General features: G+C 70.1%; 213 protein-coding genes (1 of these 213 only partly in view). 93 read left to right on the top strand and 120 right to left on the bottom strand.

Annotation, left to right across the window (positions count from 1 at the left end):
- Positions 1-84: 84 nt before the first annotated feature.
- The 7 genes from AB0310_RS12285 to AB0310_RS12255 all read right to left on the bottom strand — a co-directional run bounded on the left by AB0310_RS12285 (position 85) and on the right by AB0310_RS12255 (position 9,872).
- Positions 85-1,542, bottom strand: coding sequence for a sodium/solute symporter (locus tag AB0310_RS12285; RefSeq protein WP_187663138.1), 1,458 nt, complete (start codon positions 1,540-1,542; stop codon positions 85-87).
- Positions 1,539-1,913: a heavy metal transporter gene (locus AB0310_RS12280; RefSeq protein ID WP_105949188.1), complete on the bottom strand. Its 375-nt coding sequence runs from the start codon at positions 1,911-1,913 to the stop codon at positions 1,539-1,541. The genes AB0310_RS12285 and AB0310_RS12280 overlap by 4 nt, the downstream gene beginning before the upstream one ends.
- A complete protein-coding gene (locus tag AB0310_RS12275) occupies positions 1,910-2,629 on the bottom strand; it encodes a LytR/AlgR family response regulator transcription factor (RefSeq protein WP_187663137.1) in 720 nt (239 codons plus the stop codon). Before AB0310_RS12275 ends, AB0310_RS12280 begins: the two co-directional genes overlap by 4 nt.
- Positions 2,630-2,637: 8 nt before the next feature.
- Positions 2,638-3,819, bottom strand: coding sequence for a sensor histidine kinase (locus AB0310_RS12270; protein WP_268777680.1), 1,182 nt, complete (start codon positions 3,817-3,819; stop codon positions 2,638-2,640).
- A 110-nt stretch (positions 3,820-3,929) separates the two neighbouring features.
- Positions 3,930-4,163, bottom strand: a complete 234-nt coding sequence (locus tag AB0310_RS12265) for a YbdD/YjiX family protein (protein WP_232089162.1) — start codon at positions 4,161-4,163, stop codon at positions 3,930-3,932.
- Positions 4,164-4,176: 13 nt separating this feature from the next.
- Positions 4,177-6,462, bottom strand: a complete 2,286-nt coding sequence (locus AB0310_RS12260; RefSeq protein WP_187663134.1) for a carbon starvation CstA family protein — start codon at positions 6,460-6,462, stop codon at positions 4,177-4,179.
- Positions 6,463-6,686: 224 nt separating this feature from the next.
- Entirely contained in the window at positions 6,687-9,872 is a 3,186-nt protein-coding gene (locus AB0310_RS12255) for a S8 family peptidase (RefSeq protein WP_366237346.1), read from the bottom strand.
- 176 nt (positions 9,873-10,048) lie between these two features.
- Here AB0310_RS12255 and AB0310_RS12250 point away from each other — a divergent pair, with 176 nt between their 5' ends.
- From AB0310_RS12250 to AB0310_RS12235, 4 genes are all read left to right on the top strand, one after another.
- Positions 10,049-10,594, top strand: coding sequence for an ECF transporter S component (locus tag AB0310_RS12250; protein ID WP_187663132.1), 546 nt, complete (start codon positions 10,049-10,051; stop codon positions 10,592-10,594).
- Positions 10,595-10,674: 80 nt separating this feature from the next.
- The gene (locus AB0310_RS12245; protein WP_268777682.1) at positions 10,675-12,342 is read left to right on the top strand and encodes an ABC transporter ATP-binding protein; all 1,668 of its coding nucleotides are present in this window, start codon (positions 10,675-10,677) and stop codon (positions 12,340-12,342) included.
- 2 nt (positions 12,343-12,344) lie between these two features.
- Complete coding sequence (locus AB0310_RS12240) at positions 12,345-13,157, top strand: energy-coupling factor transporter transmembrane component T (protein WP_366237447.1); 813 nt, start codon at positions 12,345-12,347, stop codon at positions 13,155-13,157.
- 11 nt (positions 13,158-13,168) lie between these two features.
- Positions 13,169-14,044: a siderophore-interacting protein gene (locus tag AB0310_RS12235; protein ID WP_268777684.1), complete on the top strand. Its 876-nt coding sequence runs from the start codon at positions 13,169-13,171 to the stop codon at positions 14,042-14,044.
- A 98-nt stretch (positions 14,045-14,142) separates the two neighbouring features.
- On the opposite strand, the gene AB0310_RS12230 is transcribed toward AB0310_RS12235, so the two are convergent.
- On the bottom strand, positions 14,143-15,306 hold the full coding sequence (locus AB0310_RS12230; protein WP_187663129.1) for an acyl-CoA dehydrogenase family protein: 1,164 nt from the start codon (positions 15,304-15,306) through the stop codon (positions 14,143-14,145).
- A gap of 163 nt (positions 15,307-15,469) precedes the next feature.
- Entirely contained in the window at positions 15,470-16,399 is a 930-nt protein-coding gene (locus AB0310_RS12225) for a M15 family metallopeptidase (RefSeq protein ID WP_259952830.1), read from the bottom strand.
- Positions 16,400-16,473: 74 nt separating this feature from the next.
- On the opposite strand from AB0310_RS12225, the gene AB0310_RS12220 reads away from it, so the two are divergent.
- Both AB0310_RS12220 and AB0310_RS12215 read left to right on the top strand, forming a co-directional pair.
- The gene (locus AB0310_RS12220; protein WP_366237345.1) at positions 16,474-17,565 is read left to right on the top strand and encodes an Rv2578c family radical SAM protein; all 1,092 of its coding nucleotides are present in this window, start codon (positions 16,474-16,476) and stop codon (positions 17,563-17,565) included.
- Between the two features lie 43 nt (positions 17,566-17,608).
- A complete protein-coding gene (locus AB0310_RS12215; protein ID WP_280569113.1) occupies positions 17,609-18,148 on the top strand; it encodes a YaeQ family protein in 540 nt (179 codons plus the stop codon).
- An 89-nt stretch (positions 18,149-18,237) separates the two neighbouring features.
- Here AB0310_RS12215 and AB0310_RS12210 read toward each other — a convergent pair whose 3' ends face one another.
- A complete protein-coding gene (locus AB0310_RS12210) occupies positions 18,238-20,304 on the bottom strand; it encodes a DEAD/DEAH box helicase (RefSeq protein WP_313366661.1) in 2,067 nt (688 codons plus the stop codon).
- Between the two features lie 273 nt (positions 20,305-20,577).
- Between AB0310_RS12210 and AB0310_RS12205 the strand changes: the two genes are divergently transcribed.
- Positions 20,578-21,474: an aldose 1-epimerase family protein gene (locus AB0310_RS12205; RefSeq protein ID WP_259952847.1), complete on the top strand. Its 897-nt coding sequence runs from the start codon at positions 20,578-20,580 to the stop codon at positions 21,472-21,474.
- Between the two features lie 96 nt (positions 21,475-21,570).
- Here the strand turns inward: AB0310_RS12205 and AB0310_RS12200 are convergent, their stop codons facing one another.
- The 9 genes from AB0310_RS12200 to AB0310_RS12160 form a co-directional block, all read right to left on the bottom strand.
- Positions 21,571-24,711 (bottom strand): efflux RND transporter permease subunit, encoded by a 3,141-nt coding sequence (locus AB0310_RS12200; RefSeq protein WP_366237344.1) that lies wholly within the window; start codon positions 24,709-24,711, stop codon positions 21,571-21,573.
- Between the two features lie 16 nt (positions 24,712-24,727).
- Positions 24,728-25,315, bottom strand: coding sequence for a TetR/AcrR family transcriptional regulator (locus AB0310_RS12195; RefSeq protein ID WP_366237343.1), 588 nt, complete (start codon positions 25,313-25,315; stop codon positions 24,728-24,730).
- A gap of 205 nt (positions 25,316-25,520) precedes the next feature.
- Positions 25,521-26,717: a Gfo/Idh/MocA family protein gene (locus AB0310_RS12190; protein WP_366237342.1), complete on the bottom strand. Its 1,197-nt coding sequence runs from the start codon at positions 26,715-26,717 to the stop codon at positions 25,521-25,523.
- Between the two features lie 43 nt (positions 26,718-26,760).
- Positions 26,761-27,816, bottom strand: a complete 1,056-nt coding sequence (locus AB0310_RS12185; RefSeq protein WP_187663121.1) for a LacI family DNA-binding transcriptional regulator — start codon at positions 27,814-27,816, stop codon at positions 26,761-26,763.
- Between the two features lie 3 nt (positions 27,817-27,819).
- Entirely contained in the window at positions 27,820-28,710 is an 891-nt protein-coding gene (locus AB0310_RS12180; RefSeq protein ID WP_259952855.1) for a carbohydrate ABC transporter permease, read from the bottom strand.
- Entirely contained in the window at positions 28,703-29,608 is a 906-nt protein-coding gene (locus AB0310_RS12175; RefSeq protein ID WP_366237341.1) for a carbohydrate ABC transporter permease, read from the bottom strand. Before AB0310_RS12175 ends, AB0310_RS12180 begins: the two co-directional genes overlap by 8 nt.
- A gap of 4 nt (positions 29,609-29,612) precedes the next feature.
- Positions 29,613-30,875: an ABC transporter substrate-binding protein gene (locus tag AB0310_RS12170; protein ID WP_280565090.1), complete on the bottom strand. Its 1,263-nt coding sequence runs from the start codon at positions 30,873-30,875 to the stop codon at positions 29,613-29,615.
- Positions 30,876-30,987: 112 nt separating this feature from the next.
- Complete coding sequence (locus AB0310_RS12165) at positions 30,988-31,347, bottom strand: fluoride efflux transporter FluC (RefSeq protein WP_366237340.1); 360 nt, start codon at positions 31,345-31,347, stop codon at positions 30,988-30,990.
- The gene (locus AB0310_RS12160; protein ID WP_232089161.1) at positions 31,344-31,718 is read right to left on the bottom strand and encodes a FluC/FEX family fluoride channel; all 375 of its coding nucleotides are present in this window, start codon (positions 31,716-31,718) and stop codon (positions 31,344-31,346) included. The genes AB0310_RS12165 and AB0310_RS12160 overlap by 4 nt, the downstream gene beginning before the upstream one ends.
- 86 nt (positions 31,719-31,804) lie before the next feature.
- On the opposite strand from AB0310_RS12160, the gene AB0310_RS12155 reads away from it, so the two are divergent.
- Positions 31,805-33,334, top strand: coding sequence for an FAD-dependent oxidoreductase (locus tag AB0310_RS12155; protein WP_366237339.1), 1,530 nt, complete (start codon positions 31,805-31,807; stop codon positions 33,332-33,334).
- A gap of 1 nt (position 33,335) precedes the next feature.
- Here AB0310_RS12155 and AB0310_RS12150 read toward each other — a convergent pair whose 3' ends face one another.
- The 3 genes from AB0310_RS12150 to AB0310_RS12140 form a co-directional block, all read right to left on the bottom strand.
- A complete protein-coding gene (locus AB0310_RS12150; RefSeq protein ID WP_259952866.1) occupies positions 33,336-34,142 on the bottom strand; it encodes a nitroreductase family protein in 807 nt (268 codons plus the stop codon).
- Between the two features lie 4 nt (positions 34,143-34,146).
- The gene (locus AB0310_RS12145; protein WP_187663113.1) at positions 34,147-34,530 is read right to left on the bottom strand and encodes a hypothetical protein; all 384 of its coding nucleotides are present in this window, start codon (positions 34,528-34,530) and stop codon (positions 34,147-34,149) included.
- A 113-nt stretch (positions 34,531-34,643) separates the two neighbouring features.
- Positions 34,644-35,519: a MerR family transcriptional regulator gene (locus tag AB0310_RS12140; protein WP_366237338.1), complete on the bottom strand. Its 876-nt coding sequence runs from the start codon at positions 35,517-35,519 to the stop codon at positions 34,644-34,646.
- A 219-nt stretch (positions 35,520-35,738) separates the two neighbouring features.
- Between AB0310_RS12140 and AB0310_RS12135 the strand changes: the two genes are divergently transcribed.
- Both AB0310_RS12135 and AB0310_RS12130 read left to right on the top strand, forming a co-directional pair.
- Positions 35,739-36,578, top strand: coding sequence for a DUF4097 family beta strand repeat-containing protein (locus tag AB0310_RS12135; RefSeq protein ID WP_187663111.1), 840 nt, complete (start codon positions 35,739-35,741; stop codon positions 36,576-36,578).
- On the top strand, positions 36,575-37,201 hold the full coding sequence (locus tag AB0310_RS12130; RefSeq protein ID WP_366237337.1) for a PadR family transcriptional regulator: 627 nt from the start codon (positions 36,575-36,577) through the stop codon (positions 37,199-37,201). The genes AB0310_RS12135 and AB0310_RS12130 overlap by 4 nt, the downstream gene beginning before the upstream one ends.
- Before the next feature lie 62 nt (positions 37,202-37,263).
- Here AB0310_RS12130 and AB0310_RS12125 read toward each other — a convergent pair whose 3' ends face one another.
- Positions 37,264-37,806 carry a universal stress protein gene (locus AB0310_RS12125; protein WP_366237336.1) on the bottom strand — a complete coding sequence of 181 codons (543 nt, stop codon included), beginning with the start codon at positions 37,804-37,806 and terminating at the stop codon, positions 37,264-37,266.
- A gap of 149 nt (positions 37,807-37,955) precedes the next feature.
- Here AB0310_RS12125 and AB0310_RS12120 point away from each other — a divergent pair, with 149 nt between their 5' ends.
- The 4 genes from AB0310_RS12120 to AB0310_RS12105 all read left to right on the top strand — a co-directional run bounded on the left by AB0310_RS12120 (position 37,956) and on the right by AB0310_RS12105 (position 41,732).
- On the top strand, positions 37,956-38,147 hold the full coding sequence (locus AB0310_RS12120; protein ID WP_025104705.1) for a DUF3073 domain-containing protein: 192 nt from the start codon (positions 37,956-37,958) through the stop codon (positions 38,145-38,147).
- A gap of 290 nt (positions 38,148-38,437) precedes the next feature.
- Positions 38,438-39,751: an ABC transporter substrate-binding protein gene (locus AB0310_RS12115; protein ID WP_259952877.1), complete on the top strand. Its 1,314-nt coding sequence runs from the start codon at positions 38,438-38,440 to the stop codon at positions 39,749-39,751.
- Positions 39,752-39,840: 89 nt separating this feature from the next.
- Positions 39,841-40,815 carry a carbohydrate ABC transporter permease gene (locus AB0310_RS12110; RefSeq protein ID WP_259952879.1) on the top strand — a complete coding sequence of 325 codons (975 nt, stop codon included), beginning with the start codon at positions 39,841-39,843 and terminating at the stop codon, positions 40,813-40,815.
- Positions 40,812-41,732: a carbohydrate ABC transporter permease gene (locus tag AB0310_RS12105; RefSeq protein ID WP_259983445.1), complete on the top strand. Its 921-nt coding sequence runs from the start codon at positions 40,812-40,814 to the stop codon at positions 41,730-41,732. The genes AB0310_RS12110 and AB0310_RS12105 overlap by 4 nt, the downstream gene beginning before the upstream one ends.
- A 443-nt stretch (positions 41,733-42,175) precedes the next feature.
- Here the strand turns inward: AB0310_RS12105 and AB0310_RS12100 are convergent, their stop codons facing one another.
- The 3 genes from AB0310_RS12100 to AB0310_RS12090 form a co-directional block, all read right to left on the bottom strand.
- Complete coding sequence (locus AB0310_RS12100) at positions 42,176-46,777, bottom strand: endo-alpha-N-acetylgalactosaminidase family protein (protein WP_366237335.1); 4,602 nt, start codon at positions 46,775-46,777, stop codon at positions 42,176-42,178.
- Positions 46,744-47,358, bottom strand: coding sequence for a discoidin domain-containing protein (locus AB0310_RS12095; protein WP_366237334.1), 615 nt, complete (start codon positions 47,356-47,358; stop codon positions 46,744-46,746). Before AB0310_RS12095 ends, AB0310_RS12100 begins: the two co-directional genes overlap by 34 nt.
- Positions 47,359-47,543: 185 nt before the next feature.
- Positions 47,544-49,361 carry a glycoside hydrolase family 35 protein gene (locus AB0310_RS12090; protein ID WP_187663104.1) on the bottom strand — a complete coding sequence of 606 codons (1,818 nt, stop codon included), beginning with the start codon at positions 49,359-49,361 and terminating at the stop codon, positions 47,544-47,546.
- Between the two features lie 93 nt (positions 49,362-49,454).
- Here AB0310_RS12090 and AB0310_RS12085 point away from each other — a divergent pair, with 93 nt between their 5' ends.
- Positions 49,455-50,501: a LacI family DNA-binding transcriptional regulator gene (locus tag AB0310_RS12085; RefSeq protein ID WP_280565139.1), complete on the top strand. Its 1,047-nt coding sequence runs from the start codon at positions 49,455-49,457 to the stop codon at positions 50,499-50,501.
- On the opposite strand, the gene AB0310_RS12080 is transcribed toward AB0310_RS12085, so the two are convergent.
- The 4 genes from AB0310_RS12080 to purM all read right to left on the bottom strand — a co-directional run bounded on the left by AB0310_RS12080 (position 50,479) and on the right by purM (position 54,844).
- On the bottom strand, positions 50,479-50,715 hold the full coding sequence (locus tag AB0310_RS12080; protein WP_366237333.1) for a hypothetical protein: 237 nt from the start codon (positions 50,713-50,715) through the stop codon (positions 50,479-50,481). The two genes, AB0310_RS12085 and AB0310_RS12080, sit on opposite strands and share 23 nt — an antisense overlap.
- Before the next feature lie 215 nt (positions 50,716-50,930).
- Positions 50,931-52,253: an MFS transporter gene (locus AB0310_RS12075; RefSeq protein ID WP_366237332.1), complete on the bottom strand. Its 1,323-nt coding sequence runs from the start codon at positions 52,251-52,253 to the stop codon at positions 50,931-50,933.
- The gene (gene purF / locus AB0310_RS12070) at positions 52,253-53,725 is read right to left on the bottom strand and encodes an amidophosphoribosyltransferase (RefSeq protein WP_259952892.1); all 1,473 of its coding nucleotides are present in this window, start codon (positions 53,723-53,725) and stop codon (positions 52,253-52,255) included. The genes AB0310_RS12075 and purF overlap by 1 nt, the downstream gene beginning before the upstream one ends.
- A 6-nt stretch (positions 53,726-53,731) precedes the next feature.
- Complete coding sequence (gene purM, locus AB0310_RS12065) at positions 53,732-54,844, bottom strand: phosphoribosylformylglycinamidine cyclo-ligase (RefSeq protein ID WP_366237331.1); 1,113 nt, start codon at positions 54,842-54,844, stop codon at positions 53,732-53,734.
- Positions 54,845-55,079: 235 nt separating this feature from the next.
- Between purM and AB0310_RS12060 the strand changes: the two genes are divergently transcribed.
- The gene (locus tag AB0310_RS12060; protein WP_268777705.1) at positions 55,080-56,582 is read left to right on the top strand and encodes a DUF5979 domain-containing protein; all 1,503 of its coding nucleotides are present in this window, start codon (positions 55,080-55,082) and stop codon (positions 56,580-56,582) included.
- 72 nt (positions 56,583-56,654) lie between these two features.
- Here the strand turns inward: AB0310_RS12060 and AB0310_RS12055 are convergent, their stop codons facing one another.
- Genes AB0310_RS12055 through AB0310_RS12045 form a run of 3 tightly spaced genes read right to left on the bottom strand, consistent with a single transcriptional unit; the run spans position 56,655 to position 58,515 of the window.
- Positions 56,655-57,221, bottom strand: a complete 567-nt coding sequence (locus tag AB0310_RS12055) for a DUF3618 domain-containing protein (protein ID WP_187663098.1) — start codon at positions 57,219-57,221, stop codon at positions 56,655-56,657.
- A complete protein-coding gene (locus AB0310_RS12050) occupies positions 57,218-57,640 on the bottom strand; it encodes a phage holin family protein (protein ID WP_187663097.1) in 423 nt (140 codons plus the stop codon). Before AB0310_RS12050 ends, AB0310_RS12055 begins: the two co-directional genes overlap by 4 nt.
- A complete protein-coding gene (locus AB0310_RS12045; protein WP_268777706.1) occupies positions 57,637-58,515 on the bottom strand; it encodes a hypothetical protein in 879 nt (292 codons plus the stop codon). Before AB0310_RS12045 ends, AB0310_RS12050 begins: the two co-directional genes overlap by 4 nt.
- 150 nt (positions 58,516-58,665) lie before the next feature.
- Between AB0310_RS12045 and AB0310_RS12040 the strand changes: the two genes are divergently transcribed.
- Entirely contained in the window at positions 58,666-59,271 is a 606-nt protein-coding gene (locus AB0310_RS12040) for a zinc-binding alcohol dehydrogenase (protein ID WP_187663095.1), read from the top strand.
- On the opposite strand, the gene AB0310_RS12035 is transcribed toward AB0310_RS12040, so the two are convergent.
- A complete protein-coding gene (locus AB0310_RS12035) occupies positions 59,268-59,597 on the bottom strand; it encodes a potassium transporter Trk (protein WP_187663094.1) in 330 nt (109 codons plus the stop codon). The genes AB0310_RS12040 and AB0310_RS12035 overlap by 4 nt on opposite strands.
- Before the next feature lie 95 nt (positions 59,598-59,692).
- The gene (locus AB0310_RS12030; RefSeq protein WP_366237330.1) at positions 59,693-63,037 is read right to left on the bottom strand and encodes an HtaA domain-containing protein; all 3,345 of its coding nucleotides are present in this window, start codon (positions 63,035-63,037) and stop codon (positions 59,693-59,695) included.
- 189 nt (positions 63,038-63,226) lie between these two features.
- Between AB0310_RS12030 and AB0310_RS12025 the strand changes: the two genes are divergently transcribed.
- The 3 genes from AB0310_RS12025 to AB0310_RS12015 are packed head-to-tail and all read left to right on the top strand — an operon-like array spanning position 63,227 to position 66,173.
- Complete coding sequence (locus tag AB0310_RS12025; protein ID WP_292793309.1) at positions 63,227-64,333, top strand: heme/hemin ABC transporter substrate-binding protein; 1,107 nt, start codon at positions 63,227-63,229, stop codon at positions 64,331-64,333.
- On the top strand, positions 64,330-65,403 hold the full coding sequence (locus tag AB0310_RS12020; protein ID WP_268777708.1) for a FecCD family ABC transporter permease: 1,074 nt from the start codon (positions 64,330-64,332) through the stop codon (positions 65,401-65,403). Before AB0310_RS12025 ends, AB0310_RS12020 begins: the two co-directional genes overlap by 4 nt.
- On the top strand, positions 65,400-66,173 hold the full coding sequence (locus AB0310_RS12015) for a heme ABC transporter ATP-binding protein (RefSeq protein WP_363444926.1): 774 nt from the start codon (positions 65,400-65,402) through the stop codon (positions 66,171-66,173). The genes AB0310_RS12020 and AB0310_RS12015 overlap by 4 nt, the downstream gene beginning before the upstream one ends.
- On the opposite strand, the gene AB0310_RS12010 is transcribed toward AB0310_RS12015, so the two are convergent.
- Entirely contained in the window at positions 66,170-66,538 is a 369-nt protein-coding gene (locus AB0310_RS12010) for a sterol carrier family protein (RefSeq protein ID WP_187663089.1), read from the bottom strand. The genes AB0310_RS12015 and AB0310_RS12010 overlap by 4 nt on opposite strands.
- Before the next feature lie 49 nt (positions 66,539-66,587).
- Between AB0310_RS12010 and AB0310_RS12005 the strand changes: the two genes are divergently transcribed.
- Together AB0310_RS12005 and purD are read left to right on the top strand one after the other, a co-directional pair.
- Entirely contained in the window at positions 66,588-67,262 is a 675-nt protein-coding gene (locus tag AB0310_RS12005) for an NUDIX hydrolase (RefSeq protein ID WP_259952902.1), read from the top strand.
- A 147-nt stretch (positions 67,263-67,409) separates the two neighbouring features.
- Positions 67,410-68,687, top strand: a complete 1,278-nt coding sequence (gene purD, locus AB0310_RS12000) for a phosphoribosylamine--glycine ligase (RefSeq protein WP_259952904.1) — start codon at positions 67,410-67,412, stop codon at positions 68,685-68,687.
- A 70-nt stretch (positions 68,688-68,757) separates the two neighbouring features.
- Here purD and AB0310_RS11995 read toward each other — a convergent pair whose 3' ends face one another.
- The 4 genes from AB0310_RS11995 to AB0310_RS11980 all read right to left on the bottom strand — a co-directional run bounded on the left by AB0310_RS11995 (position 68,758) and on the right by AB0310_RS11980 (position 73,277).
- Complete coding sequence (locus AB0310_RS11995; RefSeq protein WP_366237329.1) at positions 68,758-69,486, bottom strand: amino acid ABC transporter ATP-binding protein; 729 nt, start codon at positions 69,484-69,486, stop codon at positions 68,758-68,760.
- Positions 69,483-70,967: an amino acid ABC transporter substrate-binding protein/permease gene (locus tag AB0310_RS11990; RefSeq protein ID WP_144881453.1), complete on the bottom strand. Its 1,485-nt coding sequence runs from the start codon at positions 70,965-70,967 to the stop codon at positions 69,483-69,485. Before AB0310_RS11990 ends, AB0310_RS11995 begins: the two co-directional genes overlap by 4 nt.
- A gap of 148 nt (positions 70,968-71,115) precedes the next feature.
- Positions 71,116-72,648, bottom strand: coding sequence for a DHA2 family efflux MFS transporter permease subunit (locus AB0310_RS11985; RefSeq protein ID WP_187663085.1), 1,533 nt, complete (start codon positions 72,646-72,648; stop codon positions 71,116-71,118).
- Complete coding sequence (locus AB0310_RS11980) at positions 72,645-73,277, bottom strand: PadR family transcriptional regulator (RefSeq protein WP_313366664.1); 633 nt, start codon at positions 73,275-73,277, stop codon at positions 72,645-72,647. Before AB0310_RS11980 ends, AB0310_RS11985 begins: the two co-directional genes overlap by 4 nt.
- 189 nt (positions 73,278-73,466) lie before the next feature.
- On the opposite strand from AB0310_RS11980, the gene AB0310_RS11975 reads away from it, so the two are divergent.
- Both AB0310_RS11975 and AB0310_RS11970 read left to right on the top strand, forming a co-directional pair.
- A complete protein-coding gene (locus tag AB0310_RS11975; protein ID WP_366237328.1) occupies positions 73,467-74,342 on the top strand; it encodes a phosphoribosylaminoimidazolesuccinocarboxamide synthase in 876 nt (291 codons plus the stop codon).
- A gap of 100 nt (positions 74,343-74,442) precedes the next feature.
- Positions 74,443-75,798 carry a uracil-xanthine permease family protein gene (locus AB0310_RS11970; RefSeq protein ID WP_062766125.1) on the top strand — a complete coding sequence of 452 codons (1,356 nt, stop codon included), beginning with the start codon at positions 74,443-74,445 and terminating at the stop codon, positions 75,796-75,798.
- 266 nt (positions 75,799-76,064) lie between these two features.
- Here the strand turns inward: AB0310_RS11970 and AB0310_RS11965 are convergent, their stop codons facing one another.
- Genes AB0310_RS11965 through AB0310_RS11945 form a run of 5 tightly spaced genes read right to left on the bottom strand, consistent with a single transcriptional unit; the run spans position 76,065 to position 82,175 of the window.
- Positions 76,065-77,780 (bottom strand): acetyl/propionyl/methylcrotonyl-CoA carboxylase subunit alpha, encoded by a 1,716-nt coding sequence (locus AB0310_RS11965; protein WP_366237327.1) that lies wholly within the window; start codon positions 77,778-77,780, stop codon positions 76,065-76,067.
- The gene (locus AB0310_RS11960) at positions 77,777-79,330 is read right to left on the bottom strand and encodes a 5-oxoprolinase subunit B/C family protein (protein ID WP_366237326.1); all 1,554 of its coding nucleotides are present in this window, start codon (positions 79,328-79,330) and stop codon (positions 77,777-77,779) included. The genes AB0310_RS11965 and AB0310_RS11960 overlap by 4 nt, the downstream gene beginning before the upstream one ends.
- Positions 79,330-80,130 carry a putative hydro-lyase gene (locus AB0310_RS11955; RefSeq protein WP_363588236.1) on the bottom strand — a complete coding sequence of 267 codons (801 nt, stop codon included), beginning with the start codon at positions 80,128-80,130 and terminating at the stop codon, positions 79,330-79,332. Before AB0310_RS11955 ends, AB0310_RS11960 begins: the two co-directional genes overlap by 1 nt.
- A gap of 1 nt (position 80,131) precedes the next feature.
- The gene (locus tag AB0310_RS11950) at positions 80,132-80,896 is read right to left on the bottom strand and encodes a LamB/YcsF family protein (protein WP_187663079.1); all 765 of its coding nucleotides are present in this window, start codon (positions 80,894-80,896) and stop codon (positions 80,132-80,134) included.
- A 1-nt stretch (position 80,897) separates the two neighbouring features.
- A complete protein-coding gene (locus tag AB0310_RS11945; RefSeq protein WP_259952916.1) occupies positions 80,898-82,175 on the bottom strand; it encodes an NRAMP family divalent metal transporter in 1,278 nt (425 codons plus the stop codon).
- Between the two features lie 149 nt (positions 82,176-82,324).
- On the opposite strand from AB0310_RS11945, the gene AB0310_RS11940 reads away from it, so the two are divergent.
- Positions 82,325-82,981 carry a GntR family transcriptional regulator gene (locus AB0310_RS11940; protein ID WP_187663077.1) on the top strand — a complete coding sequence of 219 codons (657 nt, stop codon included), beginning with the start codon at positions 82,325-82,327 and terminating at the stop codon, positions 82,979-82,981.
- Positions 82,982-82,995: 14 nt separating this feature from the next.
- Here AB0310_RS11940 and AB0310_RS11935 read toward each other — a convergent pair whose 3' ends face one another.
- Positions 82,996-83,667, bottom strand: a complete 672-nt coding sequence (locus AB0310_RS11935; RefSeq protein WP_366237325.1) for a TetR/AcrR family transcriptional regulator — start codon at positions 83,665-83,667, stop codon at positions 82,996-82,998.
- Between the two features lie 471 nt (positions 83,668-84,138).
- On the opposite strand from AB0310_RS11935, the gene AB0310_RS11930 reads away from it, so the two are divergent.
- Positions 84,139-84,948, top strand: coding sequence for a M57 family metalloprotease (locus tag AB0310_RS11930; protein ID WP_187663075.1), 810 nt, complete (start codon positions 84,139-84,141; stop codon positions 84,946-84,948).
- Between the two features lie 82 nt (positions 84,949-85,030).
- Here the strand turns inward: AB0310_RS11930 and AB0310_RS11925 are convergent, their stop codons facing one another.
- The 5 genes from AB0310_RS11925 to AB0310_RS11905 form a co-directional block, all read right to left on the bottom strand.
- Entirely contained in the window at positions 85,031-86,026 is a 996-nt protein-coding gene (locus AB0310_RS11925; protein WP_187664081.1) for a LacI family DNA-binding transcriptional regulator, read from the bottom strand.
- A gap of 128 nt (positions 86,027-86,154) precedes the next feature.
- Positions 86,155-87,585, bottom strand: a complete 1,431-nt coding sequence (locus AB0310_RS11920) for a GH1 family beta-glucosidase (protein WP_366237324.1) — start codon at positions 87,583-87,585, stop codon at positions 86,155-86,157.
- A gap of 5 nt (positions 87,586-87,590) precedes the next feature.
- Entirely contained in the window at positions 87,591-88,481 is an 891-nt protein-coding gene (locus AB0310_RS11915; RefSeq protein ID WP_366237323.1) for a carbohydrate ABC transporter permease, read from the bottom strand.
- Positions 88,478-89,518, bottom strand: a complete 1,041-nt coding sequence (locus tag AB0310_RS11910) for a carbohydrate ABC transporter permease (protein ID WP_187663072.1) — start codon at positions 89,516-89,518, stop codon at positions 88,478-88,480. The genes AB0310_RS11915 and AB0310_RS11910 overlap by 4 nt, the downstream gene beginning before the upstream one ends.
- A 134-nt stretch (positions 89,519-89,652) precedes the next feature.
- Complete coding sequence (locus tag AB0310_RS11905; RefSeq protein ID WP_259952930.1) at positions 89,653-90,969, bottom strand: ABC transporter substrate-binding protein; 1,317 nt, start codon at positions 90,967-90,969, stop codon at positions 89,653-89,655.
- A gap of 232 nt (positions 90,970-91,201) precedes the next feature.
- Here AB0310_RS11905 and AB0310_RS11900 point away from each other — a divergent pair, with 232 nt between their 5' ends.
- From AB0310_RS11900 to purQ, 3 genes are all read left to right on the top strand, one after another.
- The gene (locus tag AB0310_RS11900) at positions 91,202-91,732 is read left to right on the top strand and encodes an adenine phosphoribosyltransferase (RefSeq protein WP_280565205.1); all 531 of its coding nucleotides are present in this window, start codon (positions 91,202-91,204) and stop codon (positions 91,730-91,732) included.
- A 153-nt stretch (positions 91,733-91,885) separates the two neighbouring features.
- Positions 91,886-92,134 (top strand): phosphoribosylformylglycinamidine synthase subunit PurS, encoded by a 249-nt coding sequence (gene purS / locus AB0310_RS11895; protein WP_050304938.1) that lies wholly within the window; start codon positions 91,886-91,888, stop codon positions 92,132-92,134.
- On the top strand, positions 92,131-92,838 hold the full coding sequence (gene purQ, locus AB0310_RS11890; protein WP_187663069.1) for a phosphoribosylformylglycinamidine synthase subunit PurQ: 708 nt from the start codon (positions 92,131-92,133) through the stop codon (positions 92,836-92,838). The genes purS and purQ overlap by 4 nt, the downstream gene beginning before the upstream one ends.
- 97 nt (positions 92,839-92,935) lie before the next feature.
- Here purQ and AB0310_RS11885 read toward each other — a convergent pair whose 3' ends face one another.
- Complete coding sequence (locus tag AB0310_RS11885; protein WP_366237322.1) at positions 92,936-94,192, bottom strand: YyaL domain-containing protein; 1,257 nt, start codon at positions 94,190-94,192, stop codon at positions 92,936-92,938.
- Positions 94,193-94,407: 215 nt separating this feature from the next.
- Between AB0310_RS11885 and AB0310_RS11880 the strand changes: the two genes are divergently transcribed.
- The 3 genes from AB0310_RS11880 to AB0310_RS11870 all read left to right on the top strand — a co-directional run bounded on the left by AB0310_RS11880 (position 94,408) and on the right by AB0310_RS11870 (position 98,215).
- Positions 94,408-95,304, top strand: a complete 897-nt coding sequence (locus AB0310_RS11880; RefSeq protein WP_101847638.1) for an SDR family oxidoreductase — start codon at positions 94,408-94,410, stop codon at positions 95,302-95,304.
- Positions 95,305-95,477: 173 nt separating this feature from the next.
- Positions 95,478-97,139 carry a glycoside hydrolase family 13 protein gene (locus AB0310_RS11875; RefSeq protein ID WP_366237321.1) on the top strand — a complete coding sequence of 554 codons (1,662 nt, stop codon included), beginning with the start codon at positions 95,478-95,480 and terminating at the stop codon, positions 97,137-97,139.
- Between the two features lie 68 nt (positions 97,140-97,207).
- On the top strand, positions 97,208-98,215 hold the full coding sequence (locus AB0310_RS11870; RefSeq protein WP_187663066.1) for a LacI family DNA-binding transcriptional regulator: 1,008 nt from the start codon (positions 97,208-97,210) through the stop codon (positions 98,213-98,215).
- 104 nt (positions 98,216-98,319) lie between these two features.
- On the opposite strand, the gene AB0310_RS11865 is transcribed toward AB0310_RS11870, so the two are convergent.
- Together AB0310_RS11865 and AB0310_RS11860 are read right to left on the bottom strand one after the other, a co-directional pair.
- Positions 98,320-99,954, bottom strand: coding sequence for an FAD-dependent oxidoreductase (locus AB0310_RS11865; protein WP_366237320.1), 1,635 nt, complete (start codon positions 99,952-99,954; stop codon positions 98,320-98,322).
- The gene (locus tag AB0310_RS11860; protein WP_366237319.1) at positions 99,951-100,115 is read right to left on the bottom strand and encodes a DUF8730 family Cys-rich protein; all 165 of its coding nucleotides are present in this window, start codon (positions 100,113-100,115) and stop codon (positions 99,951-99,953) included. Before AB0310_RS11860 ends, AB0310_RS11865 begins: the two co-directional genes overlap by 4 nt.
- A gap of 93 nt (positions 100,116-100,208) precedes the next feature.
- On the opposite strand from AB0310_RS11860, the gene AB0310_RS11855 reads away from it, so the two are divergent.
- Positions 100,209-100,475, top strand: coding sequence for a metal-sensitive transcriptional regulator (locus AB0310_RS11855; protein WP_187663064.1), 267 nt, complete (start codon positions 100,209-100,211; stop codon positions 100,473-100,475).
- A gap of 93 nt (positions 100,476-100,568) precedes the next feature.
- Here AB0310_RS11855 and AB0310_RS11850 read toward each other — a convergent pair whose 3' ends face one another.
- From AB0310_RS11850 to AB0310_RS11805, 10 genes are all read right to left on the bottom strand, one after another.
- Positions 100,569-101,195 carry a superoxide dismutase gene (locus AB0310_RS11850; RefSeq protein WP_025103993.1) on the bottom strand — a complete coding sequence of 209 codons (627 nt, stop codon included), beginning with the start codon at positions 101,193-101,195 and terminating at the stop codon, positions 100,569-100,571.
- A gap of 22 nt (positions 101,196-101,217) precedes the next feature.
- A complete protein-coding gene (locus AB0310_RS11845; protein ID WP_187663063.1) occupies positions 101,218-101,754 on the bottom strand; it encodes a flavin reductase family protein in 537 nt (178 codons plus the stop codon).
- Entirely contained in the window at positions 101,751-103,100 is a 1,350-nt protein-coding gene (locus tag AB0310_RS11840; protein ID WP_366237318.1) for an FAD-dependent oxidoreductase, read from the bottom strand. The genes AB0310_RS11845 and AB0310_RS11840 overlap by 4 nt, the downstream gene beginning before the upstream one ends.
- A complete protein-coding gene (gene fdxA, locus AB0310_RS11835; RefSeq protein WP_025103996.1) occupies positions 103,097-103,423 on the bottom strand; it encodes a ferredoxin in 327 nt (108 codons plus the stop codon). Before fdxA ends, AB0310_RS11840 begins: the two co-directional genes overlap by 4 nt.
- Positions 103,424-103,578: 155 nt before the next feature.
- The gene (locus tag AB0310_RS11830; protein ID WP_366237317.1) at positions 103,579-105,831 is read right to left on the bottom strand and encodes an exo-beta-d-1,3/1,6-glucosidase; all 2,253 of its coding nucleotides are present in this window, start codon (positions 105,829-105,831) and stop codon (positions 103,579-103,581) included.
- Positions 105,831-106,970: an ABC transporter permease gene (locus AB0310_RS11825; RefSeq protein WP_187663061.1), complete on the bottom strand. Its 1,140-nt coding sequence runs from the start codon at positions 106,968-106,970 to the stop codon at positions 105,831-105,833. The genes AB0310_RS11830 and AB0310_RS11825 overlap by 1 nt, the downstream gene beginning before the upstream one ends.
- Before the next feature lies 1 nt (position 106,971).
- On the bottom strand, positions 106,972-108,060 hold the full coding sequence (locus AB0310_RS11820) for an ABC transporter permease (protein WP_187663060.1): 1,089 nt from the start codon (positions 108,058-108,060) through the stop codon (positions 106,972-106,974).
- Positions 108,057-108,863, bottom strand: a complete 807-nt coding sequence (locus tag AB0310_RS11815) for an ABC transporter ATP-binding protein (protein ID WP_187663059.1) — start codon at positions 108,861-108,863, stop codon at positions 108,057-108,059. Before AB0310_RS11815 ends, AB0310_RS11820 begins: the two co-directional genes overlap by 4 nt.
- Positions 108,860-109,684: an ABC transporter ATP-binding protein gene (locus AB0310_RS11810; RefSeq protein WP_366237316.1), complete on the bottom strand. Its 825-nt coding sequence runs from the start codon at positions 109,682-109,684 to the stop codon at positions 108,860-108,862. The genes AB0310_RS11815 and AB0310_RS11810 overlap by 4 nt, the downstream gene beginning before the upstream one ends.
- A gap of 162 nt (positions 109,685-109,846) precedes the next feature.
- Entirely contained in the window at positions 109,847-111,511 is a 1,665-nt protein-coding gene (locus tag AB0310_RS11805) for an ABC transporter substrate-binding protein (protein ID WP_366237315.1), read from the bottom strand.
- A gap of 153 nt (positions 111,512-111,664) precedes the next feature.
- Here AB0310_RS11805 and AB0310_RS11800 point away from each other — a divergent pair, with 153 nt between their 5' ends.
- Together AB0310_RS11800 and AB0310_RS11795 are read left to right on the top strand one after the other, a co-directional pair.
- A complete protein-coding gene (locus AB0310_RS11800; protein WP_187663056.1) occupies positions 111,665-112,309 on the top strand; it encodes a TetR/AcrR family transcriptional regulator in 645 nt (214 codons plus the stop codon).
- 22 nt (positions 112,310-112,331) lie between these two features.
- Entirely contained in the window at positions 112,332-113,621 is a 1,290-nt protein-coding gene (locus AB0310_RS11795; protein ID WP_366237314.1) for an amidohydrolase, read from the top strand.
- Positions 113,622-113,631: 10 nt separating this feature from the next.
- Here AB0310_RS11795 and AB0310_RS11790 read toward each other — a convergent pair whose 3' ends face one another.
- The 4 genes from AB0310_RS11790 to AB0310_RS11775 are packed head-to-tail and all read right to left on the bottom strand — an operon-like array spanning position 113,632 to position 116,005.
- Positions 113,632-114,336 (bottom strand): GTP pyrophosphokinase, encoded by a 705-nt coding sequence (locus tag AB0310_RS11790; protein WP_259954947.1) that lies wholly within the window; start codon positions 114,334-114,336, stop codon positions 113,632-113,634.
- A 53-nt stretch (positions 114,337-114,389) separates the two neighbouring features.
- The gene (locus AB0310_RS11785; protein WP_187663053.1) at positions 114,390-114,653 is read right to left on the bottom strand and encodes a type II toxin-antitoxin system RelE family toxin; all 264 of its coding nucleotides are present in this window, start codon (positions 114,651-114,653) and stop codon (positions 114,390-114,392) included.
- Positions 114,650-114,910 carry a type II toxin-antitoxin system prevent-host-death family antitoxin gene (locus AB0310_RS11780; protein ID WP_085604709.1) on the bottom strand — a complete coding sequence of 87 codons (261 nt, stop codon included), beginning with the start codon at positions 114,908-114,910 and terminating at the stop codon, positions 114,650-114,652. Before AB0310_RS11780 ends, AB0310_RS11785 begins: the two co-directional genes overlap by 4 nt.
- 33 nt (positions 114,911-114,943) lie before the next feature.
- Positions 114,944-116,005: a VanZ family protein gene (locus AB0310_RS11775; RefSeq protein ID WP_366237313.1), complete on the bottom strand. Its 1,062-nt coding sequence runs from the start codon at positions 116,003-116,005 to the stop codon at positions 114,944-114,946.
- Between the two features lie 224 nt (positions 116,006-116,229).
- On the opposite strand from AB0310_RS11775, the gene AB0310_RS11770 reads away from it, so the two are divergent.
- The gene (locus tag AB0310_RS11770) at positions 116,230-118,179 is read left to right on the top strand and encodes an APC family permease (protein ID WP_396654778.1); all 1,950 of its coding nucleotides are present in this window, start codon (positions 116,230-116,232) and stop codon (positions 118,177-118,179) included.
- Positions 118,180-118,192: 13 nt separating this feature from the next.
- On the opposite strand, the gene AB0310_RS11765 is transcribed toward AB0310_RS11770, so the two are convergent.
- Positions 118,193-119,599, bottom strand: a complete 1,407-nt coding sequence (locus tag AB0310_RS11765) for an aminotransferase-like domain-containing protein (RefSeq protein ID WP_366237312.1) — start codon at positions 119,597-119,599, stop codon at positions 118,193-118,195.
- On the opposite strand from AB0310_RS11765, the gene AB0310_RS11760 reads away from it, so the two are divergent.
- Together AB0310_RS11760 and AB0310_RS11755 are read left to right on the top strand one after the other, a co-directional pair.
- Positions 119,598-120,572, top strand: coding sequence for a DMT family transporter (locus AB0310_RS11760; RefSeq protein WP_366237311.1), 975 nt, complete (start codon positions 119,598-119,600; stop codon positions 120,570-120,572). The two genes, AB0310_RS11765 and AB0310_RS11760, sit on opposite strands and share 2 nt — an antisense overlap.
- Positions 120,545-121,138, top strand: coding sequence for an FMN-binding negative transcriptional regulator (locus AB0310_RS11755; RefSeq protein ID WP_366237310.1), 594 nt, complete (start codon positions 120,545-120,547; stop codon positions 121,136-121,138). The genes AB0310_RS11760 and AB0310_RS11755 overlap by 28 nt, the downstream gene beginning before the upstream one ends.
- Before the next feature lie 71 nt (positions 121,139-121,209).
- Here AB0310_RS11755 and AB0310_RS11750 read toward each other — a convergent pair whose 3' ends face one another.
- Positions 121,210-122,358, bottom strand: coding sequence for an SLC13 family permease (locus tag AB0310_RS11750; RefSeq protein ID WP_522727341.1), 1,149 nt, complete (start codon positions 122,356-122,358; stop codon positions 121,210-121,212).
- 281 nt (positions 122,359-122,639) lie between these two features.
- On the opposite strand from AB0310_RS11750, the gene AB0310_RS11745 reads away from it, so the two are divergent.
- Genes AB0310_RS11745 through AB0310_RS11720 form a run of 6 tightly spaced genes read left to right on the top strand, consistent with a single transcriptional unit; the run spans position 122,640 to position 130,572 of the window.
- Positions 122,640-122,729, top strand: coding sequence for a potassium-transporting ATPase subunit F (locus tag AB0310_RS11745; protein ID WP_036292752.1), 90 nt, complete (start codon positions 122,640-122,642; stop codon positions 122,727-122,729).
- Positions 122,729-124,405 (top strand): potassium-transporting ATPase subunit KdpA, encoded by a 1,677-nt coding sequence (gene kdpA / locus AB0310_RS11740; protein ID WP_366237308.1) that lies wholly within the window; start codon positions 122,729-122,731, stop codon positions 124,403-124,405. The genes AB0310_RS11745 and kdpA overlap by 1 nt, the downstream gene beginning before the upstream one ends.
- A 2-nt stretch (positions 124,406-124,407) precedes the next feature.
- The gene (gene kdpB, locus AB0310_RS11735; protein WP_366237307.1) at positions 124,408-126,720 is read left to right on the top strand and encodes an HAD-IC family P-type ATPase; all 2,313 of its coding nucleotides are present in this window, start codon (positions 124,408-124,410) and stop codon (positions 126,718-126,720) included.
- A gap of 20 nt (positions 126,721-126,740) precedes the next feature.
- Positions 126,741-127,346 carry a potassium-transporting ATPase subunit KdpC gene (gene kdpC, locus AB0310_RS11730; protein ID WP_366237306.1) on the top strand — a complete coding sequence of 202 codons (606 nt, stop codon included), beginning with the start codon at positions 126,741-126,743 and terminating at the stop codon, positions 127,344-127,346.
- A complete protein-coding gene (locus tag AB0310_RS11725) occupies positions 127,343-129,904 on the top strand; it encodes an ATP-binding protein (protein WP_366237305.1) in 2,562 nt (853 codons plus the stop codon). Before kdpC ends, AB0310_RS11725 begins: the two co-directional genes overlap by 4 nt.
- Positions 129,901-130,572 (top strand): response regulator, encoded by a 672-nt coding sequence (locus tag AB0310_RS11720; protein WP_187663044.1) that lies wholly within the window; start codon positions 129,901-129,903, stop codon positions 130,570-130,572. The genes AB0310_RS11725 and AB0310_RS11720 overlap by 4 nt, the downstream gene beginning before the upstream one ends.
- On the opposite strand, the gene AB0310_RS11715 is transcribed toward AB0310_RS11720, so the two are convergent.
- Together AB0310_RS11715 and AB0310_RS11710 are read right to left on the bottom strand one after the other, a co-directional pair.
- Positions 130,569-131,384: a TspO/MBR family protein gene (locus AB0310_RS11715; protein ID WP_363444987.1), complete on the bottom strand. Its 816-nt coding sequence runs from the start codon at positions 131,382-131,384 to the stop codon at positions 130,569-130,571. The genes AB0310_RS11720 and AB0310_RS11715 overlap by 4 nt on opposite strands.
- An 85-nt stretch (positions 131,385-131,469) precedes the next feature.
- On the bottom strand, positions 131,470-132,036 hold the full coding sequence (locus tag AB0310_RS11710; protein ID WP_187663042.1) for a TetR/AcrR family transcriptional regulator: 567 nt from the start codon (positions 132,034-132,036) through the stop codon (positions 131,470-131,472).
- A gap of 95 nt (positions 132,037-132,131) precedes the next feature.
- On the opposite strand from AB0310_RS11710, the gene AB0310_RS11705 reads away from it, so the two are divergent.
- The gene (locus tag AB0310_RS11705; RefSeq protein WP_268777412.1) at positions 132,132-132,974 is read left to right on the top strand and encodes an alpha/beta fold hydrolase; all 843 of its coding nucleotides are present in this window, start codon (positions 132,132-132,134) and stop codon (positions 132,972-132,974) included.
- Between the two features lie 70 nt (positions 132,975-133,044).
- Here the strand turns inward: AB0310_RS11705 and AB0310_RS11700 are convergent, their stop codons facing one another.
- From AB0310_RS11700 to AB0310_RS11640, 13 genes are all read right to left on the bottom strand, one after another.
- Entirely contained in the window at positions 133,045-135,123 is a 2,079-nt protein-coding gene (locus AB0310_RS11700) for an iron ABC transporter permease (protein ID WP_366237304.1), read from the bottom strand.
- Positions 135,120-136,151 (bottom strand): ABC transporter substrate-binding protein, encoded by a 1,032-nt coding sequence (locus tag AB0310_RS11695; RefSeq protein ID WP_187663039.1) that lies wholly within the window; start codon positions 136,149-136,151, stop codon positions 135,120-135,122. The genes AB0310_RS11700 and AB0310_RS11695 overlap by 4 nt, the downstream gene beginning before the upstream one ends.
- Before the next feature lie 24 nt (positions 136,152-136,175).
- Entirely contained in the window at positions 136,176-137,015 is an 840-nt protein-coding gene (locus AB0310_RS11690; RefSeq protein ID WP_259954923.1) for an ABC transporter ATP-binding protein, read from the bottom strand.
- 1 nt (position 137,016) lies between these two features.
- A complete protein-coding gene (locus AB0310_RS11685; protein ID WP_315638170.1) occupies positions 137,017-137,973 on the bottom strand; it encodes a siderophore-interacting protein in 957 nt (318 codons plus the stop codon).
- Positions 137,963-138,763, bottom strand: coding sequence for an ABC transporter ATP-binding protein (locus tag AB0310_RS11680; RefSeq protein WP_136051913.1), 801 nt, complete (start codon positions 138,761-138,763; stop codon positions 137,963-137,965). The genes AB0310_RS11685 and AB0310_RS11680 overlap by 11 nt, the downstream gene beginning before the upstream one ends.
- Complete coding sequence (locus AB0310_RS11675; protein WP_187663036.1) at positions 138,760-139,833, bottom strand: FecCD family ABC transporter permease; 1,074 nt, start codon at positions 139,831-139,833, stop codon at positions 138,760-138,762. Before AB0310_RS11675 ends, AB0310_RS11680 begins: the two co-directional genes overlap by 4 nt.
- The gene (locus AB0310_RS11670; RefSeq protein WP_366237303.1) at positions 139,830-140,873 is read right to left on the bottom strand and encodes a FecCD family ABC transporter permease; all 1,044 of its coding nucleotides are present in this window, start codon (positions 140,871-140,873) and stop codon (positions 139,830-139,832) included. The genes AB0310_RS11675 and AB0310_RS11670 overlap by 4 nt, the downstream gene beginning before the upstream one ends.
- 32 nt (positions 140,874-140,905) lie before the next feature.
- Positions 140,906-141,931, bottom strand: coding sequence for an iron-siderophore ABC transporter substrate-binding protein (locus AB0310_RS11665; protein WP_366237302.1), 1,026 nt, complete (start codon positions 141,929-141,931; stop codon positions 140,906-140,908).
- Between the two features lie 234 nt (positions 141,932-142,165).
- Positions 142,166-142,369: a cold-shock protein gene (locus tag AB0310_RS11660; RefSeq protein WP_025104028.1), complete on the bottom strand. Its 204-nt coding sequence runs from the start codon at positions 142,367-142,369 to the stop codon at positions 142,166-142,168.
- A 73-nt stretch (positions 142,370-142,442) separates the two neighbouring features.
- Entirely contained in the window at positions 142,443-145,307 is a 2,865-nt protein-coding gene (locus AB0310_RS11655) for a helix-turn-helix transcriptional regulator (protein WP_366237301.1), read from the bottom strand.
- 65 nt (positions 145,308-145,372) lie between these two features.
- Positions 145,373-145,591 carry a hypothetical protein gene (locus AB0310_RS11650; protein ID WP_187663032.1) on the bottom strand — a complete coding sequence of 73 codons (219 nt, stop codon included), beginning with the start codon at positions 145,589-145,591 and terminating at the stop codon, positions 145,373-145,375.
- Positions 145,592-145,723: 132 nt separating this feature from the next.
- The gene (locus AB0310_RS11645; RefSeq protein WP_366237300.1) at positions 145,724-146,812 is read right to left on the bottom strand and encodes a DUF998 domain-containing protein; all 1,089 of its coding nucleotides are present in this window, start codon (positions 146,810-146,812) and stop codon (positions 145,724-145,726) included.
- Between the two features lie 94 nt (positions 146,813-146,906).
- Positions 146,907-147,362, bottom strand: coding sequence for an SRPBCC family protein (locus AB0310_RS11640; protein WP_187663031.1), 456 nt, complete (start codon positions 147,360-147,362; stop codon positions 146,907-146,909).
- A 101-nt stretch (positions 147,363-147,463) separates the two neighbouring features.
- Here AB0310_RS11640 and AB0310_RS11635 point away from each other — a divergent pair, with 101 nt between their 5' ends.
- From AB0310_RS11635 to AB0310_RS11605, 7 genes are all read left to right on the top strand, one after another.
- Complete coding sequence (locus AB0310_RS11635) at positions 147,464-148,501, top strand: FUSC family protein (protein WP_366237299.1); 1,038 nt, start codon at positions 147,464-147,466, stop codon at positions 148,499-148,501.
- A 101-nt stretch (positions 148,502-148,602) separates the two neighbouring features.
- On the top strand, positions 148,603-149,262 hold the full coding sequence (locus AB0310_RS11630; protein WP_187663029.1) for a DNA alkylation repair protein: 660 nt from the start codon (positions 148,603-148,605) through the stop codon (positions 149,260-149,262).
- 13 nt (positions 149,263-149,275) lie between these two features.
- Entirely contained in the window at positions 149,276-149,989 is a 714-nt protein-coding gene (deoD, locus tag AB0310_RS11625) for a purine-nucleoside phosphorylase (RefSeq protein WP_187663028.1), read from the top strand.
- Between the two features lie 110 nt (positions 149,990-150,099).
- Positions 150,100-150,471 carry a roadblock/LC7 domain-containing protein gene (locus AB0310_RS11620; RefSeq protein ID WP_366237298.1) on the top strand — a complete coding sequence of 124 codons (372 nt, stop codon included), beginning with the start codon at positions 150,100-150,102 and terminating at the stop codon, positions 150,469-150,471.
- Positions 150,472-150,539: 68 nt separating this feature from the next.
- Entirely contained in the window at positions 150,540-151,103 is a 564-nt protein-coding gene (locus AB0310_RS11615) for a GTP-binding protein (protein ID WP_187663026.1), read from the top strand.
- Entirely contained in the window at positions 151,100-151,600 is a 501-nt protein-coding gene (locus AB0310_RS11610; protein ID WP_366237297.1) for a roadblock/LC7 domain-containing protein, read from the top strand. Before AB0310_RS11615 ends, AB0310_RS11610 begins: the two co-directional genes overlap by 4 nt.
- 24 nt (positions 151,601-151,624) lie before the next feature.
- Complete coding sequence (locus tag AB0310_RS11605) at positions 151,625-154,255, top strand: DEAD/DEAH box helicase (RefSeq protein WP_366237296.1); 2,631 nt, start codon at positions 151,625-151,627, stop codon at positions 154,253-154,255.
- A gap of 15 nt (positions 154,256-154,270) precedes the next feature.
- On the opposite strand, the gene AB0310_RS11600 is transcribed toward AB0310_RS11605, so the two are convergent.
- The 4 genes from AB0310_RS11600 to AB0310_RS11585 are packed head-to-tail and all read right to left on the bottom strand — an operon-like array spanning position 154,271 to position 157,451.
- The gene (locus tag AB0310_RS11600) at positions 154,271-154,660 is read right to left on the bottom strand and encodes a VOC family protein (protein ID WP_366237295.1); all 390 of its coding nucleotides are present in this window, start codon (positions 154,658-154,660) and stop codon (positions 154,271-154,273) included.
- A 42-nt stretch (positions 154,661-154,702) separates the two neighbouring features.
- Entirely contained in the window at positions 154,703-155,653 is a 951-nt protein-coding gene (locus AB0310_RS11595; protein WP_280568739.1) for a D-alanine--D-alanine ligase family protein, read from the bottom strand.
- A complete protein-coding gene (gene alr / locus AB0310_RS11590) occupies positions 155,650-156,771 on the bottom strand; it encodes an alanine racemase (RefSeq protein ID WP_366237294.1) in 1,122 nt (373 codons plus the stop codon). Before alr ends, AB0310_RS11595 begins: the two co-directional genes overlap by 4 nt.
- The gene (locus AB0310_RS11585) at positions 156,768-157,451 is read right to left on the bottom strand and encodes a M15 family metallopeptidase (protein ID WP_366237293.1); all 684 of its coding nucleotides are present in this window, start codon (positions 157,449-157,451) and stop codon (positions 156,768-156,770) included. Before AB0310_RS11585 ends, alr begins: the two co-directional genes overlap by 4 nt.
- A gap of 87 nt (positions 157,452-157,538) precedes the next feature.
- Between AB0310_RS11585 and AB0310_RS11580 the strand changes: the two genes are divergently transcribed.
- Both AB0310_RS11580 and AB0310_RS11575 read left to right on the top strand, forming a co-directional pair.
- Positions 157,539-158,210, top strand: a complete 672-nt coding sequence (locus AB0310_RS11580) for a response regulator transcription factor (protein ID WP_259951898.1) — start codon at positions 157,539-157,541, stop codon at positions 158,208-158,210.
- A 10-nt stretch (positions 158,211-158,220) separates the two neighbouring features.
- Positions 158,221-159,294, top strand: coding sequence for a sensor histidine kinase (locus AB0310_RS11575; protein WP_187663019.1), 1,074 nt, complete (start codon positions 158,221-158,223; stop codon positions 159,292-159,294).
- A gap of 82 nt (positions 159,295-159,376) precedes the next feature.
- Here the strand turns inward: AB0310_RS11575 and AB0310_RS11570 are convergent, their stop codons facing one another.
- Positions 159,377-160,894, bottom strand: a complete 1,518-nt coding sequence (locus tag AB0310_RS11570) for an SDR family NAD(P)-dependent oxidoreductase (protein WP_366237292.1) — start codon at positions 160,892-160,894, stop codon at positions 159,377-159,379.
- A gap of 93 nt (positions 160,895-160,987) precedes the next feature.
- Between AB0310_RS11570 and AB0310_RS11565 the strand changes: the two genes are divergently transcribed.
- The 7 genes from AB0310_RS11565 to AB0310_RS11535 all read left to right on the top strand — a co-directional run bounded on the left by AB0310_RS11565 (position 160,988) and on the right by AB0310_RS11535 (position 165,088).
- Positions 160,988-161,203, top strand: coding sequence for a hypothetical protein (locus AB0310_RS11565; RefSeq protein WP_187663017.1), 216 nt, complete (start codon positions 160,988-160,990; stop codon positions 161,201-161,203).
- A gap of 94 nt (positions 161,204-161,297) precedes the next feature.
- On the top strand, positions 161,298-162,368 hold the full coding sequence (locus AB0310_RS11560; RefSeq protein WP_187663016.1) for a M4 family metallopeptidase: 1,071 nt from the start codon (positions 161,298-161,300) through the stop codon (positions 162,366-162,368).
- The gene (locus tag AB0310_RS11555) at positions 162,343-162,654 is read left to right on the top strand and encodes a protealysin inhibitor emfourin (RefSeq protein ID WP_187663015.1); all 312 of its coding nucleotides are present in this window, start codon (positions 162,343-162,345) and stop codon (positions 162,652-162,654) included. Before AB0310_RS11560 ends, AB0310_RS11555 begins: the two co-directional genes overlap by 26 nt.
- 104 nt (positions 162,655-162,758) lie before the next feature.
- Positions 162,759-162,980 carry a hypothetical protein gene (locus AB0310_RS11550; protein WP_259951888.1) on the top strand — a complete coding sequence of 74 codons (222 nt, stop codon included), beginning with the start codon at positions 162,759-162,761 and terminating at the stop codon, positions 162,978-162,980.
- A gap of 102 nt (positions 162,981-163,082) precedes the next feature.
- Positions 163,083-163,835, top strand: a complete 753-nt coding sequence (locus AB0310_RS11545; protein WP_366237291.1) for a ribonuclease H family protein — start codon at positions 163,083-163,085, stop codon at positions 163,833-163,835.
- A gap of 28 nt (positions 163,836-163,863) precedes the next feature.
- Entirely contained in the window at positions 163,864-164,250 is a 387-nt protein-coding gene (locus AB0310_RS11540) for a DoxX family protein (protein ID WP_366237290.1), read from the top strand.
- Between the two features lie 139 nt (positions 164,251-164,389).
- Entirely contained in the window at positions 164,390-165,088 is a 699-nt protein-coding gene (locus AB0310_RS11535; protein WP_366237289.1) for a Pr6Pr family membrane protein, read from the top strand.
- On the opposite strand, the gene AB0310_RS11530 is transcribed toward AB0310_RS11535, so the two are convergent.
- From AB0310_RS11530 to AB0310_RS11515, 4 genes are all read right to left on the bottom strand, one after another.
- The gene (locus tag AB0310_RS11530) at positions 165,079-166,431 is read right to left on the bottom strand and encodes a flavin monoamine oxidase family protein (RefSeq protein ID WP_366237288.1); all 1,353 of its coding nucleotides are present in this window, start codon (positions 166,429-166,431) and stop codon (positions 165,079-165,081) included. The genes AB0310_RS11535 and AB0310_RS11530 overlap by 10 nt on opposite strands.
- A 95-nt stretch (positions 166,432-166,526) precedes the next feature.
- Entirely contained in the window at positions 166,527-167,504 is a 978-nt protein-coding gene (locus AB0310_RS11525) for an SRPBCC family protein (RefSeq protein WP_187663010.1), read from the bottom strand.
- Position 167,505: 1 nt separating this feature from the next.
- Positions 167,506-167,910, bottom strand: coding sequence for an ArsR/SmtB family transcription factor (locus AB0310_RS11520; RefSeq protein WP_366237287.1), 405 nt, complete (start codon positions 167,908-167,910; stop codon positions 167,506-167,508).
- Positions 167,911-167,963: 53 nt separating this feature from the next.
- Positions 167,964-168,839, bottom strand: a complete 876-nt coding sequence (locus AB0310_RS11515) for a GrpB family protein (RefSeq protein ID WP_366237286.1) — start codon at positions 168,837-168,839, stop codon at positions 167,964-167,966.
- Between the two features lie 102 nt (positions 168,840-168,941).
- Here AB0310_RS11515 and AB0310_RS11510 point away from each other — a divergent pair, with 102 nt between their 5' ends.
- Positions 168,942-169,694, top strand: coding sequence for an SDR family NAD(P)-dependent oxidoreductase (locus AB0310_RS11510; protein ID WP_366237285.1), 753 nt, complete (start codon positions 168,942-168,944; stop codon positions 169,692-169,694).
- 169 nt (positions 169,695-169,863) lie between these two features.
- Here AB0310_RS11510 and AB0310_RS11505 read toward each other — a convergent pair whose 3' ends face one another.
- On the bottom strand, positions 169,864-170,190 hold the full coding sequence (locus AB0310_RS11505; protein WP_366237284.1) for a DUF7882 family protein: 327 nt from the start codon (positions 170,188-170,190) through the stop codon (positions 169,864-169,866).
- Between the two features lie 69 nt (positions 170,191-170,259).
- Positions 170,260-170,706 carry a MarR family winged helix-turn-helix transcriptional regulator gene (locus AB0310_RS11500; RefSeq protein ID WP_187663006.1) on the bottom strand — a complete coding sequence of 149 codons (447 nt, stop codon included), beginning with the start codon at positions 170,704-170,706 and terminating at the stop codon, positions 170,260-170,262.
- 128 nt (positions 170,707-170,834) lie between these two features.
- Here AB0310_RS11500 and AB0310_RS11495 point away from each other — a divergent pair, with 128 nt between their 5' ends.
- A complete protein-coding gene (locus tag AB0310_RS11495) occupies positions 170,835-171,071 on the top strand; it encodes a hypothetical protein (protein ID WP_187663005.1) in 237 nt (78 codons plus the stop codon).
- Positions 171,068-171,613, top strand: coding sequence for a MarR family winged helix-turn-helix transcriptional regulator (locus tag AB0310_RS11490; RefSeq protein ID WP_366237283.1), 546 nt, complete (start codon positions 171,068-171,070; stop codon positions 171,611-171,613). The genes AB0310_RS11495 and AB0310_RS11490 overlap by 4 nt, the downstream gene beginning before the upstream one ends.
- Here the strand turns inward: AB0310_RS11490 and AB0310_RS11485 are convergent.
- The gene (locus tag AB0310_RS11485; RefSeq protein ID WP_268777598.1) at positions 171,610-172,833 is read right to left on the bottom strand and encodes an MFS transporter; all 1,224 of its coding nucleotides are present in this window, start codon (positions 172,831-172,833) and stop codon (positions 171,610-171,612) included. The genes AB0310_RS11490 and AB0310_RS11485 overlap by 4 nt on opposite strands.
- 118 nt (positions 172,834-172,951) lie before the next feature.
- On the opposite strand from AB0310_RS11485, the gene AB0310_RS11480 reads away from it, so the two are divergent.
- Complete coding sequence (locus AB0310_RS11480; RefSeq protein WP_366237282.1) at positions 172,952-174,535, top strand: SDR family oxidoreductase; 1,584 nt, start codon at positions 172,952-172,954, stop codon at positions 174,533-174,535.
- An 18-nt stretch (positions 174,536-174,553) separates the two neighbouring features.
- Here AB0310_RS11480 and AB0310_RS11475 read toward each other — a convergent pair whose 3' ends face one another.
- The 8 genes from AB0310_RS11475 to AB0310_RS11440 form a co-directional block, all read right to left on the bottom strand.
- A complete protein-coding gene (locus tag AB0310_RS11475; protein WP_366237281.1) occupies positions 174,554-176,512 on the bottom strand; it encodes a BCCT family transporter in 1,959 nt (652 codons plus the stop codon).
- 136 nt (positions 176,513-176,648) lie between these two features.
- Entirely contained in the window at positions 176,649-178,364 is a 1,716-nt protein-coding gene (locus AB0310_RS11470; protein ID WP_366237280.1) for an ABC1 kinase family protein, read from the bottom strand.
- A gap of 45 nt (positions 178,365-178,409) precedes the next feature.
- Positions 178,410-179,033, bottom strand: coding sequence for a PadR family transcriptional regulator (locus AB0310_RS11465; protein WP_187663001.1), 624 nt, complete (start codon positions 179,031-179,033; stop codon positions 178,410-178,412).
- A 71-nt stretch (positions 179,034-179,104) separates the two neighbouring features.
- Positions 179,105-180,016 (bottom strand): ROK family protein, encoded by a 912-nt coding sequence (locus AB0310_RS11460; protein WP_366237279.1) that lies wholly within the window; start codon positions 180,014-180,016, stop codon positions 179,105-179,107.
- On the bottom strand, positions 180,013-180,696 hold the full coding sequence (locus AB0310_RS11455; RefSeq protein WP_268777439.1) for an N-acetylmannosamine-6-phosphate 2-epimerase: 684 nt from the start codon (positions 180,694-180,696) through the stop codon (positions 180,013-180,015). Before AB0310_RS11455 ends, AB0310_RS11460 begins: the two co-directional genes overlap by 4 nt.
- Positions 180,693-181,559 carry a carbohydrate ABC transporter permease gene (locus AB0310_RS11450; RefSeq protein ID WP_268777440.1) on the bottom strand — a complete coding sequence of 289 codons (867 nt, stop codon included), beginning with the start codon at positions 181,557-181,559 and terminating at the stop codon, positions 180,693-180,695. The genes AB0310_RS11455 and AB0310_RS11450 overlap by 4 nt, the downstream gene beginning before the upstream one ends.
- Positions 181,546-182,514 carry a carbohydrate ABC transporter permease gene (locus AB0310_RS11445; protein WP_366237278.1) on the bottom strand — a complete coding sequence of 323 codons (969 nt, stop codon included), beginning with the start codon at positions 182,512-182,514 and terminating at the stop codon, positions 181,546-181,548. Before AB0310_RS11445 ends, AB0310_RS11450 begins: the two co-directional genes overlap by 14 nt.
- 10 nt (positions 182,515-182,524) lie before the next feature.
- Positions 182,525-183,814 (bottom strand): ABC transporter substrate-binding protein, encoded by a 1,290-nt coding sequence (locus AB0310_RS11440; protein ID WP_259951858.1) that lies wholly within the window; start codon positions 183,812-183,814, stop codon positions 182,525-182,527.
- 127 nt (positions 183,815-183,941) lie between these two features.
- On the opposite strand from AB0310_RS11440, the gene AB0310_RS11435 reads away from it, so the two are divergent.
- From AB0310_RS11435 to AB0310_RS11425, 3 genes are all read left to right on the top strand, one after another.
- The gene (locus tag AB0310_RS11435; protein WP_259951856.1) at positions 183,942-184,658 is read left to right on the top strand and encodes a GntR family transcriptional regulator; all 717 of its coding nucleotides are present in this window, start codon (positions 183,942-183,944) and stop codon (positions 184,656-184,658) included.
- Positions 184,659-184,708: 50 nt separating this feature from the next.
- Positions 184,709-186,211 carry a DUF4127 family protein gene (locus AB0310_RS11430; RefSeq protein ID WP_366237277.1) on the top strand — a complete coding sequence of 501 codons (1,503 nt, stop codon included), beginning with the start codon at positions 184,709-184,711 and terminating at the stop codon, positions 186,209-186,211.
- Between the two features lie 129 nt (positions 186,212-186,340).
- Entirely contained in the window at positions 186,341-187,942 is a 1,602-nt protein-coding gene (locus AB0310_RS11425) for a glycosyltransferase family 2 protein (RefSeq protein WP_366237276.1), read from the top strand.
- 86 nt (positions 187,943-188,028) lie between these two features.
- On the opposite strand, the gene AB0310_RS11420 is transcribed toward AB0310_RS11425, so the two are convergent.
- Positions 188,029-189,372 (bottom strand): HNH endonuclease signature motif containing protein, encoded by a 1,344-nt coding sequence (locus AB0310_RS11420; RefSeq protein WP_366237275.1) that lies wholly within the window; start codon positions 189,370-189,372, stop codon positions 188,029-188,031.
- Positions 189,373-189,638: 266 nt separating this feature from the next.
- Here AB0310_RS11420 and AB0310_RS11415 point away from each other — a divergent pair, with 266 nt between their 5' ends.
- The 5 genes from AB0310_RS11415 to AB0310_RS11395 are packed head-to-tail and all read left to right on the top strand — an operon-like array spanning position 189,639 to position 195,580.
- Complete coding sequence (locus AB0310_RS11415; RefSeq protein ID WP_366237274.1) at positions 189,639-190,721, top strand: extracellular solute-binding protein; 1,083 nt, start codon at positions 189,639-189,641, stop codon at positions 190,719-190,721.
- Between the two features lie 38 nt (positions 190,722-190,759).
- Positions 190,760-191,779, top strand: a complete 1,020-nt coding sequence (locus AB0310_RS11410; protein WP_366237273.1) for an ABC transporter ATP-binding protein — start codon at positions 190,760-190,762, stop codon at positions 191,777-191,779.
- A gap of 1 nt (position 191,780) precedes the next feature.
- Positions 191,781-193,640 (top strand): ABC transporter permease, encoded by a 1,860-nt coding sequence (locus AB0310_RS11405; protein ID WP_366237272.1) that lies wholly within the window; start codon positions 191,781-191,783, stop codon positions 193,638-193,640.
- Positions 193,637-194,659, top strand: coding sequence for a LacI family DNA-binding transcriptional regulator (locus tag AB0310_RS11400; protein ID WP_366237271.1), 1,023 nt, complete (start codon positions 193,637-193,639; stop codon positions 194,657-194,659). The genes AB0310_RS11405 and AB0310_RS11400 overlap by 4 nt, the downstream gene beginning before the upstream one ends.
- Positions 194,660-194,701: 42 nt before the next feature.
- A complete protein-coding gene (locus AB0310_RS11395; RefSeq protein WP_366237270.1) occupies positions 194,702-195,580 on the top strand; it encodes a metallophosphoesterase in 879 nt (292 codons plus the stop codon).
- Positions 195,581-195,584: 4 nt separating this feature from the next.
- On the opposite strand, the gene AB0310_RS11390 is transcribed toward AB0310_RS11395, so the two are convergent.
- Positions 195,585-196,097, bottom strand: coding sequence for a potassium-transporting ATPase subunit C (locus tag AB0310_RS11390; RefSeq protein WP_366237269.1), 513 nt, complete (start codon positions 196,095-196,097; stop codon positions 195,585-195,587).
- Between the two features lie 78 nt (positions 196,098-196,175).
- Positions 196,176-196,721 (bottom strand): hypothetical protein, encoded by a 546-nt coding sequence (locus tag AB0310_RS11385; protein WP_366237268.1) that lies wholly within the window; start codon positions 196,719-196,721, stop codon positions 196,176-196,178.
- A gap of 243 nt (positions 196,722-196,964) precedes the next feature.
- Between AB0310_RS11385 and AB0310_RS11380 the strand changes: the two genes are divergently transcribed.
- The gene (locus AB0310_RS11380; RefSeq protein WP_366237267.1) at positions 196,965-198,467 is read left to right on the top strand and encodes a SulP family inorganic anion transporter; all 1,503 of its coding nucleotides are present in this window, start codon (positions 196,965-196,967) and stop codon (positions 198,465-198,467) included.
- A gap of 82 nt (positions 198,468-198,549) precedes the next feature.
- Entirely contained in the window at positions 198,550-199,056 is a 507-nt protein-coding gene (locus AB0310_RS11375; RefSeq protein WP_158698496.1) for a hypothetical protein, read from the top strand.
- 101 nt (positions 199,057-199,157) lie between these two features.
- On the opposite strand, the gene AB0310_RS11370 is transcribed toward AB0310_RS11375, so the two are convergent.
- Positions 199,158-200,177, bottom strand: a complete 1,020-nt coding sequence (locus AB0310_RS11370) for an SNIPE associated domain-containing protein (RefSeq protein WP_366237266.1) — start codon at positions 200,175-200,177, stop codon at positions 199,158-199,160.
- 365 nt (positions 200,178-200,542) lie between these two features.
- Entirely contained in the window at positions 200,543-201,793 is a 1,251-nt protein-coding gene (locus tag AB0310_RS11365; protein ID WP_366237265.1) for a hypothetical protein, read from the bottom strand.
- A gap of 295 nt (positions 201,794-202,088) precedes the next feature.
- Between AB0310_RS11365 and AB0310_RS11360 the strand changes: the two genes are divergently transcribed.
- The gene (locus AB0310_RS11360) at positions 202,089-202,424 is read left to right on the top strand and encodes a nucleotide pyrophosphohydrolase (RefSeq protein WP_105949076.1); all 336 of its coding nucleotides are present in this window, start codon (positions 202,089-202,091) and stop codon (positions 202,422-202,424) included.
- The gene (locus tag AB0310_RS11355) at positions 202,421-204,160 is read left to right on the top strand and encodes a DNA/RNA helicase domain-containing protein (RefSeq protein WP_366237264.1); all 1,740 of its coding nucleotides are present in this window, start codon (positions 202,421-202,423) and stop codon (positions 204,158-204,160) included. The genes AB0310_RS11360 and AB0310_RS11355 overlap by 4 nt, the downstream gene beginning before the upstream one ends.
- Before the next feature lie 570 nt (positions 204,161-204,730).
- Here the strand turns inward: AB0310_RS11355 and AB0310_RS11350 are convergent.
- A complete protein-coding gene (locus tag AB0310_RS11350; protein ID WP_366237263.1) occupies positions 204,731-205,342 on the bottom strand; it encodes a MerR family transcriptional regulator in 612 nt (203 codons plus the stop codon).
- A gap of 70 nt (positions 205,343-205,412) precedes the next feature.
- On the opposite strand from AB0310_RS11350, the gene AB0310_RS11345 reads away from it, so the two are divergent.
- Positions 205,413-205,931 carry a monooxygenase family protein gene (locus AB0310_RS11345; RefSeq protein ID WP_366237262.1) on the top strand — a complete coding sequence of 173 codons (519 nt, stop codon included), beginning with the start codon at positions 205,413-205,415 and terminating at the stop codon, positions 205,929-205,931.
- 12 nt (positions 205,932-205,943) lie between these two features.
- On the opposite strand, the gene AB0310_RS11340 is transcribed toward AB0310_RS11345, so the two are convergent.
- Positions 205,944-206,117 carry a hypothetical protein gene (locus tag AB0310_RS11340; RefSeq protein WP_187662976.1) on the bottom strand — a complete coding sequence of 58 codons (174 nt, stop codon included), beginning with the start codon at positions 206,115-206,117 and terminating at the stop codon, positions 205,944-205,946.
- 131 nt (positions 206,118-206,248) lie between these two features.
- Between AB0310_RS11340 and AB0310_RS11335 the strand changes: the two genes are divergently transcribed.
- The 8 genes from AB0310_RS11335 (at position 206,249) to AB0310_RS11300 (ending at position 210,772) form a co-directional block, all read left to right on the top strand.
- Positions 206,249-207,232: a hypothetical protein gene (locus tag AB0310_RS11335; RefSeq protein ID WP_366237261.1), complete on the top strand. Its 984-nt coding sequence runs from the start codon at positions 206,249-206,251 to the stop codon at positions 207,230-207,232.
- 10 nt (positions 207,233-207,242) lie between these two features.
- Positions 207,243-207,473 (top strand): hypothetical protein, encoded by a 231-nt coding sequence (locus tag AB0310_RS11330; protein WP_060921304.1) that lies wholly within the window; start codon positions 207,243-207,245, stop codon positions 207,471-207,473.
- A 154-nt stretch (positions 207,474-207,627) separates the two neighbouring features.
- Positions 207,628-207,795, top strand: a complete 168-nt coding sequence (locus AB0310_RS11325) for a hypothetical protein (protein WP_366237260.1) — start codon at positions 207,628-207,630, stop codon at positions 207,793-207,795.
- Complete coding sequence (locus AB0310_RS11320) at positions 207,773-208,606, top strand: hypothetical protein (RefSeq protein WP_366237259.1); 834 nt, start codon at positions 207,773-207,775, stop codon at positions 208,604-208,606. Before AB0310_RS11325 ends, AB0310_RS11320 begins: the two co-directional genes overlap by 23 nt.
- Before the next feature lie 156 nt (positions 208,607-208,762).
- On the top strand, positions 208,763-209,104 hold the full coding sequence (locus AB0310_RS11315; protein ID WP_017202934.1) for a YciI family protein: 342 nt from the start codon (positions 208,763-208,765) through the stop codon (positions 209,102-209,104).
- Positions 209,101-210,402: an RNA polymerase sigma factor gene (locus tag AB0310_RS11310; RefSeq protein WP_292795953.1), complete on the top strand. Its 1,302-nt coding sequence runs from the start codon at positions 209,101-209,103 to the stop codon at positions 210,400-210,402. The genes AB0310_RS11315 and AB0310_RS11310 overlap by 4 nt, the downstream gene beginning before the upstream one ends.
- On the top strand, positions 210,399-210,554 hold the full coding sequence (locus AB0310_RS11305; protein ID WP_366237258.1) for a DUF2599 domain-containing protein: 156 nt from the start codon (positions 210,399-210,401) through the stop codon (positions 210,552-210,554). Before AB0310_RS11310 ends, AB0310_RS11305 begins: the two co-directional genes overlap by 4 nt.
- Positions 210,555-210,586: 32 nt before the next feature.
- Entirely contained in the window at positions 210,587-210,772 is a 186-nt protein-coding gene (locus tag AB0310_RS11300) for a hypothetical protein (protein WP_259951805.1), read from the top strand.
- Between the two features lie 20 nt (positions 210,773-210,792).
- Here AB0310_RS11300 and AB0310_RS11295 read toward each other — a convergent pair whose 3' ends face one another.
- The 3 genes from AB0310_RS11295 to AB0310_RS11285 all read right to left on the bottom strand — a co-directional run bounded on the left by AB0310_RS11295 (position 210,793) and on the right by AB0310_RS11285 (position 212,617).
- A complete protein-coding gene (locus AB0310_RS11295) occupies positions 210,793-211,080 on the bottom strand; it encodes a hypothetical protein (RefSeq protein WP_259951804.1) in 288 nt (95 codons plus the stop codon).
- On the bottom strand, positions 211,062-211,928 hold the full coding sequence (locus tag AB0310_RS11290) for a hypothetical protein (RefSeq protein ID WP_259951803.1): 867 nt from the start codon (positions 211,926-211,928) through the stop codon (positions 211,062-211,064). Before AB0310_RS11290 ends, AB0310_RS11295 begins: the two co-directional genes overlap by 19 nt.
- 116 nt (positions 211,929-212,044) lie before the next feature.
- Complete coding sequence (locus AB0310_RS11285) at positions 212,045-212,617, bottom strand: TetR/AcrR family transcriptional regulator (protein WP_268777466.1); 573 nt, start codon at positions 212,615-212,617, stop codon at positions 212,045-212,047.
- A gap of 75 nt (positions 212,618-212,692) precedes the next feature.
- On the opposite strand from AB0310_RS11285, the gene AB0310_RS11280 reads away from it, so the two are divergent.
- The gene (locus tag AB0310_RS11280; protein WP_366237257.1) at positions 212,693-213,694 is read left to right on the top strand and encodes an SDR family NAD(P)-dependent oxidoreductase; all 1,002 of its coding nucleotides are present in this window, start codon (positions 212,693-212,695) and stop codon (positions 213,692-213,694) included.
- Positions 213,695-213,756: 62 nt separating this feature from the next.
- Here AB0310_RS11280 and AB0310_RS11275 read toward each other — a convergent pair whose 3' ends face one another.
- On the bottom strand, positions 213,757-214,089 hold the full coding sequence (locus AB0310_RS11275; RefSeq protein ID WP_366237256.1) for a hypothetical protein: 333 nt from the start codon (positions 214,087-214,089) through the stop codon (positions 213,757-213,759).
- Positions 214,090-214,438: 349 nt separating this feature from the next.
- Here AB0310_RS11275 and AB0310_RS11270 point away from each other — a divergent pair, with 349 nt between their 5' ends.
- Genes AB0310_RS11270 through AB0310_RS11260 form a run of 3 tightly spaced genes read left to right on the top strand, consistent with a single transcriptional unit; the run spans position 214,439 to position 218,204 of the window.
- Positions 214,439-215,176, top strand: a complete 738-nt coding sequence (locus tag AB0310_RS11270) for a TnsA-like heteromeric transposase endonuclease subunit (RefSeq protein WP_268777603.1) — start codon at positions 214,439-214,441, stop codon at positions 215,174-215,176.
- The gene (locus AB0310_RS11265) at positions 215,176-217,179 is read left to right on the top strand and encodes a TnsB C-terminal domain-containing protein (RefSeq protein ID WP_268777602.1); all 2,004 of its coding nucleotides are present in this window, start codon (positions 215,176-215,178) and stop codon (positions 217,177-217,179) included. Before AB0310_RS11270 ends, AB0310_RS11265 begins: the two co-directional genes overlap by 1 nt.
- A complete protein-coding gene (locus tag AB0310_RS11260; RefSeq protein WP_268777601.1) occupies positions 217,176-218,204 on the top strand; it encodes an AAA family ATPase in 1,029 nt (342 codons plus the stop codon). The genes AB0310_RS11265 and AB0310_RS11260 overlap by 4 nt, the downstream gene beginning before the upstream one ends.
- Positions 218,205-219,069: 865 nt before the next feature.
- On the opposite strand, the gene AB0310_RS11255 is transcribed toward AB0310_RS11260, so the two are convergent.
- The 4 genes from AB0310_RS11255 to AB0310_RS11240 all read right to left on the bottom strand — a co-directional run bounded on the left by AB0310_RS11255 (position 219,070) and on the right by AB0310_RS11240 (position 221,352).
- The gene (locus AB0310_RS11255) at positions 219,070-219,864 is read right to left on the bottom strand and encodes a hypothetical protein (protein WP_336643191.1); all 795 of its coding nucleotides are present in this window, start codon (positions 219,862-219,864) and stop codon (positions 219,070-219,072) included.
- A gap of 261 nt (positions 219,865-220,125) precedes the next feature.
- A complete protein-coding gene (locus tag AB0310_RS11250; RefSeq protein WP_336643192.1) occupies positions 220,126-220,410 on the bottom strand; it encodes a helix-turn-helix domain-containing protein in 285 nt (94 codons plus the stop codon).
- Positions 220,411-220,538: 128 nt separating this feature from the next.
- Complete coding sequence (locus tag AB0310_RS11245) at positions 220,539-220,937, bottom strand: hypothetical protein (RefSeq protein ID WP_336643193.1); 399 nt, start codon at positions 220,935-220,937, stop codon at positions 220,539-220,541.
- 31 nt (positions 220,938-220,968) lie between these two features.
- The gene (locus AB0310_RS11240) at positions 220,969-221,352 is read right to left on the bottom strand and encodes a hypothetical protein (protein WP_336643194.1); all 384 of its coding nucleotides are present in this window, start codon (positions 221,350-221,352) and stop codon (positions 220,969-220,971) included.
- 249 nt (positions 221,353-221,601) lie between these two features.
- Between AB0310_RS11240 and AB0310_RS11235 the strand changes: the two genes are divergently transcribed.
- The 3 genes in view from AB0310_RS11235 to AB0310_RS11225 are tightly spaced (each overlapping or abutting the next) and all read left to right on the top strand, a layout consistent with a single transcriptional unit that may run on beyond the window.
- Positions 221,602-221,793 (top strand): helix-turn-helix domain-containing protein, encoded by a 192-nt coding sequence (locus AB0310_RS11235; protein WP_336643195.1) that lies wholly within the window; start codon positions 221,602-221,604, stop codon positions 221,791-221,793.
- Complete coding sequence (locus tag AB0310_RS11230) at positions 221,793-223,928, top strand: site-specific DNA-methyltransferase (protein ID WP_336643196.1); 2,136 nt, start codon at positions 221,793-221,795, stop codon at positions 223,926-223,928. Before AB0310_RS11235 ends, AB0310_RS11230 begins: the two co-directional genes overlap by 1 nt.
- Positions 223,928-225,158, top strand: the start of a protein-coding gene (locus AB0310_RS11225) for a DEAD/DEAH box helicase (protein WP_336643197.1). The gene runs 1,349 nt beyond the window's last position; 1,231 of the gene's 2,580 nt are visible here — the first part of the coding sequence; it begins with the start codon at positions 223,928-223,930; its stop codon lies off the right edge, out of view. The genes AB0310_RS11230 and AB0310_RS11225 overlap by 1 nt, the downstream gene beginning before the upstream one ends.

Genomic DNA, 225,158 nt, shown 5'->3' with positions numbered 1-225,158 from the left:
CAGGCACTCGCGCGGGCTCAGGCTCGATTGGCTTTCACCTGCCTGAACCCGCGTGATCGCCTGTTCCGGGACGCAGAAGCAGACTCAAGCGCGGTCGGGGGTGTGCACGCGTGCGAGGAAGCGGTCCGTGCGGGGTGAGGGTCCGCGAGGGTCGAGCAGCGACACGGCGACCGTGACCCCGGTCGCCAGCGGGATCGTCCAGGCGGCGGGCTGCGCGAGGTAGGGCGCCGCGACGCCGACCCCGTCCACGGCGGCGTGCACGAGCAGGGCGAGCCCGGTCGCGAGACCGCCGCACACCATGCCCGCGACCGCCCCACGCGCGGTGAGGCCCCGCCACCACACGCCCAGCAGCACCACGGGCGAGAGCGTCGACGCCGCCACGACGAACACCACCCCCACGCTCGACACGAGCCCCGCGGGAACCGTGAGCAGCGCGACCCCCAGCGGCACGAGCGCGCACACCACCGCGGACAGCCGGAAGGAGCGCACGGAGCCGGAGAAGACGTCCTGGCTGATGACCCCCGCGAGCGAGACCACGAGTCCGGCCGAGGTCGCCAGGAACGCGGCGAAGGCCCCGGCGACGATGAGGGCCGTCAGCAGCTCGCCGGCCGGCCCGGGGAACACCCGCGACGGGAGCTGCAGCACCACGGTGTCGGCGATCCCGGGCCGCGCGAGGTCCGGGGCGGCGATCCGCGCCAGGAGCCCCATCGCGCTCGACACGGCGTAGAACGCGCTCACCATGGCGATGACGATCACGGTCGTCCGCCGCGCGGAGGCCCCCGTCGGGCTCGTGTAGAACCGCACCAGGACATGCGGCAGACCCATCGTGCCGAGGAGCAGGGCGAGCAGCAGCGACGCTGTCTCGTAGGCGTCGAAGCCCGACGGCCCGGCCTCCGCGGGGAAGACGAGCGCGGGATCGAAATCGTGCGGGCCGCCGCTCAGCGCGAACGCGATGCACACCACCGGCACGAGGAGCGCCGTGAGCTTGAGCCAGTACTGGAATGCCTGCACGAAGGTGATCGCGCGCATCCCGCCCGCGGCGACCGCCGCCGCCACGAGCACCGCGATCGTCACGGCTCCGACCCACTCCGGCAACCCGGCGACCACGACGAGCGTGATGCCCGCGCCGTGCAGCTGCGGCACGATGTAGAGCCAGCCGATGATGAGCACCGCGAGGCTGGTGACCCGGCGCGCGGTCGTCGAGTCGAGCCGGGCCTCGACGAAGTCCGGGATCGTGTACGCCCCGCTGCGGCGCAGGGGCGCGGCGACGAAGACGAGCACGAGCAGATACCCCGCGGCGTATCCGATGGGGAACCAGAACCCGCGGGCGCCGTCCAGCAGCACCAGCCCGGAGAGGCCGAGGAAGGTGCCAGCGGAGAGGTACTCGCCGCTGATGGCCGAGGCGTTCCAGACCGGGCGCACCGTGCGCGACGCCACGAAGAAGTCGCTCGTCGTGCGAGACACCCGCAGCCCGTAGACGCCGATGAGGAGGGTGGCGATGACGACCAGGGCGACGCCGACGAGGTCGAGCACGGCGTTCATTCGCGGTCCCGCAGAGCGCGGTACCGCCGCTCGTTGCGGACCGCCGTGCGCACGTACAGCACCGCGAAGACGAGGATCACGGGGTAGAACGCGAAGGCCTGGAGAAGCCATGACAGCGGCAGCCCGCCGAGGACGACGGCGTCGATCTCGGGGATGAGCGCGATCCCGAGCGCCAGAGCGACGACGACAACCACGAAGCCGGCGACGGTGCCCAGGGCGAGCCGGAGCTGGCTGCGCATCAGGGCGCGCGCGTAGACGGCATCGGCCTCCGCGACCGGTGCTCCGGGCAGCGCGATCCCCCGCGTGGCGGCGGAGGAGCGGCGCGGCGGGGTGTCCGCGGTGACCCGCACCCGCTTCGGCGCCTCGGTCATGCCGTCCCCTCGCCCCGCACGAGCGCCTCCCGCACCGCGGGGACGAGCCTCCTGCTCACCGGCAACACGGCCGCGCCGACGACGACCGTGGGCTCCCCGCCCGACAGCCGCGCCTCGGTCACCGCGGCGATCCGGACGAGCGTGGAACGGTGGATGCGGAGGAACCCCACGGGCGCCCATCGGGTCTCGAGCTCGGAGAGGGGGACGCGCACGAGGTGGCCGGGGCCGTCGTCCTCGGTGTGCAGGCGCGCGTAGTCGCCCTGCGCCTGCACCCAGCGCACGTCGCTGCGCCGCACGAACCGCACCGCCGCGCCCACCGTCACCGGCAGCACCTCGTCCTCGCCGCGCGGCGTGGCTTCCTGCGCGACCACCCTGTCCACGGCACTCCGCAGCCGTTCCCGCCGGACGGGCTTGAGGAGGTAGTCCGCGGCGCGCAGCTCGAATGCCTCGACCGCGCGGGCCTCGTCGGCGGTGACGAACACGACCGCCGGCGGCTCCGCGAGACCGAGGAGCGCGCGGGCGAGCTCCGTGCCGAGAAGGCCCGGCATGTGGATGTCGAGGAAGGCGATCCGCACCGCACGCGCGGAGAGCTGACGCAGCGCGTCGGCGCCGTTGCCCGCGGTGAGGATCTCGCCGATGCGCGGGTCGGCGCGCAGCAGATGCACGAGCTCGTCGAGGGCCGGCTGCTCGTCGTCGGCGACGAGGACGTCGATCATGCCGCTCCTCAGTCGTCATCCGGGTCGTGGAGGGGCTGCGATTTCGGGACTCGCATGCGCACCAGGGTACCCGCGCCGGCGTTGGTCTCCACGACCAGCCCTCCCCCGCTTCCATAGACCTGACGGAGCCGGGTGTCGACGTTCCGCAGACCCACGTGACTGCCCTCCTCCCGCGCGGTCAGCAGCGCGCGCAGGCCGTCAGGGTCCATGCCCACGCCGTCGTCCTCGACGAGGATCTCGGTGTGCGTGCCGTCATCTCGGGAGGTGATGCGGATCTCGCCGCCGCCCTCCCCCGGCTCCAGGCCATGCCGCACGGCGTTCTCGACGAGCGGCTGCACCGAGAGGAACGGGATGACCGTCGCGAGCGTCTCCGGTGCGATCTGCAGCGTCACCCGCAGGCGGTCGCCGAATCGCGCGCGCTCCAGTTCGAGGTACGAGTGGATGCTGCCCAGCTCCTCCGCGAGCGTGGTGAACTCCCCCTGGCGACGGAAGGAGTATCGGGTGAAATCGGCGAACTCGAGCACGAGGTCGCGGGCCCGGTCCGGGTCGGTCGTGATGAACGACGCGATCGCGGTGAGGGCGTTGTAGATGAAGTGCGGGGAGATCTGCGCGCGCAGAGCCCGGAGCTCCGCCTCGGCGAGCTGGGTGCGCGAGGCCTCGAGTCCGCCGAGCGCGACCTGCGCCGCGCACCAGTCGGCGACCTCCTCCGCCGCCCGCACGAGCGCAGCGCGCACCGGGGACGCGAAGGCGACGACCACCCCGACCGGCACCCCGTCGACGAGGATGGGCGCGCCGACCGCCTCCAGGTCGTCCGTCCGCGACGGGGCGGGGAACACCTGCCGCCGCCCGGACCCGCGCACCTGGGCGGCGATGCGCACGGCGGCGGATTCGAGCCCGTCCGCGGCGCCGTCGAGCGTGACCGTGTCGTCGTCGCCGACGATGGCGACCGCAGCGCTGCCCAGCAGGGCCCGCAGGTGCCGGGCGGCCTTGACCGCATCCGGCCCGGTCAGTCCGCCGCGGAGGTGCGGGGCGGCGAGGCTCGCCTGATGCAGCGCACGCAGCGCCCCCTGCTCCGCCTCGCTGCCGAGGTCGGCGGACCCGCGGGCGAACCGGCGGGCGAGCAGCAGCAGCGCCGTGAGGGCGATGCCGCCGAGCGCGCCGAGGACCGCGGCGAGGACGACGTCGTTCATGCGCTCAGCCTAGGGACGCGCGCGCGGAATCAGCGACCCGCGCTTCGACAGGCTCAGCGACCCACCCTGGGTCCCTGAGCCTGTCGAAGGGCCCTGAGCCTGTCGAGGGGTCAGCAGCAGCGGGCACCGGGATTGCGGTCCTGGTCGTCCATGCGCTGACGCCAGAACTGCCGCTCCGTCAGCGGCTCCTCGCCCGGATGATGCCGACGGTGATGGGCGACGTACGTGGCGTACGCGGTGTCGCCCATCAGCGTCGTCATGTACCAGCGGATGCCGCGGCCGACCCGGCCGAGGGCGCTCCACAGCGCCCGCAGCGGGGAGGTCGCGGCATCCGTCCGATCCATCGCGTGAGTCATCTCAGTGCCGTGCCGCCGCGCGCTCTTCGGCGAGGATCGGCTCCCACTGCTTCTCCAGCTCGCGCTCCTCCGCGTCGGGGAGGAACCCGGCCGGGGCGAAGCGGCGCGACGGCACGGGCGGGTCCTCGGTGTTCTCGCCGCCGCCGTTGCGGATCGCCTTCGCAGTCGCGATGACGGCCATGACGATGACGATGATCGCGAGCACCACGAAGATGATCGACAGCGTGCCCTGCACCGCGGTGTTGCGGATGACGGCCTGCAGCACCTCCGGTGCGCCGAGCGTGGTGTCACCGGAGTTCAGCGCCTCCAGGTAGCGGAAGTGGTTCGCCCAGTATCCGATCGCCGGCACCGGCGAGAAGATCTTGTAGAGCGAGGCCGTGATGGTGACGACCGCGGTGAAAGCGAGCGGCAGCGCGATGATCCACAGCCACCGGAAGTAGCTGCGACCACGCTTGGCGACGATGGCCAGCACCACGGCGAGCGCGATCGCCGCGAGCAGCTGGTTCGCGATGCCGAACAGCGGGAAGAAGGTGTTGATGCCGCCGAGCGGGTCGGTGACGCCGAGGATGAGGATCGCTCCCCAGCCGGCGACCATGATCGCGGTGCAGATCCACACCCCGGGACGCCAGGAGACGTCGCGGAACTTCGGGAACCAGGCGCCGATCGAGTCCTGCAGCATGAAGCGCGCGACTCGGGTTCCGGCGTCCACCGCTGTGAGGATGAACAGCGCCTCGAACATGATCGCGAAGTGGTACCAGAACGCCATGAGCGCCTGCCCGCCGAGGGCCTGCTGCATGATGTGGGCGAGGCCGAGCGCGAGCGTCGGAGCGCCACCGGTGCGCGAGACGATCGATTCCTCGCCGACCGCCGCAGCCGTGCCCGTGAGCATGTCGGGAGTGAGGTTCACCCCGGTCAACCCGAGCGAGTTCACGAAGGCGACCGCTCCCTCCACGGTGCCCCCGGTCGCGGCGGCGGGGGCATTCATCGCGAAGTAGATGCCCTGGTCGATCGAGATCGCGGCGACGAGGGCCATGATCGCGACGAACGACTCCATGAGCATGCCGCCGTAGCCGATGAACCGGGTCTGCCGCTCCTTCTCCACGAGCTTCGGTGTGGTGCCCGACGCGATCAGCGCGTGGAATCCGGACAACGCGCCGCACGCGATCGTCACGAACAGGAAGGGGAAGAGCGGACCCGCGAACACCGGTCCCATGCCGTTCTCGCCGAAGATGCTGACCGCGGGGACCGAGATCTCCGGCCGCACGAGGATGATCGCGCCGGCGAGCATGACGATGACGCCGATCTTCATGAACGTGGAGAGGTAGTCGCGGGGCGCGAGCAGCAGCCAGACCGGCAGCACCGCGGCGATGAACCCGTAGATGATGATGCCCCACGCGATCGTGGTGCGGTCGAGGTGGAAGATCGCCTGGCCCCACTCGGTGCCGGCGACCCAGCCGCCGCCGATGATCGCGGCCATCAGCAGCACGAAGCCGATGATCGAGACCTCGGTCACCTTGCCGGGACGCAGGTAGCGCAGGTACACGCCCATGAAGAGGGCGATCGGGATGGTCATCGCGACGGAGAAGACGCCCCACGGGCTCTCGCCGAGCGCGTTGACGACGACGAGCGCGAGGATCGCCACGATGATGAGCATGATGAGCAGCGAGGCGATGATCGCCGCAGTGCCGCCGATCTTGCCGAGCTCCTGCCGCGCCATCTGGCCGATGGTCCGGCCGCCGCGACGCATCGAGAAGAAGAGCACCGTGTAGTCCTGCACGGCTCCCGCGAGCACGACGCCCACGATGATCCAGATGGTGCCGGGGAGGTAGCCCATCTGCGCCGCGAGCACGGGGCCGACGAGCGGGCCGGCGCCGGCGATGGCGGCGAAGTGGTGGCCGTAGAGCACCCGGCGGTCGGTGGGGACGTAGTCCTTGCCGTCCTGCTTCACCTCGGCGGGCGTGGCCCGGCGGTCGTCGGGGCGGGTGATGTACCGCTCGATGACCTTCGAGTAGAAGCGGTAGCCGATCAGGTAGGTGCAGACGGCGGCGAACACGAACCAGATCGCGTTCACGGTCTCGCCGCGCACGATGGCGAGCATCACCCAGGCGACGCCGCCGAGGAGGGCGATGGCCGTCCACAGCAGGATCTTCGGCAGGGTCCAGCGGCGGCTCTTGGCCTCGTGCTCCGCGGAGAGGGCGACGGGTGGGAGGTTCGGGTCGGTCTCGATGACGGGGTCGTCGTCGACGAGCCCGGCGCCGTCGCGGCGGCGCGACGAAGGTGCGGTCATGGGGTTCTCCTCTGGGGGCGCATCATTGCGTCTCCCCACGGTAGGGAGTGCGTCCCGCCGTCGCACCCGGATCCGGGCACGCTGCGACGAGCGGCGGCGGCCATGCGACGAACGGATGCCCGGCAGTCCCCGCCCCGACCGGATGCACGACCCGGAGACGACGGCACGGCCGCCCGACGGATTCCGTCGTGCGGCCGTGCCTGAGTCGTGCAGACGATCCCGGATCACCCGGGGGCGTCGGTCTCCGGGGGCGGGGTCGGCTCCGGGGTCGGCTCCGGCGCGGGAGTCGGATCCGGGGTCGGCGACGGCTCCGGAGTCGGCGACGGCTTCGGCGCGGGGGTCGGCGTCGGCGCGACCTCCGCGGGCGTCGTGACCGTCACCACGGTGCGCACGGCCGAGTCCCCGTACTGGACGAGTCCGAGGTAGCGGGTCCCGGCGGTCAGACCGGTCCAGCTCAGCTCGTAGCTCGTCTCCTGCCCGCGGACCGCGGCGATCGGGTTCGGCGTCGCGGTGAACGAGCCCTCCCCGTCCGGGAGCACGTTGGCGTAGGTCATGTCCCACGTCATCGGCCCGGTGGTGGAGTACACGTTCGCCACGACCAGGTAGGTGCCCGCAGTCGGCGTGGGGATCGTGACCTGCTCGTCGGCCGAGCCCGTGGCCGACTGCCAGCGCTCGTAGTAGCGCAGGTCGTCGGGGCTCACCACCCGGTAGACGGTGAGGTCCAGGTCACTGCCCTCGTCGTCGGACGAGTCGAGATCGAACCGGGAGAGCGTGGCGCCCTCCGGCACGTCGACGATCCAGGACACGTCCTTGTTCGCGTCCCCCGAGTTCTCGTTCCCCGAGTGCCCCTCGACGGGGTTGTCCGGGTCGCTGAGCAGCTGGAACGGGGTGAGACCCGAGACGCCCAGCGCCAGGTCGCCGTCGAGACCGGGGATGATGTCCACCGTCGTGCTGCCGTCGACACCGCTGCCGGTGACCTCGGCCGGGGCATCCGCCGTGACCGGGAACACCGCGATCGGCGAGCGCACCGTGTTCTTCTTGCTCGTCCAGGTGAGGGAGCCGGTGGCCCACTGCTCGACCGGAGCGGTGGTGCTGTCGAACGTGACCGTGAACGTCTTCGTCTGTCCCGGCTTGTCGAAGGCGAGCTGAGAGGGAGTGACGGTGACCTTCACGCCCGGGACCGAGGCCTTCGCGGTGAACACGCCCTTCTCGGTCGAGGTGACCGAGCGGGTGACGGTCTGCGCGCTGGCCAGGGAGCCGATGGAGATCGATGCCTGGTTCAGGTCGCTGCCGTCGATGGGGTCGATGCCGGGGAAGTCCGACAGCCCCTTCCCGTCGAGGAAGGCCGCCCAGTCCTTGAAGCCGTTGAGGTACAGCAGGCCCGGGTTCAGGTAGCGCTTCGCGTCGATCTGCCCCGCACCCTGTTCGAAGGGGTCCGTGTTCTTCGAGCCGTCGGGCAGCACCGTGTCGTACGCGGTGGTCATCATGGCCGAACGGATCTCCGCCGGAGTCGCTCTCGGGTGCTCCCCGAGGTACAGTGCCCCGAGGCCCGCGATGTGCGGGGAGGCCATCGAGGTCCCGGAGAGGATGCCGAAGGTCGGCTCCTCGCCCGGCGCGTTGTGCGTGGCGGCGAGGATCGCGACGCCGGGAGCGGCGATGTCCGGCTTGAGGACGTCGGTGCCGTCGGCCAGGACCGGCCCACGGCTCGAGAAGCCGGCGATCTGCGGGGTCGGGGTGGTCACCCCGGTGGTGTTCTCACCGACGAGGGTGATCGGCCGATCGACACCGCCCTGCACGTAGGCGAGCACGGCTGCGCGGTGCACGGCGTTCAGGTGCACCGTCGGCACCGCGTGGAAGTCGTTGTCTAGCGAGTCCGCGCCGCCGGGCACGTTCACCAGCACCATGCCGATGCCTCCGGCGTCCTTCACGACCTGGGACTTCTCCGCGCGCGCGTTGCCGCCGCGGTCGCAGACCACGATGTGCCCCGCGACCTTCGTCGGGTCGAGGGTGCCCGGCAGGCACAGCTGCGCATCCACCGCACCGGGCGCCGCGGCATCCACGGCGGCGATGGAGGGCCCGGAGACGCTCTCCCCGAACGGCACGCTCACCGATGCCCCGGCCTCCTCGAAGCCGTCGAACTGCACCGTGCCTTCCCACGTGGGGATGGTGGAGGCGGCGACCGTCGTGTACCACGGCGAGGCGTGGTCGGCGGTGACCGGATCGGGACCGTCGTTGCCGGCGCTGGTCGCGACGAAGACGCCGGCGGCCGCGGCGTTGAGGAACGCGAGGTCCTCCGGCGCCATCACGGTGCTCGCGGCGCCGCCGCCGATCGAGTAGTTGATCACGTCGACACCGTCGGCGACGGCCTGATCGATCGCGGCGACGAGGTCGCTCAGCGCGCAGATGTCATCGGTGGTCACGGTCGTGTCCGGACCGACGTAGCAGGCCTTGTACGCGGCGACCTTCGCTGCGGGCGCGACGCCCGAGATGGTCCCGAAGTCGACGCCCTCGACCGCGGCCTCCACTCCGAAGTCGCCCGCGGCGGTGCTCGCGGTGTGCGAGCCGTGGCCGTCGCCGTCGCGTGGGGAGAGGTAGTCGTACTGGAAGTCGAACCCGGCGGCCTGCGCTCCCGCGAAGAAGTACTGCCCGCCGATGAGCTTCGTGGAGTAGTCGCGCTCATCCCAGTCCTGGCCGTCGACCATCGCGCCGCGGAACTGTCCGCCGTCGGACTTGTCGAAGTACACGTAGGTGCCGTCGGTATAGGGATCCGTGCCCTTGTGGCGGCTGTTCTGCTTCTTCTGCTGCTTGAGCTTCTTGCCCTCGAACGAGGGGTGCTCGGGAGCGATGCCGGTGTCGATCACGCCGACCACGACACCCTCGCCCGCCTTCTTCACGCCTCCGGTCTGCTGCCACACCCCGCCACGGCCCTTGCGGTCGTCGCCGAGGCCGAGGTAGTCCGTGGAGGTCTGCGCATCGGGGTGACGGATCTCGTCGGGATACACCCCCAGGACGTCCTTCGAGGCACGGAGCTGGTCCACCTGCTCACCCGAGAGGTCGGCGCTGAACCCGTTGAGCACGACCTGGTAGGTCGTGTCCGGCGTGACGCCGACGTCGTTGATGAGGCTCTTCTGCTCGGACTCGAGGTGCTTGACGTACCGCCGCGCGTCCTGCGACTGCGTCTCGAGCTGCTCGCCTTCGTCGGGCTTCGTCGCCTTGAGTCCCTTGACGTCGCCTTCGTAGCTGGCGAGGGGATCGGCCTTCATGATCACGATGTAGTGCCCGGGGGTCCCCGCGACCGGAACGGGGTGCGTCACCTCCCCGGTCGCTGCGTAGCCTGCGGTTGCCGTCGATGCGATGAACAGCGTCGCCAGGGTGGTGGCTGCTGCGATCCGAAGGGGTGTTCGACCCATATCTCGCTCCTGATGATCCGATGATCCCGATGCCGCCTCGTTGCCGCACCGCGGCTCACGATAGACCCGCTCCTCGGCGCCGGATCGAGAACTGAACGATGGTCGAATCCCGATCGCGCCGATCGGTCAGGGTGGACGACGGCCGGGTCTCCGAATGTCGCCAGTAGGCTGGAGACGTGGCCCGTACCTCCGTCCTGTCGACCAGAGTGCTGCTGATCTGCGCAGCGATCGGTGTGGCAACGGGCATCCTCGGCGGCATCGCCGGATGGGTCACTCCCCTCCTCCTGGCCAGCCCGCTGCTGTTCCTCTACGGCCTCGTGCTGGGCTCGCACGTGCTGCCGGGCATCATCGCGCAGGAGGTGCTGCGGCTGCCGCTCGTGGCACTCATCACGCACGTGTTCGCCGCGCTCATCGCGAGCGCCTTCAACCCGGCGTGGTCGTTGCGGTTCATCGGCACGGCGCTGCTGTTCGGCCTCATCCAGGAAGGTGTCGCCGCCCTCACCCGCTATCGCTCCTGGGGTGCCTGGCGGTTCTTCGTCTCGGCGGTCGTGATCGGCGTCGTCGTGGCGGTGGCGGTGTTCTTCGCGGCGAACCTCGCGGTCCTGCCGCTCTGGGCCCAGCTGCTGTACCTGACGATCTCCGTGCTCGGCCCGGTGGCCTGGACGGCGATCGGCCTCGCCATCGGTTCGGCGCTGCGCACCGCCGGCGTCGCACGCCGCTGATCGCGGAGGTGCCCTGCTGGCAACACAGGTAAGGCTCAGCTAAGTTAGAGGCACACCCTCCGTCGAACCCGGGACCTGCCGTGCGCCCATCCGCGCCTCTCCTCCGCGTGCGCGAGCTCACCCTCACCCACGCGGATGCCGCGCATCCGTCGCCCCGTGACGTGACCTTCGACATCGAGCCCGGTGAGGTCGTGCTGCTGCTCGGCCCGTCCGGCTCCGGGAAGTCGACGCTCACGCTCGCCCTCAACGGCCTCATCCCGCACGCGCTCCCCGCGACCATGTCCGGCTCCGTCGAGGCCGGCAGTGTCGACACGACCACCGCGCACACCGCGACCCTCAGCACGTACGTCGCCATGGTCTTCCAGGACCCTGACGCCCAGATCGTCACGGGGACGGTGTACGACGAGGTGGCTTTCGGCCCTGAGAACCTCCTGCTCCCGCTCGGCACCGTGCGGGCCCGCGTCGAGGATGCGCTGCGGCGGGTGGGCCTGTGGGAGCGCCGGGACGACAACCCGGACCACCTGTCCGGCGGCGGCCGACAGCGTCTCGCCATCGCCTGCGCCCTCGCGATGGGCTCCCCTCTCATCGTGCTGGACGAGCCGACCGCGAACCTCGACCCGCAGGGGATCGACGACGTGTATGCGGCGCTGACCGAGGTCGTGGCCGCCGGGGACCGGGCGATCCTCCTCGTCGAGCACAACCTCGATGCGGCGATGCGCTTCGTCACGCGCACCGTCGTGCTCGACCGCGAGGGCCGGGTGGTCTTCGACGGTCCGGCCGCCGAGACCATCCGGGCGCATGCCGACGAGCTCGTGGCGATGGGGGTCTGGCTGCCCGCCGCAACGCTCGCTGCGCTCCGCCTCCGCGACCGGGGGATCGTCCTCGACCCGCTGCCGCTGACGCCCGAGGCACTGGCCGCGGCCCTGCCTGCCGGTCCATCCCGCGCGTCCTCGATCCTCGCCGACGCTCCTCCCGCCGTCGACCGGGAGCCGATCATCCGGGCGCGCGGCCTCACCGTCTCGCGGCGCCGCACCGAGATCCTGCACGGGGTCGACCTCGACATCGCCGCGGGGAGTCTCACCGCGATCGTCGGGGCGAACGGCGCGGGCAAGACCACGCTGATCCAGGCCCTCGCGGGGGTCGTGCCCCCGCCGAAGGGCCGGGTCTCCGTCGACGGCGTCGACCCGGGCACCGCCTCCCCCCGGGATCTCGCGGCCCGGATCGGCTTCGTGTTCCAGAACCCGGAGCACCAGTTCATCGCCGCCACCGTGTTCGACGAGCTCGCCCACGGGCTCCGGCTGCGCCATGTGCCGGACGCCGAGGTCAGCGCTCGCGTGACGGAGATGCTCGAGCGGTTCGGGCTCACGCACAAGGCCGACGTGCACCCGTTCCTCCTCTCCGGCGGCGAGAAGCGACGACTCTCGGTGGGCACGGCCCTCATCACCCGTCCTCCCGTCCTCGCCCTCGACGAGCCCACCTTCGGGCAGGACCGCGCCAGGGCCGCCGAGCTCCTGGACCTGCTGGAGAGTCTCCGGGCGGACGGCACGACCGTCGTCATCGTCACCCACGATCTGCAGCTCGTCGCGGAGCACGCCACCGACACGGTCGTCCTCGCCGACGGGCGGGTCCGGGCCGCGGGCCCCACGGCGGCACTGTTCTCCGATCCCGCGATCCTCCCCTCCGCCGGGTTGCGCGTCCCCGCCCTGCAGCGGGTGCTCGCCGAGGCCGGGTGGGAGGTGACACCGTGACGATGTCCACGCTCGATCCGTATGCGCCGCTCGTGGCCACCTCGCGGCGGCAGTTCCTCTACGGCCTCAATCCGTTGGCGAAGGTCGCCGGCTTCGCCCCCGCGATGCTGCTCCTCGTCTTCGTGCGCGACCTGGCCACCCCGGCCGCCTTCCTCGTGCTCGCGTACGTCCTCATCCTCGTCGGGGCGCGGGTGACGGGCCGCCTCCTCGCGCTGCTCCTGCTCGGTCTGCCCGCGGGCATGCTCGCGATCGGCGTCGGCTTCTCGCTGTGGGTCGACGCGGCCCTGGTCGCCGACACAGCCCCCGTCGTGACGATCGGCGACTGGACCCTCTACGGAGGCGCCCTCCTCATCGGCTTCGCCACGGCGCTCCGGCTCGGATCGATCGTCGCGCTCGCGCTGGTCGGCGGCCTCACCACCAGCGGCTCCGATCTCGTGCGTGCGAGCGTGCAGCAGCTGCGCGTGCCGTACCGCATCGGGTACACGGCCCTGGCCGCCTTCCGCTTCGTGCCCCGGTTCGGGCACGAGCTCGCCGTCATCCGCGCCGCGCACCGGGTGCGCGGTTACCACGGCGGCCGCGGCCCCTTCGCGCGGATCGCCCGCGGCTGGGGATACATCGTCCCTCTGCTCGCGGGCGCCATCCGGCACGCGGAGCGCGTCGCCCTCGCGATGGACTCCCGGGCGTTCGGCGCGCATCCGACGCGGACCGAGCGGCACCTCGTGCCGTTCCGCACGAGGGACACCGTCTTCACCGTGTTCATGCTCGCCGTGTCAGCCGCGATCTTCGCCGTCTTCTTCCCCTGGCAGCTCCCCTGAAAGGTGCCCGCATGGCATTCAGCAAGATGGTCAAGCCGGAGACGGCCGAGCTCCTGCACCTCACGGTTCTCCGCACCGAACGGCTCGCGCCGCACTGGGTGCGGGTGACCCTGGGCGGCGGCGAGATCGACCGCTTCCGCCCGATGGGCTACGACCAGTGGTTCCGGCTGTTCCTGCCGATCGGCGGCGAGGCGGGGCTGGAGCGGGTGCCCGCGAAGGCGAACCGGATGTTCGGGTACCTGAAGTTCCTCCGCATCCCCGACGGCGAGCGCCCCGTGATGCGCAACTACACCGTGCGCGCCTACCGCCCGGCCACGGCCGAGACCGGCGCCGAGCTCGACGTCGACTTCGTCCTGCACGGCTCGGCGGCCGACGGCACCGCCGGTCCGGCGTCCCGATGGGCGGAGACGTGCGCCCCCGGCGAGCACGTCCTCATCATCGACGAGGGCCTGACCTTCAACCCCGAGCGGGGCACCGATCGGGTGGTGCTCGTCGGCGACGAGACCGCCCTCCCCGCGATCGCGTCGATCAGCGCCTCCCTGCCGACCGACGCCTCGGGCACGGCGATCATCGAAGTCCCGTCCGCGGAGGACGCCCTGGAGTTCGCGCACCCGTCGGGGCTCGAGGTGGTGTGGGTCGTGCGGCCTCAGGAGATTCCGCCCGGGGCCCTCGCTCTGGACACCCTCGCTCGTACCACTCTGCCCGCCGCGCCGTTCCATGCCTACGCGGCGGGAGAGCAGGCGCTGGCCTCCGGCGTCCGCAAGCAGCTCGTCGGCGAGCGCGGCGTCGACAGGAACGCCGTCAGCTTCTGCGGCTACTGGAAGATCGGTGCCGCCTCCCCCGCCTCGAAGGCCGCCCGCGAGGCCGCCGCGGAGCCCCGCACGTAATCCCGGGGCACAGCTTCGGAGCTAAGACACGACACGCCGGGGCGGACGATGCCGCCCCGGCGTGTCGATGGGGATCTCCGAAGCTGTGCCCGGGGACGTCAGCGCTTGCCGGCGATCTGACGCCCGACGATCTCGCGCATGATCTCGTTCGTGCCGCCGTAGATGCGGTGCACACGGGCGTCGAGGAAGGCCCGGGCGATGGGGTACTCGGTGATGTAGCCGTAGCCGCCGTGGAGCTGGACGCCGGCGTCGAGCACCTCCCACTCACGCTCGGTCGCCCAGAACTTGACCTTCGCGGCTTCTTCCGCCGAGAGCCTGCCGTCCTTGTAGGCCAGCAGCGCGCGGTCGATGAAGGCCCACAGCGCGTCGACCGTGGCGGACATGTCGGCGATGGTGAAGCGGCTGTTCTGGAAGTCGATGATGCGCTCCCCGAAGGCCTCGCGGTCCTTGGTGTACGCGACGGTCCAGTCGAACGCGGCCTGCGCGGCGGCGGCTCCGGCCACGCCGATCGAGAGGCGCTCGAGCGGCAGGTTCATCATGAGCTGGATGAAGCCCTTGCCCTCGACGCCGCCGATGAGGTTCTCCTCCGGCACGAACACGTCGCTGAACGACAGCTCGGCGGTGTCATGGCCGTGGAAGCCCATCTTGGACAGCTTCTTGCCGTTGTCGAATCCCTCCATGCCCTTCTCGATGAGCACGAGGCTGAACGCGTCGGGACGGTTGCCCTCGCCGGTCTTCACGAACGTGACGACGAGGTCGGCGGTCGCGCCCGATGAGATGAACGTCTTCGCGCCGTTGACGATGTAGCCGCCGTCCGTCTTCTTCGCCGTGGTCTTGATGCCGCGGAGGTCGGAGCCGGCGCCGGGCTCGGTCATGGCGAGCGCGCCGACGACCTCACCGGTGGCCATGCGGGGCAGCCACTTCTCCTTCTGCTCCTGCGTGCCCATGTGCACGAGGTACGGCACGGCCAGGTCGTCCTGGATGCCGAAGGCCCCGGCGAGCGATCCCGCTCCGGCCGCGATGACCTCTTCGTTCACGATCGCGCGGAAGCGGTAGTCCTGCAGCATTCCGGCGCCGCCGAACTCCTCCGGCACGGAGAGCCCGATGATGCCGGCCTCACCCGCGGCGCGCATCGTGGCGCGGTCCACCTCGCCGGCGGCGTCCCACTTCTCGATCGCCTCGTGCGTGACGTGGCGCTTGACGAAATCCTTGACGAGGTCGCGGAATGCCTCGTGATCCTCTTCGTAGATGTCGCGTTCCATGCCGTCCTCCCGAACGTGTCGTGCGTCGTTGCTCCGGCGAGTCTACGGCGGGAACACGGGGCAGGACAGGCGATTGTGAGAATGCATCCCATCGTGGGTGGGACTGGGTATCGCCTTTGTGGAATGCCTCAGTGCGAGCGGATCACACCCCTGCCGCGCCGGCTCAGTGGTCGTAATCGGGCGCCGCCGGGAGCCCGAAGAACTCCTCCAGCGTGTGATAGCCGCCTTCGTGATACGCCGCCGCGAGCTCCCTGCCGACGTAGCGCAGGTGCCAGGGCTCCGGGGCGTACCCGGTGACGGGCGTGCCGACCTGTTCGTAGCGCACGATGAACCCGTACTCCCAGGCGTGCGCCGCCACCCACTCGCTCTGACGCGTCGCGCCGAAGCCGTCCAGACCGCCGCAGCCGTCATCACAGGCCACGACGTCGAGGGCGAGACCGGTCTGATGCTCGCTGTGACCCGGTCGCGCCGAGCCGGCATCCGCGTCCGCCTGCCCCTGGTCCCGCACGTGCGCACCGTATGTCGCGACCTGGAGGCCGTAGGAACGGTAGCCGTTGTTCGCGCCAATGCGTCCGACCCCGGCCGCCCCGGCGGCGTCCGCCATGCGCCCGGCGGCGTCGGCGACCTCCGCGCGCACCCGGCCCGACGGGGTCGTCATCTGCAGCGGCACCTGGCTCAGTCCTTCGGGTTCGTAGGCGGCGGGTTCGAGCGGACGCCCCTTGTTGACCACGACCCAGATCCGGGCGGGATCGCTGAGCGAGACACAGGGTGCATTACCGGCGATCACCGCCTCACGGAAGCGCGCTCCACCGCCGAACCCCGCGACGGTGGCGGCGTCGTCCCCGGCCGCGATCGCAGCCTGCACCACGGGGTCGGCGCAGGGGTCCGCCGCAGGGGTCGCCGTGTTCTGCACGGTCGGTACCTGCATCACCGCGACGGGGCGCGGGAGCGGTGGGGATGCCACGGGGGTCGCGGCCGCCCCGGTGAGCGAGAGCACCACGCCGATCGCGGTCACCGCCAGCCCGACCGGCAGGGCGGGTCCGAAGATCGGGGAGCGCGGCGCCGCATGCTGAGCGTACGGCGAGGAGGGCATGCCCCCATTCTTCCATTCGAACATCAGTGCCACACTCACTTGACTTCGATTCGATTCTTTGTTCGACTGGGAGGATGCGGTGGCAGGGACAGAAACTCGCGGACAGCGACGAGGCGGCATTGCCGGGCCTCGAGAACCGTTCGAGCGTCCTCCGCACGGTGACCACACCGGAGTTCGCCGGCATAACGTTCCACGAGGTGCTGTCGAAGTCAGCGCTCAACCACGTCCCCGGGGCGTCGCGCATGCCCTTCGTCTGGACCATCAACCCCTATCGCGGCTGCTCCCATGCGTGCACCTACTGCTTCGCCCGGGGCACGCACGAGTACCTCGACCTCGACGGCGGCGCGGACTTCGACACCCAGATCGTCGTCAAGGTCAATGTCGTCGAGGTGCTCGAGCGGGAGCTGCGCCGCGGGAGCTGGCAGCACGAGACAGTCGCCCTCGGTACGAACACCGACCCGTACCAGCGGGCCGAGGGGCGCTATGCCCTCATGCCCGGCATCATCGAGGCGCTGGCGGCGTCGGGCACCCCGATGTCGATCCTGACGAAGGGCACGCTGATCCGTCGGGACATCCCGCTGCTGAAGAAGGCGGCGCAGCGTGTGCCGGTCGACGTGCAGATGTCGATCGCGATGTACGACGACGCGCTGCAGAAGGCGATCGAGCCGGGCGCCCCGACCACGCAGGCCCGCCTCGACACGGTGCGCGCGCTCGCCGACGCCGGCTTCCCCGTCACGGTGTTCCTCATGCCGATCATGCCGCATCTGACCGACTCCCTTCCCGCGATCGACGACGCCCTCCGCCGTATCAAGGCCGCCGGAGCGCGGAGCGTGATCTACGGGGCCCTGCATCTGCGTCCGGGAGTCAAGCCGTGGTTCTTCCAGTGGCTCGGTGAGAACCGTCCCGATCTCGTGTCGTCGTATCGCGGGCTCTATCCCGGGGCCTCCGTCGAGGCACCGAAGCCGTACCGGCAGTGGCTCGCCAAGCGCGCTCGCCCCCTCATCCGGATGCACGGGCTCGACGGCCGGCACGAAGACGACTATCCGCGGCGCGGGTCCCGCCCGGGCCAAGGGCATGTCCAGACGGAGACGCCGCCGGCCGGGCCGGTCATGTTCACGCCGAGCGGCCGCGCGGCCGCCGCCCCGCCGCAGCCGATGCTGTTCTGACCCGGTCGGCCGGAGGGCGCGGCTCCGCGTAGGCTCGAGGATCATGGCGATCGGTTCGACAGTCCACACGTTCGAGATGCAGCTCGCCGACACCGATCGCGGGGTCTACGAAGACGTCTCGCTCCGGGCCGCCCGGCATCCGTCCGAGACCGACGCGTACATGCTCACCCGGGTCCTCGCCTACGGGCTCGAGTTCGCGGAGGGCGTCGCGTTCGGCGGCAGCGTCTCCGACACGGAGGAGCCCGCGGTGCTCGTGCGCGACCTCACGGGCCGAGTCACCGTCTGGATCGAGGTGGGCGCTCCGGATGCCGCGCGGCTGCATCACGCCTCCCGCCTCGCGGACCGGACAGTGGTCTACACGCACCGCGACCCGGCCAAGGTCATGGCGCCGTGGGCCGACAAGCGCATCCATCGTTCCGAGGACATCCGTGTGTACAGCTTCGACCCCGGCTTCATCGACAGCGCTACGCCCCACCTCGCCCGCCGGAACACCCTGACCCTCACGGTCACCGAGCGCGTTCTCTACCTCGACCTCAACGGCACGTCCCTGACGACCACCCTCCACGAGCACACCCTCCCCTGACACCCCGGCTGCCCGCGCACCTTCCCGGTGCGGAGTGCGAAAAGGCCCCGGAGACCGAAGTCTCCGGGGCCTTTCTGATCCCGAACGCGTCAGGAGGTGAGTTCCGCGGCGGACGGCACGCGCCCCGCGATCTCCTCGATCACGTCGTCGTCCACGCGCGCCTGCTCGAACGGCGCCTCGATCTCGGCGCGACCGAGCAGCTCGGTCATCCGACGCTGGCGCTGCCGCGTGATGAGCGTGACGACCCGGCCCGAGCGCCCCGCGCGACCGGTGCGACCCGAGCGGTGCAGGTACGTCTTGTACTCGTCCGGTGCGTCGGCCTGGACCACGAGGTCGATGTCGTCGACGTGGATGCCGCGCGCGGCCACATCGGTGGCCACGAGGACGTTCACCCGGCCCGAGGTCAGCTTCTCCAGGTTCCGCGTGCGCTTGGCCTGGTTGAGGTCGCCGTGCAGCGAGACCGCGGGGATGCCCGCGTCGTCGAACTGGTCGGCCAGCATGTCGGCGTAGGCACGGGTGCGGGCGAAGACCAGGGTCTTGCCCTCGCGGTCGACGAGGGAGGTGAGGATGTCGGCCTTGTCGCGGTGCTCGATGACGAGCACCCGGTGCTCGATCGTGCTGGAGCCCTGGTCTTCGCCCGCGACCTCGAACACGGCGGGGTCGACGAGGAACTCGTCCACGAGCGCCGCGACCTCGCGGTCGAGCGTCGCGGAGAACAGGAGCTTCTGGCTGCCCTCGGCCGTGCGGCGGAGGATGCGCTGGACGGGCTCGACGAACCCGAGCTCGCACATGTGGTCGGCTTCGTCGAGCACCGCGATCCGGCAGTCCGACAGGTCGAGCTTGCCCTGGTTCATCAGGTCCTCGACGCGGCCGGGGGTGCCGATGACGATGTCGACGCCCTTCTTCAGCGCGCCCACCTGACGACCCTGCGGCACACCGCCGTAGATCTGCGTCGTGAACAGGCCCACGCTCCGGGCGATCGGCTGGATGGTCCGGTCGATCTGCAGCGCGAGCTCGCGCGTCGGGGCGAGGATGATCGCGCGCGGCGAGCGGCCGAACTCGCGACGCTTGCCCGCCTGCGACTTCAGCACCCGCTCGACGAGCGGCGCGCCGAAGGCGATGGTCTTGCCGGAGCCCGTGCGGCCGCGGGCGAGCACGTCGCGCCCCTCGAGGACGGCGGGGATGCTCGCCGCCTGGATCGGGAACGGCGTCGCGGCCCCCATGCCGTTCAGGGTCTCGGTGATGTTCGAGCCGAGGCCGAGATCGGCGAACGTGATGCCCTCGACCTCGACGGCCTGCACGGCCTGCGCCTCGAGGCGCTCGTGGACGACGTCGTCGGCCTGCTCGAACGCCGCCTTCGGCTTCGCGTTCCAGTCGTTGCGGGTCGGACGCTCGTCGCGGCGGGGGCGCTCGTCCCGACGCGGACGCTCGGTACGGTAGGCCCCGCCGGTCGACGGCCGCTCGCGCCCGCCCTCGAAGGAGCGCTGCGTGCGGTCGCGGTCGAAGGCGCGGCGGGCACGGGCGGCGTCGTAGGAGCGGTCGGCCCCCTGGTCGTTGCCGCGGGCGCGGTCGCCCCCGCGGTCATCGCGCCGCGGACGGTCGTCGCGGTCGAAGCGCGGACGCTCGTTCCGGCGATCGTCGAAGCGCGGGCGGCCCCCGTCGCGGTGGTCGCCGTCGCGGAAGCCCTGTCGCTGCGAGCCGCCGCGGTCGTCGCGCCGCGGACGGTCGTCGAAGCGGCCGGCCCCTGCGCGGTCGTTGTACCGCGGACGCTCGGAGCGGTCGTCGAACCGGCCGGCGCCTGCGCGGTCGTCGCGGCGGTGCGGGGCCTCGCGGCGTCCGGACTCCGCACGGTTGCGGATGCCGCGGGCCTCGTCGCGGCCGGCGCGCTCCTGAGAGCTCCACCGACGCTTCGGCGCACCGGACTCGGTCTCCTCCGGGCGATAGCCGCGGTGGCCGGGGCTGCGGCTGCCGGGGCGGCGGTCGTACCCGCCGGTCACCCGGGAGTCGCGGTCCTCGCGAGCGGGACGCTCGTCGCGGGCCGTGTCCCGACCACCGGTCGGTCGGTGGCGGTCGTGGAACGAGGTCTTCTTAGCGCCGTAGCGCGGCTCGAAGTTCGCGGCGGCGCGACCGCCACGGGGCTTCTTGTTCTTGGGCATTCGGGTGTCCTTCTTGCGTTCTCGCACGAGAACAGCGCTGCGCGCACGCGCGAGCACTCCGATCCAGCGGAGTCCGGACGATCTGCGGCCGGGGCCATTCCTGTGATGGTTGATTCGCGTCGATCGACGCGCACCATCGGCCCCTGGACTCACACTTCACACACTGAAAAACGTCCGCGCCCTGCGCGGGTGTCCGAAGCCGACCGCCCCAGTCTACCCGGCGACCCTGGGAGACCCCCGCACTCCGGCGGCCTGCGGCACTACGATGTCGAGGTGAACTCCGTCTCTCCCACCGGCACCCAGGTCCACCTCCGCCTCGGCGACGTGACCGCGCAGATCGCCCAGGTCGGCGCCTCGCTCCGTGGCCTGCGCATCGGCGAGGTCGACCTCGTCTCGCCCTACCCGCTCGACGTCCCGACGCCGTCGTGCTCAGGAGTCGTGCTGACACCGTGGCCCAATCGGGTGCGAGATGGCCGCTGGGACGACGAGGGCACCGTCCGTCAGCTCGCGATCAGCGAGCCGAAGACCACCACCGCCAGCCACGGGCTCCTGCGCTACACCGCCTACGCGGTCGAGCAGACGGAGGGAGCCGCGACCCTGCGCGCGACCGTCTTCCCGCAGACCGGCTACCCGTACCTGATCGAGACGTCCGTCGCCTACGTCCTCACCGCGGACGGCATCGAGGTCACGCACACGCTCACCAACTGGTCCGACTCGGCGGCTCCGGTCGCGCTCGGCACGCACCCGTTCCCGACGATCGGCGACGTCGACCCGCACGACCTCGTCCTCCGCGTCCCGGCCCACACCGTGTTCGAGACGGACGACCGCATGCTCCCGACCGGCACCCGTCCCGCCGACCCCGACCTGCGCGAGGGCGTCCGGGTCGGCGACGTCTCGCTCGACACCGGGTTCACGGACCTCGTGCGCGACCCCGACGGCCGCGTGCGGCACACCCTCACCGCGCCCGACGGCCGGACCGTCACGCTCTGGCAGGGCGAGGGCTTCGACTTCGTGCAGGTGTACACCGCGACGAACTACCCCGGAACCCCGCTCGCCGTCGCGATCGAGCCGATGACCGCTCCGGCGGACGCGTTCAACAGCGGCCTCGGGGTGCGCCGTCTGGCTTCTGGCGAGACCTGGACGCTGGAGTGGGGCCTCTCCTTCGCTTGACCGCGGTTCACAACTCAGGAGAACCCACGCGGAAAGGCCCCGATCCTCGTCTCACCGACGGAATCGGGGCCTTTCTCCTGAGTTGTGAACGCTCGGCTACTCGCCGTGGTTCTCGCGCAGCTCTCGGCGGCTGACCGGTGTGCCGTCCGCATGGACCGGAACCGGGGCGGCATCCTCGTGGTGCTCGCCCTTGCGGGCCCGGCGGCGCTCCCGCGCCCCCTCGACGAGGTTGTACAGCGTCGGCAGCACGATGAGCGTCAGCACCGTGGAGGAGACGAGTCCGCCGATCACCACGATGGCCAGCGGCTGGGAGATGAACCCGCCGTGCCCCGTGATCCCCAGCGCCATCGGGGTGAGGGCGAGGATCGTGGCGAGCGCTGTCATGAGGATCGGGCGCAGACGCTTCTCCCCACCTGCCATCACGGCATCCGCGGTCGACAGCCCCTTCTCCCGATACTGGTTCACGAGGTCGACGAGCACGATCGCGTTCGTCACCACGATGCCGATGAGCATCAGCACACCGATCAGCGAGGCCACGCCCAGCGGCACGCCCGTGACGATCTGCAGCAGGATGGCTCCGGTCGCCGCGAACGGCACCGAGATCAGCAGCAGGAGCGGCTGCCGCAGCGACTTGAACGTCGCCACCATCACGACGTACACGATGAGGATCGCGGCGAGCATCGCGAGGCCGAGCTGCGCGAACGAATCGGCCTGCTGCGAGGCGACGCCGCCGACCTCGGCCGAGGCGCCGTCCGGGAGGTCCGCCGCGGCGAGCGCCTCGGTGACCGACTGTGTGGCGACCGCGAGGTTGTCCGATGCGGGCGGCACGGTGACGGTCGAGGTGCGGCGTCCCTGCTCGGTGGTGATCGAGGTGGGGCCGTTGCGCTGCTCGACGGTCGCGATGTCCTGCAGCGGCACGATGCCCGCCGCGGTGGGGATCGCGAGCTGCTGGAGCGCGGCGACGGTCGTCGGCGGCTCCGGGTTGACGAGGTATACCGTCAGCGCGGTGTCGTCGATCTCGACCGATCCGATCTGCTGCGGACGCATCGTGTTGGACACGATCGACCCGACGGCGACCTCGGACAGCCCGACCCGCGCGGCGGCCTCGCGGTCCACGACCACGGCGATGTACGGCAGGGCCTCGGCGAGGTTGTCCGTGACCTGCCCGATTCCCTCGCGGCCGTCGAGCTCCTCCACCACGGCGGAGGTCGCGGTGGCGAGGTCGTCGCCGTTCGCCGCCGTCACGGTGATCTCGATGTCGCTGGAGCCGAAGCCGGCGGACGCCGCGACGTTGACCTCGCCGACCTCGTCGCCGAGGCCGTCGATGGCATCCTGCACCTCGGCACGCAGCTTCTCCTGGTCGGCGTCGCCGTCGGTGAGAACCGAGTAGGTGATCCCCGCGCCGCCGGAGAACGCGTCGCGCAGCGCGGACCCGCTCGACCCGATGGAGGCCTGCACATGCTCGATGCCGTCGACGTCGAGAAGGGCCTCCTCGACGGGGGCAGCGGCATCGGACTTCGCCTGCAGGCTCGCGGTCGGCCCGAGGTCCTGCGTCACGGTCATGGTGTTCTGACCGGAGTCGCTGAGGAAGTTCACCTTCATCAGCGGGGCGGCGGCGAGCGTCCCGGCGAGGACCACCACCGCGAGTGCCACCGTGATGCCCGAGTGCTTCAGCGTCCAGCCGAGGATGGGGCGGTAGCCGCGCTGCAGCCGCGTCAGCGGGGCCGCCGGGTCCTCCGGGTCGATCGCGTTCCCGCTCTCGTCGAGGAGCGGCTTGCCGGGCTTGAGGAACCAGTACGCCAGCACCGGCACGATCGTCAGAGCCACGAAGAGCGAGGCGACCATGGCGATGGTGACCGTCATCGCGAACGGACGGAACAGCTCGCCCACCATGTCGCCGACGAACACGATCGGCAGGAACACCGCCACGGTCGTGATGGTCGACGCGGTGATGGCCGCGGCGACCTCGCGCACCGCGAGACGGATCGCATCGCCCTTGTCCGCGTCGCCGACGTAGTGGCGCTTGATGTTCTCGATCACCACGATGGAGTCGTCGACCACGCGGCCGATCGCGATCGTGAGCGCTCCGAGGGTCAGCACGTTCAGCGAGTAGCCGAATGCCTGCAGCCCGATGAAGGTGATGAGGACGGACGTCGGGATGGAGATCGCGGTGACGAGCGTCGAGCGCACCGACATCAGGAACACGAGGATCACGAGCACGGCCATCACGAGGCCGAGCAGACCCTCCGTGGCGAGGGTGTCGATCGACTGCACGATGAACGGCGCCTGGTCGAACACGACGGTGAACTCGGCGTCCGGGAGCGCTTCCCCGATCTCGTCGAGCGCGGCCAGAACCCCCTGCGACACCTCGACCGTGTTGGCGGCGGGGAGCTTGGTGATGGAGATCGACAGGGCATCCTCGCCGTCGACCCGGGAGATCGAGGTCACCGGGTCCGACACCTGGGCCACCGTCGCGACGTCGCCGATGGTCACCGCGGTACCGACGAGAGGCAAGGCGGCGATCTCGTCGACCGAGGTGATCTTGGCGCCGGTCTGCACCGTGAGGGTCTCGCCGTCCTCGGTGATCTCACCGCCGGGGAAGAGGGTGCCGTTCTGCTGCAGCGCGGTGCTGATCGCCTCGCTGCTCTGCCCGGCCGCGCCGAGCTTCGCGAGGTCGGGGGTGATGGTGATGCGCTGCCCGACGCCGCCGACGATCTCCGCCGCGTTCACCCCGTCGACGTCCTCCAGATCGGGGATCGCGACGCTCTCCAGCTGCGCCTGGGCGTTGTCCGCGTCCTCGAAGCCCGTGACCGCGACCTGGATCACCGGGAAGTCGTCGATCGAGACCGAGAGCACCTGCGGCGTGACGTCCTCCGGAAGCTGCGAAGAGATGCGGTTGATCGCCTGCTGGATCTTCTGCTCCGCGGTCGCGAGGTTGGTGCCGTACGAGAACATCGCCTGCACGATCGAGACGTTGGTCGTGCTCGTCGCGGTCGTCGACTCCAGGTCGGGCACGCCCTGGATGGCGGACTCGATCGGCGTCGAGACGTCGTTCTCGACCACCTCGGGCGAGGCGCCGGGGTAGGTGGTCATGACCACGAGCGCCGGCAGCTCGAGCGACGGGATGAGCTCCTGCTTGAGGTTGGTCAGCGCGAGCCCGCCGAACACCGCGGCGACGATCGTCACGAGCGCGATGAGGGCGCGGTTCTTCAGGCTGAGGATGGCGAGTTTCGACAAGGCGGGGTCCTCGGTGTCAGGGGGTGGCGGTCGCTGCGGATGGGAGGGAGAGAGGTTCTCCGAGGATCCGCGCCAGTGCGGATTCGAGGAAGGACTGTTCGAGATCGACGTCGCGGATCTGCGTGCTCCACATGACGCCGTCGATGAAGATCATCGCCGCTCGGGCCCGGTCGGCGCCATAGGTCGGCTCCAGGAGGTCGACGAGGCGGTCGGACAGGTGGCGCGCGAGCTGGCGCAGACGCGGATCGTGCACGGCTGCCGTGACCACGGCTCGATCCGCCTGCACCGCGTGGCCGTCGTGGATGCTGTCGTACACGAGCGCCGCGATGACGTCGGCCCCGGCTCCCCGCTCGGCGAGGGTCTGCCGCACTCCGTCGAGTCGGCATTCGATCTCGTCCGCGAGCGCTCGGAAGGCGGCGGTGCGCAGGCCGTCGAGGGTGTCGAAGTACTGGGTGGTCGCCCCGAGCGGCACTCCGGCTCTGGCGGCGACCATCCGATGCGTGATGGCGTCGGCCCCGACCTCGACGATCAGCTCGGCCGTCGCGGTGACGATCTCCCGACGACGCGCTTCGGGGTCACGCCGCCGACGCGCGCTCTCCACCATCGCTCACCCCCTGGACACCCGTACATGTACGTTTGTACATTCGCTCCGGTGTGAACTCCCTGAGAACGGCCGCCCGCTTCTTTCCTGTCTCCCCGCCGTGCCGGATCACTTCCGCACCCCGCACCCCCGTTCCCGGTCCCTTTTCGCGCTCTCACGGGTGGGAATCTCCTCCCGTGATCGAAAACGTACCGGGGCGGGGGTGGGGTCAGGCGGCGGAGGAAGACGGGGCGGAGGAGGGGGTCTGGCCGCGCTCGAAGTAGGCGACGAGATCGGGGGCGAGCGGGGGGACGGCGATCGCGGAGCCGTCACCCCGGAGGGACGCGGTGGCGAGGATGCCGGCGGCCACGGCCTCGCGCGCCGCGACGGGAGAGGTCGCCGTGAGACCCCCGTGCCGCACGAACCGGAGGAACTCGGCCACGAGCAGCGCGTCGGCTCCATCGTGTCCGGCGTCGGGCACCTCGGGCACGACGAACACCTCGTCCGCGTCGGCCGCCCCGGCATGCCGACGGTTCCACAGCTTCACCTCGCTGCCGGCCACGTCGCCGAAGTTCTCGATGCGCCCCTCGGTGCCGATCACGGTGTAGTTCCGCCAGTAGTCCGGGGTGAAGTGGCACTGCTGGTACGAGGCGAAGATCCCGCCCTCGAGCCGCAGGTTCACCATCGAGATGTCCTCGACGTCGACCACGGGGTGGAGTCCGGTGAGCGCGGTCGGCGGCCAGTTGTCCATGCTGAACCAGTCGGGCATCCGCTCCCCCGTGCGGTCCCGCCGGTCGGTGATGTCGCCGTAGACGCTGAGACCGCCCATCGCCGCCACCTGCTGGGTGTACGCGCCCGCCAGCCAGTGGATGATGTCGAGGTCGTGCGCTCCCTTCTGCAGGAGGAGTCCGGTGGTGCGGCTCCGGTCGGCGTGCCAGTCCTTGAAGTAGAAGTCGCCGCCGTGCCCCACGAAGTGCCGCACCCACACGGCCTTCACCTGCCCGATGCGCCCGGTCTGGATGAGCCCGCGCATGAGCGTGATCACGGGCATGTGCCGCATGTTGTGGCCGATGTAGAGGCGGGTCCCGGTCCGTCGCGCCGTCTCCAGCATGCGGTCGGCGTCGGCGAGGTCGATCGCGAGGGGCTTCTCGCAGAAGACGGGCACCCCGGCCTCCAGCGCCCGGATGGTCAGCGCGGCGTGCGTGTCGTCCGGGGTCAGCACCATGACCGCGTCCACCCCGGACGCGAGCAGCTCGTCGAGGGAGTCGGTGATGAGGGCGTCGGGGACGAGCGCCCTGGCGTCCTCGCGGGCACGCGGGGCGAGGTCGCAGACGGCGGTGATACGGGAGCCGTGGCCCGGCCGATGCACCTCCTCCTGAAGGGTGGAGCGCGCGCCGAAGCCGATGATGCCGATGTGGAGGTCCAACAGAAGTCCTTCGTGAAAGGGGGGGGGAAGAAGAGGGGGCGGCTCAGCGACCGCGGGCAGCCGGGGCGTCGAGATCGGTCGAGCCGCCGGGGACGAGGGCCCAGGGGAACTCGTGCAGCGCACCGGGCGAGGGGTCGCTCTCGAGCGCCTTCTCGACGATGATCCGCGCCTGCCGCTCGTAGAAGTCCGTCGGGCCGACGGTGGTGAGGGTGGGGGCGATGAGCCGGGCGTCCGGGGTGTTCCCGACGCCGACCACCGCGACGTCGTGCGGCACGCGGAGCCCGAGCATGTGGGCGGCGTTGATCGCGGCGATCGCGGCGAAGTCGGTCGTCGCGTACACGGCGTCCGGGCGGTTCTCCTGCGACAGCAGCTCGATCGCGGCGGTGAAGGCGCTGGCCTGCGTCTCGGCATAGGTCACGGTCCATGCCGGGTCCGGGGAGATGCCGGCCGCCGCGAGCTTCTCGACATATGGCGTGTACCGCGTGACCTGCGTGGCCGCGAGGCGGACGGCGCCCTCCGCGGCGATGCAGCCGATGGCCGCGTGCCGCTCCAGCAGGTGGTCCATCGCGAGCTCGCACCCCGGGATCGCGTCCGAGCGGATGACGTCGAACCCGTCCGGCTCCAGATGCTCCGAGAACACCACGAGCCGCTGGCCGCGCTTGACGAGGTCGCCCAGCCGTCGGGCGTCCTCCTCGTCCAGCCCGACGCCGTCGAGGTATGCCACGTCGCTCTCGACGCGGTCGAGCGCCGCGTGCCAGTCGCCGTCGGCGAGGATCAGCGTCGTGAGCCCGTGTTTGTTCGCCTCGGCGTTCACGGCGTCGGCCACCGCCAGCGACCACGGATCGCTCAGCATGTGGAGGGAGAGCTGCACCATGCCGCTGCGACCGGTGCGGATCGCCCTGGCCGCCGTGTTCGGACGGTAGTTGAGCTCGTCCGCGGCCGCGAGCACCCTGGCCGCGGTCGCTTCGGCCACGCCGGCCCCGCTGGCACCGGCGCGGCCGGAGAAGACGTACGACACGGTCGCGGTCGACACCCCGGCACGTTCGGCCACCATCCGCAGCGTCGGTCGGCGGCTGGGGGCGTGCTCACGCTGTGCCATGTCTCATCCCTTCGTCCCGCTGAACGCGATGCCCTGGATGAACTGCCGCTGCAGGATCATGAACGTCACCAGCATGGGCAGGGTCGCCAGCAGGGCGCCGGCCATGAGCACCGGGTAATCGGTGCCGTGGATGCCGACGAGCTGCGAGAGTCCGACAGACAGCGGCATCTTCGCCGGGTCGGTCGTCACGATCAGCGGCCACAGCAGATCGTTCCAGGACCACAGCACGGTGAACACCACAAGTGCGATGATGCCAGGCTTCGCCAGTGGAACCATGATCCGCCAGAAGGTCTGCCACGGATTCGCCCCGTCGATCCGCGCCGCCTCCTCCAGCTCGGCCGGCATCGAGAGGAAGAACTGGCGCATCAGGAAGGTCCCGAAGGCGCTGAAGATGCCGGGCACGATGAGCGCCTGCAACGTGTTCAGCCAGCCGAGCGCCTGGATGATCTCGTACTGCGGCAGCAGGTAGAGCTGCGAGGGCACCATGAGTACCGAGAGGAACACGACGAACAGGGCGTTCCGGCCGGGGAAGGCGATGCGCGCGAACGCGTAGCCCGCCATGGTGCACAGGGCGACCTGCCCGACCGTGCGGCCGACGGTGAGGAGCACGGAGTTCAGGAACATCTGGCCGAACGGCATCGAGTCGAAGACCTCGGCGAAGTTCGTGAACACCCATTCGCGCGGGAGGAACGACGGCGGCACCTGCACCGAGTCGGACAGCGTCTTGAACGAGGTCAGCAGCTGCCAGACGAACGGGAACACCATGAGTGCGGCGCCGGCGATGAGCACGACGTGCACGATCCACAGTCCGCGGTTCCGGGGCGTGCCGGCCGTCCGCGATCGTGCGGGGGCGGCGCCGACGACCGCGCGGGTGTCGAGGGAGACGTCACTCATAGTGCACCCACTTCTTCTGCAGCCGGAACTGCACGATCGTCAGCACGAGGATGATCAGCAGCAGGAGGAAGGCGACGGCGGCGGCGTACCCGCGGTCGTTGTCGAGGAAACCCGCTTCGTAGAACAGGTAGACGACCGTGCGGGTGTTCGGCATCGCGGGGTTGCTGCGGCCGAGCATCATGTAGATGAGGTCGAACACCTGCAGAGCCCCGATGACGCTGATGACGCTGACGAAGAAGATCGACGGCGACAGCAGCGGGATCGTGATGGAGAAGAACTTACGCACGGGGCCCGCCCCGTCGAGGTCGGCCGCCTCCATGATCGTGTCCGGGATGCCCTGGAGTCCGGCGAGGAAGATGACGATGTTGGTCCCGAGTCCCGCCCAGATGCCGACGACGGCGATCGCGATCAACGCGGTGTTCGGGTCGGTCAGCCAGCTCCGCCCGTCGATGCCGACCGCGCCGAGGGCGGCGTTCAGGACGCCGTAATCGCCGTTGTAGATCATGCGCCAGACGAGGGCGATCGCCGCGGGCATGGTGACGACGGGGATGAAGTAGAGGGTGCGGTAGGCGCTGCGGCCCGTGAGGCCGGTGGTGTTCAGCAGCGCGGCGATCCCGACCGCGAGGGGGATGCCGATCAGCGCGATCACCGTGTAGACCGCGGTGTTGCGCAGAGCGCCGAGGAGCTCCGGGTCCTGGAACAGCCGCACGTAGTTCTCGAACCCGATCCACTCGGAGCCGCCGAACGGGCCGGACTTCGTGAAGGAGATGATGAGCGTGCGCACGGTGGGCCACAGGTAGAACACGGCCAGCCCCAGGGCGGTGGGCCCGAGGAAGACGAGGGCCCACCACGGCGAGGCACCGGGCGTCCGGCGCCGCCGGCGCGCGAGGACGGTCATCCGGTCACTCCTGCTCGGCGTCCAGCGCGGTCTGCATCTGCGCGGCGAGATCCTGCAGGCCTTCCTTCGGGGAGACCGCTCCGGACCAGACCTGGGACAGCACCTCGCTCTCGATGCTCGTCCACGCGGAGGTGTTCTTCGACACCGGGTACGGGACGGCCGTCTCCAGCGCGTCGATGTAGACCTGCAGGTCGTACTGCGGGAGCGCATCCACCCAGGCCTGCTGCGTGCCGTTGAACGCCGGGATCACGGTGCCGGTCTCGGCCTGGATCTTCGCCGCCTGCTCGCCGCTCGCGAAGGCGGCGAAGTCCTTCGCCTCCTCCACGTGCGCGCTCTTGGCGTTCGCGACGTTCCCGACGCCGTGGATCACGCTCTGGTTGCCCTCCGGGCCTGCGGGCAGCGGAGCCACGTCGACGCTGTCGCCGATGTCGGCGTTGTCCGCGTAGGCGATGGCGGCCCAGGAGCCGTTCTGGAACATGGCGACCTTGCCCGACAGGAAGAAGTCCTCCGGGTTCGTGTCCGTCATCTGCTGCGCCGTGGGCGAGGAGCCGTCAGCGATGAGGTCGGTCCACAGCTCGACGCCCTCGAGAGCCTCGGGCGAGCCGTAGCCGCTCTCAGTGCCGTCCGCGGAGATGACCTCGCCGCCGGCCTGTGCGATCGAGTTGTAGAAGTTCTCCTGGCCGTACTGGCTCGCGGCGACGCCGAACCGGCCGTTCGCGGGGTCGGTCAGCTTCGCGGCCGCGGTGGTGAAGTCGTCCCAGGTCCAGCCGGCGCTGGGGTACTCCACCCCGGCGGCGTCGAACAGCGTCTTGTTGTACCAGAGCGCGACGGTGTCGAAGTCCTTGGGGGCGCCGTAGAGCGCGTCGTCGTAGGTGTAGAGGTCGACGAGGCCCTGGGGGTAGTCGGAGGCGTCCACGTCGTCGAGCGGCGCGAGCTGGCCGTTCGAGGCGTAGAGCTGGAAGTTCGGCCCGTTCATCCAGAACACGTCGGCGGCCGACCCTCCCGTCACCGCGGTCTGGAGCTTGGTGAAGTACTCCTTGTAGGGCGTGACCTGGATCTCGATCGTGACGTTCGGGTGCTCCTCGGTATAGGCGGCGGCGATGTCCTCCATCGCGGGCTTCTGGTTCTCGTCCCAGATCGCGTAGCTGAGGGTGATGTCGCCGCCCGAGGACTCCCCGGTCGCGGAGGAGGAGCAGGCGGAGAGCGCCAGGACGGCGGCCGCGGAGGCGGCGAGAGCGCCCAGGGCGCGGCGGGAGGTGCGGGGCATCGAGGTCTCCTTTGACGGGTGCACGAGAAGGCGGTGCGCGATGTTAACCGTTTAGCGTTAAACGATTAGCAGTGAGAGTAGCGCGCCGCGTCCGTTCTTCGCAAGCACCGATCTAGAGCGCGGATCCCAGCGCCAGCCCCAGCCCCGCGGCGAGGAGACCGAGCAGGAGCATGCCGAGCGCGTCGAACGCCGCAGCGCCGCGTTCGCCGTCCCGCCACAGCGCGACCGCATCGAGCATCGCGGTGCTGAAGGTCGTGTAGCCCCCGAGCAGACCAGCGCCGAGCACGAACGCCGCCCCCGGCAGCGCCGTCGTCACGAGCCCCAGCGCGAAGGAGCCGGTGAGGTTGACGATGAGGATCCCCCACGGAAACCGTCGGCCGACGAACCGGGCGACACCGAGGTCGAGGAGATAGCGCAGGACGGCGCCGACGCCCCCGGCGAGCGCGGCGGCGAGGAACAGCAGCGGACTCACGTCGCCCCTCCCCGGCGCGGGCGCCCCAGCCGGAGCCCCGCGGACGCCGCGAGGAGGCCGAGGGCGAGGCTGACCGCGGCATACGCGGCGGCGAGGAGCGGCGCCGACGCCCACAGGGCCAGCGTCCCGGTCATGAAGGCGCTGTAGGTCGTGAAGCCGCCGAGGACGCCGGTGCCCAGCAGCAGCCGCAGCTCCGCCGAGGCCGGGAGCCGGGCTGCCACGACGCCGATGAGCAGGGCGCCCAGCACGTTGGCCAGCAGCACCGCGAGGGGGAACCCGCCGAGGTCGGGGAGGAGGAGCCCGAGGCCCAGACGCGCCGCCGTCCCCAGCGTGCCGCCGAGCGCGACGAGCAGGACACGACGGAGACTCACGCTGGCCACTGTAGTCGCGCATGACAGCGCGACCGTCGGATGTCAAGGCGTTGGGGCGGGGACGGGGACAGGCGTTGACTGTCGGCATGAAGCCACTCTGGAAGGTCGCCCAGGACGCACCCCACGGCACTCCCTTCGATCCCGGCGCGCAGCACGACGTGCTCATCGTGGGGGCAGGCCTCACGGGACTCTCGACCGCGGTGCTCCTGACCCGCGCCGGACTCGACGTCGTCGTCGTCGATGCAGGCGATGTGGCGGAGCTGTCGACGGGCGGCAACACGGGCAAGCTCTCCCTCCTCCAGGGGCAGCAGCTCGCCACGATCCGCGCGCACCATCCGGCCGCGCTCGTCCAGGCGTACGTCGACGCCAACCGCGCCGGCATGGAGTGGCTCACGGGTTTCGCGGACAGCGCCGGCCTGAGCTACACGGAGCGCACCGACCACACCTACGCCCAGGGTCCTGAGGGGCTCGAATCGGTGCGGTCCCAGCATGCCGCCGCGCGGGAGGCGGGACTGCCGACGCGTCTGCTCACCGCGGGCGAGCTGTCGACGCCGTTCCCCGTCGCGGGCGCGGTCGCGCTGGATTCCCAGGTGACGATCGACCCGGTCGCCGTCGCCGACGCGCTCGCGAAGGAGTTCCTCGCGGGCGGCGGCACGCTGCACACCGGCGTCCGTGTGACCGGTGCCCACGCCCTCCCGGAGCCTCGGGTGGAGACCACGGCCGGCCCGATGTTCGCCGAGCACATCGTCCTCGCGACGGGGACGCCGATCCTCGACCGCGGTCTGTACTTCTCCAAGGTCGCCGGGATGCGGTCGTACTGCGTCTCGTTCCGGGTCTCCAGCGGGGTGCCGGAGGGGACGTTCATCTCCGCCGACAGCCCCACGCGGTCGATCCGCCCGGTCTCGGCTGCCGACGGTCCGGCGGACACGGCACAGCTCGTCGTCGGCGGCAACGGGCATCCGGTCGGCCGCTCCGACGGCGAGACCGCGGCGATCGACGATCTCGTCGCCTGGACGCGGCTGCACTTCCCGGACGCGGAGGAGACGCACCGCTGGTCCGCGCAGGACTACCAGTCGCACAACCTCATCCCCTTCGTCGGTGCTCTGCCGCGCGGCCTCGGTCGCATCCGCATCGCCACCGGGTACGCGAAGTGGGGGCTGTCGAACGCGCCCGCCGCAGCCCTGCGGCTCACCGAGGAGATCATCGGGACGAAGCGCAGCGAGCGTCCGTCCTGGATGCTGCGCCTCGGCACCCGTCTGACCGTCCCCGCCGACCTCGCGCGCGGCGCCGTCGAGGGAGCGAAGGTGGCCGCCGCGGCCACGAAGGGCTGGGTCGAGGCCGAGACCACGCCGGTCCCGGTGCCGCAGCCCGCGGAGGGCGAGGGCGTGGTGGCGAACCGCGGCGGCCGCCCGGTCGCCATCTCCACCGTCGACGGCGTGACCCGTGCGGTCAGCGCGGTGTGCCCGCACCTCGGCGGCGTCCTCGGCTGGAACGACGCCGAGTGCACATGGGACTGCCCGCTGCACGCGTCGCGGTTCGCCGCGGACGGCACCCGCATCGAGGGGCCTGCTCTGAAGGACCTCGAGCAGATGCCGCGGACGGTCGGCGGCTCGTGACTCAGGACCGGGTCGGCGGGGCGTCCCAACCCTGCTGCGGGGTGTCGCAGTCCTCACGGAACACGTACTGCGACACGAGCTTGCGCTGGCTGCTGGACCAGTCGATCGCCGGGCGACGCTGCTCCGGCGGCAGGTAGCCCAGCCGGTAGACGGCCATGAGCTCCAGGTCGTCGGGCACCCGCAGCAGCCGCACGATCTCGTCCCAGCGCCCCGGCACCTCCATCGGGAACGAGATGAATTGGATGCCCATGCCCAGCTCGACCGTGGTCAGCCAGACGTTCTCCATGGCCGCGCCCATGCTGAACACGGAGTAGAACGACGATAGCTGCCCCGGCCGGTACTCGCTGCGGTCGAGCATGACGCCGAGCAGGAGGGGCGACCCGGCCACGAGCTTGCGGTTCTCCGCGCCCAGCGTCTTCGGCACCCCGAACGTGTTCATCAGCGTCTGGCCGCGCTTCGTGAAAACCTGCGACGTGAAGGGGCGCAGCGGCGCGGGGAGCTTGTCGAACAGCATGCCGCTGCGCTTCTCCTCCATCTCCTCCTGGCTGAAGCGGAAGTAGGGCTTGTACCGCTCGAAGAACGTGCCGTTCGACATCGCCTCGGTCATGCTCTCGCCGGAGATGCGCGCGATCTCGTCGATCGTGTCCCGGTTCTCGATCACGACGAAGCGCCACGGCTGACTGTTGAGCTGCGACGGTGCGCGACCTGCGGCTTCCAGGAGGATGCGCTGGTGCTCCTCGGAGACCGGGTCGGGGAGGAACGCTCCGTTCGTGGTCTTGCGGCGGCGGATGGCGTCGAGGAGTTCCATACGGTCACTTCCGGTCGGAGGGGAGGCGCGAGACCACGAGGCCCGCGAGGACGAAGGGCGCTGCCGTGAGGGCGACGAGGGGATGCCGGCGCGTGTGGGTCCCGGCGTAGGGGATCGCGGCCAGCGGGACGGCAGCGGGGAGGAGGGCCAGGGCGGCGCGGCGGCTGCGCGGCGTGCGGGTGGCCAGACCGACGACGACGGCGAGTCCGGTCGTCGCGCAGGTCAGGATGTAGAGCGCGTGGTGCACCCAGCGGAAACGACGCGTGTCGATGAGCCGTCCCGCCACCGCAGCCCCGAGGGCGCAGTTCGCCGCATAGGCCGTCGCCGCCGCCGCGAAGACTCCGGACGCGGGGCGGTCGTCGCGCTCGCGCTTCCGTCGCCCCGTCATGGCACGACCCTACGCCCTCCCCTCCTCCCCCGATCCACCCCCTTGCGTACGAGCGGCCCCCTTGAGTACGACCGCACCGGGGTGGGTCGCACGCAAAGGGGCCGCTCGACGGATCAGAGGGCGGCGTCCGCGTAGATGCGGAGCGCGTCGCGGACGAACTCCGCACCCTGCGTGCCGCCCGCGGACGTCGCGTAGTTCGCACCGAAGCGCGGGTCCGCGACGTACATCTCGCCGAGTCCGATGACGTACGCCGTGGCTGCGGCATCCGGCCCCTTCCGGAGGGCGGCGGCCGGAGTGCCGGGGATGCCCGTGAGCCAGGCGACGTGACGACGCGCGAGCTCCTGTGCCTCGGCGGACGCGGGATCGATGCCGCTCTCCGCCGCGGCGATCCAGTCGCGTCCGAGATCGGACACGCGCTGCTGCCAGTCGGCGCGCTCGGCGTCGCTCATCCCGCGCCACCAGCGGTCGCTGTCGGCGTAGGCCTTCGTCCCCCAGCGGTCCTCGACCTCCTGCTTGTACTGCGTGTGGTCGAAGCCGTCGAACATGTTCTCTGCCATGAGGTTCTCACCTCCTCTCAATGCCGTGATGGTGGATTCGACCGACGCGATCTGCCGCGCCAGCCGGGTCTGCTCCTCGCGCAGCAGCGCGAGGTGGGTCTCCAGGGCCGACGCCTCGGCCGCCGCCTGGTTCCCTGAGCCCGCACCCTGGTTCCCTGAGCCCGCACCCTGGGTCCCTGAGCCCGCACCCTGGGTCCCTGAGCCTGTCGAAGGGCCCAGCACCTCCGCGATCTGCGGCAACCCGAGCCCGAGCTCGCGCAGCAGGAGGATCCGCTGCAGTCGCACGAGCGCCGCCGCGTCATAGTGCCGGTAGCCGTTGGCCGCGATGCGCGACGGCGGCAGCAGGCCGATGTCGTCGTAGTGCCGCAGCGTCCGGCTCGTCGTGCCCGCCAGCCGCGCGATCTCCTGGATCGACCAGTCCCGCGATTCCATCCGCCCACCCCTTCCGTGTCAGGTCTCCTCCCACCGTAGAAGTTGCCGCTACGTCAAGGTCAACCCCGCCTCCGAATGGCGTGATTGGCTCTATTTCCGGCGGAGATGGGGCCAATCAGGCGATTCGAAGGAGAGAGGGGGTGTCGGAATCGAGATATATCGTGTTATCGTGACGGCAACACGATATATCGTGAATCCCTCGACACAGGAGAAGCAGACATGACCGAGAAGTGGCTCATCGCCCCCGGCGAGGAACGCGTCATCGACATCGCCTCCGCGACCCGGCTCAAGGTGGGCCTCGTCGGCGGACAGGTCGACGTCATCGCCCACGACGAACCCGGCATCCGGATCGAGGTGCACGGCGTCACCACCAAGGACCTCCGGATCGAATCCCGCGACGGGGAGGTCGAGATCGACCACCCGCAGCTGGGCTGGGACAACTTCCTCGAGGTGTTCCGGAACTTCGGCTCCGGCGGCCCGCGCGCCGAGGTGAGCGTGGCCGTCCCGCGTTCCATCGCCCTGACCCTGGGCGTCGTGAGCGCCGGCGCCCTCGTGTCGGGGATCCGCAACGACACCCGGCTCAACACCGTGTCCGGCGACATCATCGTCGACACCCTCATCGGCGACCTCAGCGTGAACTCCGTCTCCGGCGACGTACAGGTGCGCAACCTCACCGGCTCGATCAACGCCAACAGCGTCTCCGGCGACGTGGCCGTCACCGGAGCGATCCGCAAGGCGACGGTCGACATCGTCTCCGGGTCGACGCTGGTGGACGCCGCAGGCGATGTCAACACGATCACCGTGAACTCGGTCTCCGGCGGCACGACCGTCCGGCTCGACGAATCCCTCGCGGCGAACTACGTGATCCGCTCGCTCAGCGGTCGTCTCCTCATCGACGGCGTGGAGCGCAGCACCTCCGGCCCGAGCACCTACAACGGCACGTCCGGCGAGCTCGCCGGGCGCTTCGTGGACCTCCGCGCCAACTCCGTCTCCGGAGGGGTGACGGTCCTCCGCCGCGCTCCGCAGACGATCGAGAACGACCCGGAGTGGGAAGCATGAGTCCCGCGGTCTTCTCCCACGGCGATCTGCGCCTGTACCTGCTGTCGCTGCTCGCGGAGTCCCCGCAGCACGGCTACGGCATCATCCAGTCCCTCACGGACCGCACCGGCGGGACGTACACCCCGAGCGCCGGCACGATCTACCCGCGCCTCGCGAAGCTCGAGGAGGAGGGACTCGTCACCAAGACGGTCGACGGACGCACCACGATCTACGCGATCACCGAGGCCGGGCGCGCCGAGCTCGCCTCCCGCGAGAACGACCTCGCCGACATCGAGGCGGGCATCACCGACACCGTCCGCCTCATCGCCAACGAGGTGCGCCAGAGCGTACAGGAGGCGATGAAGAGCCTCCGCGCCGATCTGGCGACGGCCACCAAGGATGACCGGGCGGCGGCGAAGAACAAGCCGCGCACCGCGAGCGAGGATGCGCGACTGACCAGCCGTGAGGAGCTGCACCGCGCCGACGCCGTCGTGAACGCCTTCCGCGCACGGGTCCGCACCGACCTGCGCACCCATGTCGCGAAGGGCGGCGTCCTCCCGGCGTCGGTGGTCACCGACCTCGAGAACGCGCTGGATCAGGCCGCCCGCACCGTGACGGTCGCGCTGAGCCAGCCGGACTCCTGAGCCTCCATCACGCAGCACGAGGCCCCGCCGACATCCGTCGGCGGGGCCTCGTCGCGTCCGGGTCACTCCGGCCAGATCTCCTTCTGCTCGTCCGGTACCGACTCCCCCAGGGGCACGACGAGCACCGGACGGTGCTGGCGATGAGCCAGCCGGGCGGCCACGGAGCCGGTGAAGAACTCCCGGATCGACTCGCCGATGCCGCGCTTGCGGGTGCCGACCACGATGAGCTGGGCGTCGAGCTTGTTGGCGAGCTGCTTGATGGCCAGGGCCGGGTCGCCGACGAGCTGTCGCGCCGTCCAGGTGACCCCCTTCCCGGCGAGGATCGTGGCAGCCGCGGCCTCGACGGCCTCGAACTCGGCGGCGCCCGCGTCGAAGTTGATGTCGATGGGGGCGGAGTGCACGTAGCCGTCCGGATCCTCGTAGGTGACGAAGCGCGTGATGTCGACGTGGGCGACCACGAGCGGAGCGTTCAGCAGCCGGGCGAACCGCACGGCCTCATCGAGAACGTGCGGGTCCTGGTCGAGCTGCATCCCGACGATGACAGCCTTCTGCAGAGCGGCGTTCTGCGTGGCCTCTTCGGACGGAGTGGAGGTGCTGTCGGTCATGGAGATCGCTCCCTTCGCCGGCCTGGCCGCGGCCAGGGTCTGTTCCCCGCGTGCTATCCTGAATGCTACTCTTACCGGCCTCGAGCCGGTGTCGTGAATGACTCGGGCGCCTGTCTGCCCGCAGCTTAACTCGTGAGGGGGTCTCAGGCATGGGCCGTGGCCGTCAGAAGGCGAAGCACACAAAGATCGCCCGCGAACTCAAGGCGTACAGTCCGTCGGTGAACTACTCGGCGCTGGAGCGCGAGCTCGCGCACTCGAGCGACTCCGACGAAGACGCCTACGTCGACAAGTGGGCCGACGAGTACGCGGACGAAGACGAAGACGAACTAGAGAAGGCCTAGCCCCTCGGTTCGAAACACCCGCACGCCTCGTGCGGGTGTTTCGTCGTTCCCGGGCGGCGATGCGACGCCCCGGTCGCTCGTCCCGACCGCGCGGCCTGCCGCCGGAACGAGGAGGCCCTCGCGATGTCAGCGCTCCCTCAAGGGCAGGATAATCCGACGCGATTCCGCCGATCCGCGTCTTGTGAGCGCAAACATTTTCTGATTTGATGTGCATGTGATCGACGGCGCACCCTCGCCGCGTCCCGGCTTCGGGCGATCCGCAGGAACATGACCTCAAAGAGGAGAACAGCATGGCACCCACCTCACGCACCCCCCGCGTCGCCGCGGTCGTCGCCCTCGGCGCGGTGTCGGCGTTCGGACTCGCGGCCTGCGCCCCGGCCGCCTCCGGGGGCGGGGACGCCGGCGGAGAGCCCGTCACCATCGAGTACATGCACCGCCTCCCCGACGGCGAGGGCATGACCACGGTCGCCGAGATCGTCGACCGTTGGAACGAGGAGCACCCCGACATCCAGGTCAAGGCCACGAAGTTCGACGGCAAGGCCAGCGACATGATCCTCAAGCTCGAGACCGACATCAAGGCCGGGAACGGTCCGTGCCTCGCGCAGACCGGATACTCCGAGGTGCCGCAGCTCTACGTGAAGGGTCTGCTGGAGGACGTCGCCGCGGAGGCCGAGAAGTACGAGGACCACTACTCGGCCGGAGCGTTCAGCGGCATGCGGGTCGGCGACGCCATCGTGGGCCTCCCGCAGGACACCGGACCCCTCGTCTACTTCTACAACACCGCCGAGTTCGAGGCGCTCGGCCTCGACGCCCCGGCGACGCTCGACGACCTGACCGCCGCCTCCGCCACGGCCGCCGCCGCCGGCAAGTTCGTCACGGCGTTCACACCGGACGAGGCGCAGAACTGGCTCTCCGGACAGGCTGCCGCCGCCGGTGACACCTGGTTCTCCACGGAGGGCGAGGAGTGGAAGGTGGATGCCGAGGGTGCGGGCTCCGAGCGGGTCGCCGCCTTCTGGCAGGGCCTGCTCGACGGCAAGCAGACACTCGCGACCGAGCGCTGGGGTGAAGGGTTCACGGCGGCGCTGAACAACGGCAGCCTCATCGGCCACGTCGGCGCGGCCTGGGAGGCCGGCTTCCTCCTCGACTCCCTGGACGGCACTCCGGCCGAGGGGCAGTGGCGCGTCGCCCAGCTCCCCGACTTCGGCGCCGGGGCGATGAGCGGCCCCGACGGCGGGTCCGGCGTCTCGGTCATGAAGGGCTGCGAGAACCCCGCGGCCGCCATGGAGTTCAATGACTGGTTCAACACGCAGGTCGACGACCTCGCTTCCCAGGGCCTCGTCGTCGCCGCGAAGGGCGAGGTGGAGACCCCGGAGAAGATGCTGCGTCAGTTCGGCGGCCAGGACGTGCTGGCCGAACTCGGCACGGCCACCGAGAACCTCAACCCCGACTTCCCGTACGCCCCCGGATTCTCCACCCTGGCGAACATGAACGAGACGGCCGCCGCGGCTGCCGCCGGCACCGCCACGGTCGCGGACATCTTCACGACGGCGCAGGACACGGCCGTGGCGTCGCTGAAGGACCTCGGCCTCCCGGTCGCGGAATGACCGGACCGGACGGCATCATCGGATGAACGACGGCGGAGTGCACGGGCGATCGTGCACTCCGCCGTCGTCGTGAGAGCGAGAGGCACATCATGGCCACAGTGACCGAGACGAGGGCAGCGGCGCCGCTCCCTCCCGCGCGCCGTCCCGTCGCCCCGTCGACCCGTCGATCGCGGATCCGAAGAGAGGGGCTGACCGGGTGGCTGTTCATGGCGCCGTTCGCGCTGCTGTTCGCCGTCGTCTTCCTCATCCCCATCATCGTGTCGGTCCGGTCGGCGTTCTTCGCGCAGGTGCCCGCCGGCGGCGGCCTGTACGGCGGGGGCGAGCTCGTCGACACCTTCGTCGGCCTCGACAACTTCGCGGCGGCGGCGACCGACGGCGCCTTCTGGGCCGGCATGGGACGGGTCGTGCTCTACGCGGCGTTCCAGATCCCGGTGATGATCATCGCGGCCCTCGCCCTGGCCCTGCTGCTGGACTCGTTCATCGTGCGCCGCCCCGCCCTGTTCCGCCTCGCCTTCTTCCTCCCGTACGCGGTCCCCGGCATCATCGCGGCGATGATGTGGCTCTACCTCTACACGCCCGAGGTGTCGCCCTTCCTGCCGTATCTGCCGGAGGGGACCGACCTCATGTCGCCGCAGACGATCCTCTTCTCGATGGCGAACATGACGACGTGGACCTACACGGGCTACAACATGCTCATCTTCCTCAGCGCCCTGCAGGCCATCCCCCGCGACCTCTATGAGGCCGCCCGTCTGGACGGTGCGACGGGCTTCCAGATCGCGACCCGCATCAAGGTGCCGCTCGTGCGCGGTGCCGCTCTGCTGGCGGTGCTGCTGTCGATCATCGGCACGATCCAGCTGTTCAACGAGCCGGTCATCCTGGAGGCCGCGAATTCCTGGATGGGCAAGGACTTCACGCCGATGATGCTCACCTACAACACGATGATGGGCGAGCTGTCGCCGTCGGGCAGCGGTCCGGCGTCGGCGTACTCGCTGCTCATGGCCGGGATCGCGGGCGTGCTCGCGATCGTGTACGCACTGCTCCAGCGGCGGAAGGGCGACGCATGACCACCACACGACTCGTCACCGTGGCTCCGCCGACGAAGCGGCGCTCTCGTAGGCCGCAGGCGGCGGACGCCCCTCCTCCTTCCATCGCCCCGGGACCCGCGGCCCGCACGTTCGGCATCATCGCCCTCGTCGTCGCGACGCTGTACTTCCTCGTGCCGGTGTTCTGGCTCGTGGTGGCCTCGACGAAGAACAACACCGACCTCACCTCGACGTTCGGATTCTGGTTCGCCGAGCCGAACCTCGCCGCCAACTACGACAGCCTCATGGGCTGGACCCAGGGGCTGTTCTGGCGCTGGGTCGGCAACTCCCTGTTCTACTCGCTCAGCGCCGGGATCATCGGCACGCTGTTCGCCGTGATGGCCGGCTACGCGATCGCCAAGTTCGCCTTCCCCGGGAAGAAGCTCGCGGTCGGCATCATCATGGCGGGACTCCTCCTGCCCGTCGCCCTGCTCACGGTGCCGCTGTACATCGAGTTCCAGGCGCTCGGCCTCACGAACACCGTGTGGGCGATCATCATCCCCTCGGCGGTCTCGCCGTTCGGCGTCTTCCTCGGCATGGTCTACGCGCAGTCGTCGGTGCCGACGGAGCTGCTGGAGGCCGCCCGCATCGACGGCGCCGGTGAGGCCCGGATCTTCTTCACGATCGTGCTGCGGCTGCTCGGCCCCGCGATGGTGACGATCTTCCTGTTCATCTTCGTGGCCACGTGGAACAACTTCCTCCTCCCGCTCATGATGATCTCCAGCCCCGACCTCAAGCCGGTCACGCTCGGCCTCTACGGCATGATGAGCTACTTCTCCCCCGACAAGGGCGCCGTCATGCTCGGGGCGCTGCTCGGCGTGATCCCGCTCATCGCCCTGTTCTTCACGCTGCAGAAGTACTGGCGCTCCGGTCTCGCCGCCGGCGCCGTCAAGGGCTAGGCACCTCGACCGCACACAGACCGGAGGCCGCCCGCGCGAGCCTCCGGTCGTGCGTGAGGAGGGGGCAGCAGGAACTCGTCCTCCATCCGCGCCTGCAGGACTCGGGTCGACATTCCGGTGCAGACCAGGTCGACGACGATCGCGGCGTCGACGACGATCACCGCCCGGCGCACCCCTCGTGCACGGCGGCGACGATGCTCTCCGGGGTGAGCGTCCTCGCTCCTGCGCTCGCGCGGTGAGCACGGAATGCACGCCGGGGTCGAGATCGCGGATGAGTACGTTCGGCATGTGCGGCTCCTTTCGTGGCTACCCCTCGAGTATCGGGGACCGGAGGCACGCTCTCGGGCCTCGGAACCGCAACCCGTGGAGAACCGGCAAACTCCCCGCCGCGTGCAGAAGAGGCCCGGGGCGAACCCCGGGCCTCTCGTGTGCAGCAGAGGTACTCAGCTGCGTCGCCGTCGCCAGAGCCCCGCGCCGAGGGCGCTCAGGGCGAGCGCACCGACGGTGACCGCCAGCCACGTCATCCCCTCCGCACCCGTCGTGGCCAGCGCCCCGCCACCGGCCGTCGCCGCGGCGGTGACCGCGAGATCCGCACGAGCGAGCTCGGCGCCCTCGGTGTCCGTCGCCACGAGCGTATGGGCGCCCGCGGGTGTGGCCGCCGGGATGGTGACGGTCGCGACCGCACTGCCGTCGGCGGCGATCGTCACCTCGCCCACCCTGACCGGTTCCGAGTGGAGCCAGAGCTGCACGACGGACTCGGAGTCGAAGCCGCGGAGCTGCACGCGGAGGGAGTCTTCGGCCGCCGCGGTGCCGACCGACGGGGTGAGGACCGGCACCTTCGCCGGCTTCGCCTTCTTGACCTTGAGGGCCGCACCGGCCACCTCCGCACCGGAGGCGTCCTTGACGAGGAAGCGGTGCTTCCCGACCGTCGCATCCGCGGGGATGAGGACCCGGGTGGTCAGCGCGCCGTGCGCATCGACCGTCGCGTCCGCGAGCCGCACGCCGTCCAGCCAGAACGAGACGGCGGCGTCGGGCGCGAAGCCCGAGAGCACGGCCTCGACCGTCTCCCCTGCCCGCACGGAATCCGCGCCGAGCGTCAACGCAGGATCGGTCTCCGGAGCGCAGACCCCGAGGTCGTCCTCGGGTCGCGCCTCCGGTGCGTGCCCGGCCTGCGGGGCGGTGGTGCCATACACCGCCATCTCCGCCACGGCCGCGAACGGCGTGCCCGAGATCGACGAGGTCGCCGTCACCCGAACGTATCGCGCGGTCGTCGCCGCGAAGTCGACGTCCTGCCACTCCGCGACGTTCTTCCACTCCCCCGCGGCCACGTCGGTGAAGGCCTGCCCGTCGGTGGAGACCGCGACCTGGAAGCCCTTGATGGGGCCGTTCTGGTTCGCGCCGCGACGCAGATAGGAGATGCCGTCGACCGTCTCCGCGGAACCGAGGTCGAACGTCAGCACGTGCGGATACGCGGCGGCGTCAGTGCTCCAGCGGCTGTGCCAGAACGTCCCGGCGTTGCCGTCGAGCATGTTCGCCGCCGTGCCGTCCTCACCCGCGGTCTCCTCGGAGCTCGCGGTCGCGGTGATCTGCGCGTTCGGGATGCGGGCGCGGGACGCGACAGTGGCCTCCTGCGCGGTCTGCACGGTCCGCACGTCGCAGTCGACGAGGTAGGTGGCGGCGATGCCGATGCTCACCGGCGAGCCCGCGGCCGACGCCGGTGCCGTCAGCAGCCAGTCCGTCGTCACGCTCTCGCCGGGGGCGACCTTCGTGAACAGGTTCGAGGAGCCGTCCGCGACCTCGACGGTGTAGCCCCCCGGGAGGTCGAGCTGCACGCCGACGTTCTCCGCCAGGATGTCCTCGCTGTTGGTGAAGGTCGTGGTGAAGGGTGTCTGCGCCCCGGGGCTCAGGGTCACGGCCTCGCCGGCGACGGTGGCGCACGGGGTGCCTCCGTCCGTCGGGCCGAGGTCCGTCACCGTAAAATCGTCGAGGACGAAGTCGACGTCGGGCCCGCCGACGCGCTCCAGACCGACCCAGGTGTAGTCGCCGCAGCCCACGATCACGTCCTCGCGGAACGCGGTGGTCTCCAGCGCCTGCACGACAGGGGTGCGACGCAGGGTCGTCGAGGAGATCTCCCCGTCGATCACGGCGTCCGTACCGGTCAGCCAGCGGTACGCTCCGCTCGCTCCGGCCTGGTAGTCGAACCCGATGCGATAGGTGTGCCCGGCCTGCAGCGGGACGAGCGTGGGGTCGGTCCGGTAGACGACGCCGGAGTTCTCGGAGTGCGACATCAGCGAGTGCTCACCGGTGAGGGTGGAGTCCACCGCGAGGCCCGCGGTGGCTCCGGTGTCGAACGGCTTGGCCGTGTTGCGCCAGTCGCTGCTCGTGTACGGGTCGTGCCGACGCGAGATGCTCGTACGCGGGTCGTCGATGCCGTTGGCGTCACCCTTCACGAACGGGCCCCACCCGGGCTGGTTGCCCTCGAAGTCGTTCGAGTACACGGTACCCGCGGCGGTCGGCGCCGTCGTGTCCGCCATCACCCTGGCGTTGTCGACTCGCACCGCCGCGTCACCGGCGACCGCCGAGACCGAGACGGTCACTTCGCCGGAGGCCGGGGCGAGGAACGACACCGATCCGCGCTGGTAGTACTGCCCGGCCTTGGAGTCGGCACGCATGTAGTTGTATGTCGGCGAGAGGTTCCAGGTGCGGCTGACGACGCCGGCGCCGGTGTCGACCGCGACGCTCACGTCGCGCGTGGCCGTCGGATCGATCTGCACCTGCGCGGAGAACGCGTAGCGCTTCCCGGGGGTGAGGCCGGTGACGGTCTGCGAGATCGCGGACGCGGATGAGCCGAACACCGCGATGTTGTCGCCCCGTGAGGCGTTCTTCGCCGCGCCGAGGTCCGTGCGCTCGATGGTCACGTCGCCCCGCGGATTCCAGCCGTCCAGCGACCCCGAGTTGAACCCGGGATCGGTCAGGCCGGCGTCGCGGTACTCGATCGCCGCCCGCTGCGCCCCACCCTGGGGCACGACGACGTAAGCCGCCCCCTTCTCGCCGGAGAGCGTCAGCTTCCCGTCGACCGCGGTGACGGTGTCCACCTTCTCGCGCCCCTGGTCGCCGAGCGCGAACACGTCGAAGGTCGTGTTGCCGCGGAAGGCATCCGTGAGCCCGAAGGTCTTCTCACCGCCGGAGGCCGTGAAGAAGTACATCTTGTCCGCGTCGACGGGCGAACCCGACTCGGCGCTCGACTCCAGCGACTGCCACGGCAGCAGGTAGGAGTCGCCCCGCAGGACGGTCGCGCCGTCCATCGTGACGACCCGCGTGCCGCCGTCGATCCGCGCCGCCACGTCGTCGGTGAACGTCGCCTCGACCCCCGACTCGTACGTCTGCAGGTCGAAGTGCTGCAGGAACTTCGTCGGCAGGCTCTGCGACCAGATGTTGCCGATGAAGCCGTCCCAGTTGCGGTTGCCCACCCAGCCCTCGGCATCGACGAGACGCTGCTGGCCCAGCAGGGCGTCGTCGTTCCAGACGTCCGCCTGCGCGTTCTGGATGAACCGCACCATGGTGGAGTTGATGCCCTTGTTGTCCTTGCCGCCGTAGGCGAGGTCGTTCGGCCAGTGCGACCAGACCGTGCTGTCGACGAACTTGTCGCCCCACTCGGTCGCGACCTCGAGGTCCATGGCGTTCAGCTCGTCCGCGAGCTCCTCGGCCACCCAGCCGTTGGAGTAGTACACGTCGATGTAGACGCCGCTGAGCCCCGGCACCTCGTCCCGCAGCTGCTGGAAGCGGTCGAGCACGCGTCCGGTGCCGAGATCGGTCTGCTGATCGATGTAGTACGACTGGTCGAGCCAGTTCCAGCCGGGCTTGTACGGCGGTGTGCCGTCGAGGATCGCCGCGTCGAACGCGTCCGCCTGCGGATAGATCTCGGTGGCGTTGACGTGCACGCTCATGTCGGCGTTGAGCTTCGCCCCCTCGTCGACGAGACGGTTGAGGTCGGCGAGGCCGCCCGCGCGCTCGTTGTAGTTCCCGCCGTAGTCGGTGTTCGCGGAGTCGTGTCCTTCGCTGCCGAAGCCCTTGTTGAGCACCCACTGCCCGAGGCCGTCGGTCTGGTTCGCGATGCGCTTGGTGTTGTCGAGCACGAGGTCGAAGTAGTTCGTGGCGCTCGAGGCGAAGTTGAACGGGATGCGGCTGATCACGCGGTCGGCGACCCGGTCGGCACCGAGGCGCGGGGCGTCGACCTCCCGGTAGCGGATCGCGGCGTCCTGCCAGTCCACGGTCTCGTCGCCGTTGCGATCGGCGGTGAGGAGCACCGTGACCTTAGGAAGGGCGTAGGTCGTCACCCGGCTGTCGACGGCGGTGGTCGGATGGATGAGCCAGGTGTTCGAGCCGATCTCCGCGGTCCGGCCGTCGGCCGCGGTCACCCGCGTCGTGAGCCGGGTGTTCCATGAGGCGGTGCCGCCGGAGGCCTGCGTCGTCGCGTTCGTGATCACGCTGCCGGCGAGGGTCCCGTCGCCGAGGAAGGCGAAGGCCGCGCCCTTCGTCCCGGTGGCGGTCGCGGGCCCCACAGCGATGTGCTCATCGGCGTTCGTCGTGCTGTTCGGGCTGATCACGGTGCGGTCGAGGACGGCGCCGTCCGCGGCCGTCGCGGAGAGGAAGGCGTTGTCGGGGAGCGCCAGGGTGTTCACCGCAGCGGAGCCGTCGACTCCGGTCACGGCGAACTCGACCGTGCCGTTCGCCGCGACGCGGATGCTGCTGCGCACCGTGACGTCGATGCCGGTCAGGGTCGAGACGTAGTCGACGCCGGTCGCCGTCGCCGTGGAGGTGGTGGTCGACGCATAGGCGGTGCCGTTGACCGCCCAGGTGCGCGGGGAGCCCTTCTGGCCGCCGAGGCGCTCATCGCCCACGCGGTAGCCGAGGATCTGCGGGAACGCGGAGGAGACGGCGGCCGTGGTGCCGCCCGCGGCGATCTCGACGGTGTCCCCGGGCTCGGGCTGCTCCGGCGTCTCCGGCTCGGTCACGATCGGCGGGAGCTCCTCGTCGGAGAGCACCTGGATCTCGCCGGCGCCGCCGCCCGTGGTGCCCTGCGCGTCGATGATGAGGAGGGCGACGTACCGGCCGTCCTTCGCGGTCTCCAGCGTGATGCGCTGCTTCTCGTCGTTCGCGGTGGGCGCGTGCAGCGTCGCGGCCGCGGCGGCGGCGCCCCATCCCCGTCGGCGGGCGAGGTGCGCGCGGCGTCGGCGTCATCCGTGACGTACACCTCGACGGTCTTCGCCGCGACGCTCTGCCCGCGCTTGACCGAATAGTCCAGCGCCTTCACCGAGAGGGGCCGCTGCAGATCGAGCGCGATCCAGTGCGGGAAGGGGGCGTTGGCCGAGTACCGCGACGTCCACTGGGTCGAGTAGTCGCCGTCGAAGGCGCCGAGAGCCGTGCCGTCGAGCGAAGGCGGCGCCGGATACGGATCGGCTTCGCTGGACACCGCGTGCAGCCGGTAGTCCGCGTGCGGGACGGGGACGAGATCGGCGGCCTGCGCCGCGGTCGCAGGGAGGAGCGCTCCGCCGAGCGCGAGAGCCGTCGCCAGCAGGGAACTGACAGCGACGGCGGTGCGCGGCGGTCGGGAAGATGTCGACACGTCTTGCCTCTCGAACGGTGCGACGGCCGGAGGAAGGGACGCCCCGGTGCGTCGCAGATGGATCATCGATCGAAACCGATGTTTGCGCTATCACCGTAGAGCGAGCTTGTAGCTTAAGACAAGAGTCAAACGTCAAGTATGCGCAAACATTGGCCGAAGGTCACCACCCGAGGCCCGAGTGCGGCTCAGGAGCCGATGAACTCCTCGGTCTCCCCGAAGGACGGCGCCTCCCGGATCTCCACGGTCGCACCGAGGCCGTCGGTGTCGAGCACCACGATCTCGTTGCGCCCGGTACGCCACAACGGCGCGGGGGCGTAGAGCGTCTCCTGCGGGCCCACGCTCCAGTAGCGTCCGAGCAGGAATCCGTTCAGCCACACCAGGCCCTTGCCGCCACCGGGGAAGGCGAGCCACGCGTCCAGGGGTTCGGCGACGTCCAGCGCGGCGACGGCGAGGCCGTCCACCCCGCCCACGGCAGCGGCGTCCACCGCCGGTGCCGTCTGCGGCAGGAGGCGATGCGTCCAGCCGTTCACGAGACGGCGGCCGATCATCACGCCGCGCATGATGCCCTTGCCCTCGCCGGTGTACGGCCCGTAGTTGATGCGCCCGAGGCTCTCGACGACGAGCGCCAGCCGACCGGAACCGCCGTCCACCGGGAGAGCGAGGGACGTCTCGCCGTCCCGCTCGAGCACACCGAGGCGGCGGTCGTCGAGGAAGACGACCGCACGATCGTGCAGGCCGTCGACGGTCAGTGTCGCCTCGTCCGGGAACGACACGTCGGCCTCGTAGGCCACGAGGCCGTCCTCCGCTCCGAGCTGCTCGAAGGTCAGCGGGCGCGGCGAGAGCCCGCCCGCGGCAGGGGTCGCCCGGACCACGTCGAGCAGGCTCGCTCGCCGCTCCAGAGGCGCGGAGGTCGCGGACTGCCGCCGCGGCTGGTCGGGCACGGGCGGCAGTCCGTCGGCGTGGAAGGGGGCGAAGAGCGCGCGAAGCGCATGGAACTTCTCCCCGAGCGTGCCGTCCTCGCCGATCGGGGCATCGGAGTCGTAACTGGTCACCGTGGGCTGCAGCACGAGGTCGTGGTTCGCACCGTTCCACAGGCCGAAGTTGGTGCCCCCGTGCGCCATGTAGAGGCTGACCGAGCCGCCCTCGTCGAGGAGCTCCCGGATCGTCCCGCCCATGCTCTCCGCCGAACGCACGTGGTGCCGCTCGCCCCAGTGGTCGAACCAGCCGCCCCAGAGCTCGCTGCACATGAGCGCCTCCCCGTGCCGACGCAGGGAGGCCGCCACCGGCACCCCGGTGCCGAACGTGAACGTCGTCATCGCACCCGGCACGCTCCCGTGCGCGATCATGTCCGGAGTGATCCCGTCCGCGGTCGTCAGCATCTCCACCATGCCCCGTCGCCGGAGCCCGTCACGCAGGTGGGCGAGGTAGGCGGCGTCGCTGCCGAACGATCCATACTCGTTCTCGATCTGGATCGCCACGATCGGCCCGCCGTAGGCCGCCTGCAGGGGCACGAGCCGCGGGAGCAGCGCGTCGTACCAGGCGTCGACGGCGGCGAGGAACGCGGGATCGCTCGTCCGCAGCGCCGAGACCCTGCCGGTGAGCCAGAAGGGCAGCCCGCCGTTGGACCACTCCGCGCAGATGTAGGGGCTCGGTCGGAGGAAGACGTCGAGGCCGACCTCGCCGGCCAGCCGCACGAAGCGCTCGACGTCGCGCCAGCCGTCGAAGCGGATGTCACCCTCGACCCGCTCGTGGAAGTTCCAGGCGACGTAGGTGTCGACCGTGTTCGCGCCCATCGCGGCGAGCCGGCGCAGGCGGTCCTCCCACTGGTCGGGGTGGACGCGGAAGTAGTGGATCGAGCCCGACAGGATGCGGTGGGGCACACCGTCGCGGAGGATCTCCCCCTCGCGCCAGGACAGGGCGGGAGCGCCGGAGGCAGCGGCGTCTGCCGGCGCGGCGACGGCGGTGGTCGAGCCGTCGGAAGCCGCGGCGAGAAGGTCGGACATTGCACTCCCAGCTAAATTGTTTGCGTTCACATTATCGCATCGCCGAGGTCCGTGCTCCCTGGTTTTCCGCCGATGGATCGCTACCATTGGGGCATGTCCCCTCGCCGCCCGAAAGACGACCGCGCCCCCAGCCAGGTCGACGTCGCCCGCCTCGCCGGCGTCTCCACGCAGACCGTCTCGCGCGTCATGTCCGGGCAGGACAACGTCCGCCCCGACACCGCGCGACGGGTGCTGGCCGCCGTCGAGGAACTCGGTTACCGGGTGCACGCCGCAGCCGCGTCGCTCGCATCGGGACGCACGCGCGTGCTCGGCGTGATCGTCGTCTCGACGGACCGCTACTCCTCCGCCGCGCTCGGCGTCGGCATCCAACAGGCCGCGGCGGCGAACGGCTACACCGTGACCACCGCCGCGGTGGCAGACCACGCCTCGGACGACGCCTTCCTCGAGGCCTTCGACCGCCTGGAGCGGCAGGGTGCGGAGGGCATCATCCTCGGCGTGCCCATCGCCCTGGACACCCCGGCGATGCGGGCGCGCACCGAACGGACGCCCGCCACCCGCAGCGAGCGCACCTCCCTGGAGGAGGACGCCCCGCTCGCGGTCGACCAGCGCGCGATCGCCCGGCTCGCCGTGGAGCACCTCCTCGACCTCGGCCACGAGACCGTGTGGCACGTCTCGGGCGACGACTACTGGACGGAGACGCAGCAGCGCAGCGAGGCCTGGGAGCAGACGCTCCGCGAGCGCGGCATCGTCCCGCCGCCGGTGATCCCGGCGGACTGGACCCCGGAGTCCGGGTACCGGGCCGGGCGCACCATCGCCGCGATCCCTGAGGCGACCGCGGTCTTCGTCAGCAGCGACGAGATGGCGTTCGGCCTCATCCGCGCCCTGCACGAGGCCGGGCGCAGCGTGCCGGAGGACATCTCCGTCGTGAGCGTCGACGACATCGCCCTCGCCGCCTACGCCTCCCCCGCCCTGACCACCGTCCGTCAGCCGTTCGAGGCCATGGGCCGCGCCGCCGCGCTGCGGCTCATCACCCAGATCGAGGGCCACGACCCGGTCGGCGAGATGCCCTCCACCGACCCGCAGCTCATCGTGCGCTCCTCGACCGCGCCGCCTCGCGTCACGACGCGAGAAAGCTCATAGCCCCTGCGGCAACGATGAGCATCGGTGCCAGAGTACCTGCGAGTCGGTCGGCACGTGTCCGCGGCCGAGCGATCAGCGTCACCAACAGCACGCCGAGCCATGCACTCCACAAGACAGAGAGACCCACGACGACGACGACCTCGTTTGTCGGTTTTGCCGGTCCGAGATAGTAGTACGTTGCGAACGCGATGTAAGCCAGTGCGAGCGCGAGCATCGCCCATCTCCGCACCCTCGCTGGCGCGACTCCCACATCTTCACGCGTTGAGAGAACCGATTGCGTCATGAGTCCTCCGTCGTCACTAACGACTGACATTTCACATGTCACCATACAGCGCAGAGGAACGCCAGGCTGCCCGCTTTTCGGAGGACAGCGCATCCGATCGTACTGGCGCAGCCGCGCCGCACCGACGAGCACTCTGACAGCGATCGTCACCAGCGGCCGTGACGCCGCTCCCACTCGTCCTCGATCGTGCGGCGGCGACCGGCGATGATCCCCGCGGGCACCGAGACGACCAGCACCCCCGCCACCACGAGAAGCGGCACCTGCCACCCGCCGCTGGTGTCGTGGAGAAGGCCGACGAGGAGCGGGAACACCGCCGCGATCGCGTAGCCGATGCTCTGCACGAAGCCGCTGAGGGCGACGGCGCTCTCCGGCGTACGGGCGCGGATGCTCAGGAGCACGAGGCTCAGCGGGAACATGATCGCGGTGAGCCCGAAGATCGCGACCCACAGCGGCAGCGCGACGGTCGGGAAGAGCAGCAGGCCGCCGAGCCCGACGAGACCGGCGACCACTGCCACGAAGAAGAGCGGGCGGGTGGCCTGGAACCGCACGACCAGCACCGGCACGAGCATGGAGCAGGGCAGCCCGACGAGAGCGAACAGCGAGAGCAGGAAGCCGGCCGTCGCCGGGGTCACGCCGCCGAGGTCGACGAGGATGGTCGGCAGCCAGGCGAAGGCGACGTAGGCCATGGTCGACGACGTGCCGAACACGAGGGCGAGCGCCCACGCCAGCGGCAGTCGCCAGAGCCGGCCGAAGACGCGGGGGCTCGCCGACTGGGTCGTGATCGGCCCCGTCGAGGCGGCGACCGCGTCGCGCACATCGTCCACGCCGTCGGTGGGGTCGGGGACCAGGAGCTCCGTCGGCACCGGGCGGTCGTCGCCGCGGGAGCGCATCAGGAGCGTGACCCACGGCACGAGGGCGAGTGCGGCCACCACGCCCCACATGCCCAGCGAGATCCGCCACCCGAGCGAGTCGGCGACGGGGACGGCGACCAGCGGCGGCAGGAAGGTCGAGACCGCGAGCGTCGTGGAGTACGCCGTCATCATGACGCCGAGCCGGTCGGCGAAGTACTTCTTGACCAGCGGCGGCAGCAGGACGTTGCCCGACCCCACGCCGGCGAACACGACCGCGGTCGCCGCGAGCAGACTCCAGGAGTCGGGGGCGAGGCCGCGCAGCAGCATGCCCGCCGCCATCAGCACGATCGCCGCGACCGCCATCCGCTCCAGCCCGAACCGGCGCTCGAACAGCGGGGTCAGCAGCCCGAACAGCGCGAAGCACACGGGCGGAGCGGCGCCGATCAACCCCACGATCACGGGGGCCACCGGGAAGTCCTCGGCGACGTGGTCCAGGACCGGAGAGAGCGAGGCGACGGCCGACCGCAGCGAGAACGCGACCAGCACGATCCCGATCAACGCGAGGGTGCGCCCCTGCCAGAGGGGTCGGCCCTGCGGCGAGCTCAGGGACCCGGACATCAAGAGGTCTGCGACCCCTCCACCCAGGCGAGGTACTCGTCGGTGACGGTGCCGGTGACGTAGCGGCCGTCGAAGCAGCTCATGTCGAGGTCTTCCAGCGCGGAGCCCTCGGTGATCGCGGCCTTCAGGTCGTCGACCTCCTGGTACACGAGGTGGTCGCAGCCCAGCTCCTCCGCGATCTCCGGGATCGTGCGGCCATGGGCGATGAGCTCGTGCCGCGACGGCATGTTGATGCCGTACACGTGCGGGTGCCGGACCGGCGGGGCGGCGGAGGCGAACGTCACCGAGGCGGCTCCGGCATCCCGGGCCATCTGGATGATCTCCTTCGAGGTGGTGCCGCGCACGATGGAGTCGTCGATCAGGAGCACGTTCTTGCCCTGGAACTCCGTCGACATGGCGTTGAGCTTCTGGCGGACGCTCTTCTTGCGCACCGCCTGCCCCGGCATGATGAAGGTGCGGCCGACGTAGCGGTTCTTGTAGAAGCCCTCGCGGTACTCGATGCCGAGCTTGCGGGCGACCTCCATGGCCGCGGGACGGGACGAGTCGGGGATCGGCATGACCACGTCGATCTTGTCCATCGGCACGTGCTTCGCGATCGTGTCGGCGAGCTTGTCGCCCATCCGCAGGCGCGACTCGTACACCGAGATGCCGTTCATGACCGAGTCCGGACGGGCGAGGTAGACGTACTCGAACGCACAGGGTGCGAGCGTCGCGGCGGTGGCGCACTGCTGGGAGAACAGCTCGCCGTCGTTCGTGATGAAGACGGCCTCTCCGGGCTCGACCTCGCGCACGACCTCGTAGTCGCCGTTCTCGAGCACGAGCGACTCGCTCGCCACGACCCACTCGTCCTTGCCCTCAGCGCCGACGACGGTCGAAGGACGACGACCCAGGATCAGCGGACGGATGCCGAACGGATCCCGGAACGCGAGCAGGCCGTAGTTGGCGATCACGGCGATCACGGCGTACGCGCCCTCGATGCGGTCATGCGTGCGGGCGACGGCCTCGAAGATCCGGTCGGGGTCGAGGTCGACCGTGGAGGTCGTGGCCTGCAGCTCACCGGCGAGCACGTTGAGCAGCAGCTCGGTGTCGCTCGACGAGTTCAGGTGCCGGCGGTCGCGCTGTGCCATGTCGGCGGCGAGCTCGCGCGTGTTCGTGAGGTTGCCGTTGTGGATGAGGATGATGCCGTAGGGCGCGTTCACGTAGAACGGCTGCATCTCCTCTTCGCTGGACGCGGTGCCCTTGGTGGCGTAGCGGACGTGGCCGAGGCCGACGTTGCCCAGCAGCCCGCGCATGTCACGGGTGCGGAACGCCTCGCGCACCATCCCCTGAGCCTTGGCGTTGTGCATGACGCCGTTCGCCTCGGCGGTCGCGATGCCCGTCGCGTCCTGCCCGCGATGCTGCAGCAGCAGGAGGGCGTCGTAGATGTCCTGATTGACCGGGGCAGAGCCCACCATTCCGACGATGCCGCACATGGGCTCTTACTTCGCTCCGTCCGCGTAGGCGCCGACGAGGCGCACCGCTCCACCATCGACGCCCTTGGCGCCCTGTTCGAATTCGCCGGCAGGACGCGGGCCGAAGCCCACCGTGCCGACCTGCCAGGAGGGCATGCCCTCGGCGTTCAGCGCCGCGATTGCAGCGTCCTTCTTGTCCGCCGCCACCACGGCGAGGAATCCGATGCCGAGGTTCCAGGTGCCCTCGGCGGACTCGAGCGTGGAACCGGCGATGTCGCTCAGCACACGGAAGACCGGGCTCGGCGACCACGTGCTGCGGTCGACCTCGACCCAGCTTCCCTGCGGCAGCACGCGGGCGAGGTTGGCGGCGATGCCCCCGCCGGTGACGTGGCTCAGGGCGTGGACTCCTCCGGAGGCCTCGATCAGGCGCAGCAGCGGAAGCGTGTAGAGCCGGGTCGGCTCGAGGAGGGCCTCGCCCCAGGTCGAGCCGAAGTCCGCGGCGTTGTCACCGTAGGAGATCCCGGCGCGGGTGATGATGTGACGCACGAGAGAGTAGCCGTTGGAGTGCAGGCCGCTGGAGGCGACCGCGATGACCGCATCGCCGTCCTGCACGCGCTCGGCGCCGAGGATGGCGTCGGCCTCGACCACGCCCGTCGCCGCCCCGGCGACGTCGTAGTCGCGCGGACCGAGGAGGCCGGGATGCTCCGCCGTCTCACCTCCGACGAGGGCGGTGCCCGTCGCCGCGCACGCCTCCGCGATGCCGCGCACGATGTCCGCGATGCGCTCGGGGACGACCTTGCCACAGGCCATGTAGTCGGTCATGAAGAGCGGCTTCGCGCCCACGACCACGATGTCGTCGACGACCATGCCGACGAGGTCCTGGCCGATCGTGTCGTGCTTGTCGATGGCCTGCGCGATGGCGACCTTCGTGCCGACGCCGTCGGTGCTGGTCGCGAGCAGCGGACGACGGAAGTCCCGCAGTGCGCTGGCGTCGAACAGGCCGGCGAATCCGCCGACACCGCCGAGCACCTCGGGGCCGTGCGTGGCACGGACGGAGGACTTCATCAGTTCGACGGCGAGGTCACCCGCCGCGGTGTCGACGCCGGCTTCGGAATAGGGGTTGGTGGGGGAGGCAGCCACTCGAACAGCCTACCGCCCGCGGCCGACCACTCGGCTCGCCGCCTCCTTCCCGGCTCACCCGCCGCGATCTGCACATATCAGTCCTCATATGTGGCGTAATCATCTGCGCATGTGAGAGTCTATCGCCGAAGCAGGCGGGTCCGGTGTCCGGGGTTCCCGGAAAGAACAGGAGAGGTGGACAGTGCGCGCGCAGAAGAGGAGAACGCAGCGACGACAGGGGAGGAGCGTTGTCGGCGTGAGCAGCACCATCGCCCTCCTTGCGCTGGTCGGGCTCGCCGTGCCGCCGACGGCGCACGCCGCGGAGTGGGACGCCATCACCTCGGCGACGGTGGTGGAGCCGACAGGTGAGGTGCACCTGTACGACACCCTCCGCCTCGAGGCCACGTGGGCCGTCCCCGACAGCGCGCAGCCCGGAGACACTTTCTCGCTCAGCTTTCCGACGACGCCCCGCTTCGTCGGTGTCACCTCGTCCTTCCCGCTGCGAGCCCCGGACGGCGCCACCGTCGGCACGTGCACCGTCGCGGCGACCGCCATCACGTGCACGCTGAGCGACTACGTCCTCACGCACGACAACGTCCGCGGCACCCTGTTCTTCCAGATGAAGGCGGAGGAGACCACGGAAGACGACACCGTGACCTTCACCACCGGTGACGGAGGCCTGATCACCGTGGAGATCCCCGGTGGCGGCGTCGGTCCGCAGCGCTCCGAGCCGGCCCCGACGGACGCGACCAAGTCGGGCGTGCAGACCGCCGACGGGACGATCGAGTGGTACATCTGGGTGCCGGGACGCCTGCTCAGCGGCGAGCGCCCGACCCTCTCCGACACCGCGACCCCGGGGCTGAGCGTGTTGCCGAGCACCGTGGCGATCGGTTCGGTCGCCGTGGACGCCTGGAACGGCGGCCTGTTCGATGCCGCAGACTTCCGCACCCTCACAGCCGGGTCGGACTATGCCTTCACCCCGGACACTGACAGCTCCTCGTTCACAGTGGTCTTCGCCGCGCCGGCGGAGCCTGACCGCCTCTATCGCGTCTCGTACCAGACGCGCCTGCCCGCAGACGCGCACACCGGACAGGTGTTCAGCAACACCGTCTCCGGGTCGAGTTTCACGACCACCACGGCGTCCGTCACCGCGAGCCTGGCCGGAGGCGACGGCGAAGGCGACGGTCTCGGCGGCTTCTCGGTCGCGAAGCGGATCACGGGCGCGGCCGCACCCCTCGTCCCGGCCGGCGCGACATTCGCCGTCGACTACTCGTACCCCGGAGCAGACGGCCCCGTCACCGGTACCCTCACGCTGCCCGTGGACGGCACCGACCGAAGCGTCGGGCGGATTCCCGTCGGCACGGTCGTGACGCTGTCCGAGCACACCGCGGATGCCATCCCCGGCGTCGTGTGGGGAACTCCGCAGTTCCGCGGCGACGGCGTGACCACGACGGACGAAGGAGCACAGCTCACGATCGGCGCAGGGTCGGTCGTGGCTGTCGAGCTGACCAACCCGGCCACGCTCTCCCCGCCGTCCCCGAGCACGCCGCCGACCACGACGGAACCGCCGTCACCCTCGACGCCGCCGGCACCGCCCTCGCCGCCGACCACGGGCCTCGCGGCCACCGGCGGCGACCCCGGCGGTCTGATCGGACTCGCCACCGGGGCGGTGCTGGCTCTCGCAACGGGGATCCTGCTCAGCCGTCGGTCCGCCACCCACGCGGACTCCGCACCCGGAAGCATCGGCATCGAGAACTGACGCTCGCCCGCGACGCGAAGGGCCCGGTCCGACGGATCGGACCGGGCCCTCGTGCAACGGGGTTCCGTGCGGTCAGCTCTGGCCTGCGACGTTGTCGCGAGCGTCCTGAGCGCTGCCCTTCACCTCGTCGACGGCGTGGGTCGCGTCGTCACGGACGTGGGCTGCGGCGCCGGCGGCCTCATCCTTGACGGCGGCGAAGGCCTCCTGCGCCGGCTCCTTGAGGTCCTGTCCGATCGTCTTGGCGACGTCGGTCGCCTCATCGACGAGAGGCTGGGCCTTCTCCTTGATGTCCTCGGCCAGTTCCTTCTCCTTCGAGGAGGCGGGGATGACGGCGGCCACGACGAGGCCGGCGGCGAAAGCCATGAGGCCCACCGCCAGCGGATTCCCCTGGGCCTTGGCGACGGTGTGCCGCCCGGCATCGGCGACCGAGGAGGAGGCGTCCCCCAGCCGGTCCCCGGCGTCATCGGCGGCGCCCATCACCCGGTCGACGGCCGAGCGCACCGCGCCCTTCATCTTCTGCGTCTGCCGGTGCACGACCTTCGAGGGGGTGACCTTGTCGGCGAGAGCGTCGACGTCCCTGCCGAACTCTGCTCGGGTCCGCTCGATGTCGGCGCGGATCGCGTCGGGTGAATCGCTCATTTGTTCTCCTCATTCCTCTTCACCGCATCAGGGATGCGCTTGAGGGTGTCCACGGTGCGCGGAGCCCCTTCGATGCTCTTCAACTGCTTGCGCCCCATCACGAACAGGACGAGGGCGATCACCGCCCAGATGACGGCGACGATCACGGCCGACCAGCCGAGACCGGTGACATAGGCGCCGAGGGCCCACCAGAGGGCCACCGACAGGAAGAACACGGCCATGAGCGCGCCGTATCCGGCCCCGCCGAGCATGCCCGCCCCCCGGCCGGCGCGCGTGGCCGATTGCTTGAGCTCGGCCTTCGCCAGCTCCAGCTCCTGCCGCATCAGGGTCGACAGATCAGTGGTGACCTCGCTGAGCAGATCGCCGAGAGATGTGGTCTCGGCCTTCTGCTCCGAAGGTGTGGGGATGGGGTCGGTCATGGTCGCCCCTCTTCATCGGAGCCGCGGGTGGCGGCATCCGTCCGGTCGTAGAGCGGAGTGTCCCCGTCATCCACCGTCTCGCCGTGCGGCGTGACGCCCCACGGCGCGGTGCCGGCGTCGATACCGCTCATCCCGTCCGGCGCTCCGGGGACCGTGCCATCGGTCGGCAGCGGCGGCTGACCGAGGGTGGTGTTCTCGGCGACTCCCGCGCCTCCGGCGACACCGGCCGCGCCCGCACCACCGGGAACCGCCCCGGGCGTGGTCGCCGCGGGGACGACGGGACGCGGCGGAACGGCGGCTGCCGTCGCCCCTGCGGCCGACGAAGAGCCGGACCGGGCGGAACCCGACCCCGAGGAGGCCGACTCGGCAGCGCCCTCGGAGAGCGCTCTGGTCAGCCGGCCGGCGACGAGACCGGCGAGTGCCGCCACGGCGATGAACGTGCCGGGCTTCGCCCGTGCGTACGACTTCACCTCCGTGAGCAGCGAACCGGGGTCGCGGTCGCCGATCCAGCCCGCGATGCCCTGGATCCGGGTGGACGCCTGGCGCACGAGGTCGGCGGCGACACCGCCGTCCGAGCGCTCAGCCATCGTGCCGAGCTCCCCGCCCACGGACCGGAGCCCGTCCGCGACACGGCGCTGCTGCACCGCCGCCTGCTCCGACAGCTCGGTCTTCGTCTGGTGGTACAGGTCGCGAACCTGGTCCTTGGCCTCATGGGCGACGGCACCGGCCTCGGCCTTCGCGGTCTCGACGACGCCCGCCGCCTGACTCTTCGCCTCGTCGGCGACGCCTGCGGCCTCGTGCGCGGCGGTCCGGACGGTGCCCGGAGACTCGGTCGTACCGCTGCCCGCGGCACCTTCTGCATTGCTCTGCGACATCGTTCTTCCTCTCGACTCCCGCCGACGGCCGCCGACGTGTCAGCAGGTCTACCCCTGGATCCGGCGATCACAGCGAGGGTTGACGCGGCTCTCCGCGGGCATTACCGTGCCGGGGCTCCGCGCGCTGCTGCACCCGCCTACGATGGGGCCATGGCCGACAAGCCGCAGTGGCTCATCCGCGAAGACGCGAGCGTCCCCGTGCTCGTCGCGCTCGCCCTGCGCCAGCTGCTGGGCATCCGGGCACCCCTGGATCTGCCGTCCCTCCGCGACCTGTCAGTCCGCGCACCCGACGCGGTGGACGCCCCGCCCGAGGTCGAGGCGCAGTGGCAGGGCTACTGGGACATGACCGTGGAGCCGCGGGCTCATCACTCGGGCGTCCCGCTGGAGTTGATCGACGGTTTCGACACGCTGGTGGCCCTCCCGGCGACCGGCGCCGAGGCGCTCTCGTCGGCGATCCGACCGCATGCCGGCACCGCGCTCCGCTATGCCACCGCCGCACACGACCGGTACGTGGGGTCGATGAAGAGCCACACCGGCGGGGACGCCTACCGGGCGTACGCGAGCGCGATCGCCGAGTTCGAGCGCGACATCGGGCGCCGTGCGCACTCCTTCGAGCTCAACGTGCAGGTGCTGCCTCTGTCGCAGCGCGGGATCTGGTGGATCGGCGACCTCACGGTCGCGGTGACGGACGGGCTCCGCCGGGACGTCGTGGCGTTCGACTCCGCGATCCGCCCCGTGATCGCCGAGCTCGCCTAGTCGCGGTCCGTGGTGCCGTCGTCGACGACGGTCTCCCGGTCGACGGTCACGACGCGGTCGTGGCGGCGGGCGAGACGCTCGAGCACCAGACCGGCCACGCCGCCGAGCGCGAGACCGATCGGCACGGTCCAGAGCAGGAGGAAGCCGAAGACCTGACCGGGCGGATAGACGACGTCGAGCGCCTGCGACTGCTCGAAGCTGCCGACCATCGTGAGGATGCCGGCGGCGATGACGCCCAGCACGACCCCGATGCCCATGAGCACGCCGTACCGCGGCACGCGGCGCACGGTCGCTTCGACGGTCTGATGGGTGTCGTGGGAGGGCATGCCTCCATTGTCCCACCCTCCGCAGCCGTGCGCAGCCGCATGCGAGACCGCCCTCCCCGGATGACCGGGGAGGGCGGTTCCGCTAGCCGCCGGTCTCAGACCTCGGTCGTCGTCTCGGCCGGCTCCCCCCTCCGGGTGCGACGCACGATCAGCACCCCGCCCGTCGCGGCGAGCGCGACGACGACCAGACCGCCCACGATCCAGGGCCACACCGGGGCCTCGTCCGAGGCGACCGGCGCGCTGATCGCGGTCACCGCCGCATCGGCTTCGGCCTCCGGCTCGGACTCCTCCTCCGCAGGAGCGCCGCACGCATCGTCGACCGGGATCACGGCGGAGACCGGGTCGAGCCCCTCGCCCGCCTGATACGTGCCGAACGCGGAGGCACCGGCCGCGGTCAGTGTCGTGGGTACGTCGTCGAGGGTCAGCGCACCGTCGGTGACGGCGGCGTCCGTGAGGGCGAACTCCGCGAGACGCACCCCCTGCTGCGCCACGGCCTCTCCGTCCTGGGTGGTCCCGGTGACATCGAAGACGAGGTACCCGGTGTCGCCCGCGAGCTCGACCCGCGCGTTCGCCAGCGTCGTGTTCAGCGCCCCGTCGTGGCCCGTGAAGGCGATGCTGCCGCCGTACGTGACCAGCCCCGCGCGCGCCTCGTCGTCCAGCGAACCGGTGCCGCTCGACCACACGAAGGCGGGATACTCGTACGTCACGTCGGTCAGCGTCCAGCCACCCCGCGCGATGCCCTCGATGTAGGTCCGGAACGACTCCTTGTAGCCCCAGTGCAGGGTCGCTCCCTCCACCGTGCACACCCCGAGCTCCGTGGTCGCTCTGGCGAGGGTGAACGAGAGGCCGCGATCGACGGAGCCCTGGAAGGTGAGCGTGTGGTCGCCGTCCGCGAGCGTCGCCGGGAGGGAACCCGACCACGTCGCGACACCCGACGCATCCGCCGTCACGGTGCCGAGCAGCACCGGAGTCGAGTACACGACCACCGTGATGCCCTTTTCGTTCGCACGGAACCCGGAGGCGGAGACCGTGGCCGGCTTCCCGGCGGCGAGCGCGGCGAGGTTCTCCTCGTCGACCTCGATGCCGGTGGACGTCGGCGCGGTCGCCGGGAGCGTGGCCTTCGGCGCGACCGCGGCCGCCGCGACCGTTCCCGTCGTGCCCGAGGGCGCGGCGGCGACGGAGCCGATCGTGAACGAGACGGGGTTGAGCGTGGTGCCGTATCCCGAGAGGACGCGGTCGCGCCCGGCGTCCGTGAGGGCGGCGGGTGCCGCCGTGTAGGTGACGGCGCCGCCGGCCGCCGTGCGGACCGCGCGGGAGAGGTCGAGAGTCGCGAACGGCACCTGCGCACCCCCGCTCGTCACGAACAGCGTGGCGGAGGACGCCGAGGTGATCCGGATCATCGGATCGGCGACGGTGACGTCGAGCACCCCGTGGTGGCCGGTGAAGCGCACCGCGCCGCGGTAGACCACGCTGCCTCGCCCGGACGTCGCGTCGAAATCGCCGCCGACGGTCTGCCCGAACTGGAACTGACCGCCGGATCGGGTGGCGCCACCGGATACGGCGATCGCACCCTGGGCGATCGGGCCGGTGATGTAGTTCGTGAACGAGGACGAGATGGCCCAGCGCAGCGACCCGCCGGGGACGGTCGCAGCCGGCTTCGTCGGCGTCACCGGGGGTTTCGGCGTGACCGGGGGCTTCGGCTCGGTCGGCTTCTCGCCGAGCAGTGCGCGCCACTGCGCATCGGTGATCGTGATCGCGCCTCGCGCGTGGATGGTGTCGGCGGTCGGCATCGTGTGCTGCCGCCACACGATCACCTCGTACGTCTTCGACCGGTCGAGGTCCTTCGCCGCCGCGTTCAGGTCGACCGCGAAGGCTCCGAAGCCGATGTTCCGGACGTACTGCATGGCGAGGAAGCCGCCGCCGGCCGTCACGTCAGCCTCGGTCCCCGTCTCGATGAGCGCCACGTAGGCGCCGGTGACCGCGCCGAGGTCGGCGGCGGTGACCTTCACCGTGAGCCCGTCCGCGGCCGAGGCTCCCGTGACGGCGGCGGTGACCGACGGCCCGGGGGACGGCAGCAGGGCGTTCCACTGCGCGTCGGTGACGGTGACGGTGGAGCGCGCGTAGATCGTGTTCGCATTCGGCATGGTGTGCTGCTGCCAGACGATCACCTCATAGGCCTTCGACCGGTCCAGCGCTGTCGCCGCAGCGGTCAGGTCGACGCTGAAGCCGCCACCGGTGATGCCGCGCACGTACTGCATCGCGAGGAAGCCGCCTCCGGCCGTGACGTCGGCCTCCGTGCCCTTCTCGATCAGTGCCGCGTAGGCGCCCGAGACGGCGCCGAGCTTCGTCGCCGCTGCCGTGACCGTGAGGCCGTCATCGGCCGTCGCCGCCTTCACGGTGGTCGTGAGCCCCGAGGCGACGCGGTAGTCCAGAGCGACGCGGCGCTCCTGGTCGGCGTTGACGACGCCGCCTGCCGGGTAGGTGTACACGCCGTAGGAGCCGGGCGTCGCCGGAGTGTCCTTCAGCGTGAGCGTGACCTGGAACGAGCCCTCGGGGGTGATGTCCACCCACTGTGCGCGGATCGCGCCCTGGTACTGCGCCGGGACCTGGGTCAGCACGCCTTCGGCGAGCGCCCAGGCCTGTGCACCGACCGAACGCGCCGAGGACGGCGCCCCCTGCGAGGGCTGCCACGTCGCGGCGAAGTTGCCGAAGACCACATAGGTGCCCTGGGGCAGGTTCGACGGGATCGGGACGCCGCGCCCGCCGACGTTCGCGGTCGGGTCGTATCCGGTGCCCTTGACGACGATCTCGTCACCCGCCTGGAGGCGAGCACCCGCAGCGGGCGTGGTGCCGTCGGCGAGGAACACGTCGATGGCGGCTTCGGCGGGCGCCGGCTCGGTCTCGCCCGGGGCCGTCTCCCCCGGCTCCGTCTCGCCCGGCTCCATCTCGCCCGGAGTCGTCTCCCCCGGCTCCGTCTCGCCCGGCTCGACGGGCGTCGTTCCGAAGACCGTGTCCCACTGCGCAGGCGTCACCGTGACGTCGCCGCGGCCGTAGATCGTGGCGGCTGTCGGCGCGGAGTGCTGCTGCCAGACGAGCACCTCGTACGTCTTCGTGCGGTCCAGAGACGCGACGGGCGCCTGCAGCGTGAAGGAGGCGGCCCCCTGCTGCACGCTCGGGAAGGGCAGCGCGAACGCGGCGTAGCCACCACCGGCGGAGACGCCGCTCTCGGTGCCCGACACGATCAGTGCGGCATAGACGCCCGTCACGTCCGGCAGACCCTCGGCCCGCACCTGCACGGTGACGCCGGTGGTGTCGGCGGACGACACCGTCGCGGCGACGGTCGCCGCGGCAGCGTGCGCCGGCGGGCTGGCCATCCCCCCGGCGGCGACGAGGACGAAGGAGACGAGGGCGGCGAGCACGACACGCAGGCGTGTGCTCACTGAGGGGGTATGTGCTGTGGCGTTCACGGTTCTCCGCGGCCCGCGGGGCGCGATCGATCGTGCGCTCCCGGCGGTACCGCACGGCAGTCGGGCGAAGTGGACTTTGGTTAGGCTTGGCTAAGCAAGCCGCCGATCCCGAGCGTAGAGGGGCGTCGGCGAGGACGTCAAGTTTTAGGATAGCCTTGCCTAATGCGACGCGCCTCTGCCCTGCTCCTCGCCGCCGCGCTGGCTCTCGGACTGGCCGCCTGTGCCGGACCGGATTCCGACCCCGCGTCGACACCTCCCGTCGACGCGGCGTGCCCGCAGGCGTCGACTCCTCTCGCCGATCTCGACCTGGTCGCCGATGTGCGCGCGGCCACGGGTCCCTCGACCGCGTGCCTCGCGAGTCACGCGGTCGTCCCCGTCGATGACGACACCGCCCCGGCGCTCCCGGTGGCCGTGACCGACAGCGAAGGCCGCGAGGTCGAGATCACGGACGTCGATCGCATCCTCCCGATCGACATCTCCGGCACGATCGCCGCCACCGTGTTCGCGCTCGGGCTCGGCGATCAGGTCGTCGGGCGCGACGCGTCCACGCAGTTCCCCGGCACCGAGGACCTTCCGGTCGTCACCAAGACCGGGCACACGCTCAACCCGGAGGCGATCCTCGAACTGGCCCCGACCGTCGTGCTCACCGACACCACGATCGGCCCGAAGGAGGTCCGCCAGCAGCTGCGGGACGCCGGAATCGCGGTCGTCGTCATCTCCAGCGACCGACGGATCGACACCACCGACGCGCTCGTGACGGAGATCGCCACGGCCCTCGGCGTCCCGACGCGCGGTGCGGCGCTCATCGCCCGCCTCGACGCCGAGCTCGACGCCGCCATCGCGGAGATCGCCGCCGTCACCCCGCCCGCCGAGGCGGACAGGGCCCGCATGCTGTTCCTGTACGTGCGCGGGAGCGCCAACGTGTACTACATCTTCGGCGAGGACTCGGGGGCGGACTCCCTCATCGACGCGGTCGGCGGGGTCGACGTCGCCGAGGAGATCGGCTGGGAGGGCATGAAGCCGATGACCGCGGAAGCGCTCGTCGCCGCGCAGCCCGACGTGCTCGTGATGATGACGGACGGGTTGGAATCGGTCGGCGGCGTCGACGGACTCATCGAACGCATCCCCGCCATCGCCGAGACCCCGGCGGGCGCACATCGCCGGGTGATCGACATGGCGGACGCCGAGATCCTCAGCTTCGGCCCCCGGTCGGCCGACGTGATCAGCGCCCTCGCGCGCGCCCTGTACGCGCCGGAACCCGCCTCGTGACCGGCGAGGTCGTCACCCCGACGCCGACCCGGCATCGGGGACTGCGCTTCGCGGCGGTCGTCGTGGCCCTCGTCGTGGCCCTCCTCGTCACCTGCGTCGCGTCGATCACGAGCGGGCAGTACGACCTGTCGCCGACCGCGCTCGTCGGCGTCCTCCTGCGCGGTCTCGGCATCGACACCACGGGGGCTGCGGCTGCGGCGACCGACGACGGCGTGATCTTCAACCTCCGCCTCCCGCGGCTGGTCCTCGGCCTGCTCGTCGGCGCCGCGCTCGCGGTCTCCGGCGTGCTCATGCAGGCCATCTTCGGCAATCCGCTCGCCGACGCGGGCGTCGTCGGCGTCTCGTCCGGCGCGGCGCTCGGAGCGGCGGCGAGCATCACGTTCGGCCTGGCCACCTTCGGCATGTGGACCACGCCCGCCTTCGCCTTCCTCGGCGGCCTCGTGGCCGTCTTTTCGGTGTACCTGCTGAGCCGCTCCGGCGGCCGCACCGAAGTGGTCACCCTGCTGCTCACCGGCATCGCGATCAACGCCATCGCCGGCGCCGGCATGGCCTTCCTCACCTTCCTCGGCACGACCTCGACGCGCGAGCAGATCGTGTTCTGGCAGCTCGGCTCGCTGAACGGCGCGCTCTGGTCGAACATCCAGCTCGTCGCGCCGCTCGTGGCGATCGGGATCGTCGTCGCCCTGATCGTGGCGCCGGGCCTGGACCTCTTCGCCCTCGGCGAGCGCACCGCCCGGCATCTCGGCGTCCCGGTCGAGCTGCTGCGGATGGTCGTCATCGTCACCGTGGCGCTGCTCGTCTGCGCGGCGGTGGCCTTCGCGGGGATCATCGGCTTCGCCGGACTCGTCGTCCCCCACCTCATGCGCATGCTGATCGGCCCGGCGCACCTGCCGCTCGTGATCGCCTCCGCCCTCGGCGGCGCCCTCCTCATCGCGGTCGCCGACCTCGTGGCCCGCACCGCGGTGCCGCTCGCGGACCTCCCGATCGGCATGATCACCTCGCTCGTGGGCGGCCCGTTCTTCCTCTGGCTCCTCGTGCGGACGCGGCGGCGGTCGGGAGGGTGGGCGTGAGCCTCCGGCTGCAGGGCCGCGGGCTCACGGTGCGCGTCGGGGACGGACGCGCCATCCTCGCCGACGCGGCCATCGACATCCACGCCGGGGAGGTGCATGCCCTCGTCGGGCCGAACGGCGCGGGCAAGTCCACCCTGTTCGGCGTGCTCTCCGGCGACATCGCTCCGGTCTCGGGCACCGTCCTCCTCGACGGCCGTCCGGTGGCGGCGACCCGCCCCCGCGACCTCGCCCGGCACCGGGCCGTGCTGCTGCAGGAGAACACCGTCACCTTCCCCTTCACGGTCGAGCAGGTCGTGCGGATGGGACGCACCCCGTGGGCGCGGACCCCGGCCGCCGCCGAGGACGACAGCGCCGTGGCCACGGCGATGGCGACGACCGAGGTCGCGGCGCTGCGGGAGCGGTCCGTCCCCTCGCTCTCCGGCGGTGAGCGCGCGCGGGTGGCGCTCGCCCGCGTGCTCGCCCAGAGCACCGGGATCCTGCTGCTCGACGAGCCCACGGCGGCGCTGGACCTCAAGCATCACGAAGACGTGATGCGCGTGGTCCGCACCCAGGCGGAGGCCGGGGTCGCGGTCGCGATCGTGCTGCACGATCTGAACGCCGCGCTCGCGCATGCCGACCGCGTCACCCTGCTCGCCGACGGGCGGGTCGCCGCCACCGGCACGCCGGACGAGGTCCTCACGGCCGCGCGGATCGAGGAGGTCTACGGGCAGCCCGTCGACGTCTTCCCGCACCCGCGCACCGGGGTGCCGCTCGTCGTCGCCCGCCGCTAGGGACGCAATGGGAGCACGCCGGTGAGGTCAGCGCGCGTGCCCGAGGCGTGGATGCGCCCGGCCGTCGCGGCGTCCGCCCACGGTTCGGCGCCGGTGGCGACCGCGATCCAGGTGGCCGCGTCCATCTCCACGACGTTCGGCGGCGTGCCGCGCGTGTGCCGCGGCCCCTGGATCACCTGCACGGCTCCGAACGGCGGGACCCGCACCTCGACGCTGTTGCCAGGGGCCTTCTCGTCGAGCAGCTGCAGCAGGTAGCGCACCGCGGTCGCGAGTTCCGCACGCGCCGGCTTCGTCCCCGCGGCTTCCGCGTCGCGAACGGCACCGAGCGCCGCGCGCCCGTCGACGATGTCGATCTTCCTGGCCATCCCCCCACCCTAGATCCGCCGCCCCGGACCGGGTCATAAGCTCGAGGACATGAGCATGCATCCGCAGGGCGCCCGGGCCGAGCTGCTCGCCGCCGCGGCCGACCACTCCTGGAGCGTGCCGATCCCTCCGCTCGCGGACCCGGGCGGCGCCCACGACGCCTCCGTGCTCATCCTCTTCGGCGTCCTCGACCACATCCCCGCACCGACCGTGGACGCGGCGGTCGCACGCGATCTCGACGTCCTGCTGCAGCGTCGCGCTCCGACGCTCTCCTCGCATCCGGGCCAGGTCTCCTTCCCCGGCGGACGCGCCGAAGCGGCCGACGCCGACGCGGTCGCCACGGCGCTGCGGGAGGCCGAGGAGGAGACCGGCCTCGACCCTGCCGGCGTGGAGGTGCTCGCGACGCTCCCCGTCATCCCCCTCGCTGCCAGCAACCACCTCGTCACCCCCGTGCTCGCCTGGTGGCAGTCGCCGTCCCGCGTCGTCGCCGTCGACCACGCGGAGACCGTCGAGGTGTTCCGCGTCCCCGTCGCCCAGCTCCTCGACCCGGCGACCCGTTTCACCTCGACCCTGTCCCGTGCCGGCCGCACGTTCCGCGGACCCGCCTTCGACGTGGACGGCACGATCGTGTGGGGCTTCACCGCCATGGTTCTCGACGCGCTGTTCGACGCGACCGGCTGGACCGTGCCCTGGGATACCGCGGACGAGCGCCCGATCGTGCTCTGACCCTCCCGACCTCCGTGCACAGCTCAGGAGAACCGCGGCGGATCGGTCCGGATATGCCGTCGGATCCCGGCTGCCGCGCCGATCGTCCTGAGTTGTGAACGCGGGACCGGCCGAAACCCCGCGCACGTGCCTCGATAGGCTGGACGCGTGAAGATCCTCGTCCTCGGTTCCGGTGCCCGTGAGCACGCGATCATCCTGGCGCTGCGCGCCGAGTCCACCGCGCACGAGATCCTCGTCGCCCCCGGCAACGCCGGCATCGCGCAGGACGCGACCCCCGTCGCCCTCGACCCGCTGGACGGCGCCGCGGTCACGGCCTTCGCGAACGAGCACGCGATCGACCTCGTCGTCATCGGCCCGGAGGCTCCGCTCGTGGCAGGCGTCGCGGACGAGCTCCGCGGCCGCGGCATCCCCGTCTTCGGACCCGGCAAGGCCGCCGCGCAGCTCGAGGGCTCCAAGGCCTTCGCCAAGCGCGTCATGGACGCCGCCGGTGTGCCGACCGGCCGCGCGGTCCGCGCTGCCACGGTCGCCGACGTCGAAGCCGCGTTCGAGGAGCTCGGCGCCCCGCACGTGGTCAAGGCCGATGGACTCGCCGCGGGCAAGGGGGTCATCGTCACCTCCGACCGCGCCGAGGCCCTGGCCCACGCGGAGCAGTACCTCCCGGCCGGCCCCGTCCTGGTCGAGGAGTTCCTGTCCGGCCCCGAGGTCTCGCTGTTCTTCCTCAGCGACGGCGACACGGTACGCGCCCTCAGCCCGGCACAGGACTTCAAGCGTGCCCTCGACGGCGACGCCGGCCCCAACACCGGAGGCATGGGAGCGTACTCCCCGCTGCCCTGGCTCGCGGAGCAGTTCGGCAGCGAGCAGGCGTTCGTCGAGGAGGTCACCCGCGACGTCGCGCTCCCGGTCGTCCGACAGCTCGATGCCGAGGGGACCCCGTTCATCGGGCTCCTCTACGCCGGCCTCATCCTCACCCCGCAGGGCGTGCGCGTGATCGAGTTCAACGCGCGCTTCGGCGACCCGGAGACCCAGGTCGTGCTGCCGCGGCTGGAGACCCCGCTGTCCCAGCTCCTCTTCGCCGCCGCGTCCGGCACGCTCGAGGACCAGCCGGAGCCCGTGTTCCGCGATGAGGTCGCGATCACCGTGGTCCTGGCGAGCGAGGGATATCCCGAGGCGCCGCAGACCGGGCGTCCGATCGAGGGCCTGACCGACGCCGCCGCGGTCGAGGGCGTCCGTCTGGTGCACGCTGCGACCGCCAGCCCCGACGCACCCGGGGGCTCGCTCATCGCGACGGGCGGCCGTGTGCTGAACGTCGTCGCTGTGGCCCCGGACTTCCGCACCGCCCGCGCCCGCGCCTACGACGCCATCGGCCGCATCCGCCTCGAGGGCTCCCACCACCGCACCGACATCGCTGCCCGCGTCGCCCGCTGACCCGCTTCACGTAGCGAATGGCTGCATCCCGAGCGGAAATGCAGCCATTCAAACGATTCGAAGGTCGGGGTCAGAGCACCTTGGACAGGAAGTCCTGGAGGCGTTCGTTCTTCGGGGCGCCGAACAGGTCGGCGGGGGTGCCCTCCTCGACCACGACGCCGCCGTCCATGAAGACCGTGCGGTCGGACACCTCGCGCGCGAAGCCCATCTCGTGGGTCACGAGCACCATGGTCATGCCGCCCTCGGCAAGATCGCGGATGACCTGCAGCACCTCGCCGACCATTTCCGGGTCGAGGGCACTGGTGGCCTCGTCGAACAGCATGATCTCCGGGTCCATCGCGAGCGCACGGGCGATGGCCACGCGCTGCTTCTGACCGCCGGAGAGCGACGCGGGCTTCGCGTCCGCCTTCTCCGACAGGCCGACGCGCTCGAGCAGCGAGCGGGCGCGGTCGCGGGCCTCGGCCTTCGTCATGCGGCCCAGCTCGACCGGGGCGAGCGTGATGTTCTCCAGCACGGTCATGTGCGGGAACAGGTTGAAGTGCTGGAACACCATGCCGATGTGCTGCCGCACCTCGTCCAGCTTCACGCTCTTGTCGGTGAGGTCGACACCGTCGATGATCACGTGCCCCGACGTCGGCTCCTCGAGCTTGTTGAGGCAGCGCAGCAGCGTCGACTTGCCCGAGCCGGACGGGCCGATCACCGCGATGACCTCGCCGTCCTCGACCGTGAGATCGATGCCTTTGAGCACCTCGTTGTCGCCGAAGGACTTGTGCAGGTCCCTGACCTCGATCTTGCTCATGCGTTGGCCTTCCTCTCCAGGCGGTTCGCGAGCAGCGTCAGCAGCGTGATCACGACGAAGTAGATGATGGCGACGATCGTCAGCACCTGCGCCGAGAGATACGTCGAGGCGATGATCTGTCGCGAGACGAACGTCAGCTCGGCGAGACCGATGACGCTGATGAGCGAGGTGTCCTTCAGAGTGATGATGCCCTGGTTCACGAACGACGGGATCATGATCCGGAACGCCTGCGGCAGCACGACCTTGCGCATCGTCTTCCAGTGGCTGAGGCCGAGCGAGCGCGACGCCTCCGCCTGACCGGGGTCGACGGCCTGGATGCCGCCGCGGATGATCTCCGTCATGTACGCACCGGTGTTCAGCGACAGGGTGATCGCACCGGCCACGAACGGGTCGAACTTGAGGTCCGGAATGAGCTGCGGAATGGCGAAGAACACGAAGAACGCCTGGATCAGGATCGGGGTCCCGCGGAAGACGTAGACGTAGGCGGTCGCGATCCAGCGGAACGGCGCGAACTTCGACAGGCGCCCGAAGCCGAAGATGATCCCGAGGATGAAGGCTGCGATCACCGCGACGATCGTGGCGAGGATCGTGAGCCACAGACCCTGCATCAGGGCCGGCCAGTACTTCACCGCGACCGAGATGATGTCGGTGGGCTGCGCCTCCTGCGCGTCGTCACCCGTCGCGAGGTAGGTGTCCACGATCTCGTCGTACGCGCCGGAGTCCTGCAGGTTGGCGAGGCCGGCGTTGAACATCTCCAGGAGCTCGGCGTTCTCGCCCTTGTTCACCGCGAAGCCGTACTCGCCACCGAGCGCCGGCTCGCCGACGAGGCGGAAGCCGGACCCCTGCTGGATGCCGTAGGCGAGCACGGGGAAGTCCTCGAAGTAGCCGACGGCCTGACCCGCCTTGACCGCGTCGACCATGTCGGTCGTGTCCTGATAGGGCGTGATGCGGAAGCCGTACTCGTCGGCGTTCTCCTCGGCGAAGGTCTGCCCCTGGGTGCCGGTCTTCACCGCGACGGTCTTGCCGTCGAGGTCGTCGAGGGACTCGATGTCGCTGGACTCGAGCACGCCCAGCTGCACGCCGCTCGTGAAGTACGGGTCGCTGAAGTCGAAGGTCTGCTGGCGCTCCTCGGTGATCGACATCCCGGCCATGACGGCATCGACCTGGTTCGACTGCAGCGCCTGCACCGCGGCGTCGAAACCGAGCTGGCGGATCTCCACGTCGAAGCCCTGGTCCTCCGCGATCGCGCGCAGGAGATCCATGTCGATGCCGACAAGGTCGCCGGACTCGTTCGTGAACTCGAACGGCGCGAAGGTCGTGTCGGTGCCGATGACGTAGGTCTCGCCGTCGTCGGCCGCGGTGGCGGGCGCGGCTCCGGCGAGCAGCGCCCCGGCGGCGACGAGCGCGGCGAGAGCGGTCGCGCCGGCGGTGCGGCCGAACCGCCGCAGACGGCTCGGCGGAGAGGATGGATGGCGGCTCACGTCGAGTGCTCCTCGGGGGTTCGGAAGGGCGGCCCGGCGGCCGCCGACCATCCACCCTAACCCTGCACCTCCCGCGCACCGGAATCTCGGAGAGACGCCCGACACTGCCGGAAGCCGCGTGGATACCGGCGTGTCGGGGTCATCGCGGTCACGCCGGAGGGGTTGTGGCGACGGGCTCGTCCTTGCGGTCGTGTCCGCGGAGGAACAGCGAGGCGACGAGGGCGATGAGGATCACGCCGGCGGGCAGCAGGAGGGTCTGGGACATGCCCGCAGCGAAGCCCTCGGCGACCTGCGGCGGCAGTGCGCCGCTGCCCGTGCCGGCCGGGGCGTCGGCCAGACCGGGGAGGTTCGCCTCCAGCCGCGACTGCATGAACGCGGCGATCGACGCGGAGCCGATGACCGACCCGATGGTGCGCGTGGTGTTGTAGATGCCCGCGCCGGCACCGGCCTGCCGCGGCGGCAGCTTGCGCGTGGCCGTGGTCGCCAGCGGCCCCCACATGCCCGCGTTGCCGATGCCCATCAGGGCGGACGGCAGCAGGAACATCAGGATGGGGGTGTCCATCGTGGTCAGGGCGGAGTACCAGACCAGGGCAGCCGCGACGCAGATCAGGCCGGGGACGAGGATGATACGCGGGTCGACACGGTCCAGGATCTTCCCGGCGACCGGGGCGAGCACGCCCGACAGCACGGCCATCGGGATCAGCAGCATCGCCGCCTCGGTCGGGGTGAGGCCGCGCGCCGTCTGCAGGAAGAACATCATCGGCAGCGACATGCTCGTGACGGTGAAGCCGACCGCGGCGATCGCCACGTTCGCGCCGGAGAAGTTCCGGTCGCGGAAGAGCGCGAGCGGCACGAGGGGTTCGCTGCGGGTGCGCGCCTGCTGCACGATGAAGAGCGCGAGCACCACGACGCCCGCGATGATGAGCCCCCAGACCGAGATCGGCCCCACGATGGTCCCCCAGTCGTACTTCTCGCCCTCCTGCAGCCCGAAGACGATGAGGAAGAGCGCGACGGCGCTGAGCACGACGCCGACCACGTCGAACCGGTGCGGGTGGGTCTTCAGCTTCGGCACGAGGATCCAGGCGAGCACGAAGGCGATGACGCCGACGGGGAGGTTGACGAAGAAGATCCACCGCCACCCGAAGCCGTCGACGAGCAGACCGCCGGCGAGGGGGCCGACGAGAGTGGCGACGCCGGCCGTGGCGCCCCAGAGGCCCATCGCCGCGCCGCGGCGGTTGGGCGGGAACGTGCGGGTGATCACGGCCATGGTCTGCGGCGTCATGAATGCGGCGCCGAGCCCCTGGACCGCGCGGGCAGCGATCAGGCCCTCGAGCGTGGTGGACAGTCCGCACCAGAGCGAGGCGAGGGTGAAGACCGCGAGCCCGATGAGGTAGATGTTCTTCGGCCCGAAGCGGTCGCCGAGTCGTCCGGTGATCAGCAGCGGGACGGCGTAGGCGAGCAGGTAGGCGCTGGTGACCCACACGACGTTGTCGAGGTTGTTCGTGTCGGGGTCGAGGGCGGCCTTGATCGCCGGGTTCGCGACGGAGACGATCGTGGTGTCGACGAGGATCATGAAGAACCCGATGACGAGCGCCCAGAGCGCCGGCCACGGACTCTTCGGTGCGTGACCGGCGGCGAAGGGCCCGGTCTCGGGTCCCGAGGTCTGACGGGAATCGGTCATTGCTGTGCAGCCTTTCGCTGGGCGCGGTAGCGGTCGGTGTCGTCGAAGGCGTCGGGGCCCCAGCGGAGCTCGTCGCCGTCGAGGCGGGTGAGGAGGGAGTCGAGCCAGCGGAGCTCGGCGTCGAGCAGCGCCTCCTGCCGTTCGATCTCGACGAGGACCTGCGGCGGGACGCCCTTGGCGCGGGCGGCGGCGAGGCCGTCGTGGTGGAGCGCGTACGAGGCGACGAGGGCCTCACGCCGTTCCTGCAGCAGCGCGACGGCGTCGTCCCGGTCGAGGTTGTGCGACTCGGCGAGCGCGACGCGGGCGTCGGTCTCGCGGTCGATGCGGGGAAGGGAGCGCCGCACCCAGGCGACCACCGCCTCCCGTCCGGCGTCGGTGAGGGTGTAGGTCGTCCGCTCAGGTCGGTTGCCCTCGCGATCCGTGCCGACCTCGTCGAGCAGACCGGCCCGCTGGAGTCGGGCGACGGTGTGGTACAGCGTGCCGTTGGTGACGGTGATGAGCCGGTCGTCGTGACGCGCGCGGAGCAGGCGCACCATCTCGTACGGGTGCATGTCGCTCTCGCGGAGCAGTGCCAGCACCATGACGCCGAGCGGCGTGAGCGCCGCCACCACATCCCTGCTCTTCCCCACGCCTCTCCCCCTCATGCCCTGTCCCCTGCCCCGCACGAATAGTCCACATGGACTATACACCCGCCCCTCCTCCGCCGAGACCCCGTCTTTCCGGCGAGACCCCGGGGTCCCGGCGCGCTCACCCCGGGGTCTCGACGCGAACGCGGGGTCTCGGCGCGGAAGAGCACGCATCACCGGGATAATGGGCGGGTGAGCACACCGTCCGCAGGAAACGCGCAGGCCATCCCCGGATGGCGACACCTCTACTCCGGAAAGGTCCGCGACCTCTACGCCTCCGAGGACCCGGGAGACACCCGCATCCTCGTCGTCGCGTCCGACCGGGTGAGCGCGTTCGACGTCGTGCTCTCTCCCGGCATCACCGACAAGGGCGCCCTGCTGACCCGCCTCAGCCGCTGGTGGTTCGCCCAGCTGGACGTGCCGAATCACCTCACGGACGGCGACCTGCCGGAGGAGGTGGCCGATCGCGCCATGCTCGCCCAGTCGCTCGAGATGCTGCCGATCGAGTGCGTGGTGCGCGGGTACATCACCGGCTCCGGCTGGGCCGAGTACCAGGAGCACGGCACCGTGTGCGGCATCGCCCTGCCGACAGGGCTGCAGAACGGCGACCGCCTGCCCGAGCCGCTGTTCACCCCGGCCTACAAGGCGCCGATGGGTGAGCACGACGAGAACATCACGTTCGACCGCGTCGTCGAGCTCGTCGGGGCGGACCGGGCGGCCGAGCTCCGCGACGCCTCGCTCGCGATCTACCGTCGGGCCGCGGCCATCGCCGAGGAGAAGGGCCTCATCCTCGCCGACACGAAGTTCGAGTTCGGGACCGACGCCGACGGCACCCTCCGCCTCGCGGACGAGGTCCTCACGAGCGACTCCTCCCGGTACTGGGACGCCGAGGCCTGGCGCACGGGGTCGACGCCTGCCGAGCGAATGGCGAGCTTCGACAAGCAGATCGTGCGTGACTGGCTCGCGGCGAACTGGGACAAGCAGGGCGAGCCCCCCGTGCTGCCCGACGAGGTCGTCGCCCGGACGGCCGCCCGGTACCGCGAGCTCATCGACCGCCTCGGCGCCTGACACCGCGCTCCGCGCGACCGCAGAGCGCACAGGGAAAACTCAGGAATCGGTAGTGTTGCTCCAGCACTCCGCCCCCGATCCCGAAACCTGAGGAGCCCGCATGGCTTTGTGGAAGCTGCACGGAAACGGCCGCACCGTCGAGCCCGGCGCCGTCGTCACCCCCGAGGAACGTCTGTCCTGGCCCGCGACCATCGCCATCGGCGCGCAGCACGTCGTCGCGATGTTCGGCGCCACGTTCCTCGTGCCGACGCTCACCGGCTTCCCGGTGTCGACGACCCTGCTCTTCAGCGGCATCGGCACGCTGCTCTTCCTCCTCATCACGAAGAACCAGCTGCCCAGCTACCTCGGCTCCTCGTTCGCCTTCATCGCCCCCATCACCGCGGCCGTCGCGGCGGGCGGCACCGGCTCGGCCCTCGCGGGCGTGGTCGCGGTGGGCGTGCTCCTCGCGGTCGTGGGCCTCGTCGTGCAGTTCGTCGGCCTGCGCTGGGTCGACGCCCTGATGCCCCCGGTCGTCGCCGGCGCCATCGTCGCGCTCATCGGCTTCAACCTCGCCCCCACCGCCTGGAGCAACTTCGCGCTCGACCCGGTGACCGCCACGATCACCCTCGTCGCGATCATCCTCTTCGCCGTGCTCTTCCGGGGCTTCCTCGGACGGATCTCGATCTTCCTCGGCGTCGCCGTCGGCTTCATCTGGGCCGCGTTCAACGGCTCGTTCGAGGTGCCCAACCCGCTCCGCGGCGACAAGACCCCCGCCGAGCTCATCGCGGACGCCCCCTGGATCGGCCTCCCGCACTTCCAGTTCCCGGACTTCGTCGAGCCGGGCACCTGGTCGACCATCGCGATGTTCCTGCCCGTCGTGCTCGTGCTCATCGCGGAGAACGTCGGCCACGTGCGCGGTGTCGCGACCATGACCGAGGACCCCGCCATCAACCGTCACACCGGCCGCGCGCTCATCGCCGACGGCGTCGCCACGACCATCGCGGGTGGCTTCGGCGGCTCGGGCACCACGACCTATGGCGAGAACATCGGCGTCATGGCCGCGACCCGCGTGTACTCCACCGCCGTGTACTGGGTGGCGGGTCTGTTCGCGATCCTCCTCGCCTTCTCCCCGAAGGTCGGCGAGGTGTTCAACTCGATCCCCGCGGGCGTGCTCGGCGGGGCGACGACCGCGCTCTACGGCCTCATCGGCATCATCGGCATCAAGATCTGGGTGGACAGCCGCGTCGACTTCTCCCGGCCGGTCAACCAGTACACCGCCGCGGTGTCCCTCGTGATCGGCATCGCCGGGTTCACGATGCAGCTCGGTGACTTCGCCTTCGGCGGGATCGTGCTCGGGACGGTCGCGGCGCTGCTCATCTACCACCTGGGCAACCTCATCGCCCGGGCACGCAAGACCGGTGCCGACGACCCGAAGCCCCTCGAGCCCGTCGGCCCCCTCGGCGGCGACCCCGCGTAACGCCCCGCTCCGGGGTGCGTGCGGGACGGGTTTCGCCCCTCCCGCACCCCTCGAAAGCCCGTTTTCGCACTCGCATCGGTTTGCGGGGTGGAGCCCGGACGGAAAACGCCCCTTCCTCACACGAGGAGGGGGCGTTTTCGCACTCCCGACGGGCCATGCCGGCGGGATCGATAACGGGCGTCGGAGCGACGCGGGAGGGACGTATTCGCACTCCGCATGCCCGGACGGGACAGGACGGGACGGGACGGGACGGGACGGGACCGGGGTCAGGCGATCGTGGCGAGGAGGGCGTCGGCGGAGAGGGTCGCGCCGGTGTCCGCGCGAGGGGTGAGGGTGCCGGCGCGGTGCGCGGTGACCGTCGTCTCCATCTTCATCGCGTCGAGCACGGCCACCGGGTCTCCCTCGGCCACCTCGGCCCCGTCGTCGACGAGCCACCGCACGAGCGTGCCCGGCGCGGGAGCCCGGAGCTCGGAGGGGTCCGCCGCAGACACGGGTGCAGCGGCCTCTCCCGCCGGACGGCCGATGCCGGCCAGCAGCTCCGCGGGCAGACCGAGCATCACGCGGCGGCCGTCGATCTCCACCGGGAAGCGCTGCAGTCCGGAGACCGGGGCGACCGCGGGGCGCGGCTGCGACTCCAGCGCCGGGAGCAGCACGGTCTCGATCCACTGGGTGTGCACGGCGAAGGTCGCGGTCGCGAACGCGGGGTCGTCGATGGCGCAGAGGTCGAACGGGATCACGGTCGCCGGACCCTCGACGGCGAGCTCCCGCAGCGCTCGACGCGCGCGCACGAGCGCCGCGTCCCGGGTCTCCGCGTGCACGATGAGCTTCGCGATCATCGAGTCGAACGCGGGCTGCACGGTGTCGCCGGCCTCGATGCCGCTGTCCCACCGCACGCCGGGTCCGCCGGGGATGCGCAGGGCGTCCACCCGTCCGGGGCTGGGCAGGAATCCGCGGCCGGGGTCTTCGGCGTTGATGCGGAACTCGAACGCATGCCCGGTCGGAGCCGGGGTGTCGGTGAAGGACGGCCCCTCGCCGAACGCGATCCGGAACTGCTCGCGGACGAGGTCGGTCCCGGTGACCTCCTCGGTCACGGGGTGCTCGACCTGCAGCCGGGTGTTCACCTCGAGGAACGAGATCGTGCCGTCCGCGGCGAGGAGGAACTCGACCGTGCCGGCGCCGCGGTACTGCACCTCGGCGCAGATCGCCCGCGCCGCGTCATGGAACGCCGCCCGCTGCGCCTCCGTCAGGCCGGGCGCGGGAGCCTCTTCGATGAGCTTCTGATTGCGCCGCTGCATGGAGCAGTCGCGGTCGCCCACGACGACGACGCCGCCGCGCCCGTCGCCGAGCACCTGCACCTCGATGTGTCGCGGGCTCTCCAGGAAGCGCTCCACGAAGCACTCCCCGCGGCCGAATGCCGCGGTCGCCTCACGGGTGGCCGCGTCGAACGCGTCGGCGACCTCGGACAGCTCGCGGACGACCTTGAGCCCTCGGCCGCCGCCACCGAACGCGGCCTTGATCGCGATCGGGAGGCCGTGCTCCTCGGCGAACGCCACCGCCTCCTGCGGTCCGGACAACGGCTGATCCGTGCCGGCGGCGAGCGGGGCGCCCACGCGCTGGGCGATCCGACGCGCGGTCATCTTGTCACCGAGTGCGTCGATGCTCTCCGGCGAGGGTCCGATCCAGACGAGTCCGGCGTCCTCGACGGCTCGCGCGAACGCGGCGCTCTCGGAGAGGAAGCCGTAGCCGGGGTGCACGGCATCGACACCGCTGCGGCGGGCCGCGTCGATCAGCGCCTCGACCGACAGGTACGTCGTCGCCGCGGTGTCGCCGCCCAGGCCGATCGCCTCGTCTGCGAGCCGCACGTGCAGGGCGTCGGCGTCCTGGTCGGCGTAGACGGCGACCGACGTGTAGCCGGCCTCGGCGCACGCGCGGATCACGCGGACCGCGATCTCGCCGCGGTTGGCGATCAGCACAGAGGTCATGAGGTCTCCTTGACGGTGAAGCGCACCCGCACACCCGGCGGGAGCTGGGCGGCGAGGTCGAGGCTGCGATCGGTGAGGGCACCGATGATGGGGTAGCCGCCGGTGAGCGGATGATCGGGGAGGAAGAGCACGGGCTGCCCGTCCGGCGGCACCTGGATGGCCCCGGTCACGGCGCCTTCGCTCGGCAGCTCGCCGCCGACCGCCCGTTCCAGGGGCACGTCGCCCTGCAGTCGGATGCCCACGCGGTCCGAGCGCGGCGTGACCGTCCACTCCTGCCCGGTGAGCGCGTCGACGCCGGCGGCGGTGAACCAGTCGTCGCGCGGCCCGAGGGTGATCTCGAGCGCGACCAGCTCCCCGGCCGCGGGAAGCGCGCGCGGCACCGGATCCGGCTCGACGGCGGCCACGGCGGCATCTCCGATCGGGAGGAGGTCGCCGACGGACAGCGGCGCGGGGCCCAGCCCGGCGAGCGTGTCGGTCGCGCGACTGTCGAGCGCCGCGGCCGGAGCGAGCCCTCCGCGGACCGCGATCACGGACCGGAGTCCGCGGTCGGGGTGGCCCAGCGTGAGCTCATCGCCGTCGACGGTCGCGAAGGGCACCCCGGGGAGGAGCGTGCGCTCGGTGCCATCGGCGTCGGTGAGCGTGAGCGGGCCCGTGGCGCCGGTGACCGCGGCCACTCCCGCACCGTGGAAGCGCAGCACGGCTCCGCCGACACTCTCCAGCACGGCCGCGGCGGGGGTGTTGCCCACCGCCCGGTTCGCCGCGTGCATCGCGACACGATCGGCGACGCCGGAGGCCGAGACGCCCAGGGCCGCGAAGCCGGGGCGACCCGCGTCCTGCACGAGGAGCTGCAGCGAGGATCGCACGACCTCGACCGCCGGACCGCCCGCACGGCGGTCGACACGCGTCGCGTCGGCCACCCCCATAGGCGACGCCGCCACGGTCTCCCGCTCCGCACGCACGAAGCGCACGCGTCGACCCGGCGCGAGCAGGGCCGGCGGGTCGCGGTCGATGTCCCACATCTCCAGGGCGGTCCGGCCGATGAGCTGCCAGCCGCCCGGGCTCTCCCGCGGATACACGCCACTGAACGCCCCGGCGAGCGCGACGGAGCCGGCGGGCACCCGGGTGCGCGGCGACGACCGCCGCGGCACGTCGAAGAGGGGGTCGCCGCTCACGGCGTAGCCGAAGCCGGGAGCGAAACCCGAGAAGGCCACTCTCCAGTCCGCGGCGAGGTGACGAGCCACCAGCTCCTCCGCCGAGACGTCGAGGAGCGCGGCGGCCTCGTCGAGATCGTCCCCGTCGTAGCGGACCGGGATGCTGACCTCCCCCGCATCGGGCAGGGCCGCCGCGTCGACCTCGGTCGCGGCGAGCGCCTCCGCGAGCGCGGCAGCCGAGGTGCGGTGCGGATCGAACCGCACGAGCACGGTGCGGGCGCCGGGGATGCGCTCGAGCACACCGGGCATGTCGCTCCACGTCAGATTCAGCCGCATGGCCTGCTCGAGGTCGTCCGCCTCGACGAGCAGCGCGCTGTCGGAGGCCGTGAGGATGCGCATCAGACCCGGTACTCCGCATCCGGAACATCGGTGACGAACATGTACCCCGGGGCGTGGGTGACGGCGAACGGCGGCTTCGACGCCATGATCGCCGCCTGCGGGGTCACACCGCACGCCCAGAACACGGGGATCTCGCCGGGGCGGATCTCGGGGGCGTCGCCGAAGTCGGGCGCCATCACATCGGCGATGCCGAGCGACGCCGGATCGCCGATGTGCACCGGCGCGCCGTGCACAGCCGGGGTGCGCCCGGAGATCTGCACGGCGTCGGCCACGCGGTCCGCGGGGATCGGACGCATCGAGACCACCATCTCGCCGCGGAGGCGCCCGGCTGGCGTGCAGTCCACCGCCGTGCGGTACATCGGCACGTTGCGTCCGAGCTCCTGATGACGGATCGGGATCCCGGCCTCGACGAGCCCCGTCTCGAACGTGAAGCTGCAGCCGATGAGGAACGCGACGAGGTCGGGATGCTCGGCCCACGCCGCCGTCGCGTCGGACACCTCCTCGACGAGCTCGCCGTCCCGCCAGATGCGGTAGCGCCCGATGTCGGTGCGGATGTCGCTGCCCGGCGCGAGCCGCGACTCCACCTCGCCCTGCTCGATCACCTCGAGGACGGGGCAGGGCTTCGGGTTGCGCTGCGCGTAGAGGAGGGTCTCGAAGGCCCAGTCCGCGGGCACGGCGATGAGGTTCGCCTGGGTCAGCCCCGGGGCGACGCCGCTGGTAGGCGCGGCGTGACCGGCGCGGTGCGCCGCACGGGCGGCCCGGGCGTCGGCGAGCTGGGCGGGAGTCGCGAGCACCGCCATGTCAGACTCCGGCGAACGGGGCGATGGTGATGCCCTCCGCCTGCAGCAGGCGCTTCGTCTCCGCGGCCATCGCGACGGATCCCGGGCTGTCGCCGTGCACGCAGATCGACTGCGCGGACACGGCGACGTCGGTGCCGTCGATCGCCCGGATCACACCCTCAGCGGCCAGGCGCACCATCCGCTCCGCCACCGCGGTGGGGTCGTGCAGCACGGCCCCCTCCTCGGTGCGCGAGACGAGCTGACCGTCCGGCTGATAGGCGCGATCGGCGAAGGCCTCCGCCGCGACTGCCAGCCCCGCCCGTTCGGCGACGTCGAGCACGACGCCGCCGGCGAGACCGAGCAGCACGAGCGAGGGGTCGATCGCCGTGATGGCCGCCACCACGTCCTTCGACTGCCGCTCGTCGCGGGCGATGGTGTTGTAGAGGGCCCCGTGCGGCTTGACGTAGGAGACCCGCCCGCCGACCGCCGCGGTGAGCCCGAGGAGGGCACCGAGCTGGTACTCGACATGTGCCTGCAGCGTGGCCGAGTCGATGTCGACCTTCGTGCGCCCGAAGTTCTCGTAGTCGCGGTACCCGGGGTGCGCACCGATCACGACGCCGCCGGCGACCGCCGCCGCGAGGGTCTCGCGGATGCCCTCCGGGCTCCCGGCGTGGAATCCGCACGACACGTTCGCACTCGTGACGATCTCGAGCATGCTCGCGTCGTCGCTGACGATCCGGTCGGGGACGTTCTCGCCGAGGTCCGAGTTCAGGTCGATGGTCGCCATGTCATGCTCCGATTCCGAGGAAGGCGAAGATGGGGCCGATCGAGACGGCGCCCATGTACCAGGTGAGCGCGGTCACGACGGTGCCCGCGATGAGCAGCCACATCGGGTACTTCCGGTCGCCGAGGAGGTCGCGGCGGAACCAGCCGATGTACATGAACACCGTCAGGCCGATGGGCAGGATCAGGCCGTTGAAGCCGCCGACGAACACGAGGATCGCGGCCGGGGCCGTGCCGATCGCGAGGTAGACGCCGAGGGAGACGACGATGAACGCGACCGTGGCGAGCTGCAGCGGCCAGCCGCCGCGGAGCTTGGCGGTGAACGTCGAGAGGAAGGTCGCCGAGGTGTAGGCGGCACCGATGACCGAGCTGATCGCGGCGGCCCAGAAGATCGCGCCGAAGATCCGCAGACCCGCGTCGCCGAGCACCGCGCCGAACGCCTGGCCGGCCGGGTTGGCGGCCTGCGAGGAGAGGTCGAGCGCCACGCCGGAGGCGACCACGCCGAGGATCGCGAGGAACAGCACGTAGCGCATGATGCCGGTCACGATGATGCCGTTGGCGGCGGCCCGCATGACGGGCTTCGCGTACTGCGGGCCCACGTGGCCGGAATCGAGGTAGCGGTGGGCGCCGGAGTAGGTGATGTAGCCGCCGACCGTGCCACCGACGATCGTGGTGATGGTGGCGAAGTTGAGCTGGTCGGGCACGAAGGTCTGGCGCAGGGCGTCGCCGACCGGTGGTTGGGCGATGAACGCGACGACGAGCGTCATCACGATCATCGCGATGCCCAGGACGATGAGCACGATGTCCATCACCTTCCCGGCCTTCTTCACGAGGAAGATGATGATGGCGAGGGCCGCGGTGAGCGCGCCGCCGATCTTCGGGTCGATCCCGAGCAGCGCGTTGAGGCCGAGGCCGCCACCGGCGATGTTGCCGATGTTGAACGCGAGCCCGCCGATGACGACGAGCACGGCGATCACATGGCCGGAGAAGGGGATGGCGCTGTTGGCGAGCTCGCCGGCGCGCTTGCCGGACGAGGTGATCATGCGCCAGATGTTCAGCTGCACCGCGATGTCGACGAGGATCGACACGAGGATGGCGAACGCGAAGGCGGCTCCCATCTGGGCGGTGAACGTCGCGGTCTGGGTGATGAACCCCGGACCGATGGCGCTCGTGGCCATGAGGAAGATGGCGCCGATGACGGCACTGCGGCCGGCGCGCTTCTTCGCGTGGGCGGCGCGGGCTTCGTCCTCGGGGGTGAGGGCGGGGGCGGACTGCTCGGACATAGGGGGGTCCCATCGTCGTTGGTGGGTGTCGGGTGACCCCCAGTGTAGAACGGACAGAACCAGATTGTTCAACAATCATGTTTCCGTCGTGCTACAGCGCGGTTGCTTTCGTGTGATCATCGCTCGGAGACGGCCCCTACGATGAAGGCATGAACCAGCAGGGCCCGCTCGCCGACGTGCTCCGTCAGCGCATCATCGACGGCGACGTCGCCCCGGGCTCCCGGCTGTCCGAGTCGGCGCTGTCGGAGAGCTTCGACGTGTCCCGCAACACCCTGCGCGAGGCGTTCCGGGTGCTCGCGGAACAGGGACTCGTCGAGCACATCCCGCACCGCGGCGTCTCCGTGGCTTCACCCTCGATCGCCGACGTCATCGACATCTACCGGGCTCGCCGGGTCATCGAGTGCACGGCTCTCCGGCAGTCCGAACCGGAGCATCCCGCCGTCCAGCGCATGACCGATGCGGTCGCCGCGGCCGAGGCCGCCGTGGCCGGGGTCTCCCCCGACGACACGTCCGCCTGGCGCGCGGTCGGCAGTGCCAACATGGCGTTCCACGTCGCGCTGGTCGACCTCGCCGACAGCCCGCGCCTCGCCCGCACCTACCGGAACGTCGCGGCGGAGCTGCGCCTCGCCTTCCTCAAGATCGACGACCCCCGCGCCCTGCACGAGCCGTTCGTCCGGAAGAACCGCGCCGTGCTCGATACCTTCCTGACCCGCGGTGCCGAGGCCGGAGCGGCGGAGCTGGAGCGGTACCTCGTGCAGTCCGAGCGGGTCGTGCTCGGCGCCTTCGCGCGGATGCAGCTCGGCTGAGCGGGGTCCGCGGCTCAGGTGGTGTCGGTCCGGAGCGCCGCGGTCGCGCGGGGGCGGGGCTCCTCCCCCCGGTATGACGCCGGCACGCCCGGCAGCGCAGCGTCCGGCTCCGGGAGCCCGTACCGGCGGTGCAGCCAGCGCCGCGCGTCCTCGAGCGGATACGTGTCGCCGAAGACGCAGTACTTCACGAACACCCCCTCCAGGGTGCTGCGGAGCATGACCTCCTCCAGGGCCGGGTCCTCGGCACCTCGGGCGCGGAAGACGGCGCGCACGGCGTCCTCCGCGGCCGTCGCACCGTCGGCATAGCGCTGCTCCGATTCCGCGAACAGGCGATGCGTCAGCGGCTGCTGCTGCATGGCGAGCACCGCGCGCTGCAAGGGCATCGCGAAGGCCGTCGCACCGATCGCCCCGTCGATGATGGCGGCGAGCATCTCGTCTGGCGTGCCCTCGACCTGCGCGAAGGCGAGGACCGTCTCGAACCAGCGGTCGATCACCGCGGCGACGAGCTGGTCCTTGCCGCCGAAGTGATAGTTCACCAGCCCCTGGGCCACTCCGGCGCGACGGGTGATCTCGGCGATGCCCGCCCCGGCGACGCCCCGTTCGCTGAAGACCTCGATCGCCGCCTGGAGGATGTTCTCCCTGGCGCGTTCGCGGGCCAGACGATTCTGCTCATCCGATCGCGCCATACGGCATCCACCTTTCGGGTCCGGCGGAATTCCCTCACGGGCCGTCTCGGGATAGATTAATCACTGAATGCTCGTTCAACCTATGGAGGGTGCGAGCACTCGCGGCGCGGGGGTTCGCCGCAGCAGCCACGGACGCGTCTCCAGCCGATGGAGGGGGAGGCGGAGATGCGTCCGTGGCCCTCCTCGACCTCCGGCATACGACGACGGACCGAGGACCAGGCCCGGTCGTCGACCACCGGTGCCGACGTCCGGCCGAGCGCCGACGGGACCTTCGACGGTGACCCATCGGGCGGATTCCTGACCTGAGTGCAGAAAGCGCACGACGGGCCGTGTCGCGCCTTGACCCCGTCGAAACGGCGCGGTTAGCGTGAGCGGGCTTCGGCCCCTCGGTGGCAGCGATGCTCACCGTCCGGACCGGAGACCGCTCGCCCACCGGACGCGCGGCACCGCTCAGATCGAAGAGGATCTTCCATGCGATTCACCAAGAAACTCGCGCTCGCCGCCACCGCGGCGGCCGCGCTCAGCCTCAGCGCGGTCATCCCCGCCACGGCCGCGTCGCCCGACGACTCCGCGCCCTCGTACCAGGAGTTCGCGTCGTCCACCTATCGGGACGTGGACGGCGCCTACGTCGTCAACGGCGACGAGGTGATCTCCGGAAAGAAGGAGCTGCGCGCCTTCTACGACCGGCTGATCGGCCCCGAGACCCGCAACGACGGCCTCATCGTCAACACGGTCAACAACATCGACGACAAGTGGTCGGCGTCGCAGGTGGCCAACCTCACCTACTGCGTGAGCACGAAGTTCGGCAGCCGTCACGCCGACGTCGTCCGGGCGATGGAGGGCGGCGCCGCGCTCTGGGAGTCCGCGTCCTCGAAGATCGACTTCCGGTACGTGAGCAGCGCGGACGCCAACTGCACCACGCGGAACAACGCCGTCGTGTTCTCCGTCGAGCCGGTGGCCACGACGCAGTACATCGCCCGTGCGTTCTTCCCCAGCACGCCGGCCCGGCAGCAGAACGTGCTCATCGACGACTCGATCTGGAGCGCCGGAGCGTGGACGCCGACGAACGTGCTCGGCCATGAGCTCGGCCACGTGCTCGGCTTCCGCCACGAGCACACCCGTCCGGAGGCCGGCACCTGCTTCGAGGACAACAACTGGCGTCCGCTCACCCCGTACGACTCGTCGTCGATCATGCACTACCCGCAGTGCAACGGCAGCTCGGACGACCTCTCGATGACCACCGCCGACCGCACCGGGGTCGTCTCCCTCTACGGGAACTGACCCTCTCGTCGGACTCGCTCCGGCACCACCGAGGCCCGGTCGTCCGCGATCGGGCCTCACCCGTGTCCGGGGTCGACGCGGCTCAGGCGGAACCGCGGACGACGAGCTCCGTCGGCAGGATCGTGGTTCGCGGCGGATCCTCTCCCGCGAGCCGGGAGAGCAGCACCTGCGTCATCGCCTCGCCCTGGGCGTACATGGGCTGGCGCATGGTCGTCAGCGGCGGATCGGTGGTCAGCGCCACCGACGAGTCGTCGAAGCCGACGAGCGCGATGTCCTCCGGCACCCGCACCCCGGCGCCCCGCAGCGCCGTCAGCGCCCCTCGGGCCATGAGGTCGCTGGCGACGAAGATCGCATCCGGCCGCCCTTCCGCGAGCAGCCGGCGGGCGGCGTCGGCTCCGCTCGCCTCGCTGTAGTCGCCCTCCTCCTCCGCGAAGGGGGTGAGACCGGCGGCGGCGAGCGCGGCGCGGAACCCCTGCACGCGGTCGGTCGACGAGGGCATCGTGAGCGGGCCGGAGATCGTGGCGATGCGGGTGCGTCCGATGTCGACGAGGCGCTGCGTGGCTTCGCGCGCTCCCGCGACGTTGTCGACGTCGACCACGTAGTCCCCCTCGGCGCGGCGCACCGGGCGGCCGCCGTAGACGACGGGGACCGCATCGGCGATCCGGTCGACGAAGGCGTCACTCGTGTGGTGCGACACGATGAGAGCACCGTCGACGCCACCGTTGCGCACGAAGCTGGTCATCTTGTCGCCGGGGTCGTCGCTCGCGATCAGCAGGTTCAGGAGGTAGTCGGAGCTGCGGAGGGCGCCGGTGATGCCGGCCACGATCGCTGCGAAGAACGGGTCGCCGAAGAAGCGCGACGTGTCCTCGGGGACGATGAGGGCGATCGCGTGCGTCTGCCGGGAGGCGAGGGAGCGCGCGGCCCGGTTCGGCACGTAGTTGAGCTCGTCGATCGCGGCGCGCACGGCGGCGAGCGCTTCCGGGCTGACCGCCGTCGACCCGTTGACGACCCGCGACACGGTCGACCGGGACACGCCGGCGGCCGTCGCGACCTCCTCGATGGTCGCCCGGGGCGACATCATCGCTTGCTCTCTTCCATCGCCCCATTCTCATCCACCCGGACCCCGCCCGTGAAAATCCCCGCTTCGAATCGCCCGATTGGTCCCATCTCTGCCGCGGATGGAGCCAATCGGGCGATTCGAACGGGTCAGAGGGAGCGCGCGGCGATGATCCGGGCGTACTCGCGGCCGGAATCCTTGACCGTCCGCTCCTGGGTGTCGTAGTCCACGCGGACGATCCCGAAGCGCTTGTCGTACCCCCACGCCCACTCGAAGTTGTCGAACAGGGACCAGTAGAAGTAGCCGCGCACGTCCACACCGCTGTCCCTGGCGTCCAGCACGGCGTCGAGGTGCGCGCGCAGGAACGCGGTGCGGTCGGCATCGGGCACCCGGGTCTCCCCGTCCGCCACCACGACCGTGTCGTCATAGGCCGCGCCGTTCTCCGTCACCGAGAGCACGACTCCCGCGGGCTCGGCGTACTCGGTCCACAACCGCTGCAGCAGTCTCGTGAGTCCCTCCGGCTGGACCTCCCAGCCCTGGGCGGTGCGGGGCAGCCCGCGCTCGACCGCGTGGATGCCCTCGTGCGAGGGGTACGGGGTCCGGGTCACGTGTGCCGTCTCCGGGCCGCTGGAGACCGGGGCGTCGTCGGGCCCCGTGCCGGCCACGAGGTCGCCGTGGTAGTAGTTCACGCCCTGCGTGTCGATGGGCTGCGCGATCGTGTCGAGGTCGCCCTCGTGCACGGCCGCCTCGAACCGCGCGACCGCGTCGGGGTCCACCGCGCGGATGTCCTCCACGGTGTCGGCGGGATACGCGCCGCGGTAGATCGGGTCGAGGAACCAGCGGTTGAACTGGCCGTCCAGCCGCCGGGCGGCGTCCACGTCCGCGGGGTTCTGCGGGTCGGCGGGATCGGCGACCGTGTGGTTCAGCGTGATGCCGAGGTTGAGGGAGGCATCGCGACCGCGGAGCTCGCGCACCGTCGCACCGTGCGCGAGGAGCAGGTGGTGCGAGGCCAGCAGTCCCTCGGCGATGCTCGTGTGCCCCGGGGCGTGCTCGCCCCCGGTGTAGGAGAGGAAGGACGAGCACCACGGCTCGTTGAGGGTCGTCCACACGTTCACGCGGTCGCCGAGGGCGTCGTGCATGGTGCCCGCGTACTCCAGGAAGCGGTCGACGGCGTCACGGTTCGTCCAGCCGCCGACCTCCTGGAGGGCCTGCGGCATGTCCCAGTGGTAGAGCGTGAGCCAGGGCAGGATGTCGGCCGCGAGGAGCTCATCGACCAGACGGCTGTAGAAGTCGACCCCCGCCTGGTTGACCGCGCCGCCGTCCGGGCGCACCCGCGACCACGAGGTGGAGAAGCGGTAGGTCTGCAGCCCGAGCTGCTTCATCAACGCCACGTCCTGCGGATACCGATGGTAGTGGTCGCACGCCACATCCCCGTCGTCGCCGCCGACCACGGCCCCGGGCACCCGGCAGAAGGCGTCCCAGATGGATGCCGTCCGTCCGTCCTCGAAGGCGGCGCCCTCGATCTGGTAGGCCGCGGTCGCCGCGCCGAAGAGGAAGTCCGAGGGGAAGGCACGCGTCATAGGGGTCATCCTTTCACCGCGCCCGCCATGATGCCACTGACCAGCTGCCGCCCCGCGATCACGAAGAGCACGAGGAGCGGAAGGGTCGCGAGCACCGCGCCGGTGAGCACGATCGAGTAGTCGATGTAATAGCCGGACTGCAGCTGGCTGAGCGCCGTCTGCAGCGTCGGGTTCTGGGGGGAGAGAACGATCAGGGGCCAGAGGTAGTCGGTCCAGGCGGTCATGAACGTGAACAGTCCGAGGATCGCCATGGCCGGCCGCGCCGCGGGCACCCCGACGGTGAGGAACGTGCGGAACTGGTTCGCGCCGTCGACCCTGGCGGCCTCGATGAGCTCGTCCGGGATGACGTCCACGAGGTACTGCCGCATGAAGAACACCCCGAACGCCGTCACGAGGGTCGGCACGATCACCGCGCCGATCGTCCCCGTCCAGCCGAGCTCGCGCATGAGCATGAACAGCGGGATGATGCCGAGCTGCGTGGGGATGGCCATGGTCGCGATCACGAACACCATGAGGCCGTCCCGCCCGCGGAAGCGCAGCTTCGCGAACGCATAGCCGGCGAGGGTCGAGAACGTGACGACGGAGACCGTGATGATCGTCGAGATGAGGAACGAGTTGCCGAGCGCGAGCCAGAACGGGATCGCATCGAACACCTTCGCCGCGTTCGCGAGGAAGTTGCCGCCGGGGATGAGGGGCAGGGTCTCACCGCGGGTCGCGTTGGTCCCGCTCGCCACGACGAACGACCACCACAGCGGGTAGGCGCCGCCGATGACGAAGGCCGCGAGGAGCCCGTAGGTGAGGAAGCCGGGGCGGCTGCCGAGGCCGGCGCTCCCGCTCGCGGCGCCGCGCCGGCGACGGATCCGCTCCGGCACGCTGAGGGCCTGGGTGGCGGTCATCGCGCCTCCTCCTTTCCGGTCGGGCGGATGCGGCGTCGGGCCGCGCGGTTCTTCGGGGCGTCTCCGGTGGCGATGCGCCGGGAGATCAGGAAGTTGATGAGGCCGATCGCGACGATGAGGAGGAACAGCAGGATCGCGACGGCCGAGGCCTCGCCGAGGTTCCGGCGGAAGAACGCCAGCTCCCAGAGGAACAGCACCGTGGTCTGGAACTGCCGATCGCTGCCGCCGATGCCGCCCGCGGTGGAGACGTCGAACAGACGCGGTTCGGCGAAGATCTGCAGGCCGCCGATGGTCGCCGTGATGATGACGAAGATCAGCGTCGGACGGATGGTGGGGATCGTGATGGCGAAGAACCGCCGCACGGCCCCGGCACCGTCCAGGGCGGCCGATTCGTAGAGGTCGCGCGGCACGGCCTGCATCGCGGCGAGCAGGATGAGGGCGTTGTAGCCGGTCCAGCGGAAGTTCACCATGACCGCGATCGCGATGTGCGACAGGAACGTGTCGTGCTTCCACTGCTGATCGGCGATGCCGACGAGGTTGAGGAGGTTGTTGGCCAGCCCGTCCGCCTCGTTGAAGATGCTCGAGAAGATGATCGCCACGGCGACCGGCGTCACCACGAAGGGGATGAGGACGCTCATCCGCCAGAACGTCGGCGTCCGCAGTCCGCGGTCCAGCAGGTACGCGATCACCAGGGCGACGGCGAGCTGCGGGATGGCGGAGAGCAGGAAGATGCTCAGCGTGTTCCGGATGGAGTTCCAGAACATGCCGTCGCCGAGGATCGCCGCGAAGTTGCCGAAGCCGACGAACGGCCCCTCCCCCTTCAACAGATCCCACTCGTGCACCGCGACCCACACCGTGTACAGCAGCGGGAAGAGGCCGATGAGCCCGAAGAGGAGGAAGAACGGGGAGATGTAGAAGTACGGCGAGGCGCGGTGGTCGAAACGGGAGACGCGGGTGCGCCAGGAGCGTCGCGGCGGAGCGTCCGCCGCCACGGGGGCGGCGGCCTGCGGCTCCGCCGGCGGGGCGGTGAGGGTCATGGGCGTGTCCTTTGCCGGGCTTCGACAGGCTCAGCCACCCACTCGGGGCGCTGGGCGTCCACTCGGGGCGCTGGGCGTCCACTCGGGGCGCTGGGCGTCCACTCTGGGTCGCTGAGCCTGTCGAAGCGAGATGATCAGCCGACGAGGTCGTTCAGCAGGCCGATCGCCTGGTCCCAGGCCCCCTGCGTGTCGGTCTCACCGCGGTCGAGTGCGCTCAGCGCCGGGCCGAAGACGTTCTCCTGGATCACCGAGTCGTCGGCGCCCTTGAACTGCGCGACGACGCCCTTGGCACGCTCGGCGAGGATGGCGCCGGTCGGCGCGTCGTTGAAGAACGCGTTGGGCGTGGCTTCGTCGGCGAGGGACTCCTGCGCCTTGATGGTCGAGGGGAAGTTGCCCGCGGCGGCGGACTGCTTCACCTGCTGCTCGGGCTGCGTCAGCCAGTCGGCGAGCTCGGCCGCGGCCTCCTTGTGCTCCGAGGACTCCGGGATCGACAGGAACGCGCCGCCCCAGTTGGCCGCGCCGCCGGGGAACACGTCCGCGAAGTCCCAGCCGGTCGACGCGTCGCCGCCGCCGGCCTCGACCTGACCCTGCACGACGCCGAGCATCCAGCCGGGGCAGACGAAGGTGGCGAAGGTGCCGTCGACGAACGACTTGCCGCCGTTCCAGTCCCACGCGGTCTGCGCTGCGGACTGACCGCCCTCGGTCGCGGCGCCGAGGAGCTCGAAGCGCTCCTGGAGCTCGTCGTTGCCCTCGACGTTCAGCTCACCGTCGGCGGTGTAGTAGCCCTCGTCGAGCTGGTTGACCATGGCGTTCCAGACGAAGCCGGAGTGGTCGTACCAGGCCTTGCCGGTCTTCTCGGTGTAGTCGGCACCGACCTGGAAGTAGTTCTCCCAGTCGCCGTTGAGCAGTTCGGCGACGGACTCGCGGTCGCTGGGCAGGCCGGCGGCCTCGAAGGCGGCGCCGTTGTAGCAGATGCCGCTCGGGCCGATGTCGGTGCCGTAGCCGATGACGCGGCCCTCGGCGTCGGTGGCCTGACCGTACTTCCAGTCGACCCAGTCGTCCTTGCGGTCCTCGATGCCGTAATCGCGCAGGTCGACGAAGGTGTCGGAGACGTCCATGATGGCGCCGAGCCAGCCCTCCTCGATCGCGACGATGTCGCTGAGGCCGGAGCCGGCGGCGATCTTGGTGAAGGCGTCGGTGCGGGCGTTGCCGCCGGTGTCGATGTTGGTGGCCTCGATCGTCACGTTCGGGTGCGCCTTCTCGTACTCCTCGTAGAGGTCGTCGTAGCCGAAGGTGCCGAAGGTGGTGACGGTCAGTGTGACCTTCTCGTCGGCGCTGCCGCCGGTGTCGCCGTCGCCGCCGGTGCTGCCGGAGCAGCCGGCCAGGGCGAGAGCGGAGACGGATGCCACGGCGGCTGTCGCCAGGATCCGGGTGCGGGCACGTGAGTTCACGGTTCACTCCTTTGTGGGTTCGTGCGGGTGGTGGTGCGTGGGTGAGTTGTGGGAGCGCTCCCACAGACTTCCGTGAACTCTATGGGAGCGCTCCCACGATGTCAAGGGTGCGGGGGGCCGCCGGTCCCCGTTCACAACTCAGGAGAATCCGGATCCGATGCCGCCGTTCGAGCGCCGCCGGCCCGGAGCCCGCGAATTCTCCGGAGTTGTGAACGCGGCGTACCCTTGTCCGGTGCCCGAAGCCACCCTCTCCCCCGCCCTCACCCGCGCCGAATCCCTGATCCGCAGCATCCCGGACTACCCGGAGCCCGGCATCATCTTCCGCGACATCACGCCGCTCCTCGCCGACGCCGAGGCCCTCCGCGTGACGACCGAGGCGATCATCGAGCCCTTCGCGGGGCAGTTCGACGTGGTGGCCGGCATCGAGGCTCGCGGCTTCATCCTCGCCGGGGCGGCCGCCATCGCTGCAGGCGTCGGACTGATCCCGATCCGCAAGGCCGGCAAACTCCCCCGGCCCGCGGCGTCCGTCGACTACGCCCTCGAGTACGGCACCGCGACCATCGAGATGCACGACGATCTGCCCGCGGGCTCCCGCGTCCTCCTCATCGACGACGTGCTCGCTACCGGGGGCACTCTGGCCGCCGGTCGCGAGCTCGTCGAGCGCCTCGGCAGCCACGTCGCCGGCATCTCGGTGCTCTTCGAGATCGACGGCCTCGGCGGCCGCGAGGCGATCGGCGACCTCCACACCGTCTTCCACTCCTGACCCCCCCTAATCCCGAGACCCCGGTTTCCCGCCGACACCCCGATGTAGCGGCGGGCGCAGGGCGGGGTCTGGACGGGAGCCCGGGGTCTCGGCGGAGCATCGGCGAGCCGGTAGACTGAAACCGCCCGTCCGCCCGCGACTCTTGGAGCCGTCATGCCCACCATCGTCGTCGACGTCATGCCCAAGCCCGAACTGCTCGACCCGCAGGGCAAGGCCGTCTCCGGCGCCTTCGCCCGCCTCGGCGTCGAGGGCTTCACCGACGTCCGCATCGGCAAGCGCTTCGAGCTCACGGTCGAGGGCGAGGTCACCGACGAGGTCCTCGCCGAGGCCCGTCGCCTCGCCGACGAGGTCCTGTCGAACTCCGTGATCGAAGACGTCGTGGGCGTCGAGGTGGCGGAGTGACCGTCCGCATCGGCGTCGTCACCTTCCCCGGCTCGCTGGACGACGTCGACGCGCAGCGCGCCGTCCGCATCGCGGGAGCCGAGCCGGTCGCCCTGTGGCACGGCTCGCACGACCTCGAGGGCGTCGACGCCCTCGTCCTCCCCGGCGGTTTCAGCTACGGCGACTACCTGCGCGCCGGCGCCATCGCCGCGCTCTCGCCCATCATGAGCGAGGTCAAGGACGCTGCCGCGAAGGGCATGCCCGTCCTCGGCATCTGCAACGGCTTCCAGATGCTCGTCGAGGCGCACCTGCTCCCCGGCGGCCTGATCCGCAACGGGCACCAGCACTTCGTCCGCCGCGACCAGAAGCTCACGGTCGAGAACGCCGACACCGCGTGGACCAACGCCTTCCGCACCGGCCAGGAGATCATCATCCCGCTGAAGAACGCGGACGGCGGCTACATCGCCGACGAGCAGACGCTCGACCGCATCGAGGGCGAGGGTCTCGTGGCGTTCCGCTATGCCGGCGTGAACCCGAACGGCTCCCTGCGCGACATCGCGGGGCTGACGAACGAGGCCGGCAACGTCGTGGGACTGATGCCGCACCCCGAGCACGCCACGGAGCCCGGTTTCGGTCCGGACACCGCCGTCGCGATGCGCAGCGGGGTGGACGGTCTCGACTTCTTCACGAGCGCGATCGCCGCCGTCGCCCGCGTCGCCGCCTGACCCCTCCGTCGACCCACCCCTCTGCGAGCGTCCCACCCCTTTGCGGGCGCACTGACGAGGCCGGGTCGACCGCAAGGGGCCGGGTCGACGGACGAGGTTAGGGGAGACGGAAGGGGTTGTCGCCCACGGCCGCGAGCAGGTACCAGGCCGTCGTGCCGGTGTGCAGGCTCGCGTAGTAGAGGTCGCCGAAGCCGGAGTCGAGTCCGTCGGTCGAGGTCGCCACGATGCCCTTGCCGTCGCCGTTCGCCGCGTCGCGCTGCACCAGTCGGATGTCGGCCAGCAGCTCCTCCGCGCGCGCCTGGTCACCAGGGGCCCCGCGTTCCTGCAGCGCGAGGGCGAGGTGTCCGCTGCCCTCGAACCAGACCTTGGACACGTCCACGTCACTGATCGACGGGCCTCGGTAGGGACCGTCCTGGGCCACGAGGTGCGCGAGCGTCCAGTCGACGGCCGCTCCGTACCGGGCGTCCCCGGTGCCGAGGAGGCTCCACGTCTGCGCGTCGAGCGGGATCGGGCGGGTGTTGATCGTGCTGCCGTCCAGCAGTGTCCCGGTGTCCACGTGCACGTCGGCGCTCTGCATCGCCGCGACGAAGCCTGCGGCCACCGCCGCCCGCTCCGCCCACACCGCGTCGCCCGTGAGCTGGGCGAGCTGCGTGAAGAACCCGGCGATGTCGCTGTTGTGCTCGGTGGACTTCCACTCCAGCGGCACCCCGGCATCGGTCTGCCCACCGGTGTAGCCGTAGGGCGCGCGGGTCATGTCGGCGGTGTTGTCCTGGATCCACTCCCCGATGCGCACCGCGCCGTCGAGATACCGCGTCTCGCCGGTGGCGTGGAAGAGGCGGGCGAGCGCCATACCCACCCAGGCCTGGTTGCCGGTGAAGGTGCCGGGCCCGGTGATCTCCATGCGGCCCTGACGGATGCCGTGCGGCTCGTACGAGGTGCGGACGCGGCCGTCGCCGATGGGGTCGTTCTCCTGCACGAAGAGGAGGGTGTCCGCGACAGCTTGCGCGCGGCGCAGGTCGTCCGGCAGACCGCGGGCGGTGTAGGCGATGACGACAAGGGCGTCGTCGTAGACGAAGGAGGGCGTGAAGTCCCAGGACGGCGTGGTGAAGAACCCGCCCTCGTAGCTGCGCGGCAGGCAGCGGCCCTCGCCGTCGCAGAACTCGTCGACCCGGGCGTCGAGGAACTCGTAGGCGAGCGCGACCGAAGCGGCGGGGTCGTTCACCGGGTCGGCCGGGGGCTGCACGCGCGTGCCGAACGCATCGGACACGGCGGGGGCGGCACCGACGAGCACGGCGCCGACGACGAGAGCGGCGACGACCGCCCAGGGCGCGGATCGGCGGGCGGAAGCGGACATCACGACCTCTCGACGGCAGGACCCCCGGGGGACATGCCGCGAGCGACACGGGGGCATGTTCGCCACCCTGTCATGACAGGAGGCTCGAGGGGAAGTGTCTTTCGGCCACATGCGCGTGTACCAAAGCGACCGGACGCGTGCAAGGCGTTTGCCGGACCCGGAGCGCGAGGCGCACGATGGTCCTCCCGTCCCCGACCTCCCGGAAAGGACACCCCATGTCCCGCGACCAGTACACCTTCACCAACCCGGTCGAGCTCTACGCCGACATCCAGCCGCAGAAGCAGCACATGCGCGAGCCCGGTCTCGACGCGGACCTCACCCCGAAGGCCGACCTCGGCGAGGAGTCGTACCGCGGCACCGGACGACTGACCGGACGCAAGGCGCTCATCACAGGCGGCGACTCCGGCATCGGCGCGGCCACCGCCATCGCGTTCGCTCGCGAGGGGGCCGACGTCGCGATCTCCTACCTCCCTGAAGAGGAGGAGGACGCCAGCCGCATCGCCGGGATCCTCCGCGAGGCGGGTGCCACCGTGGCCACCATCCCCGGTGACCTGCGCGACCCGGAGTACTGCCGGACACTGGTGGCCGAGGCCGTCGCGGCGCTCGGCGGACTCGACATCCTCGTCAACAACGGCGGCAAGCAGGTCTTTCAGGAGTCCCTCACCGACGTGACGGACGAGCAGTTCGACGACACGTTCAAGACCAACGTGTATGCGATGTTCTGGATCACGAAGGCCGCCCTGCCGCACCTCCCCGCGGGGTCGACGATCATCAACACGACCTCCATCCAGGCCTACTCGCCGTCGGACATCCTCGTCGACTACGCGTCGACCAAGTCGACCATCAACGCGTTCACGAAGGGCCTCGCCCAGCAGCTCGCACCCAAGGGCATCCGCGTGAACGCCGTGGCGCCCGGACCGATCTGGACCCCGCTGCAGCCGAGTGACGGGCAGCCGCAGGAGAAGATCGACCAGTTCGGCCAGGACACTCCGCTCGGCCGGATGGGTCAGCCCGCGGAGCTCGCCCCCGCGTACGTCTTCCTCGCCTCCCCGGAGTCGAGCTACGTGCTCGGCGAGACCCTGAACGTCAACGGCGGCATGCCGACCCCCTGACTCTCATCCCCTGTCGACCCACCCCCTTCCGTTCCTCCCGGCCCCTTCCGGCCGTCCGCAAGGGGGTGGGTCGGACGGAAAGGGGTGGGTCGGCGGAGAGGGCGTAAGGGATCACCGAACCGTTTCGATACCTGTGGTGGCGGGACTGTAAGCGTTTGCAGTAGCCTGATCGCATGGCACAGCTCGAACAGATCGCAGCCCCCGGTTCCGAGTGGTGGCGCAGCGCCGTCATCTACCAGATCTACCCCCGCTCCTTCGCGGACGCGTCGGGCGACGGCATCGGCGACCTCCCCGGCATCACGAGTCGCCTCGACTCGCTGCAGGAGCTCGGCGTCGACGCGATCTGGCTCAGCCCGTTCATGACGAGCCCGCAGCGCGACGCCGGCTACGACGTGGCCGACTACCGCGACGTCGACCCGCTGTTCGGCACGCTCGCCGACTTCGACCTCATGCTCGCCGAGGCCCACGCCCGCGACATCCGCGTGATCGTCGATCTCGTCCCGAACCACTCGTCCGACCAGCACCCCTGGTTCCAGGAGGCGCTCAAGGCCGCGCCGGGCAGCCCGGAGCGCGCACGCTACATCTTCCGCGACGGCCGCGGTGAGAACGGCGAACTGCCCCCGAACAACTGGGAGTCGGTGTTCGGCGGCGGCATGTGGCAGCGCGTCACCGAGGCCGACGGCACGCCGGGTCAGTGGTACCTGCACATCTTCGACGCCACGCAGCCCGACTTCGACTGGAACAACGAGGAGGTGCAGGAGGAGTTCCGCTCGATCCTGCGCTTCTGGCTCGACCGCGGTGTCGACGGCTTCCGGGTCGATGTGGCCCACGGCATGATCAAGACCGAGGGCCTCCCCGACTACACACCGCCCACCGACGCGGACTCCATGGGCGGCGGCGAGTCGAACGTGCCGTACTGGGGCCAGGACGGCGTGCACGAGATCTACCGCGACTGGCACAAGGTGCTCGCGGAGTACGACGGCGACCGCGCGCTCTGCGGCGAGGCCTGGATGCCGACGCTGAAGGAGACCGCGCTCTGGGTGCGTCCGGACGAGATGCACCAGACCTTCAACTTCCCGTACCTGATGACGGCGTGGGACGCGAAGGCGCTCGGCGACGTGATCCGTGAGTCGCTGGACGCCTTCGGCGCGGTCGGTGCACCGAGCACCTGGGTGCTGTCGAACCACGACGTCGTGCGGCACGCCACGCGCCTGGCGCTCACGATCGACAACCCGCAGGGCGAGGGCATCGGCCCGAACACCCCGGACAAGCCGGACACGGCCATCGGCCTCGCCCGCGCCCGCGCGGCCACCACGCTGATGCTCGCGCTCCCCGGCTCCGCCTACCTCTACCAGGGTGAAGAGCTCGGACTGCCCGAGGCCATGGAGATCCCGGACGAGTACCGTCAGGACCCGACCTGGTTCCGCACGAACGGCGAGCGCTACGGCCGCGATGGCTGCCGTGTGCCGCTGCCGTGGGAGGCGGAGGCCCCGGCGTTCGACTTCAACGACACCGGACTCTCGTGGCTCCCGCAGCCCGCGGACTGGGCGGCCTACGCCCGGGACGTCGAGGAGGTCGACCCGGCGTCGACCCTGGCCCTGTACAAGCGCCTGCTCGCCGGTCGTCGCGAGTTCGGATTCGGCACCGGGTCGCTGGTGTGGGAGGACGCCGGCCCCGACGCCGTGGCCTTCCGTCGCGGTGAGGTCCACGTGCTGGCGAACCTCGGCACGGCTCCGCTCGACCTTCCGGAAGGCGCGGTCGTCCTGCTCCGCAGCCAGCCGTTCGACGGCGCCCAGGTCCCGGTCGACACCGCCGTCTGGTACACCACGGCCTGACACCGCGGCGCCCGTGGCGCGCTCCACCCGGGGCGCGGCACGGGCGTCTCCGATCCGAAGGAACGACGATGGCGAGCATCGACGAGGTCGCCCGGCTCGCCGGCGTCTCCACCGCGACGGTCTCGCGCGCGCTGAGCGGCCGCGGGCACGTGTCGGAGTCGGCGCGCGAGCGCGTGCAGGCCGCCGCCGCCTCGCTCGGATACGTGGTCTCCTCCCGCGCCTCGAGCCTCGCGTCGGGGCGCACCCGCAACATCGGAGTCGTGGTGCCGTTCCTCGACCGCTGGTTCTTCAGCACCGTGCTGTCCGGGGTCTCCGCGGCCCTGATGCGGGCCGGCTACGACATCACGCTCTACAACATCACCGCCGACAAGGACGTGCGCCGCCACGTGTTCGACACGTTCCTGCGCCGCCAGCGGGTCGACGCCGTGATCGCCGTGTCCATCGAGCTGGACGAGGACGAGACCCAGCAGCTCCTCGACCTCGGTCTGCCCGTCATCGCGATCGGCGGCCCCAATCCGAAGCTCGACACGCTCACAGTCGACGACGTCGCCGTGGCGCAGCTCGCGACGGAGCACCTGCTCGGCCTCGGCCACACCGAGATCGCCCACATCGGCGCGAACCCCGAGTTCGACATCGACTTCCACATCCCCACGAACCGACGACTCGGGTTCGAGCGGGCACTGGCCACGGCCGGCATCCCCCTGAACCCCGCGTTCCTGGAGCCCGCGGACTTCACGGTGGAGGGCGGCTACCGCGCCGCGAAGCAGCTCCTCGGGCGTCCGGGGCCGCGTCCCACCGCGGTGTTCGCCGCGTCGGACGAGATGGCGATCGGGGCGCTCCTCGCCGCGCGCGACCTCGGCTTCGCGGTGCCGGGCGACCTGTCCATCGTGGGCATCGACGGCCATGAGCTCGGCGAGTTCTTCCGCCTCACCACGGTCGACCAGTTCCCGCTCGGACAGGGCGAACGGGCGGCCGACGCGGTCCTCGCGAAGCTCACCGACCCGGAAGCCGTGCGCCCGCCCGCCGCCCTGCCGTACGAGCTCAACGTCCGCGGCACGACCGCCCGGCTCGTCTGAGCCGGGCGGCGTTCACAACTCAGGAGTACGGCGCGCGGAGACCGCGGTTCCGGCCCTGACGGGCGCAGGTGCGCCGGTTCTCCTGAGTTGTGAACGCGTCGAGATCAGGAGCCCGCGGTCGCGTCCCGCCAGGTGCGGTAGCCGCCGTCGAGATTGCGCACCTCGCGCCCGTGCTGCCGCAGCAGCCGGGTGGCGATGTGCCCCCGCAGGCCGACCTGGCAGTGCACCACGAGGGGCCCGTCCGGCAGCTCGTCGAGGCGGTCGCGCAGCTCGTCGAGCGGGATGTTCCGCGCGCCGGGGATGGCGCCGTTCGCATACTCGCCCGCGTAGCGGACGTCGATGAGGGCTGCGCCCGCCTGCACGGCGTCGTCGAGCTCGTGCCACTGGAGGGTCGGCGTGGTGCCGCTGCGGGTGTTCTCGGCGACGTAGCCGAGGATGTTCACGGCGTCCTTCGCCGAGCCGAACTGCGGGGCATACGCGAGCTCGAGGTGCGCGAGACCGGCGGCCGTGACGCCCGCCTGCAGCGCGGTCGCGATGACGTCGATCCGCTTGTCCACGCCGTCACGACCCACGATCTGCGCCCCGAGGATGCGGTCGGTGGCGGGGTCGGCAAGGAGCTTCATCGAGAGGGTCTCCGCGCCCGGGTAGTAGCCGGCGTGCGACGCCGGATGCACATGCACGGCGTAGAAGTCGCGACCCGCGGCACGGAGCTGCTTCTCGCTCCATCCGGTCTTCGCGGCGGCCAGGCCGAACACCTGCACGATGCCGGTGCCGAGCGCGGGGCGCGCTGACTCCTCCCGCCCCGCGATGACGTCAGCGACCATCCGGCCGTGGCGGTTGGCGAGACCGGCCATGGTCACGAGTGCCGCACCACCGCCGATGAGGTCGGCCTTCTCGACGCCGTCGCCGACCGCGAAGACGTCGGGCGCACTGGTGCGGCAGGCCTCGTCGACGGCGATTCCGCCGGTCTCGCCAAGACGGATCCCGGCGGTGCGGGCGAGTCCGACCTCGGGCACGACCCCGGAGGCGTCGACGAGGAACTCCGCAGGGAGGGTGGCACCGTCGCTCAGGGTCACGGAATCCGCGGCCGTGGCCACGACCTCGACGCCGAGTCGCACGTCGACTCCGCGGCGCCGGACCTCGGCCGCGAGGGGCGCGGCCATCTCCGGATCCAGCGGCCCGAGCAGTTGGGCACCGCGCTGCACCAGGGTCACCGCGGCGCCCCGGGCGACGAGGTTCTCGACGGCCTCGAGTCCCGTGTATCCGCCGCCGACGACGACCACCGGCAGTCCGGGGCGGAGGGCGGCCTCGATCGCATCGGCATCCGCCACGGTCCGCAGGCTCCGCGCGGGGAGGGCTCCGGTCGGCTCGTCGCCGCGGGGCCGGGCACCGGTGGCGAGCACGAGGCGGTCGTACGGGTGCGTGCTCCGGCGGCCGCTGTCGAGATCGACGACCTCGACCGTCTTGCGCTCGGTGTCGATGCCGACGACGTCGTGACGGACGCGGACGTCCAGCCGGAAGCGGCGGTGCAGCGACTCCGGGGTCTGCAGCAGGAGGGCGTCGCGCTCCTCGATCACGCCGCCCACGTAGTAGGGCAGACCGCAGTTGGCGTAGGAGACCTCGGGCCCGCACTCGAAGACGACGATGTCCGCGGACTCGTCGAGGCGTCGGAGCCGGGTCGCCGCCGACATGCCGCCGGCGACCCCGCCGACGATGACGACGCGGAGCGGCGCGCTCATCGGCCGAACAGCCGGGCCAGGAGACCGCCCTTGGCCTCGTCCTTCGGATGGCCCGCGCACCAGTCCGACGCCGGCACGGTGCGGCGGACGGCGTCGACGTGCTGACCACACCCCGCCCAGGTGGTCTTCCCGCAGGTACGGCAACGGACTGCTCGACACATGTGTTCTCTCCTCACTCGATACCCCGGTGGGTATGCAGACACTATACCCCCGGGGGTATAGTGGAGCGCACAGCCGGCCTTCAGGGAGAGACCATGACCACCGTCGACATCGACACGCAGCGCAAGATCGCCAACCGCCTCAAGCGCGCACAGGGACAGCTCGGCGCCGTGATCGCCGCGGTCGAGAGCGGCGGTGACTGCCGGGCCGTCGTCACGCAGCTCGCCGCCGTGACCTCCGCCCTTGACAAGGCGGGGTTCCAGATCATCGCCTCCGCCATGAAGACCTGCCTCGAGGACCCCGCGCAGGACGACGCCGTCCCGCTCCCCGACCTGGAGAAGCTCTTCCTCACCCTCGCCTGAACGCGACCCGGCCCCTTGCGGCCACCCCGGCCCGGTGCGGACGATCGCAACGGGCCGGGGCGCACGCAAGGGGCCGGGTCGGCGAAGAGGGGGTCAGGGGACGAGGAGACCCGCGGTCGCGGTGCGCGCCGTCTCGAAGCGGCGCTGCACGTCGGGCCAGTTCACGAGGTTCCAGAACGCCTTGACGTAGTCCGCCCGCACGTTGAGGTAGTCGAGGTAGTAGGCGTGCTCCCACACGTCGAGCTGCAGCAGCGGGATGACGCCGAGCGGCGCGTTGCCCTGCTGGTCGAACAGCTGGAAGATCACCGGGCGGGCTCCCACCGAGTCCCAGGCGAGCACGGCCCACCCGGAGCCCTGCACGCCGAGGGCCGTCGCGGTGAAGTGCGCGCGGAAGCCGTCGATCGACCCGAAGGAGTCCGCCAGGGCCGCCGAGAGCTCGCCCTCCGGAGCCCCTCCGCCCTCCGGCGAGAGGTTCTGCCAGAACACGGAGTGGTTGATGTGGCCGCCGAGGTTGAACGCGAGGTCCTTCTCGAGCTTGTTCACCGCTCCGAGGTCGCCGCTGTCCCGGGCCGCCGCGAGCTGCTCCAGCGCCGTGTTCGCGCCGGTCACGTAGGCCTGGTGGTGCTTGGAGTGGTGGAGCTCCATGATCTTGCCGGAGATGTGCGGCTCCAGCGCGGAGTAGTCGTAGGGCAGCTCGGGGAGTGTGTACGGAGTGGACATGGTTGTTCCTTTCGTGACGGGATCAGAGGGCGGTGTCGTGGGACAGGGCGTGGAATCGGCGGTCGATGTAGACGAGCGGGCGGGCGGGGCGGCCCGCGAGCACCTCGAGCACCTCGGCGATCACCACGGTCGACGAGCCGACGGGCACGGTCTGGATCGCTCGGCAGCGCAACGCGACCCTGGCCTCCGCCAGGTGCGGCTCCCCGGTCGGCAGCGTCGTCCAGCCCTGCTCGGGCGTGAAGCGCTCGGAACCGCTCACCGCGAAGCTCTGGGCGAGCGCGGAGTGCTCGTCGTCGATGAGATGCACGACGAAGGTCTCCGCGCCGAGGATGGCCCCGGCGCTTCCGGTCGCCCTGGTCACCGAGAACACGATGGCCGCCGGATCGACCGCGACCGACGACACGCTCGACGCCGTGAGGCCGACGGGGCCGTCCGGACCCTGCGCCGTGATGATGGCGACACCGGCGGGGTGGGTGCGGAACGCCGCCTTGAGCCCCTCTCCGACCGGCGTGGGCACCGGAGCGGCGGGGTGCGGGGTGGTGTGCGGGTCGCGGGTCATCGGGTGCTCTCCTCGAGAGGGATGGGGGTGGGGGTCGCGTGGGCGCGCATGGCCGCGCGGTCGACGAGCTTCGTGCGCTCCCGGCCGCGGACGGCTCCGGCGCGGCGCTCGGCCTCGTCGATGCGCAACCAACCCTCCCAGTCCACCACGCCGGGGAGGTCCAGGGGCGGGTCCCGGTCGATGCGGGCGGACGGAGTGGCAGCGAGGTCCTCGACGAGATGCTGCACGGTCTGCGCGGCGTCGGACTTGGTCGAGCCGATGAGTCCGATCGGCCCGCGCTTGATCCAGCCGGTGGCGTAGAGGCCGGGGACGGGCGTGCCGTCGGCATCGAGCACCCGCCCCTCCGCATTCGGCACGATGCCCCGTGCCGCGTCGAACGGCACACCGGGCACGGGCGAGGAGAGGTAGCCGATCGCCCGGTAGACGGCGCCGACCTCGTAGCGCACGAGCTCGCCGGTGCCGACCATGCGTCCGAGCGGATCGGACGCGGTGCGCTCGAACTCGATGCCCTCCACGCGGTCCGCACCGAGGACGCGGACGGGTCGATGCCGGAAGTGCAGGTGGATGCGCCGGGAGGCCCCGGCGGACGGACGCTGCGCCCACTCCGTGAGGGTGCGCACGATGATGCGGCGCTGGGAGAACTGCTCCAGCATGCGGGCGGCGTGGTCGTCGAGCTCGAGATCGGCGGGATCGACGATCACCTCCACGTCGTGCTGCTCGCCCAGCTCGCGCAGCTCCAGGGCCGAGAAGCGCACATCGGCCGGGCCACGGCGGGCGAAGAGGTGCACGTCGCGGATCCGACTCGCGGCGAGCGCGTCGAGGATGTGGTCGGGGGTGTCGGTCGACTCCAGCGCCGCGGCGTGCTTCGCAAGGATGCGCGTGACGTCGAGCGCGACGTTGCCTGCGCCGAGCACGGCCACGGACTCCGCCTCCAGACCCCAGCCCTGGGCGACGTCGGGGTGCGCGTCGTACCAGGCCACGAACTCCGCGGCGCCGTACGATCCGGGAAGGTCGGCTCCCGGCACGTCGAACGCCACGTCGCGGTCGGCTCCGGTCGCGATGACGACGCCGTCGTACGCCCGGCAGAGCTCGTCGACCGTCACATCGACGCCGACCTCGACGTTGCCGCGCAGCCGGATGCCGGGCTGGAGGAGTACGTCGTGCAGCGCATCGATGATCTTGCGGATGCGCGGGTGGTCGGGGGCGACGCCGTAGCGGACGAGGCCGTACGGGGCGGGAAGCTTCTCGTACAGGTCGATGGCCGCCTCCGGCACCTGCGCCCGGAGGAGGTCGGCGGCGTAGATGCCCGCGGGGCCCGCGCCGACGATGGCGATGCGCGGGGTCACTCGTGCACCTCCTGCGGTGGGAGCGCGGCGATGAGGGGGTGGTCGTGCCGGATGAGTCCGGTGCGGGCGGCGCCGCCGGGCGAGCCGATCTCGTCGAAGAATTCGACGTTGGCCTTGTAGTAGTCCTGCCACTCGTCGGGGAGGTCGTCCTCGTAGTAGATCGCCTCGACGGGGCACACCGGCTCGCACGCCCCGCAGTCCACGCACTCGTCCGGGTGGATGTAGAGCGACCGTTCGCCCTCGTAGATGCAGTCGACGGGGCACTCGTCGATGCAGGCCTTGTCCTTGAGGTCGACGCACGGCAGCGCGATCACGTACGTCATCGCGACTTCTTCTCTGTCCCACTCACGCCCTCCACCGTAAAACCTCAAGTGCACTTGAGGTCAAATCGAGGCGCCGAGACCCCGGCCTCGCGCCGAGACCCCGCCGCCGCCGCGCGGATACGACGGGGTCTCGGCGGGGAAGCGGGGTCTCGGGATCAGGACGGGGAGATCTCGAAGGGGGCGGGGAGGAGGTGCTCCTCGCGGGAGCTGGGGCCGACCAGGAGCGTGAAGGCACCGAGCTCCACGGTGCGGACACCGGCGGCGGTCACGATCGTGCAGTCCGCGACGGGGACCTCGAGCCGCACGCGGGCGCTCTCCCCCGGCGCGAGCTCGACCTGCCGGAAGGACTTCAGTTCACGGTCGGTCCAGCTCACGCTCGTCACCTCGTCCCGCACGTAGGCCTGCACGGTCTCGCGGACGGGCCGGTCCCCCGTGTTCGTCACGGTCACGTGCCCCACCACGGTGTCGCCGAGGCGCAGCTCCGTCTGCTCCAGCTCCAGGTCCGCGTACGCCACGGTCGTGTACGACCGGCCCTCGCCGAAGGCCCACGCGGGCGCCTGGGTGAGGTCGGCGTAGCGGTCGCCGTGCTGGCCGCGGATCTGGTTGTAGTAGGTCGGCTGCTGTCCGACGTGCCGCGCGAACGAGATCGGCAGCCGGCCCGAGGGCTCCACGGCACCCGTGACGATGTCGGCGAACGCCCGTCCGCCCTGCATGCCCGGGTTGGCCGCCCAGATCACGGCCGCCGCGCGCTGCACCGAAGACGGGAGCACGAGAGGCTTGGACGCCAGCAGCACCACGACGACGGGCTTCCCGGTCTCGATGAGCGCATCGAGCAGGGCGTTCTGACCGCCGATGAGCTCCAGCGTGGCCGTGGACCGTCCCTCGCCCACGAGCTCGATGCGATCGCCCACCACCGCGACCACGACGTCCGCGGCCTCGGCGGCGGCCACCGCCTCCGCGATCAGCGCGGGATCCGGCGGGCACGGCTGCACCACCGGAGGACGCGGCTGGTTGTCCGGGAAGTGCGTGCCGCGGGGGTCGTCGGCGAGCGTGAGGATGTCGGCGCCGCGCGTGTGCGTGACCGTCCACGCGTCCACCGCGCGGAGGCCGTCGAGCACGGTCGTGATCATCTCGCGGGGCTGTCCGTCGAGCCAGCCCGCCTGGCCCGAGCCGCCCGCCCAGTCGCCGAGCTGCGTCTGCGCGTCGTCCGCGAGCGGCCCGGTCACCGCCACCCGCAGCGGCTCCGCGGAGTCCAGCGGCAGCAGGCCGTCGTTCTCGAGGAGCACGAGCGAGCGGCGCGCGATCTCGAGGTTGAGCTCCGCATGCGCGGCGCTGCCGACCACGGCGGACACGTCGTCGCGGGGCAGCCGGGGGTCTTCGAAGAGTCCGAGCTCGAACTTCAGCGTGAGGATACGGGAGACCGCGTCGTCGAACGCGTCCTCCGGCAGCAGCCCCCTGGCGACCGCGTCCAGCGCCCCCTCGAAGAACCCGGGCGTGGTCATCACCATGTCGTTCCCTGCGCGCACCGCGGCGGCCGCCGCATGCGTGAGGTCGGGCTGCACCCGCTGCTCCCACACCATCCGGCCCACGTTGTCCCAGTCGGTGATGAGCGTGCCGGTGTAGCCCCACTCGCCACGGAGCACGTCGCTGAGCAGCCACTCGTTCAGCGTGATGGGCACCCCGTCCGTCGTCTGGTAGCCGAGCATGAACGTCCGGCAGCCCTCGCGGGCGACCCGCTCGAACGGCGGCAGGAACCAGGAGCGCAGCTTGCGCGGGGAGATGTCCGCCTCGCTCGCGTCGCGTCCACCCTGCGTCTCCGAGTAGCCGGCGAAGTGCTTGGCCGTGGCGAGGATCGCGGTGGGGTCGTCGAGCCCGTCACCCTGATAGCCGCGCACCATGGCCGAAGCCAGCTCCCCGATGAGGAACGGGTCCTCCCCGAAGGTCTCCCCCACCCGCCCCCAGCGCAGGTCGCGGGCGATGCAGAGCACCGGCGAGAACGTCCAGTGGATGCCGGTGACGGCGACCTCCTCGGCCGTCGCCCGCGCCACGCGCTCGACAAGCGCCGGGTCCCACGAGGCCGCCATACCGAGCTGCGTCGGGTAGATCGTGCCCCCGGGGAAGAAGGAGTGACCGTGGATGCAGTCCTCGCCCACGAGCAGCGGGATACCGAGTCGGGTCTGCGCGACCAGGACGGCAGCCCGCCGCAGACGCTCGTCCGAGGCGTGCAGGATCGAGCCCGCGTGCCGCCGGAGCACGTGGTCGTCGATGTCGTCGCGAGCGTCGAGCTGGAGCATCTGCCCGACCTTCTCCTCGAGCGTCATGCGACTGAGGAGGTCGGCCACGCGCTCGGGGATGGAGAGAGCGGGGTCCTGGTACGGGAGCTGCGTGGTCAGAGTCTGAGAGGTCATCACTTCGTGTTCTGGTTCGTGTGCGGTGTCGCGGTGTTCGAGGAGTCGGTGGTGCCGGAAGCGCCCGGCGAAGTCGCCGACGATACGGGATCGGGGCTCTTCTCCGGCAGGGGCACGCTGCGGACGGCCGTGACGGCGTCGTTCACGTTGAGCCCCTTCTTCTTCATCGCCCTGGCCCGCTCTCCCGCCGAGCGCAGGCGCGGGTTGACGTACTCGTCGATGCCGAAGTTGATGAGCGAGAGCGCGACGCCGATGATCGCGATGCAGAGCCCGGCCGGCACATACCACCACCACAGCCGCGGGAACGCGCCGTTCTGCTGGGCCCAGAACAGGATCGTCCCCCAGTTCAGGTTGCTCACCGGGATCACGCCGATGAACGCCAGGGTCGTGAGCCCGAGGATCGCGGCGGTCACGGTACCGACGAAGCTCGAGGCGATGAGCGCGAGGAGGTTCGGCAGCATCTCCACCGTGATGATGCGACGCAGCGGCTCGCCGTTGGCGCGCGCCGCCTGGATGAAGTCGCGGTTGCGCAGCGACATGGTCTGGGCGCGCAGCACGCGGGCTCCCCACGCCCACCCGGTCAGCCCGAGCACCGCGGCGATCACGATGAGCGGCGGGTTCTCGAACTGGGAGGCGATGATGATGATGAGCGGGATGCCGGGGATGACGAGGAACACGTTCGTCAGCGCCGACAGCGACTCGCTCCGCCACCCGCGCACGTAGCCCGCGATGACGCCGATGGTGATCGCGATCGCCGTGGCGATGAAGGCGGCGAGGAAGCCGACGACGATGACCCCGCGCGTGCCGTAGATGATCTGGCTCAGGACGTCCTCGCCCATGTGCGTGGTGCCGAGCCAGTGCTCCCAGGACGGCGACTGCCGGAGCGCGGAGCGGTCCTTCTGCGTCGGGCCGTACGGGGCGATCCAGGGGGCGAAGACGGCGATGAGCACGAACGCCCCGAGGATGATCAGCCCCGCGATGGACTTCGGGTTGCGGAACATCGCGAACGCCTGGGCGAGCTGCGATCGGAACGTCCGGCGCGCCGGCGCGCGGTCGGCGGGCGTGCGCAGGGTGGCGGTCTCCGGCATGCCGGAGGGGACGCGCGAGCCGTCGGGGGCGGTGGTGGGGGGAACGGTCATGTCAGGACTCCGTCTGGCGGGTACGCGGGTCGAGGTAGGCGTAGACGACATCGGCGAGGATGTTGGCCACGAGCACGGAGAGGGTGATGACGAGGAACACGCCCTGCATGAGCGCGAAGTCCTTCGCGTTGGTCGCGTCGAGCAGCAGCTTGCCGACACCCGGATAGCTGAACACCATCTCCATCACGATCGTGCCGCCCACGATGAAGCCGATCGACAGCGCGAAGCTCTGGATCTGCGGGAGCACGGCGTTGCGGGCCGCATACGCCCAGAGCACGCGTCGGTTGGGCATGCCCTTGGCCTGGGCGACGGTGATGTAGTCGTCGTCGAGCACGGTCAGCATCATGTTGCGCATCCCCAGCACCCAACCGCCGAGCGAGGCGACCACGATCGTCAGCGCCGGGAGGGTGCCGTGCGCGATCACCTGCCCGATGAAGTCGAGACTCCATTCCGGCGACTGCCCCTTGTCGTAGGCATGCGAGGAGGGGAACCACTTCAGCGTCGAGGAGAAGATGGCGATCGCGATGAGGCCGAGCCAGAAGTACGGGATGGTGTTGAAGAACGTCGTCACCGGGATGATCGCGTCGAGCTTGCTCCCGCGCTTCCAGCCGACGATGGCGCCGGCGACGGTGCCGAGCGCGAACGAGATGATCGTCGCGATGCCCACCAGCCCCAGTGTCCAGGGCAACGCCGCCCCCAGCACCTCGGCCACCGGCCGCAGCCCGTGCAGGGTCGAGATGCCGAGGTCGCCGCGGAGCAGCATGCCCCAGTACTCGAGGTACTGCTGCCAGAGGCTCTTGTCGGTGTCGATCCCCAGCAGGATGCGCAGGGCGTCGGCGGCCTCCGGGCTCACCGTGCGGTTGCGGGCGAGGTAGGACGTCACCGCGTCGCCCTTCATCAGCCGCGGCAGGAAGAAGTTGATGGTGATCGCGGCCCAGAGCGTGAAGAGGTAGAACGCGGCGCGTCCGGCGAAGAAGCGCCAGGGCACGCGCCGGGTCCCGCGGTCCACCGTCGTCGCGGTCGTCCCCGCCTCCCGTGCGCTCTGCGCGATGAGGTCGTTGTCGTCGAGCTGCGGAAAAGCCGTGCTCACCGCGCACCTCCGTTCGATGCCGCCGACGCGAAGTGCTTCTCCGGGTCGGGCGATGCGGCGCGCAGAGCGCGGGTGTAGGGGTCCTGTGGATCGAGGATCACGTCGTCCGCCGTGCCGTACTCGACGACCCGGCCCTGGTTGAGGACCATGATCTCGTCGCTGAAGTGGCGTGCGGTGGCGAGGTCGTGGGTGATGTAGAGCACGCCGAGCCCTTCCTCACGCTGCAGATCGGCGAGGAGGGTGAGCACCCCGAGCCGGATGGAGACGTCCAGCATGGAGACGGGCTCGTCGGCGACGAGGAGCGACGGCCGGGAGGCGAGCGCCCGCGCGATGGCGACACGCTGACGCTGCCCGCCGGAGAGCTCGTGCGGTCGGCGGTCGATCACCGCATCCGGGTCGAGGCGCACGCGCTCCAGGAGCCGGCGCACCTCGGCCTCCGTCTCCGCTCTGGACACGACGTCGTCGAGACGGAGGGGCCGCTCCAGGTGGTACCGGATGGAGTGCGAGGGGTTGAGGGAGGCGAACGGGTCCTGGAAGACCATCCGCAGCTGCTGCCGATATCTCCGCAGTCCGCGGCCGCGGCGCGGGACCGGCGCGCCGTCCAGCAGCAGGTCGCCGGCAGTCGGGGTCTCGAGCTGGGTGAGGATCTTCGCGATCGTGGACTTGCCGCTGCCGGACTGTCCGACCAGGCCGATCGTCTGCCCGGATGTCAGCGTGAAGCTCACGTCGTCGAGGGCTTTGATCTGGCCGGCGCCTCGGACGTTGTACGCCTTCGTGACGTGACGGAATTCGAGGGTGGTCATCGCACCAGCACTCCTCTCTCCCCGGTCAGCCGGGGGAACGACGACAGCAGGGTCTTCGTGTACTCGTGCTCGGGCTGCGTCCAGATGCGCTCTGCCGTATCGAGCTCGATGATCTCTCCCTCGCGCATGATCGCGATCCGGTCGCTGATCTCCAGCAGGAGGGGGAGGTCGTGCGTGATGAAGACGACCGAGAACCCGAACTCGTGCCGCAGCTGCGAGATCTGCGTGAGGATCTCCCGCTGCACGAGGACGTCGAGCGCCGTGGTGGGCTCGTCCATCACCATGAGCTGCGGCCGCAGCGCCAGGGCCATCGCGATCATGACGCGCTGCCGCATGCCTCCGGACAGCTCGTGCGGGAAGGAGCGAGCACGCTCACGCCCGACCTTCACGATCTCGAGCAGCTCCTCCGCCTCGGCTCGGCGCTGCTTCCGGGTCATGTCGGGTCGGTGGATCTCGAACACGTCCTCCAGCTGCGATCCGACCGTCGCCACCGGATTGAGGGCGTTCATCGCCCCCTGGAACACCATCGACACCTTGTCCCAGCGGAATCGCTGCATCGCGTCGACGTCCAGCGCGTTGATGTCGATGTCGACACCGGTCACGTCGTGGAAGGTGACGCTGCCGCTCGTGATCACGGCGGGCGCGCGCAGCAGCCGCTGGACGCCGTACGCGAGCGTCGTCTTGCCGCAGCCGCTCTCGCCGGCGAGGCCGAGGATCTCGCCGCGCTGCAGTTCGAGGGTCACGTTCTTCACCGCCGCGACGGGCGGGTCGACGTCGTACACGACGGAGAAGTCGCGCACGGTGAGCAGGGGATCTGACATGGTGCTCCTAAGTGGGGGCGGGCCCTTCGACAGGCTCAGGGACCCAGATGGGTGGCTGAGCCTGTCGAAGCCCCGCCGTGGGTGGCTGAGCCTGTCGAAGCCCCGCCGTGGGTGGCTGAGCCTGTCGAAGCCCCGCCGTGGGTGGCTGAGCCTGTCGAAGCCCTAGTCGGCGAGTTCCAGCTTGGTGAGGATCTGCACGATGTTCTGCTGGGTCGGATCGGCCGAGGCGTACGGGTCCTCCTCGGAGGGCCAGCCCACGTAGTTCCGGGTGTTGAACTCCCCCAGCAGCGGGTGCGCGCCGAGCGGGATGGCGGGCACCTGCTCGACGAAGATCTCCTGCAGCGTGGTGAGGGCGGTGGTGCGCTCCTCGTCCGACGACGCGTTGGCGTAGCCGTTCAGCGCCGCCGTGGCCTCCGGGTCCTCGAAGCGGCCGAAGTTGAACCCGGCGATGCCCTCCGGGGAGATCCAGCGGGGGTCCATGGTCGAGGTGTAGAGGCCGTAAGCGGTGCCGCTGTCCTCCAGCCAGTGGATGATCGCGGAGAACGTGCCCTCGTCACGCGGGACTTGCCAGCCGCCCCAGTCGGGCATGTCGATCTTCACCTCGGCACCGATGGCCTCGGTCACATCCTCCGCGATGAGCTCCTGTGCCGTGTTCCAGTCGCTCCAGCCCGAGGGCACCGACAGCGTGAACGAGACGGGGGTGCCGTCCGGATCGATCAGCGCGTCGTCCTTCCAGGTGTACCCGGCTGACTCCAGCAGATCCCGCGCCTTCTCGGCGTCGACGGCGTACTCCTGGCCCTCGAACTCGGGCTGGATCTCGTCGTCCAGGATCGACGACAGTCCGGTCACCGACCAGACCGGCTCGCTGGCGCCCTCCCGGGCGATGTCCACGTAGGCGTCGCGATCGATGACCCAGGCGAGAGCCTGGCGGAACGTCGGGTCGTCGAACGGCTTCTGCTGCAGGTTCATGAAGAGCGTCGCCGAGCCGGTGGTCGGGGCGGCCCAGAACTTGTTGTGCTCGGGGTCGGCGTCGAGGAACTGCTCCTGGATCTGCGGGATGAACGCCTGCGCCCAGTCCGCCTCGCCCTGGGCGAGGGCCGTGGTCAGCGCGGTGTTGTCGCCGTAGGAGACGTAGTGCAGCTCGGGCACGGCGAGGTCGCCGCCCCAGTAGTCGTCGCGCGCGGTGAGCGTGACCGACTCGGTGGACCAGTTGGAGAGGGCGTAGGGGCCGGTGCCGACGAGGTCGTCGCCCTTGACGGGATCGGTGGCGGGGTCGTCGAGGTTCTCCCAGATGTGCTTCGGAACGATCGGCACGTGCAGGACGCGCGCCTGGTTGACGTACTTCGACTCGCCGAACGTCAGGGTGACCGCGTCGCCGTCGACGGTGGCGCCCTCGAACTTCAGACCGGCCGTGTCCAGCGCGGGCGTGGAGACGAGCTCGTACGAGTAGACGATGTCGTCGGCGGTGAACGGCTCCCCGTCGCTCCAGGTGACGTCGGGGCGGGGCACGACGGTCACGGCGGTGTAGTCGTCGTTCCACTCGATGCTCTCCGCGAGCCAGGGGGTGACCCCGCGGTCTCCGGTCTGGTTGACGAGGCCAAGGGTCTCGAAGACGACCTTTCCGTAGCCGTACTTCGAGGCGGACGAGTCTCCGACGTACGGGTTGTTCGACTCGGTGGTGATGGCGCCGTCCGGCTTGGCGATGGTGAGGGCGACGGCCTCGCCCGCGGCGGCGTCGTCGCCCCCTCCGGACGAGCATCCGGCGAGCGCGGAGACGCCGAGGACGGCGACCGCGCTGGCGGCGATCAGGGTTTTCGTGAGCTTCATTGCTTCTCCTTGGGCACGGGTCCTTGTGCGGCGACGCGGCCGACGGATCGCCTCCGACCGCGCTTTTGCTTACTGTCGAGAAAGTAAGCTGTGGAGAGGTTACCGAGGAGTAAGTTGGTTGGCAAGCAGAGTGCGACGAGGGGAGGTGGGCTCATGACGGACGACGTACACACGGTCCGGGTGCGCCCGGCCACGCGGGAGAAGCGCGAGCAGATCCTCAAGGCTGCGGTGGAGATCTTCGGCAACAAGGGCTCCACGAACGGCACCCTCGCCGATGTCGCCGAACAGGTCGGCATCACCCACGCGGGCGTCCTTCACCACTTCGGCTCGAAGCAGAAGCTCCTCCTCGAAGTGCTCGCCTACCGGGATCAGGCCGACGTGGCCGACCTCGCCGAGAAGCACATCCCCGACGGGCCGGAGCTCTTCCTCCACCTCGTCCGCACGGCGTTCGCCAACGAGAAGCGGCCGGGCATCGTGCAGGCCTACACGGTCCTGTCCTCCGAGTCGGTGACCGACGACCACCCCGGCCGCGAGTACTTCGAGGATCGCTACACGACCCTGCGCCGGGAGGTGACGGCGGCGTTCGGCGAGCTCTGCGCTCAGGAGGGCGTGACCGAACCCGCGACCATCGCCGCCGCCTCGGCCGCCATCCTCGCCGTGATGGACGGCCTGCAGCTCCAGTGGCTCCTGCACCCCGGAGTGGTCCCCCTCGGCGCCGCGAGCGAGTTCGCGATCCGCGCGATCGTGAACGGCGTGCTGCATCCGGGACCGGCACTGGAGTCCTACGCGCGGCCCTGACCTCCCGGCTAGGCTCGGGCGCATGGCCATCGACCTCGAAGCGCTCTACATCGATCTGCACCAGCACCCGGAGCTGTCGTTCCAGGAGACCAGGACCGCGGGCATCGCCGCCCAGCACCTGCGCGACCTGGGGCTCGAGGTCGAGGAGGGGGTCGGCGTGACCGGCGTGGTCGGCGTGCTGCGCAACCCTTCGACAGGCCCTTCGACGAACTCAGGGACCCAGGATGGCCCTTCGACGAGCTCAGGGACCCAGGAGGAGGACTTCCCGCGGCCGGTCGTGTGGGTACGCGCCGACATGGACGCGCTGCCGGTCGAGGAGCAGACGGGTCTGGCGTACGCGAGCACCGCGAAGGGCGTCGATCCGGCCGGCACCACCGTGCCCGTGATGCACGCCTGCGGCCACGACATGCACGTCACCGCGATGATCGGGGCCGTGGAGAAGCTGGTCGCCGAGCGCGCGGAGTGGTCGGGCACCCTCGTCGTGCTCATCCAGCCCGCGGAGGAGTACGGCGCCGGCGCCAGGGCCATGCTCGACGACGGCCTGCTCGCCCGCTACCCGAAGCCCGACGTGGTGCTCGGTCAGCACGTCACCCCGCTCCCGGCGGGCATCATCGGCGTGCGCAGCGGCACCCAGATGGCCGCCTCCGACGGCCTCACCGTCACCCTGCACGGCCGCGGCGGCCACGGCTCCCGCCCGCACGCCACGATCGACCCGGTCGTGATGGCGGCCGCGACCGTGATGCGCCTGCAGACGATCGCCTCCCGCGAGATCGACCCGCAGGGCGTGGCCGTGGTGACCGTCGGATCGATCCACGCCGGACTCAAGAACAACATCATCCCGGCCGAGGCGAAGCTGGAGCTCAGCCTCCGCTATCCGAACGAGGACGCGCGCGAGAAGGTGCTGAAGAGCGTCGAACGGATCGTGCGCGCCGAGGCCATGGCGTCCGGTGCCGAGCGCGAGCCCGAGATCCACACGCAGCACACGCTGCCCGCCACGATCAACGACGAGGAGGCGACGGCGCGGGTCTCCTCGGCGCTGCGTCGCGCGCTCGGGGACTCGGCCGTCGTCGACCCCGGCATGTTCACGGGCAGCGAGGACGTCTCCTGGTTCGCGCGCGACGCCGAGGTCCCGCTCGTGTTCTGGTTCTGGGGCGGCGTCGACCCCGCCCGATTCGCCGAGGCTCTTGCGGCGGGGACCGTGGAGAAGGACATCCCCACCAACCATTCGCCCTTCTTCGCGCCGGAGATCCATCCGACGATCGAGGTCGGGGTCACCGCGATGTCCGCGGCCGCCCGCGAGTTCCTCGCCTGAGGCGGGGCGCTCAGACCTCGACGACGCGCGGCGCAGGCGGAGGAGGCGGGGCGAGCTGTCGCTGCGGCACGCCGTGCGCCTCGCGGTGCAGCCGCTCCATGCGGGTGTCGAGCTCGGCGGCGGCATCGGCGGCATCGCTGAGGCTGTCGACGAGGTGCGCGGGCACCTGGTTGGAGAACTTGTAGTAGATCTTGTGCTCCAGGCTCGCCCAGAAGTCCATCGCGATGGTGCGGAACTGCACCTCGACCGGTACGGCCAGCGCCCCGGTCGAGAGGAAGACAGGGACCTCGATGATGGCGTGCAGGCTCTTGTACCCGTTCGGCTTCGGATTCGCGATGTAGTCCTTGACCGTGCGGACGGTCACGTCGTCCTGCGCGGTCAGCAGATCGAACAGGCGGTAGACGTCGGCGACGAAGCTGCACGTCACCCGCACGCCGGCAATGTCGGTGATCTCCGTGCGGATGCGATCGAAGTCCGGGTCGTCGATGCCCTTCCTGGCGATCTTCTCGACGATGCTGTCCGGCGACTTGAGCCGGCTCTTGACGTGCTCGATGGGGTTGTACGCGTGGTCGTGGGTGAACTCGTCGCGGAGGATCGAGATCTTCGTCTCCACCTCGCGCATCCCGAACTCGTACTCGCGGAGGAAGCGCTGCAGCTGGTCGCGGAGCTCCTTCGCCTCGGAGATCAGGTGCTCGTCGACCGGGATCACGCTCATGAGGACGACGTTATCGATCCGTGATCGGAAACCCCTGTGGATTCGAGATGCCGTCAGAGGTCGTAGACGTCCCGCCGGTGGGCGACGCGGACCACGGTGACGAGCACCCGCTCGTCCACGACCTCGTAGAGCACACGGTAGTCGCCGATCCGCACGCGCCAGGCGTTGTCGAACCCGGCGAGCTTGCGGACGCCGTGCGGACGAGGCTCCCGTTCGAGGTCGGAGATCCCGGCGAGGATGCGCCGACGGAGCGGAGGATCCAGCTTGCGGACCTCCTTCGCCGCTGCGGTGGTGAACTCGACGCGGTACCGCGTCACGGGAGTTCCGCACGGAGGTCATCGAGCGAGACTCGACCCCCGTCGTCCGCCGCCTTCGCCGCTCCGAACTCCGCCGCATCTCGCGCAGCCTCGAGCTCTTCCAGGAGCTCGAGATCGTCGACGCCGATCACGACCGCGGTGAGCTTGCCGTGACGCGTCACCCCCACCCGCTCCGCCCCGTACGCGACACCGCCGAGAACGTCGGCGAGCTGATCGCGCAGGTCCTTCGACGGCACGCTGCGGCTGAGAGTGTTCATGAGTACAGAATACCTCTTATGTACATAATGGGCTCAACTCTTCGCGGTGACGCGGGCGTCCTCGAGGTGCTGGCCGGAGAGCAGGCCGGGAAGCCCACGACCCTGGCGGGTGGTGAACAGCAGCACGATCGCGACGAGGATCAGCAGCGAGGACAGCGCGTCGAACACCCCGCCGAGCATCCCGAGAGCCGTGAGTCCGCCGATGCCGCCCGCCCAGCGCAGCAGCCGGGCGAGCGCCGCCGGCAGTCGCGACCCGGTGTAGCGCAGCTGCACGGCGAGGTCTCCCACCGAGCGGCCGGTGACGAGGATGATCACGAGCCACAGGGCACAGGCGGTCGCTGTGCTCACCGTGCCGGCGAGCGTGCCGTCGAGCACGGCCTGGCGGTCCTGCACGACGTACTCGAGCCACAGCTGCACCGCGACGCCCCCGGCGAGGACGACGAAGCCGTTCGCGAGCCCGTCGCAGAGCATCGCCAGCGCGCGACGACCGCGCGTGACGGGACGGGGCTCATCGGCGTCGGTACGGGCCTGAACTCCGCGCAGCGACCGTGGCACCACGAGCGCGAGGACGGAGCCGACGACCGCTCCGGTCGTGTTCGTCATCAGGTCGCCCACGTCGAAGAAGCGGTAGGCGCACGGGTACAGCCCCCAGACCCCGGTGAGCTGGGTGGTCTCCACCAGCAGGGACAGACCGAACCCGACCACGAGGGCGGTGGGGAGGCCGCGGCCGCCCAGCACGCGGAGGAACGCTCCGAGCGGGACGAACAGCAGCACGTTGAACACGAGTTGGAGCAGGGCGGGCTGGCGCAGCGGGTTGCCCGGAGCGGCGAACGCCTTCCGCACGTCGCGCACGACGGACATCGGGTCGGTGATCGCCCCCACGCAGCGGATGGTGTCCGGGTCGGGAAGCGGCAGCAGCGTGTACGTCCAGATGGCCCAGAAGTAGACGAGCGCCGCGAGCCAGAGCAGCGTGCGTCCGAGCGAGAGGCGTCCGCGGCGGCGGTAGCTGATCGCGACGAAGGGCACGAAGAGCACGACGCCCACGGCGAGGCCGATCGCCACGGCGATGACCCCCAGAACCACCTGATCCCCCACTGACGCAAGGATACCGGGAGGCCGTGAGGATTCCGTGAGGGAGCGCCACCGCGCCGTAGGGATTCCGTGAGGATCGCGTGAGGGCGGCTGCGGTCGGCGTAGTGTCGCCGGACGTGTCAGAACAAACGAGGCCGACCCCGGACGCGCCGCCGCGCGCCAAGCGCATCCTGCTCGGCGACCCGCTCACGAGCGCCCAGGTCGACGAGCAGCTCCTCCCCAAGCGCATGGCGCTGCCGATCTTCGCCTCGGACGCGCTGAGCTCGGTGGCCTACGCCCCGCAGGAGCTCGTGATGATCCTGCTCATCGGCGGTCTCACGTTCCTGTCGTTCACCCCACTCGTCGCGGCGGCGGTCGTCGTGCTGCTGCTCGTGGTGGTGCTGAGCTACCGGCAGCTCATCAAGGCGTACCCCTCCGGCGGCGGAGACTACGAGGTCGCGTCGAAGAACCTCGGCGAGGTCCCCGGGGTGATCGTGGCCGCAGCGCTCCTCGTCGACTACGTGCTGACGGTGGCGGTGTCGGTCGCCTCCGGGGTGGACAACATCATCTCGGCGGTGCCGGGTCTCGATCCTCTTCGCGTGGAGCTCGCCGTCGGCTTCGTCGTGCTCATCATCATCGTGAACCTCCGCGGGGTGCGCGAGGCCTCGCTCGTGTTCGCCATCCCCACGTACGTGTTCATCGGCTCGGTCGGCGTCATGATCGTCACCGGGCTCGTCCGGACGGCCCTCGGCGACGCCCCGGTCGCCTCCAGCGCGGAGTTCGCCGTCCAGGCCGAGAGCCTCAGCCAGGCGGCCGTACTGCTGCTCATCCTCCGCGCGTTCTCCAGCGGCTGCTCCGCGCTGACCGGGGTCGAGGCCGTGTCGAACGGCGTCCCCGCGTTCCGGGCCCCGAAGGTGCGCAACGCCCAGTCGACGCTGGTGCTCATGGGCACCATCGCGATCTGCCTGTTCTCCGGCCTCACCGCCCTCGCCCTCATCGCCGGCGTGCACTACGCCGAGAACCCCTGCGACCTCATCGGCTTCGACTGCACGACCCCGCAGCCGAGCCTGATGGCGCAGATCGCGGCGGCGACGTTCGGCGGCGGCAGCATCCCGTTCTTCATCGTGCAGGCGGCCACGGCCTGCGTGCTGCTCCTCGCGGCGAACACCGCCTTCAACGGCTTCCCCCTGCTCGGCGCCGTGCTCGCCCGCGACGGCTACGCCCCGAAGTCGCTGAACACCCGCGGCGACCGGCTCGTGTTCTCCAACGGCATGATCCTCCTCGGGATCGCCGCGATCGCCGTGCTCGTGGTGTTCCAGGCGCGGCTGACGACGCTGATCCAGCTGTACATCATCGGCGTCTTCGTCTCCTTCTCCCTGGGCCAGATCGGCATGGTGCGGCACTGGCGACGGCTGCTGCGCGCACCCGTCCCCCCGAGCGGCGACGGCGCCGCGGACCGGCGTTCCGCGCGGGTGGGGCTGCTCATCAACTCCGCCGGGGCGACGCTGACGGTGCTCGTGCTCGTCATCGTCACGATCACGAAGTTCACGCACGGCGCCTATCTCGTGTTCTTCGCCATCCCGGTGCTGGCGTTCCTGATGATCGGCGTCAAGCGCTACTACCGGGATGTCGAGCACGAGATCGCGATCGACGACACCACCCGGTTCGGCGCCTCGGGCGACGTCGCCATCGTCCTCGTGAACCATCTGCAGAAGCCGGTCATGAAGGCCATCGACTACGCGATCGCCGCCAAGCACGACAAGACCCTCGCGGTGCACGTGGCCGTCTCCCAGGAGGACGCCGCGCGCCTGCAGCAGGAGTGGGCGGACCACCTCGTGCCGGTGCCGCTCGTGATCGTCGAGTCGCCGTACCGCTCGTTCGCACAGCCCGTGACGCAGTTCATCCGGCAGTATCGCGAGAAGCACGGCTCCTCCGTCGTCACGGTCTACCTGCCGCAGTACATCGTGGGGCACTGGTGGGAGAACTTCCTGCACAACCGGCGCGCCCGTCGCCTCGCGAACCAGCTCATGCTCGTGCACGGGGTGTCGATCACCCTGGTGCCGTGGCTGCTCGACTCGTCCGAGCTCATCTACGGCCGGCGCTCGCGTCCATTGCCCGGTCAGGAGAGGGCGGGGCGGCCCGTCGTGGTGGCCGGGCGCCGGGCGCACCGCCCTGCCGGGCCGCCGTCCGAGTCCTGAGCCTTCGAGGCGGTCAGGATCCGGCGAGGACCGCGCCGAGGATCGCCGCAGCCTCGGGGAAGCGGGACGGGTCGGCGCTCGCGTAGTTGAGCCGTACGTACGCCCCCGACGGCTCGGCGGGGAACCACTCACTCCCCGGCGCGATGACCAGGCCGCGCGCCGCGCACTCGCGGACGACCGCGGCGGCGTCGGTGCCGTCCGGCAGCCGCAGCCAGAGGTTCAGCCCGCCGACCGGCACGGCCTCCACCAGCGCGGTCGGCGCCTGCGCGGCCAGGCACGACAGCAGGAGATCGCGCCGCGAACGCAGCTGCTCGCGGAAGCCGCGGAGGTGCGTGCGCCAGGCCGGCTGGGTCACCACGTCGAGCGCGGCCGCCTGCAGGAGGCCGCTGACGTACATCGACTCCGCCGCGCGATCGGCGAGGATGCGGTCCCTGGCGGGACCGCGCGCGATCACCGCTGCCACCCGCAGGGACGGCGACACGCTCTTCGTCAGCGAGCGCAGGTAGACCACGTGACCGTCGTGGTCGGAGGCCGCCACGGGACGGGGCTCGGCGTCGATGCCCAGGTCGTGCGCCCAATCGTCCTCGATGAGGAAGGCCCCGTGGCGACGGACCGCGTCGAGGACGGCCTCCCCGGTCGCCGCCGGCCACTGCGCACCGGTGGGGTTCGCGAACGTGGGCTGCGCGTAGAACGCCCGGGCTCCGGTCTCGGCGAGCGCCCTGTCGACCGCGTCCGGATCCGGACCCTGCGGACCGGAGGGGACGGGAACGAGCACGACCCCCGCCTGCTCCGCCGCGAGCAGGGCACCCCAGTACGTCGGCGACTCGATGAGCAGCGGCCGGCCGACACCGACGACCGCCCGGAAGATGGAACTCAGTCCGCTCTGACTCCCGGAGATGATGACGGCGTCGCGGGCGGTCGGCACCGTGATCCCGGCCGGGGCCGCCGCGGCCAGCTCCGCCGCGAACCACTCCTGCAGTCCGGGCTCGCCGGCCGCGGGCGAGCGGGTGAGAGCGGACGCGGTCCGGGAGGCGCGCACCAGGGCCTGCCGTACCAGCCGCTCGGGGAGGAGATCCGGAGCGGGATACCCGGAGTGCAACCCGATCGCGTCCGGCGAGGTCGGGCGCTGCGCCGAGGAGAGACCGTCGAGGCGCACGGCGGCCGCGCCCAGCGCCCCGGCCTGCCAGCCGTAGTCCGCCGGCAGGACCGTGCGCGCCGCGCGGACGAAGGTGCCGACCCCGGGTCGCGCCTCGACGAGCCCGAGGCGGACGAGCTGCTGCACCGCCTTCTGCACGGTCACGGGGCTCGCGGCGTACTCCGCCGTCAGCGCGCGGTTGGAGGGGAGGCGGGCCCCGGGAGCGGCCGTGGCGATCCACGCCCGCAGGCCCGCCACGATCCGCGCGGTGCTATCCTGACTCATGAAAGAACACAGTAGCGTTATCCGTCCGAACGGAACACTGCTATCCCGCGCCGCCGGTCCCGGTTGGGGGCTGCTGGGCGTCGTCGCCTTCTCGTTCACGCTCCCGTTCACGCGGATCGCCCTCGGCGGCGGACTCTCGCCGCTGTTCATCGGCTCCGCGCGCGCGGTCGTCGCCGCCGTGCTCGCCGCGGTCGCCCTCCTCGTCACGCGTCAGCAGCCGCCGAGCCCGGTCCAGTGGGCACGACTCGCGATCGTCGCCCTCGGAGTGGTCGCGGGCTTCCCGCTGTTGACCTCGTTCGCGATGACCACGACGCCGGCGAGCCACGGGGCGGTCGTGATCGGCCTCCTCCCCGCCGCGACCGCCGTGGCCGTCGTGCTGCGCACCCGCGAGCGCCCGTCCCCCTCGTTCTGGGTCTTCGCGCTCCTCGGGTCCGCGGCGGCCCTCGTCTTCGCGACCCTGCAGAACGGCACGCCCGGCGCGCTCCGCCCCGCCGACGTCCAGCTGTTCGGGGCCGTGATCGCCGCGGCCGTCGGCTACGCGGAGGGCGGCCTGCTCGCGCGCGAGCTCGGTGCCTGGCAGACGATCTCCTGGGCACTCGTGCTCGCCGCCCCCGTCATGCTCGCGGTGGCCATCGCCGCCGGGGTCGCCGCACCGCCCGTCGCCACCCCCACCGCCTGGCTCGCGTTCGCCTACCTGGCCGCGGTCAGCATGTTCCTCGGATTCGTCGCCTGGTACCGCGGCCTCGCGATCGGCCCCATGGCACAGGTGAGCCAGATCCAGCTCGTGCAGCCCGTCATGGGCATCACCTGGGCAGCCTTCCTCTTCCACGAGGACGTCGGCCTGGCCACGGTGCTCGGCGGACTCGCGGTCGTCGTGTGCGCCGGACTCGCCGTCCGCACCCGCAGTTCTCCCCCCACCCCCACCCCCACCCGACAGGAGGCGCCATGCGTCACACCCCCCGCTACCTCATGACCGACCCGGAGGAGGTCAAGCGCCTCATCCGCGCGCACCCGTGGGCGACGTTCGTCTCGCCGACCTCCACCGGTCTCGTCGCCTCGCACTACCCCGTTCTGCTCGACGAGGACGAGGACGGCATCGTGCTCGTGACCCACTTCGGACGCCCCGACGACGAGCTCCACGAGCTCGGACGACACGAGGTCCTGGTGATCATCCAGGGGCCGCACGACTACGTGTCCTCGAGTCTGTACGCGCCGGGAGACCTCGTCCCGACCTGGAACCACGTCACCGCGCACCTCTCCGGCGCCCCCGAGATCCTGACCGCGGAGGAGAACTACGCCATGCTCACCCGGCTCACCGACCACTTCGAGGGTGGGCAGCCCCACGGGCGGAGCCTCGCGGAGGACGAGGCGGGCACCCGACGAGCCGCGAAGGGCACAGTGGGCCTGCGGCTCCGGGTCACCCGGTTCGACGCCCGCGCCAAGCTCAGCCAGAACAAGGCCCCCGAGGTGCGCGAGCGCATCGCCGCCCGCTTCGACGCCGCCCACCCCGCCCTGGCCGCCGAGATGCGTCGCGTCTGACCCCCGTTCGAATCGCGCACTGTGCTCCATCTCGGCCGGATGTGCAGCAGAGCGCGCGATTCGAAACGGGGTCAGAGGACGAGCGTGGCCAGGACGACGGTGGGCACCGCGGCGACGGCCCCCCAGAGGGCGAAGCGGCCCCAGCGGATCTCCACCCCGAGCGCCGTCACGCGATGGTGCCAGAGGAGCGTCGCGAGCGAGGCCCACGGCGTGACGAGCGGACCGAGGTTCACGCCGATCAGCAGGGCCATCAGGGCGACCGGGTCCCCTGCCGCGGGTTCGAGCACGAGGTAGGCGGGGAGGTTGTTGATCGCGTTCGCGCTCACGGCCCCGAGCGCGGCGAGCCGGAACAGGTCGCCGGGAGAGTCGCCGTTCGCGGTCGCCGAGGTCAGGAAGTCGAGCAGCCCCTGCGCGTGCGCGGTCTCGACCAGCACGAACAGCGACGCGGCGAGCGCGAGCGCCTGCCACGGGACGAGCGAGAGCCGCAGGGCCCGGCGACGACGGACGGCGAAGAGCGCGATCAAGGCGAGAGCCGCGACCGAGGCGGGGATCCACACGTCGGGGGTCAGCGCGAGCAGCGGCATCAGCACCACGAGGATGCCGGTCGCGCTCCAGAACAGCAGGGGGTCGGCGGGGCGCCGCGCCACGGGCGTCTCGTACGCGCCGAAGACCGTGCGCCGATGCAGGACCGTGAGGATCGCGACGGGCACCAGTATCCCCACGAGCGTGGGCGCCCAGCTCAGCGCGATGAACGCCCCGGGGCCGTCCCCCATCGCGGGCGCGGCGAGCAGGTTGGTGAGGTTTGAGACCGGCAGCGCGAGGGACGCGGTGTTGGCGAGCCAGACGGTGGCCAGGGCGAACGGCAGCGGCGAGACACCGATGCTCTGCGCCAGGACCACCACGACCGGGGTGACGATCACGGCGGTCGTGTCGAGCGAGAGGAACACGGTGCTCACCACGGCGAGCACGACCACCAGCGCCCACAGCACCACCACGCGGCCGCGCCCCCAGCGCGCGAGGCGCTGCGAGACGACGTCGAACACCGCCGCATCACGGGCGAGCTCGGCGACGATCGTGATCGCGACGACGAACCCCAGCACGGGCGCGATCCGCGCCCCGAGCGCACCGGCATCCGTGCGCGGCAGGAAGCCCGTGAGCCCGCACACGAGCGCGATCACGACGAGCCCGGCGACGATCCCTGCGCCGACGCCGACCCGCATCCGTCCGATCCCCACCTCGTGAGCATAGGGCCGGCGCCACCTTTTCGAATCGCGCACCTGGCTGCATCGGCGGCGGGTCGGGGACCAGGTGCGCGATTCGAAGGCAGGAGGTGTGAGCAACCCGCATGCATCCGGGGGACGGGCGTAGGGGAACCGTGAGGATCGATGGATGCGGCCGGGCGGCGCAGTTGGATCGAGGACGTGCTCGACATCATCTACCTCGCGCTGACCCTGGCGCTGTTCGCCCTCGTGTCCCTCATCGCCAAGGCGGTGGACCGCGCATGATCGTCTTCGAGATCCTCGCCGCCGTCCTCGCCGTCGCCGCGGTCGTCTACCTGGTCGTGGCGCTCGTCGCCCCGGAGCGATTCTGATGGACGCGACGGTCCTGTACGGCGTCCTCCAGATCACGGCCGTCGTGGTCGTACTCGTGCTCCTCTACCGCCCCCTCGGCGACTACATCGCGCACGTCTACACCTCCGGGCGCGACCTCCGCCTCGAGCGCGGGCTGTACCGGGTGATCGGGGTCGACCCCCGCTCCGAGCAGACCTGGCGAGCCTACGCCCGCAGCGTGCTGCTGTTCTCCCTCGTCGGGCTCCTGCTCGTGTACGGGCTGCAGCGGCTCCAGGCCTTCCTCCCCGCCTCGCTGGGCCTGCCCGCCGTGCCGGAGGGACTCGCGTTCAACACCGCCGCGTCCTTCGTCGCGAACACCAACTGGCAGTCGTACTCGCCCGAGCAGACCATGGGCTACACGGTGCAACTCGCGGGCCTCACGGTGCAGAACTTCGTCTCCGCCGCCGTCGGCCTCACCATCGCCATCGCTCTCGTCCGCGGGCTCGCGCGCCGCGGCTCCGCGACGATCGGCAACTTCTGGGTCGACCTCACCCGCGGCCTGGGGCGGCTGCTCCTCCCGCTCGCCCTGATCGGCGCGGTGGCCCTGCTCGCGGGCGGCGTGATCCAGAACGTGAACGGCTTCACCGACGTCGCCACGGTCTCCGGCGGCACGCAGACGATCCCCGGCGGTCCGGTCGCGTCGCAGGAGGCCATCAAGCTGCTCGGCACCAACGGCGGCGGCTTCTTCAACGCGAACTCCGCCCACCCCTTCGAGAACCCGACCGGGTGGACGAACCTCCTCGAGGTGCTGCTGATCCTGGTGATCCCGTTCGCCCTCCCCCGCGCGTTCGGCCGACTGGTCGGCGACCACCGGCAGGGCTACGCGATCGTCGCGGTCATGGGCACCCTGTTCCTCGCCTCGCTCGCCGCGCTCTCGGCGCTGGAGCTGGCGGGACGCGGTTCCGCCCCCGAGCTCGCCGGGGCGGCGATGGAGGGCAAGGAGCAGCGCTTCGGCATGCTCGGCTCGACCCTCTTCGGCAGCGCGAGCACCCTCACCTCGACCGGGGCCGTGAACTCGATGCACGACTCGTACACCGCGCTCGGCGGCATGATGCCGATGCTGAACATGATGCTCGGCGAGGTCGCTCCGGGCGGCGTCGGCTCCGGTCTGTACGGGATGCTCGTGCTCGCGATCGTCGCGGTCTTCGTCGGCGGGCTGCTCGTCGGCCGCACCCCGGAGTGGCTCGGGAAGCGCATCGGACCGCGGGAGATGACCCTCGCGAGCCTCTACATCCTCGTGGTCCCGGTGCTCGTCCTCGGCGGCACGGCCCTGAGCTTCGCGATCCCCGGGATCCGGGAGGACGTGGAGTCCACGAGCATCCTCAACCCGGGGGTGCACGGCATGAGCGAGGTGCTCTACGCGTTCACCTCCGCCGCGAACAACAACGGCTCCGCGTTCGCGGGGCTCACCGCGAACACTCCGTGGTTCAACACCGCCCTGGGCGTCGCGATGCTGCTCGGGCGATTCCTCCCGATCGTGCTCGTGCTGGCTCTCGCCGGGTCGTTCGCCGCGCAGGAGCGGGTGCCGGCCACGACCGGCACGCTCCCCACCCACCGGCCGCAGTTCGTCGGCCTGCTCCTCACCGTGACCGTCGTCGTGACGGCCCTCACCTACTTCCCCGTGCTCGCACTGGGACAGCTCGCCGAAGGACTCTGACCATGACCCTCCTCACCACCCCTCCGGAACAGCAGGACGCCCCTGCCGTCCCCGCCCGTCCGCCGCGCTCCTTCGGCGGCGCCCAGCTCGTGCAGGCGCTCCCCGGTGCCGTCCGGAAGCTCAACCCCGCGACGCTCGTCCGCAACCCCGTGATGCTCCTCGTCTGGGTCGGCGCCGCGTTCACGACCGTCCTCGCGATCGCGGAGCCCTTCCTCGGCGGGCCCGCCTCCTCCGGCGGCACCCCCGTCCCGGCGGCGTTCACCTGGGGCATCGCGCTCTGGCTCTGGCTGACCGTGTTCTTCGCGAACGTCGCGGAGTCGGTCGCCGAAGGGCGCGGCAAGGCCCAGGCCGCGAGCCTGCGGAACACCCGCACCCAGACGATGGCGCGGCGGGTGGTGGGCCCTTCGACAGGCTCAGGGACCCAGAACATCGGCTCGGGGACCCAGGGTGCGGGCTCAGGGACCCAGCGTGGCGCCGGGTGGGTCGCTGAGCTCGTCGAAGCGCCGACGGAGACGGTGTCGTCGGCGGAGCTGCAGCGCGACGACCTCGTGATCGTCTCCGCGGGCGAACTGATCCCGGGCGACGGCGACATCGTCGCGGGCATCGCGACGGTCGACGAGTCGGCCATCACCGGCGAGAGCGCCCCCGTCGTCCGCGAGTCCGGCGGCGACCGCAGTGCTGTCACCGGCGGCACCCGGGTGCTGTCGGACCGGATCGTCGTGCGCATCACGTCGAAGCCCGGCGAGACGTTCGTCGACCGCATGATCGCCCTCGTCGAGGGGGCGAGCCGACAGCGCACCCCGAACGAGATCGCGCTGAACATCCTCCTCGCGAGCCTGTCGATCGTCTTCGTCGTCGTGGTCCTCGCGCTGAACCCGATCGCGTCGTACGCCGCGTCGCCCGTGAGCATCCCCGTCCTCATCGCCCTGCTCGTCTGCCTCATCCCGACCACCATCGGCGCGCTCCTCTCCGCTATCGGCATCGCGGGCATGGACCGGCTCGTGCAGCGGAACGTGCTGGCGATGTCGGGGCGGGCGGTGGAGGCCGCGGGCGACGTCACCACGCTGCTCCTCGACAAGACCGGCACGATCACCCACGGCAACCGCCGCGCCCACGCCGTGCTGCCGCTCACCGGGGTGGACGCCGAGGAGCTGCTGCGCACCGCCGCCCTCTCCTCGCTCGCCGACCCGACGCCGGAGGGCGCATCGATCGTCGAACTCGCCGCCGCCCGCGGGATCCGGGTGGAGGCCCCGGCGGACGCCGTCGTCGTCCCGTTCACGGCGCAGACGCGCATGAGTGGTCTCGACCTCGCCGACGGCACGCAGATCCGCAAGGGTGCCGCCTCGGCCGTGGCGGCCTGGCTGGGGCAGACCCCCGGCCCCGAGCTCGCGACCCTCACCGACGACGTCGCCTCGGGCGGCGGCACGCCCCTCGTCGTCGCGGTGCAGGGCCCTTCGACAGGCTCAGGCCCTTCGACAGGCTCAGGGACCCAGCCGGACTCAGGCCCTTCGACAGGCTCAGGGACCCAGCCGGACTCAGGCCCTTCGACAGGCTCAGGGACCCAGGCTGTGGACGCGCGGATCCTCGGGGTCGTGCACCTCAAGGACATCGTCAAGGACGGCCTCCGAGAGCGGTTCGACGAGCTGCGCAGCATGGGCATCCGCACGGTCATGATCACCGGAGACAACCCCCTCACCGCGAAGGCCATCGCGGCCGAGGCCGGCGTCGACGACTACCTCGCCGAGGCCACCCCGGAGGACAAGCTCGACCTCATCCGCCGGGAACAGGAGGGCGGACGTCTCGTCGCGATGACCGGGGACGGCACCAACGACGCTCCCGCGCTCGCCCAGGCCGACGTCGGCGTCGCGATGAACACGGGCACCTCGGCGGCCAAGGAAGCCGGCAATATGGTCGACCTCGACTCCGACCCGACCAAGCTCATCGACATCGTCCGCATCGGGAAGCAGCTGCTCATCACCCGCGGCGCGCTGACGACGTTCTCGCTCGCGAACGACATCGCGAAGTACTTCGCCATCATCCCGGCGATGTTCATGGGGGTGTTCCCCGGACTCGCGGCACTGAACATCATGCAGCTGCATTCCCCGGCCTCCGCGGTCACGAGCGCGATCATCTTCAACGCCATCGTGATCGTGTTCCTCATCCCGCTCGCGCTGCGCGGCGTGAAGTACCGGCCGGCGAGCGCCTCGCAGATCCTGCAGCGGAACCTGCTCGTCTACGGCCTCGGCGGCGTCATCGCCCCGTTCCTCGGCATCAAGCTCATCGACCTCCTCGTCAGCCTCCTCCCCGGCTTCTGACCGGGCTCGAAAGGAACGCCATGTCGTCCACCACCCGCACCACGATGCGCACCGCCGGTGTCGCCGTCCGCGCGATGCTCGTCCTCACCCTCGTCCTCGGCGTCGGGTACACGCTGCTCGTCACCGGCATCGGCCAGCTCCTCCTCCCCGCACAGGCGAACGGCTCGATGCTCCCCGGCGACCGGGGCAGCGCGCTCCTCGGCCAGTCCTTCACAGATGCCGACGGCGAAGCCCTGCCCGAGTACTTCCAGTCCCGCCCCTCGGCGGCCGGCGACGGGTACGACGGGGCGTCGTCCGGCGGCAGCAACCTCGGGCCGGAGAACCCCGACCTCGTCGCCGCCATCGCCGCGCGGAAGGCCGAGGTCGCCGCCAGAGTGGGCATCGATCCGTCCGCGGTCCCCGCGGATGCCGTGACCGCGTCCGGCTCCGGCCTCGACCCGCACATCAGCGTCGCGTACGCCCTGCTCCAGGTGCCGCGGGTGGCCGCCGCCCGCGACCTGTCCGAAGACGAGGTGCGGGCCCTCGTGGAGTCTAGGATTCAAGGGCGGGACCTGGGGTTCCTCGGCGAGGAGCGCATCAACGTCGCGGAGCTGAATCTCGCACTCGACGACCGGGAGGGTGCATGAGCGCAGAGCGGCCGCCGCGCCCCGCGACGGACCGGAACCGCCGCGGACGACTGCGCGTCCTCCTCGGCGCCGCGCCGGGCGTCGGGAAGACCTTCGAGATGCTCGCCGAGGGTCGGCGGCTCCGCGACGAAGGCCGCGACGTGGTCATCGCGATCGTGGAGACCCACGGCCGTGCGGCCACGGCCGCCCTCACCTCCGGGCTTCCCGAGGTGCCGCGGCGCGAGGACGCCCATCGCGGGGTCACCCTCTCCGAGCTCGACCTCGATGCGGTGCTCTCCCTCGCCCCGGAGATCGCTCTGGTGGACGAGTTCGCGCACACGAACGCCCCCGGCTCGCGGAACCCCAAGCGCTGGCAGGACGTCGAGGAGCTGCTGGACGCGGGGATCGACGTCGTCACCACCGTGAACGTGCAGCACATCGAGTCGCTGAACGCGGTCGTGGAGAAGATCACCGGGATCGCCCAGCGCGAGACCATCCCGGACGCGGTCGTCCGCGCCGCCGACGAGATCGAGGTCGTCGACCTCGCACCGCAGACGCTCCGCGACCGGCTCGCCGCAGGTCTCGTCTACCCCGCTGAGCGGGTCGACGCCGCCCTCTCGCACTACTTCCGGCTCGGCAACCTCACCGCCCTGCGGGAGCTCGCCCTGCTGTGGCTCGCCGACGAGGTCGACAGCGCGCTCCGCAGCTATCGCGCGGAACAGGGCATCGCGGGAGCCTGGCAGGCGCGCGAGCGGGTGGTCGTCGCCCTCACCGGCGGCCCGGAGGGCGAGACGCTGCTGCGCCGCGGGGCCCGCATCGCCGCACGCTCCGCCGGCGGGGAGCTGCTCGCCGTGCACGTGACCGCCCAGGACGGACTGCGCGACGAGACCCCCGGCGCCCTCGCCGCGCAGCGCTCCCTCGTCGAGTCCCTCGGCGGCACGTACCACCAGGTGGTCGGGGACGACATCCCGGCGACGCTCGTCGAGTTCGCGCAGGGTGCCGACGCCACGCAGCTCGTGATCGGGGTGAGCCGGCGCGGCCGCCTCGCCGCCGCCCTCACCGGGCCGGGGATCGGCGCCGAGGTCATCCGCCGCTCGGGCGACATCGACGTGCACATCGTGACCCACGCCGCGGCGGGCGGCCGGCTCGCCCTCCCCCGCATCACCGGCGGTGCGCTCGGCTGGCGTCGGCAGGCGCTGGGCTTCGGCGTGGCCCTCGTGTTCGGCCCGCTGCTGTCCTGGCTGATGTTCACCGTCCGCAGCCCCGAGTCGATCACGGCGGAGGTGCTCGCCTACCAGCTGCTCGTCGTGGTGGTCGCCCTCATCGGCGGCATCCGTCCCGCCGTGTTCGCGGCGGTGCTCTCCGGCATCACCCTCGACTTCCTCTTCGTCGCCCCGCTGTTCACGATCACGATCGCGCACCCGCTGCACGTGCTCGCGCTCACCCTCTACGTGATCATCGCGATCCTCGTGAGCCTCATCGTCGACCAGGCCGCCCGCCGGGCGCGGACCGCGCAGCGGGCGACCGCCGAGGCGGAGCTCCTCGCGGCCGTCGCCGGGAACGTGCTCCGCGGCGACAACGCCGTGCTCGCCCTCGTCAGCCGCACGCGGGAGGCGTTCGGCCTGAGCGGGGTGCGGCTGCTCACCCCCTCCGGCGAGGTGCTGGCCAGGGACGGCGAGCCGGTACCGGACGGCCGCGCCACGACCATCCCGGTCGGAGTCGCGTCCGGTGGGGGCCCGCGCGCCGTGCTGGAGCTCAACGGCGAGCCGATCGCCGGTCCGGAGCGCCGGCTGCTCGACGCGATCGTCGCCCAGCTCGCCGCCGCCATCGAGCACACCGATCTCCGCGCGACCGCACGGGAGGCGGAAGCCCTCGCCGAGACCGACCAGGTCCGCAGCGCCCTGCTCTCCGCCGTCAGTCACGATCTGCGTCGGCCGCTGGCCTCGGCGGTCGCCGCGATCGGCGGGCTCCGCGGCGCGCACGGGCTGTCCGCCGAGGACCGCGCGGAGCTGCTGGAGACCGCGGACGAGAGCCTCGCGACCCTCTCCGCCCTCGTCACCGATCTCCTCGACGTGAGCCGCGTGGAGGCGGGGGTGCTCGCGGTCTCGGCCCAGCGGATCGACGCGGCCGGCCCCGTGCTCGCCGCGGTGGACGAGCTCGGTCTCGGCCCCGCCGACGTCGAGCTCGCCCTGGACCCCGACCTCCCGCCGCTGCACGCCGACCCGGTGCTGCTCCAGCGCGTGCTCGTGAATGTGCTCGCCAACGCCCACCGGCACGCGCCGGCGGGCAGCCGTGTGCTCGTGTCGAGCAGCCGGCTGGGCGATCGGGCGGAGATCCGGATCGTCGACCGCGGCGAGGGGATCGCCCCCGAGCGGCGCGATGCGATCTTCCAGCCGTTCCAGCGCTTCGGCGACACCGACAACACGACCGGGCTGGGGCTCGGGCTCGCCCTCTCCCGCGGATTCACCGAGGGCATGGGCGGTAGCCTGACACCGGAGGACACCCCCGGGGGCGGACTCACCATGGTCATCTCCCTGCCGCTCGCCGCAGGGTCTTCCGACACGGAGGGGACGGAGTGAAGCTCCTCATCGCCGACGACGACCCGCAGATGGTGCGGGCGCTGCGGATCACCCTCGCGGCGCACGGCTACGAGGTCGTCGTGGCCGCCGACGGCGCCGCCGCGATCGCCGCCGCAGCGCAGAGCCATCCCGACCTCATCATGCTCGACCTCGGCATGCCCCGCCTCGACGGCATCGAGGTGATCCAGGCGCTCCGCGGCTGGACGAGCGTGCCCATCATCGTCGTGTCGGGGCGGACGGGCTCCGCCGACAAGGTGGAGGCGCTGGACGCCGGGGCGGACGACTTCGTCACGAAGCCCTTCCAGGTCGACGAGCTGCTGGCCCGGCTGCGGGCGCTCTCCCGCCGCGCGGTCGCCGCGAACGGTGAGTCCGTGGTCGCGTTCGGGGACGTCGTCGTCGACCTCGCCACGAAGACCGTGACCCGCGCCGGCACCCGGGTGCACCTCACGCCGACCGAGTGGCGGATGCTCGAGCACCTCGCGCGGCATCCGGGCGCGCTGGTGACCCGGCAGGATCTCCTCAAGGAGATCTGGGGCAGTGCCCAGGTGTCCGACTCCGGCTACCTGCGGCTCTACATGTCCCAGCTCCGCAAGAAGCTGGAGCGCGAGCCTTCGACGCCCGTCCACCTGCTGACGGAGTCAGGAATGGGCTACCGGCTGGTCCTCTAGCGACCGAGCGGCGCGCGGTCGTGCGTGCCCGCGACGCGACGCCGACGGAGGACCGCCACGACACCGACGACGACGAGCAGGACGGCCACGATGATCGCGGTAACGGCGGTGGGCGTGCTCTCCGGCTCGCCCGTGAGACGCCCGACCGCGAGCCAGCTCAGACCCCAGGCGGTCGCGAGCGCCGGCGCGAGGCGTCCGGTGAACCAGGCCGATGCGGCGCCGATCACCAGCACGACCACGAGCACGGCGACGGCCCAAGCGTCGGGGGCACCCGCTCCGATCTCCGGGACCGTCTGGGTGAGCCAGGCGGCGGTGTTGGCGACCGTCGCGATGGTGACCCAGCCGAAGTGCAGGCCGTTGGCCCCGTCGGTGAGGAGGCGATCAGCGAGATTGCGGGCGGGGAACCGGCCGAGGAGCACGATGACGCGGGCGAGCGTCGCGAGCAGGAGCGCGATCACGAGCACGGTCAGCCACAGCGTCAGGTAGCGCGCGGTCACGAGCCAGAGGCCGTTGAGCACCATCGAGAGGGCGATCCAGCCGCCGACCGCCTGCTGTCGCTCGTCGCGGCGCTGCGCGGGGAGCGCCTGCCACACGGTGTAGGCGAGGAGTCCCACATAGATGAGCGACCAGATCGAGAAGGCCGGTCCGGCGGGGGCGAGGTACGAGCCTTGGGCCGAGAGCGCGCCGTTCTGCAGCTCATCGACGGAGTCACCGCCGAAGGCGCCGGCGCCGATGGCCGCGGCGATCAGCATGAACACGGCGGCGGCGATCACGAGGCTCTGGCGGGCGATGCCCTTCGTCGAGGTCTCCATGCCCGCACCCTACGCCGGACGGGGACGGAAGGGAGTGGCCTTGACAGCGCCCCTTCGTTTCGCTAACCAGGTTAGCGAATGGGCATCAGGCCGGAGCGAGGGCGGCGTCGATCAGGACCTCGGCGGCGCGGCGTGCGTGCACGGCGGCCTCCGGGTCGGCGCCGATGGCCGCGGTGCTCTGCGCGCCCTCCGCGAGGAGAGAGAGCTGGGCGGCCAGGCCCACCGGGGCGCCGGTCGCCGCGACGAGCTCCGCCATGTACTGCTGGAACGACGCCTTGTGCGCGCGGACGATGCCGGCGACCTCGGGACTCGTGCCCCCGAGCTCGCCGAATGCGTTGATGAAGGCGCAGCCCCGGAACCCGTCGCTGCAGAACCAGTCCTCCAGGTAGCCGTAGACCGCGAGGAGGCGGGCGCGCGGGTCGTCGCCGCTCTGCGCCACGGCGGCGGTGAGCCCCTGCTCCCACTCGGCGTGCTTCCGCGTCAGCACCGCCGCGACGATGTCCGTCTTCGCCGGAAACAGCGAATAGAGGCGCCGCAGCGACACCCCGGCGGCGGACCGGAGCTCGTCCATGCCGACCGCCGCATAGCCCTTGCGGTAGTAGAGCTCCTCCGCGGCGGAGAGGATGCGTTCGCGCGCCTCGTCTTCGGTCATGTCCAGAAGTCTACTTGACATGAGAACGAACGTTCTCTAGATTGATCACATCAGGCGAGAACGATCGTTCTCACCGGCATCGGAAGGAACACATCATGGGTTACATCACCGTCGGCACCGAGAACACCACCCCGATCGAGCTCTACTACGAAGACCAGGGCAGCGGTCAGCCCGTCGTGCTGATCCACGGCTACCCGCTCAACGGGCACAGCTGGGAGCGCCAGACCCGCGAGCTCCTCGCCCAGGGGTACCGCGTCATCACCTACGACCGCCGCGGCTTCGGACAGTCCTCCAAGGTCGGCTCCGGCTACGACTACGACACCTTCGCCGCCGATCTGAACACCGTGCTCGAGACCCTCGACCTCCGCGACGTCGTGCTCGTCGGCTTCTCCATGGGCACCGGCGAGCTCGCCCGCTACGTCGGCCGCTACGGCCACGAGCGCGTCGCGAAGCTCGCCTTCCTCGCGTCGCTCGAGCCCTTCCTCGTGCAGCGCGACGACAACCCCGAGGGCGTGCCGCAGGGGGTCTTCGACGGGATCGAGGCCGCCGCCAAGGGCGACCGCTACGCGTGGTTCACCCAGTTCTACAAGGACTTCTACAACCTCGACGAGAACCTCGGCACGCGCATCAGCCAGCAGGTCGTCGACGCGAACTGGAACCTCTCCGTCACCAGCGCCCCGGTCGCCGCCTACGCCGTGGTCCCGACCTGGATCGAGGACTTCCGCGACGACGTGAAGGCCGTGGCCGCCGCTGCCAAGCCCACGCTGATCCTGCACGGCACCAAGGACAACATCCTGCCGATCGACGCGACCGCCCGCCGCTTCCACCAGGCCGTCCCCGAGGCCGAGTACGTCGAGGTCGAGGGCGCCCCGCACGGCCTCCTCTGGACCCACGCCGACGAGGTCAACGCCGCCCTGACGCAGTTCCTGGCCCGGTAACCCTCGTTCGAATCGCCCGAATGGCCCCATTTCCTCTGGAGATGGGGCCATTCGGGCGATTCGAAGCGGGTCAGCGGGAGCGCCAGAGCAGCCAGACGAAGTACGGGGCACCGATCAGCGCGACCACGAGACCCGCCGGAAGCTGCGCGGGGGCGATCACCGTCCGGCCGATCGTGTCCGCGATGCCCACGAGCAGCCCGCCGAGGAGCACCGCCGTCGGGATCACTCGCGAGTGCCGCGCGCCCACCAGGGCCCGCGCCGCGTGCGGCGCCACGAGCCCCACGAAGCCGATGACCCCGATCGCCGTCACGCTCAGCGCCGCGAGGACGGCCGCCACCAGCAGCAGCGTCAACCGGACGGGCTCCAGCCGGATGCCGACCAGTCGCGGGGTGTCCTCATCGAGCGACAGCACGTCGAGCTCCCGGCGACTCATCACCACGAACGGCACCGCGATCACGAGGACGATCGCCAGCGGGATGACCTGCTCCCACACCCGCCCGTACGTCGTCCCGGAGAGCCAGGTGTAGATCTTCGGGGTGTCCCACGGGTTCGAGCGCAGCAGGAAGAAGGTCGTGAGGGAGACCGTGAAGTACGAGACCCCGATGCCGATGAGCAGGAAACGGTCCGCGTTCAGGCCGCCCCGCCACGACAGCAGGTAGACGAGGGCGAAGGCGAGCAGCGAGCCGGTGACGGCTCCCGCGATCATCCCGCCCGTCGACGACGTGATGCTCGTGATCACCAGCACCGCGCCGAGCCCGCCGCCGCCGGTGACGCCGAGGATGCCCGGGTCGGCGAGCGGGTTGCGGCTCACCCCCTGGATCACGGCGCCGGAGAGCGCGAGCGCGGCGCCGGCGACCACGGCGGCCACGATCCGCGGCGCGCGCTCGTCGAGGGCGAAGGCGATGGGCGCGGGAGCCTGCCCCTGCAGCCATAGCGCGATGTCGCCGGTGAGCAGCCAGGTGTGCCCGGCGAGCAGTCCGAGCAGCAGCACCCCGACCACGCCGAGGGCGACGAGGGCGAGGGTGATCCGGAAGCGCAGGCGGCTGCGCACCCCGAAGCGCACCCGCGGAGGCTCGCGCGTGGGACCGGCGTCGCGGAGGCGTCGGGCCATGAGCACGAGCACGATCGCGCCGAGCAGCGTCGTCGCGACGCCGGTCGGGATGAGGATCGCGGCCTCCGCGCCGATCAGCGCGCGCAGGAGGGCGTCGGAGAGGATGACGACGAGGGCGCCGAGGAGCCCCGACGCGGGGATCAGCAGCAGATGGCGGTTCAGGCTTGGCACCACCCGCGTCAGCAGCCGCGCGAGCACCGTCGCACACAGCCCGACGAAGCCCATCGGCCCGGCGAGCGTCACCGCGACCGCCGTGAGGGTGACCGCGAGGAGGATCCCGATGGTCCTGGTCGACCGGATCGGCACGCCGAGCGACGAGGCGGTGTCGTCGCCCAGGGACAGGATGTCGAGGCGCCGCGCGAGCACGAGGGCCAGCACCGTGACGACCACGACGACCGGAGCCGCCTGCAGGAACGCGGTGAGTCCAAGCTGCGACAGGCTCCCGCTCCCCCAGGCGAGCAGTCCCTTGGTCTCCTCGTCGAACAGGATGAGCAGGGTCGAGGTCGCGGCCTGGAAGGCGAGCGCCAGCGCAGAGCCCGCGAGGATGAGGCGGGTCGTGGACGACCCCGCCCCTCCGGCGAGTCCGAGCACGATGCCCGCGGCGACGATGCCGCCCGCGAACGCCACCGCCCCGGAGGCCCACACCGGCACGGCGATCCCGAACGCGGCGAGCGCCGTGACGGCGAGGTAGGCCCCGGCGGTCACGCCGAGCGTGTCGGGTGACGCGAGGGCATTGCGGGCGAGGGACTGCAGCAGGATGCCGGCGACGCCGAGGGCCACGCCCACCGCGACGCCGGCGGCGAGCCGCGGCACCCGCGATCCCCAGAGGACGTCGGCGTCGGCGAACACCGCGCCGCTCGTGCCCTGCGTGAGGTGCCAGCAGGCGACCGCCACCAGCACGACGGCGAGAGCGACGAGCACGCCGACGCCCGTCCACACCGCGGGCTTCCGACCCTCCGCCCCCACGCGGACGGCGGACGCCGGGGCGTCAGGCTCCGCGGTCGCCGTCGCGTCGTCGAGGCGGAGGGTCTCCGTCACTTCGAGAGCACCTCGAGGTAGCCGTCGATGATCTGCGCGGTCGAGCGCGGGCCGCCGAAGGTCCAGATACCTGCCGGGAACGCGGTCAGGCGGTCCTCCGCCACCGCGGGGAGCGAGGTCCACGCGGGGTTGTCCGCGAGGGCGTCGACGAAGCTCTCGGAATCCGGGTCCGCGGTGCCGGTGTAGAACAGGTTCGCGTCGCCGACCGTCGTCATGCCCTCGACATCGGTCTGCCCGAGGCCGTACACGGGGTCGACCTCGCCGGTCCAGGCGTTCGTCAGCCCGAGCTCCTCGCCCACCTCGCCGACGAGCGAGCCCTGGCCGAACGGACGCAGCGCCACGTTGCCGCCGTCGACCCAGCCGTCGAAGAACACGAAGTCGGTGGTGGCGAGGTCGCGGTCGGCGAGCTCGGCCTTCGCGGTGTCGAGGTGCTCCTGGAACTCCTCGGTGACGACGTCGGCCCGCTCCCCGCGGCCGGTGACCTGGGCGATGAGGTCGAAGGTGTTCAGCATCTTGGCGATCGGGTCCTTCGCATCGGCGCCGATCGTCGCGAGCACGGGCACGTCGTAGGCCTCGAGCTGCGCGACGATGGGGTCGTCCGCGGCACTGACCTCGACGATCACGAGGTCGGGGTCGGTGCCGAACAGCGTCTCCAGGTTCGGCTCCTGGCGGGTGCCCACGTCGACGACGCCCTCCGGCAGCTCCTCCGCGGTGACCCAGGTGCTGTACCCCTCGGCGTCGGCCACCGCGACCGGCGTCACGCACAGCGACAGGGCGTCCTCGATCTGCTGCCACTCGAGCACCGCGATCCGCTCGGCCGGCGTGTCGAGCTCGACCGTGCGGCCGAGGTCGTCGGTGACGGAGACCGCCCCGGTCGAGGTGCTCGTGGTGTCGTCCGTGCAGCCCGCGCTCGTCGAGGTCGGGGCGTCCGATCCCTCGGCGGACGGCGTCTGCGTGGTGCCGCAGCCGGCGAGCGCGAGGGTGAGGGCGCCGCCGAGGGCGAGCACGGCGAGGGAGGTCTTCTTCATCGGTGGTTCCTTCAGGGGTCGGGATCAGGAGGCGGAGGGGGCGCGGAGGCGACCGTGGTGGCGACCGCGCGGACGCACCCGCACCAGCCCGGTCTCCTCGTCGAGGGCGGTGTCGATGCGCAGGCCGTACACGTGCGAGAGGTTCTCGCCGGTGAGCACTTCGGCGGGCGCCCCCGCCGCGTGGACCCGGCCGCGGTGCATCAGCACGACGTCGTCGGCGACCGAGGCGGCGTGGTCGAGGTCGTGCAGCACGACGCCGAGCGCGGTGCCGTGGTCGTCGGCGAGCTCCCGCACCAGGTCGAGGGTCTCCACCTGGTAGCGCAGGTCGAGGTGGTTGGTCGGCTCGTCGAGCAGCAGCACCCCGGTGTCCTGGGCGAGTGCGGTCGCCAGCCAGACGCGCTGCAGCTCGCCGCCGGAGAGCTGGTCGACCGGACGGGCGGCCATGGCGGAGAGGCCGGTGAGGGCGAGGGCGCGCGCCACGGCCGCTCGGTCGGCGTCGCTCACGCCGGAGAACCGTCCGCGGTGCGGGTGGCGGCCGTAGGCGACGACGTCGGAGACCTCGATCCCGGACGGGTGCGGCCGGGACTGCGACAGCATCGCGACGGTCTTCGCGAACTCCTTGGCGGAGAGGGCGGCGGCGTCGCGCGACTCCGCGCCGCCGACGCGCACGGTCCCCGCCTCGATGCGGTGCAGCCGCGCGAGAGCGCGGAGGACGGTCGACTTGCCGCTGCCGTTCGGTCCGATCAGCGTGGTCACCCGGCCCGGCGCGAGGCGCAGGGATACGTCGTGCACGACCCGGGTGCGGCCGTAGCCGAGGACGAGGGACTCCCCCTCCAGGCTGTGGCGATCGATGGCCTCGGTCATCTCAGCCCCGCATCGCGACGCCGCGGCGCCAGTAGCCCATGAACGCGACCTGTGCGCGGTCGACGCCGAGGTCCTTCACGAGGTGCCGACGCAGCGTCGTCACGACACCGCTCTCGCCCGCGATCCAGAAGTAGCGGCCGGCGCGGTCGTCCTCACGGGGGATCTCCTCCCCCAGGCTCGAGTACTCGGGGGTCTCCCACAGGAGGTCCTCCCCCTCGATGTCGGTGACGCGGATCTCGTCCCCGGCGTCGTCGTCCCCCAGATACTCGAGCACCGCGGGGATGAGGCGAAGGCCGTGCGGCTCGCCGATGTCGCGCGGGAGCCAGTGCACGTCGACCCCGGCCGGCACGTCGATCGCGAGCACGTCGGCGGGCGACGGCACCTCGATGAACGCGACGCCGCGGAGGTCACGCGGGGCGTCCTCCAGGATGCGGGCGATGGCGGGGGCCGCGGTCTCATCGCCGACGAGGACCACCGAGGTCGCCGCCCCCGGCGCGTACTCCGCGCCGCCGTGCGCGACGACGCCGCGGCGCGGGCCGACCAGCCACAGCTCCTGACCCACCGCGGCGGTGCTCGCCCACCGCGAGGCCGGACCGGTGAGCCCCGGCTCCAGGTGCAGCACGAAGTCGATGTCGACCTCGGTGCGGCCGTCGTCGTCGACCCGCAGCTCGCGCACGGAGTAGGTGCGCATCGAGCCGCGCTCCTCCTCCGGGACGGACAGGTACGAGCCCCACCAGTCGTACGTCGACCGGTCGATCTCGGCGAGCACGCCGGACGCGGGCGGGAAGACGAGCTTGACCCGGCTGTCGTACACCTCCCCCGGCGTCCCCAGCTCGCTGAGCTCCTCGCCGCCGAGCGTCACCCGCACGAACGACGGGGAGACGCGGTCGACGCCGCGCACCTCGGCGCGGGTGAGGATGTAGGTCGGGCGCTCGGTCGTGGTGGATTCAGCGGACATGATGCCTTCCGATGGGGGTGACCATCGGCTTGCCGGAGACCGGGTCGATGGTGATCTGGTTGGGGAGGCCGAAGACCTCCTGCACGAGTTCGGCGGTGACGATCTCCTGCGGGGCGCCGATCGCGTGCACGCGACCGTCCTTCATGGCGACCAGCTCGTCGGCGTAGCGCGCCGCGAGGTTGAGGTCGTGCAGCACCATGACGATCGTGGTGCCGCGCGCGACGCTGAGGTCGGTGAGCAGGTCGAGCACCTCGACCTGGTGGGCGACGTCGAGGAACGTCGTCGGCTCGTCCAGCAGCAGGATGTCGGTCTCCTGCGCGAGGGCCATCGCGATCCAGACGCGCTGCCTCTGACCGCCGGAGAGCTCGTCCACGCTGCGGTCGGCGAGGTCGCTGATCCCGGTCGCGTCCAGGGCGTCGGCGACGACCTCGTAGTCGTGCGCGCTCCACCGCGACAGCGCCCGCTGGTGGGGATGACGTCCGCGACCGACGAGGTCGGCGACGGCGATGCCCTCGGGGGCCACGGGCGACTGCGGCAGCAGGCCGAGGATGCGCGCGACCTCCTTCGTGGGGCGGGCGTGGATGGACTTCCCGTCGAGCACGACCTCCCCGTCCCCCGGCGACAACAGGCGGGCGAGGGCGCGCAGCAGCGTCGACTTGCCGCAGCCGTTGGCGCCGACGATCGTGGTGATCTTCCCCGGCGCGATCTGCAGGTCGAGGCCCTCGACCACGGTGCGGTCGCCGTAGGAGAGGGTGACCCCCTCGGCGGACAGGCGGTGGGCGGCGGTCACAGCGAGCCTCCGGTGCGGTTGGTGCGGATGAGCAGGTAGATGAGGTACGGCGCGCCGACGACGCCGGTGACCACGCCGACCGGGTACCGCGCGCCGAGCGCGAACTGGGCGATGAGGTCGCCGCCGAGCACGAGCACCGCGCCGACGAGGCCGCTGGGCAGCAGCAGCGTGGCACCGGGACCGGTGAGCCGCGCGGCGATGGGTCCCGCCATGAACGCGACGAACGCGATCGGCCCGGTGGCGGCGGTCGCGAAGGCGAGGAGGGCCACGGCGCCGAGGATGAAGACGAGGCGCGTGGCGGTGACCCGCACGCCGAGCCCCGCGGCGGACTCGTCCCCGAGCTGGAGCGTGCCCAGCGCCCGGCCCTGCGAGAGCAGCAGCGGCACGAGGATCGCGGCGGCGATCGCCATCGGCAGCACCCGCTCCCACGACGCGTTGTTGAGGCTGCCGGTGAGCCACTGCATCGCGGTCTGGATGTCCCAGTTCGCGGCCCGGGACAGCAGGTAGGAGATGACGCTCTGCAGCATCGCCGCGACGCCGATCCCGATGAGGATGAGGCGGGTGCCCGCGAAGCCGCCCTTGATGGCGAGGAGGTAGATCGCCAGCGCGGTGACGAGGGCACCGACGAGCGCGAGCAGTGAGACGGCGGGGCCGTTGAGCGAGAGCACGACGATGCCGAACACCGCGGCGGCGCCGGCCCCGTTCGAGATGCCGATGATGTCCGGCGAGGCGAGCGGGTTGCGCAGCATGGTCTGGAACGTCACGCCCGCCATACCGAACGCGAGGCCGGTGAGGACGGCGAGGACGGCGCGCGGCAGGCGCAGGTCGCCGACCGTGAACGAGGCGCCGGGCACCGTCTCGCCGAGGATCACGCGGACGACCTCGTCGAGCGGGTAGAACGTGTTGCCGACCATGAGCGCCACCGTGAAGAGCACGACCACGACGGCCCCGAGCGCGACGGTGACCACGGCATGACGGCGGTGGCGTGCCCGGCGGCCGGCGATGACACGCGCGGTGCGGGCGGCGGCGGACTCGTCGCCGCGGACGAGGGTGTGCTCGGTCGTGCTCACAGCTCCCGCACCTTCTGTCGGCGGACGATCCAGATGAAGAACGGCGCCCCGATGATCGCCGTGATGATACCCACCTGGATCTCCTCGGAGGACGGCGAGATCACGCGTCCGACGATGTCGCTCGCGGTGAGCAGCGCGGCGCCGGCGAGGGCCGAGAACGGCAGCAGCCAGCGGTGGTCTGTGCCCACGAGCATCCGGCACATGTGGGGGACGATGAGCCCGACGAACCCGATCGGCCCCGCGATCGCCGTCGCCGCGCCGGCCAGGATGACCGCGCCGAGGGCCGACAGCATCCGGGTGCGCAGCACGTGCTCGCCGAGCCCCTTGGCCATGTCGTCGCCGAGGGCGAGGGAGTTCATGCCCCGTGCGCACAGGAAGCAGATGAGGGCGCCGACCGCGAGGACCGGCGCGGTGATCGCGATCCGCGGCCACTCCGCCCCGCCGACGCCGCCGATCTGCCACGACTGGAACGTCTGCAGCAGGTCGACCCGCGGCAGCATGACCGCGCTGATGAGCGAGGCGAACGCGGCGGAGGTCGCCGCCCCCGCGAGGGCCAGCTTGAGCGGGGTGGCCCCGCCACGGCCGAGGGAGCCGACGGTGTAGACGAACACGGCGGCCGCCGCGGCGCCGACGATCGCGAAGGCCATCTGCCCGTAGGGATTGCTGAGCCCGAAGAACGCGATGCCGAGGACGACCGCGAACGAGGCGCCGTTCGAGACCCCCAGGATGCCGGGGTCGGCGACGGGGTTGCGCGTGACGGCCTGCATGGTCGCCCCGGCGAGGGCGAGGGCCGCCCCCACGAGGAGCGCGAGCACCGTGCGGGGGATGCGCTTGACGACCGCGGCCTGAGCGATCGTGTCCGACTGCCCGGAGAGCGCCGCGAGGATGTCGTCGAGGGTGACCGCCCGCACCCCGAACGACACCGAGAGCACGACGAGCACGAGGATCACACCGACCCCGGCGAGCAGCCAGAGGGTGCGCACCACCGCCGGACGCCGCAGGGTGGCGGCGTCCGGCGCGAGGACGGGTGCTGAGATCACGACGACTCTCCGCTGGGGGGCGGACGCGGGGCTTACTTCGCGAGCGGCGCGGCGAGGATCGCCAGGTAGTCCTCGAGACCCCACGGGATCGACAGCGCCGACGGGTTCGCCGATGCGGCGATGGGGGTGGCGTCCGGGAGGATCGCGACGCGGCCCTCCGCGATGGCCGGGATCTTCGACAGCAGCGGGTCGGCCTGCAGCGTGGCGAGGGTGGAGTCGTCGCCGTAGGTCACGAGCACGTCGACGTCGTCGAACTTCTGCGCCTCCTCGGCGCTCACCTCGAGGTAGAACTGCTCGCTGTCCTTGTTCTCCTCCACGATGGCGGGGAACGGCAGGCCGAGATCGTGCAGGTAGCCGGGGCGCGTGTCGGCCGCGGTGTAGTAGGTGATGACGCTCAGGTCACTCGGGTCGAAGAACGCGAAGATGACCTTCTTGCCCTCGAGCGCGCTGTTGGCCGCGAGGGCGGCGTCGGCGTCGGCGTGCAGGTCCTCGATCAGGGCCTCGCCCTCAGCCTCGAGCCCCAGGGCCTTGGAGTTCATCTCGACCATGTCGTCGACGGACGTGCCCCACGCGACGTCGGGGTAGGCGACGACCGGGGCGATCTTGGAGAGCGTGTCGTACTCCTCCTGCGTGAGGCCGGAGTAGGCGGCGAGGATGACATCGGGCTCGGTGTCGGCCACGGCCTCGTAGTCGATGCCGTCGGTCTCGTCGAAGAGCACCGGGGTCTCGCCGCCGAGCTCGTCGAGCTTCTCCTCCACCCAGGGCAGGATGCCGTTGTCGTCGTCGTCGCCCCAGGTGGCCTTGCTCATGCCGACCGGGATGATGCCGAGGGCCAGGGGCACCTCGTGGTTCGCCCACGCGATGGTCGCCACGCGCTCGGGCTTCTCGTCGATGGTCGTCTCGCCGTAGACGTGCTCGATGGTGACCGGGAACGCGTCGTCGGAGGCCGGGTTGCTCCCGGCGGACGCGGTCGACTCCGGCGCGGAGGACGAGCAGGCGGAGAGCGTCACGGCGAGCGCGGCGGCCGCGCCGAGGGCGAGAAGTCGAGAGGTGCGCACAGGCGTTCCCTTCGGGATGGGAGATGGGGTGTCGACGCGAGAGCGTCCGGCCTTTGGTAAGCCTCGCCTAATCTAACACGGAGGTTAGGGCTGCCTCACTCCCGTTTCGAATCGCTCACCTTGTCCCATCCGGCGCCCGGATGCCGCAAAGTGGGCGATTCGAAGGTGTCGGGGCAACGAAAAAGCCGGCCGGACCCGTACGGATCCGGCCGGCTTCAGGAAGTCAGCGCACGCTCAGAGAGCGCGGATGTTCGCCGCCTGCATGCCCTTGGGGCCACGCTCAGCGTCGAATTCGACCTTCTGGTTCTCGCGGAGCTCCTTGAAACCGGAGCCGGCGATAGCCGAGTAGTGGGCGAAGAGGTCTTCGGTGCCGTCATCGGGAGCGATGAAGCCGAAGCCCTTCTCTGCGTTGAACCATTTCACAGTGCCAGTGGCCATGTGTTTTCTACTTTCTGTTGACCGGCCGCTCGCGCGGCCTGCATCATGCCGATGATCCGACATGCATGCTCGGTCACGCTACCACGGCCGACTGACCGGATGCCGCCTCTTCGGCCGTGCGATGGGCGAGTGCCGCCTCGGTGCGCGTGCTGACACCGAGTTTGCGCAGCACCGCCGAGACGTGCACGCTGACGGTCTTCACACTGATGAACAGGCGCTCCCCGATCTGGCGGTTGCTCAGGCCCTCAGCGATCAGGGCGAGTACCTGCCGCTCCCTGGCCGTCAGCTGCTCCGCGTCAGCCTCGCGGGGTCCGGTCGGACGTACCCCGGACGCATCGCCGAACCGTGTCAGTGCCTTCTGCAGCGGCACGTGGCCGAGGCGCTCAGCGATCGCCGTCGCCGCTGCCAGCACGGCAGCCGCCTCGGCGCGCTCCCCGGCGGCGACGTGCAGCCGGGCCCGCTCGAGCCGGAGCACCACCCGGAACGTCACCGGAACGTCGTCCCCGTCCGCACACACCAGCGCCTCGTCGACCACCGCCGGCTCCGGTTCGAGCAGGGCGTGCAGCACCGTCGACCACGCGTCGTCCTGGAGTTCCGGCGGCTGTACCTCCCACGCCGTCCGCACCGCCGCGACCGCCGCCTCGACGTCCGCGCCGCCCGCACGCAGCGCCGTCACGAGGGCCCCCGCCTCCAGGAGCAGCCGCCGCTGATGCAGCAACGCCGGACGCTCGTCCTCCAGCATCGCCAGGATCACGTCGAGCGCTCCGCGGAGGTCGCCCTGACTCTCGGCGACGGCGACCTGCATCGTGATCCGGTCGTACCAGATCTGCCGCTCCGAGACCCCCGTCTCCTCGAACGCCGGCAGCCACTCCCGCAGGGTCTCCGCGGCCTCCGCGGCCCGGCCCCGCCAGGCGAGCACCCGCACCCGGGTCATGCTCACGTACATCCGGAACACGCGCAGCGTGCCCTGCAGGAAATCGCGGGCCAGCATGTCCTCGACCTGGTCGATCTCCCCGAGCTCCAGCAGCGGCACGATCATGTTCTGCGCCATGATCGAGCCCGAGGTGCGCTCGACGCGGAGCTCACGGGCTCGCCGCAGACCCTCCTCCGCGACGGCGACCGCCTCCCGATAGCGGCCCAGCAGCGTCAGCAGGTCGGAGTAGTTGACGCGGTAACGCATCTCGGCCGTCGATCCGGCGGCGAGGTCGCGTGCCCGTCGGTACTCGCGCACCCCCTCCGCGACCCGTCCGAGGTGCGCCAGCGACCCGCCACGGACGTTCGCGGCGATCGAGAGCTGGTCCGTCGTCGGGGCGCCCGCCGCCCGGCGCTCCGCCTCGTCGGCGAGGCGGATGGCCTCCTCCCGGTCACCCGCGATCATGCGACGACTCGCGAGCTGATTCAGCAGTTCCGCACGGAACACGTCGTCGTCGACCCGCTCGGCGAGCGCCAGCGCCTCCTGAAGCAACGGGACGGCTCCGAGACGCCCGAGGTTGACGAGGTACAGCGCCTTGTTGCGCAGCAGTCGGGCGTGCAGTCGCGGGTCGACCGTCGCTGCGTCGACCTCGCTCAGCGCGACGTTGGCGACCGCGAGCGCACGCTCCCCGTCGCCGGCGTTGCGCAGGACCGACCCGAGCACGTGGAGGAGGTCGAGACGCGCGAAGCCCGTCGCCTCCGCCGCGTCCGGCACGAGCGGCCAGAGCTCGAGGATGAGCTCGCCGAACCGCGCCGCGCTGGCGAAGGCGTACTGGGCCTTCGCCTGCCGCATGGCGTCGGCGGCGGCCGCGATCGCACGACGATCGTCCTGCGCGAGCTGCCAGTGGTAGGCCGACGCCGCCGCGTCGTCGCCCCCGCCCTCCTCCAACGCCTCGGCGTAGGCCCGGTGCAGCCGCGCCCTCTCGCCGGGGAGCAGATCGCCGTGCACAGCCTCCCGCAGCAGTGCGTGGCGGAACCGGTAGTCGTCTTCGCCCACGACGATGATGCCGCTGCGCACGGCCTCACGGACGGCGTCTTCGACACGATCCTCCGGAAGGTCGACGAGGCGCAGCAGCAGCGGATCCGTGAGCGGCCGCTCGGCGCCGGACATCACCTGCACCACCCGGCGCGCGTCGTCGCCGAGGCGGTCGAAGCGGGCGAGCAGCAGGTCGCGCAGGCTCTCCGGCAGGGGGCCCTGGGCGCACCCGGCGATCTCCTCGACGAAGAAGGGGACGCCCTCCGCGCGCACCTGCAGCCGCTCCAGCGCCGTCGCGGTCGGCGCGCGTCCCGTGATCTGTGCGACCAGCTCGCCGACCGCATGGTCGTCGAGGCGCGGCACGGTCATCCGTTCGAGCAGCCGCGCCCTCGTGGCCTCGCCGATGAACCGGCTCACCGCGTCGCCTCGGCGCACATCGTCGGTGCGGCAGGTGATGAGCAGCAGGAGGCGGCCACGGTCGAGCGTGCGCAGCAGGAAGGAGAGGATCGCGAGGGTCGAGTCGTCGGCCCAGTGCAGGTCTTCGACGACGATGACCTGCGGCGCCAGCTCCGTGGCGGCCTCGATGAGGGAGGCGATCGCGTCGCGCAGGCGTTCGGGGCTGGTGCGGTCGCGAGCGGCGGGAGCGTCGACGAGCTCGGGCAGCAGCATGCCGAGAGCCTCGACGCCCACGCCGACCGCCTCGCGCACACGCTCCGCGCCCAGCCGCTCCACGAGCGAGCGGAGGATGCCGGCGAGCGGGCCGAACGGGGCGCGCGAGGTGCCGAGGTCGAGACACCAGCCCCCGTGCACGTCGGCCGCGGTCGCGATCTCGGCGCTGAACTCCCGCACCAGCCGGGACTTGCCGATACCCGCCTCGCCCTCCACGAGCAGCGCGGCGGGCACACCCTGGCGCACGCCGTCGAACAGGCGGCGCATCCCGGCGAGCTCGGCATCACGCCCGACCATCGCGGCGGTGGGGGCTGGGGCCATGGACCCATCGTGCCACTGCCCGCGGACATCCGGAGGGCCGGGGAAGGACAGGACGACGCCGTCCGTCATCGGGCGACGGCCGGATCGCACGCCGCTGTGCGCGGAGCCTGCGGCGCCGACGCTCGCCCGCGTCCGAGGCGCAGCAGCCGGCGCAGCGGACCCGCAGGACGCGGCACGATCTGGTCCGCGTGCTCGATGAGCATCCGGCGCCGGGCGACCGCGCGCTCGATCTGCTCCTGCTCGAAGACGGTGACCTGATGGATGAGGGAGGGGTGCTCGAACATGATGTCTCCTCGACGGTTCGGTGTATCCCTACACTCCGCTCTGAGGTGCCCCCTCGACATCGGACGGATGCCCTATCTTCCGCGCCCTCTTCCCGCCCACCTCCCTACGCCGACGCAGGCCCCCGCGCCGCATCAGGCTCCTGGTCCACCCACCCGCCTGAGCCCGCGCGAACGCCCGCCCTCCCAGAGCGAGGGCCGCGCGGACGGACGGGTCCCCTCCGGCACGACGATCGCGAGCACCCGCACGAGCGTCGTCATCCACAGCAGTCCGAGCCCGACGACGACCGCCTCCACCGCGGTCACCGGGAAGAAGCCGAGCGGCCACCACAGCAGCACGGCCCCGACCACGAGCACCCCGACGGCGACGGAGGTCACCACGAGGGCCAGGGGCCGACCGGGGACGATCAAAGTCGTCGCCGCGGCAGCCCCGAGGAAGAGGAGCAGTGCCGCGACGGCTGCGATGTCGTGCGGCACGGGGGCTCGATACAGCGGCAGGACCCCGACCGCGGCGAGAGCGAGTCCGGCCGCCGCCCACAGCACGACCACGGTCGCGATCCGGGACAGCGCGTGGTCCCCGAGCAGCCGATGCAGATCGCGACCGATGTACGAGCCCACGGTGGCGACCAGCAGCCCGGCGACGACGAGGGTGCCGTTGAACGCCCACCCCACCCCGAGCTGCGAGAAGTTCTCCTCCCACCACCGGGGGTCGACGGCGGTCACCATCGCGAACAGCGTGCCGATCACGAGGAACCCGAACAGGAGCCCGGCGAGGTCCGCGGTCCGGAGCCCGATTCCCGCACCGAAGGCGAGTCGTCCGCCGACCGCGGACGCGACCCCCGTGAGCAGCCCGCCGCCGATGGCTCCGAGCGCGAGGCCGCGCAGGCCCGCCGCGAGCACCTCGGCCGTGAGCAGCACACCCATCGCCGTCACCGCCCCGAACGCGACGGTGAGGGCGGCGGCCGAGAGGCGCGACACGACCCGTTGCCAGCGCGGCATCGCGGCTGCCTCATCGCGACGGTGCAGGAGAGCGCTGACGACGAAGGCCAGGGCCGCGACACCGCCGGCGACCCCCGCAGCGGGCAGCGCCAGTCCTCCCTCACCCGTCAGCGGTCGCGGCGGGCCGGCGAGGAGCAGCGCCCCGGCGAGAGCTCCCCCGACGAAGCAGACCACGGTCGCGAGCACGGCACGCCCCTCGCCGCGCAGACGCTCCCTCGTGTCCATGCGCCCATGCAAGCACGCCCCTCCGACGCCCGCAGCCCTCACACGCGACGAGGCCCGGGCCGCGCGCAGCGGTCCGGGCCTCGAAGAGGATGCGTCAGGCGTCCACGTCACCGCGCCAGGCGCCGGTCTCGACGCCACGGCCCTCGATGAACTCCTTGAAGTTCTTCAGGTCCTTCTTCACCGCGTGGGATCCGGCGCCGACCAGGGCACCGACCTTCTCCAGGAGTCCCTCCGGCGCCCAGTCGAGCTGGACGGTCACACGCGTGGTGTTCTCGTCGATCTTGTGGAACGTCACGACGCCCGCGTGCTCGGTCTCGCCGCCGACGCTGTTCCACGCGACGCGCTCATCCGGGTGCTGCTCGGTGATCTCGGCGTCGAACTCACGCTCCGCGCCCCCCACGTTCACCTTCCAGTGCGTGTGGGTCGCGTCGATCTGCGTGATGGAGACGACCTCGTCGAGGAACTTCGGGAAGCTCTCGAACTGCGTCCACTGGTTGTACGCCGTGCGGACGGGAACGTCGACGTCGATGGTCTCGATGATCTGCACCATGGGGATGCTCCTCACTTGTTCGTCGTTCGTGTGCTTCCATTCAGCCCGCTGCGGGCGAGATCGGCGATGGGGTTGACATCGGCGCGACTACCGTGGAGGTCATGCGCATCCCCGCCGCGATCCGCGCCTCCCAGCGCTCCCCCCTGCTGCAGGTGGTGAAGTCGGCCGCGGCGACCATCGCCGCGTGGCTGATCGCGGGCTTGGTCTTCCCCGGGCAGCTGCCGGTGTTCGCCGCGATCGCCGCGCTGCTGGTCGTGCAGCCCAGCGTCAACCAGTCGCTGTCGAAGGCGCTGGAGCGCAGCATCGGCGTGATCGTCGGCGTGGTGATCGCCGTCGGCCTCGGCCTGCTCCTCGGCTCGCCGAGCTGGATCGTGCTGCTCGCGATCGTCGTCGCGATGCTCGTGGCATGGATCTTCCGGGCGTCCCCCGGCACCGGCAACCAGGTCGCGATCTCGGCGATGCTCGTGCTGGCGCTCGGGTCGTCGAGTCCGGAGTACGCGATCGCCCGGATCGGGGAGACCCTCATCGGGGTGGTGATCGGCATCGTCGTGAATGCGCTGATCGTGCCGCCGGTGCTCGTCGAGCCGGCGCGGCGGGATGTGGGGCTGCTCGGACGGGAGCTCGCCGCGAGCCTCGACCGCCTCGCGGACGCCCTGCCCGCCCCGCAGACTCCGGCGCGGCTGCAGGAGCTCATGCTCGAGGTGCGGCTGCTGCGACCCATGAAGGACGCCGCCGAAGCCGCGATCGCCGCCGGGGAGGAGTCGCTCACGCTGAACCCCCGGCGCTCGACCCATCGCGCCGACCTGCAGGAGCTGAGGGCGCTGCTCGACCGGCTCTCGCCCATCGTCACGCAGACCATCGGCATGACCCGGGCCTACTTCGACCACTACGACGACCGGCTCGGCGAAGAGCCCGCGGTCGCCGCGATCGCCGAGCAACTCCGCCGGGCCGGACACGACGTGCGCCTCGCGGTGCAGACCACAGCGCCCTCTCCGGAGCCCGAGACGCTGACCTCCGCCATCCCCGCTCTGACCGCTCCCCTCGTGATCCGTCCGCCCTCCTCGCAGCACTGGATCCTCATCGGCTCCCTCATGGAAGACCTCCGTCGCATCCGCGGCGAGCTCCTCGAGGAAGACTGAGTACCGACCCACCCCCTTTCGCACCTCCCGGCCCCCTCTGTGCGTTCGCAACGGGCCGGGACGCACCGAAAGGGGTGGGTCGGCGGGGTTACCCTGGCGGGATGACAGTCGAGGAGGCGCTGGCGGAGCTCGCGGCACTGGAGGACCCGAAGCAGCGCGCGGCGAACGAGAAGCGCGGCGACGACCACGGCATCAACCTGAGCCGCATGCGCGCCCTCGCGAAGCGCATCAAGACGGACCAGGCCCTGGCGCGGGAGCTGTGGGCGACCGGCGAGACGTCCGCCCGGCTCCTGGCCCTGCTCGTGTGCCGTCCGGCCGACTTCACCGCCGACGAGCTCGACACGATGCTGCGCGAGACGCGGCCGCCCAAGGTGAACGACTGGTTCGTGAACTACGTCCTCAAGAAGTCGCCTCTCGCCGAGGAGCTGCGCCGGCGCTGGTTCGACGACGCCGATCCCACCGTCGCCGCCGCCGCGTGGTCGCTCACGACGGTCCGCGTGACGAAGGACGCCGACGGCCTCGACCTGCCGCACCTGCTCGACCTGATCGACCGCGACCTGCAGCAGGCCCCGCCGCGCCTGCAGTGGGCCATGAACGAGACCCTCGCGAACATCGGCATCTTCCATCCGGACCTGCGGGGACGGGCGGTGGAGATCGGAGAACGGCTCCAGGTGTTGGCCGACTACCCCACCGCCCCCGGCTGCACCTCGCCCTTCGCGCCCCTCTGGATCGGGGAGATCGTCCGGCGTCGCGAGGGCTGAGTACGCTGAGCGGATGAGCACCCACATCGCCGCGGAACCCGGTCAGATCGCCCCCGTCGTCCTGTTCCCCGGCGATCCGCTGCGGGCGAAGTGGATTGCCGAGACCTTCCTCGACGACGCCGAGCTGTACTCGGAGACGCGCGGCATGCTGGGCTTCACCGGCACCTGGGAGGGGCATCGGGTCTCCGTCCAGGGCTCGGGGATGGGGCAGCCGTCGATGGCGATCTACGCGACGGAACTGTTCACGGAGTACGACGTGCAGACGATCGTCCGGGTCGGATCCTGCGGCGCGCTGACCGAGAAGCTCGCGGTCCGCGACATCATCATCGCCAACGGCGCGAGCACCGACTCCGGGATCAACCGCGTGCGCTTCCACGGCCTCGACTACGCCCCGCTCGCCGACTTCGCCCTGCTGCGCGCGGCGGTGGAGGCGAGCGAGTCGGAGCCGGTGTCGTCCACGGTGCACGTGGGGCCGCTGTTCTCGAGCGACCAGTTCTACAGCACCCGGCCGGAGCTCACGGAGCCCTTCGTGCGGCACGGCATCCTCGGCGTCGAGATGGAGGCGGCAGGGCTCTACACGCTCGCCGCGTTCCACGGGCGCCGCGCCCTCGCGATCTGCACGGTCAGCGACCACATCGTCACCGGCGAGGAGACCACGGCCCAGGAGCGCGAGCAGACGTTCGGCGACATGGTCCGCATCGCCCTCCGCGCAGCGACTTCGGTCTGAGACTGGCCCCCTCGTCGAGTAACGTTATACACTTCACAGGTCGCGCGGCGCCGGGGACGACCGCACAGGGCGGTCGCTGCTGCGCGCGATGAAGACGACTGGGGAGAACCATGGCCACGCAAGATCAGCTCAACACGCTTCTGGCGGACATCGAGCGCGACATCAACGGATTCATCGGGGCGTCGATCGTCGACCTCGAATCAGCGCTGCCGCTCGCCTCGAGCTCCGTCCGTCCGGACTTCGACCTCGAGGTCGCGAGCGCGTTCAACAGCGAGATCGTGAAGAACAAGAAGCGCACGATCGATGCCCTCGGCATCGATGGCGAGCTCGAGGACATGCTGCTGACGCTGAACACGCAGCTGCACCTGCTCAAGATGCTCGACGACGATCTGTTCATCTACCTGGCCGCCGATCGGCAGGCCACGAACCTCGCCCTGCTGCGCTCCTCGGTGAACCGCCGGGTCGCCGCCCTCGGCGCGTGATCCATGAGGCCGTGGGGAGCGGCCTCGGGAGAGGGCGACAGCGAAAGACCGGTCCCGGGGAGCGGACGATGAGGCGCCCCCGGCGCCGACGGACCGACCTGCCTCAGCGGTACCGGGTGATCTTCGCCGGTCCGGTGGGCGCGGGCAAGACGACTGCGGTCCGCGCTCTGAGCGACGTCGCGCCGGTGGACACCGACGTGCCGATGTCGTTCGCGAGCGGTGACGGCAAGACCACCACGACGGTCGGGCTCGACTACGGGACCTGGCGGCCGACGCCCGAGGTCTCCATCGCGCTCATCGGCATCCCGGGGCAGCAGCGCTTCGCGTCGGCACGGCAGCGCGTCTCGATCCCGGGCACCCGGGTGCTGCTCTGGCTGCGCGGCGACCGCGACACCCTCGTCGCCGACGCCGACGAGTGGCTGGACGTTCTCGCGGGCGAGGAGCATCGCGTCGTGATCGCCGTCAGCCACACCGCCGGACGAGCGATCGGCGATATCCGGCGCGCGCTCGCCGCCCCCCTCGCGCGACACGGCATCCCCGCCTCGCGCGTCCTCGCGGCCGACGCGCGCGACCGCGACAGCGTGATGCGTGTCGCCGGCGCCGCTCTCGATCTTCCGGAGGAGAAGCCATGACCGGACCCGCCCGGCGGCACGACGCCGCCGCGACGCCCGATCCGTCCCGCATGCACCCCGACGTCGCCGGCAACTGGGCCCTGTGGTCGCGCATCGTCGGCCCGTCGGCGCAGACCCGTCTGCAGCAGTTGGAGGAGCGCTTCCCGGAGCTGACGACCGCGGTCCTCGGCACGGCCGACGGCCTACACATCGCCTCGCTCGGCGTCGACCAGGACGGCGGCGAGCAGCTCGCGGCGATGAACGGCTCCCTGTTCGGGGTCGCGCGGGCCGAAGCCGAGATCATCGCCGGCGGGACGGAGCCAACCCTGTCGGCCATCGTGTCGCTGTCCATCGGAGAGAACCAGATGGCCCTGCTGAGCTTCATCCTCGCGCCGTATGGCCAGCTCCTGCTCTCGGTGTCGGCCTCGTCGTCGCAGCTCGGGACCGTGATCGTGCACGCGCGCTCCACGGCGTACGAGCTGCTCACCGCGCTCGGGGTCGCGGGATCGGCGACATGACGCAGATGGGATGATCGAAGCACCATGAATCCCACGCCGCGGCTCGAACCCTCTCTCGTTCCCGACGCGGCGGACCCCGACGCGGTCTACCTGACGTTCGTGGAATGGGCGGAGTCGACCGGCATCCGCCTCTACCCCGCGCAGGACGAGGCGCTCATCGAGATCGTCTCCGGCGCGAACGTCATCCTGTCCACGCCGACGGGCACCGGAAAGTCGCTCGTCGCGGTCGGAGCCCACTTCGCGGCGATAGTCGGCGGCCGCCGCAGCTACTACACGGCGCCGATCAAGGCCCTCGTCAGCGAGAAGTTCTTCGCGCTGGCAGAGGTGTTCGGCGCCGAGAACGTGGGGATGGTGACGGGAGACTCCGCCGTGAACGCGGACGCCCCCATCATCTGCTGCACCGCCGAGATCCTCGCGAACCTGGCCCTGCGGCAGGGTGATGCCGCCGACGTGGGCCTCGTCGTCATGGACGAGTTCCACTTCTACGGCGACCCGGACCGCGGGTGGGCCTGGCAGGTGCCGCTCCTCGAGCTCCCACAGGCCCAGTTCGTGCTGATGACCGCCACCCTCGGCGACGTCACCACCCTCGCCGCCGACCTGACGCGTCGCACAGGACGGGAGACCGCCTCGGTCACCGGAGTGGAGCGCCCGGTCCCGCTGCACTTCTTCTACGAGACGACGCCCATCCACGAGACCATCGACGACCTGCTGAACACGGGACAGGCCCCGGTCTACATCGTGCACTTCTCGCAGGCGGCCGCCATGGAGCGGGCCCAGGCCCTGTCGAGCACGAAGGTCGCGACGCGTGAGCAGCGGGACGAGATCGCCGCCCTCATCGGCGGCTTCCGCTTCACGACGGCGTTCGGCAAGACGCTCTCCCGCTTCCTCCGGGCCGGCATCGGCGTGCACCACGCCGGCATGCTGCCCAAGTACCGCCGACTCGTGGAACAGCTCGCCCAGCGCGGTCTCCTCCGGGTCATCTGCGGCACCGACACCCTGGGCGTGGGCATCAACGTCCCCATCCGGACCGTGCTGCTCACCGCGCTGACGAAGTTCGACGGCACGCGGATGCGCCAGCTCAACGCGCGGGAGTTCCACCAGATCGCGGGCCGGGCCGGACGCGCGGGCTACGACACCGCTGGTACCGTCGTCGCCCAGGCCCCGGAGCACGAGACCGAGAACCTCGCCGCGATCCGCAAGGCCGGCGACGACCCGAAGAAGAAGCGGAAGATCATCCGCAAGAAGGCCCCGGACGGGTTCGTGTCGTGGGGAGAGCCGTCGTTCCGGAAGCTCATCGATGCGACGCCCGAGACCCTGACCTCGCACATGCAGATCACCAGCGCGATGCTGCTCAACGTCATCGCCCGGGGCGGCGATGTGTTCGGGAACGTCCGCCGGCTCGTCTTCGACAACCATGAGCCGCGCGCCCGGCAGCGTGCGCTCGCCCTCCGCGCCCTCGCGATCTTCCGGACGCTCCGGGAATCGGGCGTCGTGGAGACGTTCGACACGGGCGTGCCCGGAGCACCGAAGGGGGTCAGGCTCACGGTCGACCTGCAGCCCAACTTCGCGCTCAACCAGCCGCTGTCCCCCTTCGCCCTCGCGGCGTTCGATCTGCTGGACCCTTCGACGGGCTCAGGGACCCAGGAAGGCTCAGGGACCCACCCTTCGACAGGCTCAGGGACCCAGGAAGGCTCAGGGACCCACCCTTCGACGGGCTCAGGGACCCAGGTGGGGACGGGGTCGTACGCGCTGGACATGATCTCGATCGTCGAGGCGACGCTGGACGATCCGCGCGCCGTACTCAGCCAGCAGGAGTTCCTCGCGCGGGGCGAGGCGGTCGCCGCGATGAAGCGCGAGGGCATCGAGTACGACGAGCGCATGGAGCTCCTCGAGGCGATCAGCCACCCGAAGCCCCTGGAGGAGCTCCTCGACGCGGCCTTCGAGACCTTCAGCGCGGCGCAACCGTGGATCCGTGACTTCGCCCTGCACCCGAAGTCCGTCGTCCGTGACATGTACGAGCGGGCCATGTCGTTCGGCGAGTACGTCGCGTTCTACAAGATCGCCCGCTCCGAGGGCGTCGTCCTGCGGTATCTGTCGGACGCGTACCGCGCCGCCTCCCAGACGATCCCCGAGGAGCGGAAGGACGAGGACCTCCACGACCTCATCGCCTGGCTCGGCGAGCTCGTGCGCCAGATCGACTCCAGCCTGCTCGACGAGTGGAGCGAGCTGACCGCAGGGACCGCCGCCCGCGGCGAGACCGACGAGCCGATCGTCCCGCCCGCACCGAAGCGCCTCACGAGCAACACCCGCGCCTTCCGCACGCTCGTCCGCAACGAACTCTTCCGGCGCGTGCAGCTCGCCGCGCGTGAGGACGTGGATGCGCTGGCCGAGCTCGACCCGTCGTTCGGCGCCGCCGCCTGGTCGGACGCGCTGGATGCGTACTTCGCCGAGCACGACGACATCGGCACCGGACCGGACGCCCGCAGCTCCCGCATGCTGCTGCTCACCGAGGGTCCGACCGCCTGGACGGCGCGGCAGATCATCGACGACCCGGTCGGCGACCACGACTGGGGCATCAGCGCCACCGTCGACCTCGCCGCGTCGGACGAGGCCGGCGAGGCGGTCGTGACGGTGACGGCGGTCGACCGGCTGTGAGCGAGGCGGGCCCCGTCAGGCCTGCATGACAGCGAGCACGTTCCCCGCCGGGTCGCGGAACCACGCGATGTCCGGCCCATGCCCGTTCCCGCGGACGATGCCGCGGGAGTCCGACGGGAACTCGTCGTCGCCGTAGATCTTCGTCTGCACGCCGCGCTCGTTGAGCTCCTCGACCGCGGCGTCGACGTCCGCCACCGGGAAGTTCAGGATCGTGAAGCTCGCCGGGGTGTGGTTCGGTTTCGCGTAGACGAGGATCGACCCGCCGCGGGGCAGGCGCAGATCGAGGAACCCCATCGCGTTGACCTCGACGTCGAGCCCGAGGGTCGTGCCGTAGAACTCTTTCGCCGCGTCGATGTCATCGACGCTGAAACCGCTGAACGCGTTCTCCGCTGTGAAGGCTGCCATGCCCCCAGCATCCGCCTCCGCACGCGCCGTGTCGAGCCCCTCTCACACGGCCGCTCGGACGAGCCTGCCCACGAGGTCGACGTAGTCCACCCCGGCCGCCGCGAACATCCGCGGCACCTGGGAGGCGGCGGTCAGCCCCGGCATCGTGTTCACCTCGTTGAGCACAGGGCCCTCGTCCGTGAGGAAGAAGTCCATCCGGGCGACGCCGTCGCACCCCAGGGCATCGAACATCGCGATCGCCGCGCGCTTGAGCGCCGTCGTGGCGGCTGTATCGAGCTGCGCGGGAACCGTGAAGCGGGCCGTGCCGTCGTACTTCGTCGCGGTGTCGAAGAGCCCGGGCGCGTGGATCTCCAGGGGCGGGGCGGCCCACCGCACCCCGCCCTTCTCCCGCAGCACGGCGACGTCGATCTCCCGTGCGTGCACGACCTCCTCGACCAGGATCCGCCGGTCGAACCGCGCTGCTCCCCGCAGCGCCGTGAGCAGGTCGCCCTCCTCCGTCACCAGGCTCACGCCGTGGCTTGAGCCGGCCGTGACCGGCTTGACCACGACCGCGCCGTCGAACTCCACATCGCCGATCTCCTCCGCGGCGACCAGTCGCCCCCTGGCGGTCCGCAGCCCCACGGCCTGGGCCACCAGCTTCGTGGCCCATTTGTCCATGCCGATCGCCCCCGCCCCCAGCGCGGATCCGACCACGGGGACCCCGGCGAGCGCGCACAGCGCCGCGAGGGCGCCGTCCTCCCCGAGCGCCCCGTGCACGGCCGGGAACACGACGTCGCTCGCCGCGAGCAGCGGCAGGGCCTGCTGCAACGATGCCGCCGGACTCACGCCGGGCGGGATGCCGTCCGCGCGCCACACGCCGTCGCGGTCGATCGTCACGGTCGTGACGGCGTGTCCCCCCAACCGCAGCGCCGCGGCGACCGCCGCCGCCGACGCGAGCGATACCTCGTGCTCCGGGTTCTGTCCCCCTCCGATGACCAGGACCTTCATCGTCATGCCACGCTCCTTCTCACTCGCGGGCCGATGCCCGTGACGATGGTGTGCGGGATCGTGCCCGCCCACCGCGCCCACTCCTGCACCGACGGCACTGCGCCGCCGTCCGGCCCGAACACCGTCGCGACCGCTCCCCGCGGGAACGCCCTCCCCCCGGTGTCGACGACGATCTGATCCATCGACACCCTCCCGACGATCAGGTGCCGTTCCCCTCCGATCTCCACCCCCGCACCCGGCCCGACCTCCCGCGGGATGCCGTCCGCGTACCCGACGCCCACGACGCTCAGGTGCGTGGCCGTCGCCGTCGTGTGCGTGCCCCCGTAGCCCACGACGGTTCCGGCCGGCACGGCGGCGCTGTGCACCACGGGCGTGGTGAACCGGGAGGCCCCGACCAACGACACCGTCTCGGACGGGTCGATCCCCACGAGGGCGGCCCCCACCCGCACCATGTCGAAGTGCGTGGCGGGGTCCGTGAGAGCCCCCGACGTCGCCGCGAGGTGCACGAGCAGCGGTCCGAACCCGGCGCGCAGGACCGCGTCCCTCCCCTGGCGCATCCGCAGCACCGCGGCCGCGTTCGCCCGCGGATCCGCGGCGTCCGCGCAGGGGAGGTGCCCCATCACCCCGACGACATCGATCCGTCCGCGGGCCGCCCTCGCCGTGCGCAGCAGAGTGTCCCAGTCCTCCACGGGGCACCCTCCGCGCGCCATCCCGGTGTCGAGGTGCAGGTGCACCCGCACGGAAGCTGTGGCATCGGCCGCGAGCTGGCGCAGCTCCTCGACGGAGCCGACGGCCACGTCGACCCCCGCAGCGGCCGCGAGCGGCGCGTCGATGCCCGCCGGATGCAACCAGGCGAGGATCGGCACCCGCAGGCCGGCCTCGCGCAGCGCGACCCCCTCGGCGACGTCGGTGACCCCGAGCCACTCGGCTCCCGCGGCCACGGCGGCGGTCGCCACCGCCACCATGCCGTGACCGTAGGCGTCGGCCTTGACCACGGCCATGACGGGAACCGCAGCGGCGGCCCGCACGCGGCCGAGGTTCTCGGCGACGGCGCCCGGAAGGGTGGACAGGGTCGGTGCGTGCCGGCGGGACAGGGTCGCCCCCTCCGCGAGCACCGCGGTCATCGCTGCATCCTCGGGTCTTCGGTGGCATCGGCGTACTGTGCGGGGCAGCCGTCCTCGACAGCCTCCGGTCGCAGCTCGTAGTGCCAGGACTCGTTGGCGTAGGTCTGGCAGAGCCCGTAGCGCCAGCCGCGCTGGGCGAGCCAATCGAGGGTGGGGAGCGGACCGAGGTCGGCCGCGTCGCCGGAGACGTGCGCCGAGGTCTCGGCGGTCGCCACCCAGCGGCGCGCCTCCTCCTCCGAGCCGTAGTCGTCGATCGCGTCGCGGAGCAACTGCTCCTGCAGCGTGGCCGACCGCCATCCGCTGTTCACGACGAAGGTGACCCCGTCGGCCTCGGCATCGGAGGCGGCACGCTGGAGGGCGTCGAGCAGCGCGGGGTCGAGGTTGCCGACGGCGATCCTGTCGACGTCGAAGACCGTCGGCTGATCGCCGTCGCGGATCACGCCGTCCGCCTCGCTCGGGGCGAGCACCGATCCGGTGGTCGGCGGATGCGGATCGGTGTCGGAGCCGGAGGAGCCGGTGGTGGCGGGCGTGACGATCGGGGCGGTCTCGGCGAACGCGGCCGACAGCGACTGCTGCACGGCGACGGCGGCGACCACCGCGAGTGCCAGCACGGAGGCCGTGGTGGCGATCCGCCGACGGCGCCGTGCCCGGACGGCTCGGGGGGTGTGGAGGTCGTTCATGCTTCCAGTGAAGAGAGGACGCGGTTGCCGGGGCGTATGGCGTTTTCCATACACCGCCGATATGCCGCACTGCGTAGGATCGCTGCCATGCGTGTGCTGATCGTCGAGGACGAGCCCTACCTCGCCGAGGCGGTCCGCGACGGGCTGCGGCTCGAGGCGATCGCGGCCGACATCGCCGGCGACGGCGACACCGCGCTCGAGCTCCTGAGCATCAACGCGTACGACATCGCGATCCTCGACCGCGACGTGCCGGGGCCGTCCGGCGATGACATCGCGCGCTGGATCGTCGCCTCGGGCAGCGGCATCCCCATCCTCATGCTCACGGCCGCCGACCGGCTGGACGACAAGGCCTCCGGGTTCGAGCTCGGCGCCGACGACTACCTCACCAAGCCGTTCGAACTGCGGGAGCTGGTGCTGCGGCTGCGCGCCCTCGATCGCCGCCGCCAGCGCGCGCGACCGCCGGTGCTGGAGATCGCCGGTCTTCGTCTCGACCCGTTCCGCCGCGAGGTCTACCGCGACGGCCGGTACGTCGCCCTCACCCGCAAGCAGTTCGCCGTGCTGGAGGTGCTCGTCGACGCCGAGGGCGGGGTGGTCAGCGCCGAGGAGCTGCTGGAACGGGCGTGGGACGAGAACGCCGACCCGTTCACGAACGCCGTCCGCATCACCGTCTCCTCGCTGCGCAAGCGCCTCGGCGAGCCGTGGCTGATCCTCACGGTGCCCGGCGTCGGCTACCGGATCGGGGCCGACCCGGATGCGTAGGCGGCGGGGGATGAGCGTCCGCCTCAAGCTGACGCTGAGCTACGCGGGCATCGTCGTCGTCTCCGGCCTCCTGCTGCTCGGCGCCGTGGCGCTCTACCTCCTGCGGTACGTCCCGGATGTGCAGATCCCCGTCGTCGAGTTCTTCGTCCCCAACCGCTCGGACCTGATCCGGGCGTTCGTGCCCGTCGCCGCGATGGTGATGGTCGCCCTGCTCGCGATCGGTCTCGGCGGCGGGTGGCTGCTCGCCGGCCGGATGCTGGCCCCGCTCGACCGCATCGGCGACGCGGCCCGGCTCGCGGCCCAGGGCTCGCTGTCGCACCGGATCCGCATGGAGGGCCCGAGCGACGAGTTCCGCGACCTCGCCGACGTCTTCGACACCATGCTGGAGCAGCTGGAGGCGCACGTCTCCGAGCAGCAGCGCTTCGCCGCGAACGCCTCGCACGAGCTGCGGACCCCCTTGGCCATCTCGCAGACGCTCCTCGACGTGGCCCGCACCGATCCCGACCGCGACGTCGACGCCCTCATCGACCGGCTCCGCGAGGTGAACACGCGTGCGATCGACCTCACCGAGGCGCTGCTGCTGCTGAGCAGGGCGGATCAGCGCACCTTCCCGCGGACCCTCGTCGACCTGTCGCTCCTGGCCGAGGAGTCCGTCGAGGCCCTCCTCCCGCTCGCCGACCGCCGCGGGGTCGAGGTCGAGGTCTCCGGCGTCCCGGCGACCGTGCTCGGCTCCTCCGCCCTGCTGCCGCAACTCGTCATGAACCTCGTCGCCAACGCGATCGTCCACAACCGGGGCGACGGCGGCGGCTCCGTCGCGGTGCGCACGCACTCCCTCCCGGACGCGGTGGCCCTCGTCGTGGAGAACACCGGTGCGGAGCTCCCCGCCTCCCAGGTCGCCACGCTCGTCGAACCCTTCCAGCGCGGCACCGAGCGCACGCGGGGAGCGGAGCACGCCGGGGTGGGCCTCGGCCTCGCGATCGTCCAGCGCATCACCCAGACACACGGCGGAACCCTCGTGCTGACCCCCCGCACCGGCGGAGGCCTCATCGTGACCGTCTGGTTCCCGCACCCCTATCCCGGCTGACCCGGCTTTCGAATCGCGCGATTCGCCCTGTTTCGGCTCCGGATAGAACCATTCAGGCGATTCGAACGGAGTCGAACGGGCGTCACCAGGGGCTGGGCTCGTAGTCCTTGAGGAAGACGCCGTGGATGTCCTCGCCGGCCTCGCCGCGCACGATCGGGTCGTACACGCGGGCGGCGCCGTCGACCAGGTCGAGCGGGGCGTGAAAGCCCTCCTCCGCGAGCCGGACCTTCGTGTAGTGCGGGCGCTCGTCGGTGATCCAGCCGGTGTCGACGGCGGTCATGAGGATGCCGTCCGTCTCCAGCATCTCCCCCGCGCTCGTACGGGTCAGCATGTTCAGCGCGGCCTTCGCCATGTTCGTGTGCGGGTGGCCTGGACCCTTGTAGCGCCGGGAGAACTGTCCCTCCATCGCGGAGACGTTCACGACGTACTTCCGGCGCGACGGCGACGCGGCCATCGACGCCCGCAGCCGGCTGATGAGCAGGAACGGCGCGGTCGTGTTGGCGAGCTGCACCTCGAGCATCTCCAGCGGATCGACCTGATCCACGGACTGCACCCAGCTGTTGACGCGGTTCACGTCCGGCACGAGTCCGCCCGCGTCGATCGCCGTGCCGTCCGCGTGCTTCTCCAGCGAGGACGAGCCCGGTGCCATCGCGAGCCGTGCGAGGTCTTCCGCGGTGAGCGCCTGTCCCCCCTGCTCTGCGACCGTGCCCCCGAGCGCGGCCACCGACAGCAGCGGGTGCGAATCGACCGAGGCCTGCAGCGCCTGCGGGTGCGGGTCGACGGTGTGCCCGAAGGTCTCCATCTCCGGCAGCGGCCCGTCCGGCAGCGGCTGGAGCTCCGCGTCGGCGAGCAGCGAATAGGCTCCCGGCGAGCGGCGGACCGTCTGGGCGGCGTTGTTGATGAGGATGTCGAGGGGCCCCTGCGCGGCGACCGAGTCGGCGAGCCCGATCACCTGGGCCGGGTCGCGGAGGTCGATGCCGACCACGCGCAGCCGGTGCAGCCAGTCGCCCGCATCCGGCAGGGCCGAGAACCGGCGCACCGCGTCGCGCGGGAACCGGGTGGTGATCGTGGTGTGCGCGCCGTCGCGGAGGAGGCGCAGCGCGATGTGCATGCCGATCTTCGCGCGGCCGCCGGTGAGCAGAGCGCGCTTGCCGGTGAGGTCCGTGCGGGCGGTGCGCTTGCCGTGGCTGAAGCGCGCGCAGTCAGGGCAGAGCTGGTGGTAGAACGCGTCGACGAGCGTGTACGGCTGCTTGCAGATGTAGCAGTTGCGGGGTTTGAGGAGCTCGCCGGCGATGGGCGCGCCCACCACGCTCGTGGCGAGATCGTTGCCGCGCGTCTCGTCGTCGATGCGGTCGGGAGCGCCGGTGGCGGTGCGAGCGACGACGGCCTTGTCCGCCTCGGCGATCGCGTCCCGGATCTCCTTGCGCCGCACGCGCTTGACCGCCTTGAACATCGCCGCGGTCGCGTGGCGCACGGCCACGAAGTCGGGGTGCTCGTTGTCGATCGTGTGCAGCTCGGCGAGGACGCGCAGCGTGGTGGCGAGGTCGTCGGGGTCGATGCCGGGGCCCAGGTCGGGAGTGGCGTCGGGCGCGTCGGTCATTAGGCCGATTTTACGCGACAGTCCTGGGGGTCTCCTGCCGTGTGGGGTGCCGGGCGCCGCGCGGCTACGCTGGGTCCGGACGGAAGGGATGAGATGAGGAAGGCCGGCACGCTGAGGATCGTCGCTTTCGTGTGCCTCGCTCTCGCCGTCATCGGGACGGTCGCATCCTTCTCGGTCGTCCGGGCGGGCGGCGCCGACGGCGCCGTGTACCTCGGCGTGAACATCCTGCTGGCGGTGCTGGGAATCGTGCTGCTCATCGTCGGGGCACGTCGCCGACCCGGCGCCTCCCCTGGCGAATCCGGCGACTAGCACTCGCACGGCCACCGCCGCCATGGCTCCCGCCGTCCTCGAGGAACGGCAGCGGGTCTCCTGCTCTGTCCGATCCCCGGCGTAGGGTCGACGCATGAGCAGCGCAGAATCCTTCCCGCACCCCGGCGTCGTCCCCTCCTACCTGCTCGCGCGCCTGGCCGAGTCGGGTCGCTTCCCCAAGGCCGCGGCCGCCGCCCGGCAGACGCTCACCGCCGGGCGCCCGCCCTTCCGCGCCCGCATCGACCTCTCCATCGACGAGAACGGCGACCTCGTCGCGCAGCTCTCCGATGCGCCGAACCGCACGATCAGCGACGCCGGCAACACGCAGCAGCTCCCGGGGGCCGTGGTCCGCACGGAAGACGACGAGCCGGTCGCCGACACCGCCGTCAACGAGGCGTTCGACGGCCTGGGCGCGACGTTCGAGATGCTGCTCTCCGCGTTCGGCCGCAACTCGCTCGACGACGCCGGCGCTCCCCTCGACGCGACCGTCCATTACGGCGTCGACTACGACAACGCGTTCTGGGACGGCGAGCGCATGGTGTTCGGCGACGGCGACGGCGAGGTGTTCCAGCACTTCACCGGCTCGCTCACCGTGATCGGGCATGAGCTCGCCCACGGCGTCGTGCAGCACACGGCGAACCTGGAGTATCAGGGCCAGCCGGGCGCACTGAACGAGTCCGTCGCCGACGTGTTCGGCGCCCTCACCGAGCAGTACGCGCTGGGGCAGTCCGCCGACCAGGCGAGCTGGCTCATCGGGGCGGAGATCTTCACCGACGCCGTGGAGGGGTCGGCTCTGCGCTCCATGATCGCGCCGGGCACGGCCTACGACGACGATGAACTCGGGAAAGACCCGCAGCCCGACCACATGAGCGGGTTCGTGCGCACGACCGAAGACAACGGAGGCGTGCACATCAACTCCGGCATCCCGAACCGCGCCTTTGCCCTCTTCGCCCTCGACCTCGGCGGCAACGCCTGGGAGCGCGCCGGCACGGTCTGGTACCGGGCGCTCACCGGCGGCCTGTCGAGCACCGCGAACTTCACGGACTTCGCCGACGCCACGGTCGCCGCAGCGGCCACGGTCGATCAGGAGACGGTCGCCGCGGCTCGACGTGCCTGGACGACCGTGGGAGTCTATGAGGATGACCGAGGACCCGACGCCGCCTGACGCCCCCGTCGTCATCGCCGTCGTGCGCTCGGGAGGCCTCGCCGGCATCCGTCGCCAGTGGCGCGTGGAGGCCGAGCCGCCGGACGCCGAGGAGTGGATCGGCCTCATCGACAGCTGCCCCTGGGACGACGACGTCGACACGGAGCCGGGGGCCGACCGGTTCGTGTGGAGCATCCGCGCCCGCACCCCGTCCGAGCGCCGGGAGCGGGAGCTGCCCGACTCCGCCGTGGACGGTCCGTGGCGCGCCCTCGTCGATGCCGTGCGGGAGGCCGCTCGCGACGCGTGAGCCCGCGGTCGCAGATTCGCACTCCCGTCGCAGGAGCCCGCCGGATCCCTGCGACCTCGGTGGGAAACGGCGACCTCGGGCCGACCGGGGGTCACAATGGACGCATGGGACTCTTCCAGCAGCGACCCGAGGAAGAAGAGAAGCAGTGGGGCCTCCCCTCTGAGCCTCTCGAGACCTCGGCCGCAGACACGCTCGACACCGCGCCGGCGCTCGACCCGCTGACCCTCGGCCTCGACACCCCCTCCTCGGTGAGCTCGATCGTGTTCCCGGTCGCCCCGCCCGCTCCCGAGGCCGAGAGCACCGAGAACGCCGACCCCGAGGACTGACCCCGCACGGCGTCGCACTCTCCCACTCCCGTCGCAGGTTCCCGGGGATTCCGTGCGACCTCGGCGCGAAAGTCCGTCCGCGGCCAGCGATACGGTGGACGGATGACCATCACCGCCGCCGCAGACGGCTCCGCCCTGGGCAACCCCGGCCCGAACGGCTGGGCCTGGTACATCGACGACGCGAACTGGGCCGCCGGCGGCTCCCCGCACGGCACGAACAACCAGGGCGAGCTCCGCGCTGTCCTCGAGCTGCTCCAGGCGACGGCCGGCACCGACGAGAAGCTGCTGATCGAGTGCGACAGCCGCTACGTGATCGACTCCGTGACGAAGTGGATGCCCGGCTGGAAGCGTCGCGGCTGGCGGAAGTCCGATGGCGGGCCCGTGCTGAACCGCGACCTCCTCGAGGGGATCGACGAGGCCATGCGCGGTCGCGACGTCGAGTTCTCCTGGGTCAAGGGCCACGCCGGTCACCCCCTGAACGAGGCCGCCGACGAGCGCGCGAACGCCGCCGCCAAGGCCTATCAGCAGAAGCAGGAGCCGCGGCGAGGCCCCGGGTTCACCCGCGCGACCGACGCCGGAGCCGCCGTCGCGGCCTCCGCCCCGGTCGCCGCTGCAGCCGCTGCACCGTCGCCCACTTCCGCGGCCCCGTCCCGCACCCCGGCGCCCGTCGCGGAGGCGGAGTTCGCTCAGCCGCTGTGGGCCGAGACCTCAGACCTCCTCGACGGACTCGACCTCGCCCAGGACGACCCCATCGTGCTCCAGGTCCCGCTGTCCCCCGACGAGCACGCCCGCCTCCGGGACCGCGCCGAAGCGCAGGGCATCACCCTGGAAGAAGCGCTCCGCCGCCTGATCTGACGGAGAGCGCGGGGCGTACACTCGCACCATGTCGACTCCCCGCACCATCGGCCGGATCTTCCTCGGCGCCTCGCTCGTGTTCGCCGGCGTCTCCCACCTCACGTTCGCCCGAGGGGAGTTCCAGGCGCAGGTGCCGGAATCGCTGCCGCTCGATCCGGACACCACGGTGCTCGCGTCCGGCGTCGCCGAGGTCGCACTCGGCTCCGCTCTCCTTCTCGCCCGACGCCGCCGTCGCTCGGTCGGCACCGTCGCCGCTACCTTCTTCGCCGCGGTGTTCCCCGGCAACGTGGCCCAGTGGATGCATCATCGCGACGGCTTCGGCCTCGACACCGATATGAAGCGCTTCGTGCGTCTGTTCTTCCAGCCGGCCCTCATCGCGCTGGCTCTGTGGTCCACGCGCGCCCCGCGGCGCTGACCGACCCCGCGAGAACAGGCATTCCCGCGAGAACCGGCCCCCACACTCACCCGCGCCTGAACCCGCGCGGGGGCCTGATGCGGCGTCACCCCGGGTCGGCTCCGTAGACTCGGCGGATGGCGGAAAGGACGAGGCGACGGTGAGCAGGCGCACCGTCTTCGGCCTGCTCCGGCTCACCGCCGCCGCCGTCTGCCTCATCGCGCTGATCCACCGCCTCGCGTGGGGACTCGCGTCGAACACCATCGCGAGCCAGAACTTCTTCGCGTACCTGACGAACCAGTCGAACATCGCCTTCGTCGTCCTCCTCACCATCGCCGGGGTCCTCGCGCTGCGTCGGGCCCGCGACCCGCGGTGGCTCACGGTGGCGCTCGCCCTCGTGCTCACCTGGACGATCACGGCGGGTCTCGTGTTCGCGATCCTCGTCTGGCAGGCCGGAGTCCGGGGGATCCGCATCGACGTGCCGTGGTCGGATCAGGTGCTGCACTTCTGGCTGCCCGCGGTGACCGTCGCGGCCTGGGCCCTGGCACCGGGGCATCGGGCGGTGCCGTGGCGCGTGATCCCGGTGACCCTCGCCTATCCGGTGCTGTGGGGCGTCGCCACGCTCATCCGCGGACCGCTGATCGGCTGGTACCCGTACTACTTCCTCGACCCGCGGCAGGTGAGCGGCCCCGTCGAGTTCACGGTCTCCTGCGCGATCGCGCTGGCCGTCTTCGCCGCCGTGGCGACCGCGCTCGTGCTCATCAGCCGCCTGCCGGACCCGTGGGACCGCGCTCGTACGGAGCCGCCGCCCGAGGACAGCGCCCCGGCCGAGGCCGCACGTGAGACGGTTCAGGCGTAGAGCGCCAGCGATCCGAGCGCCGCCTCGACGGCCTCGGCCTCCCCGAGCTCCGCGAAGTCCCGCGCGGCCGCACCGCCCACGATCCCGACGAGCACGTTCTCGCCGGTCGAGGGGCGGAGGTTGATCCACGTGGGGATCGCGATGTCCTCGCCGACCGCGTGCCAGATCGCCTCGTCGCCCTCCCAGAATGGCTCGTCCCACCGCAGCCACACCGTCTCGATGGCGCCCATGCCGAGCGCGGAGACGGCGCCGCGGTTGTCGAACGGCAGCGGCGGATCGAACTCGATGGCCTGCTCCTGCAGCACCCCGAGCGGCACCGTCAGCAGCACCCGGTCGAAGGAGAGGGCCTCCCCGGTGCCGAGGCGCACGCTCACGCCGGTGTCGTCCCACGCGAGACGGGTGACCGGCGAGCTGAGCCCGACCTTCACCCCGTCCAGGGTGCTCTCGATGAACGGGGTCAGGTCGTCGCCGACGCCCTGCAGCGCTGCGTCGGGGAGCGGCGGGGCGAACCAGCTCGACAGGTCGGCGGCGTCGGCGCCCGTGCGTGCGGCGAGGAGTGCGAGGAGCGCGGCGGTCGCGGGATCCTCCGGGTCGATGCCGGCTGCCACCAGGGCGTCCGCCACCGAGGAGTCCTGCGGGGCGGACTGCGCCGTGGTCACCGCGGCCTCCACCGGCTGCGGATCCACGGGGTCGACATCGCCCTCGGCCGAGCGCCACCGCGCCCCGTCGAGGTCGACGAGGTCCATGTCCCCCTCGTCGATCGTCTCGAGAAGCTCCGCGTCGGCGTCGCCGAACAGCCACGCGCCGAGCTGCACCGGAACCGGCCAGTCGTCGCCCGTGCGGGAGAGGATCCGGCCGCCGACGCGGTCGCGCGCTTCGAACACCGTCACCTGCAGGCCGTCCTCCGCGAGCTGCGCGGCGGAGGTCGCCCCGGCGATCCCGGCGCCGATCACGGCCACCCGCTCGCCGTCCTCCGCAGCGACGGTGAGCTCCCGAGCGGCACGGCGGCCCGACCGCAGGGCGCCGCGGACGGTACCCGGCGCCTCGTCGTCGGTCGCCTCGCCCGCGAAGAAGAGCCGGTCGTCGACGGGCTGCGCGAGCGCCGTGCGGGTCGCGGCGAGCACCCCCACGGGAGTGAAGCTCGCGGCGCCCCGGGCGAACGGGTCGGTGGTCCAGGTGCTGCGGATACTGCCGCTCGGAGCGGGGACACCGGGCGGCGGCTCCGGTTCGCGCGTGCGAGTGGGGGTCGGCGTCGGTTCCGGCTCCGGCGTGCAGGAGGCGAGAAGCACCGAGACGGCACCGGCACCGGCGCCGAGGAGCAGGGTACGGCGCGTGATCCTCATCGTGCCGCCACTTTATCCCGCTTTCGCACAGGCAGAAGCGCCGGAACAGGCGGCTCTCCATGAGAACCGCCTGTTCCGGCGCGAGTGCCGGGGCGTCAGACGGACAGCAGCTCCCGCTCCAGCCGCGCGAACGAGGCCTCCATGCCGTCGGCCATGCCGGTGGCGAGGATCATGTCCCGCGTCTCCTTGTCGGGGTACTCGATGAGCACCGTGACGAGGGTCGCGCCGTCCTCCTCGTACAGGTTGAGGTCGTTGAGCGTCTCGGTCGGCATGCCCTGCATCCGCTCGGTGGTGACGGCGCGCTTCGGGGCGTCGATCAGCAGCGCCTCCCCCTCGAATCCGAACGGCTCACCCTCCGTGTCGCCCACGGGCGCCCAGGAGTTCCGGTACGACTGGCCGACCTCGGTCGCCGACACGCACTCGGTCATCTCCCACCCGTCCGGGCCGAGCATCCACTGCCGGATGAGCTCGGGCTCGAAGTGGGCGCGCCACACCAGCTCGCGCGGACCCTCGACGAGGCGGGTGATGCGCACGTGCGTGTCGTCCAGCAGCTCCACCCGCGTGCCCTTGCCCTGCGCGTAGTCGCGGAGGTCCTGCAGCACGGCGTCGAGCTGGGCCATGGCCATCCGGGTGCCCTCCACGGCGCCCATCGCGACGACCTGCTCGAGAGCCTCGGCCGAGGTGAAGTGGCTCGTGTTGACCATGCGCGTGCCCTCGGCCGTCGGCTCGAACGTGAAGGTCATGCGCATGGAGGGGAGGTTCGCGTCCGGCGTGCCGTCCTCGTCGGCGAACGAGTCGAGCACCGTGAAGCTGCGCGGCGCGTCGATCTCCAGGAACTCCCACGTGCCGGAGGCCTTCTCCCCGCGGGGACCGTTCATCGTGTAGACGGCTCGGCCACCGACGGTGTGGTCCCACTGCGTGAAGGTGGCCGGCCAGCCGGGAGGACCCCAGAACCGCTCGAGCTGCTGCGGGTCGGTGTAGGCGGCCCAGACGCGCTCGACGGGCGCGGCGAGGTCGGCGACGACGGTCATGGTGAGGTTCTCGGCATCCGTGATGATGTCCGTGACAGGCATGTCAGTCTCCTTGCGATTCGGTGCGTTGACTGCTGGTGGGGTCGGTGGGGGCCGGCTTCCCCGCGGGTGGGGACGGCTCGGCCAGGAGATCGTCGAGCCGGGCGATGCGCGACCGCCACAGCTCTTCGTATCGGGCGAGGAGCGCCCTGGCGCGGGCGATCATCTCGGGGTTCGCGCGGACGAGCCGCTCGCGTCCCTCGGCGCGCTTGACGATGAGGTTCGCGGCCTCGAGCACGGCCACGTGCTTCTGGACCGCGGCGAACGACATCTCGTACTCGGAGGCGAGGGTCGAGACGGACTGCTCCCGCTCGATCGTCCGGCGCAGGATGTCCCGCCGGGTCGACGTCGCCAGTGCGTGGAACACACGGTCGACCTCCGCTTCGCTCAACTCCGTTTGTGCAACCATTTGGTTGTACGTTAGACCTGCGTCGAGAGCGTGTCAAGAGTGCTCCGCGGCACTCACCCCCCACGGCCGCCCGGCACCCACCCGGTCACCCGCGCCCAGGCCTCCATCTCCCCCTGCGCCCGGCCGAACCAGTGGTCCTTCGCCCGCGCGTAGTCGTCGAAGTCACGGTCGCCCCGGTGCGCGGAGGCCAGCGCGGTCTTGAGCGCCGCATACTCGTCGCGCGCCTCCGGGTCCGCCCGCAGCCAGTCTCGGAACAGGAGGGCGTATCGCCAGTGCGACGCCCCGACGCGTCGCACATGCACGATCGCCCGGGCCCTGGCGTCCACGCTCGCGAACAGGCGTTTCGACCACTCGTCCGGATCGCCGCCCGTCCGCGCGTTGTCCCGGGAGACGCCCGGCGCGTCCGGCACGATGCGCTGCACGTTCACGAAGCCGGCGTCCCCGAGGCGCTGCTCCGCGGCAGCCGCGTCCGCGAGGTCGCGCACCCCCACCTGGAGGTCGATGATCGGCTTGGCGCGCAGCCCGGGCACGGCCGTCGAGCCGATGTGATCGACGCGCACCGGGACACCGTCGAATGCCGCGGCGATCCGAGCGCCGAGGCGGGCCGCATCCACCGCCCAGCGCGGCGACCAGGACTCGAGGATCGGCGGCGTGTCCGGAGGGAGTCGCCGAGCCCTCCGGCGCTCCTCGACCTCCGCCGCTCGGGCGAGGAAGCGGGGCAGGCCGTCCTCGTCGCCCTCCGCGATAACCGCGTCGCACCACGCGCCGGCGGTCACTTCGCCGATGCCGAGCACGAGATGCGCCGTCGCGGAGGCGTGCGCCACGGTGGCCGCATCGACGGGCCCGAGACCCGTCACGACCGCATCCGGCCGCGCCGCACGCAGACTGCGCACGACCACGCCGTCACGCAGGCGGGCGAGCATTTCCATTCACGTGAATCCACACCGGTATTCCGGGCGTAGGCTGGAGGGAAGGACGGACCGTCCGAGAAGATCTCCCGGCACCGCGCCCGCCCGGGAAGGAGCCCGAAAGTGGCTCAGTACGACGTCTCGAACCGCTCGGCGATCGTGACAGGAGCGGGTAGCGGCATCGGCCGCGCGGTCGCCCTGCTGCTGGCGCAGAACGGCGCGGCAGTGGTGGTCAACGACCTGAACGCGGAGCACGCGAACGCGGTCGTCGAGGAGATCCGCGCCGCCGGCGGCACCGCGGAGGCGTCGGTCGGCGACGCGACGGACCCGGCCTGGATCGCCTCGTCGGTCGAGCTCGCCAACTCGCTCGCCCCGCTCCGCATCGGCGTCAACAACGCCGGCATCGGCGGCGCCACCGCGCCCACCGCGGACTACGAGGAAGACGCGTGGGACAAGGTGATCGCCATCAACCTCAACGCGGTCTTCCGCAACATGAAGGCGCAGATCCCGTCGATCCTCGCCAACGGCGGCGGCTCGGTCGTGAACATCGCCTCGATCCTCGGCAGCGTCGGCTTCGCAGGCTCCCCCGCCTACGTCACCGCCAAGCACGGCGTCGTCGGAATGACGAAGACCGCCGCTCTGGAGTACTCGGCGCAGGGCGTCCGCGTGAACTCGGTCGGCCCCGGCTTCATCGACACCCCGCTCCTGGCGAACATGGGCGACGAGGCGAAGGACTTCCTCGTGTCGAAGCACCCGATCGGTCGCCTCGGCCAGGCGGACGAGGTGGCGAACCTCGTGGTGTTCCTCGCGAGCGACGCGGCCAGCTTCATCACCGGCAGCTACCACCTGGTCGACGGCGGCTACACCGCCCTCTGACGAAGAAACGGCATCCGGCTGCCGGGAACCCGAATCCCGGCGGCCGGATGCCGCGGTCGGCGATCCAGAGCCCCCGCTCCGTTCTCGCCGTAGCCGTCACCGTCCGGGAATCCGAGAGCCCTTGAAGAGGATCCCGAGGCGATGAGGCAGGTTGTGCACCCCTCCGTTATCAGGCGGACATCGCGTGCAGTTCGCGCGACATCGCATCGAGCGAGAGCTCGGGGTCGGTGAGGTCGAGTCCGCCGGTCGAGCCCGCGGCCTGCATGAGGCGGGCCAGCAGCGGCCGCTGGAGGGTGACCGACGTCTCGATGACGAAGCGGATCGGAATGGACGCGTGGATCCACAGCGTCTCGGTGCGGTCGGCGCCGGTCTGCACCGTGAGCGCGAACGGCTCGTTGCGCCGCAGCTTGGTCACGGTGGCGGCGCGAAGGTGGGCGAGCAGCTCGTCGTCGATCTCGATCGGGTCGGCGAGGTTCGCGTAGGTGAGGGTTCCCATGTTCTTCTCCTCGTGGCAGAAAACCTGGACGAGGATAGTTTACTAGTTTAACTAGTTAAATCAAATCGATCAGGGAAGGTCGCCGAGTTCGTCGGTGAGACGGCGCAGGAAGCGGGAGATCACCGCGGCCTCCTCCGGGGAGAACTCCTCCTCCAGGGCGGCGACCCGCTGGGTGAGCTCATCCCCGTGACCGTGCAGATCACGGAGCGAAGGACGGAGAACTTTGGACCGGGCATCCAGGGGGTGCGGGGCGACGACGATCTGCCCCCGCTCGGACATCCGTCGCACGACACTCGTGACGGCGGCGGTGCTGATGCCGAGGTACGTGGCGAGATCGCGGGGAGTGACCGGCTTCTCGACGGGCGCCGTGCTGATGAAGTGCATCGCCGCGCGGTCGGTATCGTTGGGCTCGCGGCGGGCGGCGAGACGGCGGTTCAACTGCGCGTCGGCGCGACGGAAATCGTCGACATCGCGCGCGAGCGCCGAGGTCGTGACGTCGGTACTGATGTTCCCCATGCAGAGATCCTCCTTCCCCGCTTCCCATGGTACCTCGACTGACTGACAGTAAGGCTGACTAGCGATATTCGGGGGCGACCAGGACTTCCGGAGATGCGAAGATGGAAGTCTGCCCCCGAAAGGATGCCATGCCGGAGCGACTGAGTCTCGAGGAGGCGTCGTACATCCGCTACGCCGATCTGCTCGCCCGTCTGGAGGAACTCTTCCCCTCCGTCTCGCGACGCCGGATCGAGCAGATCATCAGCGCCGAGACCGACGCGATCACGGGCGGGCTCCTGCGCATCGTCCCCGCAGAGGTCGAGACCGGCGCGATGGAGATGCTCGAGCGGGAGGCCGGTTCCAGCGACGAAGGAGAGGTCGCGTGACCGACAGCACCGGCGAGTTCCACGCCTCCGGGTACTGGTACCCCGACAGCGAGCGCGCCACCACGGTCGATGTGCTCAACATGCTGCGGCGCTACCGCAGCGCCGAGACGGCGATGCGCGCCCGCACGCGCTCGTCCATGGGGATGAACGAGACCGACCTCGTCGCCCTCCGGTTCCTGCTGCGCGAGCAGAAGGCGGGACGCATCGTGCGCCCGATCGACCTGGCCCGCACGCTGGACATCTCCACGGCGTCGACGACCACACTCATCGACCGGCTGGAGAAGGGCGGGCACGCGCGCCGCGAACCCCACCCCACCGACCGTCGCGCCGGCATCGTCGTGCCGACCGTGAGCAGCGACGACGAGGTGCGGGCGACGCTCGGGGCGATGCACCGCCGGATGCTCTCCCTCGTGGACGACCTCTCCGACGACGAGCGCGTGGTCGTGATGCGGTTCCTCGTCGGGATGACCGCCGCGATCCAGGAGGCCGCCGAGGCGGACGCCGTGCACAGCGGCGCCGACCTCGTGGACGAGCCGGCCTAGTCCGACGCGTTCCGCGGGCGCCGCTTGTCCAGGAAGCCGGCGAGCAGCACCGCCACGAGCGCCGCGACCGGCGCCACCACGAGCCCTGCGCGAAGGCTCTGCGTCTCCGCCAGCCATCCGACGAACGGCGGCGACAGCAGGAAGCCGAGCCGGAGCAGCCAGGACACCACGGTGAGCCCGACACCGGGCCGCAGCCCCGGGAGCTCATCGGCGGCATGCATCGCGGCGGGGATGAGGGTGGCGATGCCGAAGCCGACAGCCGCGAACCCGAGGATCGTGCCGGGCACGCTCGGGAACAGCAGAGCGAGGGTCATCCCGAGGGCGGCGATGAGGCCGCCGACCCGCGCCACCCAGCGCTGTCCGAAGCGGTCGGTCATCGGATCGCCGAGCAGACGCCCGACGAACTGCGCGCCGACGAGGGCGATGAACCCGAGCGGCGCGACCGCGGCTGCCGCCCCCAGGGAGTCGCCGAGGTAGAGCGTGGCCCACGAGTTGCCGGCGTCTTCGGCGATGGCGCCGGCCATCGCGATGAGGGTCAGGGCGATCACGGCCACGACCGTCCGCGCCGGGATGCCGCGACGGACAGCGCCGGAGATCTCCTCCGGTTCCGCCACGGCGTCCTCCTCCGTCTCGTCGTCGCGGCCGGGCAGGCAGAAGCGGAGGGCGATGAGGGCGACCGTGGCGAACACCGCGGTCGACATCCCCAGGTGGACGGCGAGCGGGAGCTGCAGCGCGATCGCGCCCGCCGCCATCACTCCGCCGAGCACCGCGCCGATGGACCAGATGGCGTGGAAGGAGTTGATGATGGAGCGCCCGTACCGCCGTTGCACGCGCAGGCCGTGGGCGTTCTGCGCGACATCGGTGATGGCGTCGGAGGCACCGCCGACGAAGAGCGCGATCGCGAAGAGGACGCCGGTCGGGGACAGCGCCGCCGACAGCAGACCGAGGCTCGTGAGGACGGTGCCGATGACCGCGATGCGCGCCGACCCGAAGCGACGGATCAGCGTGGCCGCCAGGAGTCCGGCCGCGATCGCGCCGGCGGGGAAGGCGGCGAGAGCGAGACCGTAGCCGAGGTTGTCGAGGCCGAGGGCGGCCTTGATCTCGGGGTACCGCGGCAGGATGTTCGCGAACAGGGCGCCGTTCGTGAGGAACAGCGCCGAGACGGCGATGCGCGCCCGACGGGTGGCGACGTCCGCGGGTGCTCGTCGAATCGATTCGATTGAAGTCACGGATACGACCGTACCGTGTCTCCGGGGTGCTCGCGAGCGTGTCGTCACGGCGCGATGCTGGGGGCGCAAGCCCGTTCCGCGTGTCGGCCCCGGGATCTACGCTCGGAGCATGAGCGAGCTCACCCAGCCCACCGGTCGCGAGGACGCCCTGCGGGCGATCGCGCGCGGCGACGGCTCCGCGCCGCGCGCGCTCGTGCTCGGCGCCACCGGCTACATCGGCGGCCGCCTGACACCGCGCCTGCTGAACGCCGGCTACCGGGTCCGGGTCCTCGCGCGCGATGCCGCTCGTGCCGCCTCCTTCGGCTGGGGCGAGGAGTGCGAGATCTTCGAGGGGTCCGCCGACGACGAGCACGCCGTGGCCTCCGCGATGGACGACGTCGACGTCGTGTACTACCTCATCCACTCCATGTCGGCCGGCACGGGCTTCGAGGAGAGCGACGAGCGCGCGGCGACCACCGTCGCCACGGCGGCTGCCCGAGCCGGGGTCCGGCGGATCGTCTACCTCGGCGGCCTGCACCCGGACGACGTGAAGCTCTCCCCGCACCTCCGCTCCCGGGTCCACGTCGGGGAGATCTTCCTGGAGTCCGGGGTGCCCACCCTCGTCCTGCAGGCGGGCGTGGTGATCGGCTCCGGCTCGGCGTCCTTCGAGATGATCCGGCACCTCACCGACGTGCTGCCGTACATGCCGGCGCCGAAGTGGGTGCGCAACCGGATCCAGCCGATCGCCGTCCGCGACGTGCTGCACTATCTACTCGGCGCGGCGCGGGTCGACGCGGGTGTCAATCGCGCCGTCGACATCGGCGGACCGGATGTGCTGCGCTACGGCCAGATGATGAACGGGTACGCGGTGGAGGCCGGTCTGCGGCAGCGCGCCATCGCGGCACTCCCGGTGCTGACGCCGGAGCTCGCGTCGCACTGGGTGAACCTCGTCACGCCGGTGCCGCGCTCCATCGCCCGGCCCCTGGTGGCCTCGCTGCAGAACGAGTGCATCATGAAGGATCATGCCGTCGACGCACTCATCCCGCGGCCCGAGGGCGGCCTCACGCCGTATCGCCGGTCTGTGGCGCTGGCCCTCGGCCGGGTGGACGCGGACGCCGTGGAGACGAGCTGGCAGGACGCCGAGGTGTCCGGAGCGCCGAGCGACCCGCTGCCGAGCGACCCCGACTGGGCGGGACGGACCGTCTTCACGGATAAGCGGTCGGTCGCGACGCGCGCATCCGTCGCGGAGCTGTGGCGCGTCATCCTCGGGATCGGCGGGGAGAACGGGTGGTACTCGTCGCCGCTGCTCTGGGCGGTGCGGGGGCTCATGGACCGCGTGGTCGGCGGCGTGGGCCTCAGCCGCGGACGCCGCAGCCGTACCGCCGCCCGGGTCGGGGATGCGATCGACTTCTGGCGCGTGGAGGCGGTGGAGCAGACCGAGGAAGGCCATCTGCTGCGGCTCCGCGCGGAGATGAAGGTGCCGGGCGAGGCCTGGCTCGAACTGCGCGCGGTGCCCGACGGCGAGGGCGCCCGCTACGAACAGCGCGCCGTGTTCTTCCCCCGCGGCCTCCTCGGCCGGCTGTACTGGCTCGCCGTGCTGCCCTTCCACGGACTCATCTTCTCCGGCATGGCCGCACGGATCACCGCGGCCGCCGAGTCAGGCGATCACGCCGGTTCAGGCGCCTTCCGTGCGGAAGTGCCTGACCCGGCGTGAGCGCCTGAGCTCCCGCGCTCAGTCCTTGTCGGCGGGGGCGTCCATCGCGGCCTCGACGGCGGCGTCCACCTCGGCCGGCGGGATGATGTCGATCGCCTCGGTCGCGGCCTCGTACACCTCGGCGAGCGTGTCGTCGACGGTATCCTCGTCGATCCAGGCGAGGTCGTCCTCCGAGTGGTCGTACTCGACGGGCACGAGGGCGAAGTCGTCGCCGTACTCCTCGAGCCCGGCCATGACGCTGTGCCGGACGGCGGCGCGAGCATACCGGTCGCGCAGGATCAGCGGATCGCGCCGCAGATCCTTCATGAACGCGATCATCATGAAGGCCATGATGATCGCGAACGGCAGCGCCGCGATGATCGTCGCGTTCTGCAGCGACTGCAGTCCGCTGCCCTCGGCCCCGCTGACGAGCAGCACCGCCGCGATGACGCCCACGAGCACACCCCAGACGACGGCGACCCAGCGCGACGGCTCCGGGCGGCCCTGCTGCGACAGCGTGCCCATGACGAGCGAGGCGGAGTCGGCGCCGGTGATGAAGAAGATCGCGATGAGGATGATCAGGACGATGCTGGTCACGAGCGGGAACGGGAGGTTCTCCAGTACCCCGAACAGCACTTCCTCCGGCGGGTCGACCACGAGGCCCGCGCCGTCCATCTGCTGCTGGATGGCCGTGGTGCCGAAGATCGCGAACCACACGAGCGAGATCGCGGAGGGCACCACGATGACGACCGACACGAACTGACGGAGCGTGCGGCCGCGCGAGATCTTCGCGATGAACATCCCGACGAAGGGCGACCACGAGATCCACCACGCCCAGTAGAAGATCGTCCAGCTCGACAGGAAGGCCTGCGCGGCCTCACCCTGCGAGGCGGAGCGGCCGATCATGGTCGGCAGGTCACCGAGGAACTGGACCGCGACCGACGGGATGACATTGAGGATCAGCAGCGTCGGACCGACGAAGAAGACGAAGAACGCCAGCAGGATGGCGACGACGGCGTTGATGTTCGACAGCGCGCGGATGCCCTTGGAGACGCCCGACACGGCGGAGGCGATGAAGCACGCCGTGAGCACGGCGATGACCGCGATGAGGATGCCGTTGCCGAGGGGTCCGGCTCCGCTGATGATCTCGACGCCGTGGCCGATCTGCAGCGCCCCGAGGCCGAGCGAGGCGGCCGTGCCGAACAGCGTCACGATGATGGAGAAGATGTCGATCGTGCGGCCGACCGGACCCGTCGTGCGGTTCTCGCCCAGCAGCGGGGCGAAGATCGACGAGATCAGCGGCGTACGACCGCGGCGGTAGGCGCCGTAGGCGATGGCTCCACCGACGAGCGCGTAGAACGCCCAGGCCTGCGGGCCCCAGTGGTACAGCACCTGGGTCTGCGCGGTGTGCATGGCCTCGAGGGTGTTCGCCTCGACGGTGCCGGGCGGCGGGTTCTCGAAGAACGTCAGCGGCTCGGCGGCGCCCCAGAACACCAGGCCGATGCCCATGCCCGCCGCGAAGAGCATCGAGATCCACGAGAACATCGAGAACTCGGGCTCCTCGTCGTCGCGGCCGAGGGGGATGCGCCCGTACTTGCTGAACCCGACGAACAGCATGAAGACGAGGATGATCGTGGCGATCGTCGTGAAGAAGAAGCCGAAGTACTCGACCACCCAGGCCAGCACCGTGCTGGTCGTGCCGGCGAGGTTGTCCCCCGCGAACACGCCCCAGGCGATGAAGGCGAGGGCGAACGCGGCGGCGACGCCGAAGACCAGCGGGTCCGTGCGGTAGGTGCGCCCCGTCTCCTCGACCGAGACCCCGGGGACGAGCGCCGGGTGCACGCTGCGCGGCGGGACCGTCGTGATGTCGCGGACGATCTTGCGCGCGGTCTCGGAGGCCTTCGCGGCCTGGCGGTGCGTCCCGGTCACGACGGCGTCGGTGCGCGGACGGGTCGATCCTGCGGAGCGTTCGGTGGGCTTCTCGTCAGGCGTGTCCATGAGAGACCATCTTTCCACCTGCGCGGGCTCAGGCGAACGCGGGAGATCAGGCGCTCCCGCACGAGAGCGCCTGATCCCGCGCGAGCGCCTGTTCTCGCGGGGCCGTCGGGCGGGTCAGCGCGGGGTCAGCGCGGGGTCAGCGGGGGCGGCGGCGACCCAGGAAGAGGGCGCCCAGCAGCGGCAGCACCGACACCCACAGCAGCGTGATGCCCAACGGTGGGAGCGGATCGACGAGCAGCGCCCCACCCACGAGCATCGCCGCGAACAGGACCCCGGAGGCGATCCGTCGCGCGATGCCCTCCAGCCGGTCGAGCCGCCGCTCCAGGCGGGAGGTGTCGAAGGACACATTGCCGTCGTCGACGCGGGTGATGATGTCGTCGATGCGCTTCGGGAGCCGCCAGGTCGAGGCCGCGTTCGCCATCGCCTGTTCCGCCATGTCCTGCATGAGGGTGCCGGACTCGTCCCGGAGCAGCCGCGCGGCATACGGCTCGGCCGCGTCCCACACGTTGAACGCCGGGTTCAGGGCGCTGCACATGCCGGAGGTGAGGGACACGGCCCGGATGAGGAGCAGCATGTCCTCGGGGAGCTGCAGCGGGAGCCGGCGCACCATGTCGCCGAACTCCTCGGCGAAGTCGGTGAACTCCCGCGGGTCCACGCGGCTCAGCTCCGCGAAGCCCATCCCCCCGAAGCGCGCGAAGAGGGCGGTCAGCGCCCGCTCCAGCTCGCCGGTGTCGGCGGTCGGCAGGAGTACGCCGATCTCCTTCGCGGCGCGGACCAGGCCCCGGCTGTCCCGCGCGGTCACCGCGATGAGCAGCGTCCGCAGTCCCTGCCGGAGGTTGTCGGAGACCTCGGCCATCATGCCGAAGTCGATGAACGTGAGCCGGAAGCCCCCCTGAGCTCTTGAGCCGCCCTGGGCCCCTGAGCTCGTCGAAGGGACGGGCGTGACGAAGATGTTGCCGGGGTGCGGGTCGGCATGCACGAACCGGTGCGTGAAGACCTGGTCGAACATGACCTCGGCGAAGGCATCCGCGACCGCGGAGGGGTCGATGCCTGCCGCTCGGAGAGCCGCGGTGTCGTTGATCTTGATCGCGGTCACGTCGGACAGCGTGAGCACCCGGCGGGTCGTACGCTCCCAGACGATCTCGGGGGCGGCCACACGCGGGTCGTCGGCGAAGTTCTCGCGGAACCGCTCGGCGCTGCGGGCCTCGTGGAGGTAGTCGATCTCCTCGAGGCTCGTCACGGCGAACTCCTCGACGAGGGCGGGGGCGTCCACCCGGTCGGCGACGATCCGGACCCGGGTCAACCACCGCGCGACCCGGCGGAGGGCGGCGAGGTCGACGGCGACGATCTCGTCGATGCCAGGGCGCTGCACCTTGACCACGACCTCGTCGAGCCCGGTGTCCTCGGCATCGAGCGACGAGAGGCGGGCGCGGTGCACCTGGCCGAGGGATGCGGCCGCAACCGGGGTGTCGTCGAACCAGGTGTACACACGCTCGAGCGGCATGCCCAGCTCGGCCTCCGCGAGCGCCCGGATCTGCGGCGTGGGCACGGCGGGAACCTCGTCCTGCAGCCCCTCCAGCTCCGCCGTGATCTCGGGCGGCAGCACGTCGAGGCGCGAGGACATGAACTGCCCGACCTTGATCATGAGGCCGCCGAGATCGACGGCGAGCGCATGGAACCGCCGCGCGAACCGCTGCATGCGGCGGGCGCGGGTACGCTCGGCGACACCACGCAGCCCGAACCGCGGAAGGACGAGCTCGAACCACCAGATCGCCACGAACTCACGGCTCGCGAACGACAGGATGCGGCGGTACCGGGCTCGGTGAGGACCCTGTGCCGCCGCTGCCGTCATCGCGTCATCCTTCCGCCGTTCCGCGCCGGACGCCGCACGACGTGGTCAGTCCTGGGCGAGGATCGTGTACAGCCTACGGCGGGCCTCGTCGAGCACCTCGATGGCCTGCTGCACCTGCTCCGGCGAGCCGCTGCGCCCGACCTGCGCGGCCGCGGCGGCGAGGTCGACCCCGGCCTTGGGCAGGGCGCTGTAGCGGGCGTCGCGGCTGCGGTCCTTGTCGGAGGACGGCACCCACGGCGGGGTCTCGGTGCTCTCCGCGGCGACGGCACGGCCGGCCTCGGTGAGAGCGTAGGTCTTGCGGCCGTTCTGCTCCTCGGCCTCGATCAGGCCCTCGTCGGCGAGGAGCTGGAGCGTCGGGTAGACGGAACCGGCGCTCGGCTTCCAGGTGCCGCCGCTGCGCTCGGCGATCTCGTTGATGATCTGGTAGCCGTGCATCGGTCGCTCGACGAGGAGCGAGAGGACGGCGGCGCGCACGTCGCCGCGGGCCATGCGGGATCCGCCGGAGGGGCGCGACTCGAACGACTTGCGCAGCTGGTCCATCGCCTCGAACAGCGCTCCGGCCGGACCCTGCGAGCCGCCGAAGAGATTGCCGAGGCCGCCGACGAAATCGCCGCTGTTGCTGCCGTTGCTGTTTCCGCCGAACGGGGTGGAGGGGAATGCGTTGTTCATGATGACCTCCCAGTCGTGAACGATACTCAACGATATATCGTTAACGCTGAACGCGGGGTGGGAATCCGGATTCAGACCGGCGCGAGCACCGCAGCCCCGGTGACGGTCGCATCGATCCCGAGCTCCGCGGGTCGCACGCGGGCTGCCGTCGGGCCCGGCATCGCCGCCGCCCGGTAGGCGCGGGCGACCTCGGCGAGATAGCGCTCCCCGATGGCCGCCACACCGCCGCCGACCGCGATGACCTCGACGTCGAGAAGCGCCTGCGCCCCGGCCAGCGCGCGACCGAGGAACCGCGCCCCCTCCGCGATCACCTCCTCGGCGACCGCGTCACCGGCGCGAGCGGCCGCGTCCACCTCCCGCAGCGTGAGCGCCGTGCCCGTGCGCTCCCGGTACGTCTGCTCCAGCCCGGGGCCGGAGGCGACGGCTTCGACGTGTCCGACTCCTCCGCAGCCGCAGCGACGCCCGGCCAGCTCCGGAGGGAGGGCCAGTTCGGTGTGCCCGACCGACCCCGCCGTGCCGGTCACGCCCGCGCGGAGACCGTCCGGGAGCACGACGGCTCCGCCGATGCCGGTGCCGACGGTGACCATCAACAGCCCGCACGCTCCCCGACCCGCCCCTGCCGCGGCCTCCGCGACCGCCGCCGCGTGCACGTCGTTCACGACCGCCACCGGCACATCGAGGGCGGGGATGAGCGCCGCGCGCAGCGGGAAGCCCGCCCAGCCGCTGATCGCATCGGTCGCCGAGGTGATGCCGCCGTCCTGATCGACGACCCCGGCGGTGCCCACACCGACCGCCGCGACTTGCTCCGCACCGCGGACCATGTCGATCGCATCGACGACCGCCCGCACGATGGCCTCGCCGCCCTCCCTGGCCGGAGTGGACAGGGTGCGCACGGCGGTGACGCGACGGCGCCCGCCGTCCGGCTCCTGCCGGAACCCGGCGACGGCGATCTTCGTGCCGCCGATGTCGACCCCGACGATCACGCCCGCTCCGTGGCGGCCGGCGTCGCGGCGACGAAGCGGCGGGTGAGGGCGATGGGATCGGTGATCGCCCCGCCCACGACGACGGCGAAGGCTCCGGCATCGAAGGCCGCTCGTACCTGCGCAGGGGTCTGGTAGCGCCCCTCGGCGATGGCCGGGATCCCCGCGGCGGCGAGCGCGGCCACGAGGTCGAGGTCCGGTTCGTCCTGGCGCGGCGAGTGCGGGGTGTAGCCGGACAGGGTCGTGCCGACGACCGCTGCCCCCGCCGCCCACGCGCGCTCGCCCTCCGCGACCGTCGACACGTCGGCCATCACCGGTCGCCCCGTCGCCGCGGCGATCTCCCCGATGAGCCGGAAGTCCGTGCCGAGCTGCTCCGTCGTGGCGTCCACCGCGATGATGTCGGCTCCAGCTTCTGCGAGTCCCGTGGCGAGCGCGAGCTCCGGGGTGATGACGTTGCGGACGCCGTTCCAGATCTTGTGGAGTCCGATGATCGGCGCGTCGGTGACCGGACGCACCCGGCGGATGTCGTCCGGCCCGTTGAGCCGCAGACCGCTCGCGCCGCCGAGGAGCGCAGACTCGGCGAGCGCACCGATGACGTGGGTGTCCCTGGCGGGGGCGCCCGTGGACGCCTGGACCGAGGCGACGAGCCGGCCGCGGAGGAGAGCGAGGGAATCGTGGGTCACTTGAGGGCTCCTGCACTGGCGCCGCCGATGAAGAACTTCTGACCGAGGAGGAAGATCGCCACGGCCGGGAGCGTGAACATCACGCACGCGGCCATGAGCGGCCCCCAGGCCACGTCGTTCTCCCCGAAGAAGGCGTACAGACCGATCGACAGCGTGTACGTCGACTGGTCGTTGAGGTAGATGAGGGGATTGAGGAAGTCGGTCCACGCCCAGACGAACTGGAAGATCGCGGCGGTCACGATGGCCGGACGCGCCAGGGGAAGGACGATCGTCGCGTAGGTGCGGAACTCCGAGGCGCCGTCGAGACGGGCGGCCTCGATGAGCTCGTCCGGTACCGCGAGGAGGAACTGCCGGATCATGAAGATGAAGAACGGCGTGCCCAGGAACGCGGGGACGATGAGCGGGAGGTAGGTGTTCGTCGCCTCCAGCCCGTTCCACACGAGGAACAGCGGGATCAGCGTGACCTGCGGCGGCAGCATCATCGTGGCGAGCACGAGGATCAGGAGCGGCCGGGCACCGCGCCACTTCACCTTCGCGAGGGCGTAGGCGACGAGCGGACACGAGATGACCGTGCCGAGGATGCTCATGCCCGAGACGAAGAGCGTGTTGGCGAGGTAGCGCCACACCGGGATCTGCGCGAACGCCTCGACGAAGTTGGCCGTGGTCCACTCGGCGGGCAGCAGGGTGGGCGGCGAGGAGAACACGTCGCCGGGCGTCTTGAACGCCGTCGACAGCATCACCAGCAACGGGAACAGGAACAGCAGCGCGAGCAGCGTCACCGCGATCTGCTGCCGGACGCGGCGGAGGGTGCGGCGGGTGCGACGGGGGCGGCGCACCGGAGCGGAGATGTCAGCGTGCGCCATCGTGGACCCACTTCCTCGAGGTCGCGAGCACGATGAGGCTCACGACGAGCGTGACGATGAACAGCGTCCACGCCATGGCGGAGGCGTAGCCCATCTTCAGGAACACGAAGGCGTTCTGGTACAGGTACATCGCGTACGAGAGCATCGACTGCCCCGGGCCCGACCCCGCCTGATTCAGGCGCTCCTGCGACAGGATGTAGGGCTGCGTGAAGATCTGCAGGAACCCGATGATGCTCACGATCACCTGGAACAGGGTGACCGGGGAGACCGTGGGCCAGGTGACGTTGGTGAAGCGGCGCCAGGCGCCTGCGCCGTCGAGCTCGGCCGCCTCGTACAGCTCCTTCGGCACCTCCTGCAGGGCGGCGAGGTAGATGATCATGGTCCCGCCCACGGTCCACAGCGACATGAGGATGATGGCGGGCTTCGTCCACTCCGGCTGCTGCAGCCAGGCCGGTCCCTCGATGCCGAACCACGAGAGGAAGTGGTTGATGAAGCCGTACTGGGCGTTCAGGAGCCAGCGCCACAGGTAGCCGCCGACGACGACCGGCACGATCGACGGGAGATACACGAGCGCGCGATACAGCGGCTGGCCCCGCACCGGGGTGTTCAGCAGGTGCGCACCGGCCAGGGCGATGCCGATCGCGAGCGGTACGCCGAACACTGTGAGCACGGCCGTGTTGGCGAGGGACTTCCAGAACACCCCGTCGGCGAACATCTGGGTGTAGTTGTCCAGTCCCACCCACTCGGGCGCCTGGAACAGGTTGAAGTCGGTGAAGCTGTAGTACGCCGACGCCGCGATCGGATAGGCGAACAGGAACAGGAAGCCGACGATGAACGGCGACGCGAAAGCCAGGCCGATCATCGTGGTCCGGCGGCTGCGGCGCCGCCGGACGGGAGCGCCGGGTCCGGCAGGAGCGTTCTCCTGCCGGACCCGGGGTGCTGTTGCCGTGGTCACGAGGACCGGCTCACTTCGAGGTGTAGGAGGCCATGCGCTCCTCGACGGTCGCGATCGCCTCCTCCGGGGTGGCGGTCAGCCGCACGACCTCGTCGAACGCGGTCGCGAGGTCCGTCGCGTACTCGGCGCTGTACGGACGGCTGGCCAGGGACTTCGCGTTCGGGGAGGACGCGGCCTCCGCCCAGACACCGAAGTCCTGCAGCTCGTCGAACGCGGCGCTGCCGGCGAGGGAGGAGCGGCCCGGGAGGTTGCCGAGGGCGACGGCGAACTTCTCCATGGGCTCGTCGCTCACGAGGTAGGCGAGGAAGGTGGCCGCCTCCTCCTTGTGCTTCGAGTTCGCGGGGATGAACAGGGTGCTCGCCGTGACCTGCGTGCTGTTCTCCAGGTCCGGCGAGGCGGCGGGGATCGCGGTCACGCCCCACTCGAAGTCGGGGGCGATCTTGGCGGCGCTGGCCGACCGCCACTCGCCGTCGATGATCATGGCGACCTGGCCGCTGAAGAACGGGTCCTGTGCGGAGAGGTACTCGCCCTGTCCGGATACGAACGTGGCCATGGCATCGGCGCCGACCGGTTCGATCACGTTGTCCTGGTACCACTGCAGGGCCTCGAGGTTCCCGTCCTCCGCGGGGGTCGGGCCGTCCTCGCCGTCCCAGCTGCCGCCGAACGCGTAGCCGAGGGTCGTGAGGGTGGTGCTGTCGTTCGCCGAGCCGAGACCGAGCTGCGTGATCTTGCCGGAGGCGTCCTTCTTGGTGAGCTTCGGGATGGCGGCGGCGAGCTCGTCCATCGTCGTCGGCGGGGTGACCCCGGCCTCCTCCAGCAGCTGCGGGTTGTAGAGGAGCTGGAAGCTGTGGATCGCGATCGGCAGCGAGTAGATCGTGCCGTCGTAGGTCATCTGCTCCATGGCGCTCGGGACGAAGTCGTCGACGTCGATGTCCTCGGCGGCGATCGCGTCGTCGAGCGGCGCGAGGATGCCCTTCGAAGCCCAGGCGCCGACGGTGTTGCCGAAGTTGTCGGAGATGTCGAAGGAGCCGTTCGACGACGACATCGACGTGAGCTGCTTCTGGGTGTCGGGGCTGGAGACGCCCTTGACGACGATGTCGTCCTGGCTGGCGTTGAAGTCGGCGATGATCGCCTCCAGCGCCTTCGCCTCCTCCCCGCCCCACAGGTACGAGAACGTGATCTCGGTGGGGCCGTCCGCGTCGCCGCCGCCGCCGGCGCAGCCGCTCAGGGCGACGATCGTCGCCGTGCCCAGCGCCCCGGCGACCAGGACGCGTCGGCGCATGTTGTGCTTCACGTGCATGGGGATTCTCCGCTCATCGTTGACCGTGCAAAGGATTGGAATAGACCAATTAAGAACCACTGAGAGGAGACATTGACACAAACCGGCGTGATCGTCAATATTGGGTTAGTCCAAACGAGGGGGAATCATGTCGGCGATCGAGGGCGTCACGAAGCACGAACGCGTGCGGCGGCATCTGGAGCAGGTCATCGACCAGGGCCTCGCACCCCACGAGAAGCTGCCCACGGAGCGCGAGCTCGCGGAGTCGCTCGAGGTGAACCGGCAGACCGTGCGTCGCGCCCTCGACGAGCTCGAACGGGACGGACTGGTGTATCGGCTGCAGGGGGCGGGCACGTTCGTGAGCGCCTCGCGGATCAGCAAGGCCTTCGAGCTGACCTCGTTCTCGGAGGACATGCTCGCCCGGAACATGCGACCGGGCTCCCTCTCCGTCGACGTCGGCACCGCGGCGGCCGGGCAGACCGCAGGGTACGCCCTGAACCTCAGCCCGCAGTCCCCCGTCGTGCGGATCCGCCGCGTCCGGACCGCCGACGACATCCCGATCTGCCTGGAGGTGTGCTCGATCGCGGCCGACGCCGTGCCGGGCCTGGAGGACGGCATCGTGGGCGACTCGCTCTACGACGACCTGCGCACCCGGTTCGGCATCACCGCCGTGCGCGCCGACCAGGAGATCCATGCGGTCGTGCTCGACGAGGAGCAGGCCGCCGCGCTGCAGACGCCGCCGTTCTCCCCCGCGTTCCTCGTGAAGCGCACAACCTATGACGCCCGCAGCCGCCCGATCGAGTACGCCGAGTCGGTGTACCGCGGCGACCGCTACTCGTACCTCGTCTCCATCGCCCGCCCCTGATCCCCGACGACTCCCGACCTGCGATCCCCTTCACCGACGAAAGGCTCCTCGTGTCCGACCCGACCCTCCGCCCGCGCATCGCGTTGCTCCCCCTCGACGATCGGCCGGTGAACGTCAAGCTCCCGGGCGACGTCGCGGCCGTCGCCGGAGTGATCCTCGACGTCCCGCCCGCCGAGATCCTCCCCTCGTACCGGACCGCGGGCGACGCCGACGCGTTGGGCGGGTGGCTGCGGGAGCGGGCGGCCGACCCCGCGACGGTGCACCTGGTCGTCTCGGTGGACATGCTCCTCTACGGCGGTCTGATCGCGAGCCGCACGAGCGACGACACCACCCGCGACGTGCTGGCGCGCCTCGACGTGCTGCGCGAGGTGCGGCGGCTGCGGCCCGACCTGCCGATCTCAGCGGTGTCGCTCGTGACCCGGGCGAGCAACTCGTACTCCGCCGCCGAGGAGCCGACCTACTGGACGGAGCACGGCAAGGAGATCCACGCACTCGGCGGCGACGCGCACCGACTGCTCGGCGAGATCGAGGTGCTGCCGCTGGACGACCTGACTCCGGTGCCCGCCGAGGTCGTCTCCGACTACTCGTCTCGACGGCTGCGCAACCACATCGTGAACCTCTCCACGCTGGGACTCCTGGAGGACGAGACCCTCGACTTCCTGGCGATCACCGCCGACGACACCGCTCCCTTCGCGGCGGGCAGCGCGGAGCAGGTGTGGCTCCGGCACTGGATGCGGATGCTGCCGTCGGGCCGGCGTGTGCTGATGTACCCGGGGGCCGACGAGGTGGGCGCCGCGCTCGTCGCCCGGGCCCTGGCGGCGAACGCCGGGGTGACCGCCTCGTTCTCGGTGGCGTGCGCGGACGCCGACGGCATGGAGCGCGTCCCGCCGTACGAGAACATGTCGCTCGCAGCGTCGGCGAGCCGGCAGATCCGCGCGGCCGGCGCCGAGGAGGTCGCCACCGGAGGCGACGTCACCCTCGTGCTGCACGCCCCCGACCCCGACCGGCACGACATGTTCCGCGGGCGGCCCGAGATCGTCGATGCGGAGGCCGTCGCGGGGACGGTCGCTCTCGTGCGGGAGCGTCTGGACGCCGGGGAGCACGTCGCCCTGGCGGATGTGCGGTACCCGAACGGCGCGGACGAGGCGCTCGTACGCGCGCTCGCCGAGGCCGGAGTGCTCGACCGCCTGGAGGCGTTCGGTGGGTGGAACACCGCCGGGAACACGCTCGGCAGCGTCGTCGCGGTGGCCGCCGCCGGCGTCGTCGGTCGGGCCTCGGGCTCCTTCGACGACCGCGCCGCGCGGATCGCCCTGCTGACCCGCCTGCTCGACGACTTCGCCTACCAGGCCGTGGTGCGCACGGATGCGGGGCCGTCCCTCTTCCCTGACATCTATCCGATGGCCGACGATGCGCAGGTGGCGACGGCCGAGCGGGTCATCCGCGCCGAGCTGACGGGCCTGCTGGAGTCGATGCTGCCCGCCGACGACGTGCGGATCGAGGAGCTGACCCTCCCCTGGCGGCGCTCGTTCGAGATCGGTCTCACCCTGCGCTGACTCCTCCGCGGCGCCGGCATACACCCGCGACCGCCGCGAGCCTGGCGCGCTCCACAGGAAGGGATGGTTGGCTGGAACCTCCGGCGGGGGAGATTCGAGCCGGGTACGACCACAGGGGGGACGGCGTCCATGAGCAGTACGACCGGGCACGAGGCGGCGGGCAGCCGAGTGCGGGTGAGTGTGGTGGTGCCGGTGTTCCGGCCGAAGGCGTCGTTCGACGACCTCATCGCCTCGCTCGACGCCCAGACGCTGGATCGGGAGGCCTTCGAGGTCCTGCTCTGCGACGACGGCTCCGGGGAGGAGACGGCCGCGCGGCTGGAGAGCATCGCGAAGGATCGCCCTCATGTACGGGTGCTGTCGCTGCCGCACTCCGGCTGGCCCGGCACTCCGCGCAACCGCGGCGTCGAAGAGGCCAGAGGGACGTACGTGCAGTTCGTCGACCAGGACGACTGGCTGTACCCGCGCGCACTCGAGCGGCTATGCGACTACGCCGATGAGCACGGGTCGGACGTCGTGGTCGGCAAGGAGGTGGGCATCGGACGGAAGCTGCCCGCCAAGATCTTCCAGCGCGACATCCCGCACGCGGTGCTCGGCGAGGACCCGATCCTGGAGATGCTGACGCCGCACAAGATGTTCCGGACGGCGTTCCTCCGCGAGCACGGCATCCGCTTCCCTGATGGCAAGGTGCGACTCGAGGACCACCTGTTCGTGATGCAGGCGTACTTCGCCGCCGACACGATCTCGGTGCTCGCCAGCGAGCCCTGCTACGCGTGGGTGAAGGAGCCCGGGAGTGCGAGCTCGTCGCGCATCGACCCCGAGTCGTACTTTCCGCACCTGGAGACCGTGCTCGATGTCGTCGAGGCGAACACGGAGCCCGGGAAGGTGCGCGACCGGCTGCTGCGGCACTGGTTCCGCGGCAAGATCCTCAACCGGATCGCCGCACGACGGATGGTGAAGTACCCGACGGAGTACCGCGACCGCCTGCTGGACGTGGTGGTGCCGCTCGCGCAGCGTCGATTCGGCCCCGGCGTGGATGCGGGGCTGTCGTTCCCGCAGCGCATCCGGGCGGCTCTGCTGCGCGCCGACCGCCGGGATGACCTGCTCGCCTTCGCCGCGTTCGAGGCGGACACGACCTGCACGGCCACCGTGACCGCGGCGCGCTGGTCGCGCGGCGGGTTGCAGCTCACCGTGCGCGTCCGTCTGCTCCGGGACGGCGAGGAAGCGTTCGTGTTCGAGACCGTCGGTTCCGGCGACCGGCTGGTCTCCCTGCCCCCGTCGGCGACCGAAGACCTTCCCTCCGGGGTGCTCAACGCCCGCAAGGAGCGTCGCGCTGACCGCGTCGACCTCGTCGCGCGGGATACGCCGACCCCCGGACAGGCGCCGGAGTCGACGGCAGGCTCGGAGCGCAAGATCGGCGGCCGACGCCCGAAGCGCCTCGACGCGGTGCCGATCGCCCTGGACCCGATGAAGGCGTTCCGTGAGGACGGCGCTCGCGACGCCGACCTCACCGTCGCCGTCCGCTACGCCGGGTGGATGTTCACCGCCCCGCTGACAGCGGCGCCCGACGTGACGGCACACCTCGGCAGGTCCCCGCTTCTCGCGGGCCGTCGGGTCGAGCTCGTACGGAACGAGGACGGCAGCCTGCGGCTGCGCCGCGAGTGGCCGGGCGGCGCCTGGCGCGACGCCCTCGCGCGTGCCGCCCGCCGCGTCCGCTCCCGACTTCGCCGCTGACAGCGCGAGCACAGCGCACCCCTCCCCTTCGGGCGCCGGCCGCCCGAGACCCCGACGCCCGGGCATCGCGAACAGCCGCCATCCACTCAGGCCGCGACATCGAAGCGTGCCCGTCCGCCCAGCCGCGGCGTGCGCTCCGGGTCGACCCACCGCGGCGGAATAAACCACGGCCGGCCGCTCACACCGGCGCCCTCGATGACGATCTCCCACCCGTTGTCGTGGATGCGGTGGTGACAGGTCTCGCAGAGCAGGATCCCGTTCGAGAGATCGGTCGGACCTCGGTCGCGCTGCCACCAGCGGAGGTGATGAGCCTTCGTCATCCCCGGCGGGAGCCCGCACATGGCGCACCCGCCATCCCGCTCGGCGAGCGCCAGGCGTTGGGCTCGTGTGAAGAGGCGCTTCTCGCGACCCCAGTCGAGCACTTCGCTCGCCCCGCCGAGGACGCAGGGGATGACGCCGCCGCTGGCAGCCATCCGCCGCGCGGCGCCGATGTCGATCACCTGGTCTAGGCCGTCGATCGTCGCCGACCCGGCTCCCGCCTGCAGATCGTCCAGCGATACCCGGACGATCACCGTCGCCCCCGCGAGCGGCACCCGATCACCCTCGCACCCGAGCACGTGCCCGCAGAAGAGGGCCAGCGCATCGGCCTGGATCATCGCGGCAGTCCGCCGATCCGCGTCCGGCGCACCGGTGTCCGGGGCGTCGAGGCGGGCGGCGAACACGGCGGACACGTGCCCCCGGATCGCAGTGACGACCGGCGCCGCGGTCTCGGCATCGAGTTGCGCGTGCAGGTGCACCATTCCGTCACGTTCGAAGATGCGCAGTCCGCGCCGAGCGCGCTGCTCCTCCGCCCGCGGCGCCACGCCCTCGGGGTCGAGCCACGCTTCGGCGCGGAGGACGAGCTTGCGCACCGCATCGAGCTCGAGACCTTCGGCTGCACCGATCAGCACACGCTCCGCCTCGGCGATGCGCTCCGCCCCGGCGGCCACACGGCAGCGATCCAGCAGCGCGACGAGGAGACCAGCCGCCGGCGCCCCGAGCGCACCCGACGCGAGCGCTTCCCGGAGGAGCGGGTACCGCGCGGGCAGCGGCGCACCGAGCAGATCGCTCCGCGGGGCCGTCGCCTCTCCCACCTTCACCAGACGCTGTGCCTCCCCCGTCGAGATACCCGTCACCGCGGCGATGAGCTTCGCCGCCGTCCGGTAGCCGCGTTGCTTCGCCAGGCTGTCGGCGCCGAGCTCGGCGCGCGACTCCCGGGCGATGCCGGCGGCCACGTCGACGTGCAGTGCATCGAGCCGGCGCTGCAGGAGTCCGATCGCGTTGGCGACGTCGACGAGTTGCGCGCGGGAGAGCTCCGGGGCATCGCCCGCAGACCCCCACGCCTCGTCGAGGCGATCCATCGCCTCGCGCAACCCGGACATTTTCGACATGCTTCATTTTATCTCCGGAGCGCCCGACGTTCGAAGCTTTGTTCTAATGAATGCCGGCATTTCGCCCCGGCCGACAGGGCACCTCGCCCCAGGTCCGACGCAGGGCCCCCACCCGTTCACCTCATCGCATCCTCATGTTCACGCCGCGCGCCTATCTTGAGTGCGGACGCGCGACCGCGCTCACGAAACCAGACAATCTTTGTGCCTTCACCACAAGAACCGGTAGTGTCGCATCGACACACCTCGAAGGCGAGAAAGGGACGAACATGGCCGACAGGCAGCAGAGGCGCTGGGCGCTCATCGGATTGACGGCCGCGGCGGCGATCGCGCTTACCGGATGCACGGCGGGCGGCGACGGAGACGCGGGCGACGGCGGCGGCAGCGACGGCGGCTCCGGCGACACCCTCATCGTCTACACGAACTCGAACAGCGACGGCCGCGGTGAGTGGATCACCGAGAAGGCGGCGGACGCGGGCATCGACATCGAGATCGTGGGCCTCGGCGGCGCCGACCTGACGAACCGCATCATCGCGGAGAAGAACAACCCGGTCGGCGACGTGGTCTTCGGCCTGAACAACATGTTCTTCGAGCAGCTCAAGACCGAGGAAGCCATCACGGCCTACGAGCCGAGCTGGAGCGGCGAGGTCCCCGCGGACGCCGGCGACCCGAAGGACGGCGCGTTCTGGCCGCTCGTGGAGCAGGCGATCGTCACGGTCTACGACGAGAACCGCATCAGCGACGCCCCCACCGACCCCGACGACCTGTACACCGACGAGGAGTACGCCGGCCGCTACGAGGTCAACCCCGCGCTCGGCCAGGCCACCCCGCAGCTCGTGCTCGCCAGCATGCTCACCCGTCACCTCGACGAGGACGGCGACCTCGGCGTGAGCGACGAGGGCTGGGACCTGGTGAAGTCGTACTATGCCAACGGCTCCCCCGCTGTGGAGGGCACCGACCTCTACGCCCGCATCACCCGCGACGAGGTGGACTACGGCGTGCTGCCGTCGAGCGGCATCTCCGCCCGCGACGAGGAGTACGGCACCAGCACGGGCATGATCGTTCCCGAGTACGGCGTCCCCTATGTGACCGAGCAGATCGCTCAGATCAACGGCACGGACAACGAGGAGAAGGCGCAGGAGTTCATCGACTGGTTCGGCAGCGCCGAGGTGCAGGGCGAGTTCGCCGCGGAGTTCAACGCCATGCCGGTGAACGAGGGCGCGGTCGAGAAGGCCAACCCCGAGGTCGTCGAGCTCATGGGCACGCTCGACCGTCAGGACATCGACTTCGGCTTCGTGAGCGAGAACCTCGGCGCCTGGGTCGAGAAGGTCACGCTCGAGTACATCGGCTGAGCCGAGCCGTCCCGCCGCTCCGGCAGAGAGAGAAGACGATGATCCGTTTCGACGACGTCGAGGTCGTGTTCGGCGACCACCGTGCGGTCTCGCACCTCGATCTGGAGATCCAGGAGGGTGAGTTCTTCACCCTCCTGGGTCCGTCCGGATGCGGCAAGACCACCGCCCTGCGCACGCTCGCGGGGTTCATCGAGCCCACCGGTGGCCGCATCCACATCGCCGGTCGCGACGTGACCCGGGTGCTGAGCGAGAAGCGCGGCGTGGGCATGGTGTTCCAGAACTACGCCCTGTTCCCGAGCATGAATGTGCGGGAGAACATTGCGTTCGGCCTCTCGGTGCAGAAGGTGTCGAAGGCCGAGCAGCGGCGGCGCGTGGACGAGGTCGCCGACCGCACCGGGCTCGCCGCGTCGCAGCTCGAGAAGAACGTGGCGGAACTGTCCGGCGGCCAGCAGCAGCGCGTCGCCATCGCCCGGGCGCTCGCGCTCACCCCCAGCATCCTGCTGCTCGACGAGCCGCTGTCGAACCTCGACGCCAAGCTCCGCGTGCAGCTGCGCGAACAGCTCAAGGAGCTGCAGCACGAGGTCGGCGTGACCACCGTGTACGTCACGCATGATCAGGAGGAGGCGCTCACTCTCAGCGACCGGATCGCCGTGCTCGACGCCGGGACGCTGCAGCAGGTGGGCACGCCGGAGGAGATCTACGACCGCAGCGCGACGCCGTTCGTCTGCCGGTTCATCGGCGAGAACAACCGCCTCACGCCCGCGCAGCTCATCGCGATCGGCGCTGGCCTCGATGCTACGGCCGAGAGCTACGTGCGGCCGGAGAAGCTGCACCTGGCGTCGCCGTCCGAGGCCACCGCCGGCGGCACGGCGTCGCTCGACGGCACCGTCGCCGAGCGCACGTACCACGGCAGCCACAGCGTCTATACGGTGTCGGCTGCCGACGCGACGCTCCGGGTGAGCGTGCCGGCCGCGGCGAGCGCGGACCGCTGGGACGTCGGCGATGCCGTGCGCATCGACGTCGACCCGCGGTGGATCCTGCAGTACCCGGCGGCGTGACATGAGCGACCCGCAGAACGACTCCCGCCCGGTGCCGCCGCCGTCCGCGGCGATGACCGACACCCCCGGCGCGCTGACGACCGAGGCGGCCGAGGCGGGCACCGCGACGAAGCCCCGCCTCCGCCGCGGACGGCCGGGCAGCGTGCGCGCGATGCTCCGCTCGCCGCTCGCCTGGGTGACCGGCATTGTCGTGATCTGGTTCGCCGCCGCCTTCCTCGTGCTGCCGAACGCCGAGCTGCTCGCCGCGACCTTCTTCCCGGACGGGCAGTTCAGCATCCGCGCCGTCGAGAAGCTGCTCGGCAGCGAGCGCGCGCTGAAGACGCTCGGCAACAGCTTCCTCCTCGCGATCACGCTGTCGGTCACGGTGAACGTCGTCGGGGTGTTCATCGTGCTGGTGACGCAGTACTTCCAGGTGCGCGGCGCGAAACTCCTCTGGCTCGGCTACGCCACCACCCTGATCTACGGCGGCATCGTGCTCGCGGCCGGCTACAACTTCATCTACGGCAAGTTCGGCTTCATCACGAATCTGATGGTGAACATCTGGCCGGACATGAACCGGGACTGGTTCTCCGGCTACTTCGCGGTCGTGTTCGTGATGACGTTCGCGACGACGACGAACCACATGCTGTTCCTGTCCTCGTCGCTCGGCAAGGTGGACTACGCGTCGATCGAGGCCGCGAAGCTCATGGGTGCCTCGACATGGACGATCCTGCGCCGCATCGTGCTGCCGGTCATGAAGCCGATGCTCTTCGCCGTCACGGTGCTGACGTTCCTCATCGGCCTCGGGGCCCTGACCGCGCCGCTCGTGCTCGGCGGGCCGGACTTCCAGACCGTCGCGCCCCTCATCATCGACCTGTCGCGGAGTCCGATCACCCGTGACATCGCGGCGCTGCTGGCGATCGTGCTCGGTGTCGCGACGATCATCCTGCTCGCGATCATGAACCGCGCCGAGAAGTCGGGGGTGTACTTCTCGGTGGCGAAGGTGGCGACGCCGATCCAGAAGCAGCGGATCCGCAACCCGTTCGCGAATGCCGTCGTGCACGTGGTCGCCTACCTGCTCTGGGTGATGTACCTCATCCCGGTCGTGCTCATCGTGATCTTCTCGTTCGTGGACGCGCGGAGCATCCTCGCCGGATCCATCACGCTCGACAGCTTCACGCTCGACAACTACATCACCGTGTTCTCCAGCGCGGCGGCCCTCCGGCCGTTCATCGTGAGCGTCGTCTACAGCGCCCTCGCCGCGGTCATCGTCGTGGGCGGCCTGCTCTTCGTGGCGCGGATGATGCAGAAGCACCGCAACCTGCTGACCACGGCCATCGAGTACGTGCTGCACATCCCGTGGATCCTGCCGATCGTGCTGATCGCACTGGCCTTCGTGATGGCGTTCGACGCCCCGCAGCCGCTCGTCGGCAACATCGTGCTCACGGGGACGCCGGTGCTGCTGCTCGTCGCGTACATCTGCGTGAAGATCCCGTTCACGCTGCGGCTGCTCAAGGCCGGGTTCGCGTCCGTGCCGGACTCCCTGGAAGACGCCTCGCGCATCCTCGGAGCCCGCTCGCTGACCACGTTCCGGCGCGTGCTCATCCCGCTCGTGCTGCCGACCGCGGCCGCGATCACGGCGCTGAACTTCAACAGCCTGCTCGACGATTACGACGCCGCGATCTTCCTCTACCACCCGCTGTACAAGCCGCTCGGGGTCGCGATCCAGGAGAGCACGCGCGGGGAGAACAACCTCGACGCGATGCCCATCACGTTCGTCTACACCGTGCTGCTCATGATCATCATGGGTGTCACCATGTATCTCGTGTATGGACGAGGTTCGCGCGCCGGAGCGCCCCGCCGACGGAAGCAGCGCGCATGAGCGGGACGGAGGCCGGGACGCCCGCCCTGCGGGTCACGATCAGCGACGTCGCCGCGGCGGCCGGGGTGTCCCGCGCGACGGCGACCAGGGCACTGAAGGGCGAGGGGCGGTTCGCGCCGGAGACGCAGGAGCGCATCCTGGAAGCGGCCGAGCGGCTCGGGTACGTGCGCAACACGATGGCCGCCGAGCTCGCCGCCGGACGCACCGGCACCGTCGGCCTCATGCTGCGCGACGCGAGCAACCCCGCGTACGGTCTGCTCTTCTCCCGGTTGCAGGAGGAGGCGCATCAGCGCGGCCTCGACCTCGTGACCGTCACGATCGGCGCCGACGAGCAGGGCGCCAAGCAGGTGAATGCGCTGCACCGGCTGCTCGGCATGCGGGTCGCGGGACTCATCGTCGCCACCGGCGGCATCTCCGCGGCGCAGCTCGAGCCGTTCGCCGACCAGGTGCCGATCCTGCGTGCCGGGCGCGTGGAGTCGGCGGGCCGCATCCACACCGCCCACTACGACGACGAGGGGCACGGACGTCTGCTCGCGGAGCACATCGTGGCGCTCGGCCACCGGACCGTCGTCGTGCTCGCCGGAAGCCCCGAGGCCTCGTACCCCGAGCACCTCCGCGCGCTCGCGATGCAGGAAGTGCTGACGGGGGCCGGCGTCGCCGTGACGATGATCTCGGCCGGCGCGCGTCCCGAGGACGGCGTCGACGAAGCCCTCGCCGCCGTGCGAGCCGGGGCGACTGCCGTCATGTGCGCCTCGGACTACCGGCAGCTCGCCGTCATGCGCGCCGCCCGCGCGGCCGAGCTCCGCGTGCCGGAGGACGTGAGCGTGACCGGGTGCGACGGCATCCTGCCCGGCGCCGATCTGCTCGGGCTCACCACGCTGCGGATCCCCGTGGAGGCGGTGGCGTCGGCCGCCGTCGAGACCATGCAGCAGCTGCTCACCGCGGACGAGCCGGAGACGCTCGTGCGCCGCTCGTTCACGGGAGCACTCGTCCCCGGCTCCACGGCCGCCGCCGTCTGACATCTGCCCCGACCTGCCTCCGTCCGCCGACCAGGAAGAGACATGATCCTCACCGAACACCCTCGCCCGTCGCACACCTTCGTGCACATCTCCGACACGCACCTGCCCGGTGAACGGTCGCCGCTGTACGGCAGCGGGGCCGACGCCGACGCGAACCTGGCGGAGATGCTCGACCGGCTCGTCGCCTCGGGACTCCGTCCCGACGCGCTGCTGTTCACGGGAGACCTGACGGACCGGGGCGATGCCGCCGCGTACGGGCGCCTGCGCGAGTTCGTGACGCCCGCTGCCGCGGCGCTCGGGTGCGAGGTCGTGTGGGCGGCCGGCAACCATGACGACCGCCGTGCCATGCGATCGGAGCTCGGACTCGCGGGGGCGGGTGACGAGCCGATCGTCGAGGTGCGGTGGTTCGGGGGGATGCGCGTCATCGTCGTCGATTCGACGGTGCCCGGCGCGCATTGGGGGGAGGTGCCGTCGTCGCAGCTGGATCGGCTGGAGGGAGAGCTGTCGACGGCGGCACCGCAGGGCACGCTGCTGCTCATCCACCATCCGCCCCTGCCGACGGTGCTCGACCTCGCCGTGACGGTCGAGTTGCGGGATCAGGACGCGCTGGCCGCGGTGCTGCGGGGGTCGGACGTGCGGGGCATCCTGTCCGGGCACGTGCACCATCCGTCCTTCGGCACGTTCGCCGGGATCCCCGTCGCCGTCGCCTCGTCGAGCGCGTACGGTCAGGACCTCGCGCAGCCCGTGGGTGCCACCCGCGGACAGGACGCCGCGCAGGGCTACAACCTCGTGCACGTGTACGCCGACACCATCGTGCACTCCGCCGTCTCGCTCGAGCGCGGGGCGGACGTCGGAGAGCCGGTCGCCGCCGACGAGGCCGGGCGACGGATCGCCGGCGTCGGGATCGACTGGCGGGACTAAACCGTCACGAGGCGGTCATCGGCGTCACCTCGACGTCGATCGAGCCGAACGGGAACGGGCTGACGACGCTCCAGGAGTCGCCGGTGAACTGCTCGATCGGGATCAGCGCGAACCACACGTGCGAAACGACGATCGCGACCACCACGAGCAGCCCGACTCCTCGCAGGGTCCACTCCAGGGTGCGAAGCGCCGCGCGCTCGTCGGTCGCCTTCATCACGCGACCGAGCGCGAGCAGCACGATGACGGCGATGCCGACGTAGACGAGGGGGCTCGGCGCGAGCGTCAGCTGGATGCACTGCGGCGCCTCGCCCACCGGCTGGCCCGCGGAATCGATGAATCCGCCGTTCGCGTCGACGCCGCCAGGGTAGATGCCCTTGCTGGCGGTCATGAACACGGGGTAGAGGAACGCGGCGATCAGCGACCAGAGGAGGACGCGGCGGATCGCGGCGATGACCACGGCGCCGGGGAGCGCGGCGGATGCCGTGTCCGGGGACGTGGAGGGGGCGAGCGACGACATGCGAGGGCTCCTTCGGGGCGGTCGAGTTCATCCTGGCGGATGTATGGGGCGGGTGGAAGGGGCGCGGGGTGACGACGCCTACGGCGTGAGCACTCTCGTCTTCGACTCGTCGTAGAGATAGTTCTTATCTGATTCGATCTCGACCAGGGCGCCTCGCGTATCGCGGAACCACCACGCTCCCGCCGAGTCGCAGAACGTGAACTCCACATACGGCGCGAGCTTCCGCGCGGGGCCCTTGGCCCAGGTGAGCCAGCGCTCGAGCCCCCGCTCGGTGAGCCGGACCTCCATCGGATTCCGCCCGCTCGGCGGAACCACTCGCGTCTTCGCCGCGTAGGAGCAGACGCTGCCGAGCTGTATGCCGAGCGTCACCTCGTACACCGGCGCGGAACCGAGATTCTGGACCCGGAGCTCGACGTAGCTCTCGCCGTCCTCCCCCTGCTGGATCACGGTCCACGCGGAGACCATTTCGGCCTGCTGACGTCTCATCGCCGCTGACGCGCGATCCTCGCGGGCACGCTCGAGCCTGTACGCGCGCCAAGCGGCCCATCCCGCGAAGAACGCGGCCACTGCCGCGAGCACCGTCATCATCGCCGCGAACGAGTCCGGATTCCAACCCCACTGCATGCTGAACGCTCCTCCGATTACGTAGCCGCCCGTTTCGAGGCTAGCGACGGTGGCGCGGAGGGCTTGCATCGGAGCGATATCTCAGGGTCGTCGACGCGCACATGAGTAGAGACGCCACACCCCCAGACGAGACGAGACGCCCGACAATCCGCGAGTCGATCGGCTCGACTACTCAAGACGCGGCACGTCAGACGTAGGCTGGAACGTCTGCCTCCTCTCTGAGGCGCCTTCCCCTGGAGCTCCATGACTGCAACGACGGTCGACGACCGCGCCCGCTATCGCGCCCACCCCTCGGTGCTCGATGCGCTGAAGAACCCGCGACTGCTGACTCGGGAGGTGCTGGCCGGGCTCGTCGTCGGACTCGCGCTCGTCCCGGAAGCGATCGCGTTCTCGGTGATCGCGGGGGTGGACCCGAAGGTCGGGCTGTTCTCGTCGTTCATCATGGCGGTATCGATCGCGTTCCTCGGCGGCCGACCGGCGATGGTGACGGCGGCGACCGGAGCCGTGGCGCTCGTGATCGCTCCCGTCGCGCCGACGTACGGGCTCGACTACTTCATCGCGACGGTCATCCTCGCCGGGATCTTCCAGGTGGTCCTCGGAGTGCTCGGCGTCGCGAAGCTCATGCGATTCATCCCCCGCAGCGTGATGGTCGGGTTCGTGAACGCGCTCGCGATCTTCGTGTTCAGCTCGCAGTTCCCGCAGCTGATCGACGTGCCGTGGCTGGTGTATCCGCTGGTGGCGCTCGGGATCGTCGTGATGCTGGTGATGCCGAAGCTCACCAAGATCGTGCCGGCGCCGCTCGTGTCGGTGATCATCGTGACGGGCGTGGTGCTCGCCTTCGGGATCACGGTGCCGACCGTCGGCGATCAGGGTGAGCTGCCGCGGAGTCTGCCGTCGCTGTTCATCCCGAACGTTCCGCTGACGTGGGAGACGTTCACGATCATCGCGCCGTTCGCCCTCGGGGTCGCGCTCGTCGGGCTGATGGAGTCGCTGCTCACCGCGAAGCTCGTCGACGAGATCACAGACACCCACTCGAACAAGACCCGCGAATCGTGGGGACAGGGCGTCGCGAACGTGCTGTCCGGGATGTTCGGCGGCATGGGCGGATGCGCGGTGATCGGTCAGACGATGATCAACGTGAAGGCGTCGGGCGCGCGGACCCGCATCTCGACGTTCTGCGCCGGTCTGTTTTTGTTCGTGTTGGTCGTGGTGTTCGGTGACTTCGTCGGGACGATCCCGATGGCGGCGCTCGTGGCCGTGATGATCATGGTCGCGATCGGGGCGTTCGACTGGCACAGCGTGCGGCCGTCGACGCTGAAGCGGATGCCGAAGAGTGAGACGTTCGTGATGGTGGCGACCGTTTCGTTGGTCCTGGTGACGCACAACCTGGCTGTCGGGGTTGTCGGCGGGGTGTTGGTCGCGTCGGTGCTGTTCGTGCGGCGGGTGGCGCACTTCGTTTCGGTTCGTCGAGTTCCGGGGCCGGGGGACGATGTGGTGACGTATGTCGTGGAGGGGGAGTTGTTCTTCGCGTCGAGCAATGACCTGACGACGTTGTTCTCGTATACCGAGGATCCGGATCGGGTTGTGGTGGATCTGTCCGGGTCGCACGTGTGGGATGCGTCGACCGTTGCGGCGTTGGATGCGATCGAGACGAAGTACGCGGGCCTGGGGAAGACGGTGGAGATCGTCGGGATGAATGAGAGTAGTTCGCGGATGCGCGGGCGCTCGACCCGTGCGTTCGGATAGGCGTAAGCGGACACACGAAGTACGACCCACATGCTGCGGCACTCGGAATCGGGGCATGATCGATTGCGCTTAGGCTCGCGGCATGAAAATCAATGATGTAATCGGCCTTATCGGGGGCGTGGCTGCCATAGCGGGTGCTGTCGTAGCTATTTGGCAGGCCATTGACGCCAGGCGGGCGCGGGATGAAGCCAAGCGCTCCAGCGTCGACGCGGCTTCGCTCGCCGAGCAGTCAAACGCCGCATGGCAGCGCATCGCTAGCGCCCAAGAGATCGTCGCCCAGGCACACCGACCGAAGGCGTGGGGCGTACCCAGGCTCGGGTTGGGGGATCTCTGGGCCATCCGGAACACATCTGAAAGGACAATCGTTGTCGACCGCATAGACGCCAAGCCGGAGGCAGCACAGCCACTGTTGCAGGTGCACGAGGCCCTCCCCCAAAAGTTCCGCGCAGGAGAGCTGCTGGAGTTCTACGCACGGGCGCGGCATTCGCTCGCTATACGAACAATTACCATCGTTTGGAGATTCGATGGCGAAGACCAAACGCACGACTCTGCCCGCACTCTTGACGGACGGCCTTCTCGCGGGCGCTAAAAAACTCAGCAACGACATCCGAGGTCCAAAACCCGGTCTAGCGGCTAACGCTCCCGGTCAAGATCCGAACCATTGGTGTAAAAACTACATAGGCGGCGAACTCAGATTGCTGGCCATAACCCCACCGATTGCCGGTACTCGGTGGCCTCGGCGTCCTCATTAAACTCAAGGATGTTTCCGACTTTACTCAACAGGACCTCGCGCACCTCCGATGGCGAGGCAAAAAAGAACTCCTTGCGCGCATTCGCTCGGTTAACCGCTCGGTCAGCGAAGTGCCGGTGCAAGTCCGCCTCGAGCGTGACAGCATCTTCGGAGAAGAACAGCGCATGCGTATCGAACCGAAAAGGGACGGACGCCCCGCCCAGCTCGAAGATTCGCTCGCGCGGTTCGAGCCGTCGAGTCAGCCCGATCTTCACGACATTCTTGCCGAACGCACCTTGGTTAGAAATGACATAGACATAGCCGGCACGGATGTTCGCCGCACGGAAGTCATTTTGAACAATCGCTTCATCAATCGCCGCCAGGCGCTCAACAAGGGCCTCGTCAGTGCCTCCGGCCTGTTGCAGCGCTGCGAGCGTATTGACGAGGTGTAGTCGCTCCTTGTCCAGGCGCGCCCGCTCCTCAGCAAGTTCGCGCTCGACTTGTTTCTCTTCGCGAAGCCGCGCGCGCTCCTCGCGCTCAGCTTCACGTTCCTGCTGCTTTTTGATCAGCCAATCGGCGGTCAGCTCGATCTCTCGCACTCGCAAGTCATGAAACTCCTCACTGATGTGCATCTCCATCAGTCGCCCAAGTTTCGCGATAGCTCGTCTAGAGGCATCCAGCCGCTTCATTGCCGTCACGACGTTGCCAGCGCGTAGGGTGCGGATGGCATTGTCGGCCTCAGCGTTATACGCCCTAAGCATGAGCTTCGCGAGGTCATCAGTCATGCGGCGCCCCTGCGAGAGCGAGTTGTCCAGGGTAAAGAGTTCGGAGCGCACAATCGCACGCCCCGAACTGATGACCTCGGCCACAACGCGCTCGAGATCGCGAAGTTCGTCTTGGTAGGCGGCAGCCGACTCGAGCGGGTGATGGTAGCGGTAGATACCGACGTCCTGGAGAACGCGAGCATCGTCAAGTTCCACGTACTCATGAGCTGTTGATGCATTGATCTGAGCGCGAAGCGAAGCATTCTCCGCTTCAAGGTACGCAAGCCGACTCGCCTCCGTATCTGCCGGAGCCGCTGGGAGACTGGAGCTTTTTGGCATGGATCGATGGGCGCTTGCTCTCGCTTCAGCACGAGTCCGAGCGGGCTCTACTTCAGTGGCATCGGGCGCGTGGACCGCAGCTGCGGTCGGCGCCTGAGGCACGAGAGTGTCCGACAGCCAGAGCTGCCAGTCCGCGGGTGGTTCTGGCCAAGACGGATCAGGAGTCCACCCTGCTGGAGGAGTCCATCCAGCAGGCGGCTTCGGCCACCCCGGCGGTGGATTGAACACTCGGGCCCGCTCAGTCATCGCGCGCGCCGCACCCCCCCGGCCGTTATCGGCGTCAAGCCATACGGGTTCTTCGATACCGCGGCTCCGAGGTGCTCGAGCGTTGCGAGCGGGACAACCGCAGACAGGTCGAGCTTCTCGAACTCTTCGCGGCTCGCCGCAACTGCGACGAACGGCACGTAGACGGGCTGCCCTGTCGCCGGACTAATCGTGTCCGTGCCGAGTTCGAGACTGATCGATTGAATCAGCGATCGACGGTCTGCTTCGAAAACCTCGTGGATGGATCTCAGCGCGATGTTGTTCACCAACAACGCGTATCGGTCCTTCGTCTCCTTTTGGGACGCCGCTACCGGCGCAATCTCATCCGAAGCCTTGACGTACTTGTAGTGCTTCGCGCCGGGCACGATCTCCGGGCCCGGGACGATCACCCACATTTTGAGTTCAGCGTCGCTCGGCTCGAAAGTCGCGCTGTGGGAGACGCTGAGCCACTCGGGATACACCGAGTTCGCGAGCACGATTGAGATGTACTCCTGGACCGCGTCGACGGTTCCGTACGCCAATCCCGCAATCAATTGATCAAGCTCTTCGTTCTGCTCCGCAGCTTCGCGCTCCCGCTCGGCAGATTCCTCCTTGTACTGCTCGACAGCCGCCGACAGTTCCGCCTGACGCTTTCGTTCCGCCTCTTCGTGCTGGGACTGTGCGGCAGCACGCTGCGCCGGGAGAGCATCGGAGATTGCCTTCCATGCCCAGTAGTCGGCCGCGTACTGCGCCTCAGCGGCCGCCGCTGCCTGCTCTTGCTTTTGCTTGCGGCCAAACAACCCCTTGGTGGCCTCGGGCTCCCGCTTTACGGGGAGCGGAGGATCAGGAATCGGAGCCGGCGGCGGGAGAGGATACTGAAGCTCCGGGCGATGGAACGGCGGATGCTGCGCGATGACGCGCAGCGACTCGAGGTCAACGAAGTCATCGACCGCGAGAGTGGCGGCAAGCAATCCATCCAGCTCCGCCAGCCTTGCGTGGAGGTCAGCCGTCATATCTTCCGCCTCGGCCAGGCGGGCAGCTGCGTAGGCCTGCGCAGCCTCCCGCTCAAGACGCTTCCTGTCTTGCTCTGAAGCGCGCTCTGCAGCGAGCTGCGCCCGCTCGGCCGCGCGTTGCGCAGCGGTCGCCTGCCGCATGGCTTGATCATGCTGGCGTTGCGCCGCCCGCTGACGCTGCTCTGACAGTTTCGCCTGGTGCTGCATCTCAGCGAAGAACCCTCTACGACGTGCCATGTTTCCCCCTTGAATCCTCCCGCATTCTAGCGATGTGGCGACCACCGGCGCTCTGCTGTTCTGCGGCACGCGCGCACGCACCACCTCCGCGCTCCGAAGGACGGCATGGGCTTACTCGACTCCACCCGCGAACAACTCGGCGACACACTTCCGCAACCGTCCCAGCGTCGTGTACCTACCCGGCGGGACGCAAGAATCTGACCTCGATAAAGCTGCTCGCCTCAATACGCTTCCGAGAGCAAGCTAACAGGCGGTGTCCTCGGGGCACCTACTGTGACCCTGCTAGCGTCGCATCATGCCGTCGCCGCAGACTCTCGCCGCCCTTCGTGCTTTCGTCGCGGAACGAGACTGGGACCAGTTCCACTCGCCAGAGAACCTCGCCAAGAGCATCGCGATCGAGGCCGGTGAGCTCCTCGAGTGCTTCCAATGGTCTCCTGACTTCGACCAAGAACACGTCGAAGAAGAGCTCGCGGATGTCATCACGTACTGCATCCATCTCGCGAACAAGATCGGCGTCGACCTCGATGAGATCGTCCTGAAGAAGCTGGAGTCTACGAAGGCGAAGTACCCCGTCGAGCTCGCCAAGGGCCGCATGACGAAGTACACCAAGCTCTCCGAGGCGGCGGAGTGACGGAGTTCAGCATCCAGCGCCTCCCGTTCCGTCGTGACGCTGTTGATACGTGGGCGCGTGACGACGCCCGGCACACAAACTGGCCGGTGGTGTACGTGATCGAGGGGGACGCCCGCCGCAGTTCGCCCGGACTCTACGTCGGTGAGACCGTGAGTGCGGCCACGCGGATGCGTCAACATCTCTCTGGGTCAAAACGGAACGAGTCCCTCAAGTCGATTCGCGTCGTCGTAAACCACAGGTTCAACAAGTCAGTGTGCCTCGACCTTGAATCGCATCTCATTCGGTGGTTCTCGGGCGACGGACGTTATCGCCTCCTCAATGGCAACGACGGCCTGACTGACGCGCAGTACTACGACCGCGATATCTACCGCGAGTCCTTCCGTGACGTGTTTGAGGCATTGCGAGCAGAGGGACTTTTCTCTCGGAGCATCCCACAGATCGAGAACTCGGACCTCTTCAAGCTGTCGCCGTTCAAAGCTCTCTCCGAGGACCAGGGCATCGCGATCATGGACATCCTGGAGGGGCTTCTCGAAGATCTCCAGGACCCGGGCGCTCGATCGACCCTCGTTGTGCAGGGCAACCCCGGAACGGGAAAGACGATCATCGCGATCTTTCTCATGAAGCTGCTCGCCGATATCCGTGACTACCGAGACCAGGACGGCATCGAGCCGGACTCGATGTTCTCGGAGTTCTTCGTCCCGGAGAATCGCGATCTGCTGAGGACACTTCGAATGGCCCTCGTGATCCCTCAACAGTCTCTGCGGATGTCGGTGAAGAAGGTCTTCAAGAAGACGCCCAAGCTCGACGCTTCGATGGTGATGTCGCCGTTCCAGCTGGGTGAATCGGACCAGCCATACGACCTCGTGCTCGTCGACGAGACCCATCGCCTCGGGCAGCGGGCCAACCAAGCATCGGGCGTGCAAAACAAGAAGTTCCGCGAAATCAACGAGGCGCTGTTCGGGAGCGACGATCCTCGATACACCCAGCTCGACTGGATCAAGGCTCGCAGCAAGCATGGGCTCCTGCTCGTCGACGGCGAGCAGAGCGTGCGGCCTCATGACCTTTCCCCGACAACGCTCAGCGCGGAGGTGTCCCGAGCGAAGGACGAGCACCGCTTCTTCCGTCTGACCACCCAGATGCGGGTCCAGGCTGGCGCAGATTATGTGGAATTTATCCGGGCCCTTCTTCGGAGCGAAGCGCCGTCGCTACCGGATCTCGGCGAGTACGAACTCCGCCTCTTCGACGACCTCGGAGAGATGCGCGAAGCCATCCGCCAGAAGGATGCTGAGGTCGGTCTTTCCCGACTTGTCGCCGGCTACGCGTGGGAATGGGTGTCGCGGAAGGACTCGGATGCCTTCGACATTCAACTCGATGGCGAGCAACTTCGGTGGAACGGAACCGACAAGGACTGGATCAACTCAAAAGACTCACTCGAAGAGGTCGGCTCGATCCACACGGTACAGGGATACGACCTCAACTACGCTGGCGTCATCATTGGGCCAGACCTACGCCTGGACCCTGCAACGGGTCGGATCGTCGCCTGTCGCGAGAGCTATCGCGACAGGAAGGGCAAGGAGAACACCGGGCACCTGAAGGATGAGTTCGGGGACGACGACCTGCTGACGTTTATCCGAAACATCTACGGGGTGCTGCTCACGCGCGGGATGCGTGGAACGTACATCTACGTGTGTGATCCGGCGCTGCGAGCTTACGTACGCGTCGCTCTGGGTAACTGACTCGGTCGGCTTAGTGACATAGGTGGCCGCGTCTGACACTGTATCGGCATGTGGGATTCGTTCATTCCTGACGTCCTTGTTGCCTGCATCGGGGCTCTGCTGACCGTATTCATAGCCCTGGCCACCTACTTGCTGAAGATTCGGCTAGATGAGAAACGCGCGATTCAATCGCTCATAGGTGAGCTTCATCGCCGGCGAGCAATCGCAGAAGGCCCCGAGCCGGTGATCCCTGGCGCTGAGCAGTTGGCCGATTTCGCTAGAGCCAACGCCAGCGTTTCGTCAATGCGATCGGAAATACGCGCAACCCGCGATCGAGTCCGGCAGGTGGAGTCCCTCCAGGTTCCGCTGTCCCAGATGACGCGGGCGTGCAACAGGTATCTCGAACTGAGCGCCGCGTCGCCCGATTTCTATGCGGTGTATCTGGGGGACCTCAGGCGAGAGCTCAGCCCCCTTATTGAGCGGCTCGCGACTGAGCGCAGGGGAGTCGTAGCCCTTGAGCCAGGGGCAGGAGCTTTTTGAATGCAGGAACCTCTCTCCGAGAGATGCGCTCAGGGAGGCCGAGTTTTCGGTTCATGGGCCTTCGCCAAACCGCTCGCCCGAGCTCACCTGCTGCGCCACCCGCCGCAACGCCAACAACAACGGCTCCACCAGCACCGACCCCAGCACCACGTAGCGGACCGCAGCCTCCGCAGACTCCCCCGGCACCCCCGCGATCTCCGCATCCGCTATCCGCCGCGCACTCGCGAGGTACTCCGCCATCACCGCCTCCGGCACCGTGAAGCCGACGCGCTCCAGCCCCTGTAACGCTCGCGCGACCGCATGCAGCACCGCGGGGTCGCATATCCCGGGCTTCCACCCGAGCCGGGCAGCGAGCGCCTCAGCGCCGGCGAGGTCCAACGCGTCATCGGCCGGCAGGGTGATCGCGGCGTGCGCGGTCCCCAGCAGCTCGTGCGGGTTCGCGGGCGGATCATCCAGCGCTGCGACCACCCGTCGCGTCTCAGCGATGCTCACGCCGGCGTCGAGCAGCGCCCGGATCACCCGTAACCGCTCGACGTGCTTCTCGCCGTACGCGGCCTGCGTCGCGGAGGTGCGCTCCCCCTCGGGCAGCAGCCCCTCGCGCAGGTAGTACTTGATCGTCGGCACGGTCACGCCGGTCTGCGCCGACAGTTCGGAAATCCTCATGGCCACCTCTTGACTTCGATAGTAGCGCTATCCATTATGGATAGCATCGCTATCCAGTTGAGGAGTCGCCATGTCGAAAGTCATCACGGGCCGCATGACCCACCACCACGAGGGCGAGCTCGTCGTGTTCCACATCGGGATGCAGATCAACCGGTGGTGGCGCCCCGACCTGTGGCTGCCGGCGTTCGTCGCCATGCCGCGCATGCTCCGCGAGCTCAGCACCGAGCCAGACTCCGGCCTGCTCGGCTACCAGCTCCTCCTCGGATCGGGCGGGCCCTACGTCGTGCAGTTCTGGTCGTCGGTCGACAAGCTGTACGCCTATGCGTCGAACCCGGACCAGCAGCACCGTCCGGCCTGGACAGCCTTCAACCGCGCCGCCCGCAAGGCTCCGGGAGCGGTCGGCGTGTGGCACGAGACATTCCTCGTCGACACCGCCGAGAGCGTGTACGTCTCGACGAAGCGCATGGGCCTCGCAGCCGCGACGGAGCACGTTCCCGTACCGCGACGCCACGACCGTGCGCAGGCGCGATTCACGGACGGAAAGACAGGGGCCCCCGCGGCAGCGCCCGCGCACAAGCCAACGGCGTGAGGCAGGTCGCGCTCAACGTCCGGACGGACGGCGAGGTGCGGATGGCATGCGCCCCCGGCCACGGCTCCGGCGACGCGCGATCATTCGCGCCGCCCCGCGCACGAGCACGAACGCGAGCACGAGGATCACGACCGCGACCGCTGCGGTGATGGCGAACCCGGTCCAGCTGAAGAACGACGCATCCATGCCTGGATCCTAGCGCTCTGCATGCTCCCGAGCGGGTCCCTCGAATATATTGCATACGCCGTCGTATGAGGTCTTAAATTGGTCACAGGCGGGCAATTGATCTGATCGGAGAGAACGTGCGCAAACACCTCATGCTCGCCAGCCTGCTCACCACTGCGATCGTCGGCTCATCATCCCTCGCAGCCGTCCCGGCGGCCTCCGCGGATACCGGTGCGGACGCAACTGACCTCACGACCGAGGAGATCGTCGCGCTGGTCACGGAGGTCGCGCCCGTGCCCATCGCCGCTGCCCAAACGACCGAGAGTTCCGGGCAAATCGTGGCCACCCTCGACGGCGGCGGAAAGGCCACGATTGCCGCGGTACCGGACGACGGGATCTCCGTCCTCTTGCCCGACGGCGAGGAAACGATGTCCGTGTCGCTTCCCGGCGCTGACCACCTTGATGACGCGAGCGTCGGAGAGGACGGGTCAGTGACCTATCTCGGCGACACGAACACGCCATCGATCAACGTCATCGCCGGCGAGGAGAAGATTCGCGCGAGCACGATCATCAGCGATGCCTCGCAGACCGAGCGCTTCGAGTACGACTTCGGCGGAGGGGTGTCGGTCGAGATCCAGGAGGACGGTAGCGCGATCGCGTATACGACGGAAGAGGTCACCGACCCGGACACGGGCGTGGCCACCCCGATCGAGAAGATCGTCGCCGACGTCGCGACGCCTTGGGCACGGGATGCGGACGGTATCGACGTGCCGACACGGTACAAGGCCTCCGGATCGACGCTGGTTCAGGTCGTCGAGCACCGCAGCGGCAACTGTACGTATCCGATCGTCGCGGACCCGACGTTCGACCGCCCCAACTTCTTCCAATACCGCATGCGATTCAACCGAGCGGAGACGGCCATCCTCTATGACAAAGGCCTTGGCGCACTCGGAGGGCTCGCGTGCGGGACCATGGCACCCGTCTGCCTCCTCGCCGCGGGATCACTGGTGTGGAACGCCGGCATCGCTGAGAAGTCCCGACCGAAGAAGTGTGTGCAGGTGACGGCGACCCAGCCCTATGTCGTCCCCGGTCTCGTCTGGTGGGTCGATACCTACCGCGGCGGACCTTGCCGGTGAGGAACAGACGATGAAGCCCACGTGGTTCTCAACGATCACACGCCCTCGAAGCCATCTCATCGCGACCCTGTGCGTATGGGGCTGGTTCCTTGCGGTGCTCGTGGGAGCGAACTCCGTGCCCCAGCTCGCTCCCGCGCTCGAAGCGACTGCGGCGACGGGCGCCGCGGTGTGGTTCGGCGCGATGATGAAGCGATACCACGACGCGCGCCAGGATGGCACGCCGCCCGGCCCCGCGCCGTGAGCCACGGCCGGGCTGCTGTACGAGAGCGCGACGCTGCCGCCGCACCGCCAACTTGGCCTGGGCAGCCACAAAGGGATCTACCGGGATCCGCGTAAGTGGCACATCCGTCTCCACCTATCGAGCGCCGCCAGCGCTGCGGCACGAAGGAACCCCAATGTTCGGAAACGTCTTCGCGGTCACCGTCATCCTTCTCTGGTTCGTCGTCGTCGGCGGCGTGGGGTACGCCATGTACTTCATGGGAATAGCGGCCTACCGCCAACTTCGGCACAACTCTCGTCACGATGTCGAGCAGGAGCGACGTGGGCGCCCGGATCTTCGTTGATGAGCCGCTCGGAGTCGACCGCTTGAGGTTCTCGGTGGTCTCGCAACGCCGTCAGAACCTCGTCGCCACGCTCAGCCTGTGGAGCATCTTCACACTGAGCCTCGTCGCGATCCTGACATCCTGCTCTCCCGAGGAAACGCCACGTTCGACCGCCTCGTTCGCACGGACATCCGCGACGATCGTCCAGCCGACCAACGCGACCTATCCGATCAACCTGATCTTCGTCGCCAAGCCCGACGACGCGATCTGGACCGACCTCACCGGCATCGTGCTCTCGGACGAGTTGTCGATCGCGCCGGGCGGCTTCACCGTCATCCGCGGAGACGGTGCCAACGGGGACACACTCGGGAACGTCACCTTCACTGTCGACGTTCCCGCCGCCGGGCTGTCGTTCCGTACGGTCGGCCTCGTCTTCGCGGGCTCGTCGACGATCACTCAGGTTCCCGTTGGCAGCTGGGCGCTGAGGGGCGCGCCGCCCGACGATTTCGCTTCCGAAGATGCCGGTGCGGACGTGGTCGGGATGCCGAGGTGCACCGCGGCCGACTTCCCCGTTCCTGATGCGGTGGCGTCGGTCCAGCGCTTCGACCCGGGCTCACCAGACGTCCACACAGACGAGGTCGCATTGGACACCCGGTCACGCACCGTCACAGCGGAACTTGCGTGTGAAGGGGACTTCGACTTCCGCGTCATGAGCCCGTCCATCGACTACACGGACGACAGTGGCAAGGCACGCACCACTCGCCTCGCGCCCGTGTCGATCGGCTTTCAGGATGTCACCGATGCGGACCTGCAGCGCATTCGGAGTCGTTGACGCATCACGAGGAGGGAACCAGGCTGTTCAGCCCCGCCCCGGAGCCGGATTTCAGTGCCTTGGGCGCGATCCGCCATTTTCCGGACCGGTGTCCTGCGGGCTGGTGGTCATCCGTCGTCTGGGTAAGTAGATGTAGAAAGACCTTGAGGAGAACACATGCGCTATGTACTTTTCATCTGCACAGACCCGACCGCTGAGCCCTATGTCGAGGCCGAGGACAACGCCGGGGAGTGGGTGGCGTCGCTGCAGGACAGCGGCTCCTACGTCTTGGGCGACCGTCTGCGGCCTGTCGAAGACGCCACGACCGTGCGCGTGCGAGCCGGCGAGCGGATCGTGGCCGACGGACCGTTCACCGAGAGCCGCGAATGGATCGCCGGGTTCGACGTGATCGACGCCGACGACCTCGACGCCGCGATCGAGATCGCCGCCGCACACCCGATGGCCCGGTTCGGCCTGGTGGAAGTGCGTCCCGTCTGGCCGCTCGGGTCGACGATGTGACCACACCGGAGGAGCCGCCGGGCGCGCTTCCGGATGCCATGGCCGCCGTGCGGCACGTGGCATCGATCGAGTACGGCCGCGTGGTCGCGAGCGTGATCGGCACCGTCCACGACTGGACTCTCGCCGAAGACGCCGTGCAGGACGCTCTGGCTCGAGCGGTCGAGCGGTGGCCAGGCGACGGGGTTCCGGCGAACCCCGCCGCCTGGGTCACGACCGTCGCGCGCCGACGCGCGATCGACCTCGTCCGGCACGCGGACGCCGAGCGCCGGGCGGTGGCTCGACTGGAGCACGAGCCGCACGGTGGCGTCGACAACACCCCGGAAACCGACGACCACGAGGACGCGTTCCCGCACGGGGACGAGCGGCTGAAGCTGATCTTCACCGCCTGCCACCCCGCGTTGACCTTGGAAGCCCGCGCGGCGCTGACACTCCGCACTGTCCTGAACGTGTCGATCGAACAGCTCGCCGGGATCTTCGCGGTCGCACCCGCGACGATGGAGAAGAGACTCGTGCGGGCGCGGGCCAAGATCGCGCACGCGAACATCCCGTACCGCGTTCCGGATGCCGCGCAGCTCGACAGTCGAAGCGCGAGCGTCTGCGAGGTCCTGTCCGCCCTGTTCACCATCGGCTACTCCGATCCGACGCTCCAGACTGATCCGAGCGCCGAGGCCATCCGCCTTGCTCGGCTCTGCCGGCAGCTGCTCCCCGCGGACTCCCCGGCTCGACTCGAGTTCACGGGGCTTCTCGCCCTCCTTCTTCTTCAGCACTCCCGGCGCGCAGCACGCACGACGCCCGACGGCCTGTCCGTGCCGTTCGACGAACAGGATCGCGAACTGTGGGATGTCTCCGAGATCGAGGAGGGGCTGCGGCTTCTCGATGACGCCGTCGAGGAGGCAGCACGGGCGGGCATCCACGGCGGACGGCACCTCATCCGCGCCACCGTCGCGGCCGAGTACGTCCGCCCCGACCCGGGCATGGAGATCGACCACGCCCGCATCGCCGACATGTACGGGGTGCTGGAGCAGGTGGATGCATCACCGTTCGTCCGCCTGAACCGTGCGGTCGCCGTCGCGAACGCGGGACGACCGGCCGAAGCCCTCGCGCTGACGGAGGCGCTCGAGAGCTCGCTGGGAGGACACCACCTCTACTCAGCGGTTCGGGGAGACCTCCTGCAACGCCTCAAGCGCGTCGAAGAAGCGAGCTCCGCGTTTCGCGCTGCCGCGCGTGCCGCTCCGACGGAACGCGAGCGACGGTCTTACTCCCAGCACGCGGACGACATCGCCTCGGCGTCGACGTGACCCGCGCCCCTTCCTGGTACGAGGGCAACGAGTTCCATACCCAGCTTCGGTCCCACGTCGGCATCGCCCCGTTCAAGTCGCCATGGAACCTCGACGCGTGGCGGCCTGACGTAAGGTACAGCGACGTCTTGGCCGCAGGATGCAACCCGTAGGAGCGATTGTGAAGCAACGAACGAGACGAGCAATGGTCAGCGTTGGATGCGTCGGTGCCGGCGTCATCGCCCTCGCCATCGTCATGGCGATTGCTGAGGGCTACATCTCAGACGCGGAGCACACGACCGGCAACCTCGCACCTGCTGCTCTGACCGGCCTGCTCGGCGCATGCCCCATGCTCCTCGGCTTCGGAAGCACCCTCCTCCGAAAAGAGTGACCAAGGGTCTACAGCTCTGCTCACTCGGCCCCGCTACCGGACACGGAGCGATCGGTGAGGTTGACGCCGACCGTAAAGGCAAGGAGCCCGATCACGAGGTACACCGGTAGCGCATCTCCGGCCGGGCTGTCGAGGTTGCCCGACGAGCCGAACCACGCAAGGACCCCGAACCACACCAGAACGGGAACGATGGCGAGAAGAGTGCCGAGCTTCCTGCCGACCCGCCCCACCAACGTCCCCCAGAGGAGAAGAGCTACGCCCACCGCGACAAAAAGCATGATGTCCACCTCTAGCAGTTCCTCACCCACGGCCACCACACACCCGCCGGCCCACCGACACCGACGACGTAGTGGATCGAGATGCATCGATTGCCCACCAGCTGCGACGCCCCGATCGCGGCGACTGTCGTACAGGAGACCTGGAGGAGCTTTGCGAACGGCACAGGAGACTTGCTCAACACTCCGGCACACGCTGCGTAGCCGCCGATCGCTGTGCGACTCTCAGCTTTGTTCAGGTGGACCTGAATGTACGGTCCGAAGAACTGCACCGTCGGATCCGCGACGACGGGGAAGCTCGCTCCAGTGGTGTCGACGATCTGCATGAGGGTTGAACCTGAGATCTCATAGTGCGTAGGTAGCGACCGACCCGCTGCATCGATGGCCCAAGGAGCTTCGATACCGCCCAAGAAGCCATCAGCATCCGAAACCGACACCGATCCGTCGTCGAGGAGCAGCAGCTGAGTGCCACTCTCGAAGGTCCACTCCGGAGACTTCGCCGGCGGAGCAGACAGGATTGCGGAGAATCTCGTTGCCCCTTCCTCAGGGAAGCTGACTGCGTAGGTGACGGAGTCGCCTTCGGCGATGGCGTATTGGTCCGCTACGGATATCTCTGCCCGCTCAGAGCCACCCAAAGTGACTTCCGAGTCGATTCCATTCAGAATGACCGATGCTTCAGCGCCATCCGCCTGCAGCATCGGCAACTCGACGTCCGACGGCGTCGGAGTTCCTACCGCAGCCGTCTCAGCGTCCTCGAGAACATCCGCCACGTCGCTCGACTCACCCGGGACGGCCGCCTGCGCAGTCGCCGGAAGAAGAGCGAGAAGAAGACTGAGTCCAGCCGCGAGGAGAATGCCACTGGATCGGATTTGCTGTGTCATGCGACACATGAAAGCATACATATGAGGTCACAACCGATATTCTCGACTTAGGGCATCCGACGAGTGCAGCATCGAGAACCGCGACCGTCGCGCCGCACAACAATCCAGCGAGAGACTCAGCTCGCCGCGATCCCCCGCAGCAACCGCACCACCGTCTCCTCCACCCGCTCCGCACTCAACGGCTGCCCGATCAGGGCGGAGTACGAGGCGATCGCGATGAACTCGTCCGCGACCGCGGCGGCATCCACGTCGGCCCGCACGTCGCCGTCCGCGCGCCCGCGAGAGACCCGCTCCGAGACCCATTCCCGAATCGGCGCCGCCAGCCGCTCGTTCAAGACGAGACCCAGCTCCGGGTCGGCCGCCGTCACCTCGATGAGCGCCCGCGCCAGCGACACACCCTCAGGCCGGGCGAGCCCCGCGGACACCGCTGTGAACCATGCACGCAGGTCCGCGCCGAGGTCGTCCGTCATCGGCACGACGACATCTGAACCAGGGACCGCCCCTTCGAGCAGCGCCTCGCCGAGGATCGCGGCCTTCGACGGCCACCAGCGGTAGATGGTCTGCTTCGACACCTCCGCCTCAGCCGCGAGACCCTCGATCGTCACGGCCTCGTACCCGTCTGCGGCGAGCGCGCGACGCATCGCCTCCAGCACGGACTGGCGGGCCTTTTCACTGCGAGGACGAGGCACCTTTCGAGCGTACAGAGGCGTACACTGGAACATAAGTAGACGCACCGTTGCGAAACCCGAGCAAGGAGAAAGAGCATGGCCCTCACCGCACACTCCACCATCGGCGACTGGATGAACGACCCCACCGGCGGCCCGCTCATCCGGGGCCTCTTCGAGCAGACGGGTGCCGACCCCGAACTCCTCACCCCCGTGCTCGGACTCCCCCTGCAGCAGCTCGTCGCCATGAGCCAGGGCCAGCTCCCGCAGTCGGTCGTCGACGACCTCGTGCGCGCCGCGAACCACGGCGAGATTCCCGAGGACGACGCCTCCGAGGGGTGGACCGAGAAGGTCACGGCGGGCCGCTTCGCCGGCAAGACCGTCATCGTCACGGGCGCCGCGTCCGGCATCGGCAAGGCCACCGCCTCGCGCATCGCCCGGGAAGGCGGACGCGTGATCGCCAGCGACATCGCGGCCGAGAAGCTCGACGCCCTCAAGGCCGAGCTCCCGGATGCCGACATCGTCACGGTCGCGGGCGACCTCACGAAGCAGGACGCGATCGACGCCGTGCTCGCCGCCGCGGGCGACCGCATCGACGGGCTCGCGAACGTCGCCGGTATCAACGACGACTTCTCCCCTGCGGGCGAGACCCCGGATGCCGTGTGGGACCGCGTCATCGCGATCAACCTCACCGCGCCGTTCAAGCTCATGCGCGCGGTCATCCCCGTCATGGAGAAGGCCGGTCGCGGCGCGATCCTCAACGTGTCGAGCGAGGCGGGTCTGCGCGGCAACGCCTCGGGCAACGCCTACACGGCCAGCAAGCACGGCATCATCGGGGTCACCAAGTCCGCCGCTTTCATGTACGGCCCGAAGGGTATCCGCGTGAACTCCGTCGCCCCTGGCGGCGTCGCCACCGGCATCCCGATGCCCCCGAACATGTCCGAGTACGGCTCCGGCCGCCTCGCCCCGTTCCAGCAGGCCATCCCGACCGTCGCGACCGCCGAGCACCTGGCCGCGTCGATCACCTTCCTGCTCTCGGATGACGCCGTGAACATCAACGGCGCCATCCTCGCCTCCGACGGAGGCTGGTCCGTGCAGTAACGCGACTCCATGGAACCGACGCCCCCGCCGACCCGAACGGCGGGGGCGTTCTCCGTCCGGGGTCAGCGCCTCTGCGTGAGGACCGTGGTGGCGAGGGCGGTGGCGATGATGCCGAGCGCGCCCACGCCGAGGAGCACGAGACCCGCGGGCCAGACCTCTCGCGTGAAGACGTCATAGCTTTCGTCGTACTCGACGATGTGCTCGACCGTCCCGACTCCCGTGAGACTGATGCCGACGATCAGGGCCACGACCGACACACCCCACGCGGCGATCCATCCGAAGCTGTTCACGGCCAGCCGTCGCCGCTCCGCGAGGTCGACCTCATCGGTCTCGGGCGCGGTCCCCGACCGCGCGTCGTCATCGGTCTCGGGCGTCACCTCGGATGTGGTCTCCATGGCCGCACCATACCGGACGGGACCGGTTCCGGCAGGACGCCGGTCACACCACTCCGACGAGCTCCTCGCGCACCCACGCTTGAAGGGTCTGTCCGATCTCACGAAAAGTGTCGGAGTCTCACGAGAACTGTCGGAGCGTCTCACGAAGGTGTCGGAATCTCACGACACGTGTCGGAAGCACGGCGTGTCGCCGAACCCCGCGGGGCACCGGACGTACTCTGCACGTGAGCCGATCTCGCTCACATCGCGGGGATCGTTCGTCAGGGCTCAGGACATAGGTCGGAACCGCTCCTCAGGAGAGAGGCTGGCTGCCGAATAGGACGTATCCGTCGATGTCGATTGGATCCCTATGGACCTGACCCAGCAGTGGCTTGCCCCGTCCGCCCGCGAAGTGGGTGTGACGCGAGCGCGCGTCGAGTACAGCCTTGATGGCGTGCAACTTGAACTTGATGCCGTCGATTGTGACGACGTGCCGTTCGAGCGAGGTGATCCTGTTCGGAGCTTCCCCAACTGGCGACTCAAGCGGCACTATGACGGGTACCACTGGATGGGGCTGCTAGGCAGGTCCATCGGTTTCGAGTCGCTGACCGAGCGGGGCTGCCTCATCGAACTGGACCGAACGCCCGGCGTCGTCGCTGTTGCGAGCCAGCCGATGTGGATTCGCTGGACCACACCTGACGGTTCGCGCGAGCACTACCCGGACTACTTCGTGCGTCTCGCCGACGGGCGGGCCGTGCTGATTGATGTCAAACCCGCGCACCGGATCGACGATGACGCCCGGGAACAGTTCGACATGACGGCCGTGTTTGCAGCGCAGCGCGGATGGCGCTACGTCATCTATGACGCGGAGTCGCAAGTCCGCGAGGCCAACTTGCGATTCCTTGCGCCATTCCGAGGCAGCGCAAGCACCGGATGGGTGCCGAAGCTCCCCAATGACGGGTTGCCGCTTGCCGAGGTGGCCGCGCTGTACGGCGTCGGAGCCGAAGGGTACGCGCATTGCTACGCGCACCTTTGGTCAGGTGTGCTCGAGTCAGATTTCGATCAACCGCTCAGCGTCAAGACGATCGTGCGGGAAAGGAGCGCGTGATGCGCGTAGCAGTTGGCGGGAAGCTGATGTGGCGTCAACGCCAGTACATGGTTCTACTCATCGGGAAGGACTCAGCGACGCTCCGAGACGACGACGGGGCCGAAGTCGAGATCGCCGTTGACGAACTTGGACGCGATGCGACACCTATGCCTTCGGACACTTCCGGTCTTCGGCACCTGTCGCCACAGGTGGAGGACATCGAGCCAGGCATGGATCCCTGGCTGCAGGCGTGCATCAGGATCGAAGGTTCCCGCGACGAGGTCGGTGTCGGAAAGGCGGTCGAAAGCGAGCGCGAGTGGTTGGAGCTTCGCCTCGGCACGCCCATCTCCACACGCGCCGTCGAGCGTCGGCTCAAAGCGTTCCGGGAGCAGGGGACGACCACCGCAGGTAAACGCTCACCGCGGAAGAGCAGGTGGGACCCGCGCCTCATCGAGGCTATGAACCACGTCTTGGCAGGGAAGAGCCGCACATCGACCGTGAGCCGGACGACGGCGATCGAGCAGATCACGCGACGCGTCGAAAGGCTCTACGGCGATTCGGTGAAGGTGCCTAGTCGATCGACGTTCTTCCGGCTTCTGGACGCGGAAGATCGAGGGCAGTTCACGTTCGGATCGGCAAAAACTCGCGAGTCAGTGGCGCTTCAACCCGACGGCACGTTCGGCACCCGCACGGCGCTGCGCCCGGGCGAACTTGTCGAGATGGACTCCACGCGCATCGATATCATGTTGCGCATCGATGAGGAGACGGTCGGGCGGCCCGAGCTCACGATTCTCATTGATGTGGCGACGCGTTCTATCCTCGCCGCGATGTTGCGGCCCGAGGGCACGAAGAGTGTTGATCTGGTAGCAGTTCTTGCGCGCGCACTGGTGCCGTACGGTCGGCGCATGGAAGGAGCGCGTGAGACTAGGCAACTGATCTCGAGTGCATGGGCTGACGACCAGCTGATCGATCAAGATCGGTTCGAGCGACAGCGTCGCGCCCAGCCGTACGTGTTCCCCGACACGATCACGACGGATCGCGGCCGCAACTACTTGTCTCGGCACTTTCGCGCTGCGTGCGAGACTCTGAAGATCTCGCTGATCACTTCGGCGCCGCACACCCCGACGGACAAGCCGCACGTCGAACGCGCATTTGGCTCGATCAACTCGATGTTGCTGCAGCACGCCAAAGGGTACGTTGGGCGCAGCGTCGAGCATCGGGGCCGGGACGTGGATGCTGACTCTGCCGAACTCTTGACGATCGCTCAGGCCCAGGAGTTGATCGAGGACTGGATTGCGGTGGAGTGGCAGAACCGTCCGCACGACGGCCTACGAGACCCGCTGCATCCTCGCATCAAGTTGTCGCCGAACGAGATGTGCCGAGCGTTCCGCGCATACGTGCTGGAGCTTCACGTGCCGCTGACGCGGGACGACTACATCGCACTGTTGCCCGTCCAGTATCGAGTGCTCAATCGCTACGGCGTGCGCATCGACCATCGCATCTACAATTCAGAACGACTCAAGGGTTTGTGGCGGCGCAAGTCTGACGACAAGGCGAGAAACGGACGATGGCCAATCCGCATGGACCCCTACAACCTGCATGTCGTATGGCTCGAATTGGATGGCGAGTTCATTCCGCTTCGATGGTCGAATCAAGTCCATGAGCTACCGATGCTCGGTGATGTATGGCGATATGCCCGTGCACAGCACAGCACGCGTGACGCAGCGATTGACGCCGAGAGGAGAGAGCTTGCGGACGCGATCAAGACGTTCGCCGCCCAAGGCAATCCGGTGCCTCGCAGTGCCAATCAGGCGAAAGTCGCGAGGCAACGCGCTCGGGCGAAAGCCGTGGCAGACGATCCGATGAACTTCACGAGCGTGAAGAGCGTTGAATCGGCGGAGTCCTCCGACCGAGTGCAGGCGGATGCGACTGAAGTCGAGGATCTCGAGGAATGGCCCAACACCGGCGGTTTCCCGTTCATCGGTGACTCACTGGAGGAGACACGGCGAAGGATCTCCGAATGACCGAGATCAGCACGAAAGAAGGTTGGCGGGAGCACGTCGATACGGTTTACGAGCGTCCGGCGCCAGTCACAGTGGACGAGCTTCGAGAGATGAGCTTTGGGGACCGTGCGTTGTACAACCAGGGCCGCGCCCAGTTCTCGCAGGCGGGCGCGTTCGTGCGAACCCCGCATTTCCAGGACTTCCAGGCTGCTGTACGCGACCGGGTCATGCTCAATGCCTACCGGCGGGTGGGGAAGCTGGGGCTGATCCTGTCGGGTGAGCCGGGGCAGGGCAAGAGCACGTCTCTCGTCGAGGTGGGCAAGGCTCATGAACGGCGTCGGCGAGAGACGAAGCATCCGTCCGCAGGTCGCGGCAAGATCCCTGTCGTGTACGTGGCAGTGCCGGCGCAATGCTCCGCGAAAGCCTTGATGCACGAGTTCGCTAGATTCCTTGGGCTACCGGTGCTCAACCGCATGACATATGGGGATCTGCTCGACATGGTCGCGAATGCATTGCGGCGGTGCTCCACTGAGCTGGTCTTGATAGATGACGTGCATCACCTGGACTTGAAGTACCGGCAGAACATTGAAGCGTCGGACATGCTCAAACAGCTCTCGGAACGATGCGGTGGCACGTTTGTGTATGCCGGAATCGCCGTAGAGACTACGGGCCTCTTGGACGGTGAGCGTGGCGGTCAGATCGGGAAGCGCTTCGAAATCCACGTCGCGGTCCCCTTCCCCTTGAACAACATCGAGGAGAAAGCCCGTTGGGGAGATCTGCTGCTCGCGTTGGAGAACTCGCTCTGTCTTGCCGAACAGCCCGCGGGGTCCATTCTTCCTGCTGCGGCCACACTCCACGCGTTGACCGGTGGGGAGATTGGTCTGCTCAAGGACCTCCTCCAATTCGCGGCGCTCAGGGCCATGGAGGATGGAACGGAGAAGCTCGATCTCACCTCGTTCGAACGCGGCCTCCGGCGACGCCAAGAACTAGCCAAAGTACTGGATCCCAAACCGCGACGACCGCGCGCTCGCGCGAAAACGACATGACCACGCTCTCGTCACTCCCGGTCCGTGTCAGTCTCTATTCCGGTGAGACGCCGGCCAGCTACTGGTCTCGACTCTGCGTGGCTAACGCGATCACCGAGAAGGATCTCTGGCTCTCATTGCGCAAGCGAGACCACGCGCTTCCCATCCGAGTGACTCCGCGAAGTGCACTTGCGCAGATAGAGGTTCTCGGTGGTCTTACGACTGGGGCCCTGCTCCGCGATACCGGTGGCCTTAAGTGCGGCCATGGCGGTGCGACTCGGCAGGTAGAGTGCCCAACCTGTAGGTTGATCCCTCCTGCTGTCGTATTGTGCACGCGTTGCGCTGCCGGCCACCGAATCGTCGTGTCGCGGATGCACGGGCCCGTCTGCCTGCGCCATCGGCGCTGGTGCGGTAGCCCTGACGACAAAGACACCATCGCGCGACCAGACCATTTGGCTGCGCAACGAGTTCTCAACGGTCCGCTCGCCCTACGCGGCGTGCACTATCGATCCCCGGAGGTGGGTGCGGCGGCGGAACTGCTCACCCTGCACAGTCCAGGCGACGATGTTGAGTACGTTCGGGAGGAAGAGGTTCGTTCTTTCTCTCAGCGCGTCAATCTAACGGTTCTGCTGACGGATTCCCGTCTCGTCGACATCTTGATGGTTCCGACAGTCGGCGGATATGCACTGGCAATGATCTTGGACCGGATCGTGACCGCGCACGCAATGGGGCGTCGAACCGCTGAGAGTGTGCTCGACGGGTTGCAGGTCCACGGGCGCGAACTCCGGATCGGGACGTGCGTAGTGCCCTCGCAGGGCGGCCGGGTACTCACACCATCCGCCCAGCGGATGCTCGGTCGAGCCAAGACAATCCGGGCGCACCTGCTTCACCATCGCGTGGAGACAGTCGCGAGATAGCGATGCGAAGCCTTCCGTGCCGTGTAGACCCAATCCCTGGTGAGACGCCGGCGGGCTTTCTCAACCGGCTCGCGGAATCCAATGCGCTGGAGATCGACACCTTCACGCGCCATGTCTGGCGCGAACTCAATGTAAGGATGATGGCTACTGCGGATCGTCGCTTCATAGCGGCCGTCGAATTTCTCGGTGGTCTGCGGTCTGGGTTCTTTGACCGCGAACGAGCGAAGTTTCGCCTCTATCGCAGATGTCACCATACGGGGTGGGCCCTGCGGCGTTGCGCCACTTGTGATGTCGTTGACCGTGCGCGCACTGCATGCCTGGTGTGCAGCGAGGGCAACCCCACTGAGGTGTTCAGCAGAGGAGGGCGATTTTGCGTCCGTCACCGTCGGTGGCATTACGGCAGTGAAGATGAAGTCGTGGCCGATTCCGACGGCTGCCTTCGCGCCGAGCAAGCGCTCTCGGGACTGCTCTGGAGTCGCGGGGTGACGTTGCACACCGGTGAGTTCGACCTCGCCACGCGGCTCATCCTTGATAGCTGGCAGGAGCAACCAGCTGCAGACCAGCACGTTGCCCGGCGCACATACGGCCCCATCGTGGAGCTTCTCGTGACGCTCACCTATCCGGACGTCGCCCTCACTATGGCAGCGCTTGCCGAAAGCCACCGTCGCCAGGTTGAGGGGCTGATCGGACTCGTCGTCGGTGCCGGGAACGGGAGCAGGACGCCAGAACTGGAAGACACAGCAAACCGTGTGATCAGGGTGCATCGCGCCGCGATGTATGAAGCGCTTCGGATGCCCAGTTCGAACGGGGCGACGATCACGACAGCACCTTTCGAGAAGGGGATTGCGGAAGCGTCGTACCGCGCCAAAGCAGTGTTACTCCGACACATCACGCGATCTGGGCGGCGAGATGAGTTCGGAGAGCGGGTGGTGAGCGCGGCACCCGCTTCCCGTGTCGTCTCTCGCCGTCTCGTTCCGGGCTGGGCTGACGACGCTCCATGGAACGCAGCGTCCGGCGGTGGTGTGTCAACGGCTACGCAGATCGGGCGGGGCGCCAGGGATCACGTCCACCAAGCCGACGCCGAGCACTTGGGTGAGTGCCAGGAGCGTGCGCAACGTGGGGTTAGCAGGATGCCCGGGGCGTGACTCGCCCTTCTCATACTTCTGATAGGTGTACCGAGTCAGGCCGGCACGATAGGCCACGTCTTCTTGACTAAGGCCAGCGCGATGGCGAGCGGTGCGCAGTGAAGTCGCGAAGCGCTGAGCAAAGGAGGCCCATTCGGCCTCGAGGTCATCGTCTCGCTGGCGCACCTAACAAGCGTCGAGACGTTCGTGTCAGCGTATGGCCTAATCCGTATGGCATATTTCGAAAGGCCATACGAGACGGAGGTCCAGGCGTAAGCCGAGTCTTTGATCACGCCCGGGTATTCGGCGAGCACTCAATCACCGCTCCCTCCTTCGTCAGCCTCGAACGCGCGCCAGAAGCTGCGTTCGAGATCGCTCATCGGTTCAGTGGGAAGGTCGGCGGCTTCCTCGCGCAGCCGTGCGAGCTCGGCTTCGATCAGGTCTCGATTCTGATCTCGCCACTCCCGAACGCTGGGGTCACGGAGCAGGCCTGTCTCGGCACTCCCTGCGTACTCGAGGAGCAACTCACAGTCGATGGCAGACGCCATGACTCGAGCGTTCACGGCGTTGTTGGGGCTGAGCTCGGAGAGATGGGTGGCGGCATCTGACTCCGACATCTCTATTCGATACCGCTGGATGTCGCCGTACTCGCTTGGCTGAGTGCTAACGTGCGTCACCGTGATCGTGCGACCGTTGATTGTGAGCTCGTTCATCTGCCCTCCTTGAGTCGAACAGGGCAGACTATCAGTGCTCATCCCCAGTCTGAGAGGGAAGACAGCCCGGTCGAATGACGTCGTCGTGACCGGGAATGAACGTAATCGCTCCGAGTCTCGACCAGTAGCTCACGAGCCAGCGCTGGAGCAGTTCGCGCTGCTCGAGTCGCTGAACGAGCGAGCGCCCGGGGTCGTCGATGATGCGTTCCCAATCAGGGCTGGAGTAGATCTCATCGAAGAGCTCGGCGGGGGAGGGTCCGGTGCCGTGGCGATCCCACCACGAAAGTGTCAGCTGGCCTGCGAGCTCGGCGGTTGAGCTGCCTTGGGGCTCTTCGATCGTGCCGATCAACGCACTGAGGTACGGATCGTCCACCGCCAAGGCGAACGGTTCATGCTCGATCGCCATCACTTCCATAGAGTGAAGGATGCCATACGGATTAGGCATGACGCCTCAGGTGAAGGCCATTGGTCGGAGGCTCCGTATTCGAGAGCAGGGTCTGTATCGGCGAACGGGCGAAGCCGATCGAGAACTTCGCCTTCAATCACGTCGGACAAGGCGCCGGATAGGAATGAAGCCAGGCCGATACCTACCGACTCGACCGGTCCCCACCCGATAAGGTCGGACTAGACCCAACGTCGCTGGGCGAGCTCCGGAGAGGCAGACATGACTGAGGCATGGCTTTCGGTCGAGGACATCGCCCAGCATCTCGGCGTGTCGAAGGACACCGTCTACACCTGGGTCGCGAACAAGGGGATGCCCGCCCACAAGGTTGGCCGTCTCTGGAAGTTCCAGCCGAGCGAAATTGATGACTGGGTCCGCAGTGGTGGCGCGGCAACACAGGAGAACGAAGGCTGATGTCACGACTCACAGATCTTCTGCGGCAGCTCCGCCGCGCCGACGCGCAACTTGCTGCTGACCTCGAGAAGGAGATCGCCGCACTGACCAAGCGACGCAGCTTCGGTCTCGTCTTCGAGCGACACCAGCCGGAGGCGGTCGACCTTCCCGGCCAGCCCGTTCGACGCGCCTCGAAAGTGCGCGTGCTGCCGCAGCGTGGAGACACGACCAAAGGCGATAAGCGCCTGTGGCGAGTCGAGTCGCTAGACGTCGAGGACGGCGTGCGCGTCGCGCGCCTGCTCGAGGCAAACAGCGATACTCCGGAGAGTGCGACCGCTGCCGTCGATGATCTCGTCGTCGTCGCGGAATTCGAAGACAGAATCTATCCCGGCCTGGTCGAGACCGGTCGCGTTGAGAACGGCGGCGACAAGCCGTTCCACACCGTGATCAACGCGGAGAACTTCCACGCGCTCGAGATGCTGACGTACACGCACCGGGGCAAGATCGACGCGATCTACATCGACCCGCCGTACAACACGGGTGCGCGCGACTGGAAGTACAACAACGACTACGTCGAGGGCGACGACGACTACCGCCACTCGAAGTGGCTTGCCTTCATGGAAAGGCGTCTACTTGTCGCGCGAGAGCTTCTGAACCCGGATGATTCGGTACTCATCGTAACCATCGATGAGAAGGAGTATCTCAGATTGGGCCTGCTGCTCGAGCAGACATTTCCCAGCGCACGAATCCAGATGGTCGCGGCGCAGATCGCACCCCAAGGGAATCCGCGCAATCAACAGTTCTATCGGACGGATGAGTACGTCTTCTTCCTCGGGTTTGGAGCTGCTAGCCCGGCACCGATGGCACTAGCCGACGAATGGCGAAGTGGAACCGGCGAGGCTCCCACCAAGAACATTAACTGGGCGTCGCTGTTGCGCACTGGAAGTGAACGTCGACGCGAAGATCGGCCTTCCATGTTCTATCCGATCTTCGTCGAGAACACCGACCGGGGCGCCAGAGTCCACAGCTTTGGTGCCCCGTACTACGGGGACAAATTCACAGATGTGGTGCCTCCAGCGGGTACGGCCGCTGTTTGGCCGATCGGCCGTGACGGAGAGATCAGGCGTTGGCAGGTCTCAGCCGAGAGCGCGGAAAAGCTGAGGACAGATGGCTTCCTCAAAGCCGGTCGCTGGAACGCTGAGCGCACGGCCGTTCAATACCTGGCGCGTTCAAATCAGCAGGGGATTCTGAGTGGCGCAATCGCCACCAACGGGAAGAGCTGGGATGGCTCCTACCTCGTCTCTGATGACCACACGCCGACTTTCGTGCCCGGGACTCTCTGGAAGGTCCCTTCACACGACGCAACTCGGTACGGCACACAGCTGATACCGAAGTTGCTACCGACACGGAAATTTCCGTTCCCGAAATCCCTTTACGCGGTCGAGGACGCTCTCCGCTTTTACCTGAAAGGTCGTAGGGATGCAGTCGTCCTCGACTTCTTCTCGGGCTCGGGGACGACGGCGCACGCAGTGATGCGACTAAATCGGCAGGACAACGGCCGAAGGCAGTGCATCTCGATCACCAACAACGAGGTGGGCGCAGATGAGCAGAACAGGCTGCGCAGCGCAGGACTCCGCCCTGGCGACCTTGAGTGGGAGCGTTGGGGCATCTGTGACTACATCACCAAGCCGCGCATCCGCGCGGCGATCACAGGCAGGACGCCGGAGGGTGACCCTGTCAAGGGAGATTACACGTTCACCGATGAGTTCCCCATGGCCGATGGTTTCGAAGAGAACGCCGCGTTCTTCACGTTGACGTACGAGACGCCGCTCTCGATCCGGCACAACCGTGCGTTCGAACGAATCGCACCGATGCTGTGGCTCAGGGCAGGCTCGATCGGCAGGATCATCAACGATCTCGGCGACCGAGGGTGGGACGTATCTGACGTTTACGCCGTCCTCGAGAACATCGACTCCTCCGATGCCTTCATCGAGGCCGTGCGCGGCACGGATTCGGTGCGAACAGTGTTCGTCGTGACGGACAACGACGCAGCATTCCAGATGGTATGCCGCGAGTTGCCGAGCGAGCTCCATGTTGTCCAGCTCTACGAGTCCTACTTGCAGAACTTCGAACTCAACCAGGGCCGGGGGTTCTGATGCGCTACACCCTCAAGGACTACCAGGCTGATGCCGTCGGGGCCGTGCTGCGCAACCTCGAGCAGGCCAAGGACATGTACCACCGGTACGGTTCACGGTCGCAGTTCTCGCTCTCCGCGGTCACTGGCGCGGGCAAGACGGTCATGGCGGCCGCTGTCATCGAGGCGCTCATCTTCGGTTCAGACGAGTTCGACTTCCCTGCAGATCCCGGAGCCGTCGTGCTGTGGTTCTCGGACGACCCATCGTTGAACGAGCAGTCGCTTGCCCGCATCCAAGCCGCAGCGAGCGAACTCGATTGGCGGTTGAAGCTCATCGGCAACAAGTTCCAAGAGCCTGCCTTCCGACCAGGGAATGTCTACTTCCTCAACACGCAGAAGCTGAGCAAGAGCTCGAACCTCGTGAAGGGCGCTGGGTCACGTCTTAACCCCAGCAGCATGCTTTCCAGCATGGAGCCGTCGCCTGACGAGATGCAGTCGAACATCTACGACACGATCATCAACACGATCGAGAACAAGGACCTGACGCTGTACCTCGTGCTCGATGAGGCGCACCGTGGCATGAAGCCGCAGCGCGATCGGGCAACGATTGTGCAAAGACTCATCAACGGCCAGGGCCTCGTGCCGGCCATTCCGGTGGTGTTCGGGATCTCTGCGACGGTCGAGCGGTTCGAGACCGCGATGAAGTCGGTCACGGGCCGCACCGCCTTGCCCAGCGTGCAGGTCGATAGCGCGCTGGTGCAGGCATCCGGACTTCTCAAGGACGACATCGTGCTGTCGATTCCTGCTGAGGCCGGCGCGTTCGATACGGCCCTTCTGCGGCGGGCAGTTGAGAAGACCAAAGCGGCAACCGTCGAATGGAACGCCTACACGCGTGAACAAGGCGAAGCCGACCCGGTCGTTCCGTTGCTCGTCGTTCAGATGGCCGACAAGCCGAGCGACGAAGTGCTCGTTCGCACCCTGGATACGATCTTCGAAGCATGGCCTGAGCTCGGCGGCGAAGGCATCGCCAACGTCTTCGGGGAGCATCAGGACCTGCAGATCAGCGGCTACGCCGTTCCGTACATCGAGCCCCAGCGGGTGCAGGACTCAACGCACGTGCGCGTGCTGCTCGCAAAGTCCGCGATCTCCACAGGATGGGACTGCCCGCGTGCTGAAGTGCTCGTCTCATTCAGGCCTGGAACTGACCCGACCCACATCACGCAGCTGCTCGGGCGAATGATCCGCACACCTC

The organism is Microbacterium meiriae (assembly GCF_040702565.1).
Lineage (GTDB): Bacteria > Actinomycetota > Actinomycetes > Actinomycetales > Microbacteriaceae > Microbacterium > Microbacterium meiriae.
Note: the sequence above shows the minus strand (reverse complement) of the source record. Positions and strands in the feature narration are given on the sequence as shown.

Excerpts from the sequence above, each read along its gene's own strand:
- AB0310_RS12285 (WP_187663138.1), bottom strand. The coding sequence starts at position 1,542 with ATGAACGCCGTGCTCGACCTCGTCGGCGTCGCCCTGGTCGTCATCGCC.
- AB0310_RS12280 (WP_105949188.1), bottom strand. The coding sequence starts at position 1,913 with ATGACCGAGGCGCCGAAGCGGGTGCGGGTCACCGCGGACACCCCGCCG.
- AB0310_RS12275 (WP_187663137.1), bottom strand. The coding sequence starts at position 2,629 with ATGATCGACGTCCTCGTCGCCGACGACGAGCAGCCGGCCCTCGACGAG.
- AB0310_RS12270 (WP_268777680.1), bottom strand. The coding sequence starts at position 3,819 with ATGAACGACGTCGTCCTCGCCGCGGTCCTCGGCGCGCTCGGCGGCATC.
- AB0310_RS12265 (WP_232089162.1), bottom strand. The coding sequence starts at position 4,163 with ATGGATCGGACGGATGCCGCGACCTCCCCGCTGCGGGCGCTGTGGAGC.
- AB0310_RS12260 (WP_187663134.1), bottom strand. The coding sequence starts at position 6,462 with ATGACCGCACCTTCGTCGCGCCGCCGCGACGGCGCCGGGCTCGTCGAC.
- AB0310_RS12255 (WP_366237346.1), bottom strand. The coding sequence starts at position 9,872 with ATGGGTCGAACACCCCTTCGGATCGCAGCAGCCACCACCCTGGCGACG.
- AB0310_RS12240 (WP_366237447.1), top strand. The coding sequence starts at position 12,345 with ATGTCCACGCTCGATCCGTATGCGCCGCTCGTGGCCACCTCGCGGCGG.
- AB0310_RS12235 (WP_268777684.1), top strand. The coding sequence starts at position 13,169 with ATGGCATTCAGCAAGATGGTCAAGCCGGAGACGGCCGAGCTCCTGCAC.
- AB0310_RS12230 (WP_187663129.1), bottom strand. The coding sequence starts at position 15,306 with ATGGAACGCGACATCTACGAAGAGGATCACGAGGCATTCCGCGACCTC.
- AB0310_RS12225 (WP_259952830.1), bottom strand. The coding sequence starts at position 16,399 with ATGCCCTCCTCGCCGTACGCTCAGCATGCGGCGCCGCGCTCCCCGATC.
- AB0310_RS12220 (WP_366237345.1), top strand. The coding sequence starts at position 16,474 with ATGCGGTGGCAGGGACAGAAACTCGCGGACAGCGACGAGGCGGCATTG.
- AB0310_RS12215 (WP_280569113.1), top strand. The coding sequence starts at position 17,609 with ATGGCGATCGGTTCGACAGTCCACACGTTCGAGATGCAGCTCGCCGAC.
- AB0310_RS12210 (WP_313366661.1), bottom strand. The coding sequence starts at position 20,304 with ATGCCCAAGAACAAGAAGCCCCGTGGCGGTCGCGCCGCCGCGAACTTC.
- AB0310_RS12195 (WP_366237343.1), bottom strand. The coding sequence starts at position 25,315 with ATGGTGGAGAGCGCGCGTCGGCGGCGTGACCCCGAAGCGCGTCGTCGG.
- AB0310_RS12185 (WP_187663121.1), bottom strand. The coding sequence starts at position 27,816 with ATGGCACAGCGTGAGCACGCCCCCAGCCGCCGACCGACGCTGCGGATG.
- AB0310_RS12180 (WP_259952855.1), bottom strand. The coding sequence starts at position 28,710 with ATGAGTGACGTCTCCCTCGACACCCGCGCGGTCGTCGGCGCCGCCCCC.
- AB0310_RS12175 (WP_366237341.1), bottom strand. The coding sequence starts at position 29,608 with ATGACCGTCCTCGCGCGCCGGCGGCGCCGGACGCCCGGTGCCTCGCCG.
- AB0310_RS12170 (WP_280565090.1), bottom strand. The coding sequence starts at position 30,875 with ATGCCCCGCACCTCCCGCCGCGCCCTGGGCGCTCTCGCCGCCTCCGCG.
- AB0310_RS12155 (WP_366237339.1), top strand. The coding sequence starts at position 31,805 with ATGAAGCCACTCTGGAAGGTCGCCCAGGACGCACCCCACGGCACTCCC.
- AB0310_RS12150 (WP_259952866.1), bottom strand. The coding sequence starts at position 34,142 with ATGGAACTCCTCGACGCCATCCGCCGCCGCAAGACCACGAACGGAGCG.
- AB0310_RS12145 (WP_187663113.1), bottom strand. The coding sequence starts at position 34,530 with ATGACGGGGCGACGGAAGCGCGAGCGCGACGACCGCCCCGCGTCCGGA.
- AB0310_RS12140 (WP_366237338.1), bottom strand. The coding sequence starts at position 35,519 with ATGGAATCGCGGGACTGGTCGATCCAGGAGATCGCGCGGCTGGCGGGC.
- AB0310_RS12135 (WP_187663111.1), top strand. The coding sequence starts at position 35,739 with ATGACCGAGAAGTGGCTCATCGCCCCCGGCGAGGAACGCGTCATCGAC.
- AB0310_RS12130 (WP_366237337.1), top strand. The coding sequence starts at position 36,575 with ATGAGTCCCGCGGTCTTCTCCCACGGCGATCTGCGCCTGTACCTGCTG.
- AB0310_RS12125 (WP_366237336.1), bottom strand. The coding sequence starts at position 37,806 with ATGACCGACAGCACCTCCACTCCGTCCGAAGAGGCCACGCAGAACGCC.
- AB0310_RS12120 (WP_025104705.1), top strand. The coding sequence starts at position 37,956 with ATGGGCCGTGGCCGTCAGAAGGCGAAGCACACAAAGATCGCCCGCGAA.
- AB0310_RS12115 (WP_259952877.1), top strand. The coding sequence starts at position 38,438 with ATGGCACCCACCTCACGCACCCCCCGCGTCGCCGCGGTCGTCGCCCTC.
- AB0310_RS12110 (WP_259952879.1), top strand. The coding sequence starts at position 39,841 with ATGGCCACAGTGACCGAGACGAGGGCAGCGGCGCCGCTCCCTCCCGCG.
- AB0310_RS12105 (WP_259983445.1), top strand. The coding sequence starts at position 40,812 with ATGACCACCACACGACTCGTCACCGTGGCTCCGCCGACGAAGCGGCGC.
- AB0310_RS12090 (WP_187663104.1), bottom strand. The coding sequence starts at position 49,361 with ATGTCCGACCTTCTCGCCGCGGCTTCCGACGGCTCGACCACCGCCGTC.
- AB0310_RS12085 (WP_280565139.1), top strand. The coding sequence starts at position 49,455 with ATGTCCCCTCGCCGCCCGAAAGACGACCGCGCCCCCAGCCAGGTCGAC.
- AB0310_RS12080 (WP_366237333.1), bottom strand. The coding sequence starts at position 50,715 with ATGCTCGCGCTCGCACTGGCTTACATCGCGTTCGCAACGTACTACTAT.
- AB0310_RS12075 (WP_366237332.1), bottom strand. The coding sequence starts at position 52,253 with ATGTCCGGGTCCCTGAGCTCGCCGCAGGGCCGACCCCTCTGGCAGGGG.
- purF (WP_259952892.1), bottom strand. The coding sequence starts at position 53,725 with ATGTGCGGCATCGTCGGAATGGTGGGCTCTGCCCCGGTCAATCAGGAC.
- AB0310_RS12055 (WP_187663098.1), bottom strand. The coding sequence starts at position 57,221 with ATGAGCGATTCACCCGACGCGATCCGCGCCGACATCGAGCGGACCCGA.
- AB0310_RS12050 (WP_187663097.1), bottom strand. The coding sequence starts at position 57,640 with ATGACCGACCCCATCCCCACACCTTCGGAGCAGAAGGCCGAGACCACA.
- AB0310_RS12045 (WP_268777706.1), bottom strand. The coding sequence starts at position 58,515 with ATGTCGCAGAGCAATGCAGAAGGTGCCGCGGGCAGCGGTACGACCGAG.
- AB0310_RS12040 (WP_187663095.1), top strand. The coding sequence starts at position 58,666 with ATGGCCGACAAGCCGCAGTGGCTCATCCGCGAAGACGCGAGCGTCCCC.
- AB0310_RS12035 (WP_187663094.1), bottom strand. The coding sequence starts at position 59,597 with ATGCCCTCCCACGACACCCATCAGACCGTCGAAGCGACCGTGCGCCGC.
- AB0310_RS12025 (WP_292793309.1), top strand. The coding sequence starts at position 63,227 with ATGCGACGCGCCTCTGCCCTGCTCCTCGCCGCCGCGCTGGCTCTCGGA.
- AB0310_RS12010 (WP_187663089.1), bottom strand. The coding sequence starts at position 66,538 with ATGGCCAGGAAGATCGACATCGTCGACGGGCGCGCGGCGCTCGGTGCC.
- AB0310_RS12005 (WP_259952902.1), top strand. The coding sequence starts at position 66,588 with ATGAGCATGCATCCGCAGGGCGCCCGGGCCGAGCTGCTCGCCGCCGCG.
- AB0310_RS11995 (WP_366237329.1), bottom strand. The coding sequence starts at position 69,486 with ATGAGCAAGATCGAGGTCAGGGACCTGCACAAGTCCTTCGGCGACAAC.
- AB0310_RS11985 (WP_187663085.1), bottom strand. The coding sequence starts at position 72,648 with ATGACCGATTCCCGTCAGACCTCGGGACCCGAGACCGGGCCCTTCGCC.
- AB0310_RS11970 (WP_062766125.1), top strand. The coding sequence starts at position 74,443 with ATGGCTTTGTGGAAGCTGCACGGAAACGGCCGCACCGTCGAGCCCGGC.
- AB0310_RS11965 (WP_366237327.1), bottom strand. The coding sequence starts at position 77,780 with ATGACCTCTGTGCTGATCGCCAACCGCGGCGAGATCGCGGTCCGCGTG.
- AB0310_RS11960 (WP_366237326.1), bottom strand. The coding sequence starts at position 79,330 with ATGCGCATCCTCACGGCCTCCGACAGCGCGCTGCTCGTCGAGGCGGAC.
- AB0310_RS11955 (WP_363588236.1), bottom strand. The coding sequence starts at position 80,130 with ATGGCGGTGCTCGCGACTCCCGCCCAGCTCGCCGACGCCCGGGCCGCC.
- AB0310_RS11950 (WP_187663079.1), bottom strand. The coding sequence starts at position 80,896 with ATGGCGACCATCGACCTGAACTCGGACCTCGGCGAGAACGTCCCCGAC.
- AB0310_RS11945 (WP_259952916.1), bottom strand. The coding sequence starts at position 82,175 with ATGTCCGAGCAGTCCGCCCCCGCCCTCACCCCCGAGGACGAAGCCCGC.
- AB0310_RS11940 (WP_187663077.1), top strand. The coding sequence starts at position 82,325 with ATGAACCAGCAGGGCCCGCTCGCCGACGTGCTCCGTCAGCGCATCATC.
- AB0310_RS11935 (WP_366237325.1), bottom strand. The coding sequence starts at position 83,667 with ATGGCGCGATCGGATGAGCAGAATCGTCTGGCCCGCGAACGCGCCAGG.
- AB0310_RS11930 (WP_187663075.1), top strand. The coding sequence starts at position 84,139 with ATGCGATTCACCAAGAAACTCGCGCTCGCCGCCACCGCGGCGGCCGCG.
- AB0310_RS11925 (WP_187664081.1), bottom strand. The coding sequence starts at position 86,026 with ATGTCGCCCCGGGCGACCATCGAGGAGGTCGCGACGGCCGCCGGCGTG.
- AB0310_RS11920 (WP_366237324.1), bottom strand. The coding sequence starts at position 87,585 with ATGACGCGTGCCTTCCCCTCGGACTTCCTCTTCGGCGCGGCGACCGCG.
- AB0310_RS11915 (WP_366237323.1), bottom strand. The coding sequence starts at position 88,481 with ATGACCGCCACCCAGGCCCTCAGCGTGCCGGAGCGGATCCGTCGCCGG.
- AB0310_RS11910 (WP_187663072.1), bottom strand. The coding sequence starts at position 89,518 with ATGACCCTCACCGCCCCGCCGGCGGAGCCGCAGGCCGCCGCCCCCGTG.
- purS (WP_050304938.1), top strand. The coding sequence starts at position 91,886 with ATGCCCACCATCGTCGTCGACGTCATGCCCAAGCCCGAACTGCTCGAC.
- AB0310_RS11885 (WP_366237322.1), bottom strand. The coding sequence starts at position 94,192 with ATGTCCGCTTCCGCCCGCCGATCCGCGCCCTGGGCGGTCGTCGCCGCT.
- AB0310_RS11880 (WP_101847638.1), top strand. The coding sequence starts at position 94,408 with ATGTCCCGCGACCAGTACACCTTCACCAACCCGGTCGAGCTCTACGCC.
- AB0310_RS11875 (WP_366237321.1), top strand. The coding sequence starts at position 95,478 with ATGGCACAGCTCGAACAGATCGCAGCCCCCGGTTCCGAGTGGTGGCGC.
- AB0310_RS11870 (WP_187663066.1), top strand. The coding sequence starts at position 97,208 with ATGGCGAGCATCGACGAGGTCGCCCGGCTCGCCGGCGTCTCCACCGCG.
- AB0310_RS11865 (WP_366237320.1), bottom strand. The coding sequence starts at position 99,954 with ATGAGCGCGCCGCTCCGCGTCGTCATCGTCGGCGGGGTCGCCGGCGGC.
- AB0310_RS11860 (WP_366237319.1), bottom strand. The coding sequence starts at position 100,115 with ATGTGTCGAGCAGTCCGTTGCCGTACCTGCGGGAAGACCACCTGGGCG.
- AB0310_RS11855 (WP_187663064.1), top strand. The coding sequence starts at position 100,209 with ATGACCACCGTCGACATCGACACGCAGCGCAAGATCGCCAACCGCCTC.
- AB0310_RS11850 (WP_025103993.1), bottom strand. The coding sequence starts at position 101,195 with ATGTCCACTCCGTACACACTCCCCGAGCTGCCCTACGACTACTCCGCG.
- AB0310_RS11845 (WP_187663063.1), bottom strand. The coding sequence starts at position 101,754 with ATGACCCGCGACCCGCACACCACCCCGCACCCCGCCGCTCCGGTGCCC.
- fdxA (WP_025103996.1), bottom strand. The coding sequence starts at position 103,423 with ATGACGTACGTGATCGCGCTGCCGTGCGTCGACCTCAAGGACAAGGCC.
- AB0310_RS11830 (WP_366237317.1), bottom strand. The coding sequence starts at position 105,831 with ATGACCTCTCAGACTCTGACCACGCAGCTCCCGTACCAGGACCCCGCT.
- AB0310_RS11825 (WP_187663061.1), bottom strand. The coding sequence starts at position 106,970 with ATGACCGTTCCCCCCACCACCGCCCCCGACGGCTCGCGCGTCCCCTCC.
- AB0310_RS11815 (WP_187663059.1), bottom strand. The coding sequence starts at position 108,863 with ATGACCACCCTCGAATTCCGTCACGTCACGAAGGCGTACAACGTCCGA.
- AB0310_RS11810 (WP_366237316.1), bottom strand. The coding sequence starts at position 109,684 with ATGTCAGATCCCCTGCTCACCGTGCGCGACTTCTCCGTCGTGTACGAC.
- AB0310_RS11805 (WP_366237315.1), bottom strand. The coding sequence starts at position 111,511 with ATGAAGCTCACGAAAACCCTGATCGCCGCCAGCGCGGTCGCCGTCCTC.
- AB0310_RS11800 (WP_187663056.1), top strand. The coding sequence starts at position 111,665 with ATGACGGACGACGTACACACGGTCCGGGTGCGCCCGGCCACGCGGGAG.
- AB0310_RS11795 (WP_366237314.1), top strand. The coding sequence starts at position 112,332 with ATGGCCATCGACCTCGAAGCGCTCTACATCGATCTGCACCAGCACCCG.
- AB0310_RS11790 (WP_259954947.1), bottom strand. The coding sequence starts at position 114,336 with ATGAGCGTGATCCCGGTCGACGAGCACCTGATCTCCGAGGCGAAGGAG.
- AB0310_RS11780 (WP_085604709.1), bottom strand. The coding sequence starts at position 114,910 with ATGAACACTCTCAGCCGCAGCGTGCCGTCGAAGGACCTGCGCGATCAG.
- AB0310_RS11770 (WP_396654778.1), top strand. The coding sequence starts at position 116,230 with ATGGCGCTGCCGATCTTCGCCTCGGACGCGCTGAGCTCGGTGGCCTAC.
- AB0310_RS11760 (WP_366237311.1), top strand. The coding sequence starts at position 119,598 with ATGAAAGAACACAGTAGCGTTATCCGTCCGAACGGAACACTGCTATCC.
- AB0310_RS11765 (WP_366237312.1), bottom strand. The coding sequence starts at position 119,599 with ATGAGTCAGGATAGCACCGCGCGGATCGTGGCGGGCCTGCGGGCGTGG.
- AB0310_RS11755 (WP_366237310.1), top strand. The coding sequence starts at position 120,545 with ATGCGTCACACCCCCCGCTACCTCATGACCGACCCGGAGGAGGTCAAG.
- AB0310_RS11750 (WP_522727341.1), bottom strand. The coding sequence starts at position 122,358 with ATGCGGGTCGGCGTCGGCGCAGGGATCGTCGCCGGGCTCGTCGTGATC.
- AB0310_RS11745 (WP_036292752.1), top strand. The coding sequence starts at position 122,640 with ATGATCGTCTTCGAGATCCTCGCCGCCGTCCTCGCCGTCGCCGCGGTC.
- kdpA (WP_366237308.1), top strand. The coding sequence starts at position 122,729 with ATGGACGCGACGGTCCTGTACGGCGTCCTCCAGATCACGGCCGTCGTG.
- kdpB (WP_366237307.1), top strand. The coding sequence starts at position 124,408 with ATGACCCTCCTCACCACCCCTCCGGAACAGCAGGACGCCCCTGCCGTC.
- kdpC (WP_366237306.1), top strand. The coding sequence starts at position 126,741 with ATGTCGTCCACCACCCGCACCACGATGCGCACCGCCGGTGTCGCCGTC.
- AB0310_RS11725 (WP_366237305.1), top strand. The coding sequence starts at position 127,343 with ATGAGCGCAGAGCGGCCGCCGCGCCCCGCGACGGACCGGAACCGCCGC.
- AB0310_RS11715 (WP_363444987.1), bottom strand. The coding sequence starts at position 131,384 with ATGGAGACCTCGACGAAGGGCATCGCCCGCCAGAGCCTCGTGATCGCC.
- AB0310_RS11710 (WP_187663042.1), bottom strand. The coding sequence starts at position 132,036 with ATGACCGAAGACGAGGCGCGCGAACGCATCCTCTCCGCCGCGGAGGAG.
- AB0310_RS11705 (WP_268777412.1), top strand. The coding sequence starts at position 132,132 with ATGGGTTACATCACCGTCGGCACCGAGAACACCACCCCGATCGAGCTC.
- AB0310_RS11695 (WP_187663039.1), bottom strand. The coding sequence starts at position 136,151 with ATGAAGAAGACCTCCCTCGCCGTGCTCGCCCTCGGCGGCGCCCTCACC.
- AB0310_RS11690 (WP_259954923.1), bottom strand. The coding sequence starts at position 137,015 with ATGACCGAGGCCATCGATCGCCACAGCCTGGAGGGGGAGTCCCTCGTC.
- AB0310_RS11685 (WP_315638170.1), bottom strand. The coding sequence starts at position 137,973 with ATGTCCGCTGAATCCACCACGACCGAGCGCCCGACCTACATCCTCACC.
- AB0310_RS11660 (WP_025104028.1), bottom strand. The coding sequence starts at position 142,369 with ATGGCCACTGGCACTGTGAAATGGTTCAACGCAGAGAAGGGCTTCGGC.
- AB0310_RS11655 (WP_366237301.1), bottom strand. The coding sequence starts at position 145,307 with ATGGCCCCAGCCCCCACCGCCGCGATGGTCGGGCGTGATGCCGAGCTC.
- AB0310_RS11650 (WP_187663032.1), bottom strand. The coding sequence starts at position 145,591 with ATGTTCGAGCACCCCTCCCTCATCCATCAGGTCACCGTCTTCGAGCAG.
- AB0310_RS11645 (WP_366237300.1), bottom strand. The coding sequence starts at position 146,812 with ATGGACACGAGGGAGCGTCTGCGCGGCGAGGGGCGTGCCGTGCTCGCG.
- AB0310_RS11640 (WP_187663031.1), bottom strand. The coding sequence starts at position 147,362 with ATGGTGCAGATCATCGAGACCATCGACGTCGACGTTCCCGTCCGCACG.
- AB0310_RS11635 (WP_366237299.1), top strand. The coding sequence starts at position 147,464 with ATGCGCATCCCCGCCGCGATCCGCGCCTCCCAGCGCTCCCCCCTGCTG.
- AB0310_RS11630 (WP_187663029.1), top strand. The coding sequence starts at position 148,603 with ATGACAGTCGAGGAGGCGCTGGCGGAGCTCGCGGCACTGGAGGACCCG.
- deoD (WP_187663028.1), top strand. The coding sequence starts at position 149,276 with ATGAGCACCCACATCGCCGCGGAACCCGGTCAGATCGCCCCCGTCGTC.
- AB0310_RS11620 (WP_366237298.1), top strand. The coding sequence starts at position 150,100 with ATGGCCACGCAAGATCAGCTCAACACGCTTCTGGCGGACATCGAGCGC.
- AB0310_RS11615 (WP_187663026.1), top strand. The coding sequence starts at position 150,540 with ATGAGGCGCCCCCGGCGCCGACGGACCGACCTGCCTCAGCGGTACCGG.
- AB0310_RS11610 (WP_366237297.1), top strand. The coding sequence starts at position 151,100 with ATGACCGGACCCGCCCGGCGGCACGACGCCGCCGCGACGCCCGATCCG.
- AB0310_RS11605 (WP_366237296.1), top strand. The coding sequence starts at position 151,625 with ATGAATCCCACGCCGCGGCTCGAACCCTCTCTCGTTCCCGACGCGGCG.
- AB0310_RS11600 (WP_366237295.1), bottom strand. The coding sequence starts at position 154,660 with ATGGCAGCCTTCACAGCGGAGAACGCGTTCAGCGGTTTCAGCGTCGAT.
- AB0310_RS11595 (WP_280568739.1), bottom strand. The coding sequence starts at position 155,653 with ATGACGATGAAGGTCCTGGTCATCGGAGGGGGACAGAACCCGGAGCAC.
- alr (WP_366237294.1), bottom strand. The coding sequence starts at position 156,771 with ATGACCGCGGTGCTCGCGGAGGGGGCGACCCTGTCCCGCCGGCACGCA.
- AB0310_RS11585 (WP_366237293.1), bottom strand. The coding sequence starts at position 157,451 with ATGAACGACCTCCACACCCCCCGAGCCGTCCGGGCACGGCGCCGTCGG.
- AB0310_RS11580 (WP_259951898.1), top strand. The coding sequence starts at position 157,539 with ATGCGTGTGCTGATCGTCGAGGACGAGCCCTACCTCGCCGAGGCGGTC.
- AB0310_RS11575 (WP_187663019.1), top strand. The coding sequence starts at position 158,221 with ATGAGCGTCCGCCTCAAGCTGACGCTGAGCTACGCGGGCATCGTCGTC.
- AB0310_RS11570 (WP_366237292.1), bottom strand. The coding sequence starts at position 160,894 with ATGACCGACGCGCCCGACGCCACTCCCGACCTGGGCCCCGGCATCGAC.
- AB0310_RS11565 (WP_187663017.1), top strand. The coding sequence starts at position 160,988 with ATGAGGAAGGCCGGCACGCTGAGGATCGTCGCTTTCGTGTGCCTCGCT.
- AB0310_RS11560 (WP_187663016.1), top strand. The coding sequence starts at position 161,298 with ATGAGCAGCGCAGAATCCTTCCCGCACCCCGGCGTCGTCCCCTCCTAC.
- AB0310_RS11555 (WP_187663015.1), top strand. The coding sequence starts at position 162,343 with ATGACCGAGGACCCGACGCCGCCTGACGCCCCCGTCGTCATCGCCGTC.
- AB0310_RS11550 (WP_259951888.1), top strand. The coding sequence starts at position 162,759 with ATGGGACTCTTCCAGCAGCGACCCGAGGAAGAAGAGAAGCAGTGGGGC.
- AB0310_RS11545 (WP_366237291.1), top strand. The coding sequence starts at position 163,083 with ATGACCATCACCGCCGCCGCAGACGGCTCCGCCCTGGGCAACCCCGGC.
- AB0310_RS11540 (WP_366237290.1), top strand. The coding sequence starts at position 163,864 with ATGTCGACTCCCCGCACCATCGGCCGGATCTTCCTCGGCGCCTCGCTC.
- AB0310_RS11530 (WP_366237288.1), bottom strand. The coding sequence starts at position 166,431 with ATGAGGATCACGCGCCGTACCCTGCTCCTCGGCGCCGGTGCCGGTGCC.
- AB0310_RS11525 (WP_187663010.1), bottom strand. The coding sequence starts at position 167,504 with ATGCCTGTCACGGACATCATCACGGATGCCGAGAACCTCACCATGACC.
- AB0310_RS11520 (WP_366237287.1), bottom strand. The coding sequence starts at position 167,910 with ATGGTTGCACAAACGGAGTTGAGCGAAGCGGAGGTCGACCGTGTGTTC.
- AB0310_RS11515 (WP_366237286.1), bottom strand. The coding sequence starts at position 168,839 with ATGGAAATGCTCGCCCGCCTGCGTGACGGCGTGGTCGTGCGCAGTCTG.
- AB0310_RS11505 (WP_366237284.1), bottom strand. The coding sequence starts at position 170,190 with ATGGGAACCCTCACCTACGCGAACCTCGCCGACCCGATCGAGATCGAC.
- AB0310_RS11500 (WP_187663006.1), bottom strand. The coding sequence starts at position 170,706 with ATGGGGAACATCAGTACCGACGTCACGACCTCGGCGCTCGCGCGCGAT.
- AB0310_RS11495 (WP_187663005.1), top strand. The coding sequence starts at position 170,835 with ATGCCGGAGCGACTGAGTCTCGAGGAGGCGTCGTACATCCGCTACGCC.
- AB0310_RS11480 (WP_366237282.1), top strand. The coding sequence starts at position 172,952 with ATGAGCGAGCTCACCCAGCCCACCGGTCGCGAGGACGCCCTGCGGGCG.
- AB0310_RS11475 (WP_366237281.1), bottom strand. The coding sequence starts at position 176,512 with ATGGACACGCCTGACGAGAAGCCCACCGAACGCTCCGCAGGATCGACC.
- AB0310_RS11470 (WP_366237280.1), bottom strand. The coding sequence starts at position 178,364 with ATGACGGCAGCGGCGGCACAGGGTCCTCACCGAGCCCGGTACCGCCGC.
- AB0310_RS11465 (WP_187663001.1), bottom strand. The coding sequence starts at position 179,033 with ATGAACAACGCATTCCCCTCCACCCCGTTCGGCGGAAACAGCAACGGC.
- AB0310_RS11450 (WP_268777440.1), bottom strand. The coding sequence starts at position 181,559 with ATGGCGCACGCTGACATCTCCGCTCCGGTGCGCCGCCCCCGTCGCACC.
- AB0310_RS11440 (WP_259951858.1), bottom strand. The coding sequence starts at position 183,814 with ATGCACGTGAAGCACAACATGCGCCGACGCGTCCTGGTCGCCGGGGCG.
- AB0310_RS11435 (WP_259951856.1), top strand. The coding sequence starts at position 183,942 with ATGTCGGCGATCGAGGGCGTCACGAAGCACGAACGCGTGCGGCGGCAT.
- AB0310_RS11425 (WP_366237276.1), top strand. The coding sequence starts at position 186,341 with ATGAGCAGTACGACCGGGCACGAGGCGGCGGGCAGCCGAGTGCGGGTG.
- AB0310_RS11420 (WP_366237275.1), bottom strand. The coding sequence starts at position 189,372 with ATGTCGAAAATGTCCGGGTTGCGCGAGGCGATGGATCGCCTCGACGAG.
- AB0310_RS11415 (WP_366237274.1), top strand. The coding sequence starts at position 189,639 with ATGGCCGACAGGCAGCAGAGGCGCTGGGCGCTCATCGGATTGACGGCC.
- AB0310_RS11410 (WP_366237273.1), top strand. The coding sequence starts at position 190,760 with ATGATCCGTTTCGACGACGTCGAGGTCGTGTTCGGCGACCACCGTGCG.
- AB0310_RS11405 (WP_366237272.1), top strand. The coding sequence starts at position 191,781 with ATGAGCGACCCGCAGAACGACTCCCGCCCGGTGCCGCCGCCGTCCGCG.
- AB0310_RS11400 (WP_366237271.1), top strand. The coding sequence starts at position 193,637 with ATGAGCGGGACGGAGGCCGGGACGCCCGCCCTGCGGGTCACGATCAGC.
- AB0310_RS11395 (WP_366237270.1), top strand. The coding sequence starts at position 194,702 with ATGATCCTCACCGAACACCCTCGCCCGTCGCACACCTTCGTGCACATC.
- AB0310_RS11390 (WP_366237269.1), bottom strand. The coding sequence starts at position 196,097 with ATGTCGTCGCTCGCCCCCTCCACGTCCCCGGACACGGCATCCGCCGCG.
- AB0310_RS11385 (WP_366237268.1), bottom strand. The coding sequence starts at position 196,721 with ATGCAGTGGGGTTGGAATCCGGACTCGTTCGCGGCGATGATGACGGTG.
- AB0310_RS11380 (WP_366237267.1), top strand. The coding sequence starts at position 196,965 with ATGACTGCAACGACGGTCGACGACCGCGCCCGCTATCGCGCCCACCCC.
- AB0310_RS11375 (WP_158698496.1), top strand. The coding sequence starts at position 198,550 with ATGAAAATCAATGATGTAATCGGCCTTATCGGGGGCGTGGCTGCCATA.
- AB0310_RS11365 (WP_366237265.1), bottom strand. The coding sequence starts at position 201,793 with ATGGCACGTCGTAGAGGGTTCTTCGCTGAGATGCAGCACCAGGCGAAA.
- AB0310_RS11360 (WP_105949076.1), top strand. The coding sequence starts at position 202,089 with ATGCCGTCGCCGCAGACTCTCGCCGCCCTTCGTGCTTTCGTCGCGGAA.
- AB0310_RS11350 (WP_366237263.1), bottom strand. The coding sequence starts at position 205,342 with ATGAGGATTTCCGAACTGTCGGCGCAGACCGGCGTGACCGTGCCGACG.
- AB0310_RS11345 (WP_366237262.1), top strand. The coding sequence starts at position 205,413 with ATGTCGAAAGTCATCACGGGCCGCATGACCCACCACCACGAGGGCGAG.
- AB0310_RS11340 (WP_187662976.1), bottom strand. The coding sequence starts at position 206,117 with ATGGATGCGTCGTTCTTCAGCTGGACCGGGTTCGCCATCACCGCAGCG.
- AB0310_RS11335 (WP_366237261.1), top strand. The coding sequence starts at position 206,249 with ATGCTCGCCAGCCTGCTCACCACTGCGATCGTCGGCTCATCATCCCTC.
- AB0310_RS11330 (WP_060921304.1), top strand. The coding sequence starts at position 207,243 with ATGAAGCCCACGTGGTTCTCAACGATCACACGCCCTCGAAGCCATCTC.
- AB0310_RS11325 (WP_366237260.1), top strand. The coding sequence starts at position 207,628 with ATGTTCGGAAACGTCTTCGCGGTCACCGTCATCCTTCTCTGGTTCGTC.
- AB0310_RS11315 (WP_017202934.1), top strand. The coding sequence starts at position 208,763 with ATGCGCTATGTACTTTTCATCTGCACAGACCCGACCGCTGAGCCCTAT.
- AB0310_RS11300 (WP_259951805.1), top strand. The coding sequence starts at position 210,587 with ATGGTCAGCGTTGGATGCGTCGGTGCCGGCGTCATCGCCCTCGCCATC.
- AB0310_RS11290 (WP_259951803.1), bottom strand. The coding sequence starts at position 211,928 with ATGACACAGCAAATCCGATCCAGTGGCATTCTCCTCGCGGCTGGACTC.
- AB0310_RS11280 (WP_366237257.1), top strand. The coding sequence starts at position 212,693 with ATGGCCCTCACCGCACACTCCACCATCGGCGACTGGATGAACGACCCC.
- AB0310_RS11275 (WP_366237256.1), bottom strand. The coding sequence starts at position 214,089 with ATGGAGACCACATCCGAGGTGACGCCCGAGACCGATGACGACGCGCGG.
- AB0310_RS11270 (WP_268777603.1), top strand. The coding sequence starts at position 214,439 with ATGGACCTGACCCAGCAGTGGCTTGCCCCGTCCGCCCGCGAAGTGGGT.
- AB0310_RS11265 (WP_268777602.1), top strand. The coding sequence starts at position 215,176 with ATGCGCGTAGCAGTTGGCGGGAAGCTGATGTGGCGTCAACGCCAGTAC.
- AB0310_RS11260 (WP_268777601.1), top strand. The coding sequence starts at position 217,176 with ATGACCGAGATCAGCACGAAAGAAGGTTGGCGGGAGCACGTCGATACG.
- AB0310_RS11255 (WP_336643191.1), bottom strand. The coding sequence starts at position 219,864 with ATGCACCCTGATCACACGGTTTGCTGTGTCTTCCAGTTCTGGCGTCCT.
- AB0310_RS11245 (WP_336643193.1), bottom strand. The coding sequence starts at position 220,937 with ATGAACGAGCTCACAATCAACGGTCGCACGATCACGGTGACGCACGTT.
- AB0310_RS11240 (WP_336643194.1), bottom strand. The coding sequence starts at position 221,352 with ATGGAAGTGATGGCGATCGAGCATGAACCGTTCGCCTTGGCGGTGGAC.
- AB0310_RS11235 (WP_336643195.1), top strand. The coding sequence starts at position 221,602 with ATGACTGAGGCATGGCTTTCGGTCGAGGACATCGCCCAGCATCTCGGC.
- AB0310_RS11230 (WP_336643196.1), top strand. The coding sequence starts at position 221,793 with ATGTCACGACTCACAGATCTTCTGCGGCAGCTCCGCCGCGCCGACGCG.